179 protein-coding genes and 4 tRNA genes are annotated in these 230686 nt (G+C 56.5%); 58 read left to right on the top strand and 125 right to left on the bottom strand.

Features of this window, described 5'->3' with window-relative positions; all coding sequences use genetic code 11:
- Positions 1-262 precede the first annotated feature (262 nt).
- The 5 genes from OZX62_RS02150 to OZX62_RS02130 all read right to left on the bottom strand — a co-directional run bounded on the left by OZX62_RS02150 (position 263) and on the right by OZX62_RS02130 (position 7221).
- Positions 263-2158: a cell division protein gene (locus OZX62_RS02150; protein ID WP_277176408.1), complete on the bottom strand. Its 1896-nt coding sequence runs from the start codon at positions 2156-2158 to the stop codon at positions 263-265.
- Positions 2159-2296: 138 nt separating this feature from the next.
- Positions 2297-3010 carry a pyroglutamyl-peptidase I gene (locus OZX62_RS02145; RefSeq protein ID WP_277176407.1) on the bottom strand — a complete coding sequence of 238 codons (714 nt, stop codon included), beginning with the start codon at positions 3008-3010 and terminating at the stop codon, positions 2297-2299.
- Between the two features lie 52 nt (positions 3011-3062).
- Positions 3063-4277, bottom strand: a complete 1215-nt coding sequence (locus OZX62_RS02140) for a polyphenol oxidase family protein (RefSeq protein WP_277176406.1) — start codon at positions 4275-4277, stop codon at positions 3063-3065.
- 204 nt (positions 4278-4481) lie between these two features.
- Positions 4482-5972: a U32 family peptidase gene (locus tag OZX62_RS02135; protein WP_277176998.1), complete on the bottom strand. Its 1491-nt coding sequence runs from the start codon at positions 5970-5972 to the stop codon at positions 4482-4484.
- Positions 5973-6348: 376 nt separating this feature from the next.
- Positions 6349-7221 (bottom strand): aldo/keto reductase, encoded by an 873-nt coding sequence (locus OZX62_RS02130; RefSeq protein WP_277176405.1) that lies wholly within the window; start codon positions 7219-7221, stop codon positions 6349-6351.
- A 184-nt stretch (positions 7222-7405) separates the two neighbouring features.
- Between OZX62_RS02130 and OZX62_RS02125 the strand changes: the two genes are divergently transcribed.
- The 7 genes from OZX62_RS02125 to OZX62_RS02095 all read left to right on the top strand — a co-directional run bounded on the left by OZX62_RS02125 (position 7406) and on the right by OZX62_RS02095 (position 22510).
- Positions 7406-8878 carry a serine/threonine-protein kinase gene (locus tag OZX62_RS02125; RefSeq protein ID WP_277176404.1) on the top strand — a complete coding sequence of 491 codons (1473 nt, stop codon included), beginning with the start codon at positions 7406-7408 and terminating at the stop codon, positions 8876-8878.
- Between the two features lie 141 nt (positions 8879-9019).
- Complete coding sequence (locus tag OZX62_RS02120; protein ID WP_277176403.1) at positions 9020-14986, top strand: Ig-like domain-containing protein; 5967 nt, start codon at positions 9020-9022, stop codon at positions 14984-14986.
- A gap of 87 nt (positions 14987-15073) precedes the next feature.
- The gene (locus OZX62_RS02115) at positions 15074-16681 is read left to right on the top strand and encodes an AAA family ATPase (RefSeq protein ID WP_277176402.1); all 1608 of its coding nucleotides are present in this window, start codon (positions 15074-15076) and stop codon (positions 16679-16681) included.
- Between the two features lie 10 nt (positions 16682-16691).
- Positions 16692-18059 (top strand): DUF58 domain-containing protein, encoded by a 1368-nt coding sequence (locus tag OZX62_RS02110; protein WP_277176401.1) that lies wholly within the window; start codon positions 16692-16694, stop codon positions 18057-18059.
- On the top strand, positions 18056-20908 hold the full coding sequence (locus OZX62_RS02105) for a transglutaminase domain-containing protein (RefSeq protein WP_277176400.1): 2853 nt from the start codon (positions 18056-18058) through the stop codon (positions 20906-20908). The genes OZX62_RS02110 and OZX62_RS02105 overlap by 4 nt, the downstream gene beginning before the upstream one ends.
- A gap of 2 nt (positions 20909-20910) precedes the next feature.
- The gene (locus OZX62_RS02100) at positions 20911-21768 is read left to right on the top strand and encodes a serine/threonine-protein phosphatase (protein WP_277176399.1); all 858 of its coding nucleotides are present in this window, start codon (positions 20911-20913) and stop codon (positions 21766-21768) included.
- 166 nt (positions 21769-21934) lie between these two features.
- Complete coding sequence (locus tag OZX62_RS02095) at positions 21935-22510, top strand: hypothetical protein (protein ID WP_277176398.1); 576 nt, start codon at positions 21935-21937, stop codon at positions 22508-22510.
- Positions 22511-22832: 322 nt separating this feature from the next.
- On the opposite strand, the gene OZX62_RS02090 is transcribed toward OZX62_RS02095, so the two are convergent.
- From OZX62_RS02090 to rpoB, 3 genes are all read right to left on the bottom strand, one after another.
- Positions 22833-23441: an FHA domain-containing protein gene (locus tag OZX62_RS02090; RefSeq protein WP_277176397.1), complete on the bottom strand. Its 609-nt coding sequence runs from the start codon at positions 23439-23441 to the stop codon at positions 22833-22835.
- 346 nt (positions 23442-23787) lie between these two features.
- A complete protein-coding gene (locus tag OZX62_RS02085; RefSeq protein ID WP_277176396.1) occupies positions 23788-27876 on the bottom strand; it encodes a DNA-directed RNA polymerase subunit beta' in 4089 nt (1362 codons plus the stop codon).
- 113 nt (positions 27877-27989) lie between these two features.
- A complete protein-coding gene (rpoB, locus tag OZX62_RS02080; RefSeq protein WP_277176395.1) occupies positions 27990-31556 on the bottom strand; it encodes a DNA-directed RNA polymerase subunit beta in 3567 nt (1188 codons plus the stop codon).
- A 462-nt stretch (positions 31557-32018) separates the two neighbouring features.
- On the opposite strand from rpoB, the gene OZX62_RS02075 reads away from it, so the two are divergent.
- On the top strand, positions 32019-33173 hold the full coding sequence (locus tag OZX62_RS02075; protein WP_277176394.1) for an FAD-dependent oxidoreductase: 1155 nt from the start codon (positions 32019-32021) through the stop codon (positions 33171-33173).
- 64 nt (positions 33174-33237) lie between these two features.
- Here the strand turns inward: OZX62_RS02075 and OZX62_RS02070 are convergent, their stop codons facing one another.
- From OZX62_RS02070 to OZX62_RS02060, 3 genes are all read right to left on the bottom strand, one after another.
- On the bottom strand, positions 33238-34008 hold the full coding sequence (locus OZX62_RS02070; protein ID WP_277176393.1) for a hypothetical protein: 771 nt from the start codon (positions 34006-34008) through the stop codon (positions 33238-33240).
- 36 nt (positions 34009-34044) lie between these two features.
- Positions 34045-35196: a glycerate kinase gene (locus OZX62_RS02065; protein WP_277176392.1), complete on the bottom strand. Its 1152-nt coding sequence runs from the start codon at positions 35194-35196 to the stop codon at positions 34045-34047.
- Positions 35197-35269: 73 nt separating this feature from the next.
- Complete coding sequence (locus OZX62_RS02060; protein WP_277176997.1) at positions 35270-36160, bottom strand: A/G-specific adenine glycosylase; 891 nt, start codon at positions 36158-36160, stop codon at positions 35270-35272.
- A gap of 263 nt (positions 36161-36423) precedes the next feature.
- Between OZX62_RS02060 and fucO the strand changes: the two genes are divergently transcribed.
- Complete coding sequence (gene fucO, locus OZX62_RS02055) at positions 36424-37581, top strand: lactaldehyde reductase (RefSeq protein ID WP_277176391.1); 1158 nt, start codon at positions 36424-36426, stop codon at positions 37579-37581.
- Positions 37582-37778: 197 nt separating this feature from the next.
- Positions 37779-38438, top strand: a complete 660-nt coding sequence (locus OZX62_RS02050; RefSeq protein WP_277176390.1) for a tRNA (cytidine(34)-2'-O)-methyltransferase — start codon at positions 37779-37781, stop codon at positions 38436-38438.
- A 234-nt stretch (positions 38439-38672) separates the two neighbouring features.
- Here the strand turns inward: OZX62_RS02050 and OZX62_RS02045 are convergent, their stop codons facing one another.
- The 20 genes from OZX62_RS02045 to OZX62_RS01950 all read right to left on the bottom strand — a co-directional run bounded on the left by OZX62_RS02045 (position 38673) and on the right by OZX62_RS01950 (position 64820).
- The gene (locus OZX62_RS02045) at positions 38673-40037 is read right to left on the bottom strand and encodes a PFL family protein (protein WP_277176389.1); all 1365 of its coding nucleotides are present in this window, start codon (positions 40035-40037) and stop codon (positions 38673-38675) included.
- A gap of 16 nt (positions 40038-40053) precedes the next feature.
- The gene (locus tag OZX62_RS02040) at positions 40054-40326 is read right to left on the bottom strand and encodes an ACT domain-containing protein (RefSeq protein WP_277176388.1); all 273 of its coding nucleotides are present in this window, start codon (positions 40324-40326) and stop codon (positions 40054-40056) included.
- A gap of 331 nt (positions 40327-40657) precedes the next feature.
- A complete protein-coding gene (locus OZX62_RS02035) occupies positions 40658-41854 on the bottom strand; it encodes a hydroxymethylglutaryl-CoA synthase (protein ID WP_277176387.1) in 1197 nt (398 codons plus the stop codon).
- 241 nt (positions 41855-42095) lie between these two features.
- Positions 42096-43496, bottom strand: coding sequence for a hydroxymethylglutaryl-CoA reductase (locus OZX62_RS02030; RefSeq protein WP_277176386.1), 1401 nt, complete (start codon positions 43494-43496; stop codon positions 42096-42098).
- 66 nt (positions 43497-43562) lie between these two features.
- On the bottom strand, positions 43563-44738 hold the full coding sequence (locus tag OZX62_RS02025; protein WP_277176385.1) for a thiolase family protein: 1176 nt from the start codon (positions 44736-44738) through the stop codon (positions 43563-43565).
- A gap of 273 nt (positions 44739-45011) precedes the next feature.
- Positions 45012-46277 carry a galactokinase gene (gene galK / locus OZX62_RS02020; RefSeq protein WP_277176996.1) on the bottom strand — a complete coding sequence of 422 codons (1266 nt, stop codon included), beginning with the start codon at positions 46275-46277 and terminating at the stop codon, positions 45012-45014.
- A 131-nt stretch (positions 46278-46408) separates the two neighbouring features.
- A complete protein-coding gene (gene galT / locus OZX62_RS02015) occupies positions 46409-47662 on the bottom strand; it encodes a galactose-1-phosphate uridylyltransferase (protein WP_277176384.1) in 1254 nt (417 codons plus the stop codon).
- A 36-nt stretch (positions 47663-47698) separates the two neighbouring features.
- Entirely contained in the window at positions 47699-48514 is an 816-nt protein-coding gene (locus tag OZX62_RS02010; RefSeq protein WP_277158749.1) for a DeoR/GlpR family DNA-binding transcription regulator, read from the bottom strand.
- A gap of 249 nt (positions 48515-48763) precedes the next feature.
- Positions 48764-51097, bottom strand: coding sequence for a transglycosylase domain-containing protein (locus tag OZX62_RS02005; RefSeq protein ID WP_277176383.1), 2334 nt, complete (start codon positions 51095-51097; stop codon positions 48764-48766).
- A gap of 198 nt (positions 51098-51295) precedes the next feature.
- On the bottom strand, positions 51296-52009 hold the full coding sequence (locus tag OZX62_RS02000; protein WP_277158747.1) for a Crp/Fnr family transcriptional regulator: 714 nt from the start codon (positions 52007-52009) through the stop codon (positions 51296-51298).
- Between the two features lie 81 nt (positions 52010-52090).
- Positions 52091-53164 (bottom strand): lipoate--protein ligase family protein, encoded by a 1074-nt coding sequence (locus OZX62_RS01995; protein ID WP_277176382.1) that lies wholly within the window; start codon positions 53162-53164, stop codon positions 52091-52093.
- 165 nt (positions 53165-53329) lie between these two features.
- Entirely contained in the window at positions 53330-53950 is a 621-nt protein-coding gene (locus OZX62_RS01990) for an NINE protein (RefSeq protein ID WP_277176381.1), read from the bottom strand.
- Positions 53951-54150: 200 nt separating this feature from the next.
- A complete protein-coding gene (locus tag OZX62_RS01985; protein WP_277176380.1) occupies positions 54151-55194 on the bottom strand; it encodes a 3-isopropylmalate dehydrogenase in 1044 nt (347 codons plus the stop codon).
- A gap of 131 nt (positions 55195-55325) precedes the next feature.
- The gene (locus tag OZX62_RS01980; protein WP_277176379.1) at positions 55326-57995 is read right to left on the bottom strand and encodes a S9 family peptidase; all 2670 of its coding nucleotides are present in this window, start codon (positions 57993-57995) and stop codon (positions 55326-55328) included.
- A gap of 125 nt (positions 57996-58120) precedes the next feature.
- Complete coding sequence (locus tag OZX62_RS01975; protein WP_277176378.1) at positions 58121-59353, bottom strand: phosphatase domain-containing protein; 1233 nt, start codon at positions 59351-59353, stop codon at positions 58121-58123.
- A gap of 145 nt (positions 59354-59498) precedes the next feature.
- A complete protein-coding gene (gcvH, locus tag OZX62_RS01970) occupies positions 59499-59909 on the bottom strand; it encodes a glycine cleavage system protein GcvH (protein WP_277176995.1) in 411 nt (136 codons plus the stop codon).
- Between the two features lie 149 nt (positions 59910-60058).
- Positions 60059-61591 carry a L,D-transpeptidase gene (locus OZX62_RS01965; RefSeq protein ID WP_277176377.1) on the bottom strand — a complete coding sequence of 511 codons (1533 nt, stop codon included), beginning with the start codon at positions 61589-61591 and terminating at the stop codon, positions 60059-60061.
- 182 nt (positions 61592-61773) lie between these two features.
- Positions 61774-62934 (bottom strand): NAD(+) diphosphatase, encoded by a 1161-nt coding sequence (gene nudC, locus OZX62_RS01960; RefSeq protein WP_277176376.1) that lies wholly within the window; start codon positions 62932-62934, stop codon positions 61774-61776.
- Between the two features lie 393 nt (positions 62935-63327).
- The gene (locus tag OZX62_RS01955) at positions 63328-64173 is read right to left on the bottom strand and encodes an alpha/beta hydrolase (RefSeq protein WP_277176375.1); all 846 of its coding nucleotides are present in this window, start codon (positions 64171-64173) and stop codon (positions 63328-63330) included.
- A gap of 14 nt (positions 64174-64187) precedes the next feature.
- The gene (locus tag OZX62_RS01950) at positions 64188-64820 is read right to left on the bottom strand and encodes an NUDIX hydrolase family protein (RefSeq protein WP_277158738.1); all 633 of its coding nucleotides are present in this window, start codon (positions 64818-64820) and stop codon (positions 64188-64190) included.
- Positions 64821-64981: 161 nt separating this feature from the next.
- Between OZX62_RS01950 and trxA the strand changes: the two genes are divergently transcribed.
- Together trxA and OZX62_RS01940 are read left to right on the top strand one after the other, a co-directional pair.
- Complete coding sequence (gene trxA / locus OZX62_RS01945) at positions 64982-65332, top strand: thioredoxin (RefSeq protein WP_277176374.1); 351 nt, start codon at positions 64982-64984, stop codon at positions 65330-65332.
- A 475-nt stretch (positions 65333-65807) separates the two neighbouring features.
- Positions 65808-66809, top strand: a complete 1002-nt coding sequence (locus OZX62_RS01940) for a G5 domain-containing protein (protein ID WP_277176373.1) — start codon at positions 65808-65810, stop codon at positions 66807-66809.
- A gap of 148 nt (positions 66810-66957) precedes the next feature.
- Here the strand turns inward: OZX62_RS01940 and galE are convergent, their stop codons facing one another.
- The 3 genes from galE to OZX62_RS01925 form a co-directional block, all read right to left on the bottom strand.
- Positions 66958-67977, bottom strand: a complete 1020-nt coding sequence (galE, locus tag OZX62_RS01935; protein ID WP_277176372.1) for a UDP-glucose 4-epimerase GalE — start codon at positions 67975-67977, stop codon at positions 66958-66960.
- A 662-nt stretch (positions 67978-68639) separates the two neighbouring features.
- Positions 68640-70235 carry an Ig-like domain-containing protein gene (locus OZX62_RS01930; protein ID WP_277176371.1) on the bottom strand — a complete coding sequence of 532 codons (1596 nt, stop codon included), beginning with the start codon at positions 70233-70235 and terminating at the stop codon, positions 68640-68642.
- Between the two features lie 199 nt (positions 70236-70434).
- Positions 70435-71571 (bottom strand): glycosyltransferase family 4 protein, encoded by a 1137-nt coding sequence (locus OZX62_RS01925; protein ID WP_277176370.1) that lies wholly within the window; start codon positions 71569-71571, stop codon positions 70435-70437.
- 140 nt (positions 71572-71711) lie between these two features.
- On the opposite strand from OZX62_RS01925, the gene OZX62_RS01920 reads away from it, so the two are divergent.
- Both OZX62_RS01920 and OZX62_RS01915 read left to right on the top strand, forming a co-directional pair.
- Entirely contained in the window at positions 71712-72713 is a 1002-nt protein-coding gene (locus OZX62_RS01920; protein ID WP_277176368.1) for a glycosyltransferase, read from the top strand.
- Positions 72714-73463: 750 nt separating this feature from the next.
- Positions 73464-74027, top strand: a complete 564-nt coding sequence (locus tag OZX62_RS01915) for a hypothetical protein (RefSeq protein WP_277176367.1) — start codon at positions 73464-73466, stop codon at positions 74025-74027.
- A 56-nt stretch (positions 74028-74083) separates the two neighbouring features.
- Here OZX62_RS01915 and OZX62_RS01910 read toward each other — a convergent pair whose 3' ends face one another.
- From OZX62_RS01910 to OZX62_RS01880, 7 genes are all read right to left on the bottom strand, one after another.
- Positions 74084-75097: a nitroreductase family protein gene (locus OZX62_RS01910; RefSeq protein WP_277176366.1), complete on the bottom strand. Its 1014-nt coding sequence runs from the start codon at positions 75095-75097 to the stop codon at positions 74084-74086.
- Between the two features lie 46 nt (positions 75098-75143).
- The gene (locus OZX62_RS01905; RefSeq protein WP_277176365.1) at positions 75144-76631 is read right to left on the bottom strand and encodes an oligosaccharide flippase family protein; all 1488 of its coding nucleotides are present in this window, start codon (positions 76629-76631) and stop codon (positions 75144-75146) included.
- A 23-nt stretch (positions 76632-76654) separates the two neighbouring features.
- Complete coding sequence (locus tag OZX62_RS01900; protein WP_277176364.1) at positions 76655-77797, bottom strand: polysaccharide pyruvyl transferase family protein; 1143 nt, start codon at positions 77795-77797, stop codon at positions 76655-76657.
- Positions 77798-77894: 97 nt separating this feature from the next.
- Positions 77895-78896 (bottom strand): glycosyltransferase, encoded by a 1002-nt coding sequence (locus OZX62_RS01895; RefSeq protein ID WP_277176363.1) that lies wholly within the window; start codon positions 78894-78896, stop codon positions 77895-77897.
- A 113-nt stretch (positions 78897-79009) separates the two neighbouring features.
- Positions 79010-80086, bottom strand: a complete 1077-nt coding sequence (locus OZX62_RS01890) for a glycosyltransferase family 4 protein (protein ID WP_277176362.1) — start codon at positions 80084-80086, stop codon at positions 79010-79012.
- A 113-nt stretch (positions 80087-80199) separates the two neighbouring features.
- Positions 80200-82026: a DUF4012 domain-containing protein gene (locus tag OZX62_RS01885; RefSeq protein WP_277176361.1), complete on the bottom strand. Its 1827-nt coding sequence runs from the start codon at positions 82024-82026 to the stop codon at positions 80200-80202.
- A gap of 149 nt (positions 82027-82175) precedes the next feature.
- The gene (locus tag OZX62_RS01880; RefSeq protein ID WP_277176360.1) at positions 82176-83297 is read right to left on the bottom strand and encodes an acyltransferase; all 1122 of its coding nucleotides are present in this window, start codon (positions 83295-83297) and stop codon (positions 82176-82178) included.
- A 175-nt stretch (positions 83298-83472) separates the two neighbouring features.
- Here OZX62_RS01880 and OZX62_RS01875 point away from each other — a divergent pair, with 175 nt between their 5' ends.
- Together OZX62_RS01875 and OZX62_RS01870 are read left to right on the top strand one after the other, a co-directional pair.
- Positions 83473-85170, top strand: coding sequence for a sugar transferase (locus OZX62_RS01875; protein WP_277176359.1), 1698 nt, complete (start codon positions 83473-83475; stop codon positions 85168-85170).
- 394 nt (positions 85171-85564) lie between these two features.
- Complete coding sequence (locus OZX62_RS01870; protein WP_277176357.1) at positions 85565-87343, top strand: MDR family MFS transporter; 1779 nt, start codon at positions 85565-85567, stop codon at positions 87341-87343.
- 280 nt (positions 87344-87623) lie between these two features.
- On the opposite strand, the gene OZX62_RS01865 is transcribed toward OZX62_RS01870, so the two are convergent.
- From OZX62_RS01865 to dapE, 16 genes are all read right to left on the bottom strand, one after another.
- Complete coding sequence (locus OZX62_RS01865; protein ID WP_348519299.1) at positions 87624-88301, bottom strand: HNH endonuclease family protein; 678 nt, start codon at positions 88299-88301, stop codon at positions 87624-87626.
- A gap of 412 nt (positions 88302-88713) precedes the next feature.
- Positions 88714-89409 carry a 50S ribosomal protein L1 gene (gene rplA, locus OZX62_RS01860; RefSeq protein ID WP_277176356.1) on the bottom strand — a complete coding sequence of 232 codons (696 nt, stop codon included), beginning with the start codon at positions 89407-89409 and terminating at the stop codon, positions 88714-88716.
- 13 nt (positions 89410-89422) lie between these two features.
- Positions 89423-89851 (bottom strand): 50S ribosomal protein L11, encoded by a 429-nt coding sequence (gene rplK / locus OZX62_RS01855; protein WP_277143602.1) that lies wholly within the window; start codon positions 89849-89851, stop codon positions 89423-89425.
- Between the two features lie 301 nt (positions 89852-90152).
- Positions 90153-91058, bottom strand: coding sequence for a transcription termination/antitermination protein NusG (gene nusG / locus OZX62_RS01850; protein ID WP_277176355.1), 906 nt, complete (start codon positions 91056-91058; stop codon positions 90153-90155).
- A gap of 30 nt (positions 91059-91088) precedes the next feature.
- A complete protein-coding gene (secE, locus tag OZX62_RS01845) occupies positions 91089-91316 on the bottom strand; it encodes a preprotein translocase subunit SecE (protein ID WP_277176354.1) in 228 nt (75 codons plus the stop codon).
- A 29-nt stretch (positions 91317-91345) separates the two neighbouring features.
- Positions 91346-91421: transfer RNA gene (locus tag OZX62_RS01840), tRNA-Trp, on the bottom strand.
- Between the two features lie 118 nt (positions 91422-91539).
- The gene (locus tag OZX62_RS01835) at positions 91540-92745 is read right to left on the bottom strand and encodes a pyridoxal phosphate-dependent aminotransferase (RefSeq protein ID WP_277176353.1); all 1206 of its coding nucleotides are present in this window, start codon (positions 92743-92745) and stop codon (positions 91540-91542) included.
- A gap of 100 nt (positions 92746-92845) precedes the next feature.
- Positions 92846-93979: a glutamate 5-kinase gene (gene proB / locus OZX62_RS01830; protein WP_277176352.1), complete on the bottom strand. Its 1134-nt coding sequence runs from the start codon at positions 93977-93979 to the stop codon at positions 92846-92848.
- Positions 93980-94330: 351 nt separating this feature from the next.
- A complete protein-coding gene (gene obgE / locus OZX62_RS01825) occupies positions 94331-96028 on the bottom strand; it encodes a GTPase ObgE (RefSeq protein WP_277176351.1) in 1698 nt (565 codons plus the stop codon).
- A 204-nt stretch (positions 96029-96232) separates the two neighbouring features.
- Complete coding sequence (locus OZX62_RS01820) at positions 96233-98671, bottom strand: hypothetical protein (RefSeq protein ID WP_277176350.1); 2439 nt, start codon at positions 98669-98671, stop codon at positions 96233-96235.
- Positions 98672-98706: 35 nt separating this feature from the next.
- Positions 98707-98931, bottom strand: a complete 225-nt coding sequence (locus OZX62_RS01815; RefSeq protein ID WP_277176348.1) for a hypothetical protein — start codon at positions 98929-98931, stop codon at positions 98707-98709.
- A gap of 11 nt (positions 98932-98942) precedes the next feature.
- A complete protein-coding gene (locus OZX62_RS01810; protein WP_277176347.1) occupies positions 98943-99206 on the bottom strand; it encodes a hypothetical protein in 264 nt (87 codons plus the stop codon).
- 387 nt (positions 99207-99593) lie between these two features.
- A complete protein-coding gene (gene rpmA / locus OZX62_RS01805) occupies positions 99594-99845 on the bottom strand; it encodes a 50S ribosomal protein L27 (RefSeq protein WP_277158715.1) in 252 nt (83 codons plus the stop codon).
- 38 nt (positions 99846-99883) lie between these two features.
- Positions 99884-100192, bottom strand: coding sequence for a 50S ribosomal protein L21 (rplU, locus tag OZX62_RS01800; protein ID WP_277143582.1), 309 nt, complete (start codon positions 100190-100192; stop codon positions 99884-99886).
- 206 nt (positions 100193-100398) lie between these two features.
- Positions 100399-103530: an Rne/Rng family ribonuclease gene (locus tag OZX62_RS01795; RefSeq protein ID WP_277176346.1), complete on the bottom strand. Its 3132-nt coding sequence runs from the start codon at positions 103528-103530 to the stop codon at positions 100399-100401.
- 277 nt (positions 103531-103807) lie between these two features.
- Positions 103808-104992, bottom strand: a complete 1185-nt coding sequence (gene dapE, locus OZX62_RS01790; protein ID WP_277176345.1) for a succinyl-diaminopimelate desuccinylase — start codon at positions 104990-104992, stop codon at positions 103808-103810.
- Positions 104993-105113: 121 nt separating this feature from the next.
- On the opposite strand from dapE, the gene OZX62_RS01785 reads away from it, so the two are divergent.
- Entirely contained in the window at positions 105114-106055 is a 942-nt protein-coding gene (locus tag OZX62_RS01785; RefSeq protein WP_277176344.1) for an AEC family transporter, read from the top strand.
- 6 nt (positions 106056-106061) lie between these two features.
- On the opposite strand, the gene OZX62_RS01780 is transcribed toward OZX62_RS01785, so the two are convergent.
- The 8 genes from OZX62_RS01780 to OZX62_RS01745 form a co-directional block, all read right to left on the bottom strand.
- Positions 106062-107681, bottom strand: coding sequence for a Maf family protein (locus OZX62_RS01780; RefSeq protein ID WP_277176343.1), 1620 nt, complete (start codon positions 107679-107681; stop codon positions 106062-106064).
- A 144-nt stretch (positions 107682-107825) separates the two neighbouring features.
- Positions 107826-108929 carry a homoserine kinase gene (gene thrB, locus OZX62_RS01775; protein ID WP_277176993.1) on the bottom strand — a complete coding sequence of 368 codons (1104 nt, stop codon included), beginning with the start codon at positions 108927-108929 and terminating at the stop codon, positions 107826-107828.
- Between the two features lie 243 nt (positions 108930-109172).
- Positions 109173-110570, bottom strand: a complete 1398-nt coding sequence (locus OZX62_RS01770; RefSeq protein WP_277176342.1) for a homoserine dehydrogenase — start codon at positions 110568-110570, stop codon at positions 109173-109175.
- 97 nt (positions 110571-110667) lie between these two features.
- The gene (locus tag OZX62_RS01765; RefSeq protein ID WP_277176341.1) at positions 110668-112284 is read right to left on the bottom strand and encodes a diaminopimelate decarboxylase; all 1617 of its coding nucleotides are present in this window, start codon (positions 112282-112284) and stop codon (positions 110668-110670) included.
- 177 nt (positions 112285-112461) lie between these two features.
- Positions 112462-112872 (bottom strand): GNAT family N-acetyltransferase, encoded by a 411-nt coding sequence (locus OZX62_RS01760; RefSeq protein ID WP_277176340.1) that lies wholly within the window; start codon positions 112870-112872, stop codon positions 112462-112464.
- Positions 112873-112983: 111 nt separating this feature from the next.
- The gene (argS, locus tag OZX62_RS01755; protein ID WP_277176339.1) at positions 112984-114894 is read right to left on the bottom strand and encodes an arginine--tRNA ligase; all 1911 of its coding nucleotides are present in this window, start codon (positions 114892-114894) and stop codon (positions 112984-112986) included.
- Positions 114895-115078: 184 nt separating this feature from the next.
- Positions 115079-116905: a hypothetical protein gene (locus tag OZX62_RS01750; protein ID WP_277176338.1), complete on the bottom strand. Its 1827-nt coding sequence runs from the start codon at positions 116903-116905 to the stop codon at positions 115079-115081.
- 329 nt (positions 116906-117234) lie between these two features.
- Positions 117235-117308 (bottom strand) — tRNA-Arg (locus OZX62_RS01745).
- 228 nt (positions 117309-117536) lie between these two features.
- Here OZX62_RS01745 and OZX62_RS01740 point away from each other — a divergent pair.
- Entirely contained in the window at positions 117537-118187 is a 651-nt protein-coding gene (locus OZX62_RS01740; RefSeq protein WP_277176337.1) for a hypothetical protein, read from the top strand.
- A gap of 397 nt (positions 118188-118584) precedes the next feature.
- Here the strand turns inward: OZX62_RS01740 and OZX62_RS01735 are convergent, their stop codons facing one another.
- The 3 genes from OZX62_RS01735 to OZX62_RS01725 form a co-directional block, all read right to left on the bottom strand.
- Positions 118585-119577 carry a tetratricopeptide repeat protein gene (locus tag OZX62_RS01735; RefSeq protein ID WP_277176336.1) on the bottom strand — a complete coding sequence of 331 codons (993 nt, stop codon included), beginning with the start codon at positions 119575-119577 and terminating at the stop codon, positions 118585-118587.
- A 206-nt stretch (positions 119578-119783) separates the two neighbouring features.
- Positions 119784-120800, bottom strand: a complete 1017-nt coding sequence (locus tag OZX62_RS01730) for a hypothetical protein (protein ID WP_277176335.1) — start codon at positions 120798-120800, stop codon at positions 119784-119786.
- A complete protein-coding gene (locus tag OZX62_RS01725) occupies positions 120797-122845 on the bottom strand; it encodes a hypothetical protein (RefSeq protein ID WP_277176334.1) in 2049 nt (682 codons plus the stop codon). The genes OZX62_RS01730 and OZX62_RS01725 overlap by 4 nt, the downstream gene beginning before the upstream one ends.
- A gap of 225 nt (positions 122846-123070) precedes the next feature.
- On the opposite strand from OZX62_RS01725, the gene OZX62_RS01720 reads away from it, so the two are divergent.
- On the top strand, positions 123071-124039 hold the full coding sequence (locus tag OZX62_RS01720; protein ID WP_277176333.1) for an FKBP-type peptidyl-prolyl cis-trans isomerase: 969 nt from the start codon (positions 123071-123073) through the stop codon (positions 124037-124039).
- 229 nt (positions 124040-124268) lie between these two features.
- Here OZX62_RS01720 and nucS read toward each other — a convergent pair whose 3' ends face one another.
- The 10 genes from nucS to metA all read right to left on the bottom strand — a co-directional run bounded on the left by nucS (position 124269) and on the right by metA (position 133871).
- Entirely contained in the window at positions 124269-124973 is a 705-nt protein-coding gene (nucS, locus tag OZX62_RS01715) for an endonuclease NucS (RefSeq protein ID WP_277176332.1), read from the bottom strand.
- 316 nt (positions 124974-125289) lie between these two features.
- Complete coding sequence (locus tag OZX62_RS01710) at positions 125290-125583, bottom strand: F0F1 ATP synthase subunit epsilon (protein ID WP_277176330.1); 294 nt, start codon at positions 125581-125583, stop codon at positions 125290-125292.
- Positions 125583-127076: a F0F1 ATP synthase subunit beta gene (gene atpD, locus OZX62_RS01705; RefSeq protein WP_277176328.1), complete on the bottom strand. Its 1494-nt coding sequence runs from the start codon at positions 127074-127076 to the stop codon at positions 125583-125585. The genes OZX62_RS01710 and atpD overlap by 1 nt, the downstream gene beginning before the upstream one ends.
- An 8-nt stretch (positions 127077-127084) precedes the next feature.
- Positions 127085-128095 carry a F0F1 ATP synthase subunit gamma gene (locus OZX62_RS01700; RefSeq protein WP_277176327.1) on the bottom strand — a complete coding sequence of 337 codons (1011 nt, stop codon included), beginning with the start codon at positions 128093-128095 and terminating at the stop codon, positions 127085-127087.
- Between the two features lie 3 nt (positions 128096-128098).
- Positions 128099-129727, bottom strand: a complete 1629-nt coding sequence (gene atpA / locus OZX62_RS01695) for a F0F1 ATP synthase subunit alpha (RefSeq protein WP_277176326.1) — start codon at positions 129725-129727, stop codon at positions 128099-128101.
- A 90-nt stretch (positions 129728-129817) separates the two neighbouring features.
- On the bottom strand, positions 129818-130645 hold the full coding sequence (locus OZX62_RS01690) for a F0F1 ATP synthase subunit delta (RefSeq protein WP_277176325.1): 828 nt from the start codon (positions 130643-130645) through the stop codon (positions 129818-129820).
- Between the two features lie 63 nt (positions 130646-130708).
- Complete coding sequence (locus OZX62_RS01685) at positions 130709-131242, bottom strand: F0F1 ATP synthase subunit B (RefSeq protein WP_277158693.1); 534 nt, start codon at positions 131240-131242, stop codon at positions 130709-130711.
- A gap of 58 nt (positions 131243-131300) precedes the next feature.
- Positions 131301-131528 (bottom strand): ATP synthase F0 subunit C, encoded by a 228-nt coding sequence (atpE, locus tag OZX62_RS01680; protein WP_277146158.1) that lies wholly within the window; start codon positions 131526-131528, stop codon positions 131301-131303.
- Between the two features lie 182 nt (positions 131529-131710).
- Positions 131711-132526: a F0F1 ATP synthase subunit A gene (atpB, locus tag OZX62_RS01675; protein WP_277176324.1), complete on the bottom strand. Its 816-nt coding sequence runs from the start codon at positions 132524-132526 to the stop codon at positions 131711-131713.
- Positions 132527-132824: 298 nt separating this feature from the next.
- Complete coding sequence (metA, locus tag OZX62_RS01670; protein ID WP_277176323.1) at positions 132825-133871, bottom strand: homoserine O-succinyltransferase; 1047 nt, start codon at positions 133869-133871, stop codon at positions 132825-132827.
- Between the two features lie 117 nt (positions 133872-133988).
- Between metA and OZX62_RS01665 the strand changes: the two genes are divergently transcribed.
- Positions 133989-134065 (top strand) — tRNA-Met (locus OZX62_RS01665).
- Here OZX62_RS01665 and OZX62_RS01660 read toward each other — a convergent pair.
- Positions 134022-134300, bottom strand: coding sequence for a helix-turn-helix transcriptional regulator (locus tag OZX62_RS01660; protein ID WP_277176992.1), 279 nt, complete (start codon positions 134298-134300; stop codon positions 134022-134024). The genes OZX62_RS01665 and OZX62_RS01660 overlap by 44 nt on opposite strands.
- A gap of 105 nt (positions 134301-134405) precedes the next feature.
- On the opposite strand from OZX62_RS01660, the gene OZX62_RS01655 reads away from it, so the two are divergent.
- The 27 genes from OZX62_RS01655 (at position 134406) to OZX62_RS01525 (ending at position 150292) form a co-directional block, all read left to right on the top strand.
- Entirely contained in the window at positions 134406-134807 is a 402-nt protein-coding gene (locus OZX62_RS01655) for a helix-turn-helix transcriptional regulator (RefSeq protein WP_348519303.1), read from the top strand.
- Between the two features lies 1 nt (position 134808).
- A complete protein-coding gene (locus OZX62_RS01650) occupies positions 134809-135069 on the top strand; it encodes a hypothetical protein (protein ID WP_277176321.1) in 261 nt (86 codons plus the stop codon).
- Positions 135066-135296, top strand: a complete 231-nt coding sequence (locus OZX62_RS01645; protein ID WP_277176320.1) for a hypothetical protein — start codon at positions 135066-135068, stop codon at positions 135294-135296. The genes OZX62_RS01650 and OZX62_RS01645 overlap by 4 nt, the downstream gene beginning before the upstream one ends.
- A complete protein-coding gene (locus OZX62_RS01640; protein WP_277176319.1) occupies positions 135293-135430 on the top strand; it encodes a hypothetical protein in 138 nt (45 codons plus the stop codon). The genes OZX62_RS01645 and OZX62_RS01640 overlap by 4 nt, the downstream gene beginning before the upstream one ends.
- Complete coding sequence (locus OZX62_RS01635; RefSeq protein WP_277176318.1) at positions 135430-135624, top strand: hypothetical protein; 195 nt, start codon at positions 135430-135432, stop codon at positions 135622-135624. Before OZX62_RS01640 ends, OZX62_RS01635 begins: the two co-directional genes overlap by 1 nt.
- Positions 135624-135809, top strand: coding sequence for a hypothetical protein (locus OZX62_RS01630; RefSeq protein ID WP_277176317.1), 186 nt, complete (start codon positions 135624-135626; stop codon positions 135807-135809). The genes OZX62_RS01635 and OZX62_RS01630 overlap by 1 nt, the downstream gene beginning before the upstream one ends.
- 374 nt (positions 135810-136183) lie before the next feature.
- Positions 136184-136456: a hypothetical protein gene (locus OZX62_RS01625; RefSeq protein WP_277176316.1), complete on the top strand. Its 273-nt coding sequence runs from the start codon at positions 136184-136186 to the stop codon at positions 136454-136456.
- Entirely contained in the window at positions 136456-136806 is a 351-nt protein-coding gene (locus OZX62_RS01620; protein WP_277176315.1) for a hypothetical protein, read from the top strand. Before OZX62_RS01625 ends, OZX62_RS01620 begins: the two co-directional genes overlap by 1 nt.
- Before the next feature lie 12 nt (positions 136807-136818).
- The gene (locus OZX62_RS01615; RefSeq protein ID WP_277176314.1) at positions 136819-137040 is read left to right on the top strand and encodes a hypothetical protein; all 222 of its coding nucleotides are present in this window, start codon (positions 136819-136821) and stop codon (positions 137038-137040) included.
- Entirely contained in the window at positions 137037-137222 is a 186-nt protein-coding gene (locus OZX62_RS01610) for a helix-turn-helix domain-containing protein (protein WP_277176312.1), read from the top strand. The genes OZX62_RS01615 and OZX62_RS01610 overlap by 4 nt, the downstream gene beginning before the upstream one ends.
- 2 nt (positions 137223-137224) lie before the next feature.
- The gene (locus OZX62_RS01605; RefSeq protein ID WP_277176311.1) at positions 137225-137968 is read left to right on the top strand and encodes an HNH endonuclease; all 744 of its coding nucleotides are present in this window, start codon (positions 137225-137227) and stop codon (positions 137966-137968) included.
- 114 nt (positions 137969-138082) lie between these two features.
- Positions 138083-138400: a hypothetical protein gene (locus tag OZX62_RS01600; protein ID WP_277176310.1), complete on the top strand. Its 318-nt coding sequence runs from the start codon at positions 138083-138085 to the stop codon at positions 138398-138400.
- Positions 138397-139848, top strand: coding sequence for a hypothetical protein (locus OZX62_RS01595; RefSeq protein ID WP_348519298.1), 1452 nt, complete (start codon positions 138397-138399; stop codon positions 139846-139848). Before OZX62_RS01600 ends, OZX62_RS01595 begins: the two co-directional genes overlap by 4 nt.
- Before the next feature lie 100 nt (positions 139849-139948).
- Entirely contained in the window at positions 139949-140596 is a 648-nt protein-coding gene (locus tag OZX62_RS01590; RefSeq protein ID WP_277176307.1) for a phage portal protein, read from the top strand.
- Entirely contained in the window at positions 140581-141072 is a 492-nt protein-coding gene (locus tag OZX62_RS01585) for a phage portal protein (protein ID WP_277176989.1), read from the top strand. Before OZX62_RS01590 ends, OZX62_RS01585 begins: the two co-directional genes overlap by 16 nt.
- Positions 141069-142667, top strand: coding sequence for an HK97 family phage prohead protease (locus OZX62_RS01580; RefSeq protein WP_277176306.1), 1599 nt, complete (start codon positions 141069-141071; stop codon positions 142665-142667). Before OZX62_RS01585 ends, OZX62_RS01580 begins: the two co-directional genes overlap by 4 nt.
- A 71-nt stretch (positions 142668-142738) precedes the next feature.
- Entirely contained in the window at positions 142739-143032 is a 294-nt protein-coding gene (locus OZX62_RS01575) for a hypothetical protein (protein ID WP_277176304.1), read from the top strand.
- A complete protein-coding gene (locus OZX62_RS01570; protein ID WP_277176303.1) occupies positions 143029-143391 on the top strand; it encodes a hypothetical protein in 363 nt (120 codons plus the stop codon). Before OZX62_RS01575 ends, OZX62_RS01570 begins: the two co-directional genes overlap by 4 nt.
- A 13-nt stretch (positions 143392-143404) precedes the next feature.
- Positions 143405-143854 carry a hypothetical protein gene (locus OZX62_RS01565; protein ID WP_277176302.1) on the top strand — a complete coding sequence of 150 codons (450 nt, stop codon included), beginning with the start codon at positions 143405-143407 and terminating at the stop codon, positions 143852-143854.
- Complete coding sequence (locus tag OZX62_RS01560; RefSeq protein WP_277176301.1) at positions 143832-144215, top strand: HK97 gp10 family phage protein; 384 nt, start codon at positions 143832-143834, stop codon at positions 144213-144215. The genes OZX62_RS01565 and OZX62_RS01560 overlap by 23 nt, the downstream gene beginning before the upstream one ends.
- Before the next feature lie 3 nt (positions 144216-144218).
- Positions 144219-144626, top strand: a complete 408-nt coding sequence (locus tag OZX62_RS01555; protein WP_277176299.1) for a hypothetical protein — start codon at positions 144219-144221, stop codon at positions 144624-144626.
- Positions 144627-144671: 45 nt separating this feature from the next.
- On the top strand, positions 144672-146624 hold the full coding sequence (locus tag OZX62_RS01550) for a tape measure protein (protein WP_277176298.1): 1953 nt from the start codon (positions 144672-144674) through the stop codon (positions 146622-146624).
- Positions 146621-148123 carry a hypothetical protein gene (locus OZX62_RS01545; RefSeq protein WP_277176297.1) on the top strand — a complete coding sequence of 501 codons (1503 nt, stop codon included), beginning with the start codon at positions 146621-146623 and terminating at the stop codon, positions 148121-148123. The genes OZX62_RS01550 and OZX62_RS01545 overlap by 4 nt, the downstream gene beginning before the upstream one ends.
- Before the next feature lie 11 nt (positions 148124-148134).
- A complete protein-coding gene (locus tag OZX62_RS01540; RefSeq protein ID WP_277176295.1) occupies positions 148135-148911 on the top strand; it encodes a hypothetical protein in 777 nt (258 codons plus the stop codon).
- A complete protein-coding gene (locus tag OZX62_RS01535; RefSeq protein ID WP_277176294.1) occupies positions 148908-149183 on the top strand; it encodes a hypothetical protein in 276 nt (91 codons plus the stop codon). Before OZX62_RS01540 ends, OZX62_RS01535 begins: the two co-directional genes overlap by 4 nt.
- A gap of 22 nt (positions 149184-149205) precedes the next feature.
- On the top strand, positions 149206-149985 hold the full coding sequence (locus OZX62_RS01530; RefSeq protein WP_277176293.1) for a hypothetical protein: 780 nt from the start codon (positions 149206-149208) through the stop codon (positions 149983-149985).
- Between the two features lies 1 nt (position 149986).
- Positions 149987-150292 (top strand): holin, encoded by a 306-nt coding sequence (locus OZX62_RS01525; protein WP_277176292.1) that lies wholly within the window; start codon positions 149987-149989, stop codon positions 150290-150292.
- On the opposite strand, the gene OZX62_RS01520 is transcribed toward OZX62_RS01525, so the two are convergent.
- From OZX62_RS01520 to OZX62_RS01490, 7 genes are all read right to left on the bottom strand, one after another.
- Positions 150289-151116, bottom strand: a complete 828-nt coding sequence (locus OZX62_RS01520) for a site-specific integrase (RefSeq protein WP_277176291.1) — start codon at positions 151114-151116, stop codon at positions 150289-150291. The genes OZX62_RS01525 and OZX62_RS01520 overlap by 4 nt on opposite strands.
- Before the next feature lie 195 nt (positions 151117-151311).
- Positions 151312-151776: a hypothetical protein gene (locus OZX62_RS01515; RefSeq protein WP_277176290.1), complete on the bottom strand. Its 465-nt coding sequence runs from the start codon at positions 151774-151776 to the stop codon at positions 151312-151314.
- A 301-nt stretch (positions 151777-152077) separates the two neighbouring features.
- The gene (locus OZX62_RS01510) at positions 152078-154798 is read right to left on the bottom strand and encodes a glycosyltransferase family 39 protein (protein WP_277176289.1); all 2721 of its coding nucleotides are present in this window, start codon (positions 154796-154798) and stop codon (positions 152078-152080) included.
- Between the two features lie 118 nt (positions 154799-154916).
- The gene (locus OZX62_RS01505; RefSeq protein ID WP_277176288.1) at positions 154917-156017 is read right to left on the bottom strand and encodes a glycosyltransferase; all 1101 of its coding nucleotides are present in this window, start codon (positions 156015-156017) and stop codon (positions 154917-154919) included.
- Between the two features lie 230 nt (positions 156018-156247).
- Complete coding sequence (locus OZX62_RS01500) at positions 156248-157291, bottom strand: hypothetical protein (RefSeq protein WP_277176287.1); 1044 nt, start codon at positions 157289-157291, stop codon at positions 156248-156250.
- A gap of 469 nt (positions 157292-157760) precedes the next feature.
- Positions 157761-163289, bottom strand: a complete 5529-nt coding sequence (locus OZX62_RS01495) for an LPXTG cell wall anchor domain-containing protein (protein WP_277176286.1) — start codon at positions 163287-163289, stop codon at positions 157761-157763.
- A gap of 119 nt (positions 163290-163408) precedes the next feature.
- Positions 163409-164479, bottom strand: a complete 1071-nt coding sequence (locus tag OZX62_RS01490; RefSeq protein ID WP_277176285.1) for a hypothetical protein — start codon at positions 164477-164479, stop codon at positions 163409-163411.
- Between the two features lie 324 nt (positions 164480-164803).
- Between OZX62_RS01490 and OZX62_RS01485 the strand changes: the two genes are divergently transcribed.
- The gene (locus OZX62_RS01485; protein WP_277176284.1) at positions 164804-166924 is read left to right on the top strand and encodes a maltotransferase domain-containing protein; all 2121 of its coding nucleotides are present in this window, start codon (positions 164804-164806) and stop codon (positions 166922-166924) included.
- Between the two features lie 116 nt (positions 166925-167040).
- A complete protein-coding gene (locus OZX62_RS01480; protein ID WP_277176283.1) occupies positions 167041-167535 on the top strand; it encodes an inorganic diphosphatase in 495 nt (164 codons plus the stop codon).
- A 247-nt stretch (positions 167536-167782) separates the two neighbouring features.
- Here OZX62_RS01480 and OZX62_RS01475 read toward each other — a convergent pair whose 3' ends face one another.
- From OZX62_RS01475 to OZX62_RS01455, 5 genes are read right to left on the bottom strand one after another with little or no spacing between them, the layout of a single operon-like run.
- Positions 167783-168790, bottom strand: a complete 1008-nt coding sequence (locus OZX62_RS01475; protein WP_277176282.1) for a LacI family DNA-binding transcriptional regulator — start codon at positions 168788-168790, stop codon at positions 167783-167785.
- Between the two features lie 36 nt (positions 168791-168826).
- Entirely contained in the window at positions 168827-169450 is a 624-nt protein-coding gene (locus OZX62_RS01470) for a 2'-5' RNA ligase family protein (protein WP_277176281.1), read from the bottom strand.
- Positions 169450-170589: an ABC transporter ATP-binding protein gene (locus OZX62_RS01465; protein WP_277176280.1), complete on the bottom strand. Its 1140-nt coding sequence runs from the start codon at positions 170587-170589 to the stop codon at positions 169450-169452. Before OZX62_RS01465 ends, OZX62_RS01470 begins: the two co-directional genes overlap by 1 nt.
- An 8-nt stretch (positions 170590-170597) precedes the next feature.
- On the bottom strand, positions 170598-172307 hold the full coding sequence (locus tag OZX62_RS01460; protein ID WP_277176279.1) for an iron ABC transporter permease: 1710 nt from the start codon (positions 172305-172307) through the stop codon (positions 170598-170600).
- 43 nt (positions 172308-172350) lie between these two features.
- Positions 172351-173355, bottom strand: a complete 1005-nt coding sequence (locus OZX62_RS01455) for an ABC transporter substrate-binding protein (RefSeq protein ID WP_277176278.1) — start codon at positions 173353-173355, stop codon at positions 172351-172353.
- Between the two features lie 440 nt (positions 173356-173795).
- Between OZX62_RS01455 and OZX62_RS01450 the strand changes: the two genes are divergently transcribed.
- A complete protein-coding gene (locus OZX62_RS01450) occupies positions 173796-174365 on the top strand; it encodes a manganese efflux pump MntP family protein (RefSeq protein WP_277176277.1) in 570 nt (189 codons plus the stop codon).
- Positions 174366-174373: 8 nt separating this feature from the next.
- On the opposite strand, the gene OZX62_RS01445 is transcribed toward OZX62_RS01450, so the two are convergent.
- A complete protein-coding gene (locus OZX62_RS01445; RefSeq protein ID WP_277176276.1) occupies positions 174374-175405 on the bottom strand; it encodes a hypothetical protein in 1032 nt (343 codons plus the stop codon).
- A 316-nt stretch (positions 175406-175721) separates the two neighbouring features.
- Between OZX62_RS01445 and OZX62_RS01440 the strand changes: the two genes are divergently transcribed.
- From OZX62_RS01440 to ppdK, 5 genes are all read left to right on the top strand, one after another.
- Complete coding sequence (locus OZX62_RS01440) at positions 175722-176504, top strand: response regulator transcription factor (RefSeq protein ID WP_277176275.1); 783 nt, start codon at positions 175722-175724, stop codon at positions 176502-176504.
- A gap of 331 nt (positions 176505-176835) precedes the next feature.
- Positions 176836-177504: an endonuclease III gene (gene nth / locus OZX62_RS01435; RefSeq protein ID WP_277176274.1), complete on the top strand. Its 669-nt coding sequence runs from the start codon at positions 176836-176838 to the stop codon at positions 177502-177504.
- A gap of 119 nt (positions 177505-177623) precedes the next feature.
- Positions 177624-179117 (top strand): ABC transporter substrate-binding protein, encoded by a 1494-nt coding sequence (locus tag OZX62_RS01430; protein ID WP_277176273.1) that lies wholly within the window; start codon positions 177624-177626, stop codon positions 179115-179117.
- Positions 179118-179251: 134 nt separating this feature from the next.
- Positions 179252-182002 (top strand): valine--tRNA ligase, encoded by a 2751-nt coding sequence (gene valS, locus OZX62_RS01425; protein WP_277176272.1) that lies wholly within the window; start codon positions 179252-179254, stop codon positions 182000-182002.
- Positions 182003-182479: 477 nt separating this feature from the next.
- On the top strand, positions 182480-185125 hold the full coding sequence (gene ppdK, locus OZX62_RS01420) for a pyruvate, phosphate dikinase (RefSeq protein ID WP_277176271.1): 2646 nt from the start codon (positions 182480-182482) through the stop codon (positions 185123-185125).
- 138 nt (positions 185126-185263) lie between these two features.
- Here the strand turns inward: ppdK and OZX62_RS01415 are convergent, their stop codons facing one another.
- The 13 genes from OZX62_RS01415 to rmuC all read right to left on the bottom strand — a co-directional run bounded on the left by OZX62_RS01415 (position 185264) and on the right by rmuC (position 202244).
- A complete protein-coding gene (locus OZX62_RS01415; RefSeq protein WP_277176270.1) occupies positions 185264-186286 on the bottom strand; it encodes a hypothetical protein in 1023 nt (340 codons plus the stop codon).
- A gap of 85 nt (positions 186287-186371) precedes the next feature.
- Positions 186372-186725, bottom strand: a complete 354-nt coding sequence (locus OZX62_RS01410; protein ID WP_277176988.1) for a chorismate mutase — start codon at positions 186723-186725, stop codon at positions 186372-186374.
- Positions 186726-186953: 228 nt separating this feature from the next.
- The gene (gene rho / locus OZX62_RS01405; RefSeq protein ID WP_277176269.1) at positions 186954-189014 is read right to left on the bottom strand and encodes a transcription termination factor Rho; all 2061 of its coding nucleotides are present in this window, start codon (positions 189012-189014) and stop codon (positions 186954-186956) included.
- A 434-nt stretch (positions 189015-189448) separates the two neighbouring features.
- A complete protein-coding gene (locus tag OZX62_RS01400; RefSeq protein ID WP_277176268.1) occupies positions 189449-191122 on the bottom strand; it encodes an NAD(P)/FAD-dependent oxidoreductase in 1674 nt (557 codons plus the stop codon).
- Between the two features lie 404 nt (positions 191123-191526).
- Positions 191527-191841 (bottom strand): DUF2469 domain-containing protein, encoded by a 315-nt coding sequence (locus tag OZX62_RS01395; protein WP_277143495.1) that lies wholly within the window; start codon positions 191839-191841, stop codon positions 191527-191529.
- Positions 191838-193055, bottom strand: a complete 1218-nt coding sequence (locus tag OZX62_RS01390; RefSeq protein WP_277176266.1) for a GNAT family N-acetyltransferase — start codon at positions 193053-193055, stop codon at positions 191838-191840. The genes OZX62_RS01395 and OZX62_RS01390 overlap by 4 nt, the downstream gene beginning before the upstream one ends.
- A 608-nt stretch (positions 193056-193663) precedes the next feature.
- The gene (gene gatB, locus OZX62_RS01385) at positions 193664-195163 is read right to left on the bottom strand and encodes an Asp-tRNA(Asn)/Glu-tRNA(Gln) amidotransferase subunit GatB (RefSeq protein WP_277176265.1); all 1500 of its coding nucleotides are present in this window, start codon (positions 195161-195163) and stop codon (positions 193664-193666) included.
- Positions 195164-195187: 24 nt separating this feature from the next.
- Complete coding sequence (gene gatA / locus OZX62_RS01380) at positions 195188-196732, bottom strand: Asp-tRNA(Asn)/Glu-tRNA(Gln) amidotransferase subunit GatA (RefSeq protein WP_277176264.1); 1545 nt, start codon at positions 196730-196732, stop codon at positions 195188-195190.
- Complete coding sequence (gatC, locus tag OZX62_RS01375; RefSeq protein WP_277143481.1) at positions 196732-197031, bottom strand: Asp-tRNA(Asn)/Glu-tRNA(Gln) amidotransferase subunit GatC; 300 nt, start codon at positions 197029-197031, stop codon at positions 196732-196734. Before gatC ends, gatA begins: the two co-directional genes overlap by 1 nt.
- 223 nt (positions 197032-197254) lie before the next feature.
- Positions 197255-199306 carry an ATP-binding cassette domain-containing protein gene (locus tag OZX62_RS01370; RefSeq protein WP_277176263.1) on the bottom strand — a complete coding sequence of 684 codons (2052 nt, stop codon included), beginning with the start codon at positions 199304-199306 and terminating at the stop codon, positions 197255-197257.
- A 145-nt stretch (positions 199307-199451) separates the two neighbouring features.
- The gene (locus OZX62_RS01365) at positions 199452-200240 is read right to left on the bottom strand and encodes a TrmH family RNA methyltransferase (RefSeq protein WP_277176262.1); all 789 of its coding nucleotides are present in this window, start codon (positions 200238-200240) and stop codon (positions 199452-199454) included.
- A gap of 1 nt (position 200241) precedes the next feature.
- Positions 200242-200898: an orotate phosphoribosyltransferase gene (locus OZX62_RS01360; protein WP_277176261.1), complete on the bottom strand. Its 657-nt coding sequence runs from the start codon at positions 200896-200898 to the stop codon at positions 200242-200244.
- On the bottom strand, positions 200895-202244 hold the full coding sequence (gene rmuC, locus OZX62_RS01355; protein WP_277176260.1) for a DNA recombination protein RmuC: 1350 nt from the start codon (positions 202242-202244) through the stop codon (positions 200895-200897). Before rmuC ends, OZX62_RS01360 begins: the two co-directional genes overlap by 4 nt.
- A 276-nt stretch (positions 202245-202520) precedes the next feature.
- Here rmuC and OZX62_RS01350 point away from each other — a divergent pair, with 276 nt between their 5' ends.
- Entirely contained in the window at positions 202521-203627 is a 1107-nt protein-coding gene (locus OZX62_RS01350; protein ID WP_277176259.1) for a hypothetical protein, read from the top strand.
- A 471-nt stretch (positions 203628-204098) separates the two neighbouring features.
- On the opposite strand, the gene clpB is transcribed toward OZX62_RS01350, so the two are convergent.
- The 14 genes from clpB to OZX62_RS01280 form a co-directional block, all read right to left on the bottom strand.
- Positions 204099-206732, bottom strand: coding sequence for an ATP-dependent chaperone ClpB (gene clpB / locus OZX62_RS01345; RefSeq protein ID WP_277176258.1), 2634 nt, complete (start codon positions 206730-206732; stop codon positions 204099-204101).
- A 348-nt stretch (positions 206733-207080) separates the two neighbouring features.
- A complete protein-coding gene (locus OZX62_RS01340) occupies positions 207081-207896 on the bottom strand; it encodes a fumarylacetoacetate hydrolase family protein (protein WP_277176257.1) in 816 nt (271 codons plus the stop codon).
- A 268-nt stretch (positions 207897-208164) separates the two neighbouring features.
- Positions 208165-208500: an acylphosphatase gene (locus tag OZX62_RS01335; protein ID WP_277176987.1), complete on the bottom strand. Its 336-nt coding sequence runs from the start codon at positions 208498-208500 to the stop codon at positions 208165-208167.
- Between the two features lie 50 nt (positions 208501-208550).
- A complete protein-coding gene (locus tag OZX62_RS01330) occupies positions 208551-209480 on the bottom strand; it encodes a YggS family pyridoxal phosphate-dependent enzyme (protein ID WP_277176986.1) in 930 nt (309 codons plus the stop codon).
- Between the two features lie 636 nt (positions 209481-210116).
- Positions 210117-210953, bottom strand: a complete 837-nt coding sequence (gene trpA, locus OZX62_RS01325; RefSeq protein WP_277176256.1) for a tryptophan synthase subunit alpha — start codon at positions 210951-210953, stop codon at positions 210117-210119.
- Positions 210954-211054: 101 nt separating this feature from the next.
- The gene (gene trpB / locus OZX62_RS01320) at positions 211055-212254 is read right to left on the bottom strand and encodes a tryptophan synthase subunit beta (RefSeq protein ID WP_277176255.1); all 1200 of its coding nucleotides are present in this window, start codon (positions 212252-212254) and stop codon (positions 211055-211057) included.
- A gap of 195 nt (positions 212255-212449) precedes the next feature.
- Complete coding sequence (locus OZX62_RS01315; protein WP_277176254.1) at positions 212450-213274, bottom strand: phosphoribosylanthranilate isomerase; 825 nt, start codon at positions 213272-213274, stop codon at positions 212450-212452.
- A 111-nt stretch (positions 213275-213385) separates the two neighbouring features.
- Complete coding sequence (gene trpC / locus OZX62_RS01310) at positions 213386-214237, bottom strand: indole-3-glycerol phosphate synthase TrpC (protein ID WP_277176253.1); 852 nt, start codon at positions 214235-214237, stop codon at positions 213386-213388.
- A gap of 106 nt (positions 214238-214343) precedes the next feature.
- Entirely contained in the window at positions 214344-215390 is a 1047-nt protein-coding gene (gene trpD, locus OZX62_RS01305) for an anthranilate phosphoribosyltransferase (RefSeq protein WP_277176252.1), read from the bottom strand.
- Between the two features lie 85 nt (positions 215391-215475).
- The gene (locus tag OZX62_RS01300) at positions 215476-216063 is read right to left on the bottom strand and encodes an aminodeoxychorismate/anthranilate synthase component II (protein ID WP_277176251.1); all 588 of its coding nucleotides are present in this window, start codon (positions 216061-216063) and stop codon (positions 215476-215478) included.
- Entirely contained in the window at positions 216060-217652 is a 1593-nt protein-coding gene (locus OZX62_RS01295; protein ID WP_277176250.1) for an anthranilate synthase component I family protein, read from the bottom strand. Before OZX62_RS01295 ends, OZX62_RS01300 begins: the two co-directional genes overlap by 4 nt.
- Before the next feature lie 336 nt (positions 217653-217988).
- Positions 217989-219116 carry a glutamyl-Q tRNA(Asp) synthetase gene (locus tag OZX62_RS01290; protein ID WP_277176985.1) on the bottom strand — a complete coding sequence of 376 codons (1128 nt, stop codon included), beginning with the start codon at positions 219114-219116 and terminating at the stop codon, positions 217989-217991.
- An 89-nt stretch (positions 219117-219205) separates the two neighbouring features.
- Positions 219206-220435: a DUF3152 domain-containing protein gene (locus tag OZX62_RS01285; protein ID WP_277176249.1), complete on the bottom strand. Its 1230-nt coding sequence runs from the start codon at positions 220433-220435 to the stop codon at positions 219206-219208.
- 482 nt (positions 220436-220917) lie between these two features.
- Positions 220918-221658 carry an MIP/aquaporin family protein gene (locus tag OZX62_RS01280; protein ID WP_277176248.1) on the bottom strand — a complete coding sequence of 247 codons (741 nt, stop codon included), beginning with the start codon at positions 221656-221658 and terminating at the stop codon, positions 220918-220920.
- Between the two features lie 600 nt (positions 221659-222258).
- On the opposite strand from OZX62_RS01280, the gene OZX62_RS01275 reads away from it, so the two are divergent.
- Positions 222259-222332 (top strand) — tRNA-Lys (locus OZX62_RS01275).
- 176 nt (positions 222333-222508) lie between these two features.
- Here the strand turns inward: OZX62_RS01275 and OZX62_RS01270 are convergent.
- The 6 genes from OZX62_RS01270 to rpsF form a co-directional block, all read right to left on the bottom strand.
- Positions 222509-224218: an MFS transporter gene (locus OZX62_RS01270; RefSeq protein ID WP_277176247.1), complete on the bottom strand. Its 1710-nt coding sequence runs from the start codon at positions 224216-224218 to the stop codon at positions 222509-222511.
- 182 nt (positions 224219-224400) lie between these two features.
- Positions 224401-225819 carry an MFS transporter gene (locus OZX62_RS01265; protein ID WP_277176246.1) on the bottom strand — a complete coding sequence of 473 codons (1419 nt, stop codon included), beginning with the start codon at positions 225817-225819 and terminating at the stop codon, positions 224401-224403.
- Between the two features lie 337 nt (positions 225820-226156).
- Positions 226157-226603 carry a 50S ribosomal protein L9 gene (gene rplI, locus OZX62_RS01260; protein ID WP_277176245.1) on the bottom strand — a complete coding sequence of 149 codons (447 nt, stop codon included), beginning with the start codon at positions 226601-226603 and terminating at the stop codon, positions 226157-226159.
- Between the two features lie 16 nt (positions 226604-226619).
- On the bottom strand, positions 226620-226868 hold the full coding sequence (gene rpsR / locus OZX62_RS01255) for a 30S ribosomal protein S18 (protein WP_277143412.1): 249 nt from the start codon (positions 226866-226868) through the stop codon (positions 226620-226622).
- A gap of 65 nt (positions 226869-226933) precedes the next feature.
- A complete protein-coding gene (locus OZX62_RS01250; protein WP_277176244.1) occupies positions 226934-227590 on the bottom strand; it encodes a single-stranded DNA-binding protein in 657 nt (218 codons plus the stop codon).
- An 88-nt stretch (positions 227591-227678) separates the two neighbouring features.
- Positions 227679-227975, bottom strand: coding sequence for a 30S ribosomal protein S6 (gene rpsF, locus OZX62_RS01245; RefSeq protein WP_277153481.1), 297 nt, complete (start codon positions 227973-227975; stop codon positions 227679-227681).
- Between the two features lie 303 nt (positions 227976-228278).
- Between rpsF and OZX62_RS01240 the strand changes: the two genes are divergently transcribed.
- The gene (locus tag OZX62_RS01240; protein ID WP_277176243.1) at positions 228279-230471 is read left to right on the top strand and encodes a hypothetical protein; all 2193 of its coding nucleotides are present in this window, start codon (positions 228279-228281) and stop codon (positions 230469-230471) included.
- Positions 230472-230686 lie beyond the last annotated feature (215 nt).

Genomic DNA, 230686 nt, shown 5'->3' with positions numbered 1-230686 from the left:
TGGTTTACTTTCCACCATATTCCATGCGCTGTATCCGACACGCAGACCGAAATAAAGAGTGAAGACACGCCTCGAAATCCGGGGATATCAGCAAGTAATACAGAAAATAGAGTCATTGGCCGGAATATTTACCGCATACCTAGAATTTGGCCCATAACCCGAAAATACGATACGGCAAGACAGTACAGAAATACAAAAGTGCGCCGTGGTTCAAATTACCACAGCGCACTTCATGTTTTATGCGAATCGAGCGAAGCCGAAACTACTCCTCAGCAGGACCACCGCCTGCAGGTTCGCCACCCTCAGGGAAGATGATGTTGTCGTAGTTGATACGGCTCTTATTGGTGGCTGCGAATTTCGCGTTGGCCGCGACCTTGCGACTTGCAGGGGCAGCAGCCGGGGCATTCTTGGCGGCGGCAGGAGCATTCCCGGCAGGAGCGGCAGGCTTGGCTTCATTGACCACAGGCTTCTTGTTTTCAGTATTGTTCACCAGATTGGAGAGATGCTTCATACCGCTCTCGGACTCGCCGCCTTGCTGAGGGCGAGATTCGTTTTGCGGTTTCTCTTGGGTCTGCTGCGCCTGCTGCGTATTTTCACCGTTTTGGCGATTGTTCTGCGCAGGCTGCGAAACCGGCTTCCTGGCTGCACCACCCGCAGGCGCGTAAGACGCCGGCATCTGGGTCGCTGCCGGAGCAGCCGCCGAAGCCGTTGAACGCGACGAAGCCTGAGGAGCCGGAGCCGCTGCAGGAGCAGCCTGGTGGGCGGTATCAGCCTCAGCTTCCTCGCGGCCGTCGCCTTCGCTCTTCTCGTCCCGCTGCTTGTCTTCTTGCGCGGCATCATCAAGGTCGTTGGCAACAGCATTGACCACCGGCACATTCAGACCAGACTCGGCATCCTTGCCGTCAGTGAAACCGAACCCTGCGAACGCATTGGTGAACATCGAACGCAGCTCGGTGACACGCTGGGTGATGGTCGATTCGCGCTCCTGAAGATCCTTGATGCGATCCTGAAGCCCGTCCAGCTCGCCTTGCGCGGCCTTGCGGCGCTCCTCGACGCGTGCCTCGGCGTCACGCTTGGCTTTCGTAACGATTTCTTCGGCCTTGCGGTCGGCTTCCTGACGCTTCGTAACGGTATAGTTGTCGGCCTCGTCGCGCAGGTCCTTGGCCTTGGAGACCAGACTGTCCGCTTCCTTCTTCGCGGCCGCACGGCTCTCTTCCAGCTGTTTCAAGAGGTCATTGACCTTGGCGGTGGCTTCTTCCTGCTGCTTGGAGATGTCGGTACGAATCTGCTCAACCTCGGCGTTGACCTGGCTGATGGTCTTGGTACGCTGCACTTCGGCCTCGTCGGTGATGCCCTGAGCCTTCGCCTTCGCGTCGTCGGTGATCTCCGTGGCCTTGCGCTGCGCTTCGGTGGTCATACGCGAAACCTGCTCACGCACGGTGGCGAGCTTCTTGTTGGCTTCGGCCAGCGCAGTCTCGATCTGGTCGCTGGCGTCGCTCTTGAGCTTGGCGACCTCGTCGTTGGCGGCCTTACGCTGCTCGGCGACCTGCTGGGTGGTCTTGGCCTTCAGCTCGGCGATTTCGCGGTCCTGCTTGGCCTTTTCGCTGGCCATGCGCTTGTTGTGCTCTTCGCGCGAGTTGGTCAGCTCGATTTCGATGGTGTCACGCTGCTCGGTGACCTTCTTCGCAGTCTCCTCGCGCAGCCTGGTGGCGTCCTGCTTGGCGGAAGTCGTGATTGACTCGGATTCGGTCTGCGCCTTGGCCAGAATGGTGGCTGCCTTGGAATTGGCCTCGTCGGTGATGTGCTGCGCGTCGAGCTTGGTGTTGTTAATCAGCGTTTCGGCCTGGTGCTGAGCGGCGGCACGGGTGCTTGCGGCGTCCTGCTTGGCACGGTTGATTAGCTCCGTGCTGGTCTGCTCGGCGCTGGTGAGTATCTGCTGCGCGTTGGCTCCCAAAGACGCGAACGAGCTGTTCTGCGAAGCCTTCTTGGAGTTCTTCTTTTCCTCTTCGAGCTGGGCACGCAGTTGCAAAATCGTCTGGTCGCTGGAATCGACCTGCGAACGCATGCGGTCGAGCGTCTGCTGCAGGGCAGCCAGCTCCTGATCCACCTGCTCCTTGTTATACCCGCGCAATTCTGTCGTGAAGCGGTCATCCGCCATGGTGATTCCTTTCGCTTTGCGACTTCTGTCGCAGTTTTTGAAAGCTGATAAATACTAATGGCTCATTGTAGTATATTTTAGGAAAATTTCTGTCCAAATGCATTTAATCCACACAGACACCACGCGATTCGGCGTTTATCAGGCGATAAGAATATTGGACGACGTCGGTTCGAGGAAGTAACGAGCGGTCTGCCTGACCACCACGCGGCACGCTTCGACCTGCTGATCCAGCGTCAAACCGTGTTGCGGATGTGGCTCCTCGTTGATGATCGGCAGGCTGACGAAGCCGGAAAGCACCTTGTGCTGCGAGGCCGTCCATTTCATCAGGTTGTAGAAAAGCGAGTTGCACACGAACGTACCGGCGTCCGAGCTCAGCGCGGAGGGAATCTCCTCGGCTGCGAAATCCTCCAGAATGGAACGCAACGGCAGACGCGTCCAAAATGCGGCTGGCCCGTTCGAAGCGATCGGTTTGCGCGACGCTTCATCGGCAGGGTCGGCGGGAAGGCCGGTCATCTCGCCCAAAATCGTGGTGCGTGCCGTGTCGATGATGTTGTTGGCGCAGCGTTCCAAGAGAATCCCGCGCGAGGCGGCCTTCAGACCGGTGGCGACGACAATATCGGGGTGCGTCGCCTCCAGCGTTTCCCTGAGTTGCGGCCAGCACTCATTGACGTCCACCGGCAGGTCGACGGCATTGATCGAAATATCCACGTCACGTAATACATCATCGCTTTCCAGCGCAGACACATCGCCGAGTCCTTGGTCGACCAGCGCGTGCGGCACCACGTGCGAAGGGTTGTTTTTGATCCCTTCGTAGGGATTGAAACCGGAGATGACAACGTTCAAGTGTTCCATGGTTCCAAGTCTAGCGCGGAGTATGGTGCTGAATATTGCAACAGAAGGTTTTCTATTCGCGTACGATGAGCGCGAGCAGTCGGCCTTCGTGGGCTTTATGTGCGAGGCTTGCCCGGCGATGCGAGTACCAGAGCGGATTTTCGAGCGTGCACAGGCTGTGGCGCACCTCGCCGATGCGTTCATTCAAGTTCGGGCTGCCTTCGCCATCGGCGGCACACAGCGTGGCAAGTTCGGTATCCTGGTCGAGATATTGCGTTGCAGCGCCGACGCGTGGGGTGGAATCGATGACATTGTCGCGCGGGATTCCGGCCTTGGCTAGTTCCTGCAACGCGGCTTTGGCGATATCGATGCCGGGGCCGCCGAAGCGGGTCAGGGTGAAGGTTCCGGGGAATTGCGCGTCGAATTCGTCGGCGATCTCATCGCCCACCTCATAGCAATCGCCGCAGATGCAGGGGCCGAGCGTGGCCACAATACGTTCCGGCTTCGCGCCTTTGGAAACCATCAAATCGACGGCGGCACCAATGACCCCACGTTGCAGGCCTTTGCGCCCGCAGTGAGCCGCACCAATGACACCGGCTTGCGGGTCGGTCAGCAGCACCGGCAGGCAATCAGCGGCGAACATCCCTAGCGCCACGCCGGTTTTCGAGGTGACCTCAGCATCCGCTTCGAGTCTTGGGTAGGCTGCCGGCTGGTTCGTGGCATCTGTCGTTCCAGCGGAAGAATTTTCATCATTTTTTGCATTATCGGATTCGAGTATTTCTGTGCGCGTTTCGGTTGTCTCGATTTCGGCCCCGTTATCGGTATCGATTTCCTTGATGTCGCGTTCTACCACGATTTCATTGGCATCGTCGGCATTCGCGCTGTCATCACCATTAGCGTCGCTGGAATCGATAATCGTGCCGGAACGATCGCAACCATATGGTGCGTTGCGCTCGAAGAATTTGTCGATATCGACGGCTTTGCCGGAATGAACCTGCGCCACCAACGAAAGCGGCGCTCCAACGGCCTCGGCTAGCGCGACACGGTTGGCCTTCACGGCGGCAGGGTTATCGCCCGATTTGCCGCCAAGATTGAGATCTCCCCAATCGCCGGTGCTCACGCCTCCAAGCCGCGTGGCGTAAACGACCTTGACGCCGGGTGCCAGGTCGATGGGAATCGTGACGGGAATGGGATTGCCAGCCTTATCAACCGGCGCGATGGCGTTGCTGTCGAGAATCGCGTCATCGTACTGGCCGTTTTCGGAGGTTTGGTTCATGGAATCGCTCATAAGCCCAACTCTACCGAGTGCCTGAGTCGTTTCATCTTGCCGATAGCTCAACCGGCATAGAGTGGCAGAGACTCATATCCATCACAAATCTGCAATGGCAGACATCGCTTTGCGTGCGCGGCCATTGCTTGAATTTGTTATACCAGTTGGTCAGCTTGCCTAGCCATCCCTTCGCGTGCACAGCCCTTGCGACGACCATCAAGACTATTCGGCCTTAAGCGTGCGCTGTTTCGCGTGGGAACGAATCATCGAATGCTCGGGAATCGCGAATGGCAGCGGCATTGAGAAGACGTGCGCAGGATTGTTGATTTCCTCGACAGGCTGCCCGTCGGCATCTTCCATCCCGCCGCTGGCAACCGTATAATCAACCGGCTCGCACCCGGGAATCAGGAATTCGATGAGCTGGCCGGGTTCAATCTTGTTACGGCTCATCAAAGTCAAACGTTGCGCCGCTTCGTCGTAGCTAATGACCTCGCCGACCACGAGCCAGTCGCGGAAGTAGCCGCCGCGGTCCGTGTTTTGCCCGGCTTTGTGCTCCGGATAATAGAAACCTGTGGAATAGTCACGGTGCGAAACCTTGTAGGGTTCGTCCTTGAGCCATTGCGGCAGTTCGACGTGCTTCGGTTCGGCGTAACCTTGCGCTTTCGTGGCCTCCTCACCGACCAAAGCCGGCACGGTCGCGGAAATCGTGGTCTTGGCGGCAGCTTCGGCACCGGCGCTTTGCACACCGTGGAAGCCGATGGATCCGCTGGATTCGAGCTGGCCGACCGCCTTGGTCACCCGTACGACGTCGGAACGACGCACCATGTCATGGAACGGCTTGAGCTGGTTGCCGTCCGCGTCCTCGAAACCACGCTGCACCATATATTCATTGACCGCGCACTTGTAGGCGTTGGCCATCGACGCAACGTAATACGCACTTTTGGCGCGCCCTTCAATCTTGAGGCTGGTGGCGCCGGCGTCGATCATATCGTCCAGGTGGTCGAGCATGCACATGTCCTGCGAATTGAAAAGGAACGTGCCTTCATCGTTCTCCTCGACCGGGAAGAACTGACCGGGGCGCTTCTCCTCGACGACGTGGTACTTCCAGCGGCAGGGCTGCGAGCATTCGCCATGGTTGGCGTCGCGCCCGTTCATGTAGTTGGAGATGAGGCAGCGACCGGAGAACGCCATGCACATCGAGCCGTGTACGAAGCACTCGATGTCCATATCCTCCGGGATGTTCGCGCGGATGTCACGAATAGCCTGCAAATCGAGTTCGCGGGCCAGCACCACGCGACGAGCGCCCAGTTCATAGAGAGCGTTGGCGGCCAGATAGTTGGTGACGCCGGCCTGCGTGGAAACGTGGAGCTCGAGCTGCGGGGCGATGGAATGGGCGGCCATCATCACGCCGATATCGGTGACGATCAGCGCGTTGATGCCCGTCTGGGCGAGATGGACGATATAGGTCTTGATGTCCTCGACCTCATTATTGTGCGGCAGAACGTTGCAGGTCACGTAAACTCGAGCCCCGCGTTCGTGGGCATATTCCGCGCCCGCTTTGAGGTCATCCATCGAAAGGTTCTTCGGTGCCGAACGCATCCCAAATTCCTTGCCGCCACAATACACCGCGTCTGCGCCGAAGTCGATGGCCGTCTTCAGACCACGCAAGTTGCCCGCCGGAGCCAGTACTTCGGGCTTCCGTCGCCGTACCATCGTCGTCTGAATCAGCTTGCTTTTGCTGTTCTCGGCCATCACATCATCCTTATTCTTCTCATACTTGCCCGATTGCACCGTTCCAGTCTAAACCGACGCGGCCACGGTAACTCGCGGTATAACGCCGCAGCCCAAAAACATCGCAGCACACCTTGAACGTGTGAATACGACCTTTCCCGCACTAACCGGGTCTATTGTGCGGGAAACAACGTATTCCTGACTTATTTTTACGACTTTTCCCGCACAAATGTGTGTGGAGTGCGGGAAACAACGCATTGAGAAGTCGCCAACGCTGCAGCGGCAAATAGGGAAGGTGCAATGCGACTTTTCATCACATTGCACCTTCCCTATTAGTTGCAAGAACAGTTCGACGGTTTCAGGCGTTAAATGTGGCGAGTTCCTCGTCGGTGAGCTCGAGGTCACCGGCCTTGAGGCTGTCGAGAATCGTCTCCGGGCGATGGGCTCCGGGAATGACGAAGACATGCTTGCCCAAGCTCAGTTCCCATGCGAGCACGACCTGCTGATGGCTCACCCCGTGGGCGCGGCCGACCTCACGGAACGGGTCGTACTTGGTCTCGTCCTTGGCCTTGCGATAGCCGCCGAGCGGGCTCCAGCAGACGAACGCCAATCCCAGCTTCTCGCAGTAATCCAACGTATCCTGCGTGGAACGGTAAGTCGGCGAGAACTGGTTCTGCACCGCGATGAGCTTGTCGCCCAAAATTCCGCGGGCGATGTCGATCTGTTCGACAGAAGCATTGGAGATGCCGGCCTCCTTGGCCACCCCTTCGTCCAGCAGCTGCTTGATGGCCTCGATGGACTCGTTATAAGGAACGGACGGGTCGGGGCGATGGAAATAGAGCAGGTCGATGGTGTCGACGCCGAGCGCGAGCGCCGACTGCTTGCCGGCCTCGATCAGGTGTTCGGGCTGGCCATTGACGCCCCAGGTCGGGGTTGTGCCGTCGTCGGCGAAGTTGCGGAAATGGCCGACCTTGGTGGCGATGGTGACCTCATCCTTTGGGCCGTCCCAGCTTTCCATGGCGCGACGCACCAGCTTTTCGCCGGTCTGCTCTTCGCCGCCGGAGCAGTAATAGGACCACGCCGTATCAATGTGGCGACAACCGGCGTCGAGTGCGGCATGGATGGTCTCGATGCCCTTGGCCTCACCCAGGTTGTTTTCGATGGTCAGCGGCATCTCGCCCAAACCGATGGCGGTGGTGTCGAACGGACCCAAGTTACGATGTAATACCATGTTGCTCCTTTGTCTGGCAATGCGATAAACCTATGGTTCCAGCCTACGTAGCCAAGCGGATTTTTCTTTCTGCCCTTCTCCAGACAGTGCTAAACCATACGATAAGTTATCAAATCGTATAAAGTTCGATACACAAGGTAAAATGCAACCAGTTTCTTTTGGGAGATGAGGAGAAAGGGTCGCGATGGCGCCGACGATACCCGATTGTGATTTCATCCGCGAGCTGGGAGCCGGATCGACGGCCGACGTGTACCTCTATCGCCAACACAACCTCAACCGCGAAGTCGCCGTCAAAGTGGGCAAATCAAGGCAAGACCGCACCTTCGACGAGGCGTTCGAAAAAGAGGCCAAGATCATGGCCCAGCTTTCGGCGCACCCTTATATCGTCTCCATTTACGGCTCCGGGCTCACCGACGAGACCCGTCTGCCCTACCTCGTGCTCGAATACGCGCCGCACGGCTCCTACAAGGAGATCATGCGCAGCCGCAGGCTCAGCGTCGCCGAAGTGCTCGACCTCGGCGTGAAGCTCAGCGGGGCCCTGCAGACCGCGCACCGCCACGGCATCATCCACCGCGACATCAAACCGGCCAATATTCTGGTGACTTCGGCCAACCAGCCCGCGCTTTCCGATTTCGGCATTTCGACCAGCATCTACGAAGCCAAGTCGCGCACCGGCTTCTCTGTGCCGTGGGCCCCGCCGGAAGTGCTGACCGGCAAGGGCGGCGGCACCGAAACCTCCGACATCTATTCGTTGGCGGCCACGCTTTACGGGCTTCTGGCGGGCAAATCGCCCTACGAATACGTTTTCCACCCGCATACACAGAACGAGCTGGCGCGGCATATCGTCGCCGATCCGCTGCCGAAGAACGCCATCCCCGACGTGCCCAAAGAGGTCGAGCAGATTCTTCTGAAGGCCATGGACAAGGACCCGGACGCCCGCTACCTTTCGGCGCAGCAGTTCGGCCGGGCATTGCAGCAGGCGCAGCAAGACTGCGGGTTCAACATGACGCCGTTCGTGGCGGAGGACTGCGACGAATTCCCGCCGCATCATTCGATGCCGCAGTCGAACAAAGGACGTTTCGGGGCAAAGGTGGCTATGCCGAAGCGCAAGCGCTCGAAGAAGCCGCTGGTCATCGCCATCGCCGCGTTGGCCGCGGTGGCCATCGTCGTATCCACTTTCGTTTTCGTTGTGATGCCACGAATGGACAGCCGCAAATCGGACGACCGCACCCAGATCAACACGATGCAGACACCGCATGACGGGGGCGCCGATTCAGGTAATACAAAATCCGACTCCGCCAAGAACGGCTCGAAGGGCCACAACGGGCAGAAGGATGCGCCGAAGGACGACATCACCAGCGAGGACGCAGGAGCAGCAGTACCGCAAGCCACGAATCTCAAGGGGACCTCCGACGGACAGAATGTGACGTTCACTTGGAGCAACCCGGAGCCGAAGGCCGGCGATACCTACGCTTGGGCGGAAGTCCAGGACGGCTCAGCAGCGCCCGGCAGCCAGACCTCAATCGTCAAAGAGCCGAAGGTCAGCCTCATTGTGAATAACGGTAAACCACAGACGTGTATTCAGGTTAGTATTGTAAGAGTTGACGGACATATGTCTGCCACTCCCGCAATGGCCTGTGTAGTAACGAAGCAGTAAAGCAGTAAAAGCAGTGACGAACGTAGCAGTAAAAAGCAACGCTCAAACGATTGAAGCTGCGCAAACGCAGGCAAGTTTTTGGGCGAGCGGCAGGGATTTTGGGTGAGTCCGCCGGGTTAACGGAAAAGAAGGAAGCAGCTGATGAAGGCATCGCGCAAACCACAGGGTGAGCATAGCATTCGTCTTGCCTTGAGACGCCTGAATTCACAAACCAATCGTCGATGGCTGACGCCGGTGCTCGTACTGCTCCTGCTGCTGGGCATCGTGGCCGGGGCCATCATCATCAATACCTTGACGCGCACGCACGTCCACCTCGACGACGGCACGGTATGGGTCACCTCGCTCAAAGACCGCAAGGCCGCACGTTTCAACGTCAAGCTCCAGCAGGCCAACGGGGCCGTCGCCCCCACCACCCCGACCTTCGACGTCAGTCAGCACGATGACGACGTGATTCTCTCCGACGGGGCGAAGGCGCAGGGCATCGTCGCCTCAAACCTCGGCATCCACGGCAAGGCTGATCTCAAAAATTCCACTTCGACGTTCATCGGTGGGGCCACTGCAGCGTTTCTGAACCATAAAACCGGCAACGTGTGGGTCGGCGATTCAAACAACATCGATTCCATAGCGCCCAAGACTTCCGCCCCTCAGATGCAGCTCGGGGCTCACGGGCTTCTCGCCGTCGACCGCAACGGCGCGGTTTACGGCTACCGGCCGGCGGATGGTGCAGTAATCAAGATGGACAGCGCACACAGCGCGGCGAAAACACTCAAATCCATCACCAACGGCAAAGAGACCAATGCCGACAGCTTCACCGTCATTGGCGATCGACCCGTCATCGCCACCAAGCAGGAAATCATGTGGCAAGGCGGCAGCGCGCAGATTGATTCGCGCGGACCGGTTATGCTCCAGGCCCCGGCCGTCGACGACGCGCAGGGCGACTGGGTGGCCGCGAGCGCACGCAACGGCATTTTCACCGTCGATTTCAAGCACAGCAACAAAACCGCCGCGTTCATGAACAAGGGCACGGCCGATGCTGCACAACCCGTCTCGAACAAGGGCTGTGTCTATGCAGCTTGGTCGCAGCAGGCGCACAACTATATCCGGCTTTGCTCCGCCGACGGCGCCGCGAGCCCGGACCAGGCCAAAGGCGACACCACCCAGGCGCAATGGCAGACCCTGCAATCCATCTCGCCGACCTCGCAGCTCGTCTTCCGCACCAACCACCGGCTCGTCGTCTTGAACGACATCACCAACGGCAACGTGTGGAACCCGGATCAGTCCAACAAGGTCATCAAGATCCAATGGCGTCAAATCGAAACGAAGAAGACCACCAACCAGCAGAAGAACTCAGACTCGGCCAACAACCAGACGCAGTTCAAACCCACCTGCTCCACCAAGTCCGGCGAGATCAAGGCCGAGGACGATAATTTCGGCGCGCGCGTGGGCGGCCAGGAAATCCTTGACGTGCTGCGCAACGATGAACAGACCGACTGCTCGGTGTTGCACATCACCAAGGTCGGGCCCGTTTCCGGCACCGGCATCACCGTCGCCCCGATCTATTCCGGACGTTATTTGCAACTTGACGCCTCAGGCGCCAGTGCGGGCAAGGCCAGCTTCACTTACGAAATCAACGACGGACGCGGACAGTCCAGCTCCGCGACGGTCAATCTCAACATCACCGGGGGCACCGTCAACCAGCCTCCGGCCCAGACCGATACCCCGCCCGAATACGACGTGGAGCAGGGAGCCACCTTCACCGTCAACGCGCTGGGCAGCTTCAGCGACCCGGAAGGCGACCCGATGACGCTCGTCTCCGCCGTGGCGCAGAACAACGACCAGGTGGCCATCTCCACCCGCGCCGACGGCCAGCTCGTCTTCAACACCGGCTCGCTGACCGGGGGCCGCGTGGGTGTGGAAGTCACCGTCTCCGACGGCATGCACACCGGTATGGGGCTCATCTATTTCTCCGTACGCCCGGCGAACACGCTTCCGGCGCTGATCGACCCGGTGACCAAGAACACCACACCCGACACCTCCACCACCGTGGAACTCAAACAATACGTGCACGGCACCAGCGCCCAGCCACCCGTGCTTTCCGCCGTCAATACTCCAAGCGGCACCACGACGTCGACCAATTCCGCCGACCTTTCCTTCACGTTCAAGGCCAGCAACCCCGGTACATATTACGTTCCGTATACCATCACGCAAGGCAGTGTGGAGGCTCAAGGGCTGGCACGATTGGAAGTGCAGCCGGTGGCCGGAGAAGCGGCCAAGCCGGTGGCCGCCAACGATGTGGCGCTGCTGGGCGCCGACCGCACCGCCATCGTCGAACCGCTCAACAACGACACCGATCCGATGGGCGGCGTGCTTTCGGTGACCTCCGTCAACGTCGACCCGAAACTGGGTATCAAAACCGGGCTCGTGGCCCACAAGCGTGTCTATATGACCGCCCGACAAATTCCGACCAAGCCAGTAAAGCTGACCTATACCGTGGCCAACGCGGCAGGTTCCACCCGCGGCACCATCGTGCTGCAGCCGCCGGCCCTGACCACCGCCAACGCGGCGCCGAAAGCCGCCAATGTCAACGCCAACGTGCGTACGGGCGGCATCGTCAGCGTCGACGTAATCGACCACGTCTCCCACGCCGACGGCACCACGGTGAAACTGCAGAACACCTTGCAGTTCAGCAAGAAGACCTTCAAAGGCCTCGTCTTCGTTTCCGGCGACGACGTGCGTTATCAGGCCTCGAATACCCCGGGCGTCTACCCGGTGACCTACACCGTGCGCGACAACCTCGGCAACGCGGCCTCCGGCATCATCACCATCACCGTGCACGCCAAGGACGCCAACAACAAGCCCGCCCCCACCCCGCAGGACACGCAGGCGCAGGTCGCGGCCGGACAGAAGGTGCGTATCCCGATCACGCTGACCGGCATCGACACCGACGGCGACGACGACACCTTGCTTGGCCTTGGCGACAAGTCTCCGAAGATGGGACGTATCGACGAAGTCGGCGCGAACTATATGGTCTACGAGGCCTATAGCGATTCATCAGGGACCGATACTTTCTCCTACGCGGTAGAAGACTGGACCGGCCAGCGAGCGCAGGCACAGATTCGCGTGGGCGTCTACAAGGGCACCTCCGATTCCGGCGTGTACGCACGCGACGACCAGGTGACCCTGCGACCCAACACCGCCGCCAATGTGCCGGTGGCCCAGAACGATATCTCCGGTGACAACACCGACCTCAAGGTCGACAAGAACCTCATGATGCAAGGCATCACCGGGGCCAATGTGGCCGACAACATGATTTCGTTCAAGACGCCGGCTCAAGCAGGAACGTCATACATCGTCTACACCGTCAAAGACAAGGCAGGGCTTTCCGATACCGCCACGTTGACCGTGATCACCGACCCGAACGCACCCATCGAGCCACCCACGGCCTACGATTACCGCGTGCCTTCCGCCGCGACGCTCGACAAGAAATCCGTGGACGTCGACCTTTCGCAATGGATCGCGAACCCCTCCGGCACCGCCGACGAACTCAAGGTCGGCATCGACCCGACGGCCGCCGACCACGCACACGTCAAGGGCGGAGCGAAATCCACCACGGTGACCGTCGACCTCACCAACGAGGCGCGCAGTGTGCCTTACACGGTGACCAACACCACCTATCACATCACTTCCACGGCTTTCGTCCAGGTGCCGCAATACGGCGTCTTCCCGCCGATGCTGCGTCCGAAGGCACCGCCGATCAGGGTGAACGCGAAACGCAGCGTCAATATCAATCTCGCCGATTACGTGCGCGTCGGCCCCGGCAAGACACCGTACGTCGACAAGAACTCAATCAGCGCCACCAAGAGCGATAATTCCGATTATTACGTCAACGACCAGACCCTAAAGTTCACCGCGCCAAAGGATTATGCAGGCCCGGCTTCCATCACTTTCACGGTCTCCGACGGCAAGCGCGACGACAACAGCAAAGACAAGAACGGTTCAAAGCAGGCCAAGATCATCAATTCGTCCGTGTTGACACTGCCCATCACCGTCATCGGCCGCAACGTGCCGCCGCCCACCTTCTCCTCCTCCACCATCAGCGTGGCGGCCGGCGAGGACGCCAAGACCATCGACCTGACGGCCTTGACCCACGCCCCGAGCGGCCTGGATGACGACGAAACGGACTATAGCTATTCCGGCGGGGAAGCCTCCGGTTCCATCGAATCGCATCTGACCAGCGGCGGCAAGCTTACGTTGAAGGCACCGACTGACGCCGCCGTCGGGTCGATGTCGAGTATTCCCATCACCATCAAATATTCGAACGGCACCGTTTCGGCGGGACTGACGGCGCAGGTGGTGCAATCCACGCGCCCGCTCGCCCAGATTTCCGGGGTCAACAAGCGGATGAACGCCGGCGACGACACCACCGTCGACATCCTCAACGGGGCCTTCAACCCGTTCCCGAACTCGTCGCTGACGGTAGTGAGCTGCCAGGCCGACGATACCGCGAAACTCAAAGTCGACTGCGGCTCGAAGGGCTCCATCGGCATCCACGCGGCCGCCGACATCGGCGCATCGTCGAACACCATCGTTGTCAATGTGCAGGACGCCACCAAGACCAAAGAACGTGAAGTCAGCGCCACCATCACCGTCTCGATCATCGACAAGCCTGCTCCACCGCTGCTCTCGCCAGTAGCTGGACAACCCGCCGACAGTGCGGTGAACCTGAGCTGGACGCCCGGTACAGCCAACGGCAGCCCTATCAGCGACTACGAAGTGGACTATGACGGCAACGCCAAATCCTGCGGCGCGGTGACCACCTGCAATATCACAGGCCTAACCAACGGCAAGAACTACAGCTTCAGCGTCAAGGCCAAGAACGAGGCCGGCTGGTCGAAGCCGTCGAACAGTGTGGACGCCATGCCCGACAAGGTGCCCGACGCGCCCAGCGGCATCAAGGTGAAAGGCGGATACCACACCATCACCGTCTCCTGGGATCCGGCTTCGTACGTGGGCACCAAGCCCGACCAATACACTGTAGCCCTGAACGGGGCGGCCGGCACCAAAATCGTCGACGGCTCGGCCACAAGCTGCAGCTTCGACATCGGCGATGGCTCCATCAACGACGGCATGAACGTCACTGCGACGGTACGCGGCCACAACCGCGCCGGTGACGGCCTTGTCGGCACATCGTCGAACGCGGACGGGCCTTGGGGCGACATCGGACCGACGATGCAAGCCGCGCAAAACAGCAGTAGCCCCAAGCAAATCGACGTCTCCATAACTCTGGGAAACATGCACAATGCGGGATGCGACAGCATCAGTGTCAATGGCCAATCCGTGTCGTGTTCCTCGCCGACGACGAGCGTCGCTGTTCCCGGAGATGCTCTTAACAATCCATTCACCGTCACAGCCGTCGTCACGCCGCGAAAAGACGGTCCTGACGCGAAGACGCTGACCGCCACGCTGACCCCACGTTATAAGCCGGCGCCGCCAGCCAATGTGAAGCTGACCCAAAACAACGGCGTATGCACACTCACCTGGGAAGCCAACGGGGATCACACCGGATTCAAGATCGGTGCCTCGCCAGCAACCAGCCCGACTACCTATAACCTTCCCGGGCCGTGGACGTCCTGTGGCAGCAAGGCCGTCAAGCAGACCTTGAACGGAGTCGATAGCGACGAAGCCGGCGCGAGCAATAACGATCTCTGGAAAAAGCCAGCTGACGTAAGTGGCATCACTGTCACCTGGGCCGATCATGACCACATCAATCTCAGCAAGCTTCCCGACACATACGGTCGCGCCAATGTAGCCGTCGAGCTCATCCTCTACGACGGGGGCACATCGGCAAGCTTTACCCCGACGGCAGGCACGACAAGCGTTGATGTCAGTTCTTTCACCGGCACTCCAGATTCCTGGCAGATCAAGGTGACCAGCGCAAGTGAATCCGAACTCAACGCCAACACCGAAAAAACAACATTCCCCACATCGGTGACCCGTCCGGCCCCCACTTCCGAGTCGCTGACGCCTCGCGTGTTCGCCCAGACGCTCACGTTGGACGACTATGTGCGAGCTGCGGACCAGCATGCGCTCCAGTCACCAAGGTCGTAAACCCATGAAGCCATACAGATTGTTTTATAAACCAACAAACCAATACCTCATCAAGAAAAGCCGTAAAGCCATCACAAAGGAGAATCGATGAGCAACAATCCAGAGAAACCCAACGATGAGACGCAAATCTCGGACGCCACGCATCTTTCTGAAGCCGCCCATCTTCCGCAATTCAGCGCCGGCGACGATACGACCAATGGCGGCGGCAGCGCGTTCCCCTCGCTGCCGAAGCGTTCGGGGGAACCCAGGCACACGGCCACTGACCCGAGCGACGACAGCACCGTACTTGGTTCCATCAGCCACGGCATCAGCGAGGATGAGGACATCTCCGAAGAGACTGTATTGAGCACCTCGATGCCCGGCAGCAACAACGATGCCCCGGTCATTCCTACTGAAAATTTTGCGGACGCGGGGCTAGACGCGCAAACCGGCGGAAGCTATGTTGCTTCTCCGGCCACGCCTGCCGGAATTCCCGACGGTGCTTACACGGGGACTTCTACTAGCGCTTCTGCAGCTACTTTCGCGTCTTCCGCCACTCCTGCAACCGCAAACCTGGCGCCCGTCACCGGCAATACCACGAACCCGACGCCAAGTGGCTACCAAGCACCATCCTCAATGTCATACACTTCGTCAACCGGCAGCTTCCAGTCGCAGGTCTCCCCCAACGCTTCCGTCAGCCCGGATTCGCTTTCGGCCCCGTACGCCGCGGCCACGCCGGCTTCGACGATCATCACCCCGCCCAAGGATTCCATTCTTGAATTCAAGCGTTCCTTCGACGCACTGGTCGACAACATCGGCAAGGTCGTGGTCGGCAAGCCCGAACCAATCAAACTGTGCGTCACCGCGCTGATGGTCGGCGGCCACGTGTTGCTGGAAGACAACCCCGGCACCGGCAAAACGCAGCTGGCGCGAGGCCTGGCCAATTCCATCGCCACCTCGTTCAAGCGTATCCAGTTCACCCCCGACCTGCTCCCGAGCGACGTAGTCGGCGTGACCTTCTACGACCAGAAATCCGGCGAATTCGAATTCCGTGAGGGCCCGATCTTCGCCTCCATCGTGCTGGCCGATGAGATCAACCGTGCTTCGCCGAAGACCCAGTCCGCACTGCTGGAGGTCATGGAAGAGCAGAAGACGACTGTCGACGGCAAGACCTACCCGATGCCGCAGCCGTTCATCGTCATCGCCACCCAGAATCCGCTGGAACAGCTTGGCACCTATAAGCTGCCTGAGGCCCAGATGGACCGCTTCCTCATCAAGACCTCCGTGGGCGCGCCCGGCCACGACGTGTCGATCGGCATCTTGAAGGACATCGACATCACCGACCGCGCCGACACCGTTTCCGCGGTTTTGAGTGGCGACGACATCATCAGGCTGCGCAAGACGGCCAAGGACGTGCGCGTCGATGACCGCATCCTTGAATACATCGAACGCCTCATCGAGGCCACCAGGCTGAGCGAAAAACTTCGCGTGGGCTCCTCCATGCGTGGCGCACTGGCACTGACCCGTTGCGCCCGCATCTGGGCCGCCGCCGACGCACGCGACTACGTGCTCCCCGACGACGTGCAGGACCTCGCCGTGCCGGTGCTCGCCCACCGCATCATTCTGAACGCCGAAACCGCGTTCAAGGGCGAAACCGCCGAACAGGTCGTCTCCGAAATCGTCGAATCCGTCCCAGCCCCTGCCATGGGAGCCTGAAAGCAAGACCATGCACTTTACCAAAAACCGACACCAGCCGCAGGCGACGCCACCCGGTTTCTCCGCATCCACCCAGAACGGGGCTATGGCGGTAAACGCGGGAAGGCAAAGTCAACAAGGCCGTCGCCGCCTCAAAGGGCGTAGACCCAGCCTGTTGCAAAACAACACTCGTCTTGGCCATCTTTGGCTCAAGGTTCGGCACAATGCGGCCGGTTTGCGCAAAAGGCTGCCTGGATGGCTCACCGCCTACGTCTCGCCGCTCGGTTGGTCGGTAACCGGTATGGCCGTGGTCTGCCTAGCAGCGTTCCCGTCGCTTGGATGGCACGAACTGCTGGTCTGCGGCATCATCGGACTGGTGATGCTGCTTTGCGGCATCGCGATGTCGCTCGGAAACACAAAATTCCATGCAGAACTATCCGTTTCAGATAACCGCATCACCGTCGGCGATAGCGTCAAGGTCGATATCAATATCTCCAACCCCGGCAAAAGCCCAACCGTCAGTGTGCTCGGCGACCTGCCGATGGGCGAGATGCACCAACGTTTCCGCATCCCCGCACTGGCTCCCGGCAAAGCCAAAGGTGAGCAGGTCGAGTTCCGCGCCACTTCGCGCGCCATCCTGCCCGTCGGCCCCTTGAAAATCAGCAAAGGTGACCCCTTCGGCATCGTGCGGCACGAGCAGTCGCTTTCGCAGTCCGTTCAGGTCTATATCCATCCGAAAACCGTGTTCCTCAATACCCTTGATTCCGGTATTTTCCGCGACCTCGAAGGCAGCCCTTCCGGCCAGGTGGTCGACGACGATCTCGACTTCTACGGTCTGCGCGAATACCGCCCCGGCGATGACATGCGCAACGTCCACTGGCTTTCGTCGGCGAAAACCGGCACGATGATGGTGCGGCAATACGAAGCGACCAAACGCACCGATACTTCCATCACCCTTGGCGTCAACCCTACGGATTACTCGTCCGAAGACGAATTCGAGCTCGCCGTGAGCGTCGCCTCCTCCATCGGCACCGAATGTCTGCTCGAAGACCGCCCGCTGGCCGTGCAGGCCGCCGCCGATTCCCTGATTGCGCGCGGGGCGATGCCCTTCCTCGACTGGATGAGCGGGGTCAAGCCGGACATAGACGAAAACCCGAACCTCGCCGTCGCGACTCTCGCTACGAGCCCCGGCGCTTCGTTCTATTTCTTCGTGGTCGGTTCGGGAGCCAAACTCCAACGTCTCCGCCGCATTGCCGCAGCGCTGAGCCGGGAATCCATCTGCGTGATGCTGCAGATCGACCCTATCGCCGGCAACGCCATCCACCAATACGATGACTTCACTCTGGCCACGCTTTCGGCGCTCGACGACCTGCCTTTGATCATGGAGGCGCTGAAATGAGCGATTCCTTTAACGCGGCAATCAATCCGACGGGCCGGACAAGCCAGAGCCGAGCGAATCCAAGCCGTTCCAAGACTTCCGGCTCTGCTTCTGCGGCTGCTTCCGCTTCGGTCTCCCTCCCCGATTTCACCGGCACGACCGGCACCAACACCACCGGCACGTGGGCAAGCACGACCCGGGCCCCGATCGCCCTGACCGCCACCAGCAACGGCCAGCGACAAATGTTCGTCACCGTGCGCCGCCCCTGGGCCACCGCCGCCATCGGCGCGCTGCTCGTTCTGGTCGCCGTCTGCCTCAATTCCGCCAATCTCATCGATGTCTACGGCAACGTTCTGGTCTGGGCCATGGCAGCCATTCCGGCAGCGCTGCTTGGCGTTCTGATTGCGTTGGCCGGAGTCAATCCGGCGCTGAAACTGTGGTGGCAGATCGTTTTCCTGGTCCTCGCCCAGTTCCTCGTCGGGCCCATCATCGCCCTGAACGACACGACCATCGCGCATATCGTACCGAGCCTCAAAACCATCACCCAAGGTTTCACACAGACTTTCGGCTCGTTCAAATACGTCATCGCCGTTATTCCGCCACTCGGCAATGCCAACGGCAGCCTGATGGCGTTGTGGACGCTCAACCTGTGGACGGCGTTCCTGGCCGGTGTTTTCGCGGTTTCGGTGAGTAACAAAATCAACCTCATCACCGTCTTCCCGCTGGCTTTGAACCTTGTGGTGAGCGCACTTCTGGGCACCGCCTACGGCACGCTGCGTCCGGTCTGCGGCATTATCGCCATGTTGGCGTTGGTCGTTTGGCTGGCCTGGCGCTGGCAGTCGCTGGATATCCGCCGGCCGGTAAGCATGGCAATAATTATCGTTCTTGCCGTCGGTCTCTCGTTCGGCGCGACCCTCATCGTCCCGCAGCACCGCCTCACCCTGCGCGACCGCTACAACCCGCCGCTTGACCCGCACCAATACACCAGCCCGTTAAGCGATATGCGCTCGTATGTCAAATACCATAAGAAGGAAACGCTGCTTTCCGTTTCCGGGCTTCCCGCCGGCACACCGGTGCGTCTGGCCGTCATGGATCGCTTCGACGGCAACGTCTGGAACCTTTCGGATTCCACCGACGCCAGCGATTCCTCCGATTATCGTAAGATCGGCAGCGGCATCGCCAACACGACGCAAGGCGAGCATTTCAAAGCCACCTTCAAAGTGCATAGGGGCTTCTCCGAGCAATGGATGCCATTGGCGGGCGAAGCGACGTCCGTCGGTATGAATACCCAGGATTTCTATTACAACATGGGTACTCATTCGGCCATCGTTCCCAACACGGCACTTGGCGGACAGACCTATACCGAATCCGGCGTCATCGCCGACATTCCCAGCCAGCAGCAGATCATCCACGCACACGCGCAACGTATTACACAACCCGAAGCGAGGGATATTCCCGACAGCGCCAGCAGACTCGCTCCGGCTTTGACCGGCAAGCAGGCCAGTGACGGCGCGACGGCGGCAACCCTCGCCACGGCGCTCAAGACCAAGGGCTGGTTCTCTCACGGGCTGGCGGGCGATTATCCGTCGCTGCCCGGCCACGGCAACTTCCGTATCGACTCCATGCTCGGCGGCACCGCAATGGTCGGCGACAGCGAGCAGTACGCGTCGGCGATGGCGATGATGGCCCGCGAGCTCAACCTCCCCGCGCGTGTGGTACTCGGCTTCATTCCGAAGGACAAGGACGGCAACATTTCCAAGGCCCGCACCACGCACACCAAGAACGGCGTGGCACAAACCGATTTCACCGGCAACGACATCGAGGCCTGGGTCGAGATCAACTTCAAGGATTACGGCTGGGTACCCTTCTACCCCACCCCCAAGGAGACGAAGATCCCGAACAAGAACCAGGATCTGACACCGCCGAACCCGAAGACGCTCGTGCGTCAGCCGCCGGTGCCGCTCGTCGATCCGTTGCACGACCAGAACCAGGCGCGCGACCAGTCCTCGCTTGACGGTGCGGACGCAGGCGACCTCAATGGGAATGCCACACTGATGAGGATTCTGGCGATTGCCGAAAAGGTCGCCATCTACGGCAGCCCGCTGTGGATCATCCTTATTATTTGCGGGCTCATCTTGCTCATCAAAGCCATCCAACTGGCCGTCATGGCCCGTCGTGGCAGCTCGGAGCAACGCATCGCCGCCGGTTGGAGGGCTATCGACATGCTCGCCGACCAAAGTGGCATCAAGACCTCCGGCACCCGCCGGCATCAGGTCGCTCAGATCGACAAAGCGCTGAAGACTGTGAACGAAGGCGCTGCGACTGCCGCCGCAAGCGCTGCAATGGCTCCCATCACCGCTCAAGCGACAACCCGCAAGGCCCAGAAAGCCGCCGAAAAAGCAGCCAAGAAGAGGAAACCTTTCAAGGGACATCCGATTGACTTGGGTCAGCTTCAGCTGCTCTCCCGCGAGGCCGATTGGGTCGCCTTCTCCGGCAAGAAACCCGAAGAGACGGCTTCCGAGGATTATTGGAAGCGGGTCAAGGCCATGCGCAAGGCCATTCTCGCCGACCAGCCGCGCATGCGTCGTCTGCGTACCCGGCTTTCGCTCAGAGGCGTCTTCCATATGCCGCACGTCGATCTCAGCCGACTCAAGAAGGCCGGCTCCGCCAATGCCGCAGGTGCCGCGGGCCACGCAAGTTCCGCGAATGCTTCGAATGCCAAAACCGGTAAAGGCGCGAAAGCCTCCAAAGCCGGCAAATCCGGCAAAACGAAGCCGCGTAAAGCCTCAAAGAAAAATGCGACAAAAAGCGCGTCTATACTGAATGATGTGCATGCGAAACCCAAAACCACCGCACGGAAAGGTCGTTGATTATGTCTGATCACCCACACATTCGTGCGGCCATGGGCACCGACATCGGCAAAAGACGACGCAACAACCAAGACACAGGGGTCAACGAGCCCGGAGTCTATATGGTCTGCGACGGCATGGGCGGCGGTGTCGGCGGCGAACGTGCGAGCGCGCTGACCGCGGGGCACTTCAAGGCCATCGCTAGTGAAGCCGTGCGATCCCGTCAAGTCATCGAATCCGCACTGGACGCTTCCCAACACGACGTCTACGAACTGGGCAAGGATCTCGGCGGCCTGGCAGGAACCACGGCCACCGGCATCATCCTTCCTGCCCGCCCCGCCAAGGACGGCAGCGAGCAGGCCCCGCTTTGGTATGTGGTCAATGTCGGCGATTCCCGCACCTACCATTTCGATCTCGATGAGCACGGCAACGCGGTCGCGTCCTCAATCAGTCATATCACCAAGGACCATTCCGAACGTCAGCAGGCCATTGACGCCGGGCTGATGTCGCCGAAAATGGCGAACGCGACCATCCCGCGCAACGTCATCACCCAGTGTATCGGCGCGCCACAAGGCATTCGGCCCGACTTTTACGCGGTGGTGCCCTCCGGTCGGTTCGTCGTATGTTCCGATGGCCTTTATTCCGAGGTCGACGACGCCGAAATCGGGACGATCTGCCAGGCGAACCCGGATCCAAAACGTGCCGTGGAAGCGCTGATCCGCGCGGCTCTCAAGGCCGGAGGCGACGACAACATCACCATCGTCGTCGTCGACGTGCGGCCGAGCATTTCCTGCGACAAGCTTTGGCACGCCAGCAAACTCGATATCGGAGAGGAGCTGGAGACCATCGGGGACGTCACCCTCGACAGTTTGCATACATAAGTCGCATAAATCAAATAAATGCGATGTTTTTCGTTCCATTCGTGCATCATTCGCGCGACAGAATGCGAATCAAACGTTATAATCGTTGTAGTGAAGTAATAATTATCGATAATAGAAAACAGATGAACGTCGAGCATTCATCAACAAGAAAGAGAAGTGAAATACCATGGTTGATTACGACACCGCCGTCGCCGTTGTTCAGGATTCCGAGGCAGACCCGATCATGCTGGCGAAAGTCGCCTACGAAAACCCGGATTTCGGCGCGAACGTAGCCGCGAATCCGCGCACCTACCCAGGGCTGAAGCGTTGGCTCGCCCAGTTCGGCGACGACCGCGCACGCGAGACGCTCAAAACCATGGGCTTTGAGGTTCCCGATCACGGCGTTTCGCCGCAAGAGGCACCGGCTCAGCAGGACGTTGCGGCACAAGCTTCATCACCCTACATCGCCGATCAGCAGGCCGCGGGTGGCCAGTATGCTGCCGCGAATCAGTATGCGGCACAACAGCAACCGGCCGCTGCCTACAACCAGCAGATGCCCGTCGCCACGAACGCTTACGGCTACACCGCCGAGCAGGCGCTGGACCCGAACACCGACCAGATGACCATCGCGAGCATCGCCCAATATGCCCCCGAACTGCGCCCCTGCCTGGCACGCAACCCCAATACCTACCCGGAGCTCTTGAACTGGCTCGCCCAGCTGCACGACCCGGCCATCGACGCGGCACTGGCCACGCGGCAATAATGCTGTTCGGTGTCTGCACGGTTACTGATACCCGCAAAGACGACTGTCAGTAACCGTGCGTATAAATCGGCTCAAGTAATCACGTCAGCTGGTTTATCGATTTGACAGCAAACCAACGGGTTCCCAATCTAAACCGTTCGACATAACGAATGTCCCGCTACCTACCGAAATGGTAAGGTAGCGGGACATTCGTTATGTAACGTATTACTAAATTTCAGCAATCAAAGCTTCACGCCAAGCCGAAACGCAAACTTCGGCGAGCCTGAAGCCGAATCTATAACGATGACTAACTTTAATTCAGCCGAGACGCACTTAGCTGGCTTCAGCTCTTATCTTCAGTGAGCTTGAAGAACTGGTCGCCGATACGCAACGTCGTGGGCGCCGAGAGCTGAACCGGGCTGTCTTTGACCTGCTGCTCGTGGTCGTCCTCGATGATATACGTGCCGTTGAGCGAACCGTAATCCTCAATCCACAACGTGCCGTCCTTGTCGTAGCTGACGGCGGCGTGATTGCGCGAAACCGTGCGCGTCGGGTCGGCAAGCTTGATCGACATCGCGCCTTGCGGCACGGTGGCCGAAACGTTGCGACCCAGCAGAGCGCTCTTGGTCAGCTCAATATCCTGACCTGTGGCATCGTTGTGCAGGCGGTAACGTTTCTTGGGTTCTTCGGCCATGAAAGCGGTGGAAAGCACCGTTCCATCCCAATCCTCGATGTCGCCCTCGCTATTGGTCTGCGGAGTGGACGAAGTCCAGGATTTGTCGGCGGCGGGCTTGCGCGCCGCGACGGCCTTGTCAACCAGCGTCTGCGGGGTCTGCGCCGCCCCCGTTTCCTGCGCAGGCTCTACGGCCGCGCTCTGGTTTGCGGATACAACTGTGGCGTCATCGTCATACCAACCAAGCTCGGGTGGCGGCGGAAAAGGCAAAGTGCTCATAAAAGCCATGTTACCGCAGAACCGCAACATTTTGGGCCATATCGACGGAGTGCACACACAAGTTGTCCGAAAATCCATAAATCGTTATACGAAACATTGATATTTACCTGCCATTGTCGCCTTTAACCAGTCATTGATACCTTATCCGTTGATTTTTTACATTCCAAAATATACGTGCAGAGGCATAACGACCTGATTAGAGGTGCGACCGGCCGATTGGCAACGTCACCACTGCCCCACCACATCCGACGGTTAACGAGCTGCAGATATGAATTTGTCCCGGTGCGTCGTAAACGCATCGAGACAAATGTAACCGTTAAACCACTCGGCCTTTCAGCCTATTTCATTAGGCTTGGGAACCGGAATTGTCGGTGCCGGTGTCCGAGTTGGCATCGGTGCTGGGAGCAGCGCCGGAGCCGAAATCAGTATCGCCGCCGAGCTCCGTGGCCCCACCCTGATCGTTGAGGAAGTCATCGGGATTGAAGTCGTCGCCGAGCTTCAGGTCGCCGAAGTCGATATTGGAGAAGTCCATATCGTCCATGCCGCCCTCGCCGAAGTCAGTGCCGGTCGAGTCTCCACCCAAACCGAAGTTCGGGTAAATCGTGTCGCGGATGGCCTTGTCGGGCTCGACCGTCGCGTTGCGATAACGCGCAAGGCCGGTGCCGGCAGGAATGAGCTTGCCGATAATGACGTTCTCCTTCAAGCCCTTGAGCTCGTCGGACTTCTGCTCCAAAGCGGCCTCCGTAAGCACACGGGTGGTCTCCTGGAACGAAGCGGCGGAAAGCCAGGAATCGGTGGCCAGCGAAGCCTTGGTGATACCCAGAAGCTCCGGACGACCGGCGGCAGGCTTGCCGCCTTCCTTGACGGCCTTCATGTTGGCGTCGCGGAACTTGGACTGGTCGACCAGCTCGCCAGGCAGCAGGCTCGTGGTGCCGGAATCGATCACCGTGATGCGGCGAAGCATCTGGTGGACGATGACCTCGAGGTGCTTGTCGTGGATATCCACGCCCTGGGAGCGATACACGTCGTGCACGCCCTCGACGATGTTGACCTGAGCCGCGCGGGGCCCCAAGATGCGAAGAATCTTCTTCGGGTCGACGGAGCCTTCGATCAGCTGGGTGCCGGTGTCGACGTGGTCGCCGTCCTTGACGAGCAGCGGCGCACGGCGGGTCACCGGGTAGGTGATCGGCTCGATGGTCGTGTCGTCCGGGGTCAGCGTGACCTGACGGCCGTGGTCGGAATCCTCGACCTTGACGGTGCCGGGGTACTCCGTAATCGGTGCCTCGCCCTTAGGCGTACGCGCCTCGAAGAGCTCGGTGACACGGGGAAGACCCTGGGTGATATCGGAAGCGGAAGCGACGCCGCCGGAGTGGAAGGAACGAAGCGTCAGCTGCGTACCAGGCTCGCCGATGGACTGTGCCGCGACAACGCCGACGGCCTCGCCGACATCCACCAGACGATTGGTGGCCAGCGACCAGCCGTAGCACTTCGCGCACACGCCGCGCTTGGACTCGCAGGTCAGTACGCTGCGTGCCTTGACCTCTTCGACGCCGTGAGCGACCATGTCGCGCAAAGCATCCATAGAGAGGGCATCGCCGCGCTTGTACAGCACGGTCTTGCCGTCCTTTGGGTCGATGACATCGTCGGCGAGCAGACGGGAGTAAGGGCCGCCGTCCGCATCCTTGACGAGCACGAGGTTGCCGTCCTCATCACGGTCGGCGATCTTGATCGGCAGGCCACGCTTGGTGCCGCAGTCCTCTTCGCGAACGATGACCTCCTGGGCCACGTCCACGAGACGACGGGTGAGGTAACCGGATTCCGCGGTACGAAGTGCGGTATCGGCCAGACCCTTACGGGCGCCGTGCTGGGAGATGAAGTATTCCAGGACGGAGAGGCCCTCGCGGTAGTTGGACTTGACCGGGCGGGAGATGATCTCGCCCTTCGGGTTTGCCACCAGGCCTCGCATACCGGAAATCTGGCGAATCTGCATCCAGTTGCCTCGGGCACCGGACTGCACCATGATGTTGACGTTGTTGTCGTCCTTGAAGTTATCGCGCATGGCGTCCGCGACCTTGTCGGTGCATTCGGTCCACAGGTTGATGAGCTCCTGACGGCGTTCCTCTTCGGTCAACAGACCCATCTCGTACTGGTCGTTGACCTTGTCGGCCTGGCCTTCGTAGTCGTGGATGATGGAGAGACGTTCCGGCGGTTCGACGATGTCGGAGAAGGACATGGTGACGCCCGACCAAGGAGCGCGGGTGAAACCGAGGTCCTTCAGGGCGTCCAGCGTCGCAGCCACCTGTGCGGTGGAATAACGCGTGGCGATGTCGTCGACGATCGTGGAGAGCTTGCCCTTGGCGACCTGCTCGTTGATGAACGGGTAGTCGACAGGCAGGGTCTCGTTGAACTTCAAGCGGCCGTAGGAAGTGGCGAAGAGGACGGAACCGTCCTTGAAACGCTCTTCCTTGACCACGTCCGGGCTGCCCGGCTCGGGGTCGGTGACCTTGAGCTCGCTCGGTTCCCAATCCTTGGGGAGCACGAAATCCTTGGGCAGGCGCACCAGCACCTTGGCCTGGGTATCGACGTCATGACGGTCGACGGCCATGCGCAGCTCTTCAGGGGAGCCGAGCACGCGACCCTGGCCCTTGGCGCCTTCCACCACAGTGGAAAGGAAGTAAAGACCCAGAATCATGTCCTGAGAAGGCATGGTGACGGTGTGGCCGTCAGCCGGCTTCAGGATGTTGTCGGAAGCCATCATCAAGGAGCGGGCCTCGGCCTGTGCCTCGACGCTCAGCGGCAGGTGGACTGCCATCTGGTCGCCATCGAAGTCCGCGTTGAACGCGGCGCAGGCGAGCGGCGGCAGGTGAATGGCCTTGCCTTCGACCAGAATCGGCTCGAAGGCCTGAATACCAAGCCTGTGCAGCGTAGGCGCACGGTTCAGGAGCACCGGATGCTCGCTGATGACGTCTTCGAGCACGTCCCAGACGGACGAATCCTGACGGTCGACCAAACGCTTCGCGCTCTTCATGTTCTGCGCATAGTTCTGGTCCACGAGCTTCTTGATGACGAAGGGCTTGAAGAGCTCCAATGCCATCGGCTTCGGCAGACCGCACTGGTGCATTCTAAGCGACGGGCCGACGACGATCACGGAACGGCCGGAATAATCCACGCGCTTGCCGAGAAGGTTCTGACGGAAACGGCCCTGCTTGCCCTTGAGCATGTCGCTCAGGGACTTCAGCGGACGGTTCGAAGCACCGGTGACGGGGCGGCCACGACGGCCGTTGTCGAACAGGGAGTCAACGGCTTCCTGCAGCATGCGCTTCTCGTTGTTGAGCATGATCTCGGGGGCGCCGAGCTCGATGAGCCTCTTCAAACGGTTGTTGCGGTTGATCACACGACGATAGAGGTCGTTCAGATCGGAAGTGGCGAAACGGCCGCCGTCAAGCTGCACCATCGGGCGCAGATCCGGAGGAATGACCGGGATGGCGTTCAAAACCATCGCCTCGGGCTTGTTGTCCGTGGTGAGGAATGCGTTGACGACCTTCAGGCGCTTCAGGGCGCGGGCCTTGCGCTGGCCGGAGCCGGTGTCGATTTCTTCGCGAAGCTGCTTGGCGGCACCTTCAAGGTCGAAGTCACGCAGACGCTGCTGAATGGCCTCGGCACCCATGGAGCCTTCGAAATAGTCGCCGTAGCGGTCGACCATTTCCTGCCACAGATCCACGTCACCTTCCATATCGCCCGGCTTCAGGGTCTTGAAGCGGTCGAACACGGCGGCAAGGCGCTGAGCCTGGTCGTCGTAGCGCTGGCGGATGGCCGCCATCTCGCGCTCGGCGGAGTTGCGAATCTTGGACTTGGCGCTGCCCTTGGCCTCGCCGCTCGCCTCGAGCTCGGCCATATCGCTCTCGAGCTTCTTCGCGCGTTCCTCGATCTCGTTGTCGCGGCGCTTGTTGAGCTGTGCGATCTCGGTGTCGAATTCGTCCTGCAGATCCGGCAGATCCTGCTGGCGCTGCGCCTCATCGACACTCGTGACCATGTAGGCCGCGAAGTAGATGACCTTCTCAAGGTCCTTCGGCGCGATGTCGAGCAGATAGCCCAAACGGCTCGGCACACCCTTGAAGAACCAGATGTGCGTTACCGGTGCGGCCAGTTCGATGTGGCCCATGCGCTCACGGCGGACGCGGGATTTGGTAACCTCCACGCCGCAGCGTTCGCAGACGATGCCCTTGAAACGGACGCGCTTGTATTTGCCGCAGGCGCACTCCCAGTCGCGGGTCGGTCCGAAGATCTGCTCTCCGAACAGGCCGTCTTTCTCGGGCTTCAAAGTTCTATAGTTGATGGTTTCCGGCTTCTTGACTTCGCCGTAGCTCCACTTGTGGATGTCCTCGGTAGTGGCGAGTCCGATCCTCAGTTTGTCAAATGCGTTGACGTCCAGCACTATGTTGTCCTGTCTTCCAATTGGTAACAATTACGATTTTCGGCCGGCTTGTCGGGCTTGGCATTTTCCTTTTCGCCAAACCCCAGACTAAGCCGTATATTGAAGCGTTGCCTCTAGCGGTATTCCGGCTGAGGTGCCGCCTGATCGTCCTTGGCCGAGGCGTCCGGGCGGGCGCCAATGTTGAAGCCGAGATCGTTGGAGTTGCCCACCGGGTCATCCTCCGCGTCGTTCAGGTCAATGGCCACGCCGTCTGCGTTGAGCACTTCGACGTTGAGCGAGAGGGACTGCATTTCCTTCAAGAGCACCTTGAAGGACTCCGGGATGCCTGCCGGCGGCAGGTTCTCGCCCTTGACGATGGCACCGTAGGCGCGCACGCGGCCGTCGACGTCATCGGACTTGGTGGTCATCATCTCGTGCAGCGTGTAAGCGGCGCCGTAGGCCTCGAGGGCCCACACCTCCATCTCGCCGAAGCGCTGGCCGCCGAACTGTGCCTTGCCGCCCAGCGGCTGCTGGGTGATCATGGAGTACGGGCCGGTGGAACGCGCGTGGATCTTGTCGTCCACGAGGTGGTGCAGCTTGAGCATGTACATATAGCCCACGGAAATCGGCTTCGGGAAAGGCTCGCCGGTGCGACCGTCGAACAACGTCGCCTTGCCGTCTTCGCCCACGAGCTTGTTGCCGTCGCGGTCGGGAAGGGTACTGCGCAGCAGGCCCTGGATCACGTCGGGACGCACGCCGTCGAAGACCGGGGTGGCCACCGGGGTGCCCGGGTCGCCATGTTCGGCGCCCTGCGGCACGTACTTCTTCCATTCGGCCTCGAGATCCGGGTCGAGCTTGATGTCCCAGCCGGCGTGAGCAATCCAGCCCAAGTGCAGTTCCAGCACCTGGCCCAGGTTCATACGGCTAGGCACACCCAGAGGGTTGAGCATGATGTCGATTGGGGTGCCATCGGGCAGGAACGGCATGTCCTCTTCCGGCAAGATGCGGGAGATGCAGCCCTTGTTGCCGTGACGGCCGGACATCTTGTCGCCCACCGTGATCTTACGGTGCTGGGCGATGTAGACGCGAATCATCGAATTGACGCCGTTGGGCAGCTCATCGCCGTCCTCCTCGGCCTCGTCGCGGGTGATTTCCTTGATGGAGATGACCGTGCCGGTCTCGCCGTGAGGCACACGCAGCGAGGTGTCGCGAACCTCGCGGCTCTTCTCGCCGAAGATGGCACGGAGCAGGCGTTCCTCAGGGGTGAGCTCGGTCTCGCCCTTAGGCGTGACCTTGCCGACCAGGATGTCGCCGGCCTCGACCTCGGCGCCGATGCGGATGATGCCGCGCTCGTCGAGGTTGGCCACCGCTTCCTCGCCGACGTTCGGCAGGTCGCGGGTGATCTCCTCGGCGCCGAGCTTGGTGTCGCGGGCATCGATTTCGTACTCTTCGATGTGGATCGAGGAATAGGTGTCGTCTTTCACCAGACGCTGGGAAATGATGACGGCGTCCTCGTAGTTGTAGCCGTTCCAAGGCATGAACGCGACCAGCACGTTCTTACCCAGAGCCAAGTCGCCTTTATCGGTGGCCGAACCGTCGGCCAGGACGCTGCCGCGCTCGACGCGCTCGCCGTCCTTGACCAGCGGGACCTGGTTGTAATTGGTGGTCTGGTTGGAACGCTGGAACTTGGCGAGCTTGTAGCTCGACTGGGTTCCGTCATCGTTGGTGACGCGAATGATATCAGCGGAAACGTAGGTGACCACGCCGTCCTTCTCGGACAGGATGGTGTCACCGGAATCGTAGGCGGTACGCCATTCGGCGCCGGTGCCCACCAGCGGGCGCTCGGACTTGACAAGCGGGACGGCCTGACGCTGCATGTTGGTGCCCATCAGTGCTCGGTGACCCTCGTCGTGCTCAAGGAACGGAATCAGCGAAGCGCCGACGGAGACCATCTGGCGCGGGGAAACGTCCATGTAGTCGACCTCGGAGACCGGCACATCGACTGCCTCGTCCTCGCCTGCACGCACAAGTGCAGTCTTCTCGACGAAGTTGCCGTTCTCGTCCAGCTTCTGGTTGGCCTGGGCGATAACATGCTCGGCATCGCGGTCAGCGGTCATGTATTCAATCTCGTTGGTGACGTGACCGTCGACGACCTTGCGGTACGGGGTCTCGATGAAGCCGAACGGGTTGACGCGGCCGAAGGTCGCGAGCGAGCCGATGAGGCCGATGTTCGGGCCTTCAGGGGATTCGATCGGGCACATACGTCCGAAGTGGGACGGGTGGACGTCGCGGACCTCCATGGAGGCGCGGTCGCGCGAAAGGCCGCCGGGGCCCAGCGCGGAGAGACGACGCTTGTTGGTCACGCCGGAAAGCGGGTTGTTCTGATCCATGAACTGCGAGAGCTGGGAGGTTCCGAAGAACTCCTTGATCGTCGCATTGACCGGACGGATATTGATCAGGGACTGCGGGGTGATGGCCTCGGCGTCCTGGGTGGTCATACGCTCGCGAACCACGCGCTCCATACGGCTCAGGCCGGTGCGCAGCTGGTTCTGGATGAGCTCGCCGACCTGGCGGATACGACGGTTGCCGAAGTGGTCGATATCGTCGGTTTCGACGCGAAGGTCGACATCCTTGCCGTCGCGCTTGCCGGGGAAGGTCTTGTCGCCGGCATGTAGCGCCACGAGGTACTTGATGGTGGCGATGATGTCTTCGCGAGAGAGGCTGCGATCGGTCGGGTCGGCTTCAAGGCCGAGCTTGCGGTTGATCTTGTAACGGCCGACGCGTGCGAGGTCATAACGGTGGTTGTTGAAGTAGAAGGACTCCAGCAGGTTCTTGCCGGCTTCCGGAGTGGCGGTGTCGGCCGGGCGGATCTTGCGGTAGAGGTCGGTCAGGGCCTCGTCCTGCGTGTTGATGGTCTCCTTCTCGAGAGCATCGAGCACGAGCGGATAATCCTTGAAGGACTTCGCGATCTCGTCCTTGGTCATGCCGATGGCCATGAGGAAGACGATGGCGGACTGCTTGCGCTTGCGGTCGACGCGGACGCCCAAAACGTCACGCTTGTCGATCTCGAACTCGAGCCATGCGCCGCGCGACGGGATGATCTTCGCGCCGAAGACTTCCTTGTCGCTGGTGCGATCCGGCGTACGGTCGAAGTAGACACCTGGGGAACGCACGAGCTGCGAGACGATGACGCGCTCGGTGCCGCCGATGATGAAGGTGCCGTGCGGGGTCTGCAGCGGGAAATCGCCCATGAAGACGGTCTGGCTCTTGATCTCGCCGGTGTCGCCGTTCTCGAATTCCGCGTTGACATACAGAGGTGCGGAATAAGTGTAATCCTTCTCCTTGCACTCCTGGACCGTGTGACGCGGCTCCTCGAAGTACGGGTCGGAGAATGTCAGGCTCATGGTCTGCGCGAAGTTCTCGATCGGGGAAATCTCGTTGAAGACTTCTTCGAGGCCCGAGGTATGGGCCACGTTGTTGGTGCCGGCCTTGATGTCGGCTTCGGCCTTCTTCTTCCAACGTGCGTTGCCGATGAGCCAATCGAAGCTATCGGTCTGCACCCCCAGAAGATAGGGCACATCGATGGGTTCCCTGATGGAACCGAAATTCACACGGTCCGACGCCTTGTGCAACTTGATGTCGTGCTCATCGGCGCGTGCGATGACTTGTGTGGTGTTCGTCTTGAGCTTATTTTCAGCCAATGGACGTTCCTTATCGCTCGCTTGATCTTTGAATATTCATGTCGAGGAAACGCGCCGCAAACGGCTACACTACGCGGGCGCTTCGTCGTTAGAGCATGCCCGCAATATGACACACCTTATGCAAAATTTCATTTTAGCATAACTTTGGACATTTTGCCAGTCCATATACCCCCAATACAAGGGAGCGATAGGTCAGAGGCTTCTTTCGGCAACTTAAAAACCCAGTATCCAATTATCGGATTTTTATCCTAAAAAATAAGCATGTAACTAAGTTGTATCTAACGTTTAACAAATAGCTACCAAATTATCCCAACACAATCGATAAAATGTGATATATATTATAAAACAATATCGACCGTAATCATCTTGGTAACTACAGGTATCATAGTATGATTATATTTGATATAAGGGCGGTTACTACAGAGAATCTAGATTGCATCGGAAGAGCTCATGAGAAGAATCATGGTACTTGGCGCAGGCTATGCAGGCCTGCACGCCGTTAAGCAGCTCGTCGCGCTTCAACCCGACGCGGAAATCGTGCTGGTCAACAGAGATGTTTACCACTACGACACCGCCCGGCTCCACGAAGTGGCCGTCGGAAGGACAGATCCATCCGAAATCAGCTTCAACCTTCGCGAAACGATTGACCCCAGTGTGGGCCTCATCGTCGACGATGTGATGAGAATTGACCACGACATTCGTGCCGTGGAACTGCGTAACAACGGGCTGGTTTTCTACGACTATCTCATCAACGCATTGGGCGGGGCAACTTCCACTCCCGAGGTTCCCGGGGCTTCCGAAAACGCATTCCCACTCATCACCCTCGACGACGCGCTGCGCGCGCGAAGCCATATCGAGCGCATACTCACGGATTATCGCGTCAGCCAGAACCCTTACGACCTACGCATTGCGGTGTGCGGCGATGGATTCTCAGCCGTCGCATTCATGGCTGCGCTGGTACATCAACTTCCCATACTTACGAAACAATTCGGCGTGCCAGCCGATAAATTCGAAGTCCACTGCTTCGCTTCCAACCCCAATCCGCTCTATCGATTCGACCCCAAACTCACCGAATGGATCATGGAATTCCTGCAAGGCAGCAACGTTATTTTCCACGGCTCTTCGCGCGTGACGGCGGTCGGTCCGGGCGAGGTCCATGTCGGCAATCAGGTTTTCCACGCCAACACCATCGTCTGGGCGGCGGGAATCCGCGGCAGCGAGGTCGTCCCCATCTCCGGTTATGCGCAGAAATTCAACCGCGTCATCGTTCGCGACGACCTTTCGGTAATCGAAGCGGACGGGAGCTGGCCACGCGAATTCGTAATCGGCGATGTCTCGGCCTTCCCCAACCCCGAAACCGGCCGCGTATATCCGGCCACAGCCCAGCTCGCAATCGCTCAGGCGGAATGCGCCGCCTCCAACGTCGCCCAGCTGCTCAAGGGCGGACGCACCTACAGGTTCGACTACAAGCCGTACGGCACGATTCTGCCGCTCGGACCGCACTCGGGCGTCGCGCTCCTTCAGGATTCCAAGGGCAATTACACCCGGCTCAAGGGAGCCAAAGTGCGGCTGCTCATCAGCAGGATGAACAAAGATTTCCGGGATGCCATCGACTAGGAGCCGTTTCGCACGGTTTCAGCATTTTCGGACGTTACCAGTTTAAGTGATACATCGCCGACGTCTATTCGACGGTAACCGGAACCTTCTCACTTTTGACTCCGGGATGATCTTTGAGGCTCAACTGGGCCATATAGGTGCCGCGTCTGACGCGCGGAAGCTGATCGTCAGGAACGCAGGTGGAACCGGTGCTGTCGGCCGGCCAGGTGATTTTCTGCACGTCCTTGTCGCCTTTGGCCATCAGCAGATTGCGTGGATCGGCGGGACACACGGCGGAACTCCAGACGGTGCCCCCACCTTGATTGCCGGACGTCGCACCGGTATCTGAACCGGAAGCGGAATCGTCATCGGACGATGAAGTATTGCCCGAAATCGAGAAAATCGTAAGAATACGCGAGGCGTTCGAGGCGTCAATCAGGCAGGAATCGTCACCCTCGTAGCGAATCGTCGCTTTGAAATCAAGCGCGCCGCCAAGCTCCACGCTTTGCGAGGCCGGGCTCAGTTCCAGCTTCACGTCCTTCGCGCCGCATTTCCTGACGCTGCTCTGGTTGGCCTGATTATCCTGATTCTCTTTAGTATTATCGGATTTTCCGGGTTTCTTGGCCGGCATCTTTTTATGGGACTTGGAGACGGATGAGCTCGAAGCCGCCTGCTCGCTATGCCCACCATAGTTGGCGAAGACCTTGGTCGCGAGCGCATAGATACCGAACCCAATCAGCGCGAGCAACGCCAACGCGACCACACCCACGACGATGCGGCGACGCAGATAGACGCGCTGCATCTCCTTGCTGGGTTTGCGCTTGTTCTGGCGCTTCTGCGGTTGCTGAGAGGTCATAGTCCCAGTGTAAACGACCTTGCTGAATTCTATATACTACGAGCGAGGTCGAGAGAGCAGGAACGCACGCATGGCGGTCTCCGCGGCCAATGGGATTGTTTCGTCCACGCGATTCATACATTGCTCGAGGGCCATCGGCTCGCTGATACCGTCGAGAACCAAGTCAATTCCCTTTCCGTAGACTTCACCCAAGTCTTGTGCACGGCTGCCGACTACGGCGATGACGGGCACACCGTATTTCTTGGCTCTCAGGGCAACACCAATCGGGGCCTTGCCATTGGCCGATTGGGAATCCATACGTCCTTCACCGGTAATTACCAAGTCGACGTGGCGCATTCCTTCTTCGATTCCAATGATGTCAAGCACCGTATCGATGCCGCTTTGTATCTCGGCTCCGCAGAAAGCCGCCAATCCTGCACCCAAACCGCCGGCGGCACCCGCTCCCGGTATATCCGCTACATCGTAATCAGCGATATTGTTCAGCAATTCAGCATAGCTGCTCATCCATTGGTCAAATTGGCCGATTTCCGCGAATTCGAGGCCTTTCTGTGGGCCATAAATCCGTAGCGCCCCATCGGGACCTACCAAGGGATTCGAGACATCAGTCAACGCGACGAATCGGGTTTGGGCCACTCTGCGATCGATACGCAAACAATCGATTGATCGCAGGTGCTCAAGACCACCCAGTCCACAAGGGATATCATCACTTTCCTTGTTCAGAAAGCGCACTCCCAAAGCCTTGGCCATCCCCGCACCACCATCGTTGGTCGCCGATCCGCCAAGACCAATGAATATGCGTTTGACTCCGGTATTGAGCGCGTCGAGAATCAACTGGCCTACGCCGAACGTGGAGGCCCTGAGCGCGTTTTCGGGAGTTTGGGGAATCAAGGTGATGCCGCTGGCCTGTGCCATTTCAATAACGGCATCCTCGCCGTCGCCGTCAATGGCATAACTCGCCTCAACCTCGTCACCTAACGGACCTCGGACCTTGACATGACGACGCTCTCCTCGGCGTGCAGCCATCAATGCAGCGACCGTACCTTCGCCGCCGTCCGCTATAGGATATTTCAGGACTTTGCAATCCGGAAGGACGCGGCGGATTCCTCGTTCAATCAGATTTTCGACTTGGATGCTGGAAGCCGACCCCTTGAACGAATCCGCGGCTATCAGAACCGAATAACCAGCCATTACTCAAGCTCCTCTCTGAACACCTCACTGGTAGTACCTACTGACGCCATGGGCAATTCCGGCTATCAGCAACTTAAAGCGGCAGGCGCAACGAGCCGTTTGAACCGATTTCTATTAAACCATCCTCGTCCAAACTAGCGATGCAGGCGTCCAGCTGGACGTGGTCGCCCCAGAGCTTTTCGACGTCGGCTCGCGAAAGCGACGCGGTTTTTTCGGAAGTGCCCGAAGAACCTGCGAGCGCACGCAAGGCGTTGAGGACGATGCCACGCACCTGACGGTTCGTGCCTTTGAAACTCTGGCGCGGGCGGGTGCGCTTCTCACCCATGTGCGGGCAGCCGGCGGCGTAGAAACGACTGTGCGAAGCCCACGGATCTTCGTCGATCTTCGGGTTCTTGGCAGTGCAGACCAGCGCGCCGAGCTCGATCAACGCCTCGTTCCAAATCACACTTTCCTTAGGTTTTTGCGGCAGCACGGCATTCGCCAACTTGCGTTCCTCAGGCTTGGTGGCACCACCAAATGATTCCTCACCCTTGAACGTGCGCCAGAGCACGCGGCGGACGTTGGTGTCGAGGACGACGATACGCTCACCGAAGGCGAAACTCATCACCGCACTGGCCGTGTAGTCGCCGATGCCAGGAAGCGCGACCAACTCGTCGTAAGTGCGCGGCAGTTCGTTACCATACTGTTCGGCAACCACTTTCGCACATTCCTGAAGCCGCAGCGCACGTCGCGGATAGCCGAGCCTGCCCCAAGCGGTGATGACCTCGGCCGTGCTCGCCTTGGCAAGGCTTGCGGCGTCCGGCCAGACGTCCATCCAATTGGTCCAATATTGAACGACGCGGCTCATCTGCGTCTGCTGGCTCATCACCTCGGAAATGAGGATGCCCCACGGCGTCGTGCGGCCGAAGCGCCAAGGCAGATCACGCGCGTTTTCGTCCCACCACGAGAATAATTCCTGTTTCATGGTTTCAAGTTCGGCGGCGCTGAAGCCTTCAACCACTTCGGCCTTGTTCGTGGCAACGTCTCGTGAACCTACCTCGGATTTATGCGGGTTAGCAACGGGTTTCGTCATATCCATATTCTTCTGAACCATCCGAACCATTGTGCCCTGACACCACTACAGCGCTGCAAAAACACATATTGTTAACGATAACAGAACAAATACGCCTGCGACATTATAATGGATTTTGTTGTGAGCTACATCACAAAGTAAATAAGGAGTGAACAATGGTGTATCGTATGATCTTCAATCAGGAAGCCTATTTCGGGCGCGGCGCAATCAAGGAAATCCCGAACGTCGCCAAGGCGCACGGCTTCACCAAGGCTTTCATCGTCACCGATCCGGTGCTGCTCAAGACCGGAACGGTCAAGAAGGTCACCGACGTGCTCGACGCTGCGGGCATGCCTTATGAAATCTTTGACAACGTCAAGCCCAACCCGCCGGTGGAGTGCATCCAAGACGGCGTAGCAAAGTTCAAGAACGCCGGCGCCGACTTCATGATCGGCCTGGGCGGCGGCTCGCCGCAGGACACCTGCAAGGGCATCGGCATCATCGCCGCGAACCCCGAGTTCGCCGACGTGCTTTCGCTGGAAGGCACCGCTGCCACCAAGAACCCGTCCGTCCCGATCTTCGGCGTGCCCACCACCGCCGGAACGGCTTCGGAGACAACCATCAACTACGTGGTCACCGACACCGCCAAGAAGCGCAAGTTCGTGGCCGTCGACCCGCACGACATCCCGCTGGTCGCCTTCGTCGACCCGGATCTGACCGATACGATGCCGCGCAGCCTCAAGGTGGCCACCGGCCTCGACGCGCTCACCCACGCCATCGAAGGCTTCGTCACCCCGGGCGCCTGGGAGCTTTCCGACTGCCTGTCGCTGCAGACGATCCGCATGATCGCCGCCAATCTCGCCAAGTCCGCCGACGGCGATGTCGCGGCCGGCGAAGAAATGGCCTACGCCTCCTACATCACCGGCATGGCCTATTCCAACGTCGGCCTCGGCCTCGTGCACGGCATGGCCCACGCCCTCGGCGGACTGCTCGGTGTCGCACACGGCGTGGCCAACGGCATCCTGCTCGCGCCTGTCATGGAATACAACAAGGACTACACCGGCGAGAAGTACCGCGCCATCGCCCACGCCTTCGGCGACCAGGATTCCTACAACCCCGACCGTTCGATCGACGAGGTGCGCGAAGAGGCCGTGCAAAGGATCCACCAACTCACCGTCGACCTCGGCAACCCGACCACCATCAGCGAAGTCGGCGCCAAGGAAAGCGACATCGATGGATTGACCGAGAACGCCTTCAAGGATGTCTGCACCGGTGGCAACCCGCGCAAGCCTACGAAGGAAGACATCCACGCGATCTATGAGAGCCTGATGTAAGGATTTCCTACCAGCCGAGCGAATAACCCGGCTATTGGCAGAAGCCCGCCGACCAATCTCGGCGGGCTTTTGTTATGCAGGATTGGCCTTGCATTGAATATGACAATAGGCAATAATAGACACCGCGTTTATCGTATAGCCTGCAAAACATAGACGTAGCCGGGTTCGGTGTCGCTTCGCGGGGATAGTTTTAAATCATGACAGATGAAGAGCAAACGGCGGGGAACGCCGGAAATCCAGAGAACAAAGTCACCGACATGTATGAATACGGCTACCGCAAGTCCAACTACGGGCCGGACGAACTGGTGACCGACGCACACGGCAACCCGATCAGCGTGGTCGACGCGATGATGAGCGCCAAGGACGCCAGCGAGGCCAAGACGGTGACACCGCACCTGTGCTACTACTCTCCCCGCATCCCCGGCAACACCGGCTCAGCCATTCGCCTGTGCGCCGTGACTGGGACGATTCTGCATCTGATCGAGCCGCTCGGCTTCAACCTCAAAGACACGAAGCTGCGTCGCGCCGGCCTCGATTACCACGACATGGCCCACGTCGTGCTGCACCCCGACTTCGACGACTTGGTGAAGTCCATGCCCAACTCGCGCATCATCGCCTTCACCGCGCACGCCACCAAGCTTTACACGGACGTGCAATACCGCCCGGACGACATTTTGCTGTTCGGCCCCGAGCCGGGCAACATCCCCGACCCGATGGACATCATGGCCGGCCCGCACGTCGCCGAGCAGGTGCGCTTGCCGATGCGTCCGTCTTTGCGTTCGCTCAACCTCACCAACTGCGCCTCGATCGCCATCTATGAGGCCTGGCGTCAGCTTGGTTTCAAAGGCGGGGAATAAAAATACAAGTTTGAGAACCAACCAACGTTGTGATATGTTGAAAATGTCGGTTGAAGCCGGTTCGCTTCGGGGCATCAGCCCGGGTCTTCAAAGCTTCGCTCCGTTGGGCTTCACCGGTAGGGCGTTTTTATTATTTTTTCGTCCTCTCATATTACGGAGTTGGGCCGCTGATTATATTCAGCGGCCCAATCTTATCAATCGCAGTACTTAATACTTATATCCCCTTGACAACACTCAGTTCTTGAAGCTGTGGATTGGCGCGGGGATGCGGCCGCCGCGGGTCACGAAGGCCTCGCAGGAGGTCTGGTTGACCGGGATAATCGGAGCGTAGCCCATGAGGCCGCCGAAATTGGCCACTTCGCCGACGCCTTTGCCGCAAACCGGAATAACGCGAACGGCGGTGGTTTTCTGGTTGACCATGCCGATGGCGGCTTCATCGGCAATGATGCCGGAAATCGTGGAAGCGGTGGTCTCGCCGGGAATCGCAATCATGTCAAGACCGACCGAGCAGACGCAGGTCATCGCCTCGAGCTTTTCGATGGTGAGGCAACCCGACGCCGCCGCATCAATCATGTTCTTGTCTTCCGAGACGGGGATGAACGCGCCGGAAAGCCCGCCGACATAAGAGGACGCCATGATGCCGCCCTTCTTGACCTGGTCGTTGAGCATCGCGAGCGCCGCGGTCGTGCCGGGAGCGCCGACCTGATCGAGGCCGATTTTCTCCAGCACTTCGCCCACCGAATCGCCGACGGCTGCTGTAGGCGCCAGCGAGAGATCAATGATGCCAAAGGGCACGCCGAGCCGCTTCGAGGCCTCCTGCGCGACTAGCTGGCCGACGCGGGTAATCTTGAAAGCGGTGCGTTTGATGGTCTCGCATAGAAATTCGAAATCCTTGCCCTTAGCCGCATCCAGCGCACGCGAAACCACGCCAGGCCCGGAGACGCCGACGTTGATCACCACATCACCTTCGGTGACGCCGTGGAAACCACCGGCCATAAACGGGTTGTCGTCGGGAGCGTTGCAAAAAGCCACGAATTTCACACAGCCGTAGCTGTCGATCTCCCGGGTGGCGTAGGCGGTGTCTTTGACAACATGACCAAGCAGTTCGACGGCGTCCATATCGATGCCGGTTTTGGTGGAACCGACGTTGACCGACGAGCAGACGATATCGGTTTGTGATAACGCCTGCGGAATCGACTCAATCAGCATGCGTTCGGCGGGTGTCATCGACTTGGAGACCAGCGCCGTATAGCCGCCGATGAGGTCGACACCGACCTTTTTGGCCGCACGGTCGAGCGCTTGTGCGATTTTGACGAAATCGGCCGGCGACTTGCAAGAGCTCGCACCTACCAGCGCAATCGGGGTGACGGTGATGCGCTTGTTGACGATCGGAATGCCGAAGTCGCGCTCGATGGCCTTGCCGACCTTCACCAGGTCGCGTGCTTTGTCGGTAATCTTGTTGTAAATGTTGTCGCAAACCACGTCAACATCGCTCGCGGCGCAATCGAGCAGCGAAATACCCATAGTGATGGTACGTACGTCGAGCTTTTCCTGCTCGATCATCTGATTGGTCTCGTGGACCTCCATAATATTCAGCATTGCTAACCCCTCGCGCTCAGACCCGGTGCATACGCGTGAAGATTTCCTCGCGCTGGCAGCGGATGCGCACACCGATCTTGTCGCCGAGCGCCTCAAGACCGTCGACCAACGCCGAGAATTCCTCGTCGGATTTACCATAATCGACGATCATCATCATGTTGAAGAACCCCTCGATGATGGTCTGCGAGATGTCGAGAACGTTGACCTTATGCTGCGAAAGATAGGTGCAGACCTGCGCAATGATGCCGACTGTATCCTGCCCGACCACCGTGATGACCGCTTTATCCATGGAAACCCCTTAACCCGATGTGTGAAACCGCCGATGGCAAACGCCCGCCATACCATCATCAGTATAAATGAAGGACGGGCAGCAAAGGCGAAGGCGTCCGGAATAATAACAAATAACGAAATATATCGGTTATCGGGACTCCCATAACCAATCGAGATGCGAATCGAGTACCCGTCAGAAACCTACGGGGTAAGCGGAAACACCCGTACAACACCGTCAATTCCGCATTTGCTCAAGTATTGTGAATCCCAAACTTCAAATACCCATCACTTCAGAATTAGCTATCACAGACCGATAATCGCAATGATACCGCCACGCCTTCGTTTCAATTTCAGCGATACTGCCGTTCGTGGTCCTTGATTCCGGCGAGATAGTGCGGTGCGCTGGCGGCAGGGTCACTGCGGCCAAGGTCTTGTTCGGAGCCGTCGGTCACGAGTTCGGCACTGAACATCGCCTCGTATTCGCTCATGCTCAGACGCTCGCGATTGTCGAGCAAGGCGCGATGACCCTCTACATCCAGACGTTCGCGGAAACCAAGCTGCAGCGTGCCGAAATAGAGTTCGGCGACGGAGCCTGAACCATATGAATAGAGGCCGATGCGGTCGCCGGGGTTGAGGCTGTTATCATTTTCGAGCAGCGAAAGCAAGGCGAGATAGATCGAGCCGGTGTAAATGTTGCCGACCTCTTTGCCATAGACGATGCTCCGCTCGAAGCGCTCGGTCAGGCACGCGTAATCGGCTTCGTCGATTTTGCCATTACCCAACGTTCGCAAGCCCTTACGGCCCATTTTTGAGAACGGGATATGGAAGAGCAACGCCTGCAGGTTTTCGGGATTGGCCATGCCCTGCTGCTGCGCCTTGTCCCAAATTTCGCCGAACATGCCGACATAGACTTCCTCCGAAAACTTGCCGCGCGCGAAGGCGACGGTCGAATAATTCGGTCTCCAAAAATCGCCGGTACTACGGCTTTCGTACAGCGATTCCGGTTCGATGGCGAGGATGGCCGGATCGCGGGTGACGAGCATCGCCACCGCACCCGCTCCCTGCGTCACCTCGCCGGGCGTATCGAGGCCGTAACGCGCGATGTCGGAGGCAATGACGAGAGCTTTGCTGTCGGGATGGCTGCGCACGTAATCGCAGGCAAGCTGGATGCCGGCGGTCGCACCGTAGCAGGCTTCCTTGATTTCGATGGCGCGGAGATTGCCGGTGAGTTTCAGCAGGTCCTGCACGAACAACGCCGCCGCCTTGGATTGGTCGATGCCACTTTCGGTGGCGACAATCAACAGGCCGATTCCCTGCCTATCGGCCTCTGTCAGCATGGGTTCGGCGGCGTTGGCGGCCAGGGCGACGATGTCCTGATCGAGCGCGGCGACCGACATCCTGCTCTGCCCGATGCCGATCAAGTATTTGTTCGGATCCACACCGCGGGCCTGCGCCAAATCGACCAGATCAAGGTAATGGTTGGGCGTATAGAAGTTGATTTTGTCAATGCCGACCTTGACGCTGTCGGCTTTGTTGGTTTCTCGCATTTCGTATCGCTCCTGTCTCATTTTTCGCTATCCCTTACATTTGTATCCACAAGTCTCATTTATGTCGTCCTGACTGTAGTGCTGGGAAACGGCACCTCACTCAGCCCTAGAATCCGTTTACCTGCAGCAAACCGAGGAACCGCAACAGTAATGCAGGAAAACGGCACCTTAAACGTCCGCAAAGTCCGTTTACCAGCAGCAACATGCATTTTGCGGATTGGGACGGCTCCATATCGATTTCTTAGCATGGTTGCGAGCCGTGGCGCTGTTGAGCCAGCAGTCGTTGAGCGGTTTCCAAGTTGGCATTAGACGGATCGGCACGAAGTCCCGCAACCACCTGCTCCAGTTCATCCGGGTTGGCTCCGGCAGACATCGCCAGGCTTTTGAACTGCAGGTTCATATGGCCTTCCTGAATGCCGCGCGTCACCAGCTCCCGCATCGCCGAAAGGTTAGAGGCAAGGCCGACACTGGCGACGATGCCCATCAGCCGCTCGGCATCCGGGTTTTGCAGCAGCTTGAGGCTGAGTTTCGCCATCGGCAGCGTCGACATCGCACCGCCGACACTGCCCAATGGCAACGGAATATCGATGCGGCCGACCAGCTGGCGACGTTCCTCATCGATGGCCCATTCCGTCCACGTTCGGCGCTGTTCGTTGAGGTCGGCGTAAGCAGCGGCGTTAATGTTTCTCGTGTCATTGCCGGTGGCAAGCACCACCGCGTTGATGCCATTCATGATGCCTTTGTTGTGTGTAGCCACACGCAATGGCGAGATTTCGGCGAAACGAGCCGCGGCAACGATACGACGCGCAACTTGTCCGCCCTCCATGTCGCGGGTTGGCAGGTTATCGAAATCGATACGCACCTCCGATTGTGCACGCTGGTTTTCCGTATTGTTGGAAAGTATCGCCATCAACAAATCAAGCCCATCAAGCTGATCAGCACAATACTTTGCAACCGCTTCGGCGATGGTGTTGACCACGTTCGCGCCCATCGCGTCGCCCGGGTCGATCAGCAGGTCGATTTCGGCAAATCCCTCGGCTCTCCTGAAAACACTGACCTTACGCAGCCCTCCCCCATGCGTCTCCAAGCTGGGATGCGCGTCACGCGCGACCTTGCGGATTTCCGCTTCATGCTCGCGCACGAAAGCCGTAAGGCCATCGTTATCGAATGGTGAGGAATGGCGGCTTTGCAGTCCACTTGCCAAGGAATCCTCGTCGTCTTCACTGGCATCATGAACCGGCGTTAATTCTCTTGCAGGCTCACACCCACCTTGCCGACCCGAAAGAGACGAGGAATCATTTTTTGTAAATACAATCTGAGCGATGATGCCATCGCGATGCACCGAAGTATGGAAGCCGCCGGTACGGGCGATGCGGTGCGCGGCATTGCCGGCGGCGGCGATCACCGACGGTTCCTCGACGGCCATCGGCACCCGTAGCGCCTCGCCATCTATCACAAAATGGTCGGCCAAGCCAAGCGGTACAGGAAAATTGCCAATCTGGTTCTCCACCATATTGGCAGCGACGTCAGTCGGCAACGCCGGTTCGTCGGTCAGCACACGCAGGTCGTCGTCATTAATGGCACCTTCGCTCCGAAGCTCCGCCAGCCGCTCACTCGTGGAAAGCTCATAGAATTTCGTCATTGTAAATCCCCACTTCCAAACGCAGTCCAAGCCAACGGTGAACCGGGGCTCGACCATAGAACTTCGTCATCGTATGCTCTCCACTTCCATGGCCACACCCTGCCCGCCGCCGACGCACAGTGCCGCGACGCCGAGCGCCTTGCCCGTTCGGCGCAGGTTATGAACGAGCGTAGTCAATATTCTCGCGCCTGACGCCCCCAGCGCGTGCCCGAGCGCGAGCGCCCCGCCGGAAATGTTGTATCGGGCCGGGTCGATGCCCAGCTGCTCGCGGGTCAGCCACGCCTGGGTGGCAAACGCCTCGTTGACTTCGTACAGATCAATGTCGGCGACCTTCTGCCGGCAGCGTTCCAGAACTTTCCTGATGGCAGGAATCGTGGCGTAACCCATCTGGTCGGGCCGATATCCAACCTCGGCGTACCCGCGAATCACCGCCTGCGCCTTAAGGCCAAGTTCGCGCGCTTTTCCAGCCGTGGTGACCACTATCAGGGCGGCTCCGTCACTCAACGGAGATGTATTACCTGCGGTGACTATACCTTCGGATTCGTAGACGGGCTTGAGTTTGGAAAGTCCTTCCATGCTCGTTCCCGGCCGCATCGTCTCGTCGCGCTCGAGCCCGCCGACCGGCAGCACTTCGTCATCGAAATAGCCCGCATTCCAAGCCGCATCGGCCTTGCGTTGCGAATCGACCGCATACCGGTCCAAAGCCTCACGCCTCACACCGAAACGCTTGGCAAGGTTTTCGGCGGTAACCCCCATGGCGTAATCACCGAATGCATCGTTGAGCGCGTCGTGATGCAAGGTGTCGCGCCAATGATCAAAATCGAACTCGTTTTTTCCGGTACGTCGCGCGAAGGCTGTCGCATTCGACATGCTTTCGGTACCTCCGGCCAAGACCACGTTCGCGTCGCCCATCGCAATGGCACTTTGGGCCAAGCGAATGGCCTTGAGCCCGGAGCCGCAAACCTGGTTGATCGTCATGGCCGTGCCGGTAATCGGCATGCCCGCGCCAAGCTGAACCTGCCGCGCAACGTTCTGTTTGGAGCCAGTAGTGAGCACATTGCCCAGAATCACCTGGTCGAAGATTTCGGCAGACAAGCCGGAACGCTGCAATCCCCGTTTGGCCAAGTCGGTCGCCATATCCACAGCGCTCATGCCGCTCAACGCACCACGGAACTTCCCGGTTCCGGTACGCCACGAAGCGGCGATGACCACATCGTCGTCACGAACCTGCGCCCCGCTCATCGCGCGGTTCCAATACATTCAAAGTTCACCGAACCGTCAAACCGACCACAGCCAAAATCCAACATGCGCATAAGCACAATCCTCCTAGCGCTTGCCAGATTAAGCGAGAATCGCAAGGACACAAAAGGGCTGTGACGCTATCTCCACCAGCGTTCACAGCCCCTTTACCGATATCGCAAGTTCATCACAACTTCGACGCGATTTCATCATATTGTTAGATGATTGGCGCCCTGAACTTGCAATATCATTACAATTTCATTTTTATTATCGTATTTACGCCTCTTTATGTGCGGAATCGGAAGCAACGGCCGCCAAAGCGCGCGGGGCACAGAAGCCCTGATGAGCGAATTCGTCGGCGATGGCCTGCGCCACCGAGCGCCCCTGACCCTTGTCGACCAGCGCGATGATGGAGCCACCAAATCCGCCGCCGGTCATGCGAGCGCCGTACGCACCGTGCTTACGCGCAACGTCAACCGCCACGTCCAGCTCGGGAACGGTGACCTCATAGTCCTTGGCAAGCGAGTCATGGGAGGCGTTGAACAGACGCCCGGCCTCTTTGACATCTCCGGCCGCGAACGCCTTCACAAACTCCGGCACACGCCAGATTTCGGTGACGACGTGATGTACGCGCTTTTTCATCGTCTCGTCCGGTAGCTTATCGAGCACATCCTGCAGCGCGGCTTGTGCGGCATCGGTATCATCCCCGGCGCTTTGCGAAATCCGATCGGCGACAACACGCAGATTTTCAACACCGAGCATCTTCGCGGCGTCCTCGCACATGCTGCGTCGCGCCTCGTACTGACCGTCGTTGAGTTGGTGATTGGCCTGCGTATCGACCACAAGCAGCTCAAGACCCAGCGAATCCAAATCGAACGGCTGCTGCGAGACGCTGTGCAGCGCGTCGAGTTCAGGCCGACAATCCAGCAGCAGCGCATGGTTGGGGGTGCAACGCATGGAAGCGTTCTGGTCAAGACCGCCGGTGGAGGCTCCAGCCATGTCGTTTTCGGCCTTCATCGCGGCTTGAATCAGCGTGACGCGGCCTTCGTCGCTACCGCCGAAACCAAGCCCGTAAATATCGTCGAGTGCGAGCGCCGTGGAGCAGGTCATCGCGGCCGACGAGCTCAGCCCACCGCCGACCGGCACGCAGGAGACGAACGCGGCATCGAAGCCTTTGACCGCATCAAATCCGGCCTCGCGCAACGCCCAAGCCACCCCGATCGGGTAGGCGGCCCAGCCGTCCACGTCACGGGCTTTGAGCCCATCGAGGTCAGCGGTTATCGGCTTGCGGTCGCCGAAACTGGAAACGACACGCACTACGCCGCTTTCTTTCGGCGCGACGGCGATGAACGTGCGGTGCGGCAAGGCAATGGGCAGGCAAAGTCCGGCGTTGTAATCGGTATGTTCGCCGATGAGGTTCACGCGTCCGGGCGCCGACCACACGCCGGCCGGGGCCTCGCCGAACGTGTCGACGAAAAGTTCGGCGACTTCGCCGACCGCGTCCTTGGTGCCAAGCGGCTCCAGGTATTGGACGTCTCTGATACTGGTCATCTGATTTCCTCCATGAAATGAATTTGCTGACGATAACAGTGGGTAACGCGGGCAATAACGTTAACGGCGCCAACAATACCAACGAAAGATAACGGCGCTAACGATATAACGCAGCAACACAATCAGTCGATGTCGATCGGTCCGAGCTCGTGGAAGCGAGCGGCGATGCGTTCCGGCGTAGTGTCGGAAACCCATGCGGCCATGCCCGATTCGGAACCGGCCAGATACTTGATCTTGTTGACGGCGCGACGGAACGAGAAGAACTGCAGGTTGAGGCGGTAGCTCTCACGGCGCTTGTCGTGAATCGGCGCCTGATGCCAAGCCGAAATATACGGCAGATCCATACCCTTGCCGTCGCCCTTATCGAAGAAGGCATTGCCACGACGCAGCAGATGCGAATACATCGAAGCCAGGTCCCAGCGTTCCTGATCGTTGAGCTCGTCGATGGTCAGCACGTCACGCACCGGAGCCACCTGGACCTCCAAAGGCCAGCGGGCGGCGGCCGGAACATAGGCGACCCAGCTGGAATTACGCATCACCACGCGCGTTCCGGCTTCAAGCTCGTCATTCATGATGTCGCGCAGCAGGTTGCCGCCAGTCTTCTCGTGGTAGGCCTGCGTGTGCTTGAGTTCGGTTTCCATCTTCGGGGGAATGAACGGATAGCAATAGACCTGACCATGCGGGTGCGCCAGCGAAACGCCGATTTCCGCACCGTGATTTTCGAAGGGGAAGATCTGTTCGATGCCGTCGATATGCGAGATTTCGGCGGTGCGGAAGGCCCACGCCTCCACAACGGTACGCAAGCGCGAAACCGGCAAGTCCGCAGGCAGACCGTTTTCGTTCGGGTCGAAGCAGATGACCTCGCAACGTCCTGCCGCTGGCCTTTGCTCCCACAACGGGTTGCCGTCGACGTCGGTGACCACGTTCGGCACGCCGGGCACCTGCACCATCGAGGGGAAACGGTTTTCGAAAATGACCACGTCGTAATCGGTGTCGGGCACTTCCCCGTCCTGATACGGGTCGCCGGGCTTGCGGGCGGCAAGCGGATTGCCCTTGGCCGTGGCCCCCGGTCCGGCGGTGATCGGCCGGTTCATGCGGGCCGCCGCCATCGGAATCCAGTCACCTGTCAGCGGATCGCGGCGCATAATCGGCTCGGCGTACGGCACCTCATTGCCGTCAGCATCGCGATGCGGGGCAAAGCGATCGACCAGTGGGCGCGGGTCGGTCAACTCGCGGGTTTTGGCGCCGGAAACGTATTCGGGATCGTCGTCAAGATAGAAGAAATCACGTCCGTCCGCCAGCTTCGTCGGCGTGATGCGGATATGCTCAGACGCATATTTTCCGGGGCGATAATACTTGAATTCCTGCTGCTTCATTGCTGTTCCTTTGCGTAGGTTTTTGATTTTCGACGTTCAGTCCTCGACCTGCCCCGGCCCCTTGGTCAAGACCAGATGGTTGACCAGCTTGCGCGTTTCCTCGGCCGACGTCGGGTCGAGCCCATCATCGGTGATGAGGGTGTCAACCTGGTCGAAGCGGGCGAACAGGGAAAGCGAGGTGCAGCTCCACTTGGTATGGTCGGTCAGGATGATGGTCCTGTCGGCGATGTCCATCATGGCCATGTCAGTTGCGGCCTCGAGCGAGTTGGGCATGAGGAACCCGCGCGGTATCGAGACAGAATGGGTTCCGAGGAATACGGTATTGACGCGCAGCGATTCGATGACCTTGTCGGAAATCGGGCCGACCAAGGAGTTCGAACGGGTGATCACGCCGCCGGTGACGATGACCTCGACGTCTTTTGATTCCAGGGCCTGCACCAGTTCCGCCACGGGTATGGAGTTGGTGAGGATGGTGATATTGCTCGCACGCTGGCTTTCCAGCAGATGTTGCGCAAAGATATATGACGTTGTGCCGCCGCCGATGGCAATCACATCACCTGGCGAAACGTACTTGACGGCTTCCTGAGCGATCGAGTCCTTGAGCCCGATGTCCATTTGGGATTTCACCGAGAACAACGGCTCGCTCAAAAGCGTGCTCGTGGTCACCGCCCCGCCGTGGACCCGCTTCAACAGGCCTTTGTCGGCCAAGTCGGCGATATCGCGACGCACCGTCATGGCCGAGACACCGAGCTCCTTGGAAAGCGCGGTGATGCGCACTGCACCTCGGGTACGGAGCCTGCTTAAAATCAAATGCTGACGCTGTGACGAAATCATATGAACATTATCGCACAAATATGCGCATCAAACAAACCCACTTGAGCGTTTCACTTGGTAGGTATACCAAAACCGAACATTTTGACATCGCAAAATCTCAACATTTCAGTATTTTTGAATAAAATCCACCACAGAGCGATATATTACGAACGGCCTCAAAGATTACGAATTGCAATTGCCAATTCCAAAGCCAGCGGCAATATCAACGCATATCCGGCAGATATCCCAAAATATCCGGTCAAGCTCGCATGCCACAAACGTTCAGGCTCACTGCCCGCCATTCGTCTGAGCCCACCGCTGCGGCTGCGTGGTGACATTGCCTTGTGGTAGCTGTTGCTGCTGGACCTGAGGCTGCTGGGTCTGGGTCTGCGGTTGTTGCTGCTGGGTCCCCTGCCCGTTGTTATAGAAATTGGGGGTGGCGGACTGGCCGTTGGTGGCAGGTATGCTCGCGCCGCCCGTATACTTCGGGTCCGGGTTGCCGTAACTGTTGTCGACAGGTGCCTGGATATCGGCAAGGTACCTGTTCATGAAGTCCTTCCATGCCGGGGTGGCGATATACATGCCGTACCACTGGCCGTAGGACTTGTGATTGATGGTCTTGCCGGTGAAGGAAATCGGCACCTCCGCGTTGTTCACGGAAACGAACGAGGCGACCTGGTTGGGCGAGAAGCCACCGGTGGTCATATACGTGTCCTCGTTGGTGCCTGTTTTGGCGAAGGTCTTGCGCCCACCGTCAAGCTGGGTGGTGGCCGCCTCGCCTCCGGGCTGGACCACGCCTTGGTTCATCGCGTAGGCGACGGTCTGCGCAATGCCGGGCTCGATGGCCTGATGGCAGTTGGCCGAAGGCACCTTGATGGACTTGCCGGCCTTGTTGACGACCTTCTTCAATGCGATAGGAGTGCATTGAACGCCATTGGCACCCAGGGTGCCGTAGACGTTGGCCATCGTCAGCGGCGAGGCCGCCACCGAACCGATTGTCATCGAACCATTGAAACGTTCCAGCGATTTACGCGTGGACGGGTCCGGGTCGCCCGAAGCGTTGTGGTAGCCGACTGCTTTCGCGGCCTCGCCAATGGGGCACAATCCTATTTGCTGGGCCATGCCGGCCTGCGTGGTGTTGTGCGAGCGGATGAGGCCCTGAAGCGGGGACTCCACGCTGGCCGTGCCGCCTTCGGAGTTGTGCACGCTCCAGCCGTAAGGCTGCCCGCCGTAGTTGGTGCAGCGGAACGAACCGACCGGATAGTAGCTGCTCAGGCGCAAAGGCTGGGTAATGGATTTGCCAGACTGCATCCACGCCACCAGATTGATGGGCTTCCAAGTGGAGCCGACGCCCCAACCGCCGCCACCGCCGTCCTTCTCATCCACGGCGTAGTTGACGGAGGTATGTGTCGGGTCGGAACGGGCCGCATCCGTCGGGTCGTATACGCGGTTGATGCCGAACCCGAGCACTTCCCCGGTGCCGGGTTTGATGGCCGCGATGGTGACCTCGAAGCCGCTGGGATCGTCGACCGGAATGGTGTCGCGCGCCGCCTGCATCGCGTCGGCATTGGCGTGCACGTCCATCGTGGTGTAGATGTTGAGTCCGCCTTCGTTGAGCAGTTTGTTGCGGTCGGCCTCGGTCTTGCCGAATTCCTTGGAATTGAGGATCTGCTTGGTGGCGTAATCGCAGAAGAATCCTGCGTCACCGGCGACCTGGCAGCCGATCTGCGTGGAATTATCCTGCAGGTTCAGCGTGCTCGCGATCGGCTCGGCACGGTATTTGTCGTGGTCGCCCTGCGAGATGAAATGCTGCTGCAGCATCAGGTCGAGCACGATGTTGCGCTGTTTCTGGGCCTCGGGCTGATTTTCGGGAACGGAGGGATCATACTTGGCCGGGTTCTTGGTGATGGCCGCGATGGTGGCGGCCTGCCCGACGTTGAGGTCGGCCGCGGAAACGTTGAAGTAACGCTTCGCTGCGGTCTCGACGCCATAAAGGTTGTTGCGTCCGAACTGCGCGATGTTGAGGTAGCCCTGCAGAATCTCGGGCTTGCTATACTGCTTCTCCATCTGAACCGCGATAAGCATCTCGCGTATCTTGCGGGCGATGGTGTCTTCGGAAGCGTGGTATTCGGCGATCGGGTCGTTCTTTTCCTTCGCCTCGATAAGCAGCACATTCTTGACATACTGCTGTGTCAGCGAGGAACCACCCTGGGTATCGCCATGCTTGATGAACGTCTGAATGAACGCACGAAGCACGCCTTGCATATCCACGCCGGCATGTTCGAAGAAACGGCGGTCCTCACGGGCGACCACGGCCTGCTGCATGGGCTGCGAGACCTGACGCAGCGGCACCACGGTGCGGTTCTGCGCGTAGAAGGAAGCGATGACGGTTTTGCCGTCGGAAGCGTAGATGGTGGATTTCTGCGGCAGGCTGGTGACGTCGAAATCGATGTTTTCCGTCTTCAGCGACGGTGCGATGGTGCGGGCGACGCCGTTGAGGCCGAGCACGCCGGGTACGAAGAACATCCCGCCGACCACGCCACCGGCGATACAAAGGGTGACATAGGTCAGAAGCAGTGCAATCACGCGCCGCGCGGTGAGGTTGTTCTTCATTTGAGGCATGGTGTCATTCTAGGATATCGCCTCTACCGAAACGGCCGATTGTCTGGCCTTATCGCCCATTGCGTACACGGTCTCGGAAAGTCTCAAGAAGTTGCGGAAAGCGAGCCGAAAGCAACATAGGAATGACCGATAAAAATTCGCGGCCCGAAGCTCAAGGCAACGGGTCGCGAATATCACAAAACGGGATGAAACAACAAATCAGTGACGGGAACGACGAATCAGCGCACCCGGCTGGTAGATGATAATGGAACGGCCTTCGCGTGCGATCCAGCCGCGGTTGGCGAAGTCCATCAGCGCCTTGTTGACCGTCTCACGCGAGGAACCCACGAGCTGGGCCATCTCCTCCTGCGTCAGGTCGTGCGGCACCTTCACCCCGGATTCCACCGGTTCACCAAAGCGGGAAGCCAAGTCGAGCAACGTCTTGGCCAGGCGCGCCGGAACGTCCATGAAAACCAGATCGGAAATCTGCTCGTTGTTGGCACGCATACGGTTGGCCATCACCTGCAGCATGTCCACGGCCACGCGCGGATGCTTGTTGAGCCAGGTGAAAAGGGTGTCGTGCTCGAGCCAGCCGACCTGCGTGCCGTTGTTCATGGCGATAGCGGAAGCCGTACGCGGCCCGCCTGCCGGATCGAAAACGGGAATTTCGCCGAGAATATCACCGCGGGTGTGGATGCTCAAAAGCTGCACGCGGTTATCGCTCGCCTCGCGGGTGAGCTTCACCTTGCCGCTTTCCAACAGATACATACGTTGATCGGTGGAACCTTCATGGAAGATGTAATCACCTTTTTCGAATTCCGCACGCTTCATGTACGGCATGAGCTCCTCCGCGTCGGCGTGGGAGACATGCTTGAACAATGCCGTCTGCAGAAGTTCATTGTCCGGTTCACTTGCCCCATTCGGACTAGCCACGAGATCGCACCTCCAAATATTCGCTTGCGTCGCCATCAGAAATTTCTTTGTCCTAAAAACCTTGGCGAATTTAAATCTACATTAATTGTAGCTCAGCTTGGCATATGTTTCGAGGTAAGAGGAAAGCGCTTCAAACTTCATATCCGTTTGCCGTTTGATCGGCGCGACACGTTTGACGACCGATTTGACGGATTTGTCACTCATTTTTTCGGGCGAGGTGTTGAGTAGCCTTCCCATTTTTTCCGCGTCGATATCATAGGCAAGGGTGACATGGTGCAACAACGCCCCCGGCCCGCCGTCTTTCGGCGAGAAGAAACGTTGCGCCGCTCCCCCTATCTTTCCCTGCTTGCAGGCGATATCGTTGGTACCACTGAAAAACGCCGGAATACCAAGGTTTTGCAGCGCATCGATCACCCATTGATCGCACAGACGGAACGATGTTTCGAGCGAAAGCGAGGCTGTAAAGCCCTTGGGCGCGTAGAGCGAGTAGGTAATGGCCTTGCCCGGTTCGATGAACATCGCACCCCCACCGGTGCTGCGGCGAACAACCTCAAAACCCTCGCGTTCCGCCGCTTTCGTGTTCACCTCGCGCTCGATCGATTGGAACCTGCCGACTACAACCGCCGGTTTGGACCAGCTCCAAAAGCGCAGTGTCGCAGGCCTAAGACCGGCGGCTACCTGCCGCGCCCATTCCTCGTCCGTCGCCATCTGTTCGGCAGGGCTACGAAGGATGTCATGCACCACCAAAGGGTGCAACGACTTCCAACGCTTTTGATGGAGTTGATGGAAAACGTCATTATTTGACGTCAATCTGTCTGGAACATCACCAACACCAACATTTGCACGAATTGAACGGCCCGTTTCGCCTGAAGAACCGTTTTTTTCTGTCCGCAAAGCTCTTTGGTAGGCGGTTGATATCGCAACATCGTCGGCACCCACCAGCTTGACCGAAGGATAACGTTGAAATACGTCTGCCAGCGGAGTACCGGCGACGAGGGCTACTGCAAGATCGGAAAGCATGGCTCTGGCAGCATCATCGTCACCCAGAACAAAAAAATCACCATCGATCGTACAAGTTACCGGCTTGCCGGCTCCGTTAACAACGACCTCGACTCCGACCAGCTTACCGCCGGGGGTCTTGTATTCGCCACGCATGAAGCCTCACCATATCAAAGCGGTGCGGAAAACGCCAGCAAAGCGTTTCCCGCACCGCATCAAAACAACAGATCGATTACGAAGTAATCTTTAAGTCCCAGACAGACGGAACCCGGCCTGCCTTATAACCTTAATTTCAACGTCCTGTTCAAAGCCGAAGCGTGACTATTCGCGCAGTTCGACACCTCTGGCGTCCCTGTGCCAAGGCGAACCGTAATTGGAGCTTAGGATGAGCACGCCTTCGATCAAACCCCAGATGAAGGCCGCGACGGGGCCAAGCCCGAAAAGAATCCATCCGACCAAAGTCAGCGCCAGTTGGCCCGCGGCTTTGCCGTAGTGACCGAGATAGAAATTGTGGACACCAAGCCATCCCAAAAAGATACCCAAGAGCCCAGCGGCCATCTTGCTTTTGGGCTGGTAACCGTAAGGCAGAGGCTGCGGCTGGCCGTACTGCGCAGCATAGGGTTGGCCTTGCGGATAGCTCTGGTTGCCGGCATACGGCTGGTTGTAGCTGCCAGACGCGTAACCATAGCCTGTCTGGGAATAAGCGGACTGGCCGTAATCCGGCTGGCCATATTGCGGCTGCTGCGGCTGACCGTAGGCTGCCTGCCCATAGTTCGGTTGCGGATTGGTTTGGGCGGCGCCGCCCTGAGTGTAGCTGGGCTGCGAGTACTGCTGGCCCTGATACTGGCCATAAGAACCGCCGTATTGGCCTTGCGGGATGTTGGAGCCTTGCGGGGTCTGGACCCCGGGCTGTCCGACTTGTGGATCTGGTGTATTGTTCATGTCCCTAATCTTAGTCCAAACGGTCGAAACCAAAATGCAAGAATACTGAAAAATGGCTGAAAATCGTAGTGCAGTTATCACTTTTGGATATAAAAATCGGGTGCTTCCGTTTGCCGGAAAGCACCCGAAACCCACGAATAGCAATATATTCAATGAGATTATTTTTTATTATCCAATATTATTTGTCATCGTCTCAAAAATCACAGACGCGCGAGGATATCCCGTCCGACTTCGGCCGTGGTGCGCTGCTTCTTCGCGTTTTCGGCGATGTCGTCCTCGACGACCTTCTCGATACGCTCGGCCGGCTCATCCATGCCAAGGTGACGCAGCAGCATCGCGGTGGAAAGAATCGTGGCGGTCGGGTTGGCGATGCCCTTGCCGGCGATGTCGGGAGCGGAACCGTGGATGGGCTCGAACATCGAGGGATACTCGTTGCTGGCGTTGATGCAGCCTGACGCCGAATAACCAACGCCTCCGACCACGGCACCGGCCTCGTCGGTGATGATGTCGCCGAAGAGGTTGTCGGTCAGGATCACGTCGAAACGGCTCGGGTCGGTGACCATGAAAATGGTGGTCGCGTCGATGTGCAGGTAGTCGTGGCTGACCTCGGGGTATTCCTCGCCAACCTTGTCAACGATGCGCTGCCACATGTCGCCGGCGTTGACCAGCACGTTCTTCTTGTGCACCAGCGTGATGTGCTTCCTGCGCTTCATCGCCAGGTCGTAAGCGTAACGCACCACGCGCTCGACGCCGTAGGCCGTGTTGGTGGAGACTTCGGTGGCCACTTCCTGCGGGGTGTTCTTGCGAATCGCGCCGCCGACGCCGCAATACATGCCTTCGGTGCCTTCACGCACGACGACGAAATCGATGTTGCCGGGGTTCTTGAGTGGCGACTCGACGCCCTTGTAAAGCTTGGACGGACGCAGGTTCACGTACTGGTCGAGATCGAAACGCAGCTTCAAAAGCAGGCCACGCTCAAGCAAGCCGGCCGGTACGGGGAGCCGGGGGTCGCCGATGGCCCCCAACAGAATGGCGTCGGTCTTCTTGATACGCTCGAGATCCTCGTCGGGCAGCACCGCCCCATCGCGCACATAACGTTGGGAGCCAAGATCGAAGTCCTCGTACTCGAAGTCGGCCACGCCTTCGGTGGCCTTCTCCATGACCTCTTGGGCCGGCGGAACGATTTCCTTGCCAATGCCGTCGCCTGGAATGACGGCAATATGATATGTTTTTTTAGTGCTCATAGCCGTGACAATAGTCGCGAACATCACACTGTCCACTATTTGGTCCGGAAAATGGACATATCAAAAGACACGTCAAAACTCGGATAAGCGACTTGCGAGGCATACCGATTCTCCGCTGCCCGCAATCCAGCCTAATCTTTGATTCCCATAGCGTTCAGGCACCATGCGTTTTCGTCACTGACTTCCTGCCACTGCTTGTAGCGACCGGAAGTGCCGCCGTGCCCGGCTTCGACCTCGACGCGCACGATGGCATCCACGCCCTGCGACTGCAGGCGGGCGATCCATTTGAGCGGTTCCACGTAGAGCACGCGGGTGTCGTTCAGCGAGGTAGTGGCGAAAATCTTCGGGTAACGCGAGGTGGGGTTCGCTCTTTGCTCGGCTGGATGGGCAGCATGGCTTGAAGTATTGTCGTCCATGCCATCATCGTTCGATGGCATAGCGTTCAGCGAACCATTATCACCGCTCGTACCGCTTCCACTTTCCGCAACGCTCTCACCCTGCCAGTGGCCAAACGGCGCGTTTTCGTAAGGCGAATACGACTTCATGTAGTCGTAAACGGTTTTGTCGTGAAGCGGGTCGCCCCACTCGTCCCATTCGGTGACCGTCAGCGGCAACGACGGGTCAAGAATCGAGGTCAGTGCATCCACAAATGGAACATCGGCTTCGATGCCCGCGTAACATTCCGGAGCCATATTCGCCACGGCGCCCATGAGCAGCCCGCCAGCCGAACCTCCGTTGGCGACGGTACGTTCAGGGTTGGCAAGCCCGGCCTGTTGCAAGGCTTTGGTGCCGTCCACAAAATCCGTAAAAGTATTACGCTTACTAAGTCTTCGACCTTGCTCATACCAAGCACGGCCCATCTCGCCGCCGCCGCGTACATGCACCACGGCATAGAGCACGCCGCGGTCGAGCATACTCACGCGAGCCACAGAAAAACCGGGGTCACTGTTGGATTCGTAGGCTCCATAACCGGTGATGAACATCGGACCAGCAGCAGAGCGCAAATCTTGATTTTCCTGATATGCAGCACCGTTTACTTCAACACGACCTTCAGAAGCATGTACACCTTGCGAGAGGAAATCGGGGCTCGCTGAATTTTCAGCGGTATTCAGCAAATCAATACGGCTCAAATGCTCACCCAGCTCCGCCATGGCCTTGCAGCAATCTGGACGCCAAACCAACGAAACCGGCACGAGCTCGCCGTCACGCACCCGCACCCAGATTCGGCGCTCGCGGTAATTCTTTGCGTCGAAACCGCCATGCACCTTCGCCCGCTTGAGCAGCTTGCTTTCACCGGTCGCCACATCAAGCTCGCGAAGCTGTCCGGGCTGCGTATAGCTCGAGAACGAATAGCGCATGCGAGGCACGTCATAGGAGGGATTGCCACCCGCCGCAATGGAGTACAGACGGTCGTTGCCATCTTCCGTTTCCGGCTTCAACTCGCGGAAACGCCACGGACGATGCGTCGAAAAGTCCTCAAGGGCGACGCTCTTTGTCATCACGGCGATATGCGGCAGACTGTCGTTGCGATAGCTCAACACCACGAAATTGCGGTACATCGCGATGCCCTCGATACCAAGCCCGCGAGCGCCTTGCAGAATTTCAGGATTATCGGGATTGCTATACGGCGTATTCACCGGTTTCCCGCTTGCACCCGGCTCCACTTCATCGCCGCATTCGCAACCATACGGCGACCCCTGCGCGACGATCACGCCCTCGCCCAACGAATAGGGCGGTTCGTGCGAGCTCAAGTCGACCACGTCCACCTCGAAATTCGGGTTCTTCGCATTGTGATAGACCAGCGCCAGCGGGATGTCGGAACCACCTTCGCCCGCACCCTCGAACCGTGCAAAACTCACGTCGTATTCGACGCCTTCCTGACGCGGAATAAACGCACGGAACTCGCCTTCCGGATTGCCGACCGGCAACATCAGCACCTCACTGGTGGTCTTGGACGAGCAGCCGATAACCACGTTGCGTTCGTCGAAGCTCAGTCCGACGCCGACCCAGAATCGTTCGTCGTCTTCACGGAAAACCTCCACGTCATCGTCAACGCTCGTGCCGACCTGATGCCGGCAAACCGCATACGGCCGCCACGAGGAATCGAGCAACGTATAAAACACCCACTTACCGTCGGGCGTGAAGCAGGCTTCCGCGATGCCTTTGAAGACTTCAGGCAGCTCGTGGCCGTCCTCGAGGCTGCGGATACGGTAATCGTAGCGTTCACTGCCGGCCGTATCGACGCCATAGAGCAGCCAGCGACCGTCCCGGGTCAGGTCGAGTCCACCCAAGCGGAAGAAATCGTGGCCCTTCGCCTCCACGTTCGGGTCGAAGACGACTTGCTCCCCCGGCATCGAGCCAGTAGCATCGGTGGCCTTGATCTGCGGTGGATCCCAGTCGTCCGGACCAGCAATCGGCAGACGACACTGCACACCATATTGCAAGCCCTCCTGCGTGCGCACGAAATACCAATAATCATCCATTCGTGTCGGCACCGACATGTCGGTCTCGTCGACACGAGACTTGAGTTCCTCAAAGAGCTTGTGCTTGAGTCCTCCAAAACCGGCCGTCTTCGCTTGGTAATAGTCGTTTTCCTCGCGCACAAGCCGTTGCAAATCCGGCGAATTCTTGTCACGCATCCATTCATAGGGATCGATAAACGTATCACCGTGTACCGTGCGCGCGTGCGGCTCGCATTTTGCGCGCGGAACGTGCAAAGCCTGCGAAGTAGGCGGAATATCAGCGGATGGAATATCATCGGCTTGCGCCGACGGTGCCGTAGCGTTCGTTTCGTCTGTCATAGACATCAAGCCTATACTCATCGAACGAACAACAATCCACGGCAAGAATCGTCACAACCAATTGAAAAAAGTTGAGCCACAAGAGTCCTTGAATGGCCATTCGTCCGATGCTGTCGCCTATCCGATTACTTCACCCCCAACGTATTGCGTAAGTATGGCAGCATCGTCTTCATGATGTTGGCCCCGGTGGTGCCGGTAAAAACCGGAACGTCGGTGACCGGCATGGGCTGCGTGGCGGTAAGCCCCGCGACCCGTCCCAAAGCGGAGGATTCGCGCGGGCTCAGCTCTCGGATGGCAATGGCCAGCACCCGTCCGGGGTAGCGCCGCGCGATGGTGGCGTAGGTCACCGGATCCTTCTGCCCGTCGTCGCCAATGAGGATGAATTTCATATCCGGGAAATCCTCCATCAGCTGCTCGGCGAACTGGAGTTTGTGCTCCACCCCGGAGGGAATGAAAGTCTTGGGACGCGGATCGAGGTCACGCAACAACAACGGCCCGGCAGGATAGCCCTGTTCAGCGATGAAATTGCGTATCGAGCTTTCGACGTTCCACGGCGAGGTCGACAGATAAAAGAACGGTGCATCCGGCATCATGTCGGCCAACCGGGTGAACAACGCGCTCATTCCCGGCACGGTGCTGCGCTTCTTGGGGTTGAGCAGGAGCAAATTATAAGCCGCTTTCACCGGGCTTGGCGCATGGGTGACCATAATGGTGTCGTCGACATCGGTGATGATGCCTACCTTCGCACCGGCGGGAACCACGAAAAGCTCGGAAGTGACTTTCCTACGGCCGGCGACCTGATAAGAGACTACGTGAATGCCTGGCGTATTGCCGCGTTCAGCCACCAAATCAAGATAGCCGGCACTGTCGGAGACCGCGTATTCAGAACTCGTTTTCCGGGAGGAATCGTAAGGGTCATAGACCTCGGAGACCCCGACCTGCACCTGATTGACCGGCACGCCGTCAATTTCGATTTTGACACGAACCCCGGCCGCAGGCACCGCAAGCATACCTCGGATGCCACGCATCAGCTCGCCGGAACGCGAGCCGCCGGGCGCCAATACTATTCGGCAGACAAGTCGGGAGTAGTCGTCTGTGCCGTAACCCGCGTAGGGCTCGACCTTCGGATACCAGCCCCACCTGCGCACCAGCCTGGTCGAAAATCGTGTCCATGCACCGAATCCCTGCGTAATCGCCTTGCGACCGCCCTGAACCCAAGGCTCACCGAACCGACGGGTCGCGCTGATGGCTTTCGGCGAATCAAATGAAGTGGAAGCGCGATGTACCTCAATTGGCACCGTCGGCATTTCGTCGGCCTGCGCCGAGTCGACGTGCTGTGTGACGCGTTTGCGTGCCATTCGTTTCCGTTCGTTCGGTGTTTGGGATGTTTGCCTTACCGTCTTTAATCGTTCAGCTCTCGACTTGCTAAACATTGATGTTAATTATCAATTATTAAGACACCAATAGTTGGCCATTCGATATTGATTAGATATTGATGCCCGATTATTCCGCGTGTTTGACCATCGCGGCATACTGGTCCGCGTCCATCAGCTCAGGTTCGTCGTCGTCCATCTCGATCTTCAAAATCCAGCCTTCGCCGTACGGATCGTTGTTGATGACCTGCGGATCGTCGGCAACCGCATGATTGACGTATTTGACGGTGCCTTCGACCGGGGAAATGAGGTTTTGCACGGTCTTCGCGCTTTCCATCTCCACAATCTCGTCGCCCGCACGCACCGGAGTGTCCGGCTCAGGCAAATCGACATAGACGATTTCGCCCATCTGCGAGGCCGCATACTCGGTCAGCCCGATGACGGCCAGCCCGTCGGCATCGTCGACCCACACATGGTCGGCGGAATACTGCAGATGGTCGGGAACGTCCAGAGAAACGGATTTGGAAGCCGCGCCGGCCATTTGGGAATCGGAGACATCGGCCTTGTCGGTCTCGTCAGTCTCGTCAAATTCATTGATATCGTTTTCGTTCATACTGCCAGATTACAGCATCGGTCACTCGTCCGTTTTGCATTTCGCGAAACCCGTCGTTTAGACCTATTGAACCGGCTTTAGCGCACCGCACCGCCGGGCTGTGCACCCACGACCTGCACCAACGTGCCTTTAGGGCAGTTGTCGTAGATCCATTGAGCGTCATTGACATTCATATTGACGCAGCCATGCGAGCCGTAGGCGGCCGGGTTGCCGGTAGCGATACCGACTGGGTTCCAATCCGCGGTATGGAAGCCCTCTCCACCGTTGAAATAGCTGACCCATCGAACGTCGGGCGAGACATAGCCAGGTCCGCGCATGGTCTGCACCGCGTAGCGTAGGTAGATGACGTAATTGCCCAAATTGGTCTCGTCACCACCAGACTTGCCGGTGCAGACGAGGAAGGACTTGACCTGCTGGTCGTTTTTGTAGACCGTCGCGGTCTGCGCGGCGCGGTCGACGACGATGCGCATCTCGGACTTGGTCTGCTTGACATCGAATTTGGTGATATCCGCCGCCTGCTGGATGGTGGCCGGCTGGCTGCTGGTCATGGCGTTGTAGACCTGATCGGCCACAGCATCGCCATCCTTGACCTTGACCCCGTTGACGCCCTTGGTCATTGTGAGCATCACCTTGCCGTTGCCGTCGACGATGTCCTGCTGACTGACCATGTCCTGATTGAGCTGCTTGGGCGTTTCGCTGTTGACATAGCCCAAGATGGCATCCTTGTCGATGCGGAGGTTGATCTGCCCTTTTTCGAGATCGGTATCAGGCTTGATCCATGACGCCAATTGCGCCACCGGCACCTCGAATTGGCTGGCATCGCCGTTGCTGATAACGATCTTGTTGGCCAAAATCTTGTTCGCCGAATCGGCTGCCGCAGCCGCGGTATTTTCCGAGACAGGGGTATCGATGGTCTTGTAGGCGACCTTGACGGACCGGGTCTCTCCGGGATCAGCAATCAAAGTGTTGATCGACTTCTTGACACCGCTCATCTCGGGGGCGCGTCCGCCGTGGCCCGCGTTGGCCACAAACGTGTTGGAATTGCCGTCAAAAGCCACGCTTGAAGGTACGGCCCGGTCGCTATCGTTCACAAAAGTCTTGGTCAGATACGTATCGATGGGCAGGTCGTCCGTCTTGGCGACGAGCTTGATGTCAGACTTGGAGAAAGGCACCACACGGCCGGCCCCATCGCCCTTGGCGGCCATGAGATTGTGCACCGTCTTATCGACGTTGACGCTCACGCCCAAATCTTTGAAATCGGCAGTCGCTTTTTTACCTTGCCCATCGCTGATGATGATCTTCGAGTTCCGAATTTCATGGTCAACGGTCTGCTTCAACTGCCCGGCATCCTGCCCGGCCACGGCCACATCGCCAAGGTGGACCCCCGGCGCTGCCTTGTCTTTATAATACCAACGCGCACCAAAGAACGAAGCCACCAACGCGAGGATGAGCACCGCAAATACCGCAGCGGTTATGATGATGGCCAGACGACGCTTCCTATGCTTCTTGGACTGCGGGTGAGCACCGATACCAAGCGCGGCAATATCGGCTTGGCTGAGTTCGCTTGTCAATGCCTCAGGCTCGTTGCCGCTGTTGTTCACGTTGTCCATTACTTCCTCCAGATACCCTTCTCAGCGTACTGAGGTACTAGGTTATCCCAGAGATATGACGTTAAGGTAGTGCAGAAAGCAAGAAACGAAGCCGTTCGCCATATAGCGAAAAAGAAAACGCCTAAACAGATAATCTCTATCTATCTAAATATTTTCCATTACAAAAGATAGGGTTTTTCGCATTACAGTTTCTGCCCGTACCATTCCTCGATCATGTAGCGCGCGACGGTTGCCTTGCCCGGTTGCTTGATCCGACCGGCGGAAAGGGCATCGGCGAATTCGTCTCTGGTAAAGAAGCGGGCATCGAGCGTTTCATGCCCGTCCACTTTGACATCGCCTCCGAGCGCCCGCGCCTTGAACGCGACCATCAGAGAGGCCGGGAAAGGCCAGGGCTGGGAGCCTAGATACTTCACCTCGCCAAGTGTCAGGCCGGTTTCTTCAGCGGCTTCGCGCTTGACGGCATGCTCCAGGTTTTCGCCGGCTTCGACGAATCCTGCGCACACCGAATAGAAGGATGGGTCATTCCACTTTTTATTATGCTGCAGCAGTAACCTGCCCTGGCCGTCGACGATTGAAGTGATCACGGCCGGTTCGATACGCGGGAAAAGCAGCGATTTGTGCGCCTCACAGCTTTCGTTGCTGCATTGCTGGGCCCATCCGGCCATCGCCGGACGAACCGGGGAGCCGCACCGCGGGCAATATTTCTGACTATTATGCCAGTTGCTCAGGGCGACGGCGGTAGTGGCCTGCCCAGCTTCGCGGGCCGAGGCGTGTGGCGCGAATCCCAAAAGCGAGACCCAATCGAAACGTTGCAACGCCCGCTCAAGCACTGGGTTCTGCAGGGAATCGCCGCCGGCACTCGCCTTCTTGGCAAAACCGGAGACGTCCAAGGCCACAACAGACTGAGGATGCTCGCTGCCAACGCCATAGCTGCCAAGGAATATCGGGATGAGACCAAGTCTATTTGCAGCTTGGTTTATGCCGTTGCCACTCGCTGGGTTATTTTCGTTTGCCGAACCCTCGTTCACGGAGGCCTCGTTCGCCCGCACCTGCAAGCCCACACCACCATTCGATTCATCTGCGAGCGCCCGCAAAACGTACTCTCCCGGCACCCCGGCCAACCGTATCTTCGCGGTTTCGTAATCGACTCGCGCCGCCTGCCCGTCGGGGACGGCCACGAGCCCGTCGCGTACGAAAACGACTGTGGTTTTCGGCTGTGCCAAGACTTCCGCGATGAGATTGGGGTCCCCTCTGCGCTCGCTCTGATAGTCAATGTCGCCTTGCGCAAGCGGCAGGAACGGCAGCACTTGAGTCAATGCCAGCGATGAAAACGAAGCAGCCATGTCAACCTCTTTAGCTTTGGGGACACATTCATTCCCATGAATTACTTGCGTCATTATATGAAATGCTATAACCGATTAGCCATTATCGCACCACAACAACCGATGCACTCTCCAACGTGCACTTTTCCGACGCCACCGTCAGAAACATGCATTCTGCCACGCCCAACTTGTACCTTTTGCACGCCAACGTCAGAAACATGCACTTTCGCAACCAGAAAGCGCATTTTTACCACGCTAGCGTCGGATAATCGCACTGTAGCCCGACTAACCTACACTTTTTGTACGCTAACGTCAGGAACATGCACTCCAGACCGACTAATTTGCATCTTTTCGACGGTAACGACGGATAAGTGCGCCTGCAGGCCAGTAATAAGAGCTCGGCTACACCCGTTCCTATACCCGCTCGACCAAGTCTAGCAAGGCATTCGCCACAGCGTCGGGACGCTCGACGGCACTGAAATGGCCGCAATCGGGAATCGCGGTGAAAGCGACAGAGGTGGAAGTCATGGCATCAGCAATCGGACGCATCTTCGCCGGAGGGCTCGAAGGATCGTTCTCTCCGCTGACAATCGCCGCAGGAGCAGTGACGCGCGCCAATTGGTCGGTGGTGTCGGCACGACCGGCGGCCATACGCTCGCGCCAGGCAAGGCCTTCCGGACGCTGATCGTGAATCCAGCCGGCAAGCAGATCCTGGAACCCCTGACCGAGCTTCACGCTCGAATCCCCCGCCTGCGGACGCGCAAAATGCATCACCGGCTCAACGGTATTGTCGCTTTCGCAGATTTGAGCAATCTTAAGCCGATTTGCACGAGCCTCAGGTCTGTCGGCCACCGTAGTGGTATCGCATAGGGCAAGTCCGGCAACGGTTTCCGGGAACAGCCGCGCAATATCCATCGCAATATAGCCGCCCATCGAAAGGCCCACCCAAATGGCTTTTTCATGGCCGGTGATATGCAGCATCGAAACGTAGGCTTCGGCCACTTTGTCCATCGCCTCGGCGTACGCGCCATCGTCGGCAATCGCCCCGGTGGCATGCGCGTCGGGAATCGAGGCGTCGCCAGCACCCGGTGTATCCGGGGCCCAAATCGGAAACGAAGCTACCCCGCGTTCGTCACCAAGTCTGATCATGCTTTTCGCACAATCGTCCCACATCCGTGCATCCACGGGGAACGCATGCAACAAAATCAGAGGAATACCTTTGCCAGAACGATAGACCTTATTATTAATACGAATATTCATCTTGCCTGTTCCGTTTATTCGCCCACGCCGGCCCACGAAAGCGCGCGACGCACAATCTGGCCGTGCCCGCCGGACATCTGGGCGATGAACGTGTCGAGTTGCTTGCTCTCCACATCGCACCATTCCACGTCGAGCGCCGGGTCGAGCGGCTTGCAATCTCCGGAAATCTGCACCACGTAGCACAGCGCGATGGCGTGCTGACGCGGGTCGTAGAACTCCGAAATACCGGGAGTCGGGAAGAATTCGGCGACGGTGAAAGGCTGCAGGCTCGCCGGCAGAATCGGCAGGGCGAGGTCGCCCAAGTCCTTGGCGATGTTGCGGGCGATAGCTTCACGGATGGTTTCATGGAAAAGGATACGGCCGGTAATCAGCGTACGTTCCACGGAACCGGTGTCGCGCACACGCAAAAGCGAGCCAACCTCGCTGACACGACCCATGTCGTCGGTACGCACCGGAACCACTTCGACGTAGACGATGGGCAGTTTGGCGCGCGCTTCGTCGATATCGTGCGGCGAAAGCCAGCCGGGAGGATTGCCGTTGCTACCGCCGCGCACAAAGTCCTCGGGCGTGATGCCATCGAATTCGCCACGATGCCGCCCCGCATCGAAATCGCCCTCGTCGGGCACTTCATCATTCAAGACTGCCATGGCTCCATTATCGGCTCTGTGGCTGACGAATGCGCGAGACGAACGGCCTTTTCGTCACTGGCTTAGCAATGTTGGGGTTTGCTGGGAGACTGAATATTACATCGTTCGTGAGGTAAAAGCCTACGGAATGGTGCAACGCACAAGCGGAAGGAGCCATAATCATGGCAACGCAGACTTTGACGGCAAAAAACTTTGAAGAGACCATCACCAACAACGACCTCGTGTTCGTTGATTTCTGGGCCACCTGGTGCGGCCCGTGCAAGGCGTTCGGCCCGGTCTATGAGAAGGCCAGCGAGGCCAACCCCGACATCGTCTTCGGCAAGGTCGACATCGACCAGAACCAGGAGCTCGCCACCGCAGCCGAAATCCAAGCCGTCCCCACGCTGATGATCGCCAAGAAGGGCCAGATTATTTTCAAACAGGCCGGTGCACTGCGCGCCTCCGATCTCGACGAGGTCATCAAGCAGGCCCGCGCCCTTGATGTCAACGCCAAGGAAGACGCCAAGGCCTGAGGTTCATCAAGTTCGTGAGGCCCACAAGATTTGTAAGGCTTATAAAGCTCGTGGGATCGCAAGATTCATAGAACTTAAGGCGAGAGCGCTTGGGTTTGCTAGATTCCCATCAAACCGGAATGATTCCCGAATAACGTTCACGTAAAGCGATATGCCGATAGCTGGCAATGTTTGGCTATCGGCATATTCATTACCCCATCGACGCAATAGCAACGTTTCAAGACGCAGTGCGCAATTCCTTTTATCAAAAATTAATAAATTCAACCCGTCTATCTAAGAGTTTTTTCGTGGCACCGCGTTATAATTATGACTGTTTTGTGATGTAGTGATGTACCCGCCGAGGCGGATTGTGATAGTTGCGGCGTTGCATCCGCGCGTGGAGTACGCGCGAAAGAGATATGAGATGAGAGTTGTACGGTGCGCCCGTTGTTCGACGCATTGAAACTGTAGGACTACTTAGGAGTATTTAAGGCAAATGGCTAAGGCTAACCACCGTAAGCAAACCAAGACCTTGAGGTCGCTGAGCAAACGCCAGTGGACGAAGATCGCGGCCGGCGTAGCAGCGGTTGTGGCATTAGTGGGCGGCAGCGTCATCGCCGTTCATTCCCATGATGCACGCCAGGATTCCCTCAATCGCGTCACTTCGTATTCGGCCACCGACGCCAACACGCTTGGCGTCTCCCGCGGCAGCGACCGTGAAGACCTTCGTGGCGGCAAGACCGGCGACACCTACGTCACCGTCAAAATCAACGGCAAGAACCGCGCCGTGGTCGGCTCTCACTTCACCGACGTCAAGTCCGTGCTCGATCAGGGCGACATCACCCTTGAGACCGGCGACGTGGTCAACCCAAGCCTCAAGACCAAGGTCAACGAATCCACCGTCATCAGCATCGAGCGCGCCAACGCGAATCTCGAAACTTCCGACTCCCCCATCGGTTTCAACGTCGTGACCAAGGAGACCTCGGATCTGCCCAAGGGCCAGCAGAAGGTTCAGTCCGAAGGCCAGGCAGGCGTGATGGAAACCACCAGCCTCGTTACCAAGGCCGGCAAGAAGACCATCTCCTCCAACGTATTCACTTCGTTCGTGAAGCAGGCTCCTGTCGACAAGGTCATCCTTGTGGGCACCGGCTCCGGCTCCACCGTTTCCAGCGATGCCGCGAACATCGGTTCCACCGTTCCTGTCGGCGAGATGCAGCAGTGGGCGCATGACTACCTGCTTTCCAACGGCGGCTCGGAAGCCGACTTCACCGCCACCGTCTACATCATCAGCCACGAATCCGGTTGGCGCGTCAACGCGCAGAATCCTTCTGGCGCCTACGGTCTGCCTCAGGCACTGCCTGGCAGCAAGATGGCAAGCGCCGGCGCGGATTGGGCCACCAACTACCAGACCCAGCTCAAGTGGTTCTGGGGTTACTGCGCACGCTACGGCGGCGTGCAGGGTGCCTATGCCCACTGGCAGACGGCTCATAGCTACTGAGTTTTACATTAGCGAAGTAGCGCAAATCTTCAGATTGAGGCTTTCGGTTACACGCCGGAAGCCTCAATTTGTATTCGGATACTACTGAAATGGGCCGTCACTATGTATGAAACACAGTGACGGCCCATTTTGACTTAGCTAGAAAGCGTCAGTCCTTGCGGAAGCCTTTCGGATTCTTGGTCTGCCAGTTGAGGGAAGAAGCGGCCATCTCGTCGATACCCAGCTCGGCCTTCCAGCCCAACTCACGCTCGGCCTTGGAGGAATCCGCGTAGCAAGCCGCGATGTCGCCGGGGCGACGGGGCTTGATAACGTACGGAATCTTGTGGCCGGCGGCCTTCTCATAAGCCTTGATGACCTCGAGAACTGAGTAGCCGTGACCAGTGCCGAGGTTGTAGGTGTAGACGCCCGGTTTCTCGATCTTGTCGATTACCGCGACGTGGCCCTTGGCAAGGTCGACGACGTGGATGTAGTCGCGCACGCCGGTGCCGTCCGGGGTCGGATAATCGTCGCCGTAAACCTGGACTTCCTTGAGCTCACCAAGCGCCACCTTGGCGATGTACGGGGTAAGATTGGCGGGAATGCCCTTCGGATCCTCGCCTAGCAGGCCGGAGGAATGGGCGCCGACTGGGTTGAAGTAACGCAACAGCACGATGGTCCACGTGTCATCGGCAACATAAACGTCACGAAGAATCTGCTCCTGGAAAAGCTTGGAGGTGCCATATGGATTGGTGGTTCCGCCAACGGGGCTCTCCTCGGTGAGCGGCAGGTGCTCGGCCGCGCCGTAGACGGTGGCGGACGAAGAGAAGATGATCTTCTTGACATTGTGGTCACGCATCGTCCTCAGCAACACCATGGTGCCGGTAAGGTTGTTGTCGTAGTACTCGATCGGCTTGGCAACGGACTCGCCCACAGCCTTGAGGCCCGCGAAGTGGATAACCCAGTCGACGTCGTTCTCCTCGAAAATGCGGTTCATGAGCTCAACGTCGCGCACGTCGCCGTCGTAACGCTTGACTTCCTTGCCGGTAATCGTCTTGACGCGGTCAAGGGCTTCCGGCACCGAATTGACGTAATTGTCGACGCTGATGACGTCGTAACCCTTGTTCAGCAGCTCCACATCGGTGTGCGTGCCGATATATCCGGCTCCCCCGGTAACCAACACAGTTGTCATTTTGTGCTCCTTCATTGTGCCGTAACCTAACAAAACATAACATTAGCACACAAGAGCTACCAAAAACAACCCGACACGGGGTTTGTAACCGTATCCTATGCTCATTCCCACGACTAATTGGATTCATCTATACGGACTACATCCGCCAGCAAATTACAACAGACATTACTAGAACACGGAACATATTAAAACTAATGAAAATGTCGACAGAACGTCGCCGAATCACATTCCCCCACTAGATCATCGTGACGCACATATTTTATGGAAGCCCTGTACGCTTCATCAAAATAAACCATTTTTACCTTCATACTAAAACATTAGGTAGTATCCGAGTAAATTCGAAAAAATTACTAAAGAACAAACCTAAAAAATAAATCAAATAGCATGTGTTCGATTGAACTCCTAGCTAGTTCATAGACAGAATTGAAAATCCCTAGGACATTATCCGGTATCGGAACCGATAATATTGAGAGATTATGGGACGCAGATAGCTTAACGAAATGCACATGCACGCTCTTTACAATTTGGAGTATTCACCAAGACGTCGTACAAAAAATAAGCAATAACTTTTCCACACACTTAATTAGCCTACTAATAAATATGATTGTGCTGCCGTTCCAAGACTGTTACTTGGAGCGGCAGCACAATCCATAAAACATCAATTACCATCTACTCCTGAGTCCAGCCTGGGCCGATATGAGATTCCTGGTGGCCAAATCAATCTGATACGAAGTAGCTTTGCCATAAAGTGCCCAGTTGGCGTACGACAACGACTTCGAGAACACATTCCACGAAGCCGAAGTATAATTCCAAGACCGAAGCTTCTTCGCACTATTGACTTGAGACCACAACGCACTCCTGCTGTAAACCCGCTTCCTAAGTCCAGCTCTACCCGATATAAGGTTCTTCATGGCCAAATTAACCTGATACTGAGTGGAGTTATTGGCATAGAGCGCCCACTTGGCATACGATAATGCCTTAGCGAACACTTTCCACGAGCCTACCGTATAATTCCCAGACCGAAGCCACTTCGCATCATTAACCTGAGCCCACAACGCACTCTTGTTAATCCTCTTTCTGAGTCCAGCCTTGCCCCCAATAAGGTTTTTTGTAGCCAAATTAATCTGATACTGAGTAGCGGTATTGCTGTAAAGCGCCCACTTGGCATATGCTAATGCCTTAGCGAACACGTTCCACGAACCCACCGTATAATTTCTATACTGAAGCCACTTCGCACTATTAACCTGAGCCCACAACTTGCTCTTATTTAGTACTTGAATGGTATATGGCTGAGTGATTTTACCAGAAAAACTACCCCGATTATCATACCCTTTTAATGGCACATCCCCAGAAAAATTGAACGAAACTTGTCCGGCTACATAAGGACGAGGCCATGTCACAATCCCAGTTGGAGGATCGTAAATTCCGGTATCCGGATCCATACCATATGAAGTTGGCATCACCGGTGTTCCGTTGATATTTGTCGCACTTCGCACCTGAATACTCGAATTCACGCCAACACTTGGCAAAGTTATATTCTGCGAATCCATATTCATTCTTTTCAAGGCCCAAAGGTTATTTAAACCGCTGATATCACGAATATGATTCTCACTTGCATTAATCTCTGCAAGATTGTTAAAAATTGCAAGATGAGTAATGTCGGACAAATTATTCTCATCTAAGTTTATTTTCTGTAGATTAGGCAAATTATTCAGATTATTTATATTTGAGAGAGCATTATTATTTAATCTCAAGTCGGTTAAATTGAACAGACCACTCAACTTACTGACATTCGAAAGATGATTATAGCCTAATTCCAATATCCTTAGATTATTCATTCCTGCAAGATTTTTTACTGTCCACAATCCACAATTCCATAGATGTAATTCCGTCAAGTTGGGAAGTTGATGAATGAGATTAAAATTAACGATATTTTTATCATAATCTAAATTGAGTGTTTGAAGATTGACAAGCCGCTGGATACCTTCAAGATTCAACGTGTCATAATCTCGTGTACTTAGATCGGTAACCCTATTAATAACATCTTGAGTAAAGGTATTATTAATATTGCCTCCAGCAGCGTTATACGCTACATCCATTGCCAAATTCCTATCCGGGAAGCATTGGCTGATACTGCTTCTGTTTACAATACAAGATGGGCTTGCATTGGCAACACTTGGCGTTATAGCTGAAGCTCCTACAGTTATAGCGATTAAAGCAGTCAATACAGATCGAATGCCTTTTTTGTTTTTCACCATTGAAATCCCCATCTCTATACTCATGAACCGCTCTAAATAAACAAATTATCTTTATTGTTGCGTAAAAAGCACAAAGAATAACGCATTACTTATAAAGATAGCTCTCTCATTAGACTAAAAATAGATAAAATCCAAAGTGATGACCATCAATACTCTATAGATACATTTTCTACTTCAGGCAGTATCAATCCAACTAGTGCTATCGCCCAACCGCTTTGCGATACACACTCAAAGTTCCATCCACGATTTTTTGCCAATCGTATTTACTCGCAATGTAGTCACCGGCACCCCCTTGATATCGAGAAACCATTTCCGGGCTATCTATCAGCGTCTCCAACTTTTGCTCAAGATCTTCAACCGACCCATGTTTGAAGAGTACGGCATGGTCTCCTACGGCATCGGTGCAGCCGGGTATATCGGACACGAGACAACAGTTGCCATAACTCATCGCTTCCAACAAGCTCATTGGCATACCCTCAACATCGCTGGGAAGAACGTATACATACGCGTTGCTATAGAGCTCTTCCAAGACCTCGCCATACACAAAATCCGTGATGATGACACGATTGTCCTTTTGCGCGAGCTCCTTAATCTTCTGAAAATAATCTCCGGAATCCGAGGAACCTCCAGCGATTACCAATTTCAACGACGTTTTGATATTCCTGAACGCTTCAAGGAGATAATGAATTCCCTTTTCAGGAACGATACGACCAAGGTAGAGAATATAGGAATTCTTCTCCAATCCAAAGGAATTGACTATACTGTTTGCTTTCTTGGAAACTCCTTTGCGAATCCCATTGGGAATCAAGTGAGTGGAACGACCGTAACGCTCAATGAAATATCGCTTTGTGTCTTTGTTAAGTACGATGATTTCATCCGCATACCGCGCGGTCATTTTTTCACCAAATTTAATGTAGCTGCTCGCGAGGGCATTCCACTTGGCTCTTTGCCAGTCAAGGCCATGAATGGTAACTACCGTTGGCACTCCAGCGAGTTTCGCCAAAGGAACCATGGCACTCGGCCCTTCAGCATGGAAATGAATCACGTCCGGCCTGGCCTTTATCGCTTTCAACGTAGCAAAAAATGATGAGCTCAGCGCAGCCAAACCCTTAAGATTTAAGGTTGGCACCGACACAATATGCAAGTTGTTCTCGTTCAAGATTGTGCCATCTTGGCAATTGTCGAAACCACGTCCTGCAACATTGTGCCCGCGCCTGTTGTAAACCGTCACATCCTGGCCAAGTTGCGCCATGCGGGCGGCAAGCTCGGTAACCACGACTTCAACCCCTCCTTCTCTGGAGGGAATCCGCTTGTGCCCGATATACGCGATTTTCACTTTAAACCTCTATTGCCGCACTCAACGATTAACACACATCCGACTATTATACAAACAGGACCGGTGCTCGACAAACTACTTGTTGTTGACAAGTTACTTTATACTGATTGTGTCACAATTAACAGGCGAGGAGCAGAGAAATGGCACCACAGACAATGAAGCAGACTCTTATTTCTGTGGTAGTTCCGGTATATAACGTTCATTCCTTCCTGACGAAATGTGTTGACAGCATACTGATACAAAGCTATAAAAATCTCGAGATCATTCTAGTCGACGATGGTTCTACTGACGGTTCAGCAGAAGAATGCGATGCACTGCAAAAAAAAGACGACCGCATCAAGGTAGTCCATAAACAAAATGGCGGGCTTGCTTCGGCGAGAAATGCTGGAATTAATATCGCGCATGGAGAGTACATAGGTTTTATTGACAGCGACGACTGGATTGAACCTGATATGTATGAATCACTCCTGAATACAATCTTCGAAACAAAGTGCCGACTGGCAGTCTGCCGAATGCAGTATGTGTACGACAATGGAAACGTGAAAACTCGAAGCAAATTGGATGCAGCGGCACCGGCAAGTACAATATTCAATTTCGATCAGGCAATCACCGAAATGAACTCATATCGTCTGTTCGACATGAGTGCATGTACTAAATTATTCGATATTTCTTTGTTCGACAACATACGTTTCCCCGACGGCAAGCTTAGCGAGGATTTTTTCGTGATGCCGTTTTTATTTGAACTTGCGAAACATATAGCATTCATAGACCAACCTTTCTACAACTATTTCCAGCGAGTCAACAGCATCAGCAAAAGCAAGAAGATCAATTTTGACTTTGAAGAAGCCGCAAAGCAACAGATGGATTTCCTTGACGCCAAATACCCAGAGTTAAAAGTCGTGGGACATGCGGCTTATGCTTCATCGGTTTTAACGGTATACAACCAGTTTGTTGAAAATCATATGTACTGTGACAGCAATACTCTGAAACATTTCAAGACCGCGGTACGAGAAAACAAAAAATATATACATGATGCTGATTTCTGGTCAGTAATGAAGAAAAGCCAATTCACCATTTTCCTTGCCAGTTCATGGCTTTATAGAATATCGATTCGGCTATACCATACTCTTAGAAAAGCATAAATAGTAAGACAAAACTTCATCTCATTGGTATGTCTACTAATCTAGTAATAGCGAATACAGAACGTAAATCATCGGCGAGGGAATAGTATGAAAAATAAAAGTAAGACAAACGGCAATTTGTCTTTGGCTTCGATAGGACTAATTATCACCGCGATACTTTTTCTGTTCGCAACCGAAACCGCTATGGGAAAAGCCCATGACAATATACGTTATTACTCTCTTATTTTATTTACCGTCGCCGGATATATCGAACTTTTCTGTCGTTACAGAGCCCATCGTGCCAAATTCCAGAATTACGGAATGACAATCCTGGTGATCCCAATATTCTGTGTTTTTGTTTTTATTTTGGACTGCATACAATCTTATAAAGTTGGCGTCCCTTTCACCAAACGAATCTATGTGCAAATCGCTTTGTTACTTATGCCTGCACTCTATAGCTACGTACTCATAAATCTAATATCGCTTCCAGAGCTTGAATTCGTATTTACCATACTGTTGTGGATAGGTATCTTCTTTTATATATTCGTCGAAGGAACTGGAATATCACGCTTCTTTGTTCTACAAAACTATTTGTTGTATTTCGACAATGGAGACACTCAATTGGAAAGTCACAATAATTTCTTTCCAATCTTATTCTATTTTCTAAATTATTGCAGATATTCAGACACTGCTCGAAAGCACAAAACTTATTACAACACGTGCTGGATTCTCAGCTTCGTCTTCGTTTTATTCGCTCATAAGCGCTTATCAATGCTTTTCGCATTGTTCCTCATGCTGCTGAATGTCTGCGTAAAACTCAGAAGGACAATTCCGCGATATATTCCATTCCTTACTGCGCTTGTTTTTCCGATTGTTACTTATTTTTATACAGCATTTGTCAAGGGAGAGTTGTTTACAAACAAAATAAGCAAAGCCAGTCTCTACAAATTTACAACAGGGAGAGAATACATTCTCTCGCTTTGGAAAAACAAACATTATCTTTCATACGGCTATGGAAGCAGCTATGATCTTATCGGCCGTTATCTTGAAATGGATCTCGTGGAGATGTATATGGAAATCGGCATCATAGCTGTACTCGCGTTTGCATTATGCTATTTCGCCATCGTTCGCAAGAGCTTCTATGCTTATCTACTGATGACCTACGAATTCCTAGGAATGCTTACTTCTTCCAGTATTCCAAACCCTCTTTCTTGGACTCTGGTACTACTGACGATAGCGTGCTTCGCATCTGACAAACAAAGCGATGAAGAAACATTCACTGACAATCACCGACTATCACTTAGACATCATAAATCAATAGTGAAAGCACAGTAATTCGCCAAGTGGCAGACTGAAATCCAGTCTGCCACTTTTTCACAGTTCCAAAATACCTATGAATGGACGCTGATGACCTCATTTAGCGATTTTCTACGAGATACAGGGTGGGAATCAACTTTGAGTTTGTGACCCACCGCGATAAACATAATCAAAGCGTCATCATCTGGCAGTTGGAGCAAATCTCTGATTTTCGATTCCTGCTTTCTGCCAAACATTGTATTAAGCGGGCACGCACCCAAATCTTCGGCTTCCAAAGCCCCGAGTAAAGCCATGGAATATACACCACCATCGATGTACGCTTCATGTAATTCAGTAGGATTCAACATCGTTGACATCTTTGAAATCACAAGAAGCAATACTGGTGGATCCGCATATCCTAACATACCTCCCTGCACTTGCAATAATTCATGAATCAGCGCGGTATTCGTGATGATATGAAGTCTTGCCGGCTGCCGGTTACAGACAGACGGCGCTTTCAAGGCCAATTCTCCCGCTCTTTTAACGGCATCGATATTTACAGGCTCATCCGAATAGTCCCTTATGCTGCATCTCGAAGTAATCACATCAGCATATGAGCCGTTACCACCAATATGAAGTTGAGTCGCTTCTCGTCGCGCCCCGGCTCTGGACGAATCTGCTGCAGCTATCTGCTCAGCAAATAAAGTCGTCGAAGAAACAAAGAAATCCGGCAAAGGCTTATTCAAGGATTCGTGTTTTTGCTGATAAGCCTTAAGCACAGCGAGCGCCTCGACATAGCCGAATGCTTCATTCGGATAGCCATTTTTTTGCCATCGATTCATTATCTCGGTTAGATTCAAAACGGCTTTTTTACCAAATCCAGGGCGAAAATCAAGATGGCTCAGACCTTTTTCCAAAGAATGAGCGTTGAAGATCAAACGGGCCTCAAGCTGGCTCTGTCCATTATTGCTGGGGAATGCGGCATTTCGCACAAAACGACGATAAAAACCGAGACCATAGCGTAAAACATCTAAATCATATCGAAGAGTTTTCGCTTTATTGATTAAAGTAGGAGACATTGCTGATTTAAATGCATTCTTGACTGTCATGGTATATTCCTCTCAATGAATATTATAGAATTTCGATGTTCTTATTCTAAGCTTTCATCTCGTGCTTCCTCAGCAACTTGGATTTTTCCTGTGATGTCATAATAAACAGCCAAATCGCCACAACATAAATGAAAACATATAAAAATCCATTAACCAAAAATCCAGTCAATCCAGACAATCGCGTGAGATGAGCGAATAGCTCGCAAATCGACAGAGTAGCAATCCCAACCCCCATCGACGGCAGCATTTTCTTCCAAAAATACACCATATTAAGACCGATTCTGAACTGATAATACCAATTCATGAACAATCCGGTACCAAGCACAATGCTGACTACGTATCCCCATGTCGTCGCCCAATATCCGTATTTGGGAATAAGTACAACGCTGATTACCACGTCTATTACCGAAGTAAGAATATAAATACAACTACGAACTTTATGCTTGTTTTTAGCCCGTTGAATTTCGATTCCTGTGTTTTGAGTCAAAGGAATCATAACTGGTAATGTCATAATCAAAATCATCCAATATGCATCATCGAAACTCGGCCCAGCCCAAACACGAATAAAATAACGACCGACAAGCACAAAACCGCCATAGAGCAGGCAGAACAATATCATCTGATATCGCCCTACTTTTGTCATAAGATGTGTCAAATCCTCATTATCATCTTTCGTGACCACCATATTATTGATTTTGGGAATGAAAACATTCGACATCGTTGTAGACATCATAAAAAATATGTTGCGAATCTGTATAGCGACCGAAAAAACAGCAACAACCTTAGCGCTGGCCATAGCTCCAAGAAGGAAATTGGGAACATTGTTATTTACCATGTCGAACAACTGATTCAAGAAAATCCAAAAGCTAAAGATAGCGATACTCTTAAAAAGCGGGACATCGAAGGAATGAAAATCAAATTTCATGCCGAGTTTCCGGCATGCATAATTGATATTGAGAATCAACAAGATTGTTGTCATGATGGCTTGGGCAAGTGCTACGCCTACCGCACCGAAGCCCAAAAACAAGCCGGATACAGCTAAAACCGGAACAGCAAGTGTTGTGAACAGCTGTCGAGTCTGCTGAAAAATGAATTGCTCATGCACCATAATGTAAGAATCAAACACAGTACCCGGAAATGTGATTGCCACATTAAAAATGAGAATGCCAATAAGCGTTTTTGCGAGGCCACGCTCATGAGCATTCAATCCCTTCGAAAAGAGAAGGTTGACATTTGCGAATAAAACAAGACCACAAATCAGGCATAGAACGGCCATAACCATAAATATGGTTAGGTACATTCCGTTGAGCTTCCGTATTTCAGATTCCTGATGTTTGGCTTTCCGTTGTGAATAAAATCTAACATAGGCGGAATCGAATCCCATAGACAACACCGACAACGCCATTACCACGGAATTAGTCATCTGAAAGACACCGTAGTCCCCTTGACCCAGCATGCGAATCAATATGGGGGTATATATCAGATTGACCACATTCTTGGTGATGACGTTGACATAACCAAGGGTCGCTCCCATCGCCCTTTGCACAGACACGTCACTTACCTGATTTCGGCGGCAGATAAAGCATTGAAAAGCCACTCATTTGACTGATTGCGCAAAGAATCCAGCAAACGATTTACTTTTTCATAGTCAATGGGCTTAGAATTGTCTTCATCCTCCATGGTTTTCCCAAGTTCAAATAAATGGAAAAGAGTCTCCATGCGGGAATTCATATTCGATTTCTTCTCAATTCCTGACCTACTAAACACTTTGAATTGCACATTGAAGAGTACCGAGAAACAACAGGCGTGATAGGAATCGGTAAACACATATTGCGCTTTTTGTATAAGTTCCACAAATTCAGCAGGCCCAGCAACATAAGTCTCTGGATCCGAAGGATCCAAAATTCTTCTGATTCTGCAATGATTTGCTTCGGCATACTGACGGATCCGAGCATCCTGGGCTGCTGTAGGTTTACCCAAAAAATAGGTCAACACATATCGATCGTCATCAGGAACGAAGCCGTTAGTAATAGTCAACCATTCATCAGGAGAAAGCATGAGAGTAGGATCGAGCACAACTTGGGCCTGCTGTCCTGAAAGAGACTTCACCAAAGAAACAGCCTTTTCCTCACGAACTGATATAGCAGACAAGCGAGGCAAATAACTTTCGAATATCTTTTTATAGTTATCTTCTACCTCATCCACTCCGAAACTTGCTGCATAGCTGATTACTGGTTCTTGAGCAGAAAAACCACCGAGGCGGAGTACCAAATCAGATGGCGTCAACCATCGGTCATTCCAGATCTGGTCAGAACCTAAAACAAAAATCCCAGGCTTTTGGCCTTTTGCTTCAAGTCCAGATACCGATGAAACGGAACACCGCGTATCATTGATATATCGAGCAGTAAATTCATCGAAACGTCTACGCTGCCTGCCTAACAATTGACGAGATGAAGGCAAACCGGCAAACAATCTAGTCTTCAAAGGATGAAGGAATTTCCGTTTCATTTTTTTCTTGAGTAATGCGAAACTGTTATTGCATCCTAAATACCCATATACTGTCACAACATCATGTGAAAACCGGCCAAGAAGTTTTTGTATTGCATAATTTTGCAGACGATTACCATAATTTGACTGGTCATTTACTGTCAGAATCCCAACGGTCATATTTTCCAAACTTTGGTTCATAAAGACAATCATACGGATATGCTTAGGCAAACAATGTAATATTGCAACACTAAGCAACTCGAAATCGCAATAATCTCATCTTGTGTTTCTGTCTCAAATAAAAAATGACTCATCTTTTTTTAAAAAACTTTTCAAATATAAGACAACAGAAGACGAACATTGTGCTATTAAATCTGGCAATAAGCATGGCGCAAACGACTTTAAAACCCAAGCCTCGTCTAATCCTCGTGTCTTTAAGCATTTGAACAGCTTGCTTATACAGCTTGCCTTGATATTGGGAAACGTGGAAAAGGCAATATAACAATGCCTGCCAGGCCATGAACCTCGAATTATCATGCTGATCAGGCGAAATGCCATGCCTTTGCAGACAATTATTGAATTCCATAGTGGCTATAAAACCATCATGATATGTCTTGGCTCGGTGTTCCCATGTTGCGCCAGACAAATTAACCGTGCTATGCGGATTATCACGGTAAAAATACAATTGTTTATCAATAAAAACAACTTTATTGGCTTTTTCGATAAGTTTACAGGTAGTCGCCTGATCTTCAAAAACGCGGTTTGGGGGAAACCGAATATCCTGAAAGAGCTGTTTAGCGAATATCTTGTTCCAGATGTTACTTCCAACATCTCCAATCGTCATTAGCTCCAACGCTTTATCCCTTGTTTTCACGCCTTCAATAGGCCCATGCTTCAAGGTGTGCGTGGCACTTTCCGGCAACCTCCTGAAGCAGAAGACCCCCACGTCGGCCGACTCTTTCGTCACTGACTCATATGCGCGCCTGCAACAATCCACACCGATATAATCGTCAGCATCCACAAACATAAGGTAATCGGCACGTGCTTGATCGATACCCACATTACGGGCAATCGCCTGCCCACTATTTTTCTGATGAATGACAGAAAAACGAGAATCATCTCTTGCTACATAATCGCAGACATGAGAGGATCCATCAGTCGAACCATCATCAACAAGAATAACCTGAATATTTTCTAACGTCTGTTTTTTAAGACTTCTCAGACATTGATCGAAATAGGGCAAAGCATTATAAACCGGGACAATTACAGAGACCTGTGGCACCATTTGTCCATATTCCGTTTTTTCAAGCATTGGCGACTCTCCCTCTAAATCTCTCGATACCTTATCAACATATCGAATGCAGACCCGCAATTTTTAGCAGGAAAACAATCCGGTAATTGACACTCTCATCGATTATCGAACCTTCACTTTACCGAAGAGGCAGAAATCACTCGTTCGATTATCTCTTCGTATCGTCTCGCCATACGTTTCTCACTCAAAGCATCTTTGATGCTTTCTATATTAGCAAGAGACATTTTCTCTTTTTCTGCACTGCCCATAGAAGCAAGTTCAACAAGGCAATGAGACAAATCGTCGACGTCATAAGCCTGATATGTCATTATTCCGTCGGTTTGAGAAATATAGTCTCTCAAAGCCGGAACATCAGCAGCAATTAAAGGGACCCCCAAAGCCATTTGTTGCATCATGGTCGTCTGCCCAAATGCATAGTTGAAGTCATCTAGAGGTATCACAGAAAATGAGGCATTCACAATAAGCTGATTAAGCCTATCGATTGGCACAAAAGGCAATGCTTTTATATTAGGATTATTGGTCTGTATCTTTGAATTGCCAACCAGCAAAAGTTTTTGACTGATGCCAGACTCCTCATAAGCTCTTATAAGCGTCTTCCAATCCCGACGCCTATAACCCACACATATCAGATATTTATCGCGCTCTGGAATCTCAGAATATTTTTTCTGCCCCCAATATTCACCATCGACTCCCTGACGAACGAACGTCGACTTATCAGCAATCCATGGAAAATACTCACGAAAGTAAGTAATCTGTGTACTGACAAGATAAATCAACCAATCAAAGGATTTACTGGCGAAGACGCAAAGCTTGTGCACTAAACCACTGGTATCAGCTTGATGGAACGAGCTGATATCGACGACGACTATGGGAGGCGTTTTCAGGTGGAATATGCGCTTCAACGCCCCCAATAACACAGCACTATCTGTTCCATGCGCCAATATGACATCATACTGATTGAGCCGACGCAGAACCCGCAGCACTTGCAAAAAATGAAAATGAAGCTTCTTCTCCAGTTTTTCGATAGTTTTGGGGGCAGATATATCGACAACATCCACATCGACAGGCTTGTCAAAATATTTTAGGAACCAAAAAGGCTGACCCTTGATCCAGTAATCTGAAGGCTGGAGGTTTTTAGGTGTTTCAGAGACGTAATGAATCTTCCAGTTTATGATCATCAAGATTTTCAAGGTCTCATTCCTTCCACAAAACCATACAAATTCTATGATTCAACCGATGTTATCAACATACACCGAATATATGCCTAAAAGTAAGCTTCTCAAGTCGTGTTCGACGCATTGCTTCAGTAGTTCATACGAGCGATTCCAGGGTCTTCCCAACCCATTGGCGTCTGGTCCAAGCCCAATTCCGCCGTGGATTTAGAAGATGTGGTCACATCAAAAGAAAATGTGACCGACGTGCCTGGAGCCAAATCCGCCACGGTGGCATATACAACTTTGTCATTCAATGTTTTTTGACTTGGGACAGGCACATTTGCTGTACCGCTGACTTTAATGCCGCCAATGGAACCGCCTGCTGGAGCATAAATCAGCGTCTTTTCTACACCATGACCGACCCCTATCTGTGAGTATGGAGAGCCGATAATATACTGCGGTAAGGCTGATACGTCCTTGCTGCTTAATGTATTGGTCATGGTGTACTCAACATGATATGTTTGCTGACCAATAGGCGCACCGCTCGTTTTGGTAATTTTGCTGGAACGGTGAACATACCAATCCATCTTTGACGAGCTCTGCTGAGTAACATAGACGCCCACTTCCGGCTTGGTCTCATCACTGGGACTTTGCGAGGTATAACCATTGGCGTTGAAGTTTTGCTCCATGGTCTGATCAAATGAATAAATGGAAAAATGCCTGTTTTTCGCCATACTACCGACAATCGAAGAAACTTGCATAAGTTTCCCGATATTCAGCCCGCTGAACATACTGCCGATTGCTTTCGTGGAAACCTCACTAAAATAAACATCCTGCTGTTGTGGAGTATATTGCTTATAAATTGTGTTTAACAGAAATTCCGCAGTATTCATGCCTGTAAGAACACGCCCATCTGAAAGCTTCACATTTCCATTAACAGCGATAAGTTTCTGCAAAAATACGGGATCAACCATAACCACCCCGTCAATAGGCTGCTTCTCTCCCCACGGAGTCCGATTCCAGATTGCCTGCATCGACTGGGCAGTCCTCGCATTATCGGGATAAACCGCCAGATCTCTAATGTCAAATGACATATTCAACGGTCCCCAATCATGGAACATTGCTTGTTCGCTGGCTGTTGGCCCACCATTACCATAAGGGAAATAAGCAGTATTTGGTTGAAAATTGCCGATGGAAATCTGCCCGTTACTGGTAGTCATCAACCCCACAGAACCGACGAGTCCGCCCGCAGAACGAGCCTCTGAAGTAGTCATGTTCATCACAGCAAAATGATGAGGCTGCTTAGCACCAAGAAAATCAGGAACGATCTGAAAAGTTCCTGCAAGTTGATTCACTTTCTTTGCCAGTGCGCTTAATTTCATATTGCCCATCAGATAGGACCTGCGAACCATACCGATATGCGCCTTGTTACCAGGAAGCGCACGGTAGTTAGCAACTTGTTGTTGCATTGACGTGTTGGCGTCCTTCATAGTTCCCTGAGCCTGAATGATCGGTTGGAGGTTAATCTGTCCATTGCCTGCACTCAAATTTGCTGTTTTCAAAGACTCAAACACTTCAAGAAACTGAGGTACGGAATCATGTACAATGCCATCAACCGAGGAGGTCATGCCTTGAACCGTCTTGATATCGTTACCAATATAGGGGGCTTTGGCGGCAATATTCCAAAGAGTGCCATGGGAAATCTCATTCGCCTGCCGCGTTTCATCTTGCACCTGTGGCAATTTTTGCGATATCTGATCGAGAGAATTGAGATTATTGGTACCCGAAAAGCTACTAAGCATGCTAACGGCACGTTGTTCGTGAGCCTTTACTGCCTTAGCTTCGGAATAAAAACGACTGCCTATCCCAACAATGGCCAGCACCAATACGAATAACACCAACAACAACCATGGCCAAACACGATGTCGGCGCAAACGCACACTAGCCGCTATGTGCCTACCTCTCGGTTCACGCATATCCCATCCCTTCGTTATACAACAAGGAACTATTATTCCCCATGATGAGGAGAAACATGGGATTTGTACATATTCTGCACAGTCTCGCTAAATTATAAAGTCAATTGAAACATAAGTAACCAGGACGAATGGATATGACCTGTAAGGCTCTATTTCATAAGAAAAAGCCATTTCCGCAAAGGTTTCACATACTGAATAAGTTGCACAATCAAAGCGGATCCAACATAGCTAATAACAAGCGAAATCAGGAATGCAGCCCACTGACCCGCCGTATTGGTTGCCATCGACGTAACATAATGTTGGCACAAATAAGTAATCCACGGATGAATCACATAAACACCAAAAGAAATCTTGGAGAGTTGCTCGATAAACAAAGCAAATTTCCCATTTACCGCTTTAGCATTGCAAATCCTGTGCAAAATCACAAAAGCGGAAGCAGAGCAAATGACCAACAAGCAATTGGAATATGGATCCGTGAACTCTGAATAAACACGGTGATTCCAAGCTACATATCTAAAAGCTACAAGGAGTAGGTAAGGGACGATAAATGTCAAAACGAAGACAGGGGTGGGAATCTTTCTAATTTCATGGCTAAAACGATTAAAAACATACCCAATGATGAGATAGAGCATCCATACTGAACCGCCCCAAGCTCCAGTACCAAAAACATTCATTTGCATTTCACTCGTCACTGTTGAATTAATTCCTAACAATGGATGCAACATTTCCAACACTTGCTGGAAGCTTGGCACAAGGGTTCCAAAAACAATCAGGCAGAAAAGAAGAATGCCAAGGTAAACACGATTGCCTTGAGAAATTAAAAAATCCAAGAAGCGTGAGACCAGTGGCATTCCAAGATAAAGACAAAATATCATAGGAAGGAACCAGAGAACGTTACCCGGAGTCCCGAGGAAGAATGCAACCTTAAGCGTTTTTTTAAACGAATAAGGTGCTCCATATATACGATTGAGAATATAAAATATCATATTCCAGATTTCAAAACAGACGAAAAGTGGAATAAGATTCCTTTTAACGAATTTTTGAAGATATTCAGAATCATATTTCCGGTTCAACATCAAATAACCAGTCAGCATGACAAATAGTGGCACGCCTTGGCACGCAAATGTAAAAACGAAATCACGGGCCAAAAACACATGTTGCTTAGCTCGCTCCAAATAAAAGCAAGTATGACATATAACTACGAGAAATATCGCTACTACTCTGACAATATCCAACGCGAAATCACGTTTCTTAGCTGGTTTATTAGACACGATTTCCTTTCAGCCCCGAAAACTGCTTCAACTAGAACATGTTATACCCAAAAATAACCATGAAATACATTTAACCGTATATTTATTAAATAAAGAGCAATTAAACACGCAGAAATACAAATATCGAATGATTCCGATATCCTTAATCGAGGGAAGGATATCGGAGGAGTCTAAGATGACGATGAACGATGACGCAAATCGCCTAAATAATGGGCTCATTCCCTCATCTTCTGATGGTGCAGTCAAGCAAAGAACTCATTCCAAATTATGCCGTTCGATTTCCTCGTCGCAAAACCAAAACGGGAAAAAGGGATCACCCGAGTCCAAAGATTTTTTCGACGGCTCGTACTTTTCTGCGAATGAATCGAAATTAAAGGGTAAAGCTCTTTTCGATTACTCACAACCTTCTTGGGCTTATTTATATACTTCTTGTCTTGTTGTTCTCGATGTCTTGATGACGATTATTGGATCGATAATCACCTTCCTTATTTATCCTGACAGCCGCTTTTATTTGCAACGCCGCGCACCACACAACAACGCGATTCTGGAATTCATCCTGCTCGCCATATGCGCGTGGATTATCAGTCTGTTGATATGCGAAGCCTATTCACGGCACGTCATGGGCGAAGGGTACGAACTATATAGCAAAATTCTCAAAGCAGCCTTAATCGACTTCGTCATGATTTGTACGCTTGGTTATATTCTCAAACTTGATATTCCACGTTCTTTGGCTTTTGGCGTCCCCCTGTTTACCGGTTGCCTGACACTGCTGGAACGTTGGCTCATGCGCCGTGCCCTTCACTACAGTCGCAGAAAAGGCGAATTTGTCTATTCGACCATCCTCATCGGCTCACCAAAGGCGATTCATCAAGTTTGCAAACAACTGCAAGAGGATTCAGGCATCGGATACAAACCGATAGCTGTATGTCCCGTGGCTCTTGACAAATCAGAGAAATCCGCACAATCAAACACCCAACATCTCATATCGACTCCCTTCATTCCAGAAAATGAAGAGGAAGCCAAATTGAAGGTCCTTTCGGTAAATTCCCATCTTGCGGAAACGGCCAAAATTTTCAAGGCCCATACGGTCCTCATCACCGACGTGCTTTCGCACAATTCGGAAACGACACGCACGTTGTCGTTGGCAGTCGAATCGATGGGCATCGAACTCGCCATCGCTACTTCTGTGGCCGATCTTGGCGGGGCTTCCCTCCATTTCCGCAATGATCCGAACATGCCTGTATTAACGGCAAAATTGCCACAATACACGACACGGGCACGCATACTCAAACGCGTAATGGACATTGCCCTTTCAATCGTCGCCATCATCCTCACTGGCATTCCGATGATTCTTATCGCTTATATGATCCATCGGGAAGATAAGGGACCAGTGATTTTTTCACAAAAACGAATCGGTATTTTAGGCCGACCCTTCATCATGTATAAGTTCAGATCAATGCGTCCCGACGCAGAGGAACTGAAAGCGAAACTCGCTAAAGAAAACGGATTGCAGGACCGATTCATTTTCAAGATGAAGGATGATCCGCGAATCACCAAATTCGGACATTTCATTCGTAAGACTTCACTTGATGAACTGCCACAGTTCTTCAATGTGCTGAAAGGCGATATGAGTCTGGTCGGTCCACGCCCTCCGCTGCCCGAGGAAGTGGCCAAGTACGACACTCTTTACTCTTCTCGACTTTTGGTGAAACCCGGTATAACCGGCCCATGGCAGGTGTCCGGGAGGAGTGCGCTGAACAAAGAACAATCGGAATTTGCCGATGTCTCTTATATTCAGAACTGGTCGTTCACAGGCGACATCGCTATTTTGCTTAAAACTGTGATGGTAATGATACGTGGCACTGGCATGTGATTTTTTGCTTGACTAATACAATGCATGCTTCAGTCGAGTTATCAAAATCCGTTACAATTAAATAGATAAAATGAAATTTCATTTTCGAGATTTCATCTAACTGCCAAAGGTTCTCACAGTCATTCTCATTCATCCGCAGAACACAATACACTTTCTTATTTTCTTCGGTAAATGCACTATCGGCGCACAACATATGATGCTATCCATACAACATATGACACTGCCATGTTCAACCATCCGGTTAATGGTGTAACCTGAACCGAGTTGACGAGGCGGTAGTGAATCTTTTTTCTTCTACGCTGAAGTCATAATCGAGTGTTTTTGGATATAGTGAAAAACGTATGCAGGTAATAATAATGAAAATTTCAGCGCAACAAAGAAGGAGCGACTGATCGTGTCTGATTCCGCGCAAACACCAGCAAAATCTCCCTCCAAACGACCTTTGTCGCAAGCTCTTACCAAAGAGGAATCGTACATCGACGGACACTTGAGCCACGCAGCTTTCGTTTCCATCGCCATCCTGACTTTTATTACCTTCATCGGCAACTTCACCCAGTTGCAGCTGAGTGCCGCGCTGCCGACCATCGTCCACGAATTCGGCATCAACGTGACCACCGGCCAGTGGCTCACCTCCGTCATTCAGCTCGTGCAGGGCGTCATGGTGCCGCTCACCGCCTACCTCACCCGCCGCTTCTCGACCCGCCAGATCGTCATCACTTCCATGACGATCTTCACGCTGGGTTCGGTGCTTGCCTGGTTCGGGCCGAGCTTCATCCTCGTGCTCGCCGGGCGTACGCTCGAAGCCATCGGCTCTGGCGTGATGTGGCCGGTGCTGCAGATCATCGTCTTCTCGGTCTACCCGATGTCCAAGCGCGGCATGGCCATGGGCACCGTGGGCGTGGCCATGAGCGTCGCTCCCGCCATAGGCCCGACCTTCGGCGGCTGGCAGACCGATGCCAACGGCTGGCGTTCCATCTTCGTCTCGCTGACCGTCGTCGGTGCGATCGCGCTGGTACTGGCCATCTTCTTCCTCCACAACTTCGGCGAGCGCGACAGCGAGGTCAAGGCCGACTTCTTCTCCGTATGCCTTTCGGTTATCGGTTTCGGCGGTCTACTTTTCGGCTTCACCAACATCGAGGCTTACGCGTTCACCGCCCCGGTGGTCTGGCTACCCATGGCCGTCGGCCTGGTCGGCATCGTGTGGTTCGTCGTCCGCCAGCTCAAGGGTGCCAATCGTTACAAGGCCCAGCTCAAGAAGCTCATCGCAGACCTGGAGGAAAGCAAGCACCTCGAGGAAATGGCCAATCAGCCGAAGAGTATGAGCGAGCTTCGTGCCGCCATCAAGCGCCTGCAGGCTGATCCGGATTCTGCGGCCAAAGTCGAGGAACATTTCAAGACGCCCAAGGTGCGCGAGCAGATCGAGAAAATTCGCAAGCTGCAGCCGCCGCTGCTCGACCTGACGGTTTTGAAAAACAAGAACTTCCGTGTCGGCACCATCACCGCTGCCATGAGCTTCTTCGCTTTCAGTTCCATCACCGTCATCATCCCGCTTTTCATACAGAACGACCGCGGCTATTCCGCCACGATTTCCGGCCTGGTGATGCTGCCCGGCGCACTCGGGCAGTGCATCTCACAGTTCGGCGGCGGGCGTCTGCTCGATCGATTCGGTGCACGTCCGGTGGCCCTACTGGGTTCCTTTACGTTGATGACCGGCACCATCATGATGAGTTTCATCGGTATGGGCGTGCCGATCTGGTGGGTCTCGATCTGCCAGTTCATTCGTCAGATCGGCATGGGCTTCGTGCTGATGCCGATTACGACGTGGTCGCTCAACTGCCTTACTCCCGGAAGCGTTTCCGCGGGTTCCGCCGTCACCAACACGGTCCGCCAGATTTCGGGAGCCATCGGTGCGCCGGTTCTGGTCATCTTGATGGAAGAGTTCACCAAGGTGTTCAAGCCTTTGATGGGTTCCCGTCATAATGCTGCCATACTCGCCAATGTCTGGGGTATTAGGATGTCGCTGATCATCAGCTCGGTCATCGCTTTCGGCATGGTGATGCTCGTGCTCTTCGGCGTGCGCGGCCAAGGCGCCGGTTCCGCCCGCGACCTCGCCAACCGCACGCTGCGTCACGTCCGTGTCCCGCGCATCCATCTGCATAAGCAAGCAGAGTAAGCGGCAACTTTATCTTGCGATTTTGTGAAAACGCTGATGCTCATCTTGAATTCGAAGATGGACATCGGCGTTTTTATATCCTTAAGCGCCACACATCTTTAAGTAAGAGCAACTAGTGCTATTCGCCATTCAATTTTCCGTTAAACCAGAATGATTCAAGTTATCCTAAGCGCAATTTTTTTCTTCCGCATTGCTGCATCTCTTAATTTTTTCTCCCTATCTCAAACATGTCTCGTAGGTTGTAGCTCATAACAAACTTGGAAAGTGATTGACATTAGTGTCACCGTTTTGGAATCTGTTGTGCGGGACAGGTTCGCAGGACTTTGGAGATGGCCTCCTTTTCGGAGGTGGTTACCGTGAGATTGTATTTTTGCTTCACGCCGACCTGACGGGCGACGTAGGCGCAACGGAACTTGCGATTGGCGGGAAGCCAGTAAGCGGCCGAAGCGGAACCCTTCTGCTGGTTGGCGGGGCCGTCGACAGCCAGCAAGTTGTAAGCATCATTGCCATATTGCTGTTTCGTGGCCGCATCCCACTGGCTCGCGCCCGACTGCCAGGCGTTCTCCAGCGCCACCACATGGTCGATTTGCACCGCGGCACTCGTCTGTTTGCCACGCACAAAACGGATGGATTTGCCGGTGTATGGCTCCTGTAAAGCACCGGTTTTGACCTGACATCGGCTTGGGGCTTTGTACCTGATGGCGGTCATGTCGCGCTTGAGGATGTCGTCGCGGATGGTGCAGCCGTCACCGTCGTCGTCGGTGGTGTTGTAAGCGAACGCATCTCTGTCGTAACCGCGAGTGCTCGGGTGATCGTCAACCGGCAAGGTCGCCAATACCTGGGCCACCGGACCGGTCGCCACGTACTGGCCGGTCATCTGAGCAAGCGGCTTGCTCACTTTCGGCAGCACCAATCCGGTCGCAATCCCGATAAAGCAAGCAGCTACCAGCAAAATCACGAATCGAACCAGAAGACTGTCAAAGTTAATACGCCGCCGTCTAAAATGGGCACTACCGCCGCTTCTGCTGCCATGAATAGCCCAATGGCCATAGTTATTGGGTCTCGAACAAATAGCCTCTCTATTACACCAAATCATCATGTTTTGCCCTATATCTTTCTTTGATATTTCTTATCGCCGCATAAATCACAACGGAAGAATCACGTCTGCCATGATTCATGAATATAAAAATCCAGAAAGAAAAGCAAGATTCAAGGGTCTTTTTAACGAAAAATCAAGATTTCTTGATAACACCCTTTGGTGGAAAGAAACGATATAGAAAAATAAAGATTCGGATACAAAACGAAAGCTGCCCGGCACCCCCTTTGAAGGGTACCGGGCAACTTATCGATTCAACTACGTCTTAGACGCCTCAGGAAAGCGGTGCGAGGTCCAGCGGAACGCCAGGGCCCATCGTCGAAGTGAGCGTCGCCTTGGAGATGTAGCGGCCCTTCACAGTGGAAGGACGCAGACGCTTGATCTCTGCGGCAACGGCCTGGAAGTTCTCTTCCAAAGCCTTCTGATCGAAGGACTTCTTGCCGATGATGAACGACAGGTTGCCGTTCTTGTCGACGCGGAACTCGATCTTGCCACCCTTGATATCCTTGACAGCCTTGGCCACGTCCATGGTCACGGTGCCGGTCTTCGGGTTCGGCATGAGGCCACGGGGGCCGAGCACGCGGCCCAAACGGCCGACCTTGCCCATCATGTCGGGAGTAGCAACCACGGCATCGAAGTCGAGGAAGCCGCCCTGAACCTTGGCGACCATATCGTCGTCACCGACCAGGTCGGCGCCGGCTTCAGCAGCCTCGGTAGCCTTCGGGCCACGTGCGAACACGAGAACCGTTGCGGTCTTACCGGTGCCGTTGGGCAGGTTGACCACGCCGCGGACCAGCTGGTCCGCCTTGCGCGGGTCGACACCCAGGCGATAGGTGGCTTCGATGGTCTCATCGAAACCGCGCTCGGGCATGCTCTTCAGCAGAGCGATAGCTTCGGAAGCGGTGTACAGATTGCTGCCGTCGACCTTCTCGGCCGATTCACGATATTTCTTGGAATGCTTATTAGCCATCTGTTATCCTCCCTCAGCCTTCGACCGTGATGCCCATCGAACGGGCGGTGCCCGCGATGATCTTCATTCCGGCCTCGACGTCACGAGCGGACAGATCGGCCATCTTGGTTTCGGCGATCTCACGGACCTGTGCCGAAGTGACGGAACCGACCTTGTGGGTCAGCGGGTTGTCGGTGCCCTTCTTGATACCTGCGGCCTTGAGCAGAAGCGCTGCGGCCGGCGGGGTCTTAAGGATGTAATCGAACGAGCGATCCTCATAGACGGTGATTTCGACAGGAACAACCTGTCCCATCTTGTCTTTCGTCGCTTCGTTGTAGGACTTGCAGAAGTCCATGATGTTGACACCATGCGAACCGAGGGCAGGACCGAGCGGCGGGGCAGGATTGGCCTTGCCGGCCTCGATCTGCAGCTTGATCAGCGCAGTGACCTTTTTCTTAGCCATAGAAATGGCTCCTTTTCGTTGTCCGTGCGGTAATGACGGTCGCCCACGACACCTTGCGATATGCCGAAAACCGTTGGTATATCAGGTGTCACGGGTCTCCTCCCGCAACTGATATTGCTGTGCTGTGCTAGCGGGTCTCCCCTCCAGACACAAGCCTTTCTATTATTCCAACCAAGCACGACAATGACAGCGCTGATTCAGCAACAGTTATTACTTCAATCAGTAACAATGACCCCGATATGAATGGTGCCGCAGACCTTGCGACCTGCGGCATCATTACTGAAAACTAGTTAAAACGGAATCAGACGATCTTTTCGACCTGGCTGAAACCGAGCTCGACCGGCGTATCGCGGCCGAAGATGGAAACCAGAACGGTGAGCTTCTGCGTGGTGGGCTCGACGTCGGAAACCGCGCCAGCCATCGTGGCGAATGGTCCGTCGATGACGGTGACCTGATCGCCGACCTTGTAGGAAACCTCGACGGTACGCTTCTTGGCGGCGGCAGGCTTGTCGCCCGCTTCCTTCAACGCCTGGGAAGCGATCATCGGAGCCATCATCTTGACGACGTCCTTGCGGCTCAACGGTGCGGGCTCCTTGGTGGGGCCGACGAAACCGGTGACGCCTTCCGTCTCGCGAACGATACGACGGGCGTTCTCATCAGGCCACATACGAATGAGCACGTAACCGGGCACACGCACGCGGGTAACGACCTTCTTGCCCTTGTCGGTATGCTTCTCGACTTCTTCCATCGGCACTTCAATCTGGAAGATCTGGTCTTCGAGGCCATAGCTCTGGATACGGGATTCGACGTTGGCCTTCACACGCTTCTCATAGCCGGAATACGTGTGGAGCACATACCACTTGCCATCCAAGCCACGCAGGCTCTTGGAGAATTCCTTGACGGCCTTCGCGCCGGCATCGTCAGCATCTTCACCCTCGGCGTTCGCCGTGGCATCAGTAGTCGCTTCGGCAGCGTTATCGGCCGTGTCGGCAGCGCTATCGTCTCCACCTTCAGTTGTCTCAGAACTCTCGACGGCAGCACTATCCGCAGAATCGTCGGAAGTGTTATCGGTTTCGCCTGCATTCTCGATACCTGCAACGGCATCTTGCGCAGCGCTATCGACGCTGGAAGCCTCAGCCGCAGTCTGATCGCCATCCGGCAAATCGGGCAATGCGTCCAAGCCTTCGAGATTTACTTCATTATCCATGCTGTTAGTCACCTTTAAAATCGTTTATGCTCAGCCGAAGATCCACAGGGTCAGTCTGCCAAGACCAAAATCCATACCCGTAACGAGGGCCATCAGAAGAACTACGAAAATGAACACGGCAATCGACCAACCGGCCAGCTCCTTAGCGGTCGGGGTGACAACCTTACGCAACTCGTCGATAACCTGCTTGATGAACAAGCCGATACGCATGAAAATGTTCGGCTTGACGCTCTCTTCAGACTCGTGTGCCTTCGCCATATCCGTCCTTCGTTTGGCTTGTGATTACTTGGCAGGGAAGGCGGGACTCGAACCCACAACCTACGGTTTTGGAGACCGTTGCGCTACCAATTGCGCCACTTCCCTAGGTGAACTCTGTCCACAATACTCGAAGCACGAGACCATGCGACATAAACCGCCGAAGGAATAGTTTAGCCCATTTCTGCGGTTTCGTCCACTCCTCGTGTCGCGGACAGTGGAGTTTTCAGCCGACCCATTCTTTGAAGCGGCGCATGCCTTCGGCCAGATCGTCGTCGGCAAGCGCATACGAGAAACGCAGGAAACCAGGAGCACCGAAACCTTCTCCGGGAACGGCCGCAACGTGCGCTTCCTCAAGCAGCAGCTCGGCCAGTTCGGAGGACGTTTTGGCGACGGATCCGTTCTTGCCGAGCGGTCGGTTCAGCAGAGCGGTGACATCGGGAAGAGCATAAAACGCACCTTTGGGAGTGCGGCAAGTGACACCATCGACGGCATTGAGGCCTTCGACGATGGCCTTGCGACGTTTGTCAAACGCCTTGCGCATCATCGCGACCGCATCGAGAGAGCCGGAGACAGCCGTAAAAGCTGCCTGCTGGCAAACGTCGGCGACGTTCGAAGTCATATGGCCCTGCAGCTTAGCCGCGGCTTTGGCCACCGGAACGGAGCCGATCAGCCAACCGACACGCCAGCCGGTCATCGCATATGTTTTGGCCACGCCGTTCATGACGATAAGTTGATCACGGACTTCCGGCACCACCGCGCCGATATACGCGGTCTTCTCGCCGTCGTAGGTCAGGTGTTCGTAGATCTCGTCGCTCAGGACCCACACATGGTGTTCGACGGCCCACTCGCCTACCGCACGCACGGTCTGCTCGCTCCAAACCGCTCCCGTCGGATTGGAAGGCGTGTTGACAAAAATGGCCTTGGTGTGCGGTGTACGTGCCGCTTCAAGCGCTTCTATGGTGGGCTCGAAACCGTTTTCCGGACCACTGAAAACCGTGACGGGCTTGCCGCCGGCCAGCTTCACAGCCTCGGGATAGGTCGTCCAATAGGGAGCGGGAATGATGACCTCGTCGCCGGGATTGATCAGAATCTGCAGGGCCTCATAGACCGCCTGTTTGCCACCATTGGTCACCACGACCTGATCGGGTGAAATCTCGTAACCGGAGTCGCGCAGCGTCTTTTCGGCGACAGCCTTACGCAGTTGCGGCAGGCCTGGGGTCGGGGTGTAACGATGGTTTTTCGGGTCTCGGCAAGCTGCGGCAGCCGCATCAACGATGTAATCAGGGGTCGGGAAATTAGGTTCGCCGGCACCGAAACCGATGACGTCGATGCCACTGGCTTTCATCGCTTTTGCCTTTGAATCCACAGCCAGCGTGGCACTCGGTGCCACACAATTGATACGGTCACTCAACGTCTGCCACTCTGCCATTTTTATCTCCCGCACTCTTGAGTGTCATTACCAACTTAAGACTAGACCGCTGTGGCGAATTGACGTATCCGATGGACAAAAATTGAGATGAAAAAGAAGATTACAGCAAGACCAAATTATCGCGATGGACCAATGGATGGGCGTATTCCTCGCCGAGCAAACGCTTGAGTTGGGAGGTGTCGCGGCCTAAGGTGTGCGGAATTTCATCGGAATCGAAACTCGAGAGGCCTTTGGCGATGTGGTTACCGTCCTCGTCGTCAATCCAGACGGGGTCACCAGCGGAAAAATCACCGTGGACTTCCAGTACTCCGGCCGCAAGTAAGCTCGCCTTTCCGCCGAGCACCGCCTTGATAGCACCTTTGTCGCCGACCAGCGAACCGCGCGGATTCGCCGCGAAACCAATCCACAGACGACGCGAGGAATCACGGTGGGATGTCGGCGCGAAAGCCGTTCCTGTAGGCTTGCCGCTCAAGGCAGCTTCGATGTTGTCGGCGCTGGTGAGCACGACGGGGATACCGGAATTGACTGCTATACGTGCAGCTTCCAGCTTAGTGACCATACCACCGCTGCCGACGCCGGACGAGCTGCCGCCTACTGAAACCTCGTTCAGAATCTCGTCTACGTCCGGCACAAAACCAACCCGTTTGGCGTTTGGTTTGGAGGGCGGTGCGGTATAAAGACCGTCGACATCGGTTAAGAGAACCAACGCATCCGCGCGTACCAGATTCGCAACCAGTGTGGAAAGATGGTCGTTGTCACCGAAACGGATTTCATTGGTCGCCAGCGCGTCATTTTCATTGACGATCGGCACCACGTTGAGGTCGAGCAGTCTGCGCAACGTGCGCTGGGCGTTGCGGTAACGCGAGGCATGCATCGTATCATCGGCAGTGAGCAAAATCTGGCCGACACGTACGCCATAACGAGCGAAACCGGTCTCATAATGCTGCATCAGAACACCTTGACCAACCGAAGCTGCAGCCTGCTGGGTCGAGACGTCGGCCGGTCTCGCATCGAAACCAAGTGGGCCAAAGCCGGCGGCGATGGCACCGGACGAGACCAACACCATGCGGGTACCACTCTTGGCACGCTGCGCCAAGACTTCAACCAACGCGCCCACTTTATCGGTATCCAAATGGCCTGAAGGCTTGGTCAGCGAGCTTGAGCCGACTTTAACCACGACGGTCCGCGCGTCCGCCACCGCTTGACGAACCTGCGACTCACTTGCCTTGCCCATTGACTGCCATCCGTTTCATTTTTCGCTATTGTTCCGCCAGCACCAGCTTACCGGCTGAGACGATATCTCACGCGATGCCAAGCCAAAAGATGCAGAGCAGACTCTGTTACCAAATCATCTGCCGCTGTGTGGCAGGATTCTGCTGCACAGCAACTTTTAACACGCAACCGCCACACTCAGGCAATCGGCTTACTGCCAACTGCCTACGGTAAAACACCGCTCAAGCGCAATGCCGACTAGCGTGCAGGACTGATGCATTGCGTCAATCCCGTACGGCGATAATCACCAATCGACCGCAAACTGAACATTGCGGAAAGCAGCACCATCTCAGCATGCTTTCGCAAACCGATATCAGACGTTGCCCTCATCGTCGTCGGAATCGTGGCCGCCGAGAATCGCATGCTCGTCGTGGCGGTCGTCATCAACGCTCGGATCGGCCCAGTGGCCGGCGGTACGCTCCTGGCGCATGGCCTCACGTACGGCGGTTTTGGCATCCATCATCTCGTGATACTGGCGACGGCGTTCGGCATTGGTACGGCGGCGGACACGGTTGCCGTCGGCTCCGTCATCGAGGCGCAGATCCTTGCCTCGGGCACCCAGCTGGGCCCCGTCGAGCATTTCCGCACCGGCGGCGATGGTCGGATCCCAATCGAAGGCGACCGCGTTCTCGCCCTTGCCGATACGCACTTCGTCACCGGGCTTGGCACCATGGCGACGCAGCTCGTCCTCAACACCCAAACCGGCCAGACGGTCGGCGAGGTAACCCACGGCCTCGTCGTTGTCGAAATTGGTCTGGCGCACCCAACGTTCCGGCTTCGCACCGGTGACGGTGAACCACACCGCTCCCCTGCGATTGGCCTCGCGCTCGACATGGAAATCGAGTGAGGTGCCACGCTCGTCGTCCGCACGACGACGGCGACGCGCCGGCTGCTCCAACGGCTTGATGACCACGCGCTCTTCATCGCGCTCGGCCTCTTCCTTGGCCAACTTTGCGCGCAGCTCGGTGACCATCTTGCCCAAGGCAAAGCCGAGTTCCTTGAGCCCCTCGTGTGAAGCCGTGGAAATGACGAAGGTCTTCAACCCCATCTTCTCGAACTCCGGACGTACGAATTCCGCCAATTCCTTGGCTTCGGGCACGTCGGCCTTGTTGAGGATGATGACGCGCGGACGCTCGGGAATCGGGATGACGCCGAGCGGCAGCTTCAACTGGGCGGCGTACTTCGCCAGCTCGTCTTCCAGAGCATGATAATCGGAAATCGGATCACGATCAGGTTCCAGCGTGGCGCAATCGATGACGTGCGCGATGATTTCGGTACGTTCGATATGGCGCAGGAACTCAAGACCCAAGCCCTTGCCCTCCGAAGCTCCGGGAATCAAGCCAGGCACGTCGGCAATAGTATAGCGGTATTCCTCAAGCTTGACCACGCCAAGGTTCGGGACCAACGTGGTGAAGGGGTAATCCGCGATTTTCGGCTTGGCAGCGCTCATCGCGGCGATCAGGCTCGACTTGCCAGCCGACGGGAAGCCCACCAGCGCCACGTCGGCGATGGACTTGAGCTCCAAAATCACATCACGTTCTTCGCCCGGTTCACCGAGCAGTGCGAATCCGGGGGCACGGCGTGTCTTGTTGGCCAACGCTGCGTTGCCCAAGCCGCCCATGCCGCCTGCAGCAGCGACGAACCTGTCCCCCGCGTGACGCAAATCAGCGAGTTCACGGCCGGGGTGTTTGGCCTTGCCTTGCGGTCCCTTGGCCTCGAAAATCACCGTTCCCGGCGGAACGGGCAGCACCACGTCGGCACCTTTCGAGCCGTCTTTGGTGTCGCCCAAACCCATCGTGCCGCTTTCGGCCTTGCGATGCGGGACGAAACGATAATCCAAAAGATTGTTGGCGTTGGCATCGGCCACGAAAATGACGGAACCGCCATCTCCGCCATTGCCGCCGTTCGGCCCGGCCAACGGCTTGTATTTCTCGCGCTTCACACCTGCGGACCCGTTGCCGCCATCCCCGCCCTTGACGTGGACGGTCACTCTATCTACAAAGTCTGTCATAGTTCCTTACCTTACCGGTGGGTATTCATCTTCCCACACCCCCGCCGACGAGCCGAAAAATTATCGTTTTGGGCAAAAGTATCTATATTGTCGTTCCCTATGAATTTGAGCAATGTTCAGAAATGAGAGTTAGCCAATTAAACGGTACTTATCTTAAATCCTCAATATAGCAATAAACTCAACCACCAACAAATACTTCTGAGACTATTCATTCTTCGTAAGTTCAGGTAATGCGGGATTCGGCTTTCCTTTATCAAGGAGCTTCTGCAGCTCCTTGGCGGTCTTTTTAAGATAACGAAGACTATTCTTGACTTTTTTGATTGTAGCCTTGTCTATCTTTTGCTTCGGTTTTTTCTGTTGGTTCCCCTGCTCCGACAATTGCGATACCACTTCAAAATAACTTTCAAGCTGATGGATTTCAACGGTTAGCTGCACCTGCAACTCCGTTATCACTCGTCTGCGCTCTTGTGTAACAAAAAGAATCTCTTTGCACACCGTCAATAATTTGGAACATTCATCCAAAATATAGGTATCTGACGAACCCATCACCATAGAAGCGGCAGTGAGTGACCCACCAGCCCCAAGCATGCCGAGTACGGCTCCGCCGCCTGCAATCACAGCAGTGCCTCCTGCCATGCCCAAGCCTCCGGCAGCAAGCGAACCTCCACCCAACGCGGCCAAACTTGCACTGGTCAAGGCAGCGCCTGACAAACCGGCAACAGCCGAACCAGCGGTATAAGCTGCTACTGCGGGAGCAATCACAGGGGCAAATATCAATGCAGCTCCCCCACCAATGGAGATAAGAGCAACGGTTCCAGCCACTTCTATCGCTTTATGCTTGTTGCTGCCACTGACGATGTTCTTATATTTCTCAAACGTCTTCTTAAGTCGAGAGCATTCTTGCTCATGCATAACGGGACACTTGACGCACCAAATATCATCCAAGTAAGTATTGTCAAACGACAGCTTCCCATTATGCCTATCATGACGATTTCCGGCCGAAGACCTTTTCTTGTTATTTGTGTGTACTCCTAGATCAGCGTAAGGAGTAAACAATGCCGCCTCCAACGCAACCACATGAATCCACTCTTCATTGGTGTGTTTTACTTGAGAATTAACCCTCCGGTACATCTCATCTTCGTCATAAAGACTGAATTCCTTTGCCAGCTTTCCTTGCCACTCGCGAAGCCAAGATTCTTTGGCGTTTCTTTTTTGGGCATTCTTCGTATGCTCAATATCCGCTTTGACAGTGCAACGTTCGAGCGAATAAAGGATAGACATCTGCTCACGGGTAAGAGTAAAGGCAGCGAACTCGCGCTCCTCATTCTTCGCATATTCCTCGTCGCGCTCTTTTTGCCGTTGCTTTTTCTCCTCGTTATGGTTACCCAGTACTCTCTTGGCATCAGTAACTATGGAAATAGTCAAATAGGTGACACCGGCAAAATTTATTCGGACCACAAAACTTTTCAGATATTGTGCCGCGTCAGCATGCAAGCCATTCTCCAGCACAGTGCGAATACTGGCATCAGTGACATCCAACAATTCGAAAGTAGCCGAGGCTATCGTATCCATTCGGATCAGTACTGAATCCTGACGCGGCAGGATATCAGAAATCTCCAACTGGCTAAGCTCCTTGAAATCATTTATTTTCCGGTTTTTGATTTCTTCGTAAAACCTGCGCAAAACATAGCAAACTCGCACCAGACCGATATTGAGAACTACCGGAATTGCCTGCTTGCCTAATTCATGTGCAACACCAAACTCCCCACGGAAATCAAGGCGTCTTGGCTCTTTGCGTCCTTGCTCATTGATTGTACCGAGCAAAGTGCCGTTGAACAGTTTTGAAATCAACTTTCTAAAATCGAGAGAGTCGGCCTTGGCATCTTTGAAAATCGGAAGTGTTGAAATATCTTTCAATACTGAGAGAATTGGACCCGGTATTCCTGTACCTTCACCAGGGTTGCTGCTTGAACCGGCCATGTCGCTGACCATGTGCAGGAACCAGTTTACAGTCCCGTTGAAAATTTTTTCTTGGAACGTCTTGCCGATTAAACCCTTGTCATCAACGATTTTGGTTGCCTGAAACACGCCTTGCGTGTCAGTGCCGTATACCCGTCCCGTGAATTGTGTAAGCAGGGAAAAGGCCAAACCGTCCAAGCCAAAATGATGCGAGAAATCCCTGAGATGGTGCTGCAAACCGCCACCAAATTCCGCTGTAGCCTTGTCACCAGTAAAATGATGCTCATTTTCTAAGGAACGAATAGCTTCTTCAAGATTATGGCCTTGATAATCCTGATCTGCTTCAGCCACGAACTCCACGAACTTATTGATCTGCTCAGAGCCCCAACTTTCAGCACTATCCAAAGAAAAACTACCTACAAACACAGAATCCAGGGCAGCGGACAAAACTCCGCAGGCCGCCGCCAAACCATATTCTGTTCTGTGACGTTCATCGGCGGTTTGATTGTCATCAATTTCGATTCCTTCAACTTTGATGGAATCTCCGACAGATATGTCATGTATGGCATCGTCATCGTTGCCGGTCTTTAAAATCGTTGGTCTGGCATCACCGAAACCATAAGAATAAGTAATCGCCACATCTGTATCTTTACTCGACCAAACCTCAAGATCTTTGCCGGTCATTGTCACCTCATTGTGTCCTTTACGAATACCAAACGCTACGCAATTGCTCCAGCGACCTGTTTCTTCGCCTTATCTGCATCCTTAGCGTCCCAGTAGGCCACTGCCCTATCTATAGATGCACGCACCTCAGGGGTAATCGGCCTCACATGAATGGTGGAATTTGGATCAATATGCCATTCATCATTTTCTATTTCGTCAGCCCATTGGTCAAGTTGCTCTTCTGTTACGCCAAGACAACGATTGATTTCTTCTCGGTTCATCATTACCTCCTTTATATCATTCCAAGTTCTTTCAGTATACCTTTTGTTGGTGGAGTATAGGCATGAAATATAATCCAACGACCATCAGGCTTAATTGAGCATACTAACTCCAGCGATCTCCCTTTGCCGTCTATACCAATAGCAACCCACCGATTTATATTGTTTTTTCGGCGAGTTAAATCGACCAATGAATGCCACGCAGCTATGACGTCGTCATCGCTGATGTTGGGATGACGCTCGTGGATGCGCGGATGAATAATCGGGTCTTCGTTCATAGTTCAATTGAACAGTAAATTGGACGAATTCCGTGGGAAAATCGGGTGATGTGGTCGGATGATAGGGGTTATCCACATTTGAGGCGTGTCTCGGGGTCGGACGCTGGATTATCCACCGGATTTTTCAGGTGTTCAGTTAGTTATCCACTAGATTATCGAGATACACGAACGTTTATTGATATAAAAACCAGAAATTAAGCGAGTTATGCACTGAACTCAAGGAATCGAGAATCTATCCACCATTTTGGGTGAATTTAAGAAAGTAATCCACTAAATAAAACTGAACTCTGATAGATAAAATATTACTTCCTGCCCGCGTACAGAACACAAAAAGGCCGCACCCGCTGGGGTACGACCTTTTATTAAAAGCTAACTAAGCTCGGGGTCTCACTCGGAGACCACGTCGACGACCTTACGGTCGCGGCGAACGCCGAACTTCACGTTGCCGTCGGACAGCGCGAACAAGGTGTGATCCTTGCCGGTGCCAACGTTCTCGCCGGCGTGGAACTTGGTGCCACGCTGACGAACGATGATGTTGCCAGCGACGACAGGCTCGCCACCGAACTTCTTCACGCCGAGATATTGCGCGCTTGAATCGCGACCGTTGCGGGAAGCGGATGCGCCCTTCTTATGTGCCATTGTCTGTTCCTTTCAGTCTTTATTTACCGTGACCCGAATCAGGCGATTGCCGTGATCTTGATGACGGAAAGCGGCTGACGATGACCCTTGCGACGGGCGACACCAGTCTTGTTCTTGAACTTCTGAATGTTGATCTTCGGACCCTTGGCCTCATCGTCAACGACTTCAGCCTTGACGGAAACCTTGGCAAGATCCTTGGCGGCGAGCGTCACCTTAGCGCCGTCGACCACGAGCGCGACCGGGAACTCCACGGTATCGCCCTTCTTCGCATTGAGACGGTTGACCAGGATGACGTCACCGACCTCGACCTTTTCCTGATGGCCACCGGCCTTCACAATCGCGTACATATCTCGTTCCTTGCTATTTCGAAAGCTAAACTGCCCAGCACGTCTTCGACTTCCACGGCCAGACACCAGTCTTTTAGAGTACACCGACCCACGTACTAACGTCAACCAATATTAACGGCATGTCGGTACGTTATGGCCGGGCTGGGGTGTTGTGTTCCCGATTTCACAAAAGAACAGGCGAAAGCGGAATCGGGAATGTCGGTTTTTCAGTCCTTCTCAGCCGAAGAATCAGAAGACGAATCCGAATCGGACGCTTCTTCCTTTTCCTCGTCGTTGGCTGCCACCGCAGCCGCGGCGATCTGCGCCAACTTGGCCTTGACCGCAGGGCTGGAACCCTTCGGGGCCTGCACCTCGGGAGCACTGCCATGGCCGTGCTTGTTGGTGTGGACGAACGGATCGCCGCCCTTCATCGCGTACGGATCGGCGTAATCGGCGGAAATCGTGGGTTCGTCGTGAAGGATAAAGCCGCGGCCCTTGCAGGTCGGGCATTCCTCGGAGAACGCTTCCACCAGGCCCTGGCCGATGCGCTTGCGCGTCATCTGGACGAGCCCAAGCGAGGTGACCTCGGCCACCTGATGCTTGGTACGGTCGCGCGCGAGGCATTCGACCAAGCGGCGCAGCACGAGGTCGCGGTTGGCAGGCATCACCATATCGACGTAATCGATCATGATCATGCCGCCGATGTCGCGTAGGCGCAGCTGGCGGGCGATTTCCTCGCTCGCCTCGAGGTTGCAACGGGTGACCGTCTCCTCGAGCGACTTGCCCTTGCCGATGAAGCGGCCGGTGTTGACGTCGATGGTGGTCATGGCCTCGGTGCGGTCGATGACGATCGAGCCGCCGCTGGGCAGGTAGACCTGACGTTCCATACCCTTGCGAAGCTGGGAATCGATCTGCCACTTATCGAACACATCCTTGCCCTGATGCTCCTCGGGGTCCCACTTTTCGAGGCGGTCCTTCAAGTCGGGAGCCATCGTATCTAGGTATTCCTCGATGCGCTCGTAGACCTTGTCGCCTTCGACGATGAGCTTGGAGAAGTCATCGTTGAAGATGTCGCGGACCACGCGGATGGCGACATCGGGTTCGCCCTGCAGAAGCTTGGCGCGCTTGCCGTTGTGATAGAGCTTGCGCTTGTCCTCGATCTTGCTCCACTGACGCTTGAGGTTCTCGAGGTCCTTCTTCAGCGCGTCTTCGCTGGCACCGTCGGCGGCGGTACGGATGATGACGCCCATATCCTTCGGCGCGATCTTGGAAACGATGGACTTGAGCCTACCGCGTTCGCGTTCGGGAAGCTTGCGGCTCACACCGGTCATACCGCCGGAGGGGACGAGCACGAGGAAACGACCCGCAAGCGTGACCTGCGAGGTCAGGCGGGCGCCCTTGTGTCCGATCGGATCCTTGGTGACTTGCACGAGCACGGGATCGCCGGACTTGAACGCAAGTTCGATGCGGCGCGGCTGACCTTCCAGACGCGTGGCGTCCCAATTGACCTCGCCAGCGTAGAGCACACCGTTGCGCGGCTGGCCGATATCGACGAACGCGGCCTCCATGCTGGGCAGCACGTTCTGCACGCGACCCAGGTAGATGTTGCCGACGGTGGCGACCTCCTGGATGTCGGAAACGTAATGCTCGACAAGCACGTTGTCTTCGATCACGGAAATCTGGGTATGCTGGCCTTTTTCGCGCACCACCATCAAGCGGTCGACGTTCTCGCGGCGGGCAAGGAAATCCTGCTCGATCAGCTGGTTCTGGCGGCTGCGTTCGCGGCGGTTGTCGCGGCGACGCTGCTTCTTGGCCTCAAGACGCGTGGAACCTTCGATATCAGTGATTTCGTCGATATACTGCTGCTTGCGCGAGCGACGTGAAGCGGAACGGCCCGAATCACGGCCGGTTTCACCTTCATCGCTCTTGGAACCGCGATGGCGGCGACGGCGACGGGTCAGCGGCTGGTCATCGTTGTCCTCGTCGGATTCACGCCTGCGACGCCGGCGGGTTTCCGCGCGGCCTTCATCATCACGATCATTGCGTTCGCTGCTGCTCTTGCGTCCGGCACGAGAACCACGCTCTTCGTTTTCTTCTTCTTCATCGAGCTCGTCATCGTCTCGATCGGCATGTGAGGAACCGCGACTGCCACGCGTGCGGCGTGACGTCCGTTCGCTCGATGAACGTTCGCTGCTGCGTCCACGACGTGTCCGCGACCCGGATTGCTCGGCTTCCACATCGTCAATGGGGCGATAGGTGATGTCGTCGTCTTCGAGGTCTTCCTCAATCTGTTCGATCTCGTCGGCCGCATGGCGTTCTTCGGCATTGAGCCTGTGACGGCGGTGGCTGCGACGCTCGGTACGTTCGGCTGCTTCCTCGTCGTAAATATCGTCATCACTTGATCGGCGCGAACGACGGACCACGCGAGAGGAACTCTCGTTGTCACCCTCGTAATCGCGGTCACGGTCATTACCCCTGCTGCGTCTGGAGCCTGACCTGCCACGACGTTCGTCCTGCTCTTCATCCAAAGCGTCATCGTCACGTTCGGAACCTCGACGCGAACGGCTGCCACGTGTCGAACGACGTGATCCACGCTCGTCACTCTCGCTGTCTTCAACAGAGCGAGAACGGGAACGCCGCCGAGTCGTTCTCGGCTCTTCATCGTCATCGTCGCCTTCGCCGGGAAGCACTGGCTCTTGGAAAAGCAGCGACGTCATCGGACGCGGGGTGTGGTGGCTTTCATGTCCCTTGGGAAGACCTTCGACAGCATCGATAACGCGTTCTTCAGCGGTTTCGATAGCGGCTTCCGCTTTATCTTCACTCGCAGAGACGGAATCAGCAGACCTGCTGCGGGACCTTGCGTTACCGGTGCGACGGCTACGGTTTGAAGAAACGGAGGATTCATTCGAATCCTCGTCGGATTTACGGCTTCTTGCGCTCCGTCCGCGCGCTGTGGACTCTTCGTTCGAGTCTTCGTCATCGCGTACACGGCTACGGGTACGGGTTCTTCTCGTTGTGTTGGCTGACGAAACATTCGTACGGCGTGAGGAAGAGGTTGACCTTCTGGTGCCTTTTTCATTCGCCTTCGAATCCGTATCGGATCCGTTTTCTCCGGAATTTTCCGCGACCTCTGTGGATTTGGCGCTTTCGCGTTCCTCGACTTTCAGCGCGACGTCGGCTCCGGCAGCGCCGGCACCACGCACCACGCGGCGACGAACCGTGCGACGACGTGTAGTAGGCTCGCTCTCCGCCGATGCAGATGAGGATGAAGATGGTAAATTGGTATCGTTTTGTTTGGCGTCGTCGACTTGACCGACCCCGCCTCGGGTTACTCTGGGCACAATGCTCCTCGTCGACATGCTGCAATCATGTCGGCTTATCTGGCCGTCTACGGCTCTCACACCGCGCTCTCACCGCGGCCACGCAACACTCGCGCTCGTAGCCGGCAATCTAAAAGTCATACGTTCGTCACGGCGGACACCGGCACCCGCGGATAAGCACGCGAGGGGATCAACGCCATCGGAATTCGGCAACTTGCAGAATCACCAAATTTTATTATACGTCTATCACGAGTCAATAAGGAGCAAACTACGTAAATTGACCGCCAATCCTCCACGTTAACAATCGATTGACCCGCTAACGCAACCAATCCTCAAGGATGTCGGCTAGCAGTGTGAGCTGGCTTTCCGGTATTTGCTCGTCAGCCTTATGCGCCAAAAGCGGGGAGCCTGCGCCGAGGTTGACTGCGGGAACGCCGATGGACGAGAAGCGGGCGACGTCGGTCCAACCAAGCTTGGCCTGAGGGCCAAGTCCTGTCTTCTCCTCGACCAACTTGGCCAAGGAAACCGCAAGCGGGGCGTCCATGCCTGGGCGGGCAGACGGTGACTCATCTTTCATCTCGATATCAAAGCCTTCGAACATGCCACCGGTGGCCTTGTGCTCGCCATTGCCCATCTCGGCACCAGCGTCGGCCCCCATCATCAACGCCTTAGCGGCAGGCAGATCCTTGTCGGGCGCGAAACGATAGTTGACGTGGATACGGCATTCGTCGGGGATGACGTTGGTGCCTTTACCGCCGGAAATCAGGGTGGCGTTGACGCCTTCGCGATAGGTCAGTCCGTCCACCTCGATGTCCTGCGGAACATAGACGGAAAGCCGGTCGAGGACTTTCGCGGCCTTGTGGATGGCATTCTCGCCCATCCAAGCGCGGGCGGAATGGGCGGCAACGCCGTGGGTGACCACATCAAAACGCATGGTGCCGTTGCAGCCGCCTTCGATGCCGCAATCGGTCGGCTCACCGATGATGGCGAAATCGCCCTGTATCCATTCGGGGTGAGCCTTGGCCACCTTGCCAAGCCCGTTCTTTTCGGCCACGACTTCCTCATGGTCGTAGAAAACGTATGTCAGGTCGTATTTTGGTTTCGTCATCGTCGCCGCGAGATAGAGCATCACGGCGTCGCTGGCCTTCATATCCGTCGCACCTCTGCCGAACATCACGCGTTCTCCAGGATTTTTCGCCACATCCTCACGGATACGCTCGTCACCCGGTTCAAGCCAGACCGGCGGGAAATTGTCGATCACCGGAACGGTGTCAAGATGACCGGCAAGCACGACCCGCTGCTCGCGCCCGAGCGAGGTCGAAGCGACCACCGTGTCGCCCATGCGATGAACCATGAGATGAGGCTGTTCTCGCAAAAACGCCTCCACATCATCGGCAAGCGCCGTCTCGTCGTCGGAGACGGAATACGACTTCATCAGCGTTTCGAATAGTGCGTCAAGCGCGGCCTTGCGCGTGGTTCCCTGCTTTATTGTCAAACTCATGGTTTCATCGTAGCGTGGGCGATACACGTTGTGAGATAAGTCTTCACAAATCCCGGATAATGAGGCACTATATTAGGGTAAGCGTGGTTTTTATATTGGCCGCAGCCAAGGGAGAGATTTTATGGGTTTGTTGAGCGCGATGCAGGGATTTGTGGTCATCGCCATCATCATCGGCACCGGCTACGTGGCGGCACGCTTCAACATCGGCGGCCCAACGGCGCAGATGGTTCTGAACCGCTACGCGTTCTTCGTCACCAACCCGTTTTTGATGTTCGCCATCCTCTCCAAAGAGCCGATTCTCGAGATTTTCCATCCTTCGATCATCGTCGCGTTCTTCTCCGCGCTAGCTGTAGGTGTGCTTTTCCTCATTCTGAATAAAATCTTTTACCATATGGGTCCTGCCGACGCGACGGTGGGAGCGCTCAACTCGCTGTACTTGAATTCCAATAATATCGGCCTGCCGATCGCCACCTATATTCTCGGCAACCCTGCGCTGGTCGCGCCGATTCTGGTGATGCAGCAAGCGATTTTCACACCTATCGCGCTGACGGTTCTGGACTACACGACCACCGGCAAGATGTCTGTGAAGAAAGCGCTGATGCAGCCATTGCACCAGCCGCTTCTGATTGGTTCGCTTGGCGGGATTCTGGTTTCGGCCATCACCGCGTGGACCGGCGTCTACCCGATCCCGAAATGCATTTATGACCCAGTCAACATGATCGGGCAGGCTGCGGTGCCGATGATTCTGATGGCGTTCGGCATGTCGCTGCACGGCACGCGTCCGATGCAGAACAAGAGCTCGCGTTCCGCGGTCATCGGGGTGACGATCCTGAAGAATATCGTGATGCCGTTCATCGCTTTCCTCATCGCGTTCTTTATCATGGGCTTCCGCGGCAAGGTGCTCTACGCCTGCGTCGTGCTTGCGGCACTGCCCGCCGGCCAGAACGTCTACAATTACGCGGCGCGTTATAACGTCGGCATGACCTTCGCCCGCGACGGCGTGCTGATTTCGACGATTTCCAGCCCGATTGTCATCGCCATCATCGCCGCGCTTCTGAGCTAAAAAGCCCTATTTGTTGCGGTAATCCTCGGCCAAGATATTGAGACGCTCCACGAAATGGGGCCAATCGGCGTTCATCGCGGTCAGGAGCTTGCGCTTGGGGACCTCGCTGACCGGAACCCAAGCGATTTCCATACTTTCGTCGTCATTGGGATGCGGATTGACCTCATGGTCCGGCTTCTCAAAGGCGAAAACCGTGGTGTAGGCCCACGGGCCGTGTTCCTCGCGATGGGTACCGACAACCTCGATATCCTCCGGAGTGATGTTGGCTTCCTCGTAGCTTTCGCGCAAGGCACCCTCAATCGGGCTTTCGCCGTCTGCCAGCGCACCGCCGGGAATCCCCCAAGTGCCGCCTTCCGCACTCCACATCGCGCGATGCTGCATCACCACATCCGTGACTTTGCCGGTCTCCTTGCTGCGACGAGCGAGCAGAACCCCGGCGGCACCGTTCAATCCCCAATGACGGCGGCCGCAGGCGCACTGCACCCAACCGTCACCGGGCTGGTGAACGTTGTCTTTCGGCGGGATGATTGACGCGGCTTGTGCTCTCGCCTTTGCTCTGGCAGCAGCAGCAACGGCTTTCGCCTTCATACTGGATTTGATTTTGCCAGTATCTACTTGAGATTCGGCCATAACCAACAATGTTTTGTCATCAGCTTCAATATTTCCAGCATTTATCAATACCGAATCGGAACCATCATTCGTTTCAGCGTTGCTCGCCGTTCGCGGCTCTGCCTGCATTTGTAGTTTTGCCGCGGCCACCTTGCCGAGGCCGGCGTTCCACAGATCCGTCCAAGCGACGCCCATCTTCTCGACCATGCGGCGCAACAACGGCAAGCTCAGACCAAGCACACCGCTCGGGTCGCCGTCAACGCCGTCGATGAAAGCGCCGCCTAGGCCTTCCAAAGTGAAGCAACCGGCCACTTCCAGCGGCTCACCGGAAGCAATATACGCCTCGATGTCGCGGTCGGAATAATCGCCGAAACGCACCGTGGCATGGCTGGAGGCCAGTTCCTGCCGACCGGTGGCAAAATCAATCAGGCAATGACCGGTCCACAACTCCCCCGACTTACCGCGCATCGCGCTCAGACGTTTACGCGCAACTTCCGGGGTATGCGGTTTGCCCAGTGCGACGCCTGCGAAAAGAAACATGGAATCGCAACCGATGATCAGCGGACCAACTGCGGCATGGGCAAATCCCGGATGCTCGGTCAAGGCCTCCTTCATCGGCTCGGCTTCGACCGGCACGGCAACGTCGGAAAAATCGCGGGTCAGTGTCGTCGGGTCGCCGTTCGCCGGTTTCGCTGCACTCGGCTTGACCTTGGTAGCATCGTTCTGTTCTTCGGCCTCAAGCGGATAGGCGGTCACCTGTTCGCCGCTGGCGTCGCGGGCGGCCTCGGCAACCTGCCGATATGCCCGATAGACACTCTGCGCCTTGGCTCGCGCGAGAATCATCACGCGCTGCTCGCAGCTCAGATCTTCAACCGCAACCCCACGATCCTTCGCCTCGGCGGCGACGGCAGCGGGCTCATCGACGTGCGAGACGTGAATGGTCGGGCTGATGCCGGCGGCATTGAGCACGTTGCGCCGCGAAGGCGACTGCGAGGCGAGAATCAGCGGAATCGACATAACACTCCAAACATTTCACCGGCCAGAACCGGCATAGAACGTAACTACTGCTACCCTACCCAAATTTTGCGCCGAATGTCAGGGCTAATCAAATAAATGTAAGAAACAGGGATATCAGCGCTTCATTATCGGTTCGCCTGAAGATTACGGCTCGATCTCAACCTGAACGCCCTGGGGGCTTACGGGGAGATGGAGGACGCGCCAGTGGCCGCTATTGAGCTGGGCGGCGGCGACTTTGTCGATTTGCGCGGAGACATCGCCGTAGTGGAGGACCAAGACGCACGGGCCGGCTCCCGAGACGGCGGCGGCAAAACCCTTGGCGCGCAACGTTTCAGTGAGCTTCCATGAAGGCTGCATCAGTCCTTTGCGATAGGGCTGGTGGAGTCTGTCTTGCGTGGCGGCGAAAAGCAGAGCGTTCGAGCGCGAGGCGATGGCTGGATTATCGCCTTGCGACGGACTGACAGAATCGCCGCCGAGACTCGCCGGATTCATCGCGGCGGGAAGCAGCGCTACTCGCGAAATATTGAATACCGCATCCTTATATGGCAACTTCTGCGGCAAAGCTTCGCGCGCCTTTTGCGTGGAAAGCTTGAAATCGGGGACGAAGACGGCGGCGGTCATGGCGCGGGAAACCGGATAGTTGACGGTATGGAATCCGGCACGAAGCGGCTCGCCACCGGGGATGCCTACGGAACCGACACCTTCCGCAGTCTCGAAATTCCATGAAACCGTGAGACCTCCGTAAACCGCAGGGGCAACATTGTCGGGATGGCCTTCCATCGAGGCGGCCATTTGGAAAATGGTTTCACGGTTGAAATCGGCGTCGCCTTGGGCGAAAGCCGCCGCTGCAGCGATACCGGCGACGATGGCCTCGGCCGACGAACCCATGCCGCGAGCCTGCGGAATATTGTTTTGAGCCTCCAGAGTGAAGCCAAAACGACGAAGACCAAACGCCTCGCATGCGCGGCGGAATGCCGAAACCACAAGGTGCGTTTCGTCTCGGGGCAAAGTGTCCTCGCCCTCACCATGAATAATCACCTTGACCGTGGTATCTGAAAAGCCGACACCGTTACGCTGATGATCTTGGCCGTTTTGGCCGCCCTGATAACCAACCGGCTCATTTTCATTGATAGTAAATTTCAGTTCGTCGTGATAATCCAGTGCCAAGCCGACGGTGTCGAAACCGGAACCGAGATTCGCACTCGTGGCGGGCACGCGCACCCTGACCTGACGAACTTTCGGTGCCATCCCTGCCATAACCGTCTCCTTGCCTCGTACCTATCAATCATCGCCAACCGATAGCAACAGGATAACGCCATTGTCACGGGCTCGGCAATAGATGCCCACTGTTGAAGGTCAATCCTCTCTCGGCTTTACCAAGCGGCAGGTCTGCCCTCGATGAAAAACAACCCGCGTATCGTAATGCTACGAACGCGGGCCTCATCAGTTCAGGTTAATTAAACGAAAAGCATCGATAACAGAAACCGAACCTTACATTTCCCGCAAAATCGATGGCTCTCCAATAACGAAATCGAATTTGCAGACGTCGTCGACCGTCTCACGCAACGTGTTTTCGTTGCACAGGTGGGTCACCACGCGCAAAGTCTGCAGCTCGCCGGAATAGCCTGGATCGTGCGGAGTGGGCTTCAAATCCTGGTTGATGCCGTTGATGGAGACGTTATGGTCGGCGAAAGTCTTGGAAATCGCGGCAAGGATGCCTGGGCGGTCGCAGACGCGGAAACGCACGGCGAACGCGGCACGGGAAACGCTCAGCGGAGCCTTGGGGAACTTCCGATACATCGAAATCTGCGGGCCGGTACCGCCTTGCACGATATGGCGAGCGACGGTGACGACGTCACCCATCACGGCCGAAGCGGTGGGAGCGCCGCCCGCACCACGGCCATAGAACATCAGATCATCGGCAGCCTGCGCATGAACGAACGCGGCATTGTAGCTGCCGTGGACGCTGGCGAGCGGGTGGTCATCGGGGATAAGCGCCGGGTAGACGCGCGCGGAAACGCCGTCTTCACCATTGACCACGACGGCGAGCAACTTGATGACCTTGTGCTCGGCCTGCGCCAGCGCAATGTCGTCGGCGGTGATGCTGGTGATGCCTTCCATGGTGACGTCGTCGATACTTACCGGGGTGTGGAACGCAAGCGAGGCAACGATGGCAGCCTTGTTCGCCGCGTCCTCACCCTCGACGTCACCGGTCGGGTCGGCTTCGGCGTAACCTTTGGTCTGCGCATCCTTCAAAGCGACGTCGAAATCGAGACCCTTGGTGGTCATTTCGTCAAGAATGTAATTGGTGGTGCCGTTGAGGATTCCGATAACGCTGGTGACCTTGTCCCCCACCAACGATTCACGCAACGGGCGAATCAGCGGAATGGCACCACCCACGGCCGCTTCAAAGTAGATATCGACACCGTCTTCCTCGGCTGCGCGATAGATTTCAGGACCATATTTCGCCAGCAAAGCCTTGTTGGCAGTGACCACGGAAGCGCCGCTGTCAAGCGCCTTCAAAACGAGGCTGCGCGCAGGCTCAAGGCCACCCATCAGCTCGACCAGAATATCGCTATGCGTGGCGACGTATTTGGTATCGGTGGTGAGCAGGGACTTGTCAACCCAAGGGAACGTGACCTTTTCGGGGTCGCGGCAGGCGATACCGGAAATCTCAAGCGGCTGACCGATGCGCTGCTGAAGCTCCTCTTTCTGCTCGGTCAAGATTCTGGCGACCTCGGAGCCGACGGTTCCGACACCCAACAAGCCCACGCGAATCGGAGTCGCGCTGCTGTGAATGCCCTTGCGCAGGACTTCGGTTTCACTGCCGTCGCCCTCCGTTTGCTGCTGCACCAAACCTCTTGCACCCGCAACTCTCGCCTGACCCATACTGCTCTCCCGTTTCAACCGCTTTTATTGCATCCCAATTATGTAGACTCACCAATCCTAGGTAATGAATCCGACACCTCACGCAAGACGAATATTTTCAGCTCACGTCGAGGGAAAGGAGGTCATTGATGGTTTGGCGGCGAAGCATGAGATGAGCGTCTTTATCACTGACGGCGACCACGGCGGGGATGAGCGCCTGGTTGTAGTTGCTGGCCATCGTGCGGCCGTAGGCTCCCGTGACCGGGATAGCAAGAATGTCGCCGCGCTTGAGGTCACGAGGAAGGCGGCACTCATGGACGAGGATGTCGCCGGATTCGCAGTGCATGCCGACCACTCGAGCGAGCATGGAATCCTTGAGATTGCCGGCTTCATCTTTAGCGCCGCCGCAATTGCGGTTGGCGAGCAGGGCCGTGTAATCCGCGCCGTAGAGCGCCGGACGGATGTTGTCGCTCATACCGCCATCGACCGAAACGTAGGTGCGCTCGCTGATTGGGTCGCCAGCTTCGTCTTTCGTACCTTCCGGCAGCGCGACGCGCTTGACGGTGCCGACGCGGTAGAGCGTCACACCCGCGGGAGCAACAATCCAGCGGCCGGGCTCGAAGGAAATCACCGGAGCCGGCATACCGAGCGCCTTGTTGATCGAAGTGACAGCCGCTGCCAGGCGACCGAGTTCGGCATCGATGTCCATGGAATCCTCTGCATCGGTGTAGGCCACGGAATAGCCACCGCCTAAATCGACCTCGGGCATCGTGTAGGCATCGGTGGCGTAGAAGGTCTTGCGCAGCAGCATCATGCGCCGCGCGGCCTCGATGAAGGCGTTGGCGTCATGAATCTGCGAGCCGATATGCGAATGGATACCAACGAGTTCAAGGTCTTCCTGGCGCTTGTAGATATCCTTGAGCACCGCGAGCGCCGGCCCGTCCGCTACGGCATTCATGGCCTCGGCCAGTTCGCGTTCCTCGTCGGAGATTTTGACATGGCTGGTATCGTAGGGGTATTTGACGGAATAATCGAGCTTGGGCTTGTACGGAGTATTCGCTGAGGCTGGGGTTGACGAAGCGGAATCACCGGCAGTTCCAGCGCCCGACTCGTTTTTCTCATCACCAAGCTTGGCAAGAATGTCAAGGATTTCCGGTCCTACACCGGCCGGCAGCAACGGCACACCGAATTTCTGATCCTCATGAGCCGTGGAGATGTATTCGTGACCACCGGCGTGAATACCAGAGGTGACGCGCAGCATGACGCGTGCGCGCTTGCCCAAGCGATGCGCGATGGCGGCGATGCGGGCAGGCTCGTCGGGTGAATCGACGACGATCTTCGAGAAGCCCTCTTTGATGGCCAACTCGATCTCCTCGTCGGACTTGTTGTTGCCATGCAGCACCAGCCTGCGCCCCGGAGCACCGGCGGCGAGCGCAATCTTGATCTCCCCCATCGAGCAGGTGTCGACGTGCATGCCGGCCTTTGTCACGATACGCACGACTTCCTTCGAAAGGAACGCCTTGCCCGCAAAGCTGACGTGGGTGGTATTGGTATTGAAGGCTTTGGCGGCAGCGGCAACGAACTTTTTGGCACGGTTACGCACTTCGTCCGTATCGATGAGGTACAGAGGCGACCCGAACTCGTCCAGCAACGACTCAGCGCTGTGCCCGTGGAACGTCAGTTCGCCATTATCGTTGAACGCCGTCGCTTCCGGCCAAATCGGAGTGATGCCCATAATCCGCCTCTTCTTTATCGTCTGTCACCAAATTTTAAACTGTACATAACGATAGCGAATCGGTGTGAAAATGCAGGAGTTATCTCACCTTGACGACTTATTTGCAGTAATCGCACAAGAAATCGCCTAAAGGGAATGTAATATAGAGGACAAATGTAAACGTGACAGTGAAAACATTCACCCGTTGCAAATCTGCATGGCCACGCCATCCGGCATGATCTTGAACCCATGCTTTTGATAAAACGCCGCGTTCTTGCTTTCTTCGGGCATGACTTCGATATAGAAATAATCGGCGTAGCGTTGCTTGACCATCTCGACCATATGGCCGGCGATGCCCTGACCCTGATATTCAGGATCGACCAATACGTAATGCATATAAGCCATCATCGCGGTATCGTCGAGCACGCGCACCAGACCGACAAGCCTGTCGCCGTCCCACGCCGAAAAGACCGTGGAGGAACCCATCAGAGCCTTATACAAACGTTCCGGATATTTTCCGGAAACCCAGCCGACGGAAAGAAAGAGACGCTCGACCTGATCCTGCGTGAACCGTTTTTCATCTGTGAATGTGATACCTTCGTTGGCCATTTTTCTCTCCTTTGTTCCATTCTCCGCACATTCACGATATCCGACACATACAAAAATCGGTCGCGGCATCCCACAATGGGAAACGCGACCGATTACATATATATTCTTCTATTACATCTTGTCGGGTGCAGTGACACCGAGCATCGCGAGACCGGAGGCGATGACGCGCTGGACGGCGTCGTTCAACTGCAGACGGGCTGCGGCACGAGCCGGTTCAGGGTTCTTGGCGATGCGTGCGGCCTCAAGTTTGGCGGCGTCCTTTTCGCGGACCTCAAGGTCCGTCAAATCCATCGGCACCACACGTTCAAGGTTGTACCACTTGTGATACGTTCCAGCGAGAGCCTCGAGATAGTGTGCGATCTTGTGCGGTGCGCGCAGGTCGCCGGCGTCCGAAACGACGGATGGCCACTGGGCCAAGGCACCGAGCACTTCGCCGTCGGCAGGGGTATCGAGCAGCGACAAATCGGCGACGCTCGCGTCAATCTTCGCGGCTTCGGCGTTGCGATCGACGTTGCAACTGCGGGCGTGCGCGTACTGAACGTAATACACAGGGTTCTCGTTGGTGTGCGAGGCAAGCACGTCGAGGTCGATGTCGACGCTGGTGTTGTAATCGGTGCGGGCGAGCGAATAGCGCGCGGCGTCCACGCCCACGGCCTCCACCAAATCGTCGATGGTGACGACGTTGCCGGCGCGCTTGGACATGCGCACGGCCTTGCCATCCTTCATCACGTTGACCATCTGGCCGATGAGAATCTGCATGTTCTCGCCCGGCTTGTCGCCGAACGCGGCACACATCGCCATCATGCGACCGATGTAGCCATGATGGTCGGCGCCGAGCATGTAAATCGCGATGTCGGCAGGAGCGGAAGGCTTGCCCTTGCGATGACGCTTGTTGTAGTAGTAGGCGATGTCCGCGGCGAAGTAGGCGTACTCGCCGTTCGACTTGATGATGACGCGGTCCTTGTCGTCGCCGTGCTTGGTGGAGGCGAACCAGGTGGCGCCGTCCTTCTCGTAGATATCACCCTGCTCGCGCAGCTTGGCGATGGCTTCCTTCACCGCACCGTCCTGATACAGGCTGTTTTCGTGGAACCACACGTCGAAGTTGACACGGAAATCCTTCATGGACTGCTGGATTTCAGCGAACATCATCGGCACCGCGCGCTTGCGGAACTCTTCGCGCTGCTCGGAATCGCCCTCGCCAAGTGGCTTGCCGTCTTTATCGAGACCGCCGTCGACGCGCGGCAGGTTCAGCACATCGATACCGTCGGCCTTGGCTTCGGCAATGACACGGTCGGCGATTTCGTTGATATACGTACCCTTGTAACCGTCGGACGGGGTTTCCTCACCGTGGGCCGCAGCCACGAGCGACTTGGCAAAGCGGTTGATCTGCTCGCCGTGGTCGTTGAAGTAGTATTCGCGCACGACCTTGGCGCCGTTGGCCTCAAGCACGCGGGCCATGGAGTCGCCGGTCGCCGCCCAACGCACGCCGCCGATGTGGATCGGGCCGGTCGGGTTGGCCGAGACGAATTCGAGGTTGAGCGTCTTGCCGCCCAAATGGTCGTTCAGGCCGAATTTTGTGGAATGGACGGTTTTCGCCTCGGTCTCAGTGCCGGCAGCTTCGGTATCGCTGTCCTTGCCCTTCCAGACTTCGACGCCTTTATCGACCGGCTCCATCTCAATGCCCTGCTCAAGAATCTGAGAGACCACGGCAGCCGCCGAAGCGGAATCCAACGTGATATTAATAAACCCAGGCCCGGCCACCTCCACGGAGGCGATACCCTCCGCGTCGCGCAGTTTCGCGGCAAACGCCTCGGCCAGATCGCGCGGCTTCATGCCGGCCTTCTTGGCCAGCTGCATCGCTACATTCGACGACCAGTCGCCGTGCGCGCGGTCCTTCGGCCGCATCACCGCCAGCTTCTCAACCGCCGGAATCAGATCAACGGTCAGTTCGCCGGCATCCCCCGCCGAAACCAACTCATGTGCAGTATCAGAAATAAGTTCACTTAACGCTTCAGGATTCATGTTTCACAGTCTATCCTGCCGAGTGAACCAACTGGGCCCTGGCCAAAAACCAAAGCCCTATCGAAGGAGCTGAGATTTTATATCGACCTGTTACATCGCAAACTCCGGCATCGTTGATTTCAGAATCCAAAACAGCGCTACGGAAAGTTTCACTTACACTTGAAACTTTGCAAATCGACACGTTTTAGGACTTCGCTTGCTTGTCCGGCTTCTTTACCATCGAAGAGACAGAGCCAATCGCCATAGGCGCCATAGCTAAGCCAAAAACCGCACAAAGGGCGAATTGGTTGTGCTGAACTAGGAAAAGAACCAAGAAGAGCAGCGAAACAACCATCAAAGTAGTTGCCGAAATCCGCAAGAAACGATAGCCGCCCTCACTGAGCCGTTGCACCAGTGTAATAAGCGAAATACCGGAAACGACGAACAGCAAAGCCTGAATCGCCAAACAAACTGCAGTAATCGCCCCCGCTCTTTCATCGCGCACATCGATGGCGAATATCAACGCGAAACCAGCCAGGAACAGCGCCACGCCGAAGCAAATCAAAGCGAACTCGAAAACCACCATGCGCGAGGGCCGGTATTTCGTGCCTCCCGCATTCTGTCCGCAAAGCCCTTCCGAGTTTTCGTCTGTATAGAAAATATCGCTCCAGTCACCATGAGCGAGTGCACCATTGTCGCCGCCAATCGCCGCAACCTTCTTGCCAAGCCTGAAAGTCGGGACATAGAGCGTTGGCAGGCCGTCGTAAGCCGAACGCCTCGACTGCCCGGAAATGAACATTGCCGTGGATTGTTCGGCATCGTATGAATAGGACACGTCCAGTTCCCTGGCCAAGGCGACAGAACGCTGCAACGACCAAGCCATATCCGCCATTTTCTGCAACGCCTCCGGATAGGTCTTGCAAGGTTGGGTCGGGTAGTAACCGCTTTTGATACCGGATTTGGAATCGCAATATACTACGCACCAAAGCCCGTCGCTTTTGCCTACGCACACGCGCCCGGGTAGTATTTTGCCACAGCTGAAATATTCGGACGAGATGACATCCGCCACCCGTTCCGGCACCTTCCATTCCTCGCCACGATAAGTCTTAGCAAGGTTTGATATCGCAGCAGGTCTTGAAGCCCGAGGATCTTCCATAAGAAGCGCCATATAGAAGACTGCGCTCGTCGGATTTAGAAAATCAGCGAGCTTTCTCGTTGAGTTGCCGGACTCAGACCCCAAAGGCACAATATAATACCTGTCGTTTTCATATAACAGACGATATGAATCCTGACGTTTTGCGGCAGTTGCGCTTTCAACAGACGGGTTGGTTGGGCCGGTTGTACAGGTTGAACTAACGGAATCAGCCGAATCAGCCGAGGAATCAACTCCCTCGGGAAGACAATCAATGAACTGGTCGCCTAGCAAAACGCGATAGCCTCTGACTTTTGCCGCACTTTGCAAAGCAGCCAGCCAATCTCGTTTGGCATTGAGTTTGGAAAGGATGAGGGACTGGCCAGGCTCGATGGAGACTCTGAGGTTTGGCGAATTGGCAATTTGAACAAGTTGCGGCGAATCGGCCTTGCCCGGCAATTCTGGCGATTTGGCTTCGCTTGCGTCGTCGCTCTTCCGATTCAGAGCCGCAACACCGCCAACGGAAACCGAACCAGCTGAAACGGTGTTCCTAGACTTCACGGCATTCGCGTTATCAATCTGCCGCCTGTTTCCACGTTCCATAACGCTAGCGCCATTAGCCTGATGCTCGTTTCCGTTTTCCCACTGCGTCGCCGCACTCGCGCGATAGTATCCGTTGTGGAGTTTGAAGGACAGGACCACGGCCAGCAACGTAAACACTGCAGAAAGGATGCCAAGCGTTATGCTGAAATTCTCGTTGTCAATGATCCGTAAGTTCTGAGTATGGGACCTGTCGAAAAGCGTTGCCGCTAACACCAAGAGCAAACCGAGCAAAATAACCGGCACGCCGTACGTCTTGATACGCCCGGTAATAGGTAAAGGAGCCCTGAAAATAGCCATGAACACGGAATAACAAAGCAGGAAAATCGATAGCACGCCGAAAAGGGCGAGCATAACCCTAGAGAAAACGTTAAGCGGCTGGAAGATAAAAACGAGCGTCATGACGGCGCAAAACAGCCCAAAAACACCACTCGCCAGTACCAGCAATCGCCGAATCAGCTGGAGCGGCCGCGCAAGGATATCAGCATTCTGAAAATATCGCTTTATTGCGGCTATCCGATTTCCCGACCGCACCTCTTTGACACTGCCTGATTTCATTGCTGAAGCCCATCCTGGTATTTTAAAAGACTAAAAATCATTATACAACAGCGTACACTTTGCTGACTTTGTGGGCCCAACGGGATTCGAACCCGCGACCTTTCGCTCCGGAGGCGAACGCTCTATCCAGCTGAGCTACGGACCCAAACAACGGTTTAAAGCATAGCACTTCAGCCGACCAACGGCGTGGCTTCAATGCCCCCAACGTCTGTCCGTCGAACGGCTCCGAATCTGTCACTTATAAGCACAGCCTTGCATAACTATCCGCGACTGATACGTTTAAAAACGAGTATTCTTACAAATTTCTGCCATTCCGGCTCGCATATATACACAAACAAGTGCACAACGCCGTCATTTCGTCTAGACTTGGAATATGTCTCCTGAAATGAACGACTTCGAATTCGATCGGCGGTTCTTCTGCCGGACCATGCCTGCGGAACTGGACGATGGCAGCGCGCCGACGCTTATCGTGCAGAGTTACTACGTTCATTCCGACAACTACGCGCTGCGCGTGCGTCTGATAAGCCGGAAAGTCCGCATCGAGATGAACGCCGACACCGACGCGATGGCGGTGCTCGACCAATATCGAGACAGCTTCACCGAGGCTTCCGTCGCCATCAAAGGCCCGTCCGTGGGCGGCACGCGCTATGAGGCCGAGCGCGAAATCGACGCCAACATCGCGGCCGAGCTCATCAAGCGCGGCGGCCAAGTCATTATCAAGAATCGGTTTGCCGCCTGGATCGGCGAGGACGGCTGGGACATCGACGTGTTCGGCGGATCCAATGCGCCACTCGTCGTGGCCGAGGCCAAGCGCTCAAGGCCATTGACGAATCTCATCATCCCCGATTTTTGCGTCACCGAAATCACCGACCAAACCCGTTTCTCCAACGACGGACTCGCCGGCAAGCCTTTCGACACCTGGAGCAAGGACTTCGACCGCGAGCTGGCCGAGCAAGGCCCGCACTTCGAGCAGATCTACGGCCGCAACCGGCACGAATCATCGCCTTCTGACGCATCGTTCTGACGCGACCGAGAAAAAGTGCATCCTAGCTGAGCCAAAGTGCACTTTCCCTACGGTCACGCCGCAAATGTGCATCTTAGTGAACCTTACTTGCACTCTTCCGATGGCAGCGTCACAAACATGCACTTTAGAGTAAATGCACCTCTACGACAGTGACGTCGGATAAGTGCATTTTATCCAAACCAAAGTGCACATTCCAGACAGCAGTGTCACAAACATGCACTTTACGGAAGGCAAAACGCACTTCTTCAACAGTGACGTCGGATAAGTGCGTTTTACCCAAGCCAGAATGCACTTTCGGACAATGGCATCGGAAAAGTGCACCCTGCGGGATTGAAAACGATGGTCTGACTTGAGACTCAGCACATGGGTGTGGAAAAGTGACCAGAGAACAGAAGCCTCAGTACATCAACATCGAGAGGCGACGACGAGCGGCCTTGAGGCGCGGGTCATCGGGCTCGGGGATGACGAAGTACTCGAGCAGACGCTTGCGCACCGGCTCAAGGTCGGCCTTGTGGCCTGCGGCAAGGAAGTCCAAGAGCCGCGAGAAGGCATCCTCGATCTGGCCGCCGATCATATCGATATCGGCGACAGCGAGCTGCGCGTCCACGTCGTCGGGATGCTCGGCGGCAGCCGCGCGAACCTCGCGCACATCAGCCCTGCCGGAACGGGCCAGCAGCAAAGCCTTGGAACGCTCGCGGGCGGCCAAGGTGTCGTTCGGATTCGCTTCGAGTACTTGAGCATAGGCTTCTGCGGCACCGGCGTAGTCGCCGTCTGCCGCAAGCTGGTGGGCCTGCTGGTGTTCGGGTGGCACCTGTTCGGCCGCGTCTGCTTCGCCATCGCCCGCAGCAGCATCGGCATCGGGATCGCCGGAATACGGTGCGGTGCCCGTGACGCCAGCTTGCTGAGCAAGCTGCACAATCTGTGGCAGCAAAGTGTCGGTAATCTGCGTCAGTTCCTCATCGCTCGGCAATCCCTCAAGAATCGGCATCGGCCGACCGCCGATAAGCGCGAACAGCGCCGGCGCACCCTTGATCTGGAAGGCCTGGGCGATGCCAGGTTCGGCGTTGATGTCGACGCGAGCAAGCTGAACCTGACCCTTCATCGCATTGACCGCGTCACCAAGCGTCTTGGCCATGGCAAACAGACGGTCGTCAGTGGGAATCCACAACAGCAGCACAACCGGATACGTAGCGGAAGTCTGCAGAACCGCTTGGAACGTAGCCTCCGTGACATCGATGACGTAACCCCCCGCGCTCGGTGCGCCACCGGCCTGACCCGGCTCTGCCTGTACCTGATGTTTGATGGAACTCAGATCGACCGCACCCGCCAATGAAATGCCCGGATTCGACTGAGGATTATTCGCTGCTGCCAAAAGTGCCTTCTTTCTCATTCAAGTCCCTGCGCTATTGCAACACAAGACTCACTATCCGCCGAAACGTATATAACAATGTCTAATCTACCTGTCGCCCGCCACCGCAGAACGCCGCTTTACCTGACGGCGGACCACAAACAAGAGTCAAGGAAACCTACAACATGTCGACAACCCACAGACAACCTAAAGAACCTACAGCGACTTGACCTTAATCGGCGTACAGTTCAGACCGCTTCGACTTTGATGGGCTGGCGCTCGGCACCTACCGCGACCACCTTTTTGCCGGACTTGGCAGGTGGAACGTAGAAGGCCAGAACGTTGACATACGTCACTTTCATGGTGGCCGTAGCCTTGCCTTGTCCGAACAGCGCACGCTCGGCGTCGCTGGCCGGCTGCGATTCGCGCCCTTCGCCCGCACTGCGCGTCCATTCCGAATTGATCTGAGCGACCACCAAATCGCCGCCTTCGGTAGAGCGCATCACCGAAATCTGGCCTTTGGCCGGTGTGAAGGTCTGCGTCTGCGTGCCATGGTTGCGTTCCATACCCTGCTGGACGGTGGCGGAGAGCTTGGCGAGATCGTCACGGAAATAATCGTTGCTGAATTTCGAAGCGAACTTGCTCTGCGTACCGTGCGTCAACACATCCGCATAGTCGTCCACGGTCTGCTGCGGAGAAATCGGCAGCCCAGAATCGTCAGGAGAGCCCATGCTGGCCCCGATAGTGGGAATGGCGAACTCCGGCAGCTTCGCGCCCTGGAAAAGCCTGACGACGCCCCACAGCTTGTAATTGCTGCGCGGACTGGCCTGGGTCATCACCAGAAGTCGCTTGGACTGCTGGTCCTGCGTGGTGGTGGTGATGGAGAACACGGAACGCGGCCAACCGGACTGGGTGGGAATGATGGTCTGCGCGATGTCTTTGGGGATGATGGCCTTGGGATCCATTGCACCGGTGGCCTGCGCAATCGCCAGTTCGCTGGTACGCACCTCGAGCGCCGGGCCGGTGACCCGCGCGGAAAGACCATCCGGGGTCTTGGCCTTGTCCGAAGTGTCAAGCGCGGCGAGAATATCCTTACGAATCGCCTTTTCCTGCGCTTCGGTGATGTCGGGTGTCTGGGTGGATGATTCGGTTCCCTGCGGTTGCGGGGTCTGCTCGCCGCATGCAGCGACACCGACAAGAGTGGCCATAGCAAGCGCCGCGGCGGTTACTGTTTTCAACAGTTTTTTCGAATTTTTCGAGCTCATGCGTTTTTCCCGTCCCCTTGTGCATCCGACGTTCCGCTGGCTGTTCCTAAGCCGGCTTGGGCACCCTCGGCCTCGTTATCCGCCGTGTCGCCGCCCGACGTTTCAGTAGAGAGACGAGCGAAATACTCACGAAGCGCGTCCTCCGAAATTACATCGGTTTCGGCCTGCTCGTGGGATTTATCGATCAGTTCATCGGCACTTGAAGCCGTGCGGGCCTCGCTATTTTGCGCGCCGGTATGGTGAGCATCACCGGACTCCGCGCCGTCTTCCGAGTGGTCGAGCGAGACGGACACGTTGGCATTACTGTAATCGGCAGCTTCTTCATGGTCGTTGACATTGCTGTGGCTGTCGTAAGTGGCATTGTTGCCTTGATTATCGGTATTACCGAGACTATCGGCATTGCTGTGATTGCCGAAATCACCGGTATAGCTGAAACCATCGGCAATTGCGTAATCATTGAGACTACCGACGCCGCCGTGCCTAGCAGCATGCCGAGAATGCCGGCCAGACGAAGTCACCGATGCCGTGGCATCCGACACGGATTCCTGCTCCGGCTTGCCGCGATGACGCGCGAACCGGCTTATGCCGTGATTGCTTTCATCCGTATTTGCAGTTTCAGCGTTTCCGGTTCCATGCCCGGAAATTTCATCCACCGTAAACGCGGTTTGGCTGGAACCTTCCGGTTCGGCACTTTGCAGCTGGGCAGCGTCGGTTTCACCACTTCCAGTTCGGCCGGTCTCATTTTTACCGCTTTGACTTTCGTTAACGCCGCCATCAATTTGTGTGTGGGAACCAAACGCATTATCGGAAACCACAGAAGCGGTATCCCCATGAGACGCATCATCAGAGGCGACATCAATGCCATCCATTTGAGATGCATCAGAGAATGTACCGCCTTCAGGCTCGTCACTTTGGGCAACGCCTGTTTCGCTTCCCACGCTTTCGTCCGTATTATCCGTATTATTTTGCATCTGCATATCGGCCACCAGATTGCGCCTGGTCGGGTCAATGATGCTTGGAGCGGAACCATCCGCACCCGAAAGCCCGCCTTCCGAGCTTGAACCGGAGAGCAGCGAACTGTCACTACTTGAAGAAGCGTCCGTACCGTCTTCAGCTAAGCCCGTCGCCGAGTCCGAAGCTGAACCCGCCAAATCGGAGGGCTGGATCTTGTGCGATGGACGATGGTTATGGCTCGAGTGCGTCAGACTCGTCTTGAGCACGGCGATGCTCCCCGTCATGGCTTCGGAAATGGAAACCTCTTCGGCCTTCGCCTTCTCACGCAGTTTGCGACGCTTTTCGCGCTTGCGCCTGAACGATTCGTTGGCCATAATCGCAAAGAACGAAGCACACAATATCGTAAAGGCCACGCACACGCCGGCCGCGATGAAGAACGGCAGCGCATGGTTAGGAACCTTGTCGCGCACCCAATGCATGGTGATGTTCACGCTCGGTTGCGTCGACTTTTTGGTCGGTGCCCCCGTATCGATAATCACCACCTGATCGCTTTTTACATCATTGAGATTGAAGGCAATCGCCGCATCGCCGCACTTTACGTTCGTCCACATATCAGAGTTCTTGAACGAGACCTCATCACCACCTGACGTTGCAGTGATCTTTGGTCCGTTCGCGAGTTTGGTGGAAAGCTTCTTCCAGTTTTCCAGCCCGGTCACTCTGGTGTAATTTTGGCCCGCCAGCCAGCCAGTGGCATCTTTGGCATTGCCCAAGGCCACACAGGTCTGCGTTGCGTCTTTATCGGATTTGGATGAGGCTTTCGTCGAGTTGCCTTGAGTACTCAATTTTACATTGACGGATTTGCCGAGCAGATTCAGCATCCCTGAATCGGTGACGATATAACGAGTACCTGAAACCGAAGTGGTCGCGCTCACTTCGCGAGCCGGCTTCCAGACGGTCAGGTTCAGTACCCCCAAAACGATGAACAACACCGCGAGCAGCCCGAAAATCGGCGCAACGACGCCACGCATGATGGTCGCGTGTTTCGTCGGCTTTGCGTTGTGTTTATGCTGTCTATCGTGTGTTGAAGTCATATTGTCTTATATTCTACAGGGCCTATCCGAAAGAAAGCTGGGAAAAACGTTGCCTGCCGCACCCCGATTGGGATAATCCGTGTGCACGAATCGTTATCAATCCTTGAAATTCCGGCGATAAGACTTTCACTGATTCTTTTGTTCACAGATGAAAGCGACCGGTGTAATCCTTACAAAGTGATAGCCCGCGCGGTAAATCAGGGTTCAGGGCTAATGTTGTGAACCATGAGCAACAATCACTCGCGAAAATTCGGTCGCATTCTCGCAGCAGCCTGCGCCATCGCTCTGTCTTTCGGCATGGCCGCCTGCGGATCCGGCAACGACAATAACAACAAAGCCACCGATACCTCGGATGGCACGCAGATGGCCGGAGTCAAGGCCACCGGAGAGCTCGGCAAAAAGCCGAAAATCACCTTCCATACCCCGATGAGCGTGGTCAACAATTCTTACGCCGTGCTGCAAAAAGGCAACGGAGCCGCGCTTCAAAAAGACAATCACATCTGCGTTCAGGGCGTCGCGTTGAACGCCAAGGATGGCAGCGAGATGATGAGCACTTGGGAGAAGAACACCCCCGACTGCTCGATGGTGATGAACGAGGAAGGCACGGGCAAGACCTATTACAACGTGCTGAAGAACCAGAAAATCAACTCGACCGTGGCCTTCGGCGTCAATGACCACAACAAAGCCAGCACCTCCTATATCATGGCGATTACCATCGTTTCCCAGTCCAAACCGATGACCCGCGCCGAGGGTGACAAGGTCACAGACGTTCCCGCGGACCTGCCCAAGGTGACGCTCAACGAAAAGGGCGCGCCGTCCATTGATTTCAACGGTTACAAGCCCGGCAACAACCTCGTCGTCCAGCCGCTCATCAAGGGCAAGGGCAAGAAAGTCGCTGAAACCGACACCATCGACGCACACTACACCGGTTGGGTGATGGGCGCAGACGGTAAGCCTTCAAAGTTCGATTCCTCGTGGGATCGCGGCAAGGCCGCGCAATTCTCGCTCCAGCAGGTCGTCAAGGGCTGGACTCAAGGGCTGGCCGGGCAGACGGTCGGCTCCCAAGTGCTGCTGGTCATTCCTCCGGATTTGGGATATGGCAACCAGGCACAATCCAAGATTCCCGCCAATTCGACGCTTTACTTCGTGGTCGACATTCTCTACGATTACGGCCAGATGCAGGCTCAGCAGTAAGTTGGCTGGTGAATCCAATACATAAATAAGGCCAACAAAATTCCCGGATATTCCACATTGCGTGGTGTCCGGGAATTTTTATAGGTTATAACGCCTGCACTCGCAGTGATGAAAATAAATCTGGCAAAGCGACGGAATGCCAGAACTCGTGAACGCAGCTAAGTATAAAGCCGAATGCAACCGAATGCGGAACTGGCAGATTCGTGAATTTCAGTAACCGCTCTTTTCTTCAGAAAAGCCGGAGACTGTCATCGTCGGTGCCTTTCATGTCCTCATAGTCGAGGATAAGGCAATCGAAGCCGCGCTCAGTCGCCAGGACACGGGCCTGCGGGGTGATGGTCTGGGCGGCGAACATACCGCGAACCGGAGCGAGCAACGGGTCTTTGTTCAAGAGCTTGACATAACGCGTGAGCTGTTCGACGCCATCGATGCCACCGTGACGCTTGATTTCGATGGCGACGTGCTGCCCGTTGCCGTCAATGGCCATGATGTCGACTGGGCCGACGGGCGTCGGATATTCGCGACGCACCAGCTTCGCGCCCTTGCCGATACGCTCGATCTGCTGGGCCAGATAATACTGAAGATGGTCTTCAACACCATCCTTGACGAGCCCCGGGTCTTCTCCCAAATCATAGGTCTCGTCGGAATAGACGTGCTGCACCGTCACTTCGAGCACGTCGGTGGACTTCTGCGCGGCCACACGGAACACCTTTTCGGGAGTTTGCTCATCGACATTCTCGGCGTTGCTTTCCGAAGTGACCTCACGGATGGTGCAAGGTGCGGCCATCCAGTTGAGCGGCTTGTAGGAGCCGAGTTCAGAGAAAATCAGGAGGCTCTGGTCGGCCTTGATCATCAGCACCCGCTTGGCCATGGGCAACGAGGCGTTGAGCCTTCCGGAATAGACGGCAGAGCAGTCAGCAACAATAATTCGCACGTTGGCTACCTTACCCGGACCGTAAGAACGAAAAACTTCATATGCGTTACTAGTCGCGCAATCTTGCCTTCACCTCGTTAAGCGTCATCAACTCACTTAACGGCTCATCCTCGGTCGCCAATACTGAATATTCGAATGAAGAAACAAACAGCTCTCGTTCGACAGTACCTATTGATTTACAAGAATCCTCGTTCATAAAATTCCAGACCTCTCTGTCCAGCCTTATCACTGCTGTAATGATAACAAAAGCGGAGACACCGAATGTATCAGTGTCTCCGCCTTATTGACGAAAGTCGCCAACGGACTGGCCGAGTCATTACTCCGCGGTTGCCGTCGGATTCTTCTTGGTGTCCACGCCGGTTTCCACGGCGACGGTCAGCGAGTTGGAATCGAAAGACGCGAACCCGTCGGTCACTTCGAAGCTGTGACGGTTGCCGTCAACGTCAATGGCCGAAACCGTGCCCTTGTCAATCACCGTCAAGATTGGCTCATGGTCAGGCAGAAGGCCCATGCCACCCTCGCTCGCGGGGATGGAAACGGACTTCGCGACACCTGCCCACAGCGGGCGGTCGGAGGCGACGATATTCACCTTCATCGTTGAGCCGGCCATCACGCAAGTTCCTTCTGCATGTCGTGCCACTTATGCTCAAGGTCATCGATACCGCCGATGCCGTTGAACGCTTGCTCAGGAAGCTCGTCGTATTGGCCGTCGCAGATGCGCTTGAAGGCCTCGACGGTCTCGTCAGCAGGAACGTACGAACCTTCCAAGCCGGTGAATTTCTTCGCGACGTAGAAGTTCTGGCCGAGGAACTGCTGGATCTTGCGGGCGCGGTTGACAGTGGTCTTGTCTTCCTCGCCGAGCTCGTCGATACCGATCAGGGCGATGATGTCCTGGAGTTCCTTGTTGCGCTGCAGAATCGCCTTGACGCGGTTCGCAGTGTCGTAGTGCTCCTGGCCCACGTAACGCGGATCGAGGATTCGCGAGGTGGACGACAGCGGGTCGACGGCCGGGTAGATGCCCTGGGAGGCGATGTCACGAGAAAGCTCGGTGGTCGCATCCAAATGGGCGAAGGTCGTGGCCGGGGCCGGGTCGGTGTAATCGTCGGCGGGCACGTAAATGGCCTGCAGCGAAGTAATCGAGTGACCACGGGTCGAGGTGATGCGCTCCTGCAGGGAGCCCATCTCGTCGGCCAGGTTCGGCTGGTAACCCACTGCGGACGGCATACGGCCGAGCAGCGTGGAGACCTCGGAACCCGCCTGCGTGAAGCGGAAGATGTTGTCGATGAAGAGCAACACGTCCTGGTTCTCGACGTCGCGGAAGTACTCAGCCATGGTCAGAGCCGTCAGCGGCACGCGAAGACGCGTCCCCGGGGGTTCATCCATCTGGCCGAAGACCAGCGCGGTCTTCTCCAAAACGCCTGCATCGCCCATTTCGCCGATCAGGTCGTTGCCCTCACGGGTACGCTCGCCGACGCCGGCGAATACGGAGACACCGCCGTGGTTCTGTGCCACGCGCTGAATCATCTCCTGAATCAGCACGGTCTTGCCCACGCCTGCGCCGCCGAAGAGGCCAATCTTGCCGCCCTCGACGTACGGGGTCAGCAGATCGATGACCTTGATGCCCGTCTCGAACATCTTGGTGCGGCTTTCGAGCTGGTCAAAGGCCGGCGGATTGCGGTGGATGGACCAACGCTGCTTGATTTCGATTTTCTCGTCAGGCTTCTTGTTCAGAATGTTGCCCGTAACATCGAACACATGTCCCTTGGTCACGTCGCCGACCGGCACCTCGATGGGGCCGCCCGTGTCAGTGACCGTCGCGCCACGCACGAGGCCGTCGGTAGGCTTCAATGCGACCGCGCGCACCGTGGAATCGCCGATCTGCTGCTCGACCTCAAGGGTAATCTCCTTGACGGTCTCGCCTTCGGTGTTGCCCACGTTGCTGATCTTGACTTTCAGGGCATTGTAGATGTCGGGCAGGTGCCCCGCCGGGAATTCGGCATCAATCACCGAACCCTGGACGCGTGTGATGCGTCCGGCGTTCAGATCTTTCGGCTGGTCGGCGGAGGTCGCGCTGGACTGAGCCGTTGACTCGTTTTCTGCCATGTGCGTTCCTACTCTTCCTCTTTATTCAGCGCGTCTGCGCTGCTGATTATCTCAGTAAGTTCCTGGGTGATCGAGGCCTGACGCGAAGCGTTGAGCTGGCGCGTAAGCGAATCGATCAGATTGTTGGCGTTGTCGGTCGCGGTGTGCATGGCATTCTGCCGGCTTGCCGTCTCGGAGGCGGCCGCGGTCAGCAGGCACTCGTGGATACGCGACTGCACGTACTTCGGCAGAATCGCGTCGAGCACCTTGTGCACGTTCGGCTCGAAGGTATAGAGCGGTGACATCTGATCGGTTTTCGCCACCGATGTCACATCCCCGGCCACCGTAGCTGCCGCAGAGGTCGCACTACCGTTTTCGGACTTGGCGTTGGTGTCGACGGCAGGCTGTGTCGCTGCATCGCCACCTGCCTTCTGGTCGGTGTTGCGCACGAGCTCGACCGGCAGCATCCGCAGCACACGAACCTTCTGCACCACCATGTTCACAAATTCCGTGAAGATGATATACAGCTCGGAGACACCGCCTTGCGCGGCCGTTTTCATATAGTCTTCCAACAGCCGGTCGGCGATTTCCCTTGCGGTTTCCGCACCCGGCTGGTCGGTGTTGCCTTCCCACGTCGCCGCAATCTTGCGATTGCGGTAATGATAATAGGAAACACCGCGACGGCCGTAAACATAAAGCAGAGGCTCCTTGCCCGCCTTATCGAGGCGCGCAAGCAACGATTCCGTCTCGCGGATAATCGACGAGGTATAGGCACCGGCCATACCGCGGTCCGACGTCAAGGCCAGAACGGCGACCCGAGGGTTCTTTTCCGTGGACTTGACAATCGGATGATCGATATCGGTATGTGCGGCCAGCGCCTGGACGGCATCGAAAATCGCGTCGCTGTATGGCTTCGCATTCAACGCCACGGTGCGTGCCTTGGCGATATGCGAAGAAGCGATCATCTCCTGCGCGTTGAAAATCTTGCCCAACGACGTAGTGGAGGCGATACGTGATTTCAATCCGAGTTGCGAAGCCATGGGTTACTTATCCCCCGCCACAATCTTTTCCTGCTCGATCTTCGTCGGCGTGGTAGCGACAGGCTTCTTTACGACCAAGGGCTTGCCGGCCTTGGTCACGTAGTTGCCACGATATTCCTCAACGGCCGCGTCCAAAGCCTTCTCCGTGTCATCGGTGAAGTTTTCGGTGTCGCGAATCGTCTTCAGAATATCGGTGTTGTGCTCGAGATAGTCCAGCAGACCATGCTCGAAGGGCAACACGTCGGCGATGTCGAGATCATCGAGCTTGCCGTGGGTACCGGCCCACACGGAGACGACCTCCTGCTCCATCGAATACGGGGAGAACTGAGGCTGTTTCAGCAGCTCGGTCAAGCGGGCGCCACGCGTCAGCTGCGCCTTGGAAGCCGCATCCAAATCGGAAGCGAACATCGCGAAGGACTGCAGCGAACGATACTGTGCCAGCGAGATCTTCAAGGTACCGGAAACCTTCTTCAACGCCTTGGTCTGGGCCGCGCCACCGACGCGGGAGACCGAAATGCCGACGTCCACTGCTGGGCGCTGGTTGGCATTGAACAGGTCGGACTGCAGGAAGATCTGGCCGTCGGTGATGGAAATGACGTTCGTCGGGATGTAGGCGGACACATCGTTCGCCTTCGTCTCCACAATCGGCAGACCGGTCATCGAACCGCCACCAAGATCATCGGAGAGCTTGGCGCAACGTTCGAGCAGACGGGAATGCAGATAGAAGACGTCTCCCGGGTAAGCCTCACGCCCCGGCGGGCGACGCAGCAACAGGGAAATCGAACGGTAAGCCTCGGCCTGCTTCGACAGATCATCGAAGACGATGAGGACGTGCTTGCCGTTGTACATCCAGTGCTGGCCGATGGCCGAGCCGGTGTAGGGGGCAATGTACTTGAAACCTGCGGAGTCGGAAGCCGGGCTGGCCACGATGGTGGTATATTCCATCGCTCCTGCTTCTTCAAGGCTCTGACGCACGGAGGCGATGGTGGAGCCCTTCTGGCCGACAGCCACGTAAATGCAGCGGACCTGCTTCTTCGGGTCGCCGCTCTCCCAGTTGTTCTTCTGGTTCAAAATCGCATCGATCGCGATGGCGGTCTTGCCGGTCTGGCGGTCGCCGATGATGAGCTGTCGCTGACCACGGCCAATCGGTGTCATCGCGTCAATGGCCTTCAAGCCCGTGGAAAGCGGTTCCACAACGGGCTGACGATGCATCACATCCGGGGCCTGCGCCTCGAGAATTCTGCGGCCTTCGCTTTTGATTTCACCCAAGCCATCGATCGGTTTGCCCAGAGGGTCAACCGTACGCCCGAGATAGCCGTCGCCGACCGGCACGGAAAGCACCTCTCCGGTGCGCCGTACCTCCTGGCCTTCCTCGACACCTGCGAAGTCGCCGAGGATAACCACGCCGATCTCACGGGGATCAAGGTTGAAAGCCAGGCCGAGCGTGCCGTCTTCAAACGTCAGCAGCTCGTTGGCCATGCAACCAGGCAGTCCCGTTACATGCGCGATGCCATCGCCGGCCGTGGCGACATAGCCCACCTCTTGGGTGGGAGTATCGCTGGGCGTGTACGAATCGACGAAATCGTCGAGGGCCTTTCGCACATTCGCAGGATCAATGGTAAGTTCTGCCATGATCACTCCTTATTGATTAATTTGTTGACTGATAAGTCTTTGTACAGATGCTGTTTGGGCACCTTGTTGTTCCGGTACCGTTCGTGCCACTCACATTTCCGTGGTCACTTTGCGGCGCAACTGCAAAAGCTGGGCGGCGACGGTGTTGTCCGTAACATCCGCTCCGATCTGCACACGCATGCCGCCGAGAACCGAGGGGTCGACCGATGAATTGATATGCACCGGGCGACCGAGCTTGTTCGTATAGATCTCAGTAAGTCGCTTGATCTGTGTCTTGTTCAACGGCGTGGCCGTGGTGACGGTGACCATCGACTGACCCATATGGCGTGTGAACTTGGCGATAAGCCATTCAAGCGTCTCAAGGAAGCGGCGATGACGCGGATTGGCGACTGCATGTTCGGCCAGTCTCATGGTCACTTTGTTGAGCTTCGCATCGCCGAAGACCGCGTGCAGGAGATCAAGACGCGCCTTAGCCGGTGCAAAATCGTCGGAAAGCTTGGAACGCAACACCGACATCTTGAGCAACGCGGAATGCATTTGTGCCAATTCGACGGAAACCGCAAGCGTGCTGTCGGTCGCATCAGCGTAATACATCATCGCGTCGACCGCGAAATCCTCCACGGCGTTGGCGATATCACTGACCCGGCTCCAATTGCGTGAGACCAAATCGTTCAGAATCTCCACCGTCAAGGGATCGGCCTGATCGGCGAGAATGGTCTTGATCAGCGCGACCTTGTCGGCGGTAGGCCGGGACGGGTCTGTGAGCGAACGCTCCACCGACGCCTCGTGGTCGAGCAGATTGGTGACAACGAACAGCTCCTCGCCGATTCGCCACGCGTCCGTTCCCTTCGCCCTCAGCTTCGGGGCCAGAGAATCACGCGATGTGCGATCAGCGCTGATTGACGCTTCTCCTCGCATTGTTCACCTCACTTCCCTTGAAATCCTTGTGCTGCAACATATTCCGGCGATTGGCGGAACATGTCACTTCGTATTGTCCGTTTTCTTGTCGAGATCGTCGATCATGTCGTCGAGCATGTTGGTCTGCACGTCGCTGTCCTGAAGCTTGGAGCCCAGAATCTTACCGGCAAGAGCCGTGGCCAAAGTCCCGACCTCGCTCTTCAACGTCACCATCGCCTGCTGTTGCTGCGAGGCTATGGAACGCTGGGCATTCGTGGTGATCTGCTCCGCTTCCTTGTCCGCACGGGTGTGGGCGTCGGAAATGATCTTCGTCGCCTCGCTGCGAGCGTTGTCGGTGATCTTAGAAGCATCGACACGGGCGTGGTTGAGTTGGTCCTCATACTTCTTCTTGGCCGAGTCCGCATCTTCCTTGGCCTTTTTGGCCTTGTCGATGTTGCCTTGAATCTTTTCGGCGCGCTCGTCGAAAATGGCGTTGAACTTGGGCATGAAGAATTTGTAGAAGAACACAGCGACTATGGCAAGAATGATCAGGGACCATACGATGTCATAGACCTTGGGAATAAACAGGTTGATGCCCTTCGAGGCAGCAAATGTCATCGTGATCTCCTTTCATCGTTCGTTTCTGTCATTGTTTTCGCTTGTTGCTGGTTTGGCTTTAGAGCACCAGAGCGGCGACGAAGCCGAGCAGGCCGAGAACCTCGACCAGAGCCAGGCCGATGAACATGATCATCTGGATCTTGCCGCTGACTTCGGGCTGACGAGCCGTGGACTCCATGGCCTTGCCGAAGAGAATGCCGAGGCCGAGGCCCGGGCCGAGGGTGGCCAGGCCGTAGCCGATAACGCTCAGGTTGCCAGAAACCGCTGCGAGAGTGATGATATCCATTTGTTTTCCTTTCCAGTGCCGTGTCGGCATTAAAAAAACCGGTACAACTTTGGTTACTGCTTTGTTGTTTTGTTCAATTGTAAAAATTAATTGTTTGCAGCTTGTGTCTTGTTCTCTCGCCTTAACTTCAGGCGAGGCCGCAATATCATTTCAATCCGACTATATATCTGATTATTCGTTGACTATTCGGCCTCCGGATAACTCAGGTTGATATAGACCGTCGCAAGAATAGAGAAGACATAGGCCTGCAGGAAGGCAACGAACACTTCGAACAGTGTCATCACGATGCCGCCGAGGAACCATGCCGCGCCAACCGGCACGCCGACCATCTTGTTGGAGGATTCAATCATCCAGAACTGTGCGAACGCCAGGCAGGTGGCGACCGTAAGGTGACCGGAAATCATGTTGGCGAACAGTCGAATCGTCAGCGATGCCGGGCGGATGATGACCAACTCGAGCAGCTGAATCGGGGCCAGAAGGATGTAGACGGGCCACGGCACCCCGGGAGTGAAGCATTCATCGCGAATGTAACCCCAAAGTCCTTTTTCACGGCACGCGGCGATCCAATACTGCACCAGAACCCAGATGGCGAAGACCAATGGCATGGTAATCGTGGCCGTCGCAGCCATATTCGCTCCGGGGATGACCCCGAAGAGATTGAAGAAGAAGATCGTAAAGAACAGGGTGGTGATCATCGGCACGTAACGCTTGCCACGCAACTCGCCCATGGTCTCGTACACCACGCTGTCACGTACGAAGTCCATGCCGAATTCGATCAGACCCTGCCAGCGGCCGGGAATGAGCTTGGCACGGGCCGCGGTGATGCCCAAAATGATGAGCAGGAGAATCGTGGCGACGATGCGGATGAGAATGATGCGGTTGATAGCGAATGGCGTGCCTTGGAAAAGAATCTCCGGAGGCAGGAAGTCGTTGACACCCGGCAAATCCGCGCCGGACGCCGACGCCAACAACATATTCGCGCCAACAGCTTCGATCATATGTCCTCCCTGATTTATCTCAGGCTTCCCAGTCTATTCCACTTGGCGGAAATGAAAATGTAACTTTCCACAAATCGATGCGAATTGCCAACAATCTCACTTCTCGGGCCTGTAGCCTTGCATTCATCTCGGAAGTATGCGAGGCTTTTACGCACCCACACGAGCCTCCAACGACGAACGGCCGGTGACGATTGTACGTCGAATTCCCGAAAAATTGTAAATCCGCTCACATTTACTGGAAATATTAGTATTCGGGAATAATTATCAGCATCATTGAGGTATTTTCTGCCTCAATATTTCAACGTTGCGTCGCGTTCGCAATGAGCCCATATCCGTCATTCTCGAGCGGTTTGAAGTAATCGCTACGCGGCGCGCCCGGCTCGTGTCGAATAGAACGGTCAGTGCCCAATTTTTTCTCTGCGCGAAGTTTTGGAACCTCCCTCAAGTCGTACGGCGTGGTTTCGTAGACCCAGTTGAGCCAGTTGCGCCAGAGCAGGTTCGCGTGGGCGCGCCATGAGAAAAGCGGCTCCATTGTTGGGTCGTCGTGCGGGAAATAATTGGCTGGGAACGGCACGTTCGTAAGGCCTTTGGCCTTGTCGCGCTCGTATTCGTCGCGAAGCGTGTACTTGCCGTATTCCCAGTGGCCGAGCACGAAAACCTCGGAAAAATCACGCGCGGCGATCAGACCGGAACCCGTCTGCGGACCCCAAGTGAGGACTTGAAGGTCTTCATTTTTCGCGATGTCGTCCTCGTTCATGCCCGCAACGCGCGAATGCGGCTGCAACGAAATCTCGTCGAAACCGTTGGTGATGAAACAGTATTCATCCTGCAGATATTGCGGAAACACGCCGAAAAGCTTCTCTTTGAAATTCACTTTGCGAATGCCGTAACGGTAGTTGAGGCCGGCCATCGCCCCCCAACACAGGTACATCGTCGAAAAGACGTGGGTCTGCGCCCAATCGAGGATTTGTGTGAGCTCGTCCCAGTAATCGACTTGCGCAAAATCAAGCTGCTCCACCGGCGCGCCGGTAACCACCAGACCGTCGTAATAATTATCTTTGAACTCATCGAAATTCTCGTAGAACTTGAGCAGATGGTCGGCGCTGACATGGGTGGACTCGTGGGTCGAAGTTTTCATGAAATCGATGTCGACCTGCAGCGGTGATTTGGAAATCAGGCGCAACAGCTGGGTTTCCGTCTCGATTTTCTTGGGCATCAGATTGAGGATGACCAATTTCAGGGGGCGGATCTTCTGCTGCTCCGCTTCCGGTTTCTCGATGGCGAAGATGCGCTCCGAATCGAGTATTTCACGCGCCGGCAGTCCGCTGGCAATCTTGATAGGCATGGTTCCATTATGGACGCACTTCTGCCCAGTTTCTGCCCTCATAGCAAAAAACGCGCCGAAGATTTGACTTTTGTGCCATTACCCGTAATCTAGATTATTGCTGTCTTAAACAGCCGTCGCGGGGTGGAGCAGTTCGGTAGCTCGCTGGGCTCATAACCCAGAGGTCTCAGGTTCAAATCCTGACCCCGCTACCAACGCCTCAGGATTTACTTTAAAGAATTCTGAGGCTTTTTCTATGTCATCTAATGTCCAGTTCACCCGTTTTGTCATCTTCTGAGAGACTGTTGACGCGTTAAGACCGAGCGCCTCTGCAAGCTGCTGCTGATTAACCTTTTGCTCAGTCATATAACTTTTAAGATTGTGAGTCACAGTTTCCTGCAAATCGACCGCCCCGCGATAAATCTGGCTCTGCTTTCGAGCAAGCTCCATAATACCTTCAAGTGGTTTGATCATTTCTTTATATTGCTTTGCCAGTTTTACGGCCGATTCATACGGTTCTTTTATCGCTTCATATTGTTTTGAAAGCTCAGATGCCTGTTTCGCCAGCTGAGGCAACGTTCCTGCGCCCGGAAGATTAAGAATACTCGACATATTTTCTCCTTTATTGAGTCTTACCAAATAATATGTTCTCACAAAATTTGGTTTTGTCAAATTAAAGTATTTATTTTGACAAAGCTAAAGAGATTTGCTAAGAATATTGGTATGGCAAATTATTTAGTGAAACAAATGTTACCGATTCGCGTAGCAATCTTGCTAAAAAATCGGTCAATGAGCCAGAAACAATTGGCGGCCGCCATTGGTCTTTCTGATTCAACTGTTTCATTAAAAATGAACGGGCGTTGCTCTTTTACAACAACCGATTTAATCAAGATGGCCGATTTATTCCATGTGAGTACGGATTATCTTCTCGGCCGTGAACCAATGGAGGTTGAATAGCATGGCGTCTGCAAGGCTTTACGATAACGCGTTGCTGGAGATCAATTACCAGGGCAACGACGATGCCAACCGGCGGATGTTCAGGTTCGTCCTGAACATGGGCCATTACAGCGATGACATCGAGCTGAAGTTCGACGACTTCGACCTCGCCTGTATCAGGGAGACGATCAACGAGGCGCAGCGCGAGGCCAACGACGGCCACGAACATTGGCTACCGGAGGCGAAGCAGCCGTCCGCTGACGTCGAGGAGAACGCGTCATGATTCCTGTTTACGAGGTACATAAGAACGGTTCCTTCAAAGGCAGGCAGGTCTTTGATGTGGTCGGCGTCAACAATGAAGGCGGCCTCGGCGGCATTTCGGCGGAAACGGAAACGGATGCCGTCGAAAAGATGATTTCCGAAGAGCGCATAGTGGCGCGCTGTCAGCCGCTTCTATTGCCGCATCAATATGCGGTACTGCCGCCAGAAGAGAGGACGATCACGCTATGAGGACGGCTTGCAAGATCGTGGCGTGCATCTGCTTGTTGCCGGTGACGATCATCGCGCTGGTGATGGGTTTCTGGTGGTTGCTGGGTCTCACGTTGCTGTGCGGCGCGATGTTCCTGGCGGATAGGGGTGAGTGATGGCTGTTTTCGATAACGGTAGCGGTGATTTTGAGGTCAAAAGAACAAGGGAGCTCGAGACACCGGGCAGCCCGTTCCTGTTCCGAATGGATATTCGCGCCGGCGGCGAGGACGTATCGGTCGACGGTCTGACGAAGGGCGACCTGCAGGTCATCCGCAGGGCCGTCAACCAGGCGTTGAAGGAGGCCAAGTGATGGCCACGAAGACTCAGGTGATGTATACGTCGGCGTGCGCGCCGTATTTCGATGTGCGCGTGGACTCGGGCGACCTGCAGACGAGGCTTCTGCTCGCCCCGGACGACGCGAGGCAGTTCCAGCGGCAGTTGCGCGACGCCCTGGCCATGTTCGACCGGCACGAGGCTGCGCGCCATCCCCATTAGTTCCAGGATCGTTTCATAACGGAATGTCTGTGAGGGGCGTAGGCCATACCCCGAGACGGCTTAGCCGGGATTGAGCACCCGGAATGGCGGGCGCGTGGCAGTCGCGCCATTCGAGGGACGAAATTCTGCTCCAGACCGACGGACGGTGCCGATTAAGGCGGAATCTGGCGGCTTTGCCACTTGTGGTGGGCCGTCCGTTGGGACCATTCCCGGCGCGTAAGCGCTCTTGTGTATCGACGGCCCGGCTCCATACCGAAAAGCCAATGCAAGACCTAATTTTCAGACCTGCCAGCCGCGTGTTGGCGAGCCTGAATAGGTCTTGACCCTCTAACCCCTCACCACCCGAAAGGGACAGGAAAACGAAAGGAACCACGATGGGGTATTACGAACTCAGCTACCGGGAACGCTTGAAGCAGCAGGCGAGGCAATTGTTCGCCTGGCTGGAACGCTGCGGGCGCGACGATGTCACCAAGACCGACCTCACCCGGCATTCGGGCCTGCTCGACCGCGAGCTGCAGACCCTCATAGCCGAAAAGCACATGCCCAGGCATGACTTCCGCAGGCACCACGAGCAGGTCTGGCGCGTGAAGCCGCTGATGAAGGCGCTGGCCAGGTACGTGGACCGGTGGGATTGGCTGGTGGACTGATGAAGAAAGTGAAACCGACCGTGATGGAGGCGCTGAGCCCGTGGGGCGACCCGTGGGACAAGGCGCAGACGCTGCAGTACCTCGCCAACGAGCTCGACAAGGTCGCCGGCAGGGTCGGCAGCACCGAGCTGACCTCGTTCCAGGCGAACCCGACCCTGGGACTGTCGAACGTGTGGGAGCTGCGCGACCTGAAACGCTACGGGCTCGACGTCTACTGCACCGGTGCCGACTGGTGTGTAGACACCCGTAAGTTCCGCGAATGGTGCAACGGGAAAATCGAAGTATTGAAGAAAACGCCGAGACCGAAAACCCTGCAGCAGGCCGACCAGGTCGCCAGGACGCTCTTCTAAGGAGGCAAGGGAATGAAACGACGGGTGATCATCGAACTCGAGGACACCGACACGACGGGCGCGCTCACCACGAGCGTGCCGCTGGCGTACGTGACCCGTGATCAATGGGACAACTGGAAAGCCAAGCTGGGCCACGCGATTGAAGACCGAACCGATCGCAGGAACGCGCTGAACTATGCGTGCGAGGCCGTGTTGCACGAAATGCAGGACGTGAGGTTCGAGGAGGACGAATGAGCTTCGTGAAGCTGCTGACCGAGGAACAGGTGTTGGGCATATTGCATTGCAGCAAGTCCACGCTCAGGCGACTTCGCAAGGCCGGTGACATCTCGGGGATAAAGCCAGGCAGCAAGGTCAACAGCCCCGTGGTCTACGACCCGCGAGAGATTGACGCCTACCTCAGATCGTGCAGGGAGTGACGATGGCCAAGAGAAGGACGAGAGGCACCATCAACCCGAGGGTGCGCACCGAGGTCATCGACCTTTACGGCAACGACTGTTGGCTCGAGCTGCCGGGATGCAAGGGCGTTGGCGCTTCTGACGACCATATCATCCCGTTCAAGGCGGGCGGGCGCGGCACCGTGGCGAACATCCGGCGGGCTTGCCTTGCCTGCAACATCTCGCGGAGCAACCGCGTGCTGAGCGGTTACGGCGCTACAATCCATGCGGTCATCGGCCCGCCGTGCGCGGGCAAGACCACGTTCGTCGCCGAGCACGCCGATGCGGACGCGCTGGTGCTGGACTTCGACAGGCTGGCCGAGGCGCTCATGCCGGGCGTGGATGTGAAGCACGGGCCGACCGCGCCGCTCATCGGCACAGCCCAGTCGGCGTGGCAGGGTGCCTACAGGAGCCTGGTGCGAATCAACGCGCCAGTGCAGGTGTGGCTGATCAAGAGCCTGCCGATGAGCCGCAAGCACCCGAGGATGCTGGACGAGTGGGTTGCCCTGGACTACGACATCCATGTGGTCGACCCGGGCGCGGACGTGGTGTTCCCGCGTCTCGACTCGGAGCGGCGCAACGAGGGCGCTCATCTCACGGCCCGCCAGTGGTACGCGCTGCACCTGAGCCAGCAGCTCATCGACTCGAGGCAGAGCGTGCGCCGCGTCCGCCTCGCGGCCCTTGGCCTGCGCTCGTCGCCCGTGCCGTCCGGCCGGCCGGAGTGGTGACGGTTTTTTAAAACGGCCGGGTGCCAAATCACCCCGCGCCAACTTTTTTATTCTCTCGAACCCAGATAAAAAAGTTAGAAAATGGCAGAATACCAACGAAAAGGAGGCACAGACTTGGAAGAGCAAGGGACATTCGAGGGATTCGAGGAAATCACCAACTACAGCCACTTCAAGGAAAAAAGCACACGCAAGTTCATCGACGGATTCTTCAAGAAGCATACGATCAAGGCCGAGGCTGAGGATTATGCCAATTCGCTGATATGCATCGCCTACAACATCGACCGCTACAATTCCGCGGCATCGCCCAAGAACATCTCGACGCTCATGGAGTCGTACAACAACACCATGGCCTCATTGCGTGAGCTTTACCCCGAGACGCCCGAGATTGACGGCTCGCTGGCCTCGCTGCTCACGGAATCGCAGGCGAAATGACGGCGATGACACCCATGCGCGGCGGTACGGCCCGGAATTTCGAACGGGAGACGGACGGCCCGATCGTAGGCCGTTTCGCGGCTCTCCTGGGCACGCCGCTTCTGCCGTGGCAGCAATACGTCGCCGACGTGGCCGGGGAAATCGACCCGGACACCGGCACCTATTTCTACAACACCGTCATCCTGACCACCCAGCGCCAATGCGGCAAGTCCACGCTCATCGACACCGAGGACACCCGAAACGCCCTGTGGGGGCCGAACCGTTTCATCTACTATCTCGCGCAGACCGGCAAGGACGCCAGCAAGCACTTCAAGAAATACCTGAAACAGATCCAGGCGTCCCCGTTGGTGGCCGCGACCACTCGCCCGTACCTCGGGGCAGGCGACATCAGCCAGCCGTTCATCAACGGCAGCGTCATCATGCCCGAAAGCGTGACCAAAGTCGCCGGCCACGGCGTCCAGGGCGACAAAATCACTTTGGACGAGGCGTTCAGCCTTAGCGAGGAGACCGGCAAGACGATTCTCGACGGGTTCCTGCCCACGATGGCCACGAGACTCAAGGCCACGGGCGTGCAACCCCAGGTGTGGATCACCAGCACCGAGGGCACCTCCGACTCGACCTTCTTCAACAAGCGCTTGGACTCGTGCCGCGAAGGGGACGTGAAACGGCGCACCTGCTGGTTCGACTGGGGGCTGCCGGCGGACGAGAACCCCGAGGACCTCGACGCGATCATGCGCTATCATCCGGCCGCCGGCCTGCTCTGGGGCAAAAGCCAGCTCAAGGATTTCCGCGACCTGTTCGACGGCGACGCGGCCGGCTGGGCCCGCGCGTTCGGCAACCGGCGCGACGAGGGCACCATCGACCGTGCCATCGACGAACGCCTCTGGGCCGACACTGCTTCTACTCCCGTCACGCCTGGCAAAATCGGCTCGCGCCCGGTGACGTTGGGCGTCGCCGTCGATGTGGACGCGACCCACACGAGCATCAGCGCCGGCATCAAAAACGGGGACGGGACGATAACCACCCAACTGCTCAAGGTGCTTGACGGCACCGGCTACGCGCCCGACGAGATAAAACGGCTGGCCGAGACCTACCATGCGCCGGTCACCATCGACACCAAGGGCACCGCCTCCGACCTATCCGACCGGCTTCGCCATATCACCGACGAATACGGGTATCCGGTTCTGCGGTTCTGTGAGCTTTCGGCCGCCGATTATCTGACGATAGGCCAGTCGTATGTGAGCGGTCTGGAGAACCACGGGGTCACGCACGCCGCCGACCCTGAGCTGGATGCCAGCGCCGCGAACTCGGCGAGAACTTGGAGCGGTGACGCCTGGCGGGTGACCCGCCGGCGTTCGACGGGGCTGACCAGCCCCCTCGAGAGCTGCATGCTCGCTGCGTGGGGTGTGAACCATCAGCCGGCCAACGTCGTGCCGGTCATCGTGTGAATCTACTTGACGCTACTTGAACGTACCTGACGTTACTTGACCGCGCTTTTCTGGACGGACCGGCGGGCGGCGCTGCATCATCGGTGGCATGAACGAGCGAATGGGACTGTGGCAGCGCATGAAGCTGGCCGGCAACGTGGTCAAGCGCGGTGCCGACGCTTTGGACGATATGCCCGAGGGCATCAAGCCGCCCAAGCGCGAAACCGCTTACGACCCCCTGCAGCTTTCGACCGTGTTCCGTGGGGTGCAGGTTCTGCAGACGGCGATCACCGGCCTGCCGATCCATGAGATGCGCAACGGCCTCAAGCTCGATTCGACCAGCTCCCTGGTCGAGCACCCCGATGTGAACCGTTCGCGCCGTGACTTCCTGAGCGACATGGTCGCCTCGATGGTGCTGGACGGCAACGCGTTCGTGCGCCTCGTTCGTTTCGGCGGCGAGGTCGTCTCATGCGAGGTGCTGCCGCCCACGCTCGTGGTCGTCTCCGATGACGGCAGCGACCCGGCGAGCCCGAGGCTTCGCTACAGCTATCTCGGCCGAGATTACAGCGCCGATGACATCGTGCATTGCAAGTTTCTCAACGTGCCCGGCCGGCTTCGCGGCCTCGGCCCCATATCGGCCGCCCGCGAGGAGGTCGAGGGCGCGGAGCTGGCCCGCGACTACAAGACGAAGTTCTACACCGACGGCAGCAACATCAAAGCCTACGTGACCACCGACAAAGACGTGGCCCACCCCTGCTCAAATCGCTGAAAGATGACTGGTACAAGGACGACGGGGCCGGACGCACGAAGTTCGTCTCGAACGGCCTCAAGTACGTCCCACTCGACATGAAGCCGGCCGACCTGCAATTCCTCGAGACGCAGAAGTTCGATACGACGCAAATCGCCCGTCTGCTCGGCATTCCGGCCAGCATCATGCTCGCGGCCGTCGACGGCTCGAACCTGACCTATTCGAACATCGAGCAGAGCTGGATTGAGTTCGCCGACTACACGCTGGCCGCGTACACCGGCGAAATCGAGGAGCTGTTCGACCGGCTCCTGCCACGCGGGCGCTACGCCCGCTTCGACTGGGACAGCTCGCGCCGGGCTGACATGTCCGACCGGTACGCCGCCTACAAGTCGGCGCTCGATGCGCAGTGGATAACAACAAACGAGGTACGCGCCCGCGAAGGCCTTCCGCCTCTCGTGGCAGCACCAGAGCCCCAGAAGGAGGCAATCGAACAATGACAGACGACGCAAGGCTTATGGAACGGCGCACGCTCGACATGCGCGGCATCCAGGTGCGCGATGCGAAGGAGGGCGACGGCACGGAGATCACCGGCATTGCCGTCCCTTTTAACACGCGCTATCAGATGTGGAGTGACTACGCGGAGGTGTTCGACCCTGATACCGATTTCGGTGATCGGAACACGGTCAAGGTCAGCCGCTCGCATGGCGAACTGGTCGGCAAGGTGACCGCGATGAGCCGCGAAGCCGACGGTTTGCACATCACCGCCAAGCTCTCCGATACCGTGGCCGGCCGCGAGACCGCGCAGCTCGTGCGCGACGGTGTCTACGACGGCTTCTCGGTAGGGTTCTCGCCCGTCGAGAACCGGACGGAGTACAGCGACGACGGCGTGACCGAGGTGCACCGCCGCAAGGTTGATTTGTGCGAGGTTGCCGTCACCGGAATCCCAGCCTATCCCGACGCGGTCATCACCGGCCAGCGCAATGAAACGTTCACCAACAACCCAACAACCGAAAGTGAGAAACCGAAAATGGACGAAAAACTCAAGGAGACCCTGGACGGCCTCAAGGAAGAGCAGCGCAGCATGAAGGCCGCGCTGGCGAAGGGCCTCAGCCCCGAACCGCCCGCCAAGCTCGGCGGAGAATACCGCAGCCACGGCGAATACCTGCAGGCGCTCGTCCACGGCGAGGAAGGCGCAGCCAACATCATGCGCGACGCCGGCGAACTGATCGTCACCAAGGACACGGGAAACACCGCCACCTGGATCGCCGACGATCTGCGCCTCATCGAGCAGCGCCGCAAGGTCACCAACCTGCTCACCCACGACACCCTGCCCGAGAAGGGCATGACGATGGAGTACAACGTCGTCACCGGCGACACCACGCTCGTCGACAAGCAGGACGAGGAAGGCAGCGGCCTCAAGTTCGGCAAGATCACGTTCGGCACGAAATCGGTCGGCATCGACACCTACGGCGGCTACACCAAGCTCAGCCGGCAGACCATCGAGCGCAGCACCACCCCGATGCTCAACACCGCGCTCAAGGCACTGAACAACGCCTACGCCAAAGCCACCGAGACCGCCGTGCGCAACTATCTCTACAAGACCATCGCCACCCAGCGCGACGCCGAGGAGGACGCCAACAACGTCGCCGCGCCCGCCGCAATCGACAGCATGACCATCGACCAGTGGGCCTCGCTCATCATCGATGCCGCTGAGCTCGCCGATGACCGCAACGTGAGTCTTACACGCCTGGGGGTCAGCAAGGATATCATGCTCTCCCTCATCAAGCTCAAGGACACCGGCGACCGGTTCCTCGACATCTCCGGCAAGGGCAGCGACACGCTCGGCAGCTTCGACCTGACCGGCATCGCCGGCGAGTTCCTGCGCCTGCCCGTCCAGATGCTCCCCAAGGCACCGGCCGGCACCGCATGCTTCATCGACCCCGAAGCCGTGACCGTCTGGGAATCCGGCGGCCCCACGCAGCTCACCGACGGCAACATCACCTCGCTGACCAATGACTTCAGCGTCTACGGATACATGGCCGTGGCCGCCACCCATGCCGAGGGCCTCATCCCCGTCAAGTTCGCCGCATGATGGCCGACGAGAAAAAGCCGGAAACCATGGACGATGCGGAGCTGCTGAAACGCCTGCGTGACGAGGTATCCATGCCGGCGGGCGACGACGAGCGGCTCAACGCCAAGCTCGCCAGCGCCAAGGCCTACGTCAAGTCGGCCGCCGGCAAGCACGAAGTGCCAGACGAGGTGATGGCCGACTGCATCATCAGCTGTGCGGCCGACCTGTACAACTCCCGCAACGCCAGGCTCGGCGTCATGTCGCTTAGCAACGCCTCGTCGGAGGGAACGGTCGATGCGGTGCATGTGAGCACCGACCCGCTGCGCAGCGTATGGCCGAAACTCAACGCGGTGGGCGTGCCTACGGGAAGGTTCGTGGTCGCATGAACGTCATCGAACAGCGAGACGAGCTCATCGAGATGCTGACTGACAGCGTCGGCAGCCTCGTGAGCATAGTCACCATCGACGCCCAGAACGTCCAGCCTCTGCCGGGAAAGGCGGCCGTCTTCATCGACCCGCCCGACATCGAATACGAAGGCTGGGAACTGTCGACCGTCACATGGTCGGTCTGCGTGGTCGCCGGAACCACCGCCACGCAGGCTGCGGCAATGGACGTCATCATTAAGGTTCTCGAAAAACTCCGAAAAGACCACATCAACATGGACAAGGCCGAACCCGTCACCTGGAATTACGGAAACAGCGGAGACCTGCCGGCCTACAAAATCACCTTAAACCCATTCGACTAAAAGGAGAAAACAAATGGCGAAAATCAGAACGCTGGGCCCCGGCCAGCTCATCATCGGCGAGGACGGCCAGGAGAAGAAGTTCGACGCGGACTGCACCAAGGCCGCGCTCACGCCCAAGACCGACACGGACGACTCGAACACCTATCTCGACGGGCACGACGAGGCCGGAGCTCAGAAGACCAACTGGACGCTGGAGGCGACCATCAAGGAGGATTTCAGCAAGGACGGGCTGTCCGTGTGGTGCTTCGACAACGCCGGCAAGAGCCTGCCGTTCAAGTTCATCCCGAACAAGGAGGGGTCGCTCGGTTTCACGGGCGACGCGCTGATCGCGCCGGTCGGCTTCGGCGGGGACGTCAAGAAGCAGAACGACCAGGACGTGAGCTTCGCGGTCTCGAACCTCGAGCACTACGACCCTTCGACCCAGCCAGGGACGCAGGCCGTTGACCGGCAAATCGCTGATTGAGGTCAAGGGTGCAAGCCAGCTGGCCCGCACCCTGCGCAAGGCCGGGGCCGATTCCAAGGACCTGCGCAACGTCAACAAGAAGGCCGCGCAGGTCGTCGTGCCGGCGGCGCAGGGGCGGGTGCCGGTCAGAAGCGGGGCGCTGCAGCGTTCGATACGCGCCGGGGCGACCCAGAAGGCCGGCGTCATCCGCGCCGGCAAGAAAAGCGTTCCCTACGCGGCCCCGATCCATTGGGGCTGGCCCGGCCACCACATCAAACCCAACACCTTCCTCACGGACGCGGCCAAGCAGACCGAGCCGGCATGGGTGGACATCTACAACGAGGAAATCCAGAAAATCATCAACCAGGTACAAGGAGAATAAGCAATGAGCAAGCACACCGAACTGACCTACACGGACGGACGCACGGAAACGTGCAAGTCCACGCTTTTCGAGTCGATGCAGGCCGAACGCTACGCCAAGGCGAACGGCTGGGGCACCCCGGACGATTCGCCCATCAGCTTTATGGCCTACGCGTCATACGCCGCGCTGCGCAAGGCCGGGAAAATCCAGCCAGGCCAGACGTTCGAACAGTGGGCACAGACCGTGGCCACCATCAACTACAACGCGGAGGACGAAAGCGAGGAGGCCAATGTCTATGACCCTTTGCCTCCGTCTGGCCTGCCGGCAGCCTCAGCGAGCTCAGCGTCATCCTCGCCGACCGATTCGGCGGCACTCCCTGGCAGTGGCGACATGAGCCCGAACCCGATGAACGGGACTGGGGCACTGCTGTAGCGATCCTGAAGGCCGAGAAGGAAGCGATGGAGGAGGCGAAAAACCATGTCTAAGACTGCGATACTCGCGGTGAGGATCATCGGCGACTCGTCCGGCGCCTCGAAGGCGATGAGCAGCGCGGGCGGTTCTGCCAGTGCTTTGGCAGCGAAGTTCGGCGCGGTCAGCGGACTCGTTTCCGGGGCCGTGTCGAGCATGACATCGCACGTCATCGGCTATGTCTCGAACCTTTCGGGCGAGATGGCCAGCACGTCCGACTCGGCGCAGAGCTTCGCCAACACACTGAAGTTCGCCGGGGTGGACGACTCGAAGATCCAGGCGCTGACCAAGAGCACCCAAAAGTATGCTGATCAGACGGTTTTCTCGCTTTCCGACATCCGCAACACGACCGCCCAGCTGGCCTCGAACGGGGTGCAGGGCTATTCGGAGCTCGCGGAAGCGGCCGGCAATCTGACAGCCGTGGCGGGCGGTGGTGCCGACGCGTACAAGAGCGTGGCCATGGTGCTCACCCAGACCGCCGGCGCCGGCAAGCTCACCACCGAGAACTGGAACCAATTAAGCGACGCGATACCGGGCGCGTCGGGCAAGCTGCAGGAGGCCATGAAGGCCAACGGCGCCTATACCGGTAATTTCAGGGACGCGATGGCGGCCGGCCAGATCACCAGCGACGAGTTCAACCAGGCGTTGATGCAGCTGGGCATGTCGGATGCGGCGAAGAAGGCCGCGAACGACACCACCCAGCTCGGCAACGCGTCGGGCAACCTCGAGGCCAGCGTGGTCAAGCTCGGGGCCGGGATGCTTGACCTGGTCAAGCCTGAGGTGACCGGTTTCATGAGCGGCATGGCCGACTGGGTCTCGAACCTCGCCGACGGCCTTCCCGGTCTTTCCGGCAGGGTGCAAGGATTGGCCGGCGACCTCGAAGGCAAGCTCGGCAGCGCGATCAATTGGGTAAAGACGCAGGGTGGCCAGGCGTTCCAGATGCTCAAGGATTCCGCGGGCCCCGTGCTCGACGGGCTCAAGTCGGGCGTGCAGGGGGTGAAGGACGTGGCGGAGCCGTTCGTCGGCACCGTGCGGTCCATCGGCTCTGCGATTGCCGGCAGTCTTCCAGATGTCAGCCCGTGGAGCTCGCTGAGGGACGCGCTCACCGGTGTGGGCGGTGCCATGGAGGCGGTCGGCGGGTTCGCTTCGGCCCATGCCAGCGGGATACAGACGGTAGCGGTCATGGCCGGCGCGGCGGCTGCAGCCTACGGCCTGTGGAACGGGGCGATAGCCGCATACAACGGTGTGATGGCCGCGAAGAACGCGGTGACCGGTATAGCAACCGGCGTGCAGGCTGCGTTCAACGTGGTCATGGACGCCAACCCGATCATGCTGGTGGTCATGGCCGTCGCCGCCGTCACCGCCGGACTCGTGTATTTCTTCACCCAGACGCAGACCGGCCAGCAGCAGTGGGCCGCGTTCACCGGTTTCCTCGGCTCGTCAATCAACAACGTCAAGTCGGCATTCGGGCAGGCCGCCGATTGGGCGAGCGGCAAGTGGCATGGTCTGATCGGCTGGTTCGAGTCCGTGCCGGGAACCATCGCCGGGTTCTTCAGCGGCATCGGCGAGACGCTCGTCAGGCCGTTCCGCGACGCGGTGGCCGGCATCAAAAGCGCGTGGAACAGCGTCGTGGGTGGCAAGGGCTTCGACATCCCGGACTGGGTGCCGGGCGTGGGCGGCAAGAGCTTCCGCATCCCGATGCTCGCCCAGGGCGGGGTCATCCGCTCGGCCGGCAGCGTGCTGGTCGGCGAGGCCGGCCCCGAGGTGCTCAGCCTGCCCATGGGCGCAAGGGTCACCCCGCTCGCCCTTGCGCAGCGCACCCCGTTCAACGGCCCCTCGGCCGGCGGTTCGCAGACGGTGCCGATCATCATCAACCTGACCGTCAACGGGATACTCGACGGCGAGGACGGCGCCAGAAAAATCATCAAGGTCATCAAGGACTATCAGGAGCTGCGCCGATGAGACAACCGCTCCTATATATAGACCGCGGAAACGGCTGGGAGAACATGACCGGCCGCGAGGGCTCGCACGTCGCGCTCGACGGGTTCACTGTCGAGTGGGGCACCAACGACCCCGCAAAGCAGCCGGATTGCAACGTGCTGAAATTCAAGCTCGTCGACCGAGACGGGAAACTCGCCGGCAACTCGACTCGGCTTGCCGGCGCGAAGGTGCTCGTCCAGCTTTCCCGCATGCCCCTGTGGAAAGACCTCACCATCGACAACCGTTGGGCCGAGGAGCCGGACGAGACGATCTGGGCGAGCCTGCACCTGGAAAACGCGCCGGACGTGTACGCCGCGCCCGACCCCACGGCCCTGAGCATCTTCGAGGGCAACATCGCCACCGGCTGCTCGATAGAGCAGCGTTCGAACAACACCTACCTGCTGACTTTGAACGCGAACAGCCGCACCGTGCGCATGTCACGCACCACCGCGCAGGGTCCCGTCTCAGGCGATCCGAAATATGCCGGCCAGCATTGGGTGGGCAACCTGCAGCAACGCGTCGACGAAGTGAACCGCCGTCTTGGTCAGATTGATGCTCCGCAGCTCTCCGCCGAGGCTTCTGGCTGGCTCAAGTCGCTCACCGTGTCATTGGCCAGTTACGACCAGTCGAGCTTCCCTGATTTGAGCACTGTGCTCTACGCCATCGCCTCGTGGTCGCCAGAGCTGCCCGTCTACTACGAGCGGCACAAGCACGGCGGCACCATGCTCGATATCCTCCACGCGGGAGCGAAGGCCGGCATCACCCTGCACGCCGACGGGTCGCTAACCGTCTCTGACGGATGGCGCGAGGACAAGGTCATCGTCGGCGAGAAGGTAAGGATAGACGCGGCCACGCTGCGCCTGCCCGACCCCGTCAGCCAAATCGCGATCAAGGGCAAGAAAGCCGCCTGGGAGAAAACTGACAGCAAAATCACATTCGGCGACGCCGAGGCGGACATCACCGGCGGCCTGCCCGGCAACCTGACCGAGACGATCAGGAGCGCGACGTTCGAGACCGACGCGGTGCTCGCGGACGAATCCGAAGGCAACTGGGGCGGCAACGCATACCGGCCCAGCGAAGCGGAGCGAAGGCAATGGGTGGCATGGCTGCAGGCCGCGACCATGCGCCTTCGGCCGGAAAAGCTCACCGCGTCGACTGAGAAAATCGACATCGACGATCACGAGCAGACCTTCCAGCCCAGCGCCACGTTGTGGGCGTTCGTGCGCAACCGCTACACCTCGCTTCTGAGTGAGGACGGCACGCCAGCCACGTCGGGCGCGTGGCTCGGTATCGGCGGCACCCTCACCTTCAAATGGCGGCACGGCAAGCCCGTGTTCGACAACGAGATGGAGCTGCAGCCCCTGCCACCGATGCCGACCACGCTGGCCACATGGGGCGCACTCAACCCAATCACCCTCAAATGGGCCGACCTGTCCTTCACCTGGGGTGAGTTCGGCCAGATCACCGATTTCAAGGAATAAAGGAGAACATCATGACGGATTTCGACCCGAACGCGATGCCGAGCACGCCACGGCACCACATCAAATACCCTGGGAACAACGACCTGGTCAAGTACGCCGCGCTGCAGTTCGCCGCGATGGCCATGAGCATCGACGACAACATCGACCGGCTGCCCGCCGAGGTCACCGACCTCGTCAACCGGCAGTCCAAGGCCGCCACCGAGGCGGCCGCGCAGGCGGCCGACGCCTACAGCAAGATCGTGTCGACCAGCGGTTTCATGCCGGTCGTGCGCACCACCCTCGCCGAGCTTAACAAGGTCACGGGCGTCGATGGGCGCACCGGCATCGTCACCAGGCCCGAAGACGAGTCGTTCATCTACCACTGGGTCAACGGGGCGTGGTGGCCCTCGCCCATCACCGGACTCGGCACCAAAAACGGCGCCTTCCAGAAATGGATCGCGTCGATGCTCGAGGACATGATGCCCGCCAGCAAATGGCTGACACCCACCCCCTACGCGTTCGCCGCGCCCTGGCTCAACACCCTGCACGCGACAAAAATAGGCTGTATCGCCATCGCCTCCGGGCAAGCAAACGTCAAAGCCACGTTCGCCGGCCTGACGAACGCCTCGGGGTCGGAGAAACTGCCCGAAGGCCTCGTCCCCGCCACGGCCGGGACAATCCTGTTCTCGGGCAACAACTCCCAGACCTTCAGCCTCCGGCTCTCCATGGACGGGACCATGAGCATGTCGGGCTCCGGCAACACCAACTACTTCTTCAACTACACCGGCGCCTGGGTGTGCAGGTCATGAGCGAGAACGTCATCATCGCCATCGTCGGCGCGGGCGGCGTCGTGTTCGGCGGAGTCATCACCTCAATCGCGAACATGCTCTCCAACCGTCGGGAGACCGATGTGAAAAGCAGCCAGCTGCTCCTCGAGGCCCAGCAGCAGCTCATGGCCACCATGGCCTACAACGACCAGCTCTGGACCTACAACCGCGAGCTCATCCGTCACATCTCCGATGGCAAGGGCCCGCCGCCCCCCGAACCGCCCGAAGGACTCTTCGACCACGACTTCAACTAACCGCAAATAGAAAGGAAACCATATGCCAGACCTCAACCTGTTCGTGCAGCGCATGGTCTACTGGTGCCGCGACGCCGACCTCGGCTACAGCCAGAACGACCGCCAGGACTTCCGCGACGGCGGCAACGCCGACTGCTCGAGCCTGGTCATCCACTGCCTCAAGGAGGCCGGCTTCGACACGGGAGGCGCCTACTACACCGGCAACCTCTCCGCCGAGCTCACCGCGCGAGGCTGGGCCAGGCTGCCCGTCGACGGCAACCCCCGGGCCGGCGACATCCTGCTCAACGACGCCGACCACGTCGCCGTGGCCATCGGCGGCGGCATGCTCGCCCAGGCCTCAATCAGCGAGACCGGCGGCATCGACGGGGCCGGCGGCGACCAGACCGGCCAGGAGACCAACATCAGCCCCGTCTACGACTTCCCCTGGGACTGCTACCTGCGGTACCAGGGCCAGCAAACAACCAACACACAAGGAGATACAGACATGCCAGTGAAGACAGACCCCATCGACTGGGACGGCGAAAACGTGAGCGTGGAATACGCGCTCCAGGACCTCAAGCACAAGGCCGAGGCCATCGAGAACAAGTTCGGCGGCTTCGACACCATCGCCGCGGCGGTATGGTTCGGCGTCGGCAACGGCAAGGTCGAGGACACGCCCCTCTACACGCTCCGCGCCGTCCTCGGCGTCGTACAGCAGATCGCCGACAAAAACGGCCTCGGCGTCGACGAGGTGCGGCAGGCCGTCACCCAAGGAGTCAAGACCGCCATCGAAAGCATCAAGACCACCGTGGAGGTGAAATAACATGGCCATCGCCACCACGCCGCAGCCGGCGCCATCCCCGTACCAGCCCGAACACGCCGACGAACCCTCGGACATCGTCCGATGGCTCAAAGCCGCCGCCGTCCGCGCCTTGAAGACCGCGGCCCAGTCGGCAATCGCCGCGATAGGCACCACCGCCGTCACCGCCGCCACCATCGGCGACGTCAACTGGCCCGTCGTCGCCGGCACCGCAGCCCTTGCGGCCATCATCAGCGTCCTCACCTCGATCGTCGGCATCCCCGAAGTCGAGAACGGTACAGCCCTCACCAAACTAGGAAAGCAAGGCTAGCTGACGAGCTGTACGTCATGCATGGCGGAACGGAGCCGTGAGTCGGGCATGGCGACGTATCTTTGCGTCGTCTCGACCGACTCGTGACCCAGCAGCTTGGCCACCACATAGAGATCGTGCGTGCTCTCGTAGGTTTTTGTGGCATAACGGTGACGCAAACTATGCGTCGACCAGCCGTCGCCAAGTAGGCGTGTGACGTGTTTGCTTACATAGCTTGGTTCGACGTGCCCCGTCCATCGACCAGGGAAAAGCCAGCCGCCGTGCTGGGTTATCTGATCTGCCAGATCGTCGGGCAGCGGGACGATACGCTGTTTGTCGCCTTTGCCGTGCACAATGAGCGAATGACCGAGCAGATCGTCCATGACGTCGGCGGCGTTTACCTGGGCAATCTCGGCACGTCTTAGACCGCACTCCGCGCCGAGCCGAATCATCATCGTTTCGGTCTTGTTCGCTTTTCCCAGGGCAGCCAGAATAATCCTGTCCGGGCAAGGGTGAGGGTGCACCGCCGGCCGGCGGACGCTGGGCAGCAGCTCGCTGGGATCGTCCGGCCTTCTGCCGGTCTGCTTGAGCCAGCCGAAGAAAGAGCTCGCCGCGTTGCGATAGCCCTTTCGCGTTTCTGGTTTCCATTTCCTGCCAGCGAACCAGGTAACGAGCCGCTGGCCGGTCACGTCGAGCGGAGACTTCTTCAAGCCGTTGCTCATGACCATAATCTGTTGACGCCTCGTGCGAATCGTCATATCACTCAGTCCGGCGGCCTTCATCGAATCGAACCAATTGGCAGCATCTTCGCGCCAGTTTATTGATATTTGTTTTTTACTAGGCATATTACAATTTTGCGTCTGTCAGTCAACCAAAGTAAAATCGCGTTTGTTAGGGCGCGGAACCCGCAGGATTTGAACCTGTGGCCTCTGGGGTGCAAACCCAGAGGCCACAGGTTCAAATCCTGACCCCGCTACCAAAAGCCCGGAATCTCAACGATTTCCGGGCTTAATCATTTTTCAACAGTATCAAGGCACGGCTTACCCATTCTGCTGGCCCGAATCGTCATTGAACTTCTCGGCGGCCTTGCGTGCAATCTTCTTATCTCCCGGCTTCGGCTTGGCCCATATCGAAACGGCCAGATCGACGGCAACGACAAACGCAGGAACGAAAAAGTTGCCGACCGGATAGGCCAAGTTAATCAGCAGCATGACCGCCACGAGCACGACAGGATGGAGCAGGGTTGCTCCCCATGAAACGGGATAGTCGGTATGGCTCTTGCGACAGAAATAACTATTGATAAGGACCTGAGGGAACGCACTGATCACAACGGCCAGGGTCAGGAACGGCACGATATGATCAGCAGAGTATGCAAAACCCATCACTTTCATGATAATCAGCGCAATCACTTCCGCGACAATGCAGGATATCAAATTGGCTGTCAGCATCCCGATAATACGGTACTTGAATGCTATAGGCTGCCATTCTTCGTTGGAGTCCGTCATTGTGTTCCCTTACCTCTTTTTACCGAGCATCATCACTTCGGCAAATGCATATCAGATTGCGTACCGCATTGTCATCAAGTTTACTGCTTGAACGTTCCAGAGGCAATTGCGTAAAAACGTCAATGCCTCTTTCAGAACGATCTGCACGTCATAAGGGTATTAGAGGGTATTAAGAGCAAGACCTAAGGATAGGGCCAAGAAACGCTGTGGCATAATGGCTACCTTTATATAGACAATAGCCGGACCAACGGGTTATGGGACCCGGCGATCCGGCTATTTTGGTTTTTAGTGGTTACCTCCTTTACTTCGTGGCCTTGGGAGAAGTCAAGTCGTAGAGAGTGACGCCGTCGACGGTTTGGGACTTGAAGTTGGACTTGACCCATGTGGCGATCTCGCTGGAAGCGTTGGAGCCGCCCATCTGGTTGCCACCCATGCCGCCGCCGCGACCGTCGCCACCCATTCCTCCTCCCATTTCGCCGCTGCCGATGTAGTAGTGAATCTTGCCTTCCTTGACGTAACGCTTGAACTGCACGAGCGTCGGGCTAGGGTCGGAGCCGTTGAAGCCGCCGATCGGCATGACCGGCTTCTGCGTGGCAAGCTGATAGCCGGACGCACTTTGCGAACCCGTGGCCGCGGCGATCCACGTGTACTTGTCAGCGTCCTTCATCAGCAGCTTCTTGAGTTTGCTGCCTACCGAGCTCGCGCCATCTCCGCCTAGCAGACCGCCTCCACCACCGTGACCGTTACGAGCGCCACGCTGGCCTCGGCTCATGCTGCCGCCGAAACCGGTTTTACCGTTTCCGTTGATACCTTTGATGCCGCTGGTGGACGGGGCAGCCTGTGCCGATTGACCCCGAGTGCTACCAGAAGCGGAGGAACCATTGGATTTGTTCGAACCGTTGGTGTTGTTCTGGTTATTCTGACCATTCTGCCCGGGCATACCTGCGCCAAAACCACCTTGATTACCGGTTCCGCCTTGACCTTGATTTTGACCTTGCTGACCACCGCCGGGCATAGCACCTCCCGGACCGCCTTGGCCACCTTGACCGCCAAAGCCTCCACGGCCACCATGTCCGCCGCCAGGACCACCCATCGAACCCGAAACCTCCGGGCCAGCGGTAACTATCGAACCGTGATGACCGGTAGCCACGGTGTAACCCGTCCATGCGGTTGGGCCAGCGTAGAGAGCAACTGCAGCCAAAACAATACCGATCAAGCCGATTTTGCCGACCACCTTGCCCCCATTGCCCGAACGCAGAGCATGCAACGAACGTATCGGCAGCAAGGCAATTGCGGAAATCAGCAGCGCGAGCGTCGCCAAACTGCCGATAACAAGGACGCTCGGCCGCAACCAAGGCAGCCACGAGGAACGCGACAGCAGTTGCGCCGCCCACAACGTATTGACGAGTACCAGAATCGTCGCGAGCAGGCGCGACCACAAGACGTCACGCCGCTCCCAAAGATTCGTTACAGCCACGGCGACCATCACAGCAACCGCCGGGGCAAGTGCGACCGTGTAATACTGGTGGAAGATGCCGCCCATAAAGCTGAAAGTCAACCATGTGACGGCCAGCCAACCGCCCCAAACCATCACGCCGGCGCGTCGCATATCGGTACGACGGACGCGAATCGAAACAGCGAGACCGATAAGAATGCCAGCGAACGCGATGGGCGCAAGCCAAGAAATCTGGGTACCATAAACGCCGTCGAAAAGTCGGGTGATGCCGGTTTGGCCCCACATGCCGCCGCCTTGACCGCGACCGCCGTGCCCCTGACCGCCGCCAGTGCCCGGAACCCCACCGGGTCCACCGCCCATACCGCCGGTCATGGCACTGTAGGCATTGCCGAGCGTTTCGGTAATCTTGCCATCGGTGGAGCCGGTACCGATGTGAGTTCCGGCGCGACCCGCGCTACCACCTCCAGGAACCACCGAACCTGTTTCGTTGCCGGTCAAGCGGCCGAAGCCGTTGTAGCCGAAAGTGAGTTCAAGGAACGAATTATTTTGCGAGCCGCCAATGTACGGGCGAGAACCAGCGGGAACGATGACGGTAAGCAGAACCCACCAGCCAGCGCTGACCACCATCGAAGCGAGCGCGACCATGCTATCGACCAGACGCCGCCAGAATTTCGTCGGCGATACAATCAGAATCGCGAGCGCAAAGCCGGGAAGAACAAGAAACACCTGCATTTGTTTCGTTAGGAAACCAAAGCCAATGCACACACCGGCGAGCGCCAGCCACAAGGTGCGCTTGCGGTTGCCTTTGCGGTCGGCGTCATATTCCAGCGCCCGCAAGACAGATGCCGAAGCAGCGATCATCAGCAAAACCAGCAATGCGTCGGGATTATCGAAACGGAACATCAACGCGGCAACGGGAGTCAGCGCGAGCGTCGAACCGGCGATGATGCCGGCCCAGTTGCCCCAATACCGGCGTACCGAGGCATATAGCAGCCAGACGCTGAGCACCCCGCAGAGCGCTTCGGGCAGAAGCAGAGCGAAGGAGTTCAGGCCGAATGCCCTGATGGAAAGCGCCATCAGCCACAGTGCGGCCGGCGGCTTGTCGACGGTGATGGAGTTCGCGGCGTCCGATGAACCCCATAGGAACGCCTCCCAGTTTTTCGAACCGGCCTGGGCGGCGGCCGCATAGAACTCGTTGGCGAATCCGTTGGCGGTGAGATTGACGAACATAATCGCCATCGTGGCCACCATCATGATGCCGAAGGCAAGCCAATCAAACCATCTGCGCTTGCGGGCGATGGAATGACGAACCGTGCGTACCGAATCGGCGGAAACGAAACGGCCTCCGGGGATGCCAGTAAATGCTGATTTGATGCGGCCAAAAGCGCCGGGATGTTGGCCGGAATCACTCTGAGCCATGTTCGTGGTTTTGGGCGAGCTGGACGAATCGGCTGAGTTGGCAGAATCGTTGGGATTGCCGTAATTACTCGTGGCCGAAGAAAATCCGGGGTCACGCGCGGCACCGCTCAGGCCTGAATCGCCTGGCTGGTTTGGCATGTCGTTCATGGATATGTCCTTTTATATATGGATGATTATTGGAAATTATGAAATATTCGAATGGTCTTGAAATTCCAGATACGAATTGAGTAATGAATTTCTTTTAAAACTACCGAATGGCTATTTTTCAATGTTGGACAGCAAGATGCTGCGGCACTTGATGATGCATTAGATCATGACGAATCCGAAACGACCACTGCGAATCCTGCGAAACCCCGGACGAAATATTGTGGGCCTCGGATTTCTGCGACATCTCCCGAGACGCGGTATCAATCACCGATTGACGCTCGCTTTCCTGCCGCTCAAGGTTGGCGAGGGTGCGCCGCATCCGCTTGATGCCCTCGAGGTCTTTGCGAACGGTGTCGGGAATATCGACGGTCGTGCCCGCATCCTCGACCCAACGCACCGGGAATATATAGGTAGGCAGATTGCAGGTCTGTGCAAGCGTCAAGAGCTCAGTGTCGAAGAACCACTCGTTGTCTTGTATCCTCGGCAGCAAAAACTCGGCGGCGTGGGCACTGATCGCTTTGAACCCACACTGCGCGTCTTGGAAGGTGACGCCCAGCGTCGCACGCAGCAACACGTTGTAGCTGCGGGAGATGAACTCGCGCTTGGCCGAGCGGGTGACGTGCGATTCGTCGAGCAGACGGCAGCCGCTCGCCACCTCGGCTCCCCCATTCAAAATCGAGTTGACGAGCACATCGGTCAGGCGGATATCGGTGGAGAGATCGACGTCCATATACGCCCGGACTGTCGCATGCGATTCGCTCCACGCCAATTTCAGCGCACGCCCTCGGCCTTTCGCCGGAATACGAATGGCACGGATGAATTTCGGGTACTGACGGGCCAGGCCCACCGCAATCGGCCAGGTATCATCACTACTCGCGTTGTCGGCGATGACGATGTTCCAGCTGTATAGCGGGAAATAGGACGGCTGGGATTGCGACAGAAGTCGGCTATGGCGCGGGGAACTCAGAAACCGCATCAAGGTGAGAACCGAGTCGGCGAGCTGTTCGCGTTCGTTGTAGACAGGAATGACAATGTCGGCATCCACATATGCCGGCTTCCCCACGCGTTCGGCGATGGCTAGCCGCTCGGGATTCGGCAAGTCGCGCTCGGCGACGGAAAAGCGTTCGGGAGGATTCGGCAAGTCTTGTTCGATCCTGCTTGAATCATTGATGGAGTTGAAACTGTGTTGTGCCGTTTGCGGCTGATGTAGCTTTGTCATAATCACAGTACACACGACGATTTTGGATATACGCTCAGGCAATCGTGGGACGAAGCCCGAAACCTTGCACCAATACCATGGAAATTTGCTGGATATTATCTGGATACGATAGAACGTGGGTTTGCTTACAAAAGGAGGCCTACGAAACCGGCACGAAAATGGCCCCGGTACAAACCGAGGCCATCATCAAAACGGATAATTTACTCCTACTTATGAAGAGCACGCGCACATCAGGCTTTCCGCAATGTCGTGTCGGAAACCGTTAGGGAAGCGCCTGAGCCGCTTGAAGCTAGGCTATTAGCAGTATTTAATGCCGAGCTTCCGGAACTGGCCGAAGTATTCGTTTGTGATGAGCTTGTTCCACTGGCACCGCTTCGAGAGGAATCAGACGTGCCGCTACGTGACCTTCCGGAGGACCTTGTGCCGCCACCGTTTTGAGAATCGGATCCGCCGAACATGTCCGAGCCGCCCGTGGAGCCCATTGTGTCGGATTGGCTCGAGTCGTCAGAGGAGCCAGACCCGTCCGACTGACCGGAATTACCGGACATTCCAGATCCGTCCTGACCGGACTGACCCGACTGACCGCCTCCATCCATCGATTCGCCGCTGGCTCCGGGCATCTGGCCCATGCCTCGACGACCCTGACCTGAAGGCATCTGTCGTTCCATTTGCTGACTATGCGAAGGAACAACCGCTTGCGCCGTTGCGAATCCACCAATCGCGCCGCCTGCCAAGCCGCATACGAGAGCGATACCAATAATCGCGCCCCACATCTTACCGGAATGCTCTTTCGGTTTTTGGCCAGCGTTGCCCAACGGGTTGGCGGCCGCAAAACTACCGGCACCGCCAGGTTCACCCTTGGCTGCAAAGCTCGCTCCACCTACCGGCTGACCGTTCGCAGCGAAACCATTTCCACCCATCGGCTGTGTGTATGCAGCGAAACTCGGATTGCCAACGGGTTGGCCGTTCCCTACGAAACCCGGAGCGCCAACCGGTTGGCCGTCCGGCCCGAGGTCTTCGCCGTTCATCGCCGAATATGGTGGATATGCGGCGGTGGCAGCGGTATTTGCACCGGTGTTGTTCCCACCACCATTCGAAGCATTGCTGCCAGCACGCATGTTCATGGTCGCGTCAGCAGCGTTCGTGGCTGCACTTTCATCATTCGCCACGGTTTCACCATTCTTGTTGGTTTCACGATTCACGTTCTGGCCGTTCATTGCGTTGTTGTTCGTTGCGCTGACATTCATATCGTCGTTCGTATTCTTGTCCATCATGATGCTCCTGTTCGTATTTCTGCGGGTCTGACCGATATCGGCAGACGAATCGAATAACTATCTATCGGCGAGACAGCCACCTGCACCCCCACAAACCGCAAGTGTCTGATCGTCTCGGCCGAAAAGCGGGAAACGGATAGCCGTCTACCCGCCTTTCTGCGCCGGATAAACATATTGAACAATGTCATCATGGGCGGGCGCTGTGCCGAAGCCCAAGAAATCCAACTATTTTCGGCAGATATTGTTGAATGTAAGCTGAATGGTTGCTGGATTTGCTTGGCCTGCGAGCCTGCAAGTCTACGAAACTACAACACTGCAGGCCTGCAGACCCACGAACTGCGAGCCACAAGTTTGCGAACTTATGAACCCGCGTGCCTGCAAGCCTGCAAAGCCCACATCCAGTGAACATTGTCTCCCGGGGCTTCCAAACTTACGAAACCCCGGAATCCAACGATGCCAACGCTTTTAATTATCTGTGCCGCGGACAGTACCGGTTGCCTTTGAAAACTTCCAGCAGAATCGCACCGAAGAGGAACGCACCTGCAACCAGCAGCAACAAGGTGATGGATGCGCCGCTGATGACCAAAGTCTCCCGTCGGCCATTCCAATCATCCATATTGGAGGCCACGGGCCGCATCACGCTCATGACGTTGCCGTCGATTTCGGCGCTTGGCTTGCCCATGCCCTGAGTGAATGATTTCATGCCCACGAACCCGCTTTCTTCGGGTGAAAGTTGCACATCCTGTCGAATGACTCGGCCGGAAGCGGCCTTATCAACGCCCCGCTTTCCAAGCGAAATCCGGGAACCAGAACCCGAACCTGAACCACCCACGGAACTCAGCGTAAGCGCAGAACCCGGTAAAGAAGTCAGAGATGAAGGTGCGGGCACAGACGCGAATCCGGCAGCAGATGCGAAAGCAGATGCAAGTGCCGCAGAAGCGAAACCAGACACGGCCGTAGAAGCAGAACCGCTACCGTGCGTAGCCGCAATGCCTGAGGCATCCCTTTTGGCGATGCCGTTGCCAGAATCCTCGCCCCACGGGTCACGGTCCACCGCAGGCAATTCCTCCAGCGGTAGGCCCGTGACTTTTGCGCGGTCCCGGTGCTTGAACGAGACATCCTTCAACGTGCCGATGACATCGACATGGTCGCCGGGTCGCAGCACCAACGTCGACCAGTTTCGGGGATATTTGAGACTCGCAATCGCCCCGTCCCCGGAAATGGTGGTATCGGTGATTTCCAGATCCTTGGCCCGGAATACCGCGCCATGGCCGTTCTCGCTTTTGCTGGTGTTGGTGACGGTGAAGACGATATCGGCGTCGCTCATCGTCATCAGCAACGAGTCATCGGGCTCGTCGCGGTCGCCTGTCGACCAGCCGCTGGACTTGTCCCACTTTTCGATATGCAGGCTCGGGGTGAGTTCCGGCGTGCGTGTCCACACAACATTCGATTCGTTGAACTTATCGTTCATGGTCTCACTGAACTTGTTCTCGTGGCGGTCGGTCGCCTTGAGCCTACGAACCTGCAGGTAGGCGCACCATCCTTGCTCGTGCGCAGAATCCGCAGAGACCAGGGCGCGGTAGGCCGGCGTGGCAACGACACTCAACGTGCCGTCCCCCGCCGCTTGCAAGGTGAACATGTCGCCGCCAAGCCGCGAGCTGTCGAATCCGTTGCCTGCAATCCTATGGCCTTTCCCTGCGAGCACGCTGCCATCGCCGGCATGCAGATCCCGCGTGGCATAGACCGCCCATTGACCGGTGTATTCGTCGTAATCCGGGTCAAGCTTGTCGACGATACTCCATTTTTCGACGGAAGTATAGGCACGATTGGCCGGCAGCACGGAACTGTCGAGACGATAAAGGAATGCGCCACCTTTGTAGATGCTCGAACCGTTGACCGATTCTCCGCCCACCATCACGACCACATCCTTTGCCGGATTGATGGGCTTGAGCGGGTTGGAGACCTGGTTGCTCTTCTTGCGCACATTGTTCTCGACCTGCGTGACCTTGTTTTTCACCACATAGCCATCCGTAATCTTCTGCACAACGTACGGCAGAGTGATGTGGTAGCACTGGCCCAGAAGCGTCTGGTCAATCGCAGGATCGGCAAGCGGGTCATGGCTATCCGAGGCCGCGTAGGCCTTGAGATCGGTGGGCTGCGGGTCACCGTTGACGGTTTCGCCGGAAGCCGCCACAAACGTATCGACACGTTTCGCGAAGACGTAGAGCACTCCATCGAGCACCTGGATATTGAATTTCGCGGTGTAGTCGCGTCCGTCGTCGCCAATCACCGTGATGCCGGTGGGATCAACCTTGAGGTATTCCTCATCGAAATCGTCGACGACACCGAGCTTCCACACGTTGTAGGCCTGCCCGACCTGTGTGGCATCCAGATCGATGACGTAGTTGCCGGTATCGCCCAGCAGCAGTGTCTTCCCATCGATGGAAACGGCGGGATCGCCCTGCTTCGAACTCTGGAAATCATGCTTGACGGGGTTCAGCGCAGGCGGGATATTGAATACCTCATTGCTTGGCGTCACCGAGTTGTTCAAGGTGAGCATCCACTGGTTACCGACCCTGTGGTCAGTGGAAGCATCGGCCGAAACCGTGCCCTCGAACCGCAGCTGCAAACGCGGCGTTCCCCCGGCCTGCCACTGCGAAATGAGCGCCATATCCGTGATGGACACAACAACCTCATGCGCGGCATCGTCCCACCTGGTTATGTATTTCGACTTGGGGACCATGCGTCCGCTGTTGAGATCCATGAGTTCAAGTGTCTGCTTGTCTGGTTTCAGGTAGCGGTCGTAGCGGTCGGTAAACGCGATGGTCTTCACGACGTAGGCCAGAGAAGGCAGATGCGGTTGGGTGTCCAAATCGTATTCGAGCTTTTGACCGGGATAGACCACCTTGCCATCCACCGAATCCTGCGAACCACCTTGCGACGCCTCGCTGACCACGTCCTTCTTCACCGGAGGCAGATAGCCGTAGATCTTCGGCAAGTTGGTGTCCTTGCCCTGCCTGTTGATAAGGATTGAGGCCGTATTGAGCAGATCCGCCCCTGCGGGATCCGTGCCGAAAGCAAGTTCGTCGCCGGGGTTCTTGTGGAAGTCCTCACGTACTTTCGCAATACCCTCACCGTTGCCGTAGTTGGCGACAAACGGAACGAACATAGTAATCTGCACGGCACCGACATGACGAGAGAAATCAGCAAGCCAATCGGCCTTGGCCGTGGCCGTGATTCTCGTACCGTCCTGGGTAACGTTGAATCGCCTGGTGATATCAGAGCCGGCGATATTGTTGATGGCATCGACGCTTGACTGGCTGCTTGTGCCGGCGGGCGCCATATAGATGCGCATCTTGGAAATCGCCTGCGGGTCGACAAGATAGTCGGCCTTCGCATAGTCATCGGTCAGCGAAAGTTTACTGACACCGTATTCCAGCACACTCGGATTGGTTATCGGAAGATTGACCACCGCTCCCAGCTGATCACCGTCGAGGAAGGTAAGATTATCGGCACCGGTCGCGTTGCTTTTGGCCGGGTCAATCACCAGTTTCCACCTGCCCGATTCGTTGAGCCGCACCCAGCTTTTGTCCGGATTCGGGCTCCACACATGCACTTGCGGCATGTTCGTGGCGGCCGTTTTCCCGTTCCATTGCTCGCTACCCTTGTTGACGATGGTGGCGGTGGTATGCGCATCGACGTCTTTGCGCATGACTCCGGTAAGAACAAGCTTTACCCTGCGATCCCGCGCCTGTTTGCCGCTGCCAGCCAGAATTGCAGGTTTGGCGGTAGCCGTGGTGACGTGGCCGCTGGTCTCAATACTGAAGCCGGCGCTGCGATCGACACCATCGACGTAAACCCTGGCCTGATTATTGGGGAAGTCGACGTATTGTGCGGCTTGAGACCAGTCGTCAATTATGGCATATTGGTTCAAATCCTTGGCAAGGTTCTTGGGCAACGTTCCATTGACGACCACAACCGCATCGTCGCCGGTAACGTAGGTCTTGTTGTCTGCAGCCACGGCATTGGTGTGGTTGTGATCACTGGTGGACTGCGCCTCCTGACCGTCTTTGACCCACGCCTTGTCGGGGTTCGGGCTGTGGACCAGCACAGGCGGCCTGTTGGTGGATGCATCCTGTCCGTTCCACTTTTCGTCACCCGAATTGGTCATCGATATCGCATCGGTGGCTGTGGTTTCGAGCTTGAAAGTACCGTCCAGCACGAGTTTCACCGAGCGATCGGCGGGCTGATGGGCACTACCGGCAAGGATGGAAGGCCGCGCGGTGGCGGTGGTCTTCGACCCGCTGGTCGTCACGGTGAAATCAGCGGTTCGGTCGATGCCGTCCACGTACACTTTGGCGTTTGCATTGGGAAAATTCACGTAACGAGACGCATCCGACCAGTCATCGGTCAACGAATATTGCGAAAGATCTTCCACCAAACCTTTTGGCAATGTACCATTTACCACGCTGGAAACCCGGTCTCCCGGCACGAAGGTTCTGCCGTCCGAACCGGCATGATTCGTATGGTTCGGGTCGGCTGTGGCGAGCGCCTCATTCGGGTCGGTGGTCCAAGCCTTGTCCGGATTCGGGTTTCTGGTCGGGAACTGGTAATGCGCCGTATCCACGAAAGGTTTCCGGTTCCATGCCACCGAAGCGGTGTCCCCTACCATATTCACATTCGGATTGTGCACGGTCACTTTGAATGCGAATTTGAAAACATGGTTGAGAGGCATCTCGCCGGCGCTCTGTGAACGATCAGCCGTGACGGCATTCGCAGACTGATCCCAATTCATCGTAAATTGGCTTGACACGTTCGAGTTCGCGTTGGTATCGGTCACCTTCATATCGGAGACGCTGTAATTAACGCCATTGGGCGCAATCGCATCCTTGAAATGCATCTCATAGCCGCCGCGCCCGGTATCGGATTCAATCGTGGTCGTATTGACCATGTTGTTCGTGCTGGTGCCTTCCTGCACGTTCTTTACCGGCGCTGCAGGAGCGGACGAGGAAACATACCATTTCTCGGAGGCATCAGCGGAACCCATATGCGAAGCGGCCACGCTCATCTTGCCTTGTTTTCCGACACTCACATCGAACCAGTACTGGCCCTCCTGCCAATGGGTCATGCCCAGATCCGAGGGCGAGAACGAAGGGGACGAGGAATCGCCGTTGTTATGAATTCCACCGGTTTTCTGCGATCCTTCGACCGACACATATCCGTCGGGCTGACCTGCGTAGTGCAAGGTCACATCCGCATTGACATCCTCAAAGATCGGTGAACCGTTGTTGCTCGCGTGAATCGTATCGCGGATGGTATTCGTCGCACCCACGACCAAGCCAGACGGCGCCTGCTGAGAAGTCGACACCGTCAGGTCATACTCTGGAATCTTCGGCTCGAACTTATTGAGCATGATCACCACAATCGACACGTCATCCGAGGCATACTGATCCACCAAAGAATTCACCGACGTGCCAGGCTGATCCGCAAAAATATCTGCGGTGGTATATGGCACTCCTGCGTTACTGTAAGTCCCACCGGCAACCTGAGTAGCCCAGTTATTTGTCCATACACTTCTGGGATTATGAACCTGCCCACTAAATTCTTTGCTTGGCCCGGTCATGGTGCCTACAGCGACCACTCGGCAATCACCGTCCCCTTGACCAGGATGCGCCTCGTGGAAACGGTTGGTGCAATTGGTGTTCGCCTCGTCCAACGCTTGTTGGGCCACGGCCGTGCCGATGCCCATTGTCACACCCATCTGCGAAAACGCTGCAGTAATGGATGACATGGAATATCCGCCGAAACCGCCGTCGTTATTGTCTTTGTATGCCCATTGCTGGGAGACTTCCATGGTTCCTCCGCCACCACCACCGGCCGAGCCGCCACCACCACCGGCATACGCTGTGCCCGGAAGCAATGTCACCAAAGCCATGGCACCAGCAAGTGAACAAGCCAGAAGCCTGGAAGCCCTAGATTTGCTTTTTTGCATCCTCATATAGCCCTCCGCTATCATTGAGGAAGAGGGCAATTTGTCCTCTTCCAAATATTGGAGCCGTCGCCCTTCGTTCCGATCCGCCAAGAAAGAGACGAAGGGTGACAGCATTACTTCAAAAATCAGCCAATGCCGCAAACACCGGCAGCATTACATCCATTGCCCAACGGAACCTGATGAGCCATCCATTCCTCAAAGCTGTTGTAGCCACCGACATGAAAACCATTTGCCAAATCATTCTGCGACGATGAAGACGAGCCACCAGCTGGTTGTCTCTGCGGTTGAGATGCCCAATTTTGTGCTTGCTGCTGTGCCGCTTGGGCCGCCTGAGCCGCTTGGGCCGCCGCCTGAGCCTGCGCTGCAGCTTGTGCATCTGCCGCCGCCTTCGCCTGCACACTCGCATTAACCCCATTCACCGCGCCATCGAGCGCCTGCGAAGTCTGCTGCAAATCAGCGAGTTTCGACTTTTCATTGCCAACCAGCCCGTTGGCCGCATCAATCTGCTGCGAAAGGGCCGTACGGGTGGCATCATCAGCCACGTTGCCAGCCGATGAATCCAGCAGCTGCTTCGCCTGCCCTGCTTTCGCGCTCAATCCGTCACGTACGTCTTTCAAGGTTTTTGCGTCTTTGCTCGCCAGCACTGCTTTCGCCGATTTTTCAACGTTCGCACGCGCTGTCTTCAGTACCTGCAGCGATGAGCTGGCCCCGTTTTGTTGGTTTTGGGCACCTCCCGGAGAAGTGGCGTTACAGATAGGTACGTCCTTGTTCGTCAATCCGGTCAGCTTCTTTTGATCCTTTTGCAGCGCTTCCCAGGTCTTAGCATCGGCGACATCTGTTTTCTCCACTTCCTGCGACTCATTGGCATCCTTGTCAAGAGGCGTTTTTGCAAGCCGCCGAATCTGCACCACGGATTGCCGGCAGTCTGAAAGCGCTTCTTCCCTTATGTGAACGCTCCAAGCCAACCCGCCAGCAACGCCTGCCACAACGAGAGCCACTACAGCAATGACGGCAATCCATACCGCACGTCGTTTCCAGAATGGCTTCGTGCCGTCATCGGAAACAGCGTCGCCTTCGTCCGGTTCGTCATCGCTGACACTGAGCAAATCTGCCTGAACATCCGTTTCGGCAGGAGGCGGCACATCCTTCTCACCACGCTCGTCGGCGGTCTGTTCCGATTTCGCTTCGTCGTTCATTCTCTTCTCACTTCCTGTTTGCAAACTGATAGTGCCATCGTCGCACAATTTCACAGATTTCCGCGTCGATTTCAGGCACTGTGGTCGAATGATAGGGGTCCCGGCGTGTTGTGGATAACTCGATTTTCACTATCCACATTTCGCCGTTTTCAGGTCATCTTTGCCCGATCCGTCCACATAGTTATTAACTATTTTCCATCCGGGAAAATAGTCATACACAAATTCTACCATTTTGCCCAAAAATGCCGAAAGCCATCAAACCCGCCTTTTACAATGAACAATACAAAACGATTCAGTGACTACAAAAGACAAGGCGGGAAGATCATGGCAGCCAACGCAACCAATCACGAATTCAGCGAGCCGGCCACGCCCAGCCTCCCTGTTAGCGTTCCGGGCCAATTCGGACGAATAGTTATCCTCTCCATCACCCCGTGCGAGGAACGCTGCATATTCCCAGCACGCGTGGAACTCGGCGAGATGTTTACCGTCACCGCACAGATTTTCATTGAAGGCCGCAGCCGTACCGGCGCCACCGCAGTCTTGCACGACCTGCAGGGGGAGGTCAGGCAGCGCGTGGCCATGAAGTGCATCAATCCCGGTCTTGATTTATGGAAAGCCGAGCTTAGCACCGGGCAGCCCAGCGATATCAAACCTTGGGAAAAAGGCTTCGATAACGTCCAGCGACAACTCGGCGAATGGACAGTCACGCTGGAAGGCTGGGAGGACGTGTATGCCTCGTGGCTCGCCGACGCCCGGATCAAGGTCGACGTCAATGATGATGCCGAAAATGCACTGATTTCGGGCTCTCAATTGCTGGAACGCTGGGCAGAGAGTAAGGACGCCAAGCTCGATAGCGCACAGCAAGATATCTTGCGCAAAGCAGCCGGACAGCTCACCGACAATACGATGAATATCAAGGAACGCCTTGCTGCCGCCGACAATCCGGCCATTGCAGCGCTTCATCGCTCGAATCCGTTGCGCGATGGACTCACCACGAGCACCCCACAACGTTTTAAGGTCGAACGCCCCGAATCGAGCTTCACCGCGTGGTACCAGTTCTTCCCGCGATCCGAAGGTGCCACCCGCAATCCGGAAACCGGCGAAATCACACAGGGAACGCTTAAAACCGCATTGTCCGGACTCGACCGTGCCAAAGCCGAAGGGTTCGACGTGGTCTATCTGCCGCCAATCTTCCCTATCGGCGTCACCAATCGCAAGGGTCGCAACAACGCCCTGGTCGCGGGAACGAATGACCCCGGCTCCCCCTTCGGCATCGGCTCCTCATTTGGCGGGCATGATACGGTCGACCCGTTGCTCGGCACGATGGACGATTTCAAGGCGTTCTGCGCCTACGCGCACAAGCTAGGCTTGGAAATCGCGCTGGACTTCGCCCTGCAGTGCTCGCCCGACCACCCGTGGGTTCGCGAACACCCGAACTGGTTCCGCCACAAGCCTGACGGCACCATCGCATTCGCCGAGAACCCGCCGAAGAAGTATCAGGACATCTACCCCATCGATTTCAACATCGACATGCCCGGCATCGAACGCGAGACCGAACGTATCATGGATCTTTGGATTTCCGCCGGCGTCACGATATTCCGTATCGATAATCCACACACCAAGCCGGTGCGCTTCTGGCAAGACGTTATCGAAGCCGTTCAGCGCAAACACCCCGAAATTCTTTTCCTCGCCGAAGCCTTCACCCGCCCGGCCATCATGCGGGCGCTGAGCCTGGCCGGTTTTACCCAGTCGCACAGCTATTTCCCCTGGCGCAACACCAAGGATGAAGTGGCCGAATACCTGCAGACCACCAACAGCGACGAGGCCTACTACCAGCACAACACGTTCTGGCCCACTACGCCCGACATTTTGACGGATTATCTGCGCGACAACGGCACGGAAGGCCACAAGGTCCGCGCGGTACTTGCTGCCATGGGTTCGCCTTCTTGGGGCATCTACAACGGCTATGAACTGGTGGAAAATCGCCAGCAAGAGGGACGCGAGGAACAGGCCGACAACGAGAAATACGAAATCAAGGTTCGTGATTGGAGCGAGGCCGAGGAATACGGCATCGCCGAGCTTCTGACCGACCTCAACTGCATCCGTCGCGCCCATCCCGCCTGCCACAGTTATCACGATTTGACAATGCTCTGGACCAGCGATCCAAATGTTGTCGCCTTCGCGCGGCACATCCCAGCCAATCTCAACGAATCCGGCACGGACGATACCCTCATCGTCGCGGTAAATCTCGATTGCAAGTCAGCCCATACCTCGGAGATCAACTTCGACCCGGCGCTCCTCGGCCTGCCCCGCGACCACACCTTCGACGTTCACGACGAACTTGGCGACGGCACCTTCACTTGGTCCAGCAACAACACAGTCACCCTCGACCCCATCGAACGCCCGGCCTATATCTTCACAGTTAACACAGCACAAGAAGAATGACCATGGATTCCATATCGGGTCGCCCAGCCACCATCGGCGAGTATCTGCGCTAGACTTGGTTTCGGTAACAAAACCGTACATGCAACGTACGTAAGGCACGTTCAAAAGGAGCAAACATGGCTGAAACGTTCAATGTTCTCGTTGAGATTCCGCGCGGATCGAAGAACAAGTATGAGATGGACGAGGAGACCGGCCGCATCAAGCTCGACCGCACCCTCTTCACCGCGATGGGCTATCCGGATGACTACGGCTACATCGAGGACACGCTGGGCGAGGACGGCGATCCGCTCGATGCGCTCGTCATGATTCCGAACTCGGTTTTCCCGGGCTGCGAAATCAAGTGCCGCGCCGTGGCGCTCTATCACATGGAAGACGAAGAGGGCGGCGACGACAAGGTGCTGTGCGTGCCTGCCGACGTACGTTTCGACGACATCAAGGATGTCGATGACGTCAACGAGTATCACAAGGCCGAAATCAAGCACTTCTTCGAGCAGTACAAGGCTCTGGAGCCCGGCAAGGAAGTCATGCCCGGCGATTACTGGACCGGCGTCGAAGAGGCCGAAAAGCAGATCGTCGCCGCTCGCGAGCGCCTCGCCGCTTCCAAGAAGTGAGACAAAATACTAAGCTAAGCGACAACCGAACATCACTGAAATATCATTGAGACTTGATTATCGCTGACAAAGTAAAAGGGACACGGATTGACTCCGGTCCCTTTTCTTTTCATGGAGTTATGTCTAAAAAACGTTGCTTAGATATAGACCAGAATGCAGCGCTTAAGAGCGGAGTTGACCTTGCAAGAGTATGCGTTTCGTACTATTTTCTCTACTGCAACCACGATTAAGAAAATTATCCAATAGATTATTTTTTCTTCATTCCTAGAGTATGCCCGGCGATATAACGCCCTTGAATAAGCATCTGGCTGGTCGCCTGTGATCCATCCAGAATTTTCTGACAAATCATGTTCACCGCCGATTCTGCCAATTTGGCGACAGGCTGTTCCACTGTCGTCAATCCCAGCAACGACGAGCGGTACGCCCCCATGCCATCAAAACCAGTGACTGATATATCTTCCGGACAGCGCAGTCCGATAGTGTCGAAATATTCAAGAATAGCCAAGGCAATCGCGTCATTACCAGCCATAATCGCCGTCGCGCCGGCGTCAATGGCCTCATCGACCGCTCGATAAAGCGGCTCTCCCAAATCCGACTGAATCGACAAGATATGGGTCTGCGCGCCCGAGATAACCAGTTGTGTCAGGAAATTCGCCGTCCTGGCATGCAACGCCGAAGTAAGCGGACTCGTGGAGGCCGTCACGGCGATACAAGTATGTCCATGCTCAACCACCTGCTGCGCCAAATCGCATTCGGATTGCGGGTCGATACGCACGGAATTCAGAGTCGGCAAATCAAGCCCGGTCGCCAGGGCGATGGTCGGCACAAATTTCGCCGCATATTCGGCTACCGATGCCGCCACACGGCCCGAGGAAATGATGATGCCACCCACACTATGACCCAAAAGGCAACGGACAGCCCGCATCTGACTTTCCAAGTTGTCTTCGCAAGAAACGATAAGCAGGTCGAAACCAGCCTTTGCTGCTTGGTTGCGAACATGCGAAGCCACAGCACCATAGAAATGGTTGCCCAAATCGCGAATAAGCAACCCGATGGTCATGGTCTGGGTGGTGGCGAGCGAAACAGCACCAAGATTGCGCACATAGCCCAATGAATCCGCGGCTTTCAACACAGCGGAACGAGCTTCTTCACTCACGTTCGTGCTATTGTTCAGCACCCTAGAAACAGTGGCGGGAGAGACCTTCGCAAGACGCGCGACATCCGTCATACTTACACGACGCCTGCGCTGTTGCATGGCCTCTCCCTTATTCGTTTCGAGGAATGAATAAACCTATTTTACTCCAAGGTGCCATTCTTTCATTTTCCTGAAACGGAATACGCCTTCCTGCGGTGACTGATTGACAGCCACCATCCAGGCCCTGCTCACATGCATCGTCGTTTCGACCGATACTTCATCCAGGATTTTTTGGACTTTTGCATCGGTGTGTGCGTCGGTGTCACTCGAACAATAAGCGAGAGTGTAATGTGGCCCAAACGGCTGATCGGTGAGCGAATCGCCCAACCCGCTGGCACTGAAGGCGTCTCTGATGGCATCAACCAACTTCTGCCATTCAACGCCGTCCTTGCCGACTACTTCAATGGCGGCCTGTCGAACCTGCGGTTTGTTGAAGGCAACGTCAAAGGCGCTCAACGCCCCAATTCTGGAGGTGAGTTCCTCGTCAAGTTGCTTCCATTGCTCATCGCTAATCTCGTCACGATACAGGTCGAAACGTTGCAGTGTCATATGCAGATAGTCCACCGGCTGAACCGCCAGACCCGCGATGTCGGCCAGAGCTCGATCCTCCATCTTCGCCTTTTCCGTCACCTTTTCGTGAGGTTCAGGCAAGGCATAAAGATGAATGGCCCCGTCCAGTCTTCTCCACTTCGTATCGGCCCTATCAAAAAAACGACGCATCAGTCCTTAACACCCTTGCTTTCAGGAACAGCCCATAGACCTTCTTCATCCACCGCGCAAACCACGGAATCGTTGTTGTGCAGAGGCGTGGAAACGCCCGGCGCACTGCCGGTCAAATGGCCGACCTTGGATTCCAGTTCATAATGCACGGCCTCCCCGTCGAACGCGGAAGAGGTAATGGTGGCCGGAATCTCAAGATGTGCTCCGACCGACTGTTCATGAACAGTGAGGTTTTCGGCACGAATCAGAATACTTACCGGCTGACCCTCAGTGAGTCCGGAGACGCCGTGAACGTTGAGTTGTCCCAGATCGGTATCAAGCAGATAGAGATCGTCCTTCTCGTTGTGAGAGATGACTCGTGCGATCTTGCCTTTCAGGAAGTTGTCGGTTCCCAGGAAGGAGGCGACGAACTTGTTGATCGGCCTGTGGTAAATCTCCCAGGGGCTGCCCACTTGCTCGACCTTGCCGGCGCTCATCACGACGATGACATCGGCCATGGTCAGAGCTTCGGACTGGTCGTGGGTCACGAAGATGGCGGTGATGCCAAGCTTCTGCTGCAGCTGACGAATCTCGCCACGCATCTTGACCCTCAGTCGAGCGTCCAAATTGGAAAGGGGCTCATCGAAGAGAATGATTTTCGGCTCCATGACCAGCGCGCGAGCCAGAGCCACACGCTGCTGCTGACCACCGGAAAGCTGGTTCGGATAACGATCGGCATAATCCTGAATACCCATCATCTTCAATGCGGCATCAGCCCGCTGCTTGCATTCGGCCTTGCTCATCTTCTTGAGTTTCAGGCCAAATTCCACATTGCCGCTCACCGTTAGATGCGGGAACAGCGCGTAGGACTGGAACACCATCGACATCGGCCTCTTATCGGCAGTCACGTCAAGGATGCTCTTGCCATCCACCAGGATGTCGCCATCGGTAGGCTGCTCAAAGCCTGCGATCATGCGCAGCGTGGTGGTCTTTCCACAGCCCGAAGGCCCCAGAAGGGTAACGAACGTGCCAGGCGCGATATCAAGGCTTGTACCCTGTACCGCGGTGAAATCACCTTTCTTGCCCGGATAGACCTTACTGATGTTGCGTAGCGTAAGCGCGCCGGCAACAGTGCCTTTTGTAGTTGATTCTTCTGTCATTGTAGATTTCATCCCTTTGAACGATTGAGTTGGCGAAGCAGGAGGTTCGAAATGCCCAGAATGATGAGCACCAGAACGATCAGCAAGCTCGAATAAGCGAATGCATTGCCGAATCGACCTGCATCGACCTCATCCAGAATCTGGGAGGTCATGACCTTGGTCTGCGGTGTGGTGATGAAGATGATCGCGGTGATCGTCGTCATCGATTTGGTAATCGCGTAAGTCACCGCGGTGACCACGGCCGACGACATCAATGGCAAAGTCACCTTGCGAACCGTCGTCAACGGGCTTGCGCCCAGAGATACAGCCGCTTCCTCTACTTCAGGATTGATCTGCTTGAATGCCGCGATGAAGGACTGCTGACCAGTAGGATCGCCACGGGCAATGAAGACCATGACAATGGCAATCGCGCCTCCGCCTACTGCCAATCCACCTGCGAGAGGCGGAATGATGTCCACCCCGAAAACGGTGACGGGCTGCGAATAGACCAGTGCAAAGCCCAAGCCGAGCACGGTGCCGGGAACGGCCACGCCAAGCATGCCCCACAGATCAAGCACTCCGCCGAAACGAGGCAGATGGCGAACCACAAGCCACGCGATGGCCAGCGCCAGAAGCGCAGCCAACGGGGCAGCAGCGAGCGTCATCAGCAATGTGGTGGCGACAGCGTCAGAACCCAACCGTTGAATGAACTCGAAATGATCCCAAGTCCAGGTGTTGTCGACGCCGAGAATCTTGACGAATCCACCAACCAACAGCGTCAGGTAGATAGTCGCGACCAACAGCAGCCACAGCAACGAGATAATCAACATCGGAGCCACCACGCTCGGCGACTTGATCGGCTTGATGGCACCCGTCGGTTTACCAGTGACGGTAACGACGGATTTCTTGTCGGTCCAGTACTTCTGAATCAGGAAGACCGTGAGTGCCGGCAGCAAAAGCACCAAGGAGATGCCGGCGGCTGTGGCTACATCGCCGGAACCGGCGACTGCGAAGTAAATCTGGCTGGCAAGCACGCGGTAATCACCGCCGATGACCAACGGGTTGGCCAAATCGGCGATGCCCTCAACGAAGAGCACCAAGAACGACGAAAGCATCGCAGGCAGCACCATTGGAATGGTCACATGGATCAACGTGTGCCACGGCGAAGAGCCCAAGCTGGAAGCCGCCTCGAACAGGGACGGATCAAGATTCTCGAACATACCCTTGATATTGAGGTAGGCTACAGGCGTGAAGGTCATGGTAAGCACCATCAACAGGCCTGGCAGGCCGTAGATGTTGGTTTCAAGATGCAACAGGCCGTTGGTGATTATTCCCCTCTTGCCGAATAGAGTGATGATGGCCGTCGCCGCCGCGAACGGTGGCGAAATCGTAGGCAGCAAAGTCACCCAATGCAGGACCTTTTTACCTGGGAACTTGACGAACGTCTGCACCCAGGCGCACACGAAACCGATGAACGTACCAAGCAGGCCCACCAACAAACCCAACACGATGCTATGCACGAACGTATCAATGTCTGTCGTGAACGATTGCTTGATGGCGACGCGGCCCTGGGCGCTGAACCCGGCTTGAAAAAGCTTGAATACCGGCAAACCAAGCAGGAATACCAGCGCAACAATGACGATCACGAGAACAATCCATACGGAGAGACTCTTGCGAGGCCCGCGACGCCGTCCTTTATTCTTGTTTTTTGAAATCGAAACCGAGGAAGTCGAACTCATTCTATCTCCTCATCAGCATTGGCAAACTTCAAATGAACAACGATCACTTGGCATCCTTGGAGGAGGATACTTCGCTCTCGAAGGCCTTGATGAAGGCGTCACGGGAGTCAGCGGCCTTGCGCATATCCCACTTGACCTTCTTGACCTTGTCCTGGTTGGGAACGTTCTTGCCGATGGTCGCCTTCGGATTGGTCGGAGCGGCGAACGAAGGAACACCGGCATAAAGGTTCTGAGCCTTGGTGCCAAGGATCCAGTCGGTGAATTTTTTGGCATTGGCCTTGTTGTGACCATTCTTCAGGACGGAGACGGCACCGACCTCATAGCCGGTTCCCTCCTTCGGATAGCTGGTGACCAAATCGTTGTATCCAGCCTGGATGGCCTTCTCGCAATCCGAATCCAAAGCGATAGCGACAGTGACCTCGCCACGTCCGGCCTGCTCGGTGCCGGTCGCTGCGGACTTCGAATACTGCATCACGTTCGGGTTAAGCTGCTTGAAGTAATTAACGGACTGCTGCTCGTCACCGTTATGCAATACTGCCTGCGTATACATGGCCATGTAGCCGACACCAGCCGTTGCGGGGTGCGGCATGCCGACGCTCTTCTTGAGCGCTGGGCTAAGCAAATCGTTCCATGAAGTAGGAGCCTTCAGGTTTTTCTTCTTAAGCTCGGATTTGCTGGAGCAGAATGCGATCGAATCGGTATAGAAGCCGGTCCAGGAACCAGTGGTGTCCTTATAGCTTGCAGGATAATTCGACGCGGCGGAGGACTTATAGTTTTCAATCCAGCCCTTGTCTTGTGCCAGCAGATGGTTCTCGGCCTGGCCACCGGCCCATACGTCGAACTCACCGGGATTGGTAGCAAGCCTGGCCAGCACCTCGCCTGCGCCGAGGCGAACATACGTTGTTTTGATGCCGGTTTCCTTGGAGAATGCACGGGTCATCGCCTGGCAGAAATCTTCCTGTTGAGAGCACGCGATGGAAACGCTGCCAGTGTTGCCTTTCGCACTGCTCGATGAACTACTACCACAAGCCGCCATCGGAACAAGCATGGCAACGCCTGAAATCCCCGCGATTAGGCGGAGAGCTAATTTATAATTACTCATCTTTGAGCCTTTCAGCTAGTATGATTGCGCTTTCATGATTAAATATATACCTAAAACATTATTTTGTCAAAGAAACATGTTTTTATTTTTTATGTACGCGCTTTCATCTCGAACTGAAATAGTCAAAACCAGATTTCTTAAGATATTCTCTAAAGCCGAAACGAGAGCGCTATACTGTAACGGTAATTGTGGCATGCGAACGGTATTCACATCGGGAATTCAAAGCCGGAACAGTAAGGAGTTGCCGGCAGTTCTCAATGCCGAAACACAAGGCGTAGGCGGGCAACCGTCGAGGCCCATCCGTGTGCGACATGCGTCGGTAGCGAGTTTTCGTTACCGTTTTCCCGCATAGCTGCGGATGAACACGAAAGTGCAAACGCAGGCTTATGATCGTCGAAATTCTGCTTATTGCGGTGTCCGTTTCCATGGACGCCTTCGCCATCGCCATCGGCAAGGGACTGGCCACCAAACATGTCAGGCCGGTCAACGCCATCAAAACCGCACTCTGGTTCGGCGGGTTCCAGGCGCTCTTCCCGATTCTGGGTTATTTCTTCGCCTCATTGTTCGGGCGTTACGTTGAAGCCGTCGATCATTGGATCATTTTCGGTCTGCTGGCACTTATCGGCGGCAACATGATTCGCGAGGCGTTCGGCGAACCCGAGGAAGACGCCAAAGAGACCGCCCAATTCGACTGGCGTCACATGGCCCCGCTGACCGTCGCGTGCAGCATCGACGCCTTCGCCGTGGGTGTGAGTTTCCAGTTCATGCCACTCAACATCTGGGGCGCGGCCGCCATCATCGGCGTCATCACAGGAGCTTTCTCCATCGCTGGCCTCTACCTCGGCCATACCATTGGCGTGCGTTGGCAGCAAACCGCCCAGATCATCGGCGGCATCGTGCTCATCCTCATCGGTCTGAAAACCCTGCTGGAGCACCTCGGCATCATCGCCTGGTAATCACCAAATCACCCGACGAAAACAAGCAGCGCAACCAATACCAGAAACACAACGAAACCTGCGAACATCAGCGGGATAAGAGCGATTGCGGCGCAAGACTGACGTTTACGGTCACGGTTGCCGTGATATAAGGACGAAAGGGGCATGCCGGCAGCGGCGTAATCCTTGAACCAGCGGGTCGACGCCCAAGACAATCCGGCCAACACAGCAACGGCTGCAACCACAACAATCGCTACAATCCAAGGCTTCCTCGCGCCCAAACTCCCAGCACCGAAATAGCGGAACAACAACGGCGAGAATACCCAACCTGAAACTCCCGCCAGCGCGACGTCAAGCAACAGGCTGTGCGACAGGGAAAGTACCATATTGGTGCGCTCACGCCGCAACATCTGATGCAAAAATCCCAAAATGACGAACGCGGTCAGCACGACCAGCAGAACGACGGCCCATACCGTATACACATGCATCAGAACAGACGCAGGCACGGTGCCGAATCCTGCAAATTGGGGCGCCGTGCGCTGTCCAGCCGCCTGATCGTTACGCGGCAGGGAGTTCATCAGCAGCGATCCCGTGCCGAAAATCATGACAATCCCACCGACAACCCCGACAATCGCGTCGACAAAGCTGCTATACAAGGGCCACATTCTCATGACCACAAGCATCAAAACCAGCGGAATTGCGCCGGAAAAGCCAAACCCAAGTCGCCGATCGAAGAGGCAAGACACAGTCACCACAACAGCGATGAGAACGTAGATGGCAACCTGCAGCATCACCATCTGCTTTGCGCAACCGCCCCCGTCCACCGGTGAGGCAGGCATGGCAGGCAGTGCTGGAGCAGGGGCAGCAGACTCGCGATCGGCGTCGACAACAGCTGCATAGGAACGTTTCTCGGCCGATGCCGAAGCACCTTCGATGCGCGCCTCAGGGTCATTCGTCGATTCCATAGCCTTTACCGTTCCTGTTCTCGTCGTTCCTGTTTCTCCGCGCGAGTCCACGACGCCCGCAGCATTTTCATTGTCGCCATTCGCCGCAGCAGTCATACGTAGCCCCGTTCCGTCTCACGTCACTCGCTTTTCATGCCATTTTACGCACGAAAATTCCGTCATTCAAAACCTTGTTGTCTAACTGTTTACCCAGCTTCAAAACCGTGGAAACTCCGGCGTAACACTGCCGACACAATCAAGGTTTTCTATAAGAAATATGGTAGCTGCCAGTGTCCACAACCAGCAGGTACAATAGAGACAATCGAATAAACCCCAATGACGTCGCGCATACGGCGGCGAGCTATGCGTAGGTTTAGCCGGAAGCGGCAACACCTGCCAAATACAAGGGGTCGCGATTGGGAGGGAGGGCTCAATGACCGATTTGACATTGATGACGATGGCCCCCAACCCTGCCAGCGTGCTGCCAAGTCTGGCCCTGCTTTCCTACCGCGTGCGCGTGCTGCCGATGGATGCCGCAAGCCTTGTGAAACTTCCCGAAAGCACCATTCTTTTCCTTGACGCGCGTGACGATCTCGCCAACGCCAAGACGCTGTGCAATTTGATTCACGCATCTGGTCTTTCGATTCCGATTATTCCCATCATTACCGAAGGCGGTTTCACAGCCATCAACATCCAATGGGGTGTGGCCGATGTCGTGGTGAGCAACGCCTCCCCCGCCGAGGTGGAAGGCCGGCTGCGGCTGGTCTGCGAGCGCGGCAAGGCCGCTCCGACCATGTCCCGCACGTCCGTGGAACAGGATAATTACCGCGATGACGGGCAGATTCGTTCCGGCGATCTGGTGGTGGACACTAAGGGCTATACGGCAACGCTCAACGGCGAACCGGTCAACCTGGCCTACAAGGAATTCGAGCTCCTGAAGTACCTCGTCCAGCATCCGCACCGCGTCTTCACCCGCGCCCAGCTCTTGCAGGAAGTGTGGGGCTACGACTATTACGGCGGCACGCGCACCGTCGACGTTCACGTGCGTCGTCTGCGCGCCAAGCTCGGCGGCGAGTACGAGCATATGATCGGCACCGTGCGCAACGTTGGCTATCGTTTCGATCCGCCGGATGACGATGGAAATGACGGCAACAACGACGGTAATCACGATGCCTCTGACGACAATGCCGATACCAGCAATACTGACAATCTCTAAGTCATCGCCAAAGATACACTATCCAGCAACAGCAACCCGAGATGTCAGATAACGTTGAGACAACATCACGGCCCCGACCATAATTTTTCAATGAAGCTGTCATTTTTGTCAGCACTCACTAAAACAGAATTTTACGATTCGTCTCGTGCGCTGCCAAATACAATTTCCCATCGAATCTGCCGAAGTCGAAATCGTTATACCGCTAACCGCGCAAACAACGCAAAACGCGTGACGAAAGGCAAACCCGTGCCTATAGTGGGCAGAAAGATTCGCCTCGTTTTCGATAACGCGGCAGTAACCCAAATAAACAAATAATAAGGAGCGAAAGCCGATGCCCAGGGAAACCAAAGCGCAACGTAGCGAGCGCATTCACGCCGAATATGACGTGCTGTGCAACATGTTTCCCGAGGCGATGTGCACACTCGATTACGAAACGCCGTTCCACCTGCTCGTCGCCACCGTGCTGAGCGCGCAGACCACGGACGTGCGGGTCAACAGTGTCACGCCCGAGCTGTTCCGCGACTACGGCACGCCCGAAACGCTGGCGGTGGCCGACCCGGAGCGCATCGAGGACATTATCCATCCGCTAGGCTTCTATCACACGAAATCAGCCCATATCATCGAACTCGCCGCGCAGATCGTCCGCGATTTCGACGGCGTGGTGCCGCAGACTATGGAAGAACTCACCACGCTTTCCGGCGTCGGCCGCAAAACCGCGAACGTCGTTTTGGGCGACGCGTTCGGCGTTCCCGGCTTCCCCGTCGACACCCACGTCATCCGCGTGACTGGTCGCCTGCGCTGGCGCACGGATTGGCGCAACAAGCATCCAGATCCGGTTAAGGTCGAAAAGGAAATCACACAATATTTCGAGCCGCAGGAATGGTCGAACCTCTCCCACCGTCTCATTCTCTTCGGACGCAGCGTGTGCACCGCACGCAACCCCGACTGCGAATCCTGCCTGTTGAACGACACGTGCCCCTCCGCATTCCATCCTCTCTGATTCCTCTTTCCGCCCGAATTCCTTGTATTTCAAAGCTTTCCGCGTTTTCAGGAATCATTCAGCACCAGATAGTAAACTTTTGAGACATGTCACGGCATAAGCAGCAAACGGGCGGACCAATGAGGGGTCTCGTCTTCCTCGGTGCTGCTGTCGTGCTCTTCGCCCTCGTAGGCGCCGGCTGGGCTCATTTCGGCCACCGCGCCGGCGACGCCACCCTGCTTCATTCCGGTTCGGAAGTCACCGTGGGCCTGGACGCCAACGCCCCGCAATCCCTTGATATTCGTACAGTTCAAGGCAAGGAACTCGACCAGGCGCTCATCGGCAATGTCTACGAAACCCTCGTCGGCCGCGACCAGAACAACAAGCTTGTTCCGTCCATTGCCAAAAGCTGGGACGTTTCCAAAGACGGCCTCAACTATACGTTCACGCTTAATCCTGACATGCGTTTCGCCAACGGTGACGCGCTCGATTCCACCGATGTGGTCTATTCGCTGCAACAGGTCATCAATAAAAACTACGTCGGCGCCGAAGACCTGACCGGCCTCAAATCCGTCAAAAACCCTGATACCTCAACGGTGCAGATAAGCCTTGCTTCGCCCAACCCGAGGTTGCTTCGCGCACTTTCCTCACGTGCCGGAATCGTCTATGACTCGGCGTCAAACGTCAACTACGCCAAACAAGCCGGCGGCAGCGGACCCTTTACCATTCACAGTTTCGACCCCGGTAATTCCATTGTTTTTACGCGCAACCCGCTGTATTGGAAGCAGCAGGCGGCCAGCTCGCAGATGACCCTTCGCTATTTCGATTCCGCGGATGCGCTCAACAAAGCGATGAAAGGCGGCGAAATCCAGCTTGCCGTGCTGAGCCCTTCGGACTCTCCGAAAGCCTTCCAAAACAACAAAAAATACGACGTTTCCAAAGGATTGACGACCTCGAAAGTGGTGCTTGCGCTCAACAACAATCCCGATTCGATCTTTTCCGACGTCCGTGCCCGCATGGCCGTGCGCTATACGCTTGACAACCAGGCGATAGTCAAAAGCCAACCCAACGCCGCCGCCACACTGAACGGACCGATCAGCCCGCTCGAACCCGGCTACGATGACCTTTCCGCGAATTTCCCGCACAACGCCGACGAAGGCAGAAACGATTTCAACTACTTCGGCCCGGATTATATCGGTGATGTCACGTTCCTGGTGCCCACCGAATACACTTCGCTGGGCAAACAAATCGTCAACCAATTCCAAGGCACGCGACTCAATGTGGTGATGCAGGTGGTCGACGACGACACGCTTGCACGACGCATTGCCAACGGCGATTACAAAATGGCCATCACCACCATGCAGGGCTCCGACGATGTGGGAGCGTTCGCCAATGGCACCTTCGGCTACCAGAACAGCGAGGCACAGCAGGATTACCGCAACGCCCTCGCCTCGTCCAACGACATCGATTACCAGCAGAACCTCCGCTCCTACGCCAAAACGGTCAGTTCCGACGCCGCGAGCGCCTGGCTTTACACCGAAAGCAGCATGGTGGCGGCGGACAACAAGGTCACCGGCTACCCGCGCAACATGACCGACGAACTGCTCCCGCTGCGCGATGTGAGGACGAAGTAGCCAGCCGAAACCACATACGAGCCCCTGTCTTGAATAGCCCGACGCCACGCGCGAACCACGGACTTGAACAGCCCACGTTCACATGCCAACCGGCGCGGCGCCTATGTCACCATTCCTTTCTAAAATTGGACGTTATGACTGATCAGGACAATAGCATTATCAATGCAAGCCTTTCGCCCCTTCCCGACAGGGTCGGCGTCGACGGCTTGGAAGACAAATGGCGCGCCGAATGGGACAACGACGGCACCTATAATTTCGACATTCCGCGCGACGGCAACGGCGAGCCCGACCGCAAGGCCGTCTATTCCATCGACACCCCGCCGCCCACCGTTTCGGGCAGCCTGCACGTGGGCCACGTTTTCTCCTACACCCACACCGACGTCATCGCCCGCTACGAGCGTATGAAGGGCAAGCATGTCTTCTACCCGATGGGCTGGGACGACAACGGCCTGCCCACCGAGCGCCGAGTGCAGAACTATTACGGCGTGCGCGTCGACACATCGCTGAAGTATGATCCTGATTTCAAGCCGCCGTTCGAGGGCACGCAGGGCAAGAAGCTCGAGGCCCGCGACCAGGTGCCGATCAGCCGCAAGAACTTCGTGGAGCTGTGCGAGAAGCTCACTGCACAGGACGAGAAGCAGTTCGAGGCGCTATGGCGTTCGTTGGGCACGTCCATCGATTGGCGTCAGACTTACCATACCATCGGCGAGCATCCGCAGCGTGTGGCGCAGAAGGCGTTCCTGCGCAATCTCGCGCGTGGCGAGGCCTATCAGAAGGATGCGCCGAGCCTTTGGGATGTCACCTTCCAGACCGCAGTGGCCCAGGCCGAGCTGGAAAGCCGCGAATATGACGGCTTCTACCACCGCGTCGCCTTCCGCTTCGAAGACGGCACACCGATTTACATCGAGACCACCCGCCCGGAGCTTTTGGCCGCCTGCGGTGCGCTCATCGCCAATCCTGACGACGAACGTTACAAGAAGTACTTCGGCCAGTACGTCTATTCCCCACTGTTTAAGGTGAAGGTGCCGATTCTCGCGCACCCCGCCGCCGAAATGGACAAGGGCGCCGGCATCGCGATGTGCTGCACTTTCGGCGACCAGACCGATATCGAATGGTGGCGTGACCTGAACCTTCCGCTACGCCCGATCATCCAGCGCAACGGCCGCATCATCATGAGCGTGCCGGATTGGATCGAAGACGAGGGCGGCAAGAAGATCTTCGAGGAGACCGAAGGCAAAACCACCTTCACGGCCCGCAAGATCATCGTCGAGCACCTGCGTGAATCCGGCGACCTCGACGGCGAGCCGAAGCCCACCAAGCGTATGACGAACTTCTACGAGAAGGGCGACAAGCCGCTCGAAATCGTCACCTCCCGCCAGTGGTACCTGAAGAACGGCGGCACCGACATGAAGCTGCGTGCCGAACTTTTGGAGCGTGGCAAGGAACTTCAGTTCCACCCAGATTTCATGCGCGTGCGCTACGAGAACTGGGTCAATGGCCTGAACGGCGACTGGCTCATCTCTCGCCAGCGCTTCTTCGGTGTCCCGTTCCCGCTGTGGTACCCGGTGAAGGCCGACGGCGAAGCGGATTACGATCACCCGATCACCCCGCGTGAGGACCAGCTGCCGATCGATCCGACCAACGATGTGCCGGACGGATTCAGCGAGGACCAGCGCGACGTGCCCGGCGGTTTCACGGCCGAAAAGGACATCATGGACACGTGGGCCACCTCGTCGCTGACCCCGCAGATCGTCACCCACTGGGAGGAGCCGGACCAGGAAAGCAAGGATCTCTTCAAGGCCACCTTCCCGATGGACCTGCGCCCGCAGGGTCAGGACATCATCCGCACCTGGCTGTTCACCACTATGGACCGCGCGCACCTCGAGAATCATTGCCTGCCGTGGGCGCACACCGCGCTTTCCGGCTGGATCCTCGACCCCGACCACAAGAAGATGTCGAAGTCCAAAGGCAACGTGGTCGTCCCCAAGGAGCCGATTGACAAGTACGGCGCTGATGCGGTGCGCTACTGGGCCGCTTCCGCCAAGCTCGGCCTTGACGCGACCTACGACGAAGGGCAGATGAAGATTGGCCGCCGTCTGGCGATCAAGCTGCTGAACGCCACCAAGTTCGCGCTGGCCATCGGCCGTGAGGACGACAACCATCACGTCGGCGATGCCGCGACCGCTTCTTGGAACCCGGTCGATGTCACCGAGCCGCTGGACCGCGCGGTGATGGCTCGTTTGGCTTCCGTGATTCGCGAGGCCACCACTTCGATGGATTCTTACGAGCATTCCAAGGCGCTCGAGATTATCGAGACGTTCTTCTGGCAGTTCTGCGACGACTATATCGAACTGGTGAAGAACCGTGCTTACGGCACGGCCGATTCCACCGGGAAGACGCCGTCCGAGGCTGCGGTGAAGTCCGCTCGCACGACTCTGGGCTTGGGCCTTGAGGCATTCGCGCGTCTCTTCGCGCCGTACATGCCGTTCGCCACCGAAGAGGTCTGGCACTGGATGCACGCAGGCGAGGGCTCCGTGCACACCGCCAACTGGCCGAAGGCCGAGCCTTACGAAGCCGCTGCAGGTGACGCCGATCCGGACATGCTCGTCTGGGCGGGCAAGGCGCTGGCCGAGCTTCGCGGTTTGAAGTCGCAGGCCAAAGTCTCCATGAAGACCCCGATTCTGAAGGCCACATTAAACGTGCCCGAAGCAGGCAAGAAGGCTGTCGACGAAAGCCTTATCGATATCGCCGAAGCCGGAAAGGTCACCGGTCCGCTTACGGTCGCCGTCGACGATTCAGCCGACATTCCCAACAACGAAATCGTGGTGAAGGTCAGCGACGCCGAACTCGGTGAGCCGCCAGCCAAGAAGCCAAAGAAGAAGTAATCTTCTGATCTTCGGTTTAAAAAGGGCCTGATACGCTTGATAAAGCATGTCAAGCCCTTTTCGTATCTCATTCTGTCTGTGTATCTGCTCTGCACATCCGTTTTGCGCATCTGTTCCGCGTATCTGCTTTACTTATCTATTCCGCGTATCTTCTCTGTACACCCGTTTGGGTATCTGTACCGGGTATTGTTTTGCGTATTTGTAAAACACATATTTCAGTACTTTTAGCGACCAAAATACGCGAAATTCTCATATCCTAATTTTGCATCAATCGTTTCTATATGTTTTTATTTTGCGATGCACCCACAGAAACGTGAGAAACCCGACAAAATGCCCCTAAAACGTCAATCGATTTGACAACGCTCATTTTCCGACTATTTTAAATTAAACGCTGCAAAATCGTCATCACATCACCGGTTTCGTATTCACCATGTGGCAGCCGTCCGAAATTTGCCATATCCAATGAGGGAAAGATAGATGCACAGTAGCACACAATACGTATACCAATTCTCGGAAGGCGACGCCTCGATGCGCGACCTGCTGGGCGGCAAAGGAGCCGGCGTGGCCGAAATGACCAAGCTGGGGATGCCGGTGCCGGAAGGCTTTACCATCACCACCGAAGCCTGCCGAAGCTATATGAAAAATCCGGACGGCATCGACGCAGAAATCCGCCAACCGGTGCTCGACGCCTTGGCGGAACTTGAGCAGCGTACCGGCAAAGCGCTGGGTGACCCCAACAACCCGCTGCTGGTTTCAGTACGTTCCGGCGCGCAGGTTTCGATGCCCGGCATGATGGACACTATTCTCAACTTGGGTCTCAACCGAGACGTGGTCGAGACGCTGGCCGAGAAGTCCGGCAACGAGCGCTGGGCTTGGGATTCCTACCGCCGCTTCATCCAGATGTATGGCAACGTGGTCATGGGCATCAACGAGGACATCTTCGAGCATCGCATCGACGAGCGCAAGGCCGAACGTGGCGTGGAATCGGACGTCGACCTCGACGCGGAAGACATGCAATGGCTCGCCGACCGCTTCCTCGAGGACTACCGGCAAGCCAAGGGCGAAAGCTTCCCCACCGAACCGACCACCCAGCTGTTCGAGGCCATCAAGGCCGTCTTCCGTTCCTGGAACAACCCGCGCGCCGTCTATTTCAGGCAGATGAACAACATCCCCGACGATTGGGGCACCGCCGTCACGGTGCAGCGCATGGTTTTCGGCAACCTTTCCGAAGATTCCGGCACCGGCGTGGCCTTCTCACGTAACCCGGTCAACGGCGAAAAGGGACTGTTCGGCGAATACCTGATGAACGCGCAAGGCGAGGACGTCGTTTCCGGTGTGCGCACCCCCGAGCCCATCGAGACGCTGAAAACCCGCAACCCGACGCTTTATGAGACCTTCGACCAGATCGTGCACAAGCTCGAGCTGCACTATCGCGACATGCAGGACATGGAGTTCACCATCGAGGACGGCCACCTCTTCATGCTCCAGACCCGCAACGGCAAACGCACCCCGCAGGCCGCCTTCCAAATCGCCAGCGACCTGGTCGACGAGGGCGTGTTGACTCAGGAGGACGCCGTCTGTTCGATTGACCCGACCTTTATCACTGCCATGCTGCACCCTCGTTTCACCGACGAGGCGCTGAAAAACGGCACTGTACTGGGCACCGGTTTGGCGGCATCGCCGGGAGCAGCGGCGGGTCGAGCCGTCTTCTCCTCCGACGACGCCGAGGCTTGGTCTTCTCGTGGTGAGCATGTCATTCTCATCCGACGCGACACCACGCCGGAAGACATCGTGGGCATGCACCACGCCGAAGGCATCATGACCGCTCGCGGCGGCATGACCAGCCATGCTGCTGTGGTGGCCCGCGGCATCGGCAAATGCTGCGTTTCCGGAGTTTCAGCGTTGCAATTCGGCGATGACGGAAGCTGCACTATTGGCGATCATCAGCTCAACGAAGGCGACTGGATCTCGCTCGACGGAGGCGCCGGAACCGTCTACGAGGGCAAGCTCGAAACCGAACCGGCGTCCATGACCGGCGCGTTCGGCCGCGTGATGTCGTGGGCCGACCGCTTCCGCAGGCTCGAGGTGCGGGCCAACGCCGACACTCCCGAGGACGCACGTCGTTCGCGCGAGCTGGGTGCCGAGGGCATCGGCCTGTGCCGTACCGAGCACATGTTCTTCCGCCCGGAACGCATCGACGCCATCAGGCGGATGATCGTGGCCCGCGACGAGGACGAACGCCAGGCCGCGCTCGACGTGCTGTTGCCGATGCAACGCGAAGACTTCAAGGCGATGTACGAGGCGATGGAGGGCGAACCGATGACGGTGCGTCTTATCGATCCGCCGCTGCACGAGTTCCTGCCCAAGACCCCGGAGGCCGTCTCTGCGCTGGCCGAAGCGACCGGCCAAAGCGTCGAGGACATCAACCGCGCCACCGCCGAGCTCACCGAAGTCAACCCGATGCTCGGCCATCGCGGGTGCCGCCTTGCGGTGACCTACCCCTCGATCGCCCGCATGCAGACCAGGGCCGTGCTCGAGGCCGCCGTGGAGGTCAAGCACGAGCACCCCGATTGGACGGTGGCCCCGGAAATCATGATTCCTCTGGTCAGCGAATCGGCCGAATTCGAGTATGTGAAGTCAATCGTCGAAAGCACGGCCAAGGAAGTCATTGCCAGTTCCGGCATTCCGCTCTACTGCTCGGTGGGCACGATGATCGAGACGCCGCGCGCCGCACTGACCGCCGGCGACATCGCCGCCGGAGCCGAATTCTTCTCCTTCGGCACCAACGATCTGACGCAGATGACCTTCGGCCTGAGCCGTGACGACGCCGGTTCGTTCCTGCAGGATTACTACGACAAGGGCCTCTTGAGGGAAGACCCGTTCTCGCACTTGGACCGCAAGGGCGTGGGCAGACTCATCAAGATGGCCGTCGAATCCGGCCGGCGCGTGCGCCCGAACCTGCACGTCGGCATCTGCGGCGAGCACGGCGGCGACCCGGAATCCATCGAGTTCTGCGAAGGCGTGGGGCTGGATTACGTTTCGTGCTCCACCTACCGCGTACCCGTGGCCCGTCTCGCCGCCGCGCAAGCCACGTTGGGACGCCACGCGCCTGAACGCAGGTAGCTATCACAAACCAATAAAACAAAGGGCGAACGCTCTCCAAGACGATGATGGCCTCCGGCTGGCAATATACCAGTCCGGAGGCCATCAGCATCCCTGTTACTTGATTACTTATTTTTACTTATTTTTACTTATTTTTATTCACTTCTGATGCTTGCCGTGTTTGCCAAGATTCAGTCTTTTCAGCTCGGGAACATCGGCCAACGGGTCATCGTGATTACGAGCGCCGGCATTCCTGTCATTGCCATCCCAACCTTCGCCGGCGTTTGATGAATGAGTTGAGCCGGTTACGTCCGTTGCTCCCATTACCTCCATGGCGTCTGTGTCATCTGTCGCATCCGCTGCGTTCGTTGCACCATCGGTTTCGATATTGGATTCGGTCTCCGCAGCAGCATCACTTCCCGACAATCCCTCCGCCGTAGGGGATTCGTTCAGCGGTCCGGTTTCACCCAAAACCCCGGCATCCTCGTCGGCAACCGCATCAATATCAATACCGACTTCGCCGTGGTCGTCAATACCACCATCATCGATATCATCATTGATATTGTTGTCAACATCGCCGTCGTCAACATCGTCGACGTCATCCAACGCGTCGGGATCGGCGTATTCCTTGGCATCCTCAAACGCCACGGCACCAGGCGAGTCCGGCCCGTCCTTGCGATCGGCCTTCGCCTCGCGTTCTTCCTCTCGTGCCGCGATATCCTGCAACGTACGGGCGAAACGCATCACCTGCTCGTCGGTGAAGCTGGCCAGCTTCTCTTTGGTCATCACCGAACGCATGACCATGCGGATGTGCTTAACGTCGAACGCCGGCCCCTTCTCGCGCTTCGACTTTTTCTTCTTGCCGTAAATCTTCAGGCCGTGCTTGCCCTGATGGGCGTGCACGTACGGCGTCCACTTGTGGCCAGTCTGGGAGGCGTCGAGCAGTGTGGCGAGCCGCGCAATCAGAATCGCACTCTGCATACTTGAAAGCCCATGCCACGAGCACATCAGATACCACGAAACGGAATGTTCCAGCGTTCCCCCAAGGAACTCGTCGTATTCGTCCATCGCCAGCTGCATCAGAAACAGCCGGTCTTCAAGCCGCTTTTCCGGGGTATCCAGATTGTCGACCACCCTGAACTTTTTCCTGACTGCAAGCTTCTTGCCGTGCTTCTTGCTCATCCCAGCCTCCTTGCCACCAGATGCTAAAACACATTATAAAGCAATACTATCATTCGCAGCAGGTTTGGTTCTTCGCATATATCTTTCACGCATAGATATCGAGCACACCCGGGTCACCGCCGGCTTCGGCGATGCGCTGGTGGCGCCTTTTGGCTTCGGTGACCACGAATTCGCGGTAGTTTTCCTCAATACTCGGGTCGAGACCGGCGCTGACGGCGACCTCCTTAAGCCGCTCAGCCTGCCGGTTTTCGCGTGCGCGATCCTCCGGGGCGAACCCGGCCTGCGCCTTCAAGACACCGACTTCAGCGGTGTATTTAAACCGTTCCGCGAGCAAGGAAACGATAGCCGTATCCACGTTATCGATGGATTGGCGCAACTGCTTGATACGCTCGACGGCTGCTGCGGTCTGCGGGTTGGCCCGCTCCTGCGCATCGTCGATAGTGGTATCGCGCCAGCCGTGGGTTTGCGAAGCGTTGTCCACAGCATGGTTGGCTTGCACAGCACTGTCGGGTTGTATAGCCCGATTAGTTTCGGTTGCATCGTTGGTGGCGGAAGCGTCCTTGGTTTTAGCGGCGTCATTGGTCTCGGAAAAATCAGTCATGTACTCACCATACGACAAGAGCCCCACCATTGAGTAGGGCTCTTAAACAAATCCGCAAACAGAAAATCAGTTGTTCATATTGGCGTTCTGCTTGATGATGGCTTGCAGGAAGTCGCGATTCGTCGCCGTCTTCTTGAGGCGCGGAACGATGGTCTGATAAGCCTTTTCAGGCTCCATGCCGCCGAGCAGGCGACGCAGGCTGTAAATAACCGCCAGCTCGTCCTTCGGGGTGATGAGCTCCTCACGGCGGGTGCCGGAGGCGTTGATATCAATGGCCGGGAAGAGGCGCTTGTTGGCCAAATCACGCGAAAGGCGCAGCTCCATGTTGCCGGTGCCCTTGAATTCCTCGAAGATGACCTCGTCCATCTTGGAACCGGTTTCCACCAGCGCCGAAGAGATGATGGTCAACGAGCCGCCGTTTTCAATGTTGCGGGCCGCACCGAAGAACTTCTTGGGCGGGTAAAGCGCCTGAGCGTCGACACCACCGGAAAGCACACGGCCGGAAGCCGGGGCGGCGATGTTGTAGGCGCGAGCCAGGCGGGTCATGGAATCGAGCAGCACCACCACGTCCTGGCCAAGCTCCACCAAGCGCTTGGCGCGTTCGATGGCGAGTTCGGCGACGGTGGTGTGGTCGGAAGCCGGGCGGTCGAAGGTCGAGGAAATGACCTCGCCCTGCACGGTACGCTCCATGTCGGTGACTTCCTCGGGGCGTTCGTCCACAAGCACCACCATGAGGTGTACCTCGGGGTTGTTCGCGGTAATCGCGTTGGCGATATTCTGCAAAGTGATGGTCTTGCCGGCCTTCGGCGGGGAAACGATCAGGCCACGCTGGCCCTTGCCAATCGGCGCCACGAGGTCAATCAGACGACCGATAATGTTGCCGGGCGTGGTCTCCTGCTTGAGCCTTTCCTGCGGATAAAGCGGGGTGAGCTTGGAGAACTGCGCGCGGTTGGCCGCGTCCTCGACGCTCATGCCGTTGATGGTCTCAATGGACTGCAGCGGCACGAACTTCTGACGCTGGTTGCGACGTTCGCCTTCGCGCGGCTCGCGGATGAAGCCCTGCACGCCATCGCCCTTACGCAGGCCGTACTTGCGAATCTGGCCCATGGAAACGTAGACGTCGTTCGGCCCCGGCAGATAGCCGGAAGTGCGAATGAAGGCATAGGAATCGAGCACGTCGACGATACCGGCGACGGGAACCAACCCCTCTTTGGAATCGTTGCCACGACGGTCACGCACATCGTCTTCGTTCACCGAGTCGTTGTTGTAACGTTCGCCGCGCTCGTTGCGATTATCGCGATCCTTGTAGTCGTAATTATTGTTGCGATCGCGCCCGCGCATCCTGCGCTGATGACGCTCGTTGCCGCGTTCCTCGCGGTTGTAACGATCGTTACGACGCGTATGGCGGGTGAACTCGCGACGGGGCTCTTCCTCTTTGCCGTCGTTGGAGCTATCCTCGTCATTGCCAACGACGGGCAATGTGGCGAGAATATCGTCCAGATCGCGGACTTCGTTGGAAGCGGTATCGTGGCGGGACTGCTGCTCTGCACGATAGTTGCGACGACGGGTGTGTTCCTCGCCGCCCTCTTCCATTTCACGTTCACCACGGCGGTGCGCGACGAACGACCTGTTCCGGCGGTGCAACGGCTCATCGTCGTCAAAAAGCCTTGGCTCTTGCTGGCCACGTTCTTCCTGGTTTTCCTGCTTTTGCGAACGCTTGGCGTTCATACTGGCAGAGGAATGACGAATGGCATTGGCCGGAGCCTTTTCGTGCTTTTCAGCATCGGCCGACATGCCATTGCCGGATTTGCGCGAGTCAGCGGGTTCCTTGCCTTCGCCGCTTGCCGATTGGCTGGCATGTTTGGTTGCGGAGCCCTGCTTTTGCGCAGTTTTGGACTCATTGGACATATCGTTATCGTCGCTGCTCTTTTTCGGGGCAGCTTTAGGAGCGGCCTTTGGCGCACGAACCGTGACACCGCTGGGCGCTTGACCGCCTGTTCTCGCGGCTTGAAGGGTGGCGAGCAATTCCGGCTTACGCATCGTTGACGTACCGCGAAGTCCCATCTGCTTGGCGAGCGTCTTCAGCTCAGGCAGCTTCATATCCTCAATATTCTGGCTAGTTGCCACTATAATGTTGCCTTTCCTTGACTTCCTACGGCAATGCCCGGAAGCTTAATGAAAAAGATGCGGCATCTTTAAAAACCGCGTATGAATATTCGACACCAACGTGTGGTTTTCGAACTTTCTTTAGCGTACAACCGTGCCATGACCTTCGCAACCCGGTGTGGCGAAAAAGAAACCCCGCTCGTTATCGGAGTTCCACCCGCGTTTGTCAGACTCTTGCTGCTGGTGAACTGCATATAACTGGCCACTAAAGTCCGTTTCTCGGCAATAACATGTTTTGATGCTGGAAAACCGCACGTGGCTGGGCAGCAGATGCGGTTTACCAGCAGCAAGATGTATAAAACACATTCCAAGACGCAACAATGGAAATGTAAAAGGCGAACGCGCCGAGTGGAGCGTTCGCCATGTATGAGATAAAGGCCTAAACCGATTATCGGTTACTTTTCTTCGTGGTAAGACTTTTCGGTGTTCACAGACCAGACGTTCTTCTTGTCGGCACGGCCGGACTTGATGTTGCCGACGGCTTCCATCGCACTGGCCATCGAATGGTCCTGGTTGTTGTAGCGGTGCTGGCCGTTGCGCCCAACACAATAGAGATTGCCGAAGGAATCAAGATAATCGATGAGCTGCGGCATCTCGTCGTAAGTGTCGAAGTAGGCGGGATAAGCCTTCTTGACATGCTCACGGTGCGAATCCAGAACGTCCTCGGGGCCGTTGATCACGCGCATGCGGGTCAGTTCCTTGATGGCGAACGCGGTGGCTTCCTCGTCGGAAAGATTCCAGAAGTCGTCGCCTTCCTCGCAGAAGTACTCGAGACCGACCCAAACCGTATTGTCAACATCCTTGACGAGGTACGGGCTCCAGTTGTTGAAGATCTGCACACGGCCGACTTTGTAGCCCGGGTCCTGCACGTAGATCCAGCAATCCGGAACGATCGGCGGGTTGCCGAGCGTCTTCATATCCGTCGTGTTCTTGAGCCTCAGGTGCTTGACCAAAAGGCCAACGGTGACGAAATCGCGGTACGGCAGGCCGTTGGCGATGCGCTTCATATCCGCGGGCACATCTTCAGAAGTCGTGGCGACTTCCTTGGAAGCGGACTTATCGGTGCTATCGGCAGGCTTTCCGGTTTCATCCTCTTTCGCGGCCTTGTCGATGGCATTGACCAAATCCTTGACGGGCATGGAGGAGATGAACTGATCGCCGCCGAGCTCGACGCGCTTGCCGTCGGCGTCCAGATAGACGACCGAAGCGATGCTGCCGTCGTCCTTCTGGCGCAACTCGACCACGTTTGCGTCCGTCAAGACCTTGCCGCCGTTGTCGACAACCTGGCCCTCGACAATCTCCCAGAGCTGGCCCGGGCCGAGCTTCGGATACCAGAACTCCTCGATCAGCGAAGTCTCGACGTCCTTGGAATCCCGCTTCTTCGGCATCATCTTCTGGATGGCGTTTTTGAGCACGGAAATGACGCTCAAGCCACGTACGCGCTGAGCGCCCCAATCCGCCGAAATCTGCGACGGGGTACGGCCCCACACCTTCGTGGTATAGCCCTCGAAGAACATCGAATAGAGCTGACGGCCGAAACGGTTGATATAGAAATTCTCCAAGTTGTCCTCGGGCAGCTTGTGAATCATCGACCAAAGGTAGCTGAACCCGGCCTTCAACGTCAGCTTCAGGCCCAGCGCTTTGAACAGGCCCGGGGAAAGCGAAATAGGATAGTCCAGGAAGTGCTGGTTCCAGAAAATACGAGAGACACGATGACGCTTCAGCATCACGACATCCGTCTTCTCCGGATCAGGACCGCCGGGCTCGAGGTCGTGGTGACGGCCGAGCTTCTTGTCATCATAGGAAGGCGCACCCTGCAGCGGCATGATGTTCTTCCACCAGTCCATCACACGGTCATCCTTGGAGAAGAAGCGATGCCCCCCGATATCCATGCGGTTGCCATTATGCTTCACCGTGCGGCTGATGCCACCAAACTCGCGCGTCGCCTCCAAGACGGTTACGTCATACTTGCTGGCACCGCCGTCCTTCAACAGCTCCCAAGCCGCGGTAAGGCCCGCAGGGCCTCCCCCGATAATCACTACAGACTTTTTATCCGCATCCTCAGCCACAACTGCCTCCCGAAAAATACATACCTTTGAAGCCGATACGCCCCATTACACAAATCATCCCTAGCCTACACGACAGCGCAAACCAGACCAATGAATGCCTCACAACATACACGAACATTCTTCAAATTTGCTGGAAATATTCGCTTAAAAGTGCCCCTCAGAACTCTGACATCGCCCCAGTCATCTCCTATCTGATTCTAAGGCTGAGGTTCGGGAGAGGGAGATATGCGTTGTTATGGCGTAAGACACGGCCTGAGCAAAATTAGAAATTTTGCCTTCGCGCTCGATACATCGCGCTCACTTCGCCTACGAAAAGCCCACTGGGCTTTCCGCTTAACGGCTCAGCCCGGAGCGTGTCGAGCAATGTATGCCTCTGCCTCCCAGACCGTCAGTTGCAACTGTTCCTACGCCAAAGAGTCAGGAATATCGATGTCGGACTTCTGCACTTCCTCTACGTTGACATCCTTAAACGTAACAATTCTCACGTTCTTGACAAACCGCGAGGAACGGTACACATCCCAGACCCACGCATCGGTGAGCTGCACGTCGAAGTAGACATCCTGCCCGGCGGAACGAACGTTGAAATCGACCTTGTTGGCCAAGTAGAATCGCCGTTCCGTCTCTACGACGTAGGTGAAAAGCTTGATGACGTCGCGGTACTCCTTGTAGAGCGCCAGCTCGGCGTTCATCTCGTAATCGTCGAGATCTTCAGCGCTCACTGAACGCTACCCCCTGATTTATCTGAATGATCGGTTGAAGCCGTCTTGCTGTCGGCATTGCCCTTGTTCTGGCCGTTGTGTCCAAGATTACGCCACCAAGCCTTTTTCGATTTCTTGCTTTGCGTCGCGGAATAGGGCCATGACGTTTCGGAATCGTCGTCGGCATCGTGTTTGTGGCCTTGGCCGTCTGCCATGGACGATGCGGAATCACCCGAACGAGTTTTATTCGTGCTGTCAGCGCCCGTTGAATCGGTATCGCGAGCGGGTCGCCTTCCGGAATTTTCGCTGCCGGTTTGTCCATCACGCTTGCCGACTTGACCATTGGCCTGCCCGCTAGTCGCACGCCCGGATTCGTTTCCTCCGGTTTCGCCACAGCTGGCATCGCTACCAGCCACATCGGTTTTGTCTTTCCTGGCCTTGTGCTGCTTGATTTCAATGGAATGTTCGCGGGCGGCCATGGCTTCTTTAACGCCGGGATTGCCCTCGATAACGTGCATGCCGAAAGCGTCAAGCGAGCGAATCGGATCATATTCGTCAGCGAGAGTATCCAGAACTATCAAATCCTGATACTTTCCGATAGATGCGTCCCAAAGCGAATCACGGGAAGTTCCGGACTTAATGAAACCAAGCGATTGATAGACCGAAAGCGTACGTGAGCTTTTCTCCGGAACAGCCACCCAGATACGGTGCATGCCAAGCCCGACCGGCGGGGTGGCGAAACCATAAGTCATCACGCGGGGCATGGCGTCGCGGGAATAGCCGCGGCCACGGTAATCCTTGCCTAGCATCACCTGGATACGCGCAGAACGGGCCCAGCCGTCGATATCGATGAGGAAAATCATGCCGATGACATTATCGGTGGCTCCAGCGTCGACTTTACCATCAACGTCATGGTCGGCATCGGTCAAAATAGCCCAGGCCATCGTACGACGGGCCTCGGGGTCACCTACTCCCGAGTCGGAGGCGGCGATGCCGTTGACCCATGCCACGGAACGCTTGACCCAAGCCTGAACCACGGCACGTTCGGACTGCTTGTCTTTGCCGGTATCGCCGGAAGCATTGAAATAAACCTCAAGCTGATCAAGTTTCGGGATATCGTCAAGAGTGGCAGGGCGCAGATGCACCATTTCGCCACGAATCTCCGGGATGACAATACTCTTGGGCAGCTGACGCGGACTAACCTCTACACTGGGGTTTTCGGAGTTTCCAGACATTTGCTTTCATTCCTCCAACGCACTTGGAATCTTCAATAAGATTATCGTGTTCGCCTGACTATTCGCTGAATACTTGTTCAATCCCAATCGACCGCCGCGAAACCACCCCACGACATAGTAGTGCAGAACTCAGTAGTTCGCGTCCTCATGGACGAGCCAGAAACTCCATGTTTTCGGATTAGCCGAATACTCATATATCTGGCCGTTACTGACAAAGGGAAAGTCGACAACCCAGCCATATCTGGCGGCACGTTTCAGCTCCTTCGACAAACGTTTCAGATTCGTGGATTCGTCAAGCCGAAAATCACGCTCTTCGCCAGACGCCGTAAATACCGCAAGTAGCTTCAAAATCGTCCTCTCCCTTACAACAATTTTATCTGAAACATTACTCAGATATCAATACGAAAACATTTATCTTCCGAAACAAGAAAATCCGGCGTTATGCAGGAAACTTCCATCAGCATCTTGCATAACACCGGATTGCAGCGAGTTTCAAACCCGCACGCCAAACCTGCGGTTTGGCCTTCGCGCTCGATACATCGCGCTCACTGAGCCTACGAAAAGCCCACAGGGCTTTTCGCTTAACGGCTCAGCGCATCAGCAAGACATCAGTTCTTCATTTTCTTGATGACCAGAGCGCTCACGGCCTTGGCGTCTGCCTGACCGTGGGTAGCACGCATGACGGCACCGATGATGGCACCCATCGGCTTCATGTTGCCGCTCTTGAGCTTTTCAGCCACATCCGGGTTGGCGGCGAGGGCCTCGTCAATCGCCTTGTCGAGCGCACCGTCGTCGGAAACGACCTGATAGCCGTGCTTCTTCACGACTTCGTCAGGAGTACCTTCGCCGGCAAGCACGCCGGTGACGGTCTGCTTGGCCAGCTTGTCGTTGAGCTTGCCATCGGCGACGAGCTTTTCGACCTCGGCCACATCGGCCGGGGTGATCGGCAGTTCTTCGAGCGAAAGGCTGCGCTCGTTGGCCACACGAGAAATCTCGCCGAGCCACCACTTGCGGGCGCCGGCTGCACTCGCGCCGTCCTTGACGGTCTCTTCGACCAGATCAAGTGCGTCGGCGTTGATGATGTCACGCATCTCGAGGTCACTGAGCTTCCATTCGGACTGCAGACGGGCGCGATGCTCGCGCGGCATCTCCGGCATGGTCTTGGCGATTTCGTCGATGTGATCCTGCGTGATGTGCAGCATCACGAGGTCGGGATCCGGGAAGTAACGGTAATCGTTCGCGTCGGACTTTACGCGGCCGCCTGCAGTGGTCTGCGTGGCCTCGTCCCAGTGACGGGTCTCCTGCAAAATCTCTCCGCCCTCGTCCAAGATGGCCGCCTGACGGCGAATCTCGTACTGCAAGGTCTTCTTGATGCCGCGGAACGTGTTGACATTCTTGGTCTCGCTGCGGGTGCCAAGCTTGGTCTCGCCCTTCTTGCGCAACGAAATGTTGACGTCGGCGCGCATGTTGCCCTGCTCCATGCGGCCATGGGAGATACCCAAGGCACGCACGATGTCACGGATGGCGCGCATGTAGGCATCCGCAATCTCCGGAACACGGTCGCCGCCGCCCTCTACAGGCTTGGTGACGATCTCGATGAGCGGGACGCCAGCGCGGTTGTAGTCGACCAGCGAATGGTCGGCGCCTTCGATACGGCCGTCGGCACCGCCCACGTGGGTGTTCTTGCCGGCGTCGTCCTCGATGTGCGCGCGCTCGATCGGCACGCGGAAGGTGGTGCCGTCATCAAGCTCGACGTCGAGATAGCCGTTGCCGTTGGTCGGCTTGTCGAACTGCGAGATCTGATAGTCGCGAGGCATGTCCGGGTAGAAGTAGTTCTTGCGAGCGAACTGGCTCCACTCGTTGATCTGGCAGTGCAGCGCCAGACCCAGCTTGATCGCGAAATCGACGGCGGTCTTGTTGACCACCGGCAGCGATCCTGGCAGGCCGAGGCTTACCGGGGTCAGCTCCGTGTTCGGTTCCGCGCCGAACTCTTCGTGCGCCGGGCAGAACAGCTTGGTCTGCGTGCACAGCTCGACGTGGGTTTCCAGACCGAATACCGGGTCAAATTCCTTGACGGCATCGGAATACTTCATCAATTTTTCAGCCATGATTTTATGCTCCTTGCCGTCCGATTACTTTGCGTTCCCGAGCCACGGGGTCTTGAGGGACTGCCAGATCGGGCCGCCCCACTGTTCCTCGAGTGCCGCTTCGAGCGCGGCTGCGGGCTTGTACATCTGCTCGTCGTGCTTCTGCGGGGCCATGAACTGGAAGCCGACCGGCAGGCCGTCGTCCGAAAGTCCGGCGGGAATGCTCATCGCGGGGGTTCCGGCCATGTTCGCCGGAATCGTGGCGACATCGCTCATATACATGGTCAGCGGGTCGTTCATCTTCTCGCCGAACTTGAACGCGGTGGTTGGAGAGGTCGGGGCGACCAGCACGTCGGCCTTCTCGAACGCCTTGTTGAAGTCGTCGATAATCAGCGTGCGAACCTTCTGCGCCGAGCCGTACCACGCATCGTAGTAACCGGCGGAAAGCGCATAGATGCCGAGGATGATACGGCGCTTGACCTCGTCGCCGAAACCGGCTTCGCGGGTGTAGGCCATCATGTTGGCGGCGGTCTGCGGCACGCCTTCGGGCGGCATGACGCGCAGGCCGTAACGCATACCATCGTAACGGGCCAGGTTGGAGCTGACCTCGGAGGGCATGATGATGTAGTAGGCCGCGAGCGCGTAATCAAAGTGGGGGCAATCGACCTCGACTACTTCGGCGCCCATGTCCTGCAAGAGCTTGACCGCTTCGTTGAAGCGAGCCTCGACGCCGGGCTGATAGCCGTCGCCGCTCAGTTGCTTGACCAGACCGACGCGCACGCCCTTGAGGTCGCGCTTGTAACCTTCACGCGCAGCCTTGGCAATCGGAGGCACATCCATCGGGATGGACGTGGAATCACGCACGTCGTGGCCGCCGATGACTTCCTGCAGCAGCGCGGAATCAAGCACGTTGCGGGAGACGGGGCCGATCTGGTCGAGCGAGCTCGCCATGGCGATCGCGCCGAAACGGGAGACGCCGCCATACGTCGGCTTGACACCGACCGTACCGGTCAGCGAACCGGGCTGACGAATCGAGCCACCGGTATCGGTACCGAGAGCAAGCGGGGCTTCGAACGCGGCGACCGCGGAAGCAGAACCACCGCCGGAACCACCGGGAACGCGCTCGGTGTCCCAAGGATTGTGGGTCGGACCGTACGCGGAATGCTCCGTGGAGGAACCCTGTGCGAACTCATCGAGGTTGGTCTTGCCGAGCAACGGCATGCCGGCGGCCTTGAGCTTCTTGATGACCGTGGCGTCGTAGGGTGGAACCCAGCCCTCGAGAATCTTCGAAGCGGCAGTCGTGGGGATGCCCTTGGTGACGATCATGTCCTTGATGGCGATCGGCACACCGGCAAGTTCCGGCAGGCCTTCAGTCTCGCCCGCGGCGTTCTTCTTGTCGAATTCGTCGGCCTGGGCGCGAGCCTCGTCGGCGGAAACGTGAAGGAAAGCGTGCAGCTCCGGTTCGGCGGCGTCGATGACGTTAAGTTCGGCGTCGACCAGCTCGCGGCTGGAGACTTCCTTGTTGCGAATCTTCTCCGCCATCTGCGCGGCGGTCAGCTTGACCAGTTCGTTTTCGTTTGCTGCACTCATCACTCGTCACCTCCAAGGATTCGCGGTGCCACGAACATGCCGTCTTCCGTGGCGGGGGCACCGGAAAGCGCTTCCTCGCGGGTCAGCGGCTTTTCGGGGACATCGGGGCGCAAATACGCCTCAAGCGGGACCGGGTTGGCAGTGGGTTCGACGTCGTCGGACGCGACTTCCTGCACCTTGTTGATGGAATCGGCGATGACATTCAACTCGCCTTGCATGCGGGTCGCTTCCTCGTCGGTGAGCGCGATCTGGGCGAGATGACCCAGATGCTCGACTGTTTCTCTTGTGAAAGTAGGCATAACCTTAACTATATGAGTCGTCTGTGACGTTCAGATAACGGAATTCATTCCTAAAAGTCGATTCCGATGACAAATAAATCGGCATTCCGGCGACCATTGCTGGAAGCCAGCGACAGGAACGCCCTGTACCAAGAATCGGCAAAAAAATTTCAGACGATATCTGGAAAAATGACTTCGTTCCAAGACATTACTTATGCCATGAAACGAAGCCAGTAATTTTGCGCTACTTCACATCGCGTTTGGTCGCCACAAGCATGCCCAATCCGAAAAACAGAACCGCCCAGAGAACGACGGCGAAACCATTGCCCCAAAAAGAGCCGATTACCTCTTCCGGCCTTGTTCCCTCACCGTGGAAAACGTCCAGTATCCTGCATATCTGTGGAATGAGTTCGCCTTTGCCGTTTGACATCAGCATACGAGGCCCGCGAAGGAAATTAGTCACTGCGTTCAAAGGCGTATAGTTTACATACATATGATTGGTATCGTCGTTGAAAGTAAGGAACAATGACGGCACTGTGAGCAACAGCAATTCACTGGCGGAACCGCCTACCGAAGACCGTGCGATACAACCTATCCCGATGCCAATAAGCGTCACACACGACATCATCACCGGACCACCGATCAACACAAGCAAAGCCATTAGCAGGCTACCGGGCAACACATCGATATTACCGTATGACGCGAGCAACAACGCACCACGCATCCAAGCCGCAGGGAAAGCGAGCGCGCATCCGATAAACGTCGCAATCGAGACGTAGACGCAAGCCGATAAGGCCTTGGCTCCGATGAACATGGGGCGCTTGGGAATCGCCATCAAAGAAGCGTCAATGGTGGATGAGGAATATTCTCCTGTGATCACAACGACCCCGAAGAACCCGGCCAGAAGAGACAGAGGGCCTATCTCACCGGCCACATGGAACCATGTGGCATACAAGCTTAAGCTGAGCGTCGTGTCGTAGCCCATGTCAGGCAGTAATGCGAAAAGCACCATAAAGACAACGATGAGGCCCATCAACCACCAAGTGGATTTGAGGCCTGCAAGCTTCACCATCTGCGACGAGACGGATCTGCCAAAACTCACGTGCATGGACTGCAGCGAACCAGGCACAGCGGCCTGGACCGGATTCGACGGACGGCTCGGCAACGACATTTGCGGCACAGTAATCTGATTGGTTGTTGCAAACCGGTTTGAAAGCTGCGGGGCTGGCTGGCCGGCGGAAACGAAGCCGCCCAAGGGTTGCGGAGTTGTTACAGTCTGAGAGGTCGCAGTCGGGAGATTGGCCGAAGGACGATTAACCACGGGCTGATTGACGGGAGGCTGGTTGACGGAAGGCTGATTAACCACAGGCTGATTAACCGGAAACGCATTGACAGGAGACTGGACGGCAACGGGCTGGGCCACCGGCTGAGGAGTGTATTGTCCTTGCCCATGGGTCAACGCCAAATAGGCGTCTTCCAAGGAAACCGCTTCCTCCGCCAATTCATAGACCGTAAGCTGGGCTGAAGTGAACGCGTGAGCCAGCGTTGCTTCATCGGCACCGTAAAGCCGCCAGATACTGCCCTGCCTGCTGTCTGAGGGGATACGACTGGCTGCTTCCATACGCATGCCAGGGATGGAAGCGACCACGGCTGAAAGCTTGTTGACATCGTCTACCGCCACACGTATCGAATGAGACGAGTGGCGTGCGACAAAATCATCAACCGTCGAACGCTCGAGAATACGACCCTGACTGATAACCACCAGGTCATCAGCCGCGAGCGCGACCTCACTCATCAGATGCGAACTCAGCAACACGGCACGCCCTTGGGCGACAAAGGTCCGGCACAGATCACGCACCCACTTCACGCCTTCAGGGTCGAGACCGTTGACGGGCTCATCAAGCACGAGGTTATGCGGATCGCCAAGCAAAGCGGCGGCGATGGAAAGCCTCTGATTCATGCCCAAAGAAAATGTGCGCACCTTCTTGCTCTTGACAGCTGCAAGACCGGTGAGTTCGAGGACCTCGTCGACACGACGAGCAGGTATGCCATTGCTCAGCGCCAACGTGTGCAGATGCGAGTAAGCCGTCTGGTTCTTATCAGCCGATTTGGCGTCCAACACCGCACCGACAAGATTCATCGGGGTACTCGTTTCGGCAATCGATAGCCCATCAAAGGTCACGCGCCCTGAATTCGGTTTTGCGAGACCCATCGCCACACGTATAGTGGTCGATTTCCCGGCGCCGTTGGGACCAAGAAACCCAGTGACCCTGCCATCGAGTGCAGCAAAATTCACGTTGTTCAACACCGTTGTTTGACCGATAATCTTACTGACATGCTCGATGGTAATCACAGTGGCATCGTATCTTTCGCATTGGTTATCTATACATAACTATCTTTATTATATATAAACTAACACAAAAATCAGTCTTGTTGAATTCCTAATTCAAATGTTGGGAAATCCAGCAGTGCATCGCGACCGCGGCGGCGGCGCCGGCATTAATGGAGCGCACCGAGCCGAACTGGGAGATGTAGACCACATCATCAGCCAGTTCCAGTGCTTTTTGGGAGAGGCCTGGGCCCTCTGCTCCGAAAAGCATCAGGCAGCGGCTCGGGAATCGATAGGTTTCCATGGGTACCGCGCCTGGGATGATGTCGAGCGCGATGATACGTGAGGCTTTGGCATTTTCGGCGATGCGATGGTAACGAGCTTTGTCCACACGGAATTCGGCTTTGGCTTCATCGGCTTCGGCCTGCTTGATTTCCTCGGCGATTTCCTTCTTCCAGCTCGCCACCAGAGCCTCGATGGAGGGGTGATGGTCGACGTGCTGGTAGAGCTCGGTCATCAGCGCGCCCTTGCGGTTCCACTTGTGCGGACCGACGATATGTACCTTGCGGGCGGCGAAGGCGTTGGCCGTACGCACCATCGAACCGATGTTGAAATCGTGCGTCCAGTTCTCGACGGCCACTTCGAAGTCATGCCGGCCCTGCTTGTCGAGATCTGCTTTGATGGCGGCCACCGACCAATAACGGAATCTGTCAAGCACATTGCGACGATCGCCACTATCAAGCAATTCCGGGTCATAACGTTCGTCGAAATTCGGGGATTGCGGGTCATCGGGACGAGGTTCATCAGGATGGGTCTGCGACCACGGGCCGACGCCTATTTCACGGAAAACCGGCTCGCCAGAAGCCTGAGCAGCTGCGGTTATGGGATTGGGTTCGCGCATATCAGTCGGCCTTCTTTGCCGTAGCTGCGTTACTGCGCAATTCATCCTCGTCAAAAGTCATTATGAATGGAAGATTGCGTTCCTTGTCGGAAACGGGATTGATGACCTTGATGTTGCTGGAATCTGCGTCACCACTAACTCCACCGATCAGTGAAGCGATGGCAACGACTTGCGCGCCTTCATGCTCCACGACGCTGAAGTCAAGGCTCAGCTCATTGCCATTGCGCAAGGTGACCAGCGACGAAGTCTGTACATACGACTTTTCAGAAAGCCAGGAGTCTAGCAACACCACACGCTTGCCGGAAATCGACGGGCCTTTGATCGACGGGTAAACGAAATCCATCACGAAACCATCAAGTTCATAGCCGCGGGCATGGGCGGCATGCATCACAGCTGTCACCATCGGCACGGCGGCGGCGGTCAACGCCCCTACGGCATCGAAATCATTAAGCGCAAAGCCACGCTTCTCGAGCGCGTCAAGCAAGGCATCGCCAATCAGCTCCGCACCGCGATGGTCAAGGCTCACGTCAAACAGCTCACTGAACGGTTTCTTCTCTACCGCTGCTTGCAAAAGCGTCTGCAATTGGCTTTTGCCTTGTCTCTTGCTTTCGTCCTCGCTGCCGGCTTTTATCTCAACCTCGTCGATCGCCTCGCTCATTCCTTCTCCTCCGAATCAAGATTCAGCTCGGGTGCGGTCAGCTCATGTACGTCAGTCTTGTCGGAATCGACCATCTCGACCGGATCGATGACCTTGCTCGAATCAATCTTCTGCATTTTACGCGCGGTGACCAACACACGTGATTCCAATGACGCAGCGAAGGCGTTATAGGCCGAAACCGTGCGGGTGATGGAATGGCCAAGTTTGTTGGCCTTGTCACCCAGAACCGCAAAGCGCTCGTAAAGTTCGCGCGAAAGGTCGAAGAGCATTTTGGCATCGTCGGTGAGGCTCTGCTGCTGCCATGCGAAGGCGACCGATTTCAACACGGCCCACAACGTGACCGGTGAAGTCAACGCGACCTTACGCGCAAAGGCGTCATCCATCAATGTCGGGTCGACCTTCAGCGCAGCCTCGAGCAAGGCGTCATTAGGAATGAAGGCGATAACGAAATCGGGAGTGGTATCGAAAGCGTTCCAATAGGCCTTATCGCCTAAGGTCTTGACGTGCTCACGCAACGCTTTGGCATGAGCTTGAAGCAGCTGGTCACGGCGCTTGAGTTCGTCCTCGGATGCGGTATCGGGAATCTCACAGGCACGCTGGTAATCGGAGTACGGGGCCTTGGCATCGATGGGAATGGTCTTGCCACCTGGCAGATAAACCACCATATCCGGCCGTTGTACGCGACCTTCCGGGTCGGTGACGACCACCTGCGTATCGAAATCGACATGTTCCAGAAGCCCTGCCGACTCCACGATGTTACGCAACTGCGCCTCGCCCCAAGCGCCACGCACCTTGTTGTTGCGCAACGCTGCCGAAAGCGAACTGGTCTCCTTGTCCAAACGGGTCTGCTGGTCATTCAGCCCCTTGAGCTGTTGGCCCAGGGAACCCATCTCCTGCTTACGGCCCTCTTCGATCTGAGTGACCTTCTGCTGCAAGGCGTCAAGGTTCTTCTGCACGGGAGCAAGCGCCGAAAGTACCTTGCTCTGCTCGGCCATCGCCTTGGCCTGCTCCTGCCGCTTGCGCTCGGCCGCCTCTCGCTCCTGCTCCTGCTGCCTCTGCACACGCAACTGCTCGGCCTGCTGGGCCTGTGCCAATTGGGATTTGACGAAAGCGAGCTGCTGGTTGAGTCCGTCGCACTGCGTACGGTATTGCGCGGACTGGGTGGTCAACTCTCCCACCTGACGGCGAAGCTGGTCATTCTGGGCCTGCGCTTCTTCAATGTCGGAGTTTTTGGCGTCGCGCGCGGTTTCCTGCCCTTTGGATTTGCCCAGCACGAAGCCGGCCACCAGCCCCAGCACCGCTGCGAGGATGACCAACACGATTGCCACTACAGGATTTTCGAACATATGTTCTATTACACAGGACGCCATGGACGAAATCAAGCAAGCAATCTTGCCGAAAATCTCGATTCCCTGATTCGCGCTTTGCGGTACCCAATATTCCGCTTCACACCTCAATAAACATGCCTGTTTTGCACCCTCGAAACCCACGAAATACAAATCGGAACACCGTCCGTGCCCAATAACCCTTCAATGTGTGCGTATATCTCGTGTCAATCAATGCGGTAATGCAGATATTGGCACAACTTGCTGGAATGATAAAAGGGTAATCAAGGAGGAACCGTGGGATTCGACTTATTTATGGGCGGTTTGGCGGTGGTGGCCGCCGCGTTGGCCACATGGCTTATCATCCTCTATTTCCGTTCCCCCACTTCGGCGCAATCGTCGGTCGAGACTGCGCTGCAAGGGCTTCGCAATCCCAATTCACCCTCCGATGATTTGCCAACACGAACAAACGAAACTCTAGATCGCAACGCAGGCGGCAGCAAAGCGGACGCCGAACAAACCAGACGGACGCCGCAAACCCAAACAGGGAAAGTCACACAGACCGATGAAATAGGAAGGACCAGCGAATCCGGGCAGACAGAGGTTCAAATCTCGCGCATTTCCCGGATGCTGATTCTCGCAATCGTGCTCACCGTCATTGTTTTCGTCCCTTCCCTAATCAGCCGTTTCAGCACCTCCCTTGCGTCTACCTGGCTGGTCAACCCTTGGCTGCAAGCCATTCTGACCACACCGACGATGTTTTGGTGCGGCGCTCCGATTCACCGCGAAGGTTGGCACGCGCTCAGGCGTCGTACCCCGGACGTCAATTCGCTGATTTCACTGGGAGCCACGGGAGCTTTTATCTACAGCCTCGCGATTTGTGTGGCCGGCAACCAGTTCCCAGAAGGCTCGCGGCGCGCCTATTTCGGCGGCGTCAATGTCATCATCGCCTTGGCACTGGCCATCGAACTGGTCGAACTGTTGATTCTCCGCGATGTTGGAAAATCACAGAATTCAATAGCAGCAACTCAAACCTCCCTCGCCGGAACGAAAACCGCTACAGCAAACGAGAGTTCATCTGCTCCATCTCAAGCTTCCAGAACCGGCAATATCAGCACCAATGCCAGTGCCACGGCCCATGCCATTGCCGACCGCGCGTTCAACACACTCATTGCCGGTATCAGGAAACTCGCGCATTTCACCCGCATTTTCGTCATCACCGTCATCATCATCGCGGTCTGGGCGTTCGCGCTGCTCGTCGTGTTCGGCCCACAGCCGCGCCTGACGTTCGCGTTGTTCGGCGGGGTCGGCGTGCTCGTGATCGCCGGATTCATTCTTTCCATTCTGGCGCTTGTCCTGATTATCAACGGACGCAGAAAAGCGCAGCGCGGCAATATCAATTAGAAGCAGACTGAGGATAATGCCTGTCCACGGCAAAACTCATCTTTACCGCGAGCACAGCACAGCCATATCAATTACAAACACCCTAAGAAAAACACTGGCTCGCATAAAACTCTATCTTCGAACCAAGCACAGCACAGAATGAATTCTATACGCATTTTCACTGTTCACTGCTACAAGTCAAATATCGTACGCTCATCAAATGGTTGGAATTCCGCGATTTTCTATTTTTGGAAACTTCCATACAATCAATTATGGCAGCACTGAACCGATTCTTTTCAAGCTTAAGATGTTCCCTGCTGCAAATCGGTACGCGTAGTAACGATAATAATCCCAAAATGACAAAAGAGCCGAACCATCGCATTGCTGCGACAGCCCGGCTCTTTGCCAGACGATTACTGTCTATCGGTTATTGAAACCCGTTGGGAAACGCTTTTATCACTCGCGTTGCGCAACCGGCTTCACACCGTCAAATCACTTGTCCTCGTGATCCTCATTCAGCGGATCCTCGGGCATTGTGCTCAGCTCGAGGTGATCGCCACCGGTCTGGTCGACCAAGACGGTGTCACCGTCGTGGACCTTGCCGGAAAGCAACATCTTCGCCATCTGGTCGCCAACCTCGGTCTGCACCAGGCGACGCAGCGGACGGGCGCCGTAAGCCGGGTCGTAACCGGCGTTGGCGAGCCATTCCTTCGCGGCCTTGGTGACGTCGAGCGTGATGCGGCGGTCGGTGAGACGCGACGCAACCTGCTTGACCTGGATGTCCACAATCTCGCCCAATTCCTCGCGGGTGAGCGGATGGAAGATGACCAGCTCGTCGAGACGGTTGAGGAATTCCGGCTTGAAGTGCGCGTGGACGGCGTCCATCACGGCTTTCTTCTTGGCCTCCGCGTCCAGATCAGGCTGCACCAGGAACTGCGAACCGAGGTTCGAAGTCATGATGAGAATCGTGTTCTTGAAGTCCACGGTCCTGCCCTGGCCATCGGTCAATCGACCGTCGTCAAGCACCTGCAGAAGGATGTCGAAGATCTCGGGATTCGCCTTCTCAACCTCGTCGAACAGCACGACGGAGTAAGGACGACGACGCACGGCTTCGGTCAACTGACCGCCCTCTTCGTAACCGACGTAGCCGGGGGCCGCACCGATCAGGCGGGTCACGGAACCCTTTTCCATGTACTCGCTCATGTCGATACGCACCATGGCCTTCTCGTCGTCGAAGAGGAAGTCCGCCAACGCCTTGGCTAGCTCCGTCTTGCCCACGCCTGTCGGGCCCAGGAAGAGGAACGATCCGGTCGGACGGTTCGGGTCGGAGATGCCGGCACGCGAGCGCCGCACAGCGTCTGAAACCGCCTGAATGGCTTCCTTCTGGCCGATGACGCGCTTGCCCAAGAAGTCTTCCATATGCAGAAGCTTCTCGTTTTCGCCTTCCATCAGGCGACCGACGGGGATGCCGGTCCATTCGGAGACGATGCCCGCCACCGAATCGGCGTCCACGTGGTCGGGAACCATCGGCTCGGTTTCCTGACCGTTCGCATTCTCTTCGTCCGCGGCCTGCTCGGCCAGATCCAGTTGCTTCTGAATCGCCGGGACTTCGCCGTACAGAATCTTGCTGGCCTTCTCCAAGTCGCCCTCGCGGGTGTACTTGTCGGCCTGCACCTTCTTGGCGTCGAGCTGGGCGCGCAGGTCGCCGACCTTGTTGTGGCCGGCCTTTTCCTGGTCCCAACGAGCCTTCAGGCCCGAAAGCTTCTCGCGGGTGTCCGCCAGGTCGCTTTGCAGCTTCTTCAGGCGGTCCTTGCTGGCAGGATCCTCAGCCTTCTTCAGCTGCATCTCCTCCATCTCAAGACGGGTTTCGCGACGTTGTAGCTCATCGATTTCCTCGGGCTGGCTATCCAACTCCATACGCAGGTGCGCAGCGGCCTCGTCGACCAAATCGATGGCCTTGTCGGGCAGCTGGCGGCCGGTGATATACCGGTTGGAAAGCGTGGCGGCGGCAACGAGCGCATCGTCGCCGATGGTCACCTTGTGGTGCGCCTCGTAACGCTGCTTCAGGCCGCGCAGAATCGCGATGGTGTCTTCAACGCTCGGCTCGCCGACGAAGACCTGCTGGAAACGACGTTCCAGAGCCGGGTCCTTCTCGATGTTCTCGCGGTATTCGTCGAGCGTGGTCGCGCCAATCAGGCGGAGTTCGCCACGGGCCAGCATGGGCTTCAGCATATTGCCCGCGTCCATGGAGCCTTCGGCCGCACCCGCGCCGACGATGGTATGAATCTCGTCGATGAAGGTGATGATTTCGCCGTTCGCGCTCTTGATTTCGTTCAGGACGGACTTCAGGCGTTCCTCGAATTCGCCACGGTACTTCGAACCAGCCACCATCGAGCCCAAATCAAGGCTGATGAGCTTCTTGTTCTGCAAGGTCGTGGGCACGTCGCCTGCCACGATACGTTCCGCCAGGCCTTCGACGACGGCGGTTTTGCCGACGCCGGGCTCGCCGATCAGAACAGGGTTGTTCTTGGTACGGCGGGAAAGAATCTGGATGACGCGGCGGATCTCCTGATCGCGGCCAATGACCGGGTCGAGCTTGCCTTCCTTCGCCTGCGCCGTGAGGTCGGTGGAGTATTTCTCCAGCGCCTTGTAGCTGCCTTCGGCGTCCGGGCTGGTGACTTTCGCACCGCCACGCACGCTCGGCACGGCCTTGCGCAAGGCTTCCGCGGTCACGCCGTTGTTCTTCAGAATCGTTGCGCTCTCGTTCGGCGCGGCGTCAATGATACCGATGAGCAGATGTTCGGTGGAGACGTATTCGTCGCCCATCTTCTGCATTTCCTTCTCGGCCTGAGCCAATGCGGCCGTCAACTGGCGGCTCGCCTGCGGCTGCGAGGTCGAAGAACCGCTCGCGCTCGGCAGCGCGACCAACGCGTTGCGCACGGTGGCACCAATCGCCTTCGGGTCCCCGCCCGCGGCGCTGATCAGCCCTGTGACCACGCTGTTTTCCTGACGCAGCAGCGCATCCATCAGATGCAGAGTGTCAACCTGCGGATTGCCCGCAGCCGACGCGCTTTGAATCGCGTCACCGATGGCTTCCTGAGCCATGGTCGTAAATTGTTGTTCCATGTTTTCCTCCGTTTGTTCGCCCTGTTCCAGCGTGAATCGTTGGAATTCAAGGCATTATTCAATCTCTGCTTATTACAACCGCAAACGGAGGAGTTCTATTCCCAAAACTTGAGTCCATTCGACTCAAGTTTTAGAGGTCATTGTCTAGTTTTGTAATTCAAATACCTGTTAAGTGTCGTTTCGACGGCGCTATACGTATCTTTCAACAATTATTATCAGGTAAAAGCGAACTGGGTAAAACAAACCGGCCAACGGAACTTGGGTTCCGCTAGCCGGCCTATTGGATACCTATACCTTATATATTGATGAAACTTCGATACCGAACCGAGGTTAAATCCGCGACTCAGCTCAGCCCTTGACCACGACGTTGCGCAGGGAGCCGATGCCCTCGATGTTGACGATGGCCTCGTCGCGCGCCTTCAGCGTTCCGGAAGCGTTAGGGGTTCCGGTCATGATGACGTCGCCGGGCAGGAGCGTCGCGAAGCTGGAAATTTCGGCGATTTGCTCGGGAATCGAATGAATCAGGTCGGCGGTGGTGCCAGAAGCGGCGGGCACATCCTCGCCGTTCAGCGTGAAGGAAATCTTGGCATCTTTCCAGTTCAGGTCGGTCTCGACCCACGGGCCGAGCGGGCAGGAAGTGTCGAAGCCCTTGGCGCGCGTCCACATCGGGTCGTCGCCCTGCAGGTCGCGCAACGTCACGTCGTTGACGCAGGTGAAGCCGAGCACGTAATCCATGGCCTTCTCGACCGAAACGTTCTTGGCGATACGGCCCATGACCACCGCCACTTCCGGTTCGAAGTTCATATCGTTCGAAAAATCGGGAATGACAATCGGATCGTCAGGACCGATAACGGAGGTGGATGGCTTCATGAAAATGACCATCTCGCTCGGGGCATGCTCGGCGGCAGACTGGCCCTTGGAATGCATATATTCGGCGTGGGCCTCGTAGTTTTTGGCCAGGCCGTAAACCTTGGACGGGATGACGGGGGCAAGCAGGCGGATGCCCTCTTCGTCGATCAGGTGGCGCTCGCCGGTGGGCTGCACTGGCTGGGAGCCGAAGGGATAACCGTCAAGCTCGACCAGATAATCCTTCTTGTCGTTGCTGTCGGTCTGCACAAAGGCATAGTGCGGAACATCGTTATAGGAATAGCGTGCGATTCTCATGCCTTCAGCCTACGCCACTTCCCCGTCTTACATAGGCCAAAAGCCGAAATAGGCCAGAAATAGTCCCGAATACTGCCGCTCCATGGACGCTTACTCGTGCCTCATCCCCAGACGGACTCACCTGTACTGGAAACACCTCAACGAACCAGCTAAATACGATTTTCCCCGCACTAACCCCGGCACATGTGAGGGAAAAAGCGCAACCTGAGCCGCTAAATACAACTTTCCCCGCACATCAACCCCACTTAGTGCGGGAAAAGACACAAACTCAAATGGCATCGCGGCGGACGCGGAATTCGAAGCCCTCGTTGTCGGAAAGCGGGATTTCCTTCGTTGCGACGTTTTCGACGCGCCCCCATTGCGGGCCATGGCCGAGACGTTCGACGAACGAAGCGACCAGGCTCTGCTCACCTTGCACTTCGACCTCAACCGAGCCGTCGAGCCGATTACGCACCCAGCCGGCCACGCCGCAACGACGCGCCTCGTTGACCGCAAAGTAGCGGTAGCCGACGCCTTGTACCATGCCGGTGACCACCGCACGCACACGGATGACGCGACCTTCGGTTTTATTTCTACCTTTGACTTTACCTACGCCGCTTTTCATTTTTGCCTGTTCTCTCATCGTCTCCCCCAAAACGTTGAAATATCAGTAGTTCAGATAAACGCACGCTCTCCGAAAATCGCGGTGCCGACGCGCACGATGGTCGAACCTTCCGCCACGGCATAGTCCATATCGTGGGTCATGCCCATCGAAAGTTCGCGGCATTGCGCCGTTCCGGGCTCGCCGGACTTGAGAATCGTGTCGCGGGTGCCACGAAGATGCGCGAACCCGTTGCGTATCGTCTTTTCATCGTCGACGTGGGCGCCGATGGTCATCAAACCCTGCAATTGCAAGCCTTCCATGGCGGCAATCTGATAGGCGAGGTCGACCGCTTCGTCGGGTTCGCAACCGGATTTCGAAGCCTCGCCGGATTCGTTGACCTCCATCAGCACGCCGACGACGATGTGGCGGGCGACGGCGCGACGCGCGATTTTCTGCGCCTCGTCAAGCGAGCCGACGGATTCGATGGTGTCAACGTAAGGGAGCACCTTGCCGATTTTGTTGGATTGCAGCTGACCGATGAGATGGAACGGAATATGGCCATTTGATGAGGATTGAGAAGTAGTGGAACCGTTTGCACCTGATGCGGCCTCGGTGACAGAACTCTGAGAGCCGCTGGCGTTCTGAGTATCGACGGCAACTAAACCGTTGGAACCACTGGTATTTTGCGCGTTCGCAGCGGCACCGAGCGAAAAGCCGCGCTGCGCGCACTGGCGAATCAAGCCTTCGGCCTTGGCGGAGATTTCCTGCGGACGGTTCTCGCCGATCATGCGTACGCCGGCGTCGATGGCAGCCATGATTTCGCCGACATCGCGGGTTTTAGTGGCCGCAAGCAGTTTCACCGACCCAGATTCACGGCCGGATGCCGTCTCGGCTTGCGCAATGTCATCAAGCACTCGATGCACGCCGTCCGTGATTTCCTTGATTCGCGCCTCGTCAATGACCTCGTTGGCGAGATCCTTATGATCCATATAAGCAGTCATCATTCCCCGCTTCCCACTTCGATTGTCCGCATCCATATTATGCATGCCCATGTCATCGTGCAGAAATATATAGGAATAACGAAAATCAAATCACGATTCTGCCGTCGATTTACGTCCGACACATTTTAGTGTCGAAAAACGGACTTTCAGCAATCACAAGATGCACTTTCCCAGCACCGACCGTCTTTACCGCTGGGGAACAGACTACAAACATTCGTTAGATGCTGTTTACCAGCATCAACATGTACCAAAATGCAAAAGACCATCAACCTTAAGAACTTAGTGCTGGAAAACGGACTTTAAACAACTGTTAGATGCAGTTTACCAGCACCAACCCGTACTGCTGCTGCGAAACAGACTACAAGCACTCGTTAGATGTCGTTTACCAGCACCAACTGTCTTTACTGCTGGAAAACGGACTTTAAACACAAATCAGATGCTGTTTACCAGCGGCAAAATGCGGACACACGAACGATTCAATCACAAACACAGTTTCATGCAGGGAAACGGACCCTAGATAATTGTTAAATGCAGTTTCCTAGCAGCAAATCGCGGGCACAACGTTTGACGACGAATGTGCCCGCGATTCCTTATTGCTATACCTTACTTAATTACTCTGTCTTACTTACGAAATCCTCAGTCCAGCCCGTGAACGGCCTCGGCCAGCGAACGAACGTAATCGGTGACGTACGGCACCGCGTCTTCGCCGTATTTGCCGACGAGACGCACGATAGCCGAGCCGACGATGGCACCGTCCGAATCGGCGGCCATGGTGGCGGCCTGCTCGGGGGTGGAGATGCCGAAGCCGATGGCGGCCGGCACGTCGGTGACGGAACGCACTTCGCGCACCATCCCCTTCACATCGCTGGTGATTTCCTTGCGCACGCCGGTGACGCCGAGCGAGCTCACGCAATAAATGAAGCCCTTCGCGTCCGAAGCGATGCTGTGGATGCGCTCGTGCGAGGTCGGCGCGATGAGGCTGACCAAATCAAGCCCCTCGGCGGCCAACGGCTCGTCGAATTCCGGCTTTTCCTCGTGCGGCACGTCCGGCAGAATCACGCCGTCGAGCCCGACTTCCGCAGCGCGGTGTGCGAAACGCTCGAGGCCGTAGGAATAGAGCACGTTGGCGTAGGTCATGAAGACCATCGGCGTCTCGATCTTATGGTCTTGGCGCAGACGCTCGACCAACGCGAAGGCGTCATCGGTCGTCGTTCCGGCGGAAAGCGCGCGGTTGCTGGCTTCCTGAATGACCGGCCCTTCGGCCGTCGGGTCGGAGAAGGGAACGCCCAGCTCGATCAGATCCGCACCGGCGTCGATCATGGCCGGCACCAGCTTTTCGGTCAACGCGATCGAGGGATCGCCGACCGTGACGAACGGGATGAAAGCCTTGCGGCGGCTGCCGTCGGGGGCGGTGAACGCTTGCAAAATGCGGGAACGGCGAGCGCCCTGTTGGGCCTGTGTTGTCTCAGTCATATCAGTTGCATCCTTTCACAACGTTTTCATCACTCCGCCTGTTTCCGTTGACCATAGTCTTCACATCGGTTGCGGCATTTGCACCGTTGGCCTTGGTTGTCTCAGTCATGAAGATCCTCCCCACGGTAGCGGGCCATGGCCGCCACATCCTTGTCGCCACGCCCGGAAAGGGTGACGATGATACTTTGGTCTTTTGGCAGCGTCGGCGCGAGTTTCATGGCGTAGGCCACGGCGTGCGCGCTTTCGATGGCCGGAATGATGCCCTCGGTACGGCTCAGATATTCGAAAGCGTCAACCGCCTCTTCGTCATTAATCGGCACGTATTGGGCGCGTCCGGAATCCTTCAGAGCCGCATGCTCGGGGCCGACGCCCGGGTAGTCGAGGCCGGCGGAAATCGTGTAGACCGGCGCGATCTGACCGTATTCGTTCTGGCAGAAGTAGCTCTTCATGCCGTGGAAGATGCCGAGCGAACCGGTGTTCATGGTCGCCGCCGTCTCCTTGGTGTCGATGCCGCGGCCGGCCGCCTCGCAGCCGATGAGCTGCACGTCCTTGTCGTTGATGAAGTTGTAAAAGCTGCCGATAGCGTTGGAACCGCCGCCGACGCACGCGATCACCGCGGCCGGAAGTTTGCCTTCGTCCTCAAGAATCTGCTTGCGGGCTTCCTTGGAGATGACGGACTGGAAGTCGCGCACCATCGTCGGGAAGGGGTGCGGGCCCATGCAGGAGCCGAGGCAGTAGTGGGTGTCGGAAATGCGACGCGTCCATTCGCGGAACGTCTCGGACACCGCGTCTTTGAGCGTGCCGGTGCCGGTGGTCACCCCGCGCACTTCCGCACCGAGCAGCCGCATGCGGTAGACATTCAGCGCCTGGCGTTCCATATCCTTCTGGCCCATGTAGACCACGCAGTCCATGCCGAAAAGCGCCGCGACGGTTGCCGTGGCAACGCCGTGCTGGCCCGCGCCGGTTTCAGCAATCAGACGGGTCTTGCCCATATGCTTGGCGAGCAACGCCTGGCCCAGCGCATTGTTAATCTTATGCGCGCCGGTATGGTTCAGATCCTCGCGCTTCAGATACACCTTCGCGCCGCCGAGGTCCTTAGTCATGTTCTCTGCGTAATACAACAGCGACGGACGGCCGGCGTACTTTTTCTCGAGGTCGTCGAGTTCGGCGAGGAAGTCGGGATCATTTTTGTAATGATTGTAGGCCTCCTCCAGCTCGTTGACGGCGCCCATCAGCGTCTCGGGGATGTACTGGCCCCCGTGGATGCCGAAGCGCCCCTTTGAATTGGGCGAATTGGTCATGAGATTGCTCCTTAATATATACAGTTGGTTTTTGGATTATTTGATTACGTCGTTGATAGCGTTGATACTAACCGGATTTGGCGGCTGAGGTATCGAAGCGTCTATCCTGTAAACCTTGTTATCGTATTACATATCATCGGTACCGCGGGTTTCCGTACTATTCGAAACATCTAACCTGTAAGCCTTGTGGTCGAGTCAAGTATCATCGGCATCACCCACTTCCGGATTACTAGAAACGTTCCGTACCGCTTTGACGGCGGCGAACATCTTGCTTGGATCCTTGAGACGGTCCGTTTCGACACCCGAACTCATATCGACACCGAACGGGTGCGTGGCAAGGATGGCTTCGGCCACATTCTCTGGAGTGAGGCCACCGGCCAGCATGAACGGGCGAGCAACATCACGAACCAATGACCAGTCAAAGGTCTTGCCATCGCCCGCGCCCGCGTCAAGCAGCACCATGTCGGCCGATGATGCGACGGCTTGGGCAACATCCATCGCCTCACGCACCTTGAACGCCTGCATGATTGGCACGCTTACCAGCTCACGCAGTCCGGCAAGATAATCCTCGTCTTCGTGGCCGTGAAGCTGAACCACATCGAGGCCGGCATCGCTCGCGATTTCCGCCACGCGCTCAGCCGGTTGGTCGACGAACACCCCTACCGCAGCCGGTGGTTTTACGCCGGTTTCGATGGCCTGAGCCTTCATATATTTGACCAGTTCGACCACACGTTCCGGAGAAATCGAACGATGGGATTTAGGGAAGTCAATGATGAATCCGACGGCATCGCTACCGGCCGCGAGCGCCGCGTCCATGTCCTGCTCGCGTTTCAGCCCGCAAAGCTTGATTTTATAAGCGTTCGGGGTATCCGCGTTTGCAGCATCTGCGCTCACAGTTCCATCGGCCGAGAGCGCCTCGTCCAAAATTGCGCGAGAAACAATGGCGCCATCTTCAAATGGCACACCATTATCGGCTGATCCCGAAAATGCGGCTCGAGCTGATGCTGTCGAATCATTCATCGCGCTACCTCCTCTCAACAACGAATAAACAGCGGACGAACGAGCCACCAGACTTGCAATCAGCAAGAACAGACTCAATAGATGCCGTCAGTTTATTCATCATCGTGCCTCTTATTTCCCAGCCACAGACGAAGTATTCGCCGGACCACCACGCAACTCGGCGAGCGCCGCGGTCTTGTCAGGCGAACGCATCAGCGTCTCGCCAATCAGCACCGCGTCGACACCGGCCGCTTCAAGTTCCTCGACATCGGCACGGGTGGCGACGCCGGACTCGGAAACGAAAATACGATCCGGTCCAACGGATGGGCGCAGCTCGATGCTGTGGTTGAAATCGACCTCGAAAGTCCGAAGGTCACGGTTGTTGACGCCGACCACGCGAGCACCAGCGGCGATGGCACGCGGCACCTCGTCGGGCTGGTAAGCCTCCACCAGCGCGCTCATGCCGAGTTCGTGGGCGAGCGCGGTGTAGTCCGCAAGCTGTTTATCGTCGAGAATCGAGCAAATCAGCAGCACCGCCGAGGCACCGCAGGCACGAGCCTGATAGATCATGTATTCGTCGACGATGAAGTCCTTGCGCAGCACCGGAATATCGACCGCCGCCGCGACCTGGCGAAGATGCTCGTCGGAGCCTTTGAACCACGTCGGCTCGGTCAGGCAGCTGATGGCCGTCGCCCCAGCCTTTTCGTAGTCGCGGGCGATGTCGAGGTAGGGATAGTCCTGCGCGATGATGCCCTTGCTCGGCGAGGCCTGCTTGAGCTCGCAGATGAAGCTCATGCCCGGAGCCTTCAGCGCACGCTCGAACGGGAACGCCGCGTCGCCGGTCTCCCCCGCTGCAACCTTGCGCGCATTGACCTCGCGAGTCTGCGTCTCCACCACGTTCTGCGGGGTCTGCGCCTTCTCCTCGGCCACGCGCTCGCGGGTCTTGGCGGCAATACGCTGCAGGATATTTTCGGAATCAGCCATTACCTTTGCACTTTCCTATCGTTGGTATCGACAGCCACAAGGTCACAAAATAGCGTCATACAATCAATGACACATTCGCGACGATGTTCCATCGTTTCATCAGTCCTTACTTTTCAGCGTCGGCCTTGGCGAACGCCTGCGAACCGGCGACGAACTCGTCGAGCGTCTTCATCGCGGCACCTGAGGCAATCTGTTCACGAGCGATTTCCACGCCTTCGCCAATCGACGAGGCGACGCCGGAAACATAGAGCGCGCAAGCGGCATTGAACAGCGCAGCCTCGAGCTTCGGGCCGGTTTCTTTGCCGCCCAGAATGGCGCGGGTGATTTCGGCGTTCTGTGGCGGGGTGCCGCCGAGCAAATCCTTCTTCTCACAACGGGTCAAGCCGAACTCTTCGGGAGTCAACGTCATCGGAAGGTACTCGCCGTCGCGCAGCTCGCAGGCCGCTGTTTCGGCGGAAAGTGAGACTTCGTCCATCTTGTCGCGGCCGTAGACGACCAGGGCACGCTTGACGCCGAGGCTTTCGAGCACGTGAGCGATGGGCTCCACAAGATATTCGTCGTAGACACCGAGCAGGAAGTATTCGGGGCGGGCTGGGTTGGTCAGTGGCCCGAGGATGTTGAAAACGGTGCGGAAGCCAAGCTCCTTGCGGATCGGGCCGACGTAGCGCATCGCGGTGTGGTAGCGCTGGGCGAAGAGGAAGGTGAAGTTGTCCTTCTTGAGCAGGTCGACCGCCTCTTCTGGCGAAAGCGAAATGTTCGCACCGAGGGCTTCGAGGCAGTCGGCGGTTCCGCATTGCGAGCTGGCCGCACGGTTGCCATGCTTGGTGACCTTGGCTCCGGCGGCCGCCGAAATCAGGGCCGCGGTGGTGGAGATGTTGAAGGTGTTGGCGCCGTCGCCGCCGGTGCCGACGATGTCGAGCGTCTCGATGCCGGGGTGCGGAACGGGGGTGGCCAGTTCACGCATGGCCGCGGCACAGCCCGCGATTTCGTCGATGGTCTCGGCCTTGGTCGACTTGGTGGAAAGCGCCGCGAGGAACGCTGCGTTCTGGGTCGGCGTCGATTTGCCGCCCATGATTTCCTTCATGGCCTGGTAGGCCTCGTCGTAGGTGAGGTCATGCTTGTTGACGATTTTGACGATTGCTTCACTGATCATTGTTATTACTTCCTTGTGATTTATTGGTTAATAATTATTGTTTCGATTTGATAATTGCTTGAAATGAAAAGTCATAGAGATAAGGTCAATTGCCGAACCTTTCGACAACACCGATGAAATTCTTGAGAATATCTTTGCCCAGCGGCGTCAGGATACTTTCGGGGTGGAACTGGACGCCGAACATCGGGTCCGTGACGTGCTGGACGGCCATGATTTCGTCCGAATCGGCCGTGCGAGCGACGACGCGCAACGTATCCGGCAATGTCGCCTTGTCGGCTTCCAGCGAGTGGTAGCGCGCGGCTTGAATCCGCGAAGGCATCCCAGCGAAGAGTGGGCAATCATTGTCGAGTTCGACCGGTGAGGCCTTCCCGTGCATCAGTTCCGCGGCGGGAACGACCTTGCCACCCAGCGCCTCGCAGATGGCCTGGTGACCAAGGCAGACACCCAGAATCGGCACTGTTCCGGAAAGCTCACGTACCACGTCTTCGCAGATACCGGCGTCGGCAGGCTTGCCGGGCCCGGGCGAAAGCACGATGCCGTCGGAACCCAACGCGGCCAAGCCAGCCACGTCTAGATCGTCGTTGCGCACCACGTTGACGTCCGGTTCGATGGAGCCGATGAGCTGGTAGAGGTTGTAGGAGAAGCTGTCGTAGTTGTCGACGATGGTAATCATGCGATACCTCCGTTCGCTTCGTTGATGGCGTCCACGACGGCGAGCGCCTTGTTGCGGCATTCCTCGAATTCCTTGTCGGGGTTGGAATCGGCGACGATGCCCGCACCGGATTGCACGCAGACCTTGCCGTTGTGCTTGAAGGCCAGGCGGATGCCGATGCAGATGTCGAGGTTGCCGGAGAAGTCGAGGTAGCCGATGGCCCCGCCATAGATGTCGCGCGGGGAATCCTCGAGTTCCGCGATAATCTGGCAGGCACGGATTTTCGGCGCTCCAGAAAGCGTTCCAGCCGGCAAGACAGCGTCAATGACATCCAGCGCATCCTTGCCATCCGCAAGTTGTCCGGCAACCGTGGAACCAATATGCATTACATGCGAAAAGCGCAGAATATCGTGCAACCGCTCCACTTCGACACTGCCAAGCTTGGAAACGCGGCCGATATCATTGCGTCCGAGGTCGACCAGCATATTGTGCTCGGCCAATTCCTTTTCGTCACTCAAGAGGTCCTGCTCGACAAGTTTGTCTTCTTCAGGCGTCGCGCCGCGCGGGCGGGTTCCGGCGAGCGGATAGGTCAGGAGCTTGCCGTCTTCGAGCCGCACCAACGTCTCGGGTGAGGCGGCGGCGATTTCGATGTCATCGCTGGACATAAAGACCATGTACGGGCTCGGATTTTCAGCCCGCATCAATCGGTAGGCATCGAAGAGGCTGCCGGAAGCCGAAGCGACGCTGGGGTTGGAAAGCACGACCTGGAAGATGTCGCCGGCGTAGATGTGTTCCTTGGCTTTCCTAATCATCGAACCGTATTGCTCGCGGTTAAGCGTCAGCTCCAGCTCGCCGTCAAGTTCCAGCGGCTTGAAGTCGTAGCGCTTGCCATGGTCCAAAATCTCTTGCATCTGCTCGATTTGAGCCACCGCGCGCTCGTAGGAAGCGTCCACATCGCTGGTGTCGACGCCGGCGATGAGCTGGAGGCGCTGGCGGTAGGAATCGAAGGAAATGAGCTGGTCGAAGAGCATCAGATCGACATCGGGCAACGCCTTCGGGTCACGGGTTTCCTGTCGCAATGTCGGCTCGGCGTAGGCGAGATAACCGAAGGAGAAATAGCCGACCAAGCCGCCGGCGAATGGCGGGAAGCCTTCGAGACGCGGGCTTGAATACTGGGCGAGCACCTTGCGGATCGCCTCGCTTGGATGGTCGACGTGCTTGTGTTCGACCACGACATCATCGGCGTTCGAACCTGCAGGAGCAACCCGCTTGATGGTCAAGTTACCGGCCTTGCAGGTCAGTTCGAGCGTCGGCGCGAATCCGAGGAAGCTGTAGCGCCCCATGCGCTGGTCGGCTTCGGCGCTTTCCAGCAGGAAGCAATGATTGGAGGCGGCACGCACCCGGCGCATGGCCTCAATGGTGGTCAGGCGATCGGCGAGCAGCTCACGCATCACCGGAATACGGCGGTATTTGCCGGACTTGGCCAATTCACGCACTTCGTCAAGCGTCGGCCGAATACCCACGTACCGGCTTTCGTCCGCAGCGCCGCGAACGACCGCGCCAGAACCCAAGCCCGAGCCCGCCGTAGCATCCGTACTCATGGTCATCATGGGCACCTCCCAGAGACTTTCGCCTCATTTTGGGACCAAAAAAGCCCGTCCCAGCTGTCAATTACAGCCAAGGACGAGCGATATATGCCCGCGGTGCCACCTTGGTTCACGGTCTCCCGTGCACTTGAGACGCCAACACGTCTCCGGCAACTGACGTATGCCTTACGTCGCAGCCTCATAGTCGAAATCCATCCGGCCAATCGGTGCGCCCTCAGCGGCCCACTCAACGGTTCGCATCTCGTCCCGGCTCTCACCATCCCGGGCTCGCTCCTCGCGCGTTTCCGTCTACTTCCCCGCTTCATCGGTTTGTAGCATTTTTAATTATTGTTGCTTAGACTACACTGTCGGTTTTGTACCTGTCAATTCGCTTGCCCAATTGGCTGCAAGAATGCGGTCGGACTTGTCCGCACGAATATCGTCCCAAGTGAAGCATTCCAAGGCCTCCCGCGCACTCATCGAAACCGGTCCGGTAGCGTCCGGCATGTGGACATTGCGTGGTCCGCGGATGCCAAGCAGCCATGCACAATATCCGATAATCTGCTCTGGGTTGACTCCATCCGATCGCAAGGAGCCGATATCCAGCGAACGCTTGCGTTTGGCCAAGCGCACCCCGGTCGGATCATCGATCAACGGCAGGTGAGCATACGTGGGACCATCAATTCGTTCGATTCCATATTTTTTGGCGAAACCGGATGCAACCAACGCTTGCCGAATCCAAATCTGCAAGGCCGTGGAACGCAGCAAATCACGGCCACGCACGATATCGTTGACGCCCATCAACAGGTCATCAACTACTACCGCGAGCTGGTAGGAGAAGATGCCATCGGAACGGCGAATCACGGTGTCGCCGACTTCGCGGGGCAAGTCGAAACATTGCCTGGCGAATATGCGGTCATCGAACGTAACCACGCTGCCGCGCGCACCTTCTTCCGGGACTGTTATACGCCACGAATGACGCTGGCCGGCCTCAAGCCGCGAGCGTACCTCGTCAGGATGCTCGGTCAGCAACTTCCGGCACGTTCCGGGGTAAATCAGGAACCGGTCACCTTCCTGCGGGGCCGAGGCCGCGCGTAAATCGGCTCGCGAACAGAAACACGGATATACCAGCGGAAAGTCATCCAGACTCACGGATTCCAGCGAGCGCAACGCTTCCTCGTAGATTTCCGTGCGCTGTGACTGATAAGCCGGCTCGCCGTCCCAATCCAGCCCGAGCCAATGCAAGTCGTCCATGATCCATTCGTCGGCATCCTTGAGCGCGCGCGGTCCGTCAACGTCCTCAATGCGCAATAGGACTTTGCCTTGTTTCCCTTCCAAACCAGCCTGGGAACCACCGTCGCCCGAACCATCCCCGGCATGAGCTGAAAGCCAGGCCGCCAGCATCGCGTAGACGTTGCCAATATGCATGCGGCCCGAAGGAGTAGGAGCGAAACGCCCGACCTTCAGACTTTGCCCAGCCACAGACATTTCGGCAACCGACGATTCACCAGCAGAGGCAATCTCGTCATTCCGCACGGCACGTAACAGCTCAAGCTGTTCATCCGCACTTCCCCTGATCATTGAATCCAGAGCTCGGAATCCGTCGGCCATTCGTTGGGCTTGCAGCCGCGCAGGCTCATCGATTGTTCCTGCATCAGAGGCGCGAGAGCGTTGGGCGCGGGGCACGAAGGCTCGTTGTCGATATGCCCGAGCCGGTGGCCGACCTCGTGGTTGATGACCATGACGCGGTAACGGTCGAGCGACATTCCGGCCTTCAGCATCTGCGGCGTCGCGCCGTTCCAGCGGTCTTCGTTGATGATGACGTCGTCGCCCACCCGACAGCTGTATTCGTCGGAACAATCGCCTGAGAACGTCGTCATCAGAGAGGGCTGCGAAAGATAAATCACGAAATCGCAATTGCTCGAGTCGGCACTGTACGTAAAGCTCGCGCCGGCACGCGGCCATCCGCGCGGGTCGTTGAGGGTACGGAAAATACTGTTTTCGAATTCCTGTTGGACTTTAGTACCGCCTACGTCACCCTTGGTGCTCACACAATACGAATACTGGTGGGCCGGTTTGCCGCTCGCTGCGGCGGTTTTCTGCGCGGTCGCGAGAATCGAGGCACGGCTTTGGTCGGTCAGCGGCTTGCGAGCGGTTGCCTTTTTGAGGTCAGGTTTCGGAGGTTTGCTCTTGCCGTTGCGCCCCGCTTGCTTAGCTTGCCAGGAAGCAGAGGACGTATCTTGCCGCGTTGCGGAATCGTTATGGTCAACGGCCGAAATCACCGCTCTGCAGCCGAAAACGACGGCAATGACCACCACCAGCGCCACCACCGCCACAGCGACACGACGAACGAGATATATGGATTTTATCGCGCGTCGCGTCCTCGAAGTGCTGCCGGCTCTGCCTCTCGAGCTGTTACCTCGCTGAGAATCTTGAGCATCGTCATCTTTCAACACGGCACCGATAAAACCTTGCGAAATCGCGGGATCCGGCAAAGGACTGGTTGCCCGTGAATCCTGAAAACCATGAGCGGCCTTGCGTGGGGACGAGGAATCCTCAGCCGCCCGAGTGTGTGTGTTATGAGCGGTTTTCGGCCCGCTCAATCCCAAAAAATGACGAAACACACGCAACCCGCGCCGCACGCCGTGGTTGAACCCGCGAACGGCAGCAAGCAGAATCTGGCCGAGTCGACGTATGAAAGCCCGAACCACTTTGCCGATTCGGCGGCCCACAGCGTTCGACGACGACTTCCCCGCCGGCTTTTTGCCGCACGAAGACCCCGAGTCTGGCCGTCCCCCACGTTTCACATTGTCTCCTGCCTCAGGCTTCAATCGTTATGGCTCAATAATAGAGATTCTTGATGACGAGCAAAATTTGCAAGTCTCAATGTTCATCTTTACCGTAAATTTTCGATATGGGATTTCCGCGTATCCGCACTTTGCAATAAAGCGATCTCCGCTTCTCTTCACTTTGCGATAGACCTATTTCCGTTATTCACAGGTCCCAAGCTGGACGCGGAACCAGGCGGAAACCAAACACAAAGCTTGACGAAGAACCGGAGCGTGTAGACGGAAAGTTGGAGATGTTTTCTTGTTTTCCGTCCACACGCCCGCCGAGCACAAAACAAGCACAAAGTTTGATGTGGTGCTGCACCCAAAATCATAAAAATGGCACGGCCTGCGAAATCACAGACCGCGCCATCACTGTTGGCAACGAACGCAACGCCAGAAACCTAAAAACCTGGCAACCAGCAAAAGCTCATTATTGCAATTCGATAACTTCACACATACTATGCCAGATAGCCGAAGCAGAACTTGAAAATCCATGCACCAATGATGGCACCGATGATCGGGGCCACAACCGGAATCCAAGCCTCGCCCCAGCGGGAAGTACCCTTGTTGGGAATCGGAAGGATCCAGTGCAGGAAACGAGGCACAAGGTCACGAGCCGGGTTCAGGCCAGGGCCAGTGGAGCCGCCCATGGAGACCACAAGACCCCAGACGATAAGGCCGACGACGATGGCCGCGGCGGCTGGGTCCTTCTTGCCCCAAGGCAGGGAAAGCATGCACAGCGCGCCAAGCACGAGGACAAGGGTGCCGAAGAGCTCGTTGAGGAAGTAGACGATTTTATTGTTGGAAGCCTCGGTGGTGCTGAACGTTGCAAAGATGGCGTCAGGGCTGGTTTCCATTTTGTAATATGGAAGATAGGTGAAATAGATAATCAGCTGGCCGACGGCCGCACCAAGCAGCTGCGCGACGATATAAGGCGCGACTTCGTTCCATGGGAAAAGGCCGTTGACAGCCTGGCCGATGGTCATGGCCGGGTTGATGTGCGCGCCCGAGACAGAACCGATCATCATAACCGGGAACATGACGCCGAAACCGTAGCCCATCGCTATGTTGAGCCAGCCGGTACCATGGCCTTTCGTGCCCTTGAGTTCGGTGTTGGCCACCGCTCCATTGCCGAAAACCATCAGGAACGCCGTTCCTATGAATTCAGCCGCTAACTTTGTCCATAGAGTGGGATCCATTATTCTTCCTCCTCAAGTACGACGAACGTGCCTTCACACAGCCATGTGGCTCAGGCACAGAACATCTATCGTTCTTAGTCATCTCTCGAAAATAATAAGTTCGAAACGTTGAACTTATCCATATCCGATAATTAGAAGTGTAACCCACCGAATGATAACGACATTCCAATTTTGACAATTCTTTACGTTTCTTAAATATTTTGTTACTAAAATCACGTTTTAAATCGATAATTTTATTATTATCGTCGTAATTAATAGCTATTCTCCGCCAATAAACCAGTTAGAGAAATTCCGAATACCGCGGGCATTGTTCCAAAATCAGGAAAAGAACTGCCATACGTCCAAGAAAATGCTTATTCGATTACCATGAAACTAGCCAGAGGCGAAATTATTGCGCAAAATACGGCAAACGTTCTTACAACAAATAATCGCGGATTCGGAGACTTAATGCACTGGCCAGGAAAAAGCAGAGTGTGAACCCAAGTTCGGAGAATCAGGACCAGCTCGACAGATCCGCCACTTAACAGGCGACACACCGCCTTGCACAATACGGGAAGCATATGTATACTGTTCTCTTGGCTCTTGTAGTTTTAGACCAGCGCCCCTATAGCTCAGCTGGTTAGAGCAGCTGACTCTTAATCAGCGTGTCCGGGGTTCGAATCCCCGTGGGGGCACAGATAATATCCGCAGAATCGCAAGGTTTTGCGGATTTTTGTTTTTCGTGAAAGTGCGCCGGCAGACCCGGCATGTATCCCAAATGTATCCCTGCGTGCAAAAACGGCACAGTTTTTGACAGCTATAGTGTTGCAACTAGGGCGTGCCTAATCCGCGCACATAATTTGCCAATCGATTAGCGGGCGTAAGGCTGACCGGTCAAATCCTCCAACGTGGCTCGAACCGACGGGTCGACGTCGTGCGGATCGCCGCCGGAAGCGACGCGGGCGGATTCGGCAAGAGCGATGCCGTCCGTGTGCTTGTCAAGATTGAAGCGACGCACGACGATGATGCAAATCACGATTGACAGCGCATACCAGCCAATCATCAATGCTCCCAAGCCATTGCACGCCAACGATGTCTGCACGCGACGCGAGGAATCGAAACCGACGAATCCCAGAATGGCACCGACCGCTATCGCCGAAATTCCCGAAACCAGCTGGCGGAACCCGGCCTGAATGCCGCTGAACGTCGAGGCACGGTATTTGCCGGAAACGACCTGATCGACATCGGCGATGAACGGGAACACAGCCCAGGGAAGGTAGCTGGAAGGCGCTTTGGCGATGAAGAAGAACAGCGCGCCCGCCACCGCAAAAATCGTCCACCATGGTTCGGGCATCACCCCGACCAAGCGCCATGCGGCGAAAAGCCAGAACAGGCCGACGATGCTTGCCGCGAAACTGGCTTGGTACACGCGCTTCGGGCCGATTTTGGTCATGGCTACGCCGAACAGTGGGGTCAGCGGCACGGTGACGATACCGGAACTTAGCAGCAGCGAAGCGAACGCGGCGGTTTTGTTCCAGTCGTAGATGACAAAGAAGACGAAGGTCTGGCTGAACACGTCGCCGGCGGTAAGCATCAGCAGGTAAAGCGCCAAGTGGCGACGGAAAATCGCGATGCGCAGCGTGCTGGCATATTCGCGGAACATGACGGCCAGACGATGGCGCCAAAGCGCTACTTCATCATGGAATGAAAGATGGCTTTCGGAGCTTGATTGCTCGGCAGAACTTTTAATATACTGGCCAAATCCCGCCTCTTCGGGCGACATCTCCCACGTGTTTTTCCAGCAGATAAAAACGGCGAGGGCGAAGCAAATCGTGATCGCGATGGTGAACATCATGTATCCGGTCGGCCTGTGTTCACCGAAAAGCGAAAGCGTGCCTCCGCCAATCAGCAGGATCAACGTGCCGGAAGCGCCGGAAATCAGGAGGCGAACCGTCGAAAGCTTGGTGCGGTCATCGAAACCTAATGCCATTTCGCCGGGAAGCGTGTTGTAGGCCGACGCGAAAAGCTGGGCGACGGTGACCCAGAGCACGTAGACCAGAAAATAAACCGCGAACGGCAGGCCGGGAATCCAAAGGAGGATGCCCACCAAAATAAGCGGCGGGACAATCATCAATAACAGGTGACGACGGCCAAACCGACGGCCAATCGGAAAGCGATAGAGATTATCGCCGAGGATGCCGAACGAAAGCGCCGCGACGCCGCTGATAATCGCACTCAGGCCGACCACTGACTGCGCCACCGAGATGGACATGCCGCAGAAGCGTGTCCAGAAGAGGACCAAGTAGGTGCCGATAAGCGTGAGCTGACCGCCGCCGTATACGTCGCCGATACCATAGCCGATGGCGTTGCCCAGCGTGATCGGATCACGACGCGAGTGGCCGTGCGGATGACGCCGGCCAGATTGTTTCCCTGAATTTCCGGACCGCGTAGGGCGCAGATTGCGCTGCTGGTCAGATTCCCTCTCTGAATCCTCAGACTCAATAGGCTGCGATTGGGAAGGCTGCGATTGCGGCGGTGACGCCGGATACTTGCCTCTTCCTTGAGACCGAATCAAGCTCACACGCTCCTCATGTCGGATGTCATCAATCAGTCAGTATTCATCATAGACAACACGCATGGCAACGCGCGGCAGCCCCCCCCCAATCTCAACACCACGCACTTTACAATGCACAATAACTAAAAGGCAACCCATCTTTATCCACGAAATAAAGATTGCAACTGTAACCAGGCAAACAGAGACGCCTACACCTCGACCTGCTGTATTTCGACGGACGGATTCTTGCGGATCTTGGTGGAAACCAACGTGATGCAGAGTGCAACAAGCGCCAAGACTATCAGCAGGGCGAAGGCGTTTGTGGCTCCAGCAGCCGATGCAGCCTTGATATTGTGCGGAATATGGGCCTCGCTCAAGGAAAGCGACGCGGAAAGCACGGTGGTGCCGAGCGAACCGGCGTACTGCTGCAGCACGTTAAACAGGGAATTGAAATCGGTTTGCTGAACGCCGGAGACGAACTTGCTGGCGTCTGACATCGTATTGCCGTAGCCGAAGTTGAAACCAGCGCGCAGGAACATATAAAGCAGCGTCAGGATGACCACGGTCGCCTTGCCGGTCATCACCCACAAAGCGGTAGCGCCGATAATCAGCGAAATGTTGGAAATCAACAGGACCAGCGTCGGGCCGCGGCGGTCATAGAGCTTGCCGACGAACGGGGCGATGAAAGCGCCAAGCAGCGAACCCGGCAGAAGCATCAGGCCGGCGGCCAGCGAATCAATGCCGAGGAAGTTCTCGGCGAAAACCGGCAGCAGGAAGGAGCTGCCAATGTTGATGAACTGGAGAATGGCGTAGTTCGCGCCGCGCAGACTCACGATGGGCTCCTTAAAGAGGCGGAGGTTGAGCAGCGGGGACTTGAACGTGAGGCAACGCCAGATAAAGAGACCAAGCAGAACCACCGCCGCACAGATGGCGATGGCGACCTTATACGACCAACCGCCGCCGGCGCCGAACTGGTCGAAAATCTCGGTGAAGCTAATCATGAAGAAACTCAGCAACACCAAACCGATGCCATCGAAGGATTCGTTGGCTCCTTCGGCCTTAAGCCTCAAATTGGTCTCGCCCAAGATCCATGCGACGATGAGCAGCGGCAAGGTGAATATAAAGATGACGCGCCAGGAGAAGTAATAATTAATAAGCCCGCCGTAAGTGGGACCGAGCGCAGGCGCGAAGGACGTGACCATGTTGGCGACGCCGACGTAGGTGCCGCGCCTGCTGACGGGCACCAGTGCGAGGATGACATTGATCATCAGGGGTGTCGAGACGCCCGTGGCCGCAGCCTGGAGCAGACGGCCGAGCAACAGGAGCCAGTAGTTCAGCGGCAAGCAACACAGAATCGTACCGATGATGCTCACGACGACGGCACAGCGGAAAAGCAAACGCGCATCGAAACGCTTGAGCAGGAACGACGAGGTGCTCATCACGATGGTCACCATCAGCAGGTAGCCGGAAGTCAAAAGCTGGATGGTCGAAAGCGGCAAACCGAATTCTTTGGTCATCGTCGGGAAAGTGACGTTCAACGAAGTCTCGGTCAGGATGCCGGTGAAGGAAAGCAGGGCGGCTGCCGCGATGGATAGTTTTGTTTGTGTGGATACACGTTCTTCTTGCAAGTTGTAAACCTCAATATACTTTTGCCGATCAGGCACTTGAGGGGTGTGGCAATGGTTGGCGCGCTCCGACCCCCCCGAACACGCAACTTACCTAGTATACGCCGTTCACTGCGATAGCTTCAAGATATTAGATTTTCAACGGCTTGGAAAGCATAATGCTCTCTCGTTTTCATCTATTTAATCTTCAATCTGAAGCAACCAATCCAACAATAAATATCGCTATCTATCTAACAAATGGATATGAAAAATCCCGCCTGCACGATTCGTTTGAACGTGCGGCGGGATTTTTCTTGCTTAAGCTTGCGGTTTTAAACCGTTATCAACTTTTTAGACCGAGTTACTCGGCGACGACCTTGACGGTGAAGTTCGCGGAGATTTCGGGGTGCAGGGCCACGGTGGCGGGGAACTCGCCGGTGGTCTTGATGGTCTCGACCTTGATCGCCTTCGGATCGATGGCGGCCTTGGATTCGAGAGCGGAAGCGATGTCCATGGCGGAGATGCCGCCGAACAGCTTGCCGGACTCGGAGACCTTGGCCGTGAGCTCGACGACGGTGCCGTCGATGGCGGCCTTGGCGGCCACGGCGTCTTCACGGGTGGCCACGGACTTGGCCAGACGTGCACGCTTCATCGCTTCAATCTGGGAAGCGGCGCCCTTGCTCCACGCGAAGGCGAGGCCCTGCGGGATCAGGTAGTTGCGTGCATAGCCGGACTTGACCTCGACGACGTCACCGGAGTGACCGAGGTTGGAGACGGACTTGGTAAGAATAACCTTAGTTTCAGCCATTGTTCGTGCCCTCCTATCAGCGGCCGTTGGTGGCGTAAGGCAGCAGAGCCATCTCGCGCGCGTTCTTGATGGCGCGGGAAATCTCACGCTGTTCCTGGATGGTCACGCCGGTGATACGACGCGAACGGATCTTGCCGCGATCAGAAATGAACTTGCGCAGCAGCGCGGTGTCCTTGTAATCGATCTCGGTGATCTTCGCAGCCTTCAGCGGGTTCGGCTTTTTCTTGAACGGCTTGACTGGTGGTTTTGGCCTTTTACGTGACATATCAATGTCTCCTTAACACTTATAAACGTCTATTGCTTGATGCTTTACGCTACTGGCGACTATCGCTAGAACTCCGGCTCGTCGGAATCCCCGCCGAAATCGGAGCTGCCTCCGAAACTCGAGAATCCATCGCCGGTATTGCTGGAGCTGCCCCACGGATCGGCTGCGGGAGCCTGGGACTGGCCGCCTTGCTGGGCCTGCCCAGCCGAAGCGCCGCCCGAGTAGCCTGCGCCACCCTGGTATCCGCCGTTGCCGCCGGCATTGTAGCCGCCGTTATAACCGCCGCCATTGTTGCCGGCACCGCCGTTATAGCCTCCGTTGTTGCGGGAACCACCCTGGAACCCACCGTTGGAAGAGGACTGACGTTGCACCTGAGCGGTGGCATAGCGCAGGGACGGGCCGATTTCGTCGACCGTCATCTCCACAACCGTGCGGTTCGTACCGTCATTGGCGGTGTACGAACGCTGCTGCAAGCGGCCTTGGGCGATTACGCGCATGCCCTTGGAAAGCGAGGACGCGCAATGGTCGGCCATATCCCGCCACGCGGAACAGCGCATGAAGAGGGCGTTGCCGTCCTCCCACTGGTTCGTGTTGCGGTTATAGGTCCTCGGCGTAGAAGCGATGGTAAAACTCGCGACCGACGCGCCGCTGCCGATAGTGCGCAGCTCCGGGTCAGCCGTAAGGTTGCCGATAATCGTGATGACCGTATCTCCTGCTGCCATGACGTGCCTTCCTCACCAGCTTTTGGCTTTTGTCGATAACGATGAAGCGAAAAGCAAATAGACTAAAATTTAATATTCCTAAACGGAATTACTTGACATCCTTGCGAAGAATCTTCGTGCGGATTACGGACTCGTTCAGGTTCAGGACGCGGTCCAGCTCATCGTTCGTTGCCGGCTCGCAGCTGTAGTTGACCACGACGTAGTTGCCTTCGGTCTTGCCATCGATTTCATAGGCAAGCTTGCGGCGTCCCCAGATATCAGGGTCGGAAACGGAACCGCCCTCTTTGGTGACGATTTCCATATACTCATCGGTCAGCTTCTTCAGGGCTCTTTCGTCAAGCTCCGGATCGGCGATGAACATCAGTTCATACTTGTGTGCAGACATCACCCACCTCCTTCGGACTAAAGTCGGCCGCGGTCTTTCCGCGACAGGAGTGTGTATGCGTGCCATCTCAGGGCGCAAACCCGCGCCAGACATAGCTTTTCTATATTACGGGCTCCCGGCGACTTACCATTGTTTTTATCCTTGGTCATTATCTATCATAATATGATTGAGATTACTCGATGATAAAGTGAGATATCTTTGAGTTTGTCGCAGTGTTGAGAGAAAAGAGAGAATATGGAGTGCCCTTATTGCGGTGCCGGTTTACCTGCCGATGCACGGTTCTGTTCAAATTGTGGCAAGACAGTGACAACAACGGCCGCTGCGAACATGGCGCCTTCGCCGCAAAACGGAACACCCACCTCAACTCCGGCTTCGATTCAAGCCCCAACTCCGATTCAAGGTTCGGTTCCATCTCAGGCCCCACGACCAGTTCAGGGCCCAATTCCAGCTTCGCAATATCCTTCCGGGCATCCACAAGGCAGAACCACATATCGTCCCGCCAATGTCGGTAACCTCAACGGCGCGTATCCATCTGCGCCGTCCAACTATTACACGCAAACTCCGGCGACCACCCGAAACAGGGCCTCGGCCAAGGCCACGAAACCGGTAAAACGCACGTCAGCCGGTTTCACGAGCGCCGCCAACATCAAGGCCATGCTGGTCTCGCTTGGTATCGGTCTTGCCGCGGCGCTTTTGGCCACACTCCTAATCACTGCGCTGGTCTGTCTCAATGCTCACCTGTACTCACAGGGACAAGAAAGAGCCAAAAACATGATAGCCGCTCAGTTCGCAAACACAACGGCAGGCGGTTCCACGACCCAATTCACCTCAGGCTCCATTATCGCTATCTTCGTCAACATCCTCACCAACGCGACGGGCGGTGCCAGTTCCGTTTCATTGCTCCATGAATCCATACCGGAAGCCGCGGTTTTTGCCAGAGGAACGTTCGGCCTGCCTGGCCTGGCGCTGTTGCTCGGCACGGCTTTCGGCGCGTATATGGTTTCACGGCACATCATCGCGCAGAAGAAATGGGAACCGTTGGCCAGCTCGGCGATTGTGGGTTTCGCGGCCGGATTGATCTATCTTCTGTTGGCTGCTTGTTTCCCGATCCGCTGCGAGATTAGAAGCGACGAGCTGCATACGCTTTTGCCGTATTTCCCCCTGGACGACCCGGAGAAGACGTCCACCTTATCGCTTGTCAACAGTTCATTGACTTGGGTCACTTTCGTCATGCCGCTGCTGACCGCAGCGATTGGCACGCTGATAGGATACGCCTTTAGCAGGCGCTGCTTTGAGAACGGCAATGTCTTCTCTGCCTGCTGGACATGGGTTCACCAAGCACGAGGAGCGGCACGAACCTGCGCCGAAGCCCTTGGCATCTATTCCCTCGTTTTCTTCGTCTACAGTCTCATCATGCAAGTGCTGAATGTCATCATGTACACAATCTCCTACCACTGCGGAACCGCACCGATAATGGTCTTTCTCAGAAATATTCCAAGCAATCAATTGGCAGAATGGCAAGAGGGATCATTGGGCGGAATTTTGATGTACGTTTCGCCAACCTCGCCGAAGACACAACGACTATCTGCCCTATATGGCCCCGGGCTTTTCGGCAGCGACAAGTTGTATGCTTTCTCTGCTCTCACTCCAGAACGGTATATGCGCAGTAATCTACCGACCATGTTCCTGAATTATCTGCTTCCGCTGGTCCTGTTCCTGTTGAGCACGTTCTACATCATGCTGCGGGCCTCGGCCCGGTCTTTGCAGGATCGGGCGAACGCCGGGTGGGCCAAGACCTGGCAGACACCGGCTATCGCAGCAATTTTCTGGGCTGTGGCAGCAATGGTGATCAACCTTACGTGCGTGACGATGAAAGTGACGCAACCGCATCCGCAGGACCCATACCTCCTTGCGATGTACCATCAATTCTCCGGCGACAGCTATACCTATATCAACGACGTGCAACCATGGTATATCCTTTTCGGAGCGTTGTGGATGTTCGCCATCGAGGCGCTTGCGCTGAGCCTGGGACCTACGATGATTAAATCGATGCCGGGGCTGATGGGTATTCTCAAAGGAGGGCTGGTGCAGCCGTCTCCCGCCGTGTCCGGCGGAAGAAACGAAGCACGAAACAATCCTGACGGCAAAATAAGCCAGCCCGTTACCGATCCCAATGTCTTCATCGCTCTGCTCAAGGCCAGAGGCACACAAACCGTGTACGGACAATATGGAATGACGGCTGCGATGAGTGGCAGGCCGGGAATGGCACCGATCGGTGCGATACCGCCAATGCAAGGTGGTGCACCAGGCTACGGGCAGCCACAAGCGAATCCTTATGCTCGTTCCAATCCCTATTCGGCAAACTCACCAGCAACCAATCCAGCAACGCGCAACCCTTACTCCGCCTACCCGGATTCGGCACCGTCCCAAGCCAACGGGCAAACCGGCAATCCATGCACCGACGCAAACCGGCAACCACCGAATGGATGGAAGTAGTCGGGTTCCCAGATCGTGAGGCAAGCCGCCCCATATACCAATCAGTTAGCAAGAGGCGAGCCGACAATCGTGGCACGTTAGAGGAACCATACCGGAACGAATACAGCTTCATTCCGGCCATTGGCAACACTTACGCAACGGCCAAAAATCGAGCCTTTGTTGGCCCTGCGTCATACCCTTGTTTTCATTGGTAATACCCTAACGATGGGGTCAGG

Origin of the sequence: Bifidobacterium sp. ESL0690, from assembly GCF_029392315.1 — a bacterium.
Classification (GTDB): domain Bacteria; phylum Actinomycetota; class Actinomycetes; order Actinomycetales; family Bifidobacteriaceae; genus Bifidobacterium.
The sequence above is the reverse complement of the archived record's forward strand: the minus strand, read 5'-3'. Positions and strand labels throughout refer to the sequence as shown.

Coding starts and splice junctions, on each gene's coding strand:
- OZX62_RS02150 (WP_277176408.1), bottom strand. CDS start 2,158: ATGGCGGATGACCGCTTCACGACAGAATTGCGCGGGTATAACAAGGAG.
- OZX62_RS02145 (WP_277176407.1), bottom strand. CDS start 3,010: ATGGAACACTTGAACGTTGTCATCTCCGGTTTCAATCCCTACGAAGGG.
- OZX62_RS02140 (WP_277176406.1), bottom strand. CDS start 4,277: ATGAGCGATTCCATGAACCAAACCTCCGAAAACGGCCAGTACGATGAC.
- OZX62_RS02135 (WP_277176998.1), bottom strand. CDS start 5,972: ATGGTACGGCGACGGAAGCCCGAAGTACTGGCTCCGGCGGGCAACTTG.
- OZX62_RS02130 (WP_277176405.1), bottom strand. CDS start 7,221: ATGGTATTACATCGTAACTTGGGTCCGTTCGACACCACCGCCATCGGT.
- OZX62_RS02125 (WP_277176404.1), top strand. CDS start 7,406: ATGGCGCCGACGATACCCGATTGTGATTTCATCCGCGAGCTGGGAGCC.
- OZX62_RS02120 (WP_277176403.1), top strand. CDS start 9,020: ATGAAGGCATCGCGCAAACCACAGGGTGAGCATAGCATTCGTCTTGCC.
- OZX62_RS02115 (WP_277176402.1), top strand. CDS start 15,074: ATGAGCAACAATCCAGAGAAACCCAACGATGAGACGCAAATCTCGGAC.
- OZX62_RS02110 (WP_277176401.1), top strand. CDS start 16,692: ATGCACTTTACCAAAAACCGACACCAGCCGCAGGCGACGCCACCCGGT.
- OZX62_RS02105 (WP_277176400.1), top strand. CDS start 18,056: ATGAGCGATTCCTTTAACGCGGCAATCAATCCGACGGGCCGGACAAGC.
- OZX62_RS02100 (WP_277176399.1), top strand. CDS start 20,911: ATGTCTGATCACCCACACATTCGTGCGGCCATGGGCACCGACATCGGC.
- OZX62_RS02095 (WP_277176398.1), top strand. CDS start 21,935: ATGGTTGATTACGACACCGCCGTCGCCGTTGTTCAGGATTCCGAGGCA.
- OZX62_RS02090 (WP_277176397.1), bottom strand. CDS start 23,441: ATGAGCACTTTGCCTTTTCCGCCGCCACCCGAGCTTGGTTGGTATGAC.
- OZX62_RS02075 (WP_277176394.1), top strand. CDS start 32,019: ATGGTACTTGGCGCAGGCTATGCAGGCCTGCACGCCGTTAAGCAGCTC.
- OZX62_RS02070 (WP_277176393.1), bottom strand. CDS start 34,008: ATGACCTCTCAGCAACCGCAGAAGCGCCAGAACAAGCGCAAACCCAGC.
- OZX62_RS02065 (WP_277176392.1), bottom strand. CDS start 35,196: ATGGCTGGTTATTCGGTTCTGATAGCCGCGGATTCGTTCAAGGGGTCG.
- OZX62_RS02060 (WP_277176997.1), bottom strand. CDS start 36,160: ATGAAACAGGAATTATTCTCGTGGTGGGACGAAAACGCGCGTGATCTG.
- fucO (WP_277176391.1), top strand. CDS start 36,424: ATGGTGTATCGTATGATCTTCAATCAGGAAGCCTATTTCGGGCGCGGC.
- OZX62_RS02050 (WP_277176390.1), top strand. CDS start 37,779: ATGACAGATGAAGAGCAAACGGCGGGGAACGCCGGAAATCCAGAGAAC.
- OZX62_RS02045 (WP_277176389.1), bottom strand. CDS start 40,037: ATGCTGAATATTATGGAGGTCCACGAGACCAATCAGATGATCGAGCAG.
- OZX62_RS02040 (WP_277176388.1), bottom strand. CDS start 40,326: ATGGATAAAGCGGTCATCACGGTGGTCGGGCAGGATACAGTCGGCATC.
- OZX62_RS02035 (WP_277176387.1), bottom strand. CDS start 41,854: ATGCGAGAAACCAACAAAGCCGACAGCGTCAAGGTCGGCATTGACAAA.
- OZX62_RS02030 (WP_277176386.1), bottom strand. CDS start 43,496: ATGACGAAATTCTATGAGCTTTCCACGAGTGAGCGGCTGGCGGAGCTT.
- OZX62_RS02025 (WP_277176385.1), bottom strand. CDS start 44,738: ATGAGCGGGGCGCAGGTTCGTGACGACGATGTGGTCATCGCCGCTTCG.
- galT (WP_277176384.1), bottom strand. CDS start 47,662: ATGAAGCAGCAGGAATTCAAGTATTATCGCCCCGGAAAATATGCGTCT.
- OZX62_RS02005 (WP_277176383.1), bottom strand. CDS start 51,097: ATGCCTCAAATGAAGAACAACCTCACCGCGCGGCGCGTGATTGCACTG.
- OZX62_RS01995 (WP_277176382.1), bottom strand. CDS start 53,164: ATGCGTGGCGAATACAAGACCCCCGGCGGTAAGCTGGTCGGAGTCGAG.
- OZX62_RS01990 (WP_277176381.1), bottom strand. CDS start 53,950: ATGAACAATACACCAGATCCACAAGTCGGACAGCCCGGGGTCCAGACC.
- OZX62_RS01985 (WP_277176380.1), bottom strand. CDS start 55,194: ATGAGCACTAAAAAAACATATCATATTGCCGTCATTCCAGGCGACGGC.
- OZX62_RS01980 (WP_277176379.1), bottom strand. CDS start 57,995: ATGACAGACGAAACGAACGCTACGGCACCGTCGGCGCAAGCCGATGAT.
- OZX62_RS01975 (WP_277176378.1), bottom strand. CDS start 59,353: ATGGCACGCAAACGCGTCACACAGCACGTCGACTCGGCGCAGGCCGAC.
- gcvH (WP_277176995.1), bottom strand. CDS start 59,909: ATGGCCGGCGCGGCTTCCAAATCCGTTTCTCTGGACGTTCCCGACCAT.
- OZX62_RS01965 (WP_277176377.1), bottom strand. CDS start 61,591: ATGGACAACGTGAACAACAGCGGCAACGAGCCTGAGGCATTGACAAGC.
- nudC (WP_277176376.1), bottom strand. CDS start 62,934: ATGGCTGCTTCGTTTTCATCGCTGGCATTGACTCAAGTGCTGCCGTTC.
- OZX62_RS01955 (WP_277176375.1), bottom strand. CDS start 64,173: ATGAATATTCGTATTAATAATAAGGTCTATCGTTCTGGCAAAGGTATT.
- OZX62_RS01950 (WP_277158738.1), bottom strand. CDS start 64,820: ATGGCAGTCTTGAATGATGAAGTGCCCGACGAGGGCGATTTCGATGCG.
- trxA (WP_277176374.1), top strand. CDS start 64,982: ATGGCAACGCAGACTTTGACGGCAAAAAACTTTGAAGAGACCATCACC.
- OZX62_RS01940 (WP_277176373.1), top strand. CDS start 65,808: ATGGCTAAGGCTAACCACCGTAAGCAAACCAAGACCTTGAGGTCGCTG.
- galE (WP_277176372.1), bottom strand. CDS start 67,977: ATGACAACTGTGTTGGTTACCGGGGGAGCCGGATATATCGGCACGCAC.
- OZX62_RS01930 (WP_277176371.1), bottom strand. CDS start 70,235: ATGGTGAAAAACAAAAAAGGCATTCGATCTGTATTGACTGCTTTAATC.
- OZX62_RS01920 (WP_277176368.1), top strand. CDS start 71,712: ATGGCACCACAGACAATGAAGCAGACTCTTATTTCTGTGGTAGTTCCG.
- OZX62_RS01915 (WP_277176367.1), top strand. CDS start 73,464: ATGCTTTTCGCATTGTTCCTCATGCTGCTGAATGTCTGCGTAAAACTC.
- OZX62_RS01910 (WP_277176366.1), bottom strand. CDS start 75,097: ATGACAGTCAAGAATGCATTTAAATCAGCAATGTCTCCTACTTTAATC.
- OZX62_RS01905 (WP_277176365.1), bottom strand. CDS start 76,631: ATGGGAGCGACCCTTGGTTATGTCAACGTCATCACCAAGAATGTGGTC.
- OZX62_RS01900 (WP_277176364.1), bottom strand. CDS start 77,797: ATGATTGTCTTTATGAACCAAAGTTTGGAAAATATGACCGTTGGGATT.
- OZX62_RS01895 (WP_277176363.1), bottom strand. CDS start 78,896: ATGCTTGAAAAAACGGAATATGGACAAATGGTGCCACAGGTCTCTGTA.
- OZX62_RS01885 (WP_277176361.1), bottom strand. CDS start 82,026: ATGCGTGAACCGAGAGGTAGGCACATAGCGGCTAGTGTGCGTTTGCGC.
- OZX62_RS01875 (WP_277176359.1), top strand. CDS start 83,473: ATGACGATGAACGATGACGCAAATCGCCTAAATAATGGGCTCATTCCC.
- rplA (WP_277176356.1), bottom strand. CDS start 89,409: ATGGCTAATAAGCATTCCAAGAAATATCGTGAATCGGCCGAGAAGGTC.
- rplK (WP_277143602.1), bottom strand. CDS start 89,851: ATGGCTAAGAAAAAGGTCACTGCGCTGATCAAGCTGCAGATCGAGGCC.
- nusG (WP_277176355.1), bottom strand. CDS start 91,058: ATGGATAATGAAGTAAATCTCGAAGGCTTGGACGCATTGCCCGATTTG.
- secE (WP_277176354.1), bottom strand. CDS start 91,316: ATGGCGAAGGCACACGAGTCTGAAGAGAGCGTCAAGCCGAACATTTTC.
- OZX62_RS01835 (WP_277176353.1), bottom strand. CDS start 92,745: ATGGCAGAGTGGCAGACGTTGAGTGACCGTATCAATTGTGTGGCACCG.
- proB (WP_277176352.1), bottom strand. CDS start 93,979: ATGGGCAAGGCAAGTGAGTCGCAGGTTCGTCAAGCGGTGGCGGACGCG.
- obgE (WP_277176351.1), bottom strand. CDS start 96,028: ATGACAGACTTTGTAGATAGAGTGACCGTCCACGTCAAGGGCGGGGAT.
- OZX62_RS01820 (WP_277176350.1), bottom strand. CDS start 98,671: ATGACCGGCAAAGATCTTGAGGTTTGGTCGAGTAAAGATACAGATGTG.
- OZX62_RS01815 (WP_277176348.1), bottom strand. CDS start 98,931: ATGAACCGAGAAGAAATCAATCGTTGTCTTGGCGTAACAGAAGAGCAA.
- OZX62_RS01810 (WP_277176347.1), bottom strand. CDS start 99,206: ATGAACGAAGACCCGATTATTCATCCGCGCATCCACGAGCGTCATCCC.
- rpmA (WP_277158715.1), bottom strand. CDS start 99,845: ATGGCACATAAGAAGGGCGCATCCGCTTCCCGCAACGGTCGCGATTCA.
- rplU (WP_277143582.1), bottom strand. CDS start 100,192: ATGTACGCGATTGTGAAGGCCGGTGGCCATCAGGAAAAGGTCGAGGTC.
- OZX62_RS01795 (WP_277176346.1), bottom strand. CDS start 103,530: ATGTCGACGAGGAGCATTGTGCCCAGAGTAACCCGAGGCGGGGTCGGT.
- dapE (WP_277176345.1), bottom strand. CDS start 104,992: ATGAGTTTGACAATAAAGCAGGGAACCACGCGCAAGGCCGCGCTTGAC.
- OZX62_RS01785 (WP_277176344.1), top strand. CDS start 105,114: ATGGGTTTGTTGAGCGCGATGCAGGGATTTGTGGTCATCGCCATCATC.
- OZX62_RS01780 (WP_277176343.1), bottom strand. CDS start 107,681: ATGTCGATTCCGCTGATTCTCGCCTCGCAGTCGCCTTCGCGGCGCAAC.
- thrB (WP_277176993.1), bottom strand. CDS start 108,929: ATGGCACCGAAAGTTCGTCAGGTCAGGGTGCGCGTGCCCGCCACGAGT.
- OZX62_RS01770 (WP_277176342.1), bottom strand. CDS start 110,570: ATGGGTCAGGCGAGAGTTGCGGGTGCAAGAGGTTTGGTGCAGCAGCAA.
- OZX62_RS01765 (WP_277176341.1), bottom strand. CDS start 112,284: ATGGGCATCACTCCGATTTGGCCGGAAGCGACGGCGTTCAACGATAAT.
- OZX62_RS01760 (WP_277176340.1), bottom strand. CDS start 112,872: ATGGCCAACGAAGGTATCACATTCACAGATGAAAAACGGTTCACGCAG.
- argS (WP_277176339.1), bottom strand. CDS start 114,894: ATGAATCCTGAAGCGTTAAGTGAACTTATTTCTGATACTGCACATGAG.
- OZX62_RS01750 (WP_277176338.1), bottom strand. CDS start 116,905: ATGGCTATTTTCAGGGCTCCTTTACCTATTACCGGGCGTATCAAGACG.
- OZX62_RS01740 (WP_277176337.1), top strand. CDS start 117,537: ATGTCTCCTGAAATGAACGACTTCGAATTCGATCGGCGGTTCTTCTGC.
- OZX62_RS01735 (WP_277176336.1), bottom strand. CDS start 119,577: ATGAGAAAGAAGGCACTTTTGGCAGCAGCGAATAATCCTCAGTCGAAT.
- OZX62_RS01730 (WP_277176335.1), bottom strand. CDS start 120,800: ATGAGCTCGAAAAATTCGAAAAAACTGTTGAAAACAGTAACCGCCGCG.
- OZX62_RS01725 (WP_277176334.1), bottom strand. CDS start 122,845: ATGACTTCAACACACGATAGACAGCATAAACACAACGCAAAGCCGACG.
- OZX62_RS01720 (WP_277176333.1), top strand. CDS start 123,071: ATGAGCAACAATCACTCGCGAAAATTCGGTCGCATTCTCGCAGCAGCC.
- OZX62_RS01710 (WP_277176330.1), bottom strand. CDS start 125,583: ATGGCCGGCTCAACGATGAAGGTGAATATCGTCGCCTCCGACCGCCCG.
- atpD (WP_277176328.1), bottom strand. CDS start 127,076: ATGGCAGAAAACGAGTCAACGGCTCAGTCCAGCGCGACCTCCGCCGAC.
- OZX62_RS01700 (WP_277176327.1), bottom strand. CDS start 128,095: ATGGCTTCGCAACTCGGATTGAAATCACGTATCGCCTCCACTACGTCG.
- atpA (WP_277176326.1), bottom strand. CDS start 129,727: ATGGCAGAACTTACCATTGATCCTGCGAATGTGCGAAAGGCCCTCGAC.
- OZX62_RS01690 (WP_277176325.1), bottom strand. CDS start 130,645: ATGCGAGGAGAAGCGTCAATCAGCGCTGATCGCACATCGCGTGATTCT.
- OZX62_RS01685 (WP_277158693.1), bottom strand. CDS start 131,242: ATGACATTTGCTGCCTCGAAGGGCATCAACCTGTTTATTCCCAAGGTC.
- atpE (WP_277146158.1), bottom strand. CDS start 131,528: ATGGATATCATCACTCTCGCAGCGGTTTCTGGCAACCTGAGCGTTATC.
- atpB (WP_277176324.1), bottom strand. CDS start 132,526: ATGATCGAAGCTGTTGGCGCGAATATGTTGTTGGCGTCGGCGTCCGGC.
- metA (WP_277176323.1), bottom strand. CDS start 133,871: ATGCCTATCAAGATTGCCAGCGGACTGCCGGCGCGTGAAATACTCGAT.
- OZX62_RS01660 (WP_277176992.1), bottom strand. CDS start 134,300: ATGGAGCTTGCTCGAAAGCAGAGCCAGATTTATCGCGGGGCGGTCGAT.
- OZX62_RS01650 (WP_277176321.1), top strand. CDS start 134,809: ATGGCGTCTGCAAGGCTTTACGATAACGCGTTGCTGGAGATCAATTAC.
- OZX62_RS01645 (WP_277176320.1), top strand. CDS start 135,066: ATGATTCCTGTTTACGAGGTACATAAGAACGGTTCCTTCAAAGGCAGG.
- OZX62_RS01640 (WP_277176319.1), top strand. CDS start 135,293: ATGAGGACGGCTTGCAAGATCGTGGCGTGCATCTGCTTGTTGCCGGTG.
- OZX62_RS01635 (WP_277176318.1), top strand. CDS start 135,430: ATGGCTGTTTTCGATAACGGTAGCGGTGATTTTGAGGTCAAAAGAACA.
- OZX62_RS01630 (WP_277176317.1), top strand. CDS start 135,624: ATGGCCACGAAGACTCAGGTGATGTATACGTCGGCGTGCGCGCCGTAT.
- OZX62_RS01625 (WP_277176316.1), top strand. CDS start 136,184: ATGGGGTATTACGAACTCAGCTACCGGGAACGCTTGAAGCAGCAGGCG.
- OZX62_RS01620 (WP_277176315.1), top strand. CDS start 136,456: ATGAAGAAAGTGAAACCGACCGTGATGGAGGCGCTGAGCCCGTGGGGC.
- OZX62_RS01615 (WP_277176314.1), top strand. CDS start 136,819: ATGAAACGACGGGTGATCATCGAACTCGAGGACACCGACACGACGGGC.
- OZX62_RS01610 (WP_277176312.1), top strand. CDS start 137,037: ATGAGCTTCGTGAAGCTGCTGACCGAGGAACAGGTGTTGGGCATATTG.
- OZX62_RS01605 (WP_277176311.1), top strand. CDS start 137,225: ATGGCCAAGAGAAGGACGAGAGGCACCATCAACCCGAGGGTGCGCACC.
- OZX62_RS01595 (WP_348519298.1), top strand. CDS start 138,397: ATGACGGCGATGACACCCATGCGCGGCGGTACGGCCCGGAATTTCGAA.
- OZX62_RS01590 (WP_277176307.1), top strand. CDS start 139,949: ATGGGACTGTGGCAGCGCATGAAGCTGGCCGGCAACGTGGTCAAGCGC.
- OZX62_RS01580 (WP_277176306.1), top strand. CDS start 141,069: ATGACAGACGACGCAAGGCTTATGGAACGGCGCACGCTCGACATGCGC.
- OZX62_RS01575 (WP_277176304.1), top strand. CDS start 142,739: ATGCCGGCGGGCGACGACGAGCGGCTCAACGCCAAGCTCGCCAGCGCC.
- OZX62_RS01570 (WP_277176303.1), top strand. CDS start 143,029: ATGAACGTCATCGAACAGCGAGACGAGCTCATCGAGATGCTGACTGAC.
- OZX62_RS01565 (WP_277176302.1), top strand. CDS start 143,405: ATGGCGAAAATCAGAACGCTGGGCCCCGGCCAGCTCATCATCGGCGAG.
- OZX62_RS01555 (WP_277176299.1), top strand. CDS start 144,219: ATGAGCAAGCACACCGAACTGACCTACACGGACGGACGCACGGAAACG.
- OZX62_RS01550 (WP_277176298.1), top strand. CDS start 144,672: ATGTCTAAGACTGCGATACTCGCGGTGAGGATCATCGGCGACTCGTCC.
- OZX62_RS01545 (WP_277176297.1), top strand. CDS start 146,621: ATGAGACAACCGCTCCTATATATAGACCGCGGAAACGGCTGGGAGAAC.
- OZX62_RS01540 (WP_277176295.1), top strand. CDS start 148,135: ATGACGGATTTCGACCCGAACGCGATGCCGAGCACGCCACGGCACCAC.
- OZX62_RS01535 (WP_277176294.1), top strand. CDS start 148,908: ATGAGCGAGAACGTCATCATCGCCATCGTCGGCGCGGGCGGCGTCGTG.
- OZX62_RS01530 (WP_277176293.1), top strand. CDS start 149,206: ATGCCAGACCTCAACCTGTTCGTGCAGCGCATGGTCTACTGGTGCCGC.
- OZX62_RS01525 (WP_277176292.1), top strand. CDS start 149,987: ATGGCCATCGCCACCACGCCGCAGCCGGCGCCATCCCCGTACCAGCCC.
- OZX62_RS01520 (WP_277176291.1), bottom strand. CDS start 151,116: ATGCCTAGTAAAAAACAAATATCAATAAACTGGCGCGAAGATGCTGCC.
- OZX62_RS01515 (WP_277176290.1), bottom strand. CDS start 151,776: ATGACGGACTCCAACGAAGAATGGCAGCCTATAGCATTCAAGTACCGT.
- OZX62_RS01510 (WP_277176289.1), bottom strand. CDS start 154,798: ATGAACGACATGCCAAACCAGCCAGGCGATTCAGGCCTGAGCGGTGCC.
- OZX62_RS01505 (WP_277176288.1), bottom strand. CDS start 156,017: ATGACAAAGCTACATCAGCCGCAAACGGCACAACACAGTTTCAACTCC.
- OZX62_RS01500 (WP_277176287.1), bottom strand. CDS start 157,291: ATGATGGACAAGAATACGAACGACGATATGAATGTCAGCGCAACGAAC.
- OZX62_RS01495 (WP_277176286.1), bottom strand. CDS start 163,289: ATGAGGATGCAAAAAAGCAAATCTAGGGCTTCCAGGCTTCTGGCTTGT.
- OZX62_RS01490 (WP_277176285.1), bottom strand. CDS start 164,479: ATGAACGACGAAGCGAAATCGGAACAGACCGCCGACGAGCGTGGTGAG.
- OZX62_RS01485 (WP_277176284.1), top strand. CDS start 164,804: ATGGCAGCCAACGCAACCAATCACGAATTCAGCGAGCCGGCCACGCCC.
- OZX62_RS01480 (WP_277176283.1), top strand. CDS start 167,041: ATGGCTGAAACGTTCAATGTTCTCGTTGAGATTCCGCGCGGATCGAAG.
- OZX62_RS01475 (WP_277176282.1), bottom strand. CDS start 168,790: ATGCAACAGCGCAGGCGTCGTGTAAGTATGACGGATGTCGCGCGTCTT.
- OZX62_RS01470 (WP_277176281.1), bottom strand. CDS start 169,450: ATGCGTCGTTTTTTTGATAGGGCCGATACGAAGTGGAGAAGACTGGAC.
- OZX62_RS01465 (WP_277176280.1), bottom strand. CDS start 170,589: ATGACAGAAGAATCAACTACAAAAGGCACTGTTGCCGGCGCGCTTACG.
- OZX62_RS01460 (WP_277176279.1), bottom strand. CDS start 172,307: ATGAGTTCGACTTCCTCGGTTTCGATTTCAAAAAACAAGAATAAAGGA.
- OZX62_RS01455 (WP_277176278.1), bottom strand. CDS start 173,355: ATGCTTGTTCCGATGGCGGCTTGTGGTAGTAGTTCATCGAGCAGTGCG.
- OZX62_RS01450 (WP_277176277.1), top strand. CDS start 173,796: ATGATCGTCGAAATTCTGCTTATTGCGGTGTCCGTTTCCATGGACGCC.
- OZX62_RS01445 (WP_277176276.1), bottom strand. CDS start 175,405: ATGACTGCTGCGGCGAATGGCGACAATGAAAATGCTGCGGGCGTCGTG.
- OZX62_RS01440 (WP_277176275.1), top strand. CDS start 175,722: ATGACCGATTTGACATTGATGACGATGGCCCCCAACCCTGCCAGCGTG.
- nth (WP_277176274.1), top strand. CDS start 176,836: ATGCCCAGGGAAACCAAAGCGCAACGTAGCGAGCGCATTCACGCCGAA.
- OZX62_RS01430 (WP_277176273.1), top strand. CDS start 177,624: ATGAGGGGTCTCGTCTTCCTCGGTGCTGCTGTCGTGCTCTTCGCCCTC.
- valS (WP_277176272.1), top strand. CDS start 179,252: ATGACTGATCAGGACAATAGCATTATCAATGCAAGCCTTTCGCCCCTT.
- ppdK (WP_277176271.1), top strand. CDS start 182,480: ATGCACAGTAGCACACAATACGTATACCAATTCTCGGAAGGCGACGCC.
- OZX62_RS01415 (WP_277176270.1), bottom strand. CDS start 186,286: ATGAGCAAGAAGCACGGCAAGAAGCTTGCAGTCAGGAAAAAGTTCAGG.
- OZX62_RS01390 (WP_277176266.1), bottom strand. CDS start 193,055: ATGTCTGGAAACTCCGAAAACCCCAGTGTAGAGGTTAGTCCGCGTCAG.
- gatB (WP_277176265.1), bottom strand. CDS start 195,163: ATGGCTGAAAAATTGATGAAGTATTCCGATGCCGTCAAGGAATTTGAC.
- gatA (WP_277176264.1), bottom strand. CDS start 196,732: ATGAGTGCAGCAAACGAAAACGAACTGGTCAAGCTGACCGCCGCGCAG.
- gatC (WP_277143481.1), bottom strand. CDS start 197,031: ATGCCTACTTTCACAAGAGAAACAGTCGAGCATCTGGGTCATCTCGCC.
- OZX62_RS01365 (WP_277176262.1), bottom strand. CDS start 200,240: ATGCGCGAACCCAATCCCATAACCGCAGCTGCTCAGGCTTCTGGCGAG.
- OZX62_RS01360 (WP_277176261.1), bottom strand. CDS start 200,898: ATGAGCGAGGCGATCGACGAGGTTGAGATAAAAGCCGGCAGCGAGGAC.
- rmuC (WP_277176260.1), bottom strand. CDS start 202,244: ATGTTCGAAAATCCTGTAGTGGCAATCGTGTTGGTCATCCTCGCAGCG.
- clpB (WP_277176258.1), bottom strand. CDS start 206,732: ATGGAACAACAATTTACGACCATGGCTCAGGAAGCCATCGGTGACGCG.
- OZX62_RS01340 (WP_277176257.1), bottom strand. CDS start 207,896: ATGAGAATCGCACGCTATTCCTATAACGATGTTCCGCACTATGCCTTT.
- OZX62_RS01335 (WP_277176987.1), bottom strand. CDS start 208,500: ATGAAAAGCGGCGTAGGTAAAGTCAAAGGTAGAAATAAAACCGAAGGT.
- OZX62_RS01330 (WP_277176986.1), bottom strand. CDS start 209,480: ATGACTGCTTATATGGATCATAAGGATCTCGCCAACGAGGTCATTGAC.
- trpA (WP_277176256.1), bottom strand. CDS start 210,953: ATGACTGAGACAACACAGGCCCAACAGGGCGCTCGCCGTTCCCGCATT.
- trpB (WP_277176255.1), bottom strand. CDS start 212,254: ATGACCAATTCGCCCAATTCAAAGGGGCGCTTCGGCATCCACGGGGGC.
- OZX62_RS01315 (WP_277176254.1), bottom strand. CDS start 213,274: ATGAATGATTCGACAGCATCAGCTCGAGCCGCATTTTCGGGATCAGCC.
- trpC (WP_277176253.1), bottom strand. CDS start 214,237: ATGGCTGATTCCGAAAATATCCTGCAGCGTATTGCCGCCAAGACCCGC.
- trpD (WP_277176252.1), bottom strand. CDS start 215,390: ATGATCAGTGAAGCAATCGTCAAAATCGTCAACAAGCATGACCTCACC.
- OZX62_RS01300 (WP_277176251.1), bottom strand. CDS start 216,063: ATGATTACCATCGTCGACAACTACGACAGCTTCTCCTACAACCTCTAC.
- OZX62_RS01295 (WP_277176250.1), bottom strand. CDS start 217,652: ATGATGACCATGAGTACGGATGCTACGGCGGGCTCGGGCTTGGGTTCT.
- OZX62_RS01290 (WP_277176985.1), bottom strand. CDS start 219,116: ATGTCTGTGGCTGGGCAAAGTCTGAAGGTCGGGCGTTTCGCTCCTACT.
- OZX62_RS01280 (WP_277176248.1), bottom strand. CDS start 221,658: ATGGATCCCACTCTATGGACAAAGTTAGCGGCTGAATTCATAGGAACG.
- rplI (WP_277176245.1), bottom strand. CDS start 226,603: ATGGCTGAAACTAAGGTTATTCTTACCAAGTCCGTCTCCAACCTCGGT.
- rpsR (WP_277143412.1), bottom strand. CDS start 226,868: ATGTCACGTAAAAGGCCAAAACCACCAGTCAAGCCGTTCAAGAAAAAG.
- OZX62_RS01250 (WP_277176244.1), bottom strand. CDS start 227,590: ATGGCAGCAGGAGATACGGTCATCACGATTATCGGCAACCTTACGGCT.
- rpsF (WP_277153481.1), bottom strand. CDS start 227,975: ATGTCTGCACACAAGTATGAACTGATGTTCATCGCCGATCCGGAGCTT.